This is a genomic window from Pseudorhizobium marinum (genome assembly GCF_000705355.1).
Taxonomy (GTDB): domain Bacteria; phylum Pseudomonadota; class Alphaproteobacteria; order Rhizobiales; family Rhizobiaceae; genus Neorhizobium; species Neorhizobium pelagicum.
In genome coordinates this window covers 1-174,917 of sequence record NZ_JMQK01000011.1, presented here as the reverse complement: position 1 = coordinate 174,917, position 174,917 = coordinate 1, and the positions used below count along the sequence as shown (strand labels likewise).

Here is a 174,917-nt window from a genome sequence, read left to right as displayed (position 1 = left end):
GCGAGAAGGAGCATTCCGGCGACGGCTGTGACAACAGGGATCTTCAGCATTCTTAGTTCCTTGGCTTCGTGTTTCGAGCCCCTCTTTGGGACATCTGCAACCTAGAAGATGTTTGTCGCAGAGATTTGCCAGGTGCCGCCGAAAGTGTATCAGGATGTGTCAGACCGTCAGCGAAACGCATTGGATCTCGGTCACCGCGACCTTTGCAGCGAAGGGACGCCAATGCGGCAGTACCCCCAATCCTGCGCCACGTGTTGCAGGCGAGACCGTTCGCATAGGCATGTTTTTCCGGCGCAGGAAAGTCAGGTTCCAGGGCGCACGGGGAGCATCAGGGGGGTGTTTGCGCAGCCCTGATCAGGCGTGCGCGTGCCGTTGGTGCAACGGCAAACATGCAAAAAGGTGATGCCAGAGCCTGCGGTGATCCCGTTGTCGGCGTGCAGGCCGTTCTGGTTCGCGCGACGCAGGCGCTGCTGCAGCGCCCCTGTCAGACGACAAAGTCGAAACGTCCAAATTGTCCGTCACCAGCTCGATTGACGCTGAGAAGCAGAGAGTCGTGAAAGAGCCAATCATCGGCATTGCCGGGTTCGCCGGGAAAGAACAGCTGCGTCGTGAGGACGCGTCCGCCGGGGCGTTGAACCTTGAAGTGGAAATGGCGGGTGCGGCCAGGATAAAGAGCCGGCACGATGGTGTTGAACCACCAGCGCCCCTGCACGTCGCTGAACTGATGCCCGCGCAGACGAAACCCGTCCCGGTCGTATTCCCCGTGTTCGTCGGCATGCCAGATCTCCACGAGACTGCCAGGCAGGGGCCGACAGAGATTGTCGAAGACGAACCCCGCGACGGTGATCCGTTCGCCTCCGGGCGCCCCCGGGTAGAGATCGCTGTCCAGCGGAGTGTCCGGCTTGTAGAACGGGCCGGCCTCCCGCTCGAGGGTGGGCGCGTCATCGTCTTCGTCGTCGCACGCCCAGGTCAGTGCCAGTTGTGGCGTCGCCTGCGCGAATGCCCGCATTTTGGCGGCATCGACAAGAGGCAGCGACAGGAAGGCGGTCAGAAGTGAGCGTCGGGTGGAGGGCAAGCTGATCTCCCGGTTGTCCAGAGTGAGGGGTCGGCGGCAACAGGTTGCAATCTACTGCAACCGGTTTGCGGCGTTTGCCTGCGCTTGCCTGATCAGGCCGGAATACATTGCCTCCTTGCCCGGATACCACGGCATGGATGCAATCGCATTGAAACCGGGGATCGTTTGCATGTGCGCCACCATGCGCCGGCGCATGGGCTCATCAGGAAACGGACCGACCATCGCCTGAACATTGTCGCTCATGTGATCGGGGTTCGACGTGCCGCACAGTACGCTTGTGACGGCGGGATGCGCCATGACCCACTTCAGGAAGAACTGGGCCCAGGTCGCGGCGCCGAACTCGCGCGCAAACTCCGGAAGCGAATGCCCTTCCACCACCCTCATCAGACGCGCTTTCTCAAGCGGCAGATTGATCAGCACGCCCACGCCCTTGTCGGCCGCGGCCGGCAACAAGCGCCGCTCCGCATCGCGATTGAAGATCGAGTAGTTTGTCTGGACGAAATCGACCTCGCCGCGTTCGACGATTGCCGTCAGTTGCTCTTGCGCTGCCGACTCGTGATGGGTCACGCCGACGTGGCGGATCAGGCCTTCCTGCTTCCATGCCGTCATCAGCGGAATGACAACCGGCGCATTGGTGATGCTGTGGCATTGCATGAGATTGATGGTGTCGCGCCAGGTGCGCAGCCGCGACTGCCGGAAGCTTTCAACCGCGTGGCTTTCGTCGCCAAGGTATTCTCCCGTCGCCCAGACCTTGTTGGCAAGAAACATCTCGCCGCCCCCCTCAAACTCGCCCATGAACTGGCCGACACTGACTTCGGCCGAGCCATAGAGTGGCGAGGTATCGACCACACGCCCGCCCGCGGCGACGTATCGCTCAAAGACCTGCCGGAGATCGTCGCGCCGGTCGCCAGGTTTCAGGTCAAACGTCAGGAACGTGCCGAGGCCAAGGGCGGTGACCCTCTCACCGGTGCGGGGCAGGGTGCGGGTCAGCACCTCCCGGTTCGATCCTGCCGCGGGCACAGGCGCATCGGTGCCCTGCGCCTTGACGGTGGCAGGGGCGTGCGTGGCCAGGGCCAGGCCGGTTACGGCTGCTCCCGCTGTTCCGAGAAAGCCGCGACGGTTGATCTTAGACTGGTCCATGGGAGGTTCCTGCGCGTTGATTGTCGGGGATTAGAACTGCCAGTTGGCCGGGACCCAGGCGTAGCCGCCATCGGTTTTCAGCATCCGGCCGAGGCCGGGAAACGGAAAGTGGAAGCCCAGGACTGGAATGCGGTCGGCCGCCGCCCGGTCGAAAATGCGGCGTCGGGAAGAAAGGGCGGTGTCCTTGTCGCGATCGGGACCCGGACGCCAGGGATTGTCGACATTGACGATCGGGTGGTAGGCGAGGTCGGCCGTCAGCAACAGCTGATCGTTTCCGGAATGGACGAGGAAGGTCGCCATGCCCGGGGTGTGACCGGCGGCGACAATCGTCGCAAGGCCCGGGACGATCTCGGTGCCGGCGTCATAGAGTTCGATATCGTTCATGACCGGCTCGAGGCTGCTCTTGATGGCGGCAGCAAAGCGCAATCGGAACTCCGCCGGGACCGGCATGTAGGAGAGATCCGGATCCGTGCCAACGAAGAAGTCGAAATCCGCTCTCGGCACGAATACGGTCGCGCGCGGGAACGCCTTGCCACCATCCGCCGTCCTGAGGTTGCCGACATGGTCTGGATGGGTGTGCGAGATCACGATCGTGTCGATGTCGGCTGCACCAAGCCCGATGGCCGCGAGATTGTCGAAAATCCGGCCGCCGTTCGGCCCCATGGTTGCGCCGGCGCCGGCCTCGATGAGAATTCGACGACCACCGGTTTCGATCAGAAGGGTGTTCAAGTTTAGCGTCAGATGGTCGCTGGGAAGGAATGCCTGCCTTAGCACGTCCTGAAGTTCCGCTTCAGGGGCATCGCTGGCATAGACCCGGGGTGGGCCGCCGATCACACCATCACTCAAGACGGTCGCGCTGATCTCGCCGATACGCAATCGGTAGTGCCCGGCATTCCCGCCCGTCGTTGTTGGTGTCGCCTGCGCATGGGCGCCGTCGCTGCTGCCGGTCACCAGCAGGCTCGATGCGCCGGCGACAGCCGACAGCATGATTGCGCGTCTTTTCAAGGTGAACGCGTTCATGGGTACTCCTTTGTGATCGGACTCGTCAGCTCGCCACACCCGCCGCATTGACGCAGATGCCACCGGTATCGGACGACCGGAGGGCGCCGATTGACGACGAATGCAAGATGACATGCGAGGGTCGTGCTGATAAGGCATGTAATTGTGCTCAGCTTGATAAGGTCAGCTTCACAATGAACCCCATACGTCTCGACAGCTTCGATGTCTTCGCCGCCATAGTCCGCTGCGGCGGGTTCCGCGCCGCAGCCCTGGAACGTGGAGTTTCGTCGTCGGCCTTGAGCCAGACGATCAATGCCCTGGAGGATGCCCTCGGCATCCGGCTCCTCAACCGGTCGACGCGCAGCGTCTCGCCGACGGAGGCAGGACAACGCCTACTGGATCGGCTCTCCCCGGCATTGGACGACATCCAGCTTGCCATCCGCGAGGTCGACGACCTGAGAGACAGTCCGTCGGGGACGATACGGATCAACGCGCCGGCTCCAGCCGTCGATCACTTGCTGTGTCCGCTCGTGTTCGGTTTCATGGAAACCTATTGCGACGTGAAGATCGAGATCATCAGCGATGCCGCAGTGATCGACATCGTGGCGCAAGGTTTCGACGCGGGTGTGCGGTTTGGCCAGCAACTGGCTCAGGACATGATTGCGGTCCCGTTGGGGACATCGCTCAGATATGCGATCGTCGCTTCGCCTGATTACCTCTTGCGGCACGGCGCGCCGCAAACGCCACATGAACTGGTGGGGCACGAATGCATCAAGCGAAGGTTTCCCGGCGGCACCCTGGTCACCTGGCGATTTGTCCATGAAGACGTGGAGCTGGAGGTCAAGCCGGCGGGTCGCCTGACGGTCAGTGCAGTGCATAACGAGCTTCAGGCGGCCCTGGCCGGCCGCGGCATCGCCCATGTGCTCGACGACTATGCCAAACCGCACATCCGCGACGGTCGGTTGGTGGAGCTTCTCCCTCAGTGGGGTGCCAACCTGCCGCACTGGTTCCTGTATTATCCCAGTCGCCGTCTCCCGAGCGCCGCCATGCGCGCCTTCCTCGGCTATGTGAAGAGCTACGACTGGCAGGCCAGCGCCACGACGTGATGCTGGTGCTCGCCAGCCGGCGTGACTCTGGAAAGCATGTCTAGAGCAGATCCTCGATCCGGATCGGCAAGTGCCGGATTCTGCGACCCGTGGCGTTGTAGACTGCGTTGGCGATGGCGGCAGAGGCGCCGACCATGGCGACTTCGCCCAGTCCCTTGACACCGGAGATGTTGAGATTGGTGTCTGCCTTCTCTATGAAGTCCACCTCGATCGCGCCTATGTCCGCGTTCACCGCAACGACGTATTCGGCCAAGTCATTGTTGAGGACGCCGCCAAAGCGCGGATCGGTCTCGCCAGCCTCGCCAAGCGCAGCACCGATGCCCCAGACCACCCCACCCCGGACCTGACTTTCCGCCGTGCGACGGTTCAGGACGCGCCCGCAGTCGGCGACGGTGACAACCCGCTTGACACGGACGCGCCCGGTCGTCGTTTCCACATGGACCTGGGCAAAATGCGCGATCCAGCTGAAGGCGAGGAACTGAGGATATTCAGGGCCGGAGGTCGCCGGCATGCCCCTGCGCAACCGGTCGATCGCCCGTTGGTCCTGCCCCAGGGGCACGGTCTCCACCAGGACTTCAAGAAACGGGCGTCGCGTCCGCGCCAGCTGGACATGAACGGGCTCTTGCGACAGCGCTGCCCCCGTCAGCCGCCCAAGCTCCTCACGCAACCTCAGGGCGGCAGCCCTGGCGGCCGGGGCCGCACTGCCTGCACCCCATGAGCCAGCAGTCAGATGCTGGGGCGCGTGCCCGGTATCGCCGATCCTGATGTCGAGCCTGTCGGGATCCACGCCAAGGACGTCGATCAGTTCCTCGGCGATGACGCTGCGTATCCCCTGTCCCATCTCATGGCCGGATGTCGCGATCTGGCACCTTCCGTTCGCCGAAAGGCGAAGTGTGGTGACAGAGGGTGACATCGACGCCTTGTAGTTGCCACAGGCGACACCCAATCCGACAAGGTTGCCGTTTTCGGCCTTCAGAGCGCCGGGCTGCGCCACACGCCGGTCCCAGCCGAACAGGTCGGCGCCGCGTCGCAGACACTCTGCGAGATGGCGGGAGGAAAAAGGTTTGCCGGTCAGTGGATCCCGCTGGGTGTCGTTGGCCAGCCGAAGCGCGACGGGATCCATGCCGATCGCCTGTGCCAGTTCATCGATGGCGCATTCCGTGGCATGGCTCGACGCTTGCTCGTGCGGCGCCCGCTGGTGCCCCGGCGTCTGGCTATCGACCCGAACGATCCGGTCGCTTCCCGACCACGTCTGGTAGTTGTACATGCGCGGCGGATTGACGCCGTGCTCGCAGCCGAAACCATCGTATCGGCTGTGCTGCTGCACCGTATCGTAGAGGCCGGCCAGCAAGTTGCCGCTGTGGTCTGCCGCAAGGCGCACACGGTGCCTGCTTCGCGGGCGATAGGACGCCGTGTGGAACAACTGGCCCCGCGGCATGACGAGCTTGACCGGCCGGCCAAGCGCCAAGGCCGCACTTGCCACCAGCACGCTCTGTTCCTGTACGCCGTTCTTCTGGCCAAATCCGCCGCCCGTATAGGGGCTGATGCCGCGAAGCATCTGTGGCTCCAGTCCCATCATGCCCGCAAGCCCCCCGGCGAAGGCAGCCGCCGCCTGCGTCCCCTCGTAGATCTTCAAAAGACTGTCCTCGAACACGGCGGTGGTCGAGATCAATTCGATGGGATTGTGATGCTGCTGAGGATGCCAGTAATCCACATCGATGACATGATCGGCATCGGCGAAGGCGGCCTCGGCATCACCGGAAACGTGTTGGCCGACAGCCTCCGGCTCAGGGCTGGCGCCTCCGTCTTCCATCCGCGCGGCAAACGGCTCCTCGGCGCAGTGCACGCTCACGGCTTCTGCGGCTTCGATTGCAGCTTCCAGGGTTTCGGCAACCACCAGCGCAACCGGCTCGCCCCGGTGCTGGATCCAGGGTGACGTCATCGGCTGATAGCCTTTTCCAGGCTGACCATAGGCGCCGCGGGCGGCAGGTGTCGTCTTGATCTGCGAAAAGTCCCGATGCGTGAAGATGCGGACGAGGCCAGCGACACGGCGGGCCGCGACAGTATCAATGGACAGGATTTTCCCCTTGGCGATCACCGCCGGCACGGTCATCGCATGCAGCAGTCCGGCAAATGGCTGATCGGCAGCGTACAGCGCACGCCCGAGCACTTTTTCACGGGCGTCGAATCTCGGTTGCTCAGCGGTTCGTTTCTCCATCATCGGCTCTCTCTCCCGGCATTCAAAATGGCAACGGCAAGCGTCCGCACGCCGAGCTCGATCTTGAAAGTGTTGTGCTGTCCCGCGCGGGCACCGGTAAAGGCGGCCTGGGCTGCCTTCAGGGCCCGTTCCCGTGTCAGGGGATGCCCCTGCACGATTGCCTCGGTCTCGCCAGCCCGCCAGGGTCGCGTAGCCACCCCTCCCAAGGCAATATGCGCCTGGCGCACGCGATCGCCATCCATGTCCAGCGCCACGGCGGCAGAGGCGAGTGCAAAGGCAAAGGACTCCCGGTCGCGCACCTTCAGATAGGTTGAGTTGCGGCCGGCGGCGGTCTTAGGAACCGCGATACCGGTAACGATTTCCCCAGGCCGGAGCGCGAATTCCAGATGCGGCGTGTCGCCGGGCGGCAAGTAGAGTTCGGAAACGGGCACCACGCGCGGTCCGCCGATGCTCAGGACCTCGATCGTTGCATCCATGGCCGTCAGTGCCACGGGCCAGTCGCCGGGCGATACGGCGGTACAAGCGTCACTCGCGCCAAGCACAGCCTGCGACCGGTCAAGACCGCCGATTGCGGCGCACCCGGAGCCAGGTTCCCGCTTGTTGCATGGGTACCACCCGTTTGCCCCGTTCCTGAAGTAGGGACAGCGCGTTCGCTGCAAGAGATTGCCGCCGACGGTCGCCATGTTGCGAAGCTGCTGGGAGGCCGCTTTCGCGAGGCTTTGCGCCAGCACAGGGTAGTCACGCAGCAAGATGGGGTCCTCCGCAATATCTGCCATCAGCGCTCCACCTCCGAAAAAGAGCCGGTCGCCGGAGGTATCGACGCGGTCGGCCCCCTCAAGAGAGGCAATATCGATCAGGTGAGCCGGTCGCTCGATTCCAAGCTTCATCAGGTCGTATAGATTGGTGCCACCGGCGATGTAGCGTGCGCCCTCACCGGCTGCGACAAATGCCGCGATAGCTTCCTGCGCCGTTCTGGCGCGGTCGTAGGAGAACGCCTTCATCTCTCAACTCCGCTCGATATGAGGAGCAGCCTGCACGACAGCTGCAACGATGCCGACATAGGCGCCGCACCGACAGATGTTTCCGCTCATGTACTCCCTGATTTGATCAGGCGTCGCGGCATGACCTTCTCTGACACAGGCAATCGCCGCCATGATCTGGCCGGGGGTGCAGTAGCCGCATTGCAAGGCGTCGTGATCGATGAATGCCTGCTGCATGGGATGGAGAGCATCCACTCCGGCTATTCCCTCGATCGTAGTGACGTCTTGCCCGTCGACCTTGGCTGCAAGCGTCAGGCAGGAAGCCACCCGGCGGCCGCCGACATGCACCGTGCAGGCGCCGCATTGGCCGTGGTCGCACCCCTTCTTGGCGCCAACCAGAGATAACCGCTCCCGTAGCATGTCCAGCAGCGAAGCGCGGACGTCAATCTCCATCGTCGTGTGAAGTCCGTTGACGATGAAGCTAACCCGAAGCGACACGCCGTTTTGTGGCGAGGGCGGCAAATCCGCGGGGCCGGAATGCCCCGATGTCGGCAGCATCATGCCTGAGACGGTCATGATGGTACCGGTTTCCAACACTTGCCTGCGGGTGATCTCGGGAAATCGTGTCTCGTGCGGATCCGACATGCTTACTCCTCACCATTGCAGATGCTGACCGGTGGATGGGCGGCCGCCGGAACGAATTCGAGCAACGGTAGCCCAGGAGCACTGGGAGGATAAGGCGCCAAATCCGGCCCGGACTGATAAGCGCTTCTTTGCAATCACCAAGCGCCTCGTACAAAGCAAGGCAACCGACCGCACGGGTCGGCTGCCTTCGACAAGGTCTTTCGACCGAACCTGCCTGGGCTCAGTCTCTACAATCCCCACAGTCGGAGTGTAGCTTCCGCCTTTATCGCCCACGAATGATCGACACTGCGCAAACGACAATCTTCGACCACAGGGCGGCAGCGCATCTTCTTGCTCTCTTTAGAGCTGCAGGCGAGGGATCAACTGCCTGACACGACGTGCTCTTCGCAGATCATGCGCTGCACGGTGCGCAGATCGATGAAATTGATATGGTCGGGATCTACCTTCGTTTGAAAGTTTTCCGACAGATAGAGAGCGTCGATACCTTCCATGCTGTCGAACCATCCCTCGACAAGCGCATCAAAGCTGGGTTCGGGCCAATGCGGCGCCTGGACGGGCAGCGAAACCACAAAGCGTCTGATCAGCTTTGCCTCGGGGATAGACAACAGGAGAGGAGCGTGGACGTCGCGCCGATAGGCCCGGAACGCTTCGACACTCAACCCCTGCTTCCGCTTGAACGTGATCGCAATCTTAAACATTCTCGAACCTCATTTCCGTTGTCAGAGCCTGGCAATGACGTCGATAGCGTTTCCGACGGGGACGATCTATGGTCGTTCGTCCCTAAGTTGTTCGCGATTATCCCCGATGCATACCGATCCTCTTTCCGATGTTCTGACCGTTTTGAAGCCACGCACTTGCGTCGCCGGCGGCTACGATTTCGGAGGCGAGTGGTCGATCCAGTACGAGATGCACGATGGCATTAAATGCTTTGCAGTCGTCTCCGGACGGTGCTGGCTTGCGGTCGACGGACATTCACAGCCGATCCTGCTGGAAGCTGACGATTGCGTGCTGTTGCCCAACGGGCGACGTTTCAGGCTCGCAAAGGACCTAGATTTCCAGCTGATCCACATCAGCGATGTTGCGGATTCGGACTGGCGCGGCGGCATTGCGACGGTTCATGGCGGCGGTGATACACTGGTTCTCGGCGGCCATTTCGCGTTTTGCGGGGAGCACACGGAAATGCTTCTGGGCGCCATGCCGCCGATTTTGCGCCTGCGGGAGCAGCGCGACAAGGAAGGACTGCGGTGGGCGTTGGACCGCATGCGTTGCGAACTGATGGCAAGACGGCCGGGCAGCACCCTGGTTGTGCATAACCTGGCCCAACTTCTTCTTGTAGAAACGCTGCGGCTCTACGTCGCTCAGGGGATCGGTAACGCCTCCGGCTGGTTGTTTGCGCTGGGAGATCCTCGCATCGCACCGGCTGTCATTTCCATGCACGCCGAGCCCGGCGCGCGCTGGACGTTGCCGTTGCTTGCCGAAACAGCCGGGATGTCACGTTCCAAGTTCGCCCTCCGCTTCAAGAACGTCACCGGGCTGTCACCGATCAACTACCTGCTTCGTTGGCGGATGCTATTGGCATGCGATCGGCTCACTGCGAAACGTGAGCCGATATCGGCCATTGCCTTGTCGCTTGGGTACGATTCCGACGCCGCATTCAGCACCGCCTTCAAGCGCGTCATGGGTCAATCCCCCCGACAATATGCCGCGCAACACGGCAAGGCGCGGGTTAGCGCAGCGTGACAGGCGATAGTCGCTTGTTTGGGATGATACGGCCTTGGTGCTGCCTTGTCGGCAATGCGACGCCGCCCTCCTTGTCGAGAACCAGCATAGCATATCTCCACGCCCGGCAGTTGCAATTGCTCGATCACTTGCTGACCGTCATACTTGACCCGTAAATTCTCAATGGTCGTCAGATATGGCGGTTAAGGCAAGCTGGCTGAACCCGCGGCGAGCCGTTGAGGCTCTGGACGATCTGCATGAACTCCGGCGGCGGATCGTCTTCACCATCCTCGTGTCCAACTCCCACGACCATCTGACGAACCACGGTTTCATCTATGCAGGCGGGAATCGATGGCGATTGTCGTCGGCCTTCGGCATCAGCCTCTTGCCGTCACGACGCAAAGTGCAGGAGATTGACATCATCCAGGGACGGTCGTTCGACGCGTCCCTCAATATCGCGCCTAAGGCATGCAATTTCTTCGACCTGGAGCTTGAGGACGAGAATAATCCAGCATCCCAAACCGGAAACATCATTCAAAGAGCTGGAAGCAGGCTTTAGGCTCGCAAGGCTGCACTTTTGACGACGTGCAAAACGACGCGAATGCGGTTCAGCACGAGGAGAGCAGTCCTGCCTTGGCAATCTCACCCTTCTCGTACGCAGCGGCTGGTAAATCAGAAATCATGCGTCTCTGTTCCCGGCCGTCTCCAAAGCCGGGACGTGGCGATTGAGAGGCCTCGGCTGCTCTGCATGTCATGAGCGGCGCCCCGGCGTGGCCGCTCGCGACCGGCAGTGCGCCACAATACGCCATGCCAGGGCCAGCAGCGTCTCGACGACGATCAGGAGGACAAGCATCTTGATCGCCAAGCCCGACGCGGACATGCCAGGCGCTATCGTGACGGCGTAGTAGCCAGCCCCGATACACAGGCCGTTCCATCCCATGATACCCAGCACTGTCCCACCGGCAAACCATCCCACGTCCGCACGGATGAGTGCCGCGATTGCAGGCGCGATCAGGCGCACCGTCGGTATCAATTGCGAGGCAAAGATCAAAGTGCGCTCCCGCTCCCGGAAGGACGTGAAGGTCTTGTCGATACGTGCGGATGACAGGCCCAGCAACCGGCCAAGCCGATACAGCAACCGAACGGACCTCCTCTCCCCCCACATGCGAACGAGCAGGTAAAGGGCAAGCCCGCCGCAGAAGCTCCCAGCTGTCGTCACGATGATGGCGACAGGCACGGACCAGGCGCCGTCAACAGCAGCAATACCGATGGCAACGAGGACCGCGTGGGACGGCAGGCCGGGAACGAAGCGCTCCGCCAATCCAATCGCCAATAGCCCGAATACGCCATATGCCGCGATCCAGTCGATGAGGCTTGCGAGCGGATCCACCCTCATGCCTCTCGACTGACCGCTGGTGCGCCCGGACGGACGAAGGCTTTGTGCACCTTCAATGCGCCCTGGTCCGCCACTGCTGGGACCCGCACCGCCAACGCGCCGCGACATGTCGCTCGTGAGAGTGCACGGGCGGCGGTGTGTCGGTGATCAACTTGTTTGCCATTGTCGTTCCTTACGTTGCTGAACTGCTGGTCCGCCGGGATGGGGGCATCGCCTTGCGATCTCCGCCGGTACTGGATGGAGCCAGACCCAGAAGCAGTCCTGTCGTCCCTTCCAGGCGCGCTGCCGCGCATTCTGGACAGCGGCCGGACCTGCGACATCCTCCTGGCGCGCCCGCCGCTGCCTCGATAGCAGCGCCGATTCGCCCATCGGATCGCGATCGGTGAAGCAACTTGCCGATACGGCAGCCCCCCACTGGTCTCTGTCATGTTGGAGGCACTCCTGGCTTGAACGCCACCTTCAAGCTAGATGGAGTGTCCAGTCACCAACATGCCCGAACCATCAAGAAATCTGCCTGTTGCTGCGGACGACGACGCGTCCTTGGACAACGGGCGGATCCTTCCGAGCCTGAAAGGCGTACGTGTCGTCGTCGCTTTCAGGGGCGGTCACCGCCTGTTCGAAGACGAAGCGGCCGGCAGGGGCTGTGTAGTGCGAAGCACGGTGCTTTCGGACGATTGCGAGGATATCCCGGAAGATCGCGCATGGGAGAGCCCGACAGGCGCTGTAGTATCAACGGCGAAATTTCGGCCGCAGCCGCAACGCAGAAAGGGCACATCCATGCGCCAACGAATTGGACGAAGGGCAGTTGGATCCGTCATTGGCTTCCTCGCGCTTACGCAAATCGTATCTGCACATCATGGCGTCACGGGCAGATATGACGCCTCTGCGCCGATCATCTTGCATGGAACGATCACTGCGGCCACGTTCAGTCCGCCGCATCCCGTCTTCACGATCAAAGGAGAGGCCGAAGAACTTCCCGCCGCGGGTCTCGGCAGGCCGGAGGAGTATTTCGGGCCACTCAGAACCCGCGCCGAGGATGTCGGCGTAGAACGCAACGTCGAGCTTTCTCCAGTGCGTCTGTTCTACGAGCTCGCTGACAAATTGCGCATCGGCGATCAGGTGACCATCGTTGCCCTTCAAAACTGCCTGTCTCCCCACCAGTTGCGCAGCACCTGGTTGCGGTTGCCGGACGGCGAGGTTGTTTCTTACGCTGGTGATTGGGCCCGTGGAGTGGATGGATGCAACTGAGCGCCGTGTTCCAATGGATCGAGGCGTTCTCTCTCGTTCGACTGATCGTGACGATTCCGGGGCTCTATCCGGCGATCTCGGCGCTGCACATCTTGGGTATCGCACTGCTCGTCGGCCCCATCGCCACGGTCGATCTTCGCATTCTGGGGTTTTTAGGCGGCAAGCTGGACGAGGCGCTTGCGGACCTTGTCCGCGTGGCACTGGCAGGTTTCTTGGTCGCTGCGACCACGGGATTGTTTCTCGCTTCGGTCCGGATCGGGACCTATGCGGTCAATCCCGCCTTTTTGACCAAGATGGCAATCCTATTGATCGCCGGGGCGAACGCGCTGATCCTGCGACTGGGTACGGGTTTGGCCGATGTGAGGCATCAGATTGGAAGGCGCGGCGCTCGCCTCGCCGCTGGTCTGTCTCTTGCGCTCTGGGCTGGCGCGGTGTTCACGGGGCGCTGGATCGCATTTGTATGAAGATGCCGGACACAAAGGCGCGATGCCAGACACCCTGTGGGCCCGGCAGAACGGGATTGAGTGCGGGCGACGGTGGAGCCTGCGACCGCGGTGGATCGACACCAAGACGTCTTCTGCGGCCGCCGGTCAGCTGCAGGTTGCGGTGCTGCGCCGTGCTCGGGTATGCCGACCATAGTGCGGACGGTCTGCCAGCGTGGCACGGGCATGCCCGTGCGGGGAGAAGCACGCGTTGTGGTCACGTTGACCCAAGGCGCCGGTGTCAGGGTTCCAGGTGCATCGATGGCGGCCTGCAAGTCCTGGCATGCTGTTGACGCGTGGACGGAGGGCAGGGCCGAACACTGCGCTATGACGCGGAGTTTCATTCTTGGAACGTCCACTTCCCTGCGACCGGGCCGTCGAAGGCTGCAAAGCGCTGCCGACGTCGTTTGCATTGTCGCGCCCACGGGCGTGACGATCCGGTAATCGAGGCGCCTCAAGGTGAACCCACGGCTGCTCACCGACTGCCGCGCGACTGTTCGATCCATCCCCATCTGCCCGCCGCAGGATCAGGCAGGAAATTCGAGCTTCTGGGCATTCGACGCCGGCTCGCAGACAGTTAACGTCACAGCCGCAATGTTCGGCAGCTGTCCGACCGGTTCCAGACCGGCTCCTGTTGGCAAGCGCCGCAGGATCATTGGCATCCATAGTATTTTCAGGCAGAGCGCCTCGGATCTCGAGGGGTCGACCTGAAGCGACACAAGGAAACGTGGAATGGCAAATTCAGTCACCGGGCGGTTGCTGGCCGCAACGCTCACCGCCGCAATGACAGCCCTTGCGGTCGGGGAGGCTTTTGCGCAGGCCTCTTCGCCGGATCAGATCGTCGGCATATGGGAATCCGAGGATGGCAACCTGAAACTGGAGATGTTTGACGCCGGCGAAACCTACGCGGCCCGGGTCCTTTACGGCAAGCTTCTCGTCGAGGCCGACGGCAAGACGTTCAAGAAGGACACCCTCAATCCGGATCCGAGCCTCAGAGGCCGGACCCTGGAGCGCGCAGTTTTAGTCACCGATCTCAAGTGGGATGACGCTGACGGTCGTTGGGAAGGCGGAAACTTCTATAGCGGGGCGACCGGTCGGACCCATTCCGCTCAGGCAACGCTGGTGGGCGGGAGGCTGGAACTTCGCGCCTACATGGGCACCGCCCTGTTTGGTCGGACCATGGTGCTTCAGCGCGCGCAATGAAGCCCGAAGAGCCGCGTCGACCAACCGGCCTGCAGACGAAAGAGTATCCGTCATGCAGGAGCAAGGCGATACACGCGCCATAGTCGGCCGTTCCTCCGCCGTTGGTCGGCGACGCGCCGCGCCGGGCGTCGGCTACCCAGGTGTTATAATGCGGCTGGAGTACCGGGCTGCTCGTCATTGCAACCTGGATCAGCGGCGCCCTCTTCGCCACCTACGTCATCGCATTTTTCGGCGGCTTGCCCTTCGGGGGAAACGGTGAGCGCTGGAACGAGGCCCTGCCCGGTCTGTTGATCGGGGTGCCCTGATCTCTACGACAGCCATTGGTGCGCACTTCATGGCTGGAGCCACACTCCTGCTGCTCGGACCTGTCCAGTTGAGCGGACGCGTGCGTCAAAATGCTCCCGCCCTTCATCGCTGGCCGGGCCGCCTCTACGTCGGTCCGGCCGGCATGGCTGGGCTGGCCGGGGCCGGCTATTTTGGGGAAGGGGCATGACCGGCGGCCCTCTCATGGATGCCGGGTTTGGCACCTACGGTGTGTTGATACTGCTTTGTGCGGTCATGTCATACGCTCACGCCCGGTCTGATCGATACGATCAACATCGTGCTTGGACCGTCAGGCTGTTTGCGCTGGCCGGCGGCTCCTCGCTTTGCAGGATGGAATATGCCGGCGGGGTCCTGGTCAGCGGCGGCGTCGGAATGGGGCCCGGTTTTACCGGCTGGTTCGATACAGTCATGATGTTCTTTTTCTATGCCCCCAAACTCATCGTTGCCGAGATCTTCATCCGGGGACGGCGCCGCGATACTGGCGTGATTGCCAGCGCCGGAGTAGCAACGGTGTTCTTGGCTGCCAGCGTCTTCATCATCATCGCAACCGGAAGCTTCACCGCCCGCAGTTGGGGCCCGAGGATCATCAGCGGCGTCTCCGACCCGTCGCGACAAGCTTTCCAAGCAGGCCCGTACCAGCGCCCCGATTTCGATGACGCCAGGTCGTGTGCCACGCTCGTTTTGACGACGCCCGGCAGCAGCGTGAAGGAGCAAATCGGTGCCGTCTACGCGCGGAGAATGGCCGAGAGTGGTTTCGTCGCTCCCCTCACAGCCGCGCGCAGGCAAAAGTGCAGGGCGTCACCGTCCCGGATCTCCGGCAAGCGGTCTACTTCTAGCGGGAGGCGCCCCACCGCCATCCCAACCCATCAAACCCGCTCCTCTTCAGGGGCAACGCCCACCTTTTCGTCCCTGACGCCGTCAACCTCGTACCGAACTCCTGACGCAGCCGCTTCAGGTGATCGCGCCGGCCGTCGCGGCGCTACCGCCCCGGATCGGGACGGCGAACGGCTGTTCGGCCTTCGCCAGCCACCGGCAAGGATTTCCGTGCCGTCGGACCGACCGCTTTGCCTGTTACAGGCACTTGTCGCGACCGGTCGACCCGCTACCCCGGGTTGAGGTCGGCGTAGATTTCGCGATAGGTGCCGAGCCGTTCGGCCAAGCGCAAACCCCTGACCCGTTCCACCAGGATTTCGCCATCGGCGGGTGTGGGGTCTGCAAGAAGCGTGAGAACTTCGCCGATGTAGTCGCCGAGCACCATTGCGGCCGGATCCATCGCCTGCTGCGGGCCGCCAAGGTGCGTCTGAACATAGGGCGGCGCAAGTTCGATGACCTCAACCGGTTTGTGGCGCAACTGATGGCGCAGCGATTGCAACCAGGAATGAAGGAACGCCTTGCTCGCACAATAGGTTGGGTAGCTGGATCGTGGTACGAAGCCGAGACCGGATGTCGTGGTGATGATGGTTGCGCGCGACTGCCCGACAAGCGTCGGCAAAAGGGCCGACGTCAGCCGCAAGACGGCGACGAGATTGGTTTCGATGATGGACAACGAGGTATCGATGTCGATCATATCGCGATCCCAGGCCTCAGTGCGTGAAATGCCGGCATTGTTCACGAGGACGTCGAGGTCGGGAAAACGGGATTGAACGTCTTTTACCAGGCGCGCAATCGAACTCGGGTTGTTCAAGTCGACCTGGAGGCCCTGCATCCCCGGATGCGCTGCGGTGACCTCATCGATAAGCGCCTGGCGCCGACCCGAGATGATAACCTGGTTGCCGCGCCGGTGGAACGCTTCGGCCAGTCCGCGCCCAATGCCGCTGGTCCCGCCGGTGATGAGAATGGTGCGATCCGTCAAATCCATGGTCTGATACCTCCTGTTGCTGTTCTATCTGCCACGCCCGCCGAGGGTCGTGGCTGCAAACGCATCCTCGCACCACGTTCGGAAGTCGGTCGGCGTCGTGTTTTCCGGGTTTCTCGACACTGCCAGATCAAGGCCCTGATCCTTGGCCCGGGCCATGTCTGTCATGCCTTGCGCCATGGCGTCGGACAGGCCGATCTCCACAAAGCGCGCCTTGTAGGCGTCAAAGCCGATCTGCTGATAGGTGACGGCCTTGCCGAGAACATCAGATATGATCGCGCTCATGTCGTTGAACGAGATATCCTCGGGCCCGAGAACCGCCACCTCGCTCTGGCCTGACCAACTGTTGTCCAGCAGCCAGCGCGCCGCAACTGTCGCGATGTCGCTCGTCGCAACGCTCGGAAGCCTGAGGTCCCCAGAGATTGGCAGGAAAAACTTGCCCATTTTTGTGATCGCGGTCGCTTGCCGGGCGATGTTGTCCATGAAGGACGGGCAGGCCAGACTGCGGCAAGCGACCCCTGTGGCGGCAATCAAGTCGTCCATGGCAAGCGATCCGGTCACGTAGCCTGCCTTGTCGGCAAGAGGCGACCCCCTCCCGAGCGCGGTGATCGACACGACGCGCTTGATGCCCTGCGCCTTCAGGGCCGCCGCTGCAGGACGGGTGAAATCGACATAGGCCGCGATGACGGAAGCTGCCTTGGGGTCGGCGGGCGCGAGCCAGAAGACCGCGTCAGCGCCATCAAAGGCCCGGTTTACGGCGGCGGTGTCGCCGTGTGAACCTTGCACGATCTCAGCACTGTCGCGCGTTTCTTCGGTGAGACGTGATGGGTCGCGGGCGATTACCCGGAGCGGCGTGCCCGACTGGAGAAGGTTGCGGATGACGCGACGGCCGATATCGCTTGTAGGGGCGGTCACAACGATCATCTCTACTCCAGGGTGTCGAGGCGCCAGGGTGGGCTGCGGGTTGCACCGGGCGACCCGGCAATTGTGCCGGCGCTCGTTCGATCTGGAGGGAGATTATGCCGTTGCCTTCGGACGAACTATGCTCCATATTCTCGTTTATCTTCGCAATCGTCCGGAATGCTATGGATCCGCTGTCAGACGTTCTCTCTCTGCTTAGACCGCACGCCTATGTCTCGTCCGGCTTCGACGCCGGCGGCGACTGGGCGGTTCAATTCGGCGACCAGCACAAACTCATCAAATGCTATGCAGTGGTATCCGGTGACTGTTGGCTCACCGTCGACGGTGTCGCCGACCCGGTGCATCTGGTGGCCGGAGATTGCTTCGTGCTGCCGACCGGCCGTCCATTCCGGCTTGGCAGCAACATCCACGGGACCGCGGTTGCGGCCGCACAGGTGTTTCCGGCCGCGCGACGCGGTGGCGTCGTCACGCTCAACGGCGGCGGCGGATTATTCCTCGTCGGAAGCCGGTTCGGCGTCAAGGGCAACCACGTCGATATGCTGCTGGGCCTGCTTCCGCCGATCGTGCACATCCACGGCCACACCGAGCGGGCAGCCCTGCGTTGGTCTGTCGAGCAAATGATGAAGGAACTGCGTGAAGAGCAGCCTGGCAACGCCCTCCTGGCGCAGCATTTGGCCCATATGATGCTGGTGCAGGCACTGCGCGTGGATCTCGACATGGACAATGGCGAGCGTGTTGGCTGGTTTTTCTGCCTTGCCGACAAGCAGCTCGGCGCCGCGATCAAGGCGATTCATGCCCAACCCGCGCATCAATGGACCCTTCAGGAGCTCGGTGAGATTGCCGGCATGTCGCGCTCGACATTTGCTCTCAGGTTCAAGGAGCGGGTCGGGGAACCACCGATGCAGTACGTGACGCGCTGGCGTATGCTGCTTGCCTGCAGCAGGCTGGAGACGTCAAGTGATTCCGTCGCCACGGTTGCCGCTTCGCTCGGCTATGAGTCGGAAAGCGCATTCAGCACCGCCTTCAAGCGTGTCATGGGCTGTTCGCCTCGCCAATACGGACGCGTCCGCACGATTGAGCCGGAGACAGGTTCCACGCGCGATGATGAGGCGCACACGGTGTCTCCAGACCTTTGAACCGGTAATGCATGCCCTCAGGCCGGGTGCGTGCGGCCCCCTCCACGCAAGCTCGGGCGCCGGTCCCCGGCCTGGAAGTCGTCGACGGCTGCTCCAGGGCGGCTGCAGGTTGCCGCGCAATTGCAGTGGACGTGGCGCTTCGGGTGCGCGCGCCTCATCGCCGGCGAGAATGCCGATGCCGGCGGCTGCTTGCTGGTGCCGCGAGCACGACCTGAAAGGTCCGCCGGCTTGCGGCAGACCTGGTCGAGAGTGCATTGGGCAGCCGATTGCGGGCCCAGGAGTTCAGGCGTCAAGCGCCGCCTTCACTCGCTCTGGGGTGAACGGATAATGGCGAAGCCGCAAACCTCCCGTGAGTTGCGCGACAGCGTTGGCGATTGCCGGACCAGTTGGTGGCAGGCCCGCCTGGCCAATGCCACCAAACGGACTCCCAGGGGTCGGCACCACCGCGACCTCGATTTCAGGCGCCTCGGACATCCGGATCACCCGGTAGGTATCGAAATTTCCTTCCTGCACCTGTCCATCGACCACGTTGATTTGCTCAAAAAGCGCATGCCCGGTCCCGTTGGTGATGCCGGTCATCATCATCGCCTCGATATGGAGAGGCTGGATCGCCACGCCCGGATCTATGGCACACCAGACCTTGTGCACGCGGATCTCGCCGGTGTCGCGGTCGAGCGAGACCTCGGCGACCTGGGCGCAATGCGAGCCAAAGGCATCGGAATAGGCCACCCCGAGACCCCGACCGTCCCGCGCACGATCCCACTCAGCCATGCGGGCAACAGTTTCGATCACCGCGCGCCCGCGCGGCTGGTCCTTGAGAAGCTCCAGGCGCAAGGCGAGGGGATCAATGCCTCTGGCGGCAGCGATTTCGTCGACGGTACACTCGATCGCAAAGCGCGTGTACCCGACGCCCACTGCAAACCAGAAGCCGATGGCGAGACCCATGTCCTGCCGCAGGTATTCGATCTGGTGGGCCGGCACCGCGTAGTTAAACTTGGCGCCCTCGGTCACGACGTCATCGTGACCGCCGGCTTGCGCAAACACGGGTGGCAATGTTCGGGCGAAGATTGAGTCCGCAACGATGCGATGCCGCCAGCCGACAATGTTGCCCTCGGCATCAAGCCCGACCCTGAGATGTTGTGCTTCCAGTGGGCGGAACGTGTCGTGCCGGATGTCATCCTCACGGCTCCAGATGACCTTGACCGGTCGGCCCTCCACGACCTTGGCAAGCGACACGGCGTCGATGATGAAATCGGCCTCCGCCTTGCGTCCGAAGCCGCCGCCGACGAGGGTTGTGTTCACCTTGACCTTGTCAGGAGTGGTCCCCACCACGTCTGCGGCAAAGCCCTGGGTGCCGGTCGGACCCTGCGTGGGCGCCCATATCTCCACCCGGTCGCCAGCGACGAGTGCAGTGGCATTCATCGGCTCCATGGTCGCATGGGCGACATGGTCACTCATGTAATCGACCTCAATCACTGTCGCGGCGCTCGCGATCGCCGCCTCGGTGTCACCACCGCTGTAGGCAACAACGCCGGGTTGCGCGAGGTCGCGACCGAGGACGCGATAGCCGTCAAGCAGTCGCTGGCTCGTATAGTCGCGCACCCGTGATGTGGTGCTCCAGGTGACGTTCAGAAGATCTTTTGCACGCGTGGTCGCTTCGACCGTCTCGCCGATGATGCCGACGCCGTAGGACATCGCAACGATATGGGTGATGCCCGGCACGGCGCGTGCTTCGGCGTCGTCGATGCTCTCGGGTCTTTCGTCCTGGACCGGCGCCCGCAGGACCGCTCCGTAGAGCATGTCGGGAAGCTGTACATCGATCCCGAAGATGGCGGCGCCATTGACCTTCGCGGGCACGTCGATGCGTCCGATGGTTCGGCTTCCGATATAGCGCCACCGGTCGCTTGACTTCAGATCAGCCTCTGTCGCCTGCGGCAGCGGATCGGGAAACACCGCATGGGTGGCTATTTCACCGTAGTCGAGCGAGCGGCCTGAGGGTCGATGTACAACCCTGTGGGGCTCTGTCTCGAGCGCACTTGCTGGCACGCCCAGCATGCCGGCTGCGCCCGCCAGCAGGATCATCCGTGTCTGGGCGCCGACGAGCCGAAGCAGCGCGTTGTAGCCGCGCGTCGACTCGCTGCCGCCGGTGAGCTGAATCCCGTAAAATCCCGGATTACCATAGGTCTCGGCATCGGAGGGTGCCTGCACGACCCGCACACGGTTCCAATCGGCATCCAACTCCTCGGCGACAAGAAGGGGCAGTGTGGTCGTGATGCCCTGGCCCATCTCGACGGCAGGTGCGATGATGCTGACCGTTCCCGCGGCTGCGATCGTCACCCAGGCGTTGGGGCGCAAGTTGCCCTCGGCGGCGGGGGCCATGGCTGCGCCGTGGACAAGGTCGGCATGCGATCCGAGAGTGACCGCGATGCCGAGGCTGCCCGCCGATATCAGGAAGCTGCGCCGTGACAGCGCCCGCAATTGGGGTTTGCATGTTCCCGTCATGGCTCAGCCCTCCCGCGCGGCGCGCTCGATGGCGCTGATGATGCGAACATAGGTTCCGCAACGGCAGATGTTACCGTCCATATGGGCAATGATCTGCGCGCGCGTGGGGTCTGGAGTGCGGTTAAGAAGGGCAGCCGCCTGCATGATCTGGCCGGACTGACAGTAGCCGCATTGCGGCACCTGCTCAACAATCCAGGCCTTCTGCAATGGGTGGCTGGCGTCCGGCGACAGACCTTCGATGGTGGTGACCTCTGTGCCCGCCACGTCCTCCAGGAACGTCTGGCACGAGCGAGCCGGTTCTCCGTCGATATGGACGGTGCACACGCCGCATTGCGCTATCCCGCAGCCGAATTTGGTGCCGGTGAGCTTCAGATGCTCGCGGATGACCCAAAGGAGCGGTGTATCGGGTTCGGCGGTGACCTCAACCGTCTGCCCGTTGATCGTGAAGGCTGTCATGAAGGCTTCTCCTCAATCTGTTGACTGGTCCTGGAGGTAATCGATGATTGCGGCCCGTTGCGCCGGATCGGGGACGCTGACGGTCATCCGGGTCCCGCGTATCACCTGGCGCGGGGCGGCAAGGAAGGTGTCGAGCGACCGGCGATCCCAGGTGATGCCTGAAGATTGCATTGCGTTGGAATAGTTCACGCCCTCGAGGCTGCCGGCAGCCCGGCCGAAAACCCCTAGGAGCCGGGGCCCGATCTTGTCTTGTCCTGCTTCCATGGCATGGCAAGCGGCGCAACGTTGCCGGAATAGACGTTCGCCATCTGCCTCCTGAGCGGCGACGGCAGACGCGCAGAACAGCCCCGCAACTGGCAAAAGGGTGGCAAGCATAGCGCCGATCCGGCCTTTGCGACGATGGCCTGCAGGCGCAGCTATGGCGTGGCTCATGGTATGCATCACTGTATCGCCTCCGTGGTCAGCCACAACGATAGGTCGGCCCGCAGAAACGAGCTATGCTTGCAAATCCGAGATGTCTTTTCGTTCGTCCGGGGTTGTTGCGTTGACCCTCGACATGCAGGCGCAGCACCCCAGTCGCATGGACGGGAGAAACCCCCAGGCCACGGCCTCCAGCTTGGCCCGCGAGCGTGTCTACGTCGGGTGGCGGCGCGTCTGTCGCGCCTTGTCGATCAGCTCCAGACCCCATGCGGGCGCCATCAGCCTCATACGGAAGGACTGCGGCGCACCCTTCCGGCGGGTCGCCTGGAGAGGCGATAAACTGCTGCAGGCGGTAGGTTGTTGGGCGTCCAGCCAATGCGGACCGCAGTGAGACCCAGCCGATCGAGAATTCGGGGCGGCACCGGGCAGCGCGGACCATAGGTGAATTGATAAAAGCTGGCATGTGCATCCATGAGCTGAAAACAGCTCCGCAAGATGCCCATGACCTGTCGTGGCGACATGGACAGAAGCGGCAAGCCGCTGACGGTGGCGCCATATTTGCCGACGCCCTCCAGATGCCGACCCAGCCGAGCGGCATCCACCATTAGAACGCTGGCGGCCGGATAGCGGCCCTTCAGCATCGCGGCAAATCCGCCCTGCATTTCGACCAGTGTCAGATCCGGTTCCGACACGCCCCGTTCCAGGAGCATGTCCGTGAAGACGCCGGTGCCGGGGCCAAGCTCGAGCACGCGTCCGGTGTCGGCGCCAATTCCACTCGTGATCAGTTGGGCGAGTGATCGGCTTGAAGGCGTGACCGAGGCGACACCCCACGGGTTCTGGAGCCATGCTCTCAGAAACCGGACCCGGTCGGACGAGGGACATGCGGTGTTCATCTGCGGACCTACTGGCATGCGCTATCCTCTGAGGTTGTTTCACGTTGCGGGTCTGCCAGGCTCCCGGCCGCTCGCTTGCGCCGGTGCGCCGGTAATGACGACGACCGCTCGTCTCACGGTTTGCGATTGTCATGCTCTGAGAATGCGGCGCGAGCGGCGTTTCCCGATCGTCTCGGTCGTCGCCAGCGGCAAAGATCGCAGACGCCGCCCACTGGCAGCGTGAATGGCGTTGGCCAGTGCCGCAGCAACCGGCACGATCCCCGGCTCGCCTGCGCCGCCCGGTGGCAGGTCGCTTGCAATGATCTCGACCGTCACGTCCGGTGCGTCGGCAATTCGCATCATCGGGAAGTCGTGAAAGTTGGATTCCACCACGGCGCCATCCTCGAGCGTGATGCTGCTCATCAAGGTGGTGGTCACGCCGAAGATGATGCCGCCCTCCATCTGGGCAACGACGGCATCAGGATTGACCACCATGCCGACATCGACCGCGCAGAACACGCGATCCACCGTGACCTCTCCGTCCGCAGCCACAGTCACTTGCGCCACCTGGGCCACGATGCTGCGGTAGCATTCCTCGATCGCGATGCCCCGTCCCCGCCCCTCCGGCAAGGGCGCTCCCCAGTTGGACATCTCGGCAACCCGGTTCAGGACGGCCAGATGGCGAGGATTGTCTCTGAGCAGTGCCCGGCGGTAGTCCAGCGGATCCGTTGCTGCGGCAAGTGCACATTCGTCGATAAAGCTCTCGGTGAAAAAGGTATTGAACGAAAAGCCGTTCGAGCGCCAAAAGCCGATCGGCATGTGGCTCGGAACGTTCTGGCTTCGCGTGCGCCGGCTGGGGATAGCATAGTGCAGCTTGTCCAATCCCTCGACCGTCAGGGCGTCCCCTTCCGGGCCCGGATTGATCGGCAGGTTTCGACTGGCGATCGAATCGATTACGGACTGCGACGCGACCACTGCGTCATAGGCGAGGGGCAGTCCATCGGGTCCCAGAGCCGCCCGCAACTGCGCCGCAGCATGACTGCGATAGAGCCCGCGCGCCATGTCCTCCTCGCGCGACCACATGACCTTGACCGGACGCCCCCGATGCCGGGCCGCCAGGAAAGCCGCCTGGACGACCACGTCCTGATCGCTGCGGCGGCCGAAGGCGCCGCCGTTCATCGTCACGTTGCAGGTGACCGTCTCGGGTTCCACACCCGCCCACCCGGCGCCCTTGAACACCCCCTGGCGTATCGCGAACGGAGATTGGGACGGCACCCAGGCCTCCGCGGATCCGTCCTGTCGGACAATCACCGTCGCATTCATAGGCTCCATGCAGGCATGGGTGACGAAGGGGACAGTATAGCGGGCCTCGATCACCGATGCGGATGCGTCCGTGAGGACCGACTCCACGTCGCCGTCGTCGATATGGCCGTAGGGAGTTTTACTTTCGAGTGCGGATTGCAATCTCGCCGACATTTGCGCGCTTGTGACGGTGTCCGCTTCCGTCCGTGTCCATGTGATGTCCAGCAGCCAGGCGGCCTGTTCGGCCCGCCACCAGGAATCGGCGACGATGGCGACCTGACGGCTGTCGATGACAACCAGATCCACCACGCCGGGCGCAGCGCGAACCTCGGCTTCGTTTGCAATATTGGCGACCTGCGCGCCGAAGACAGGCGGATGGCGAACCGTGGCATGAAGCATGTCGGGCTGAACGACATCTGCGCCGAAGATCGGTTCGCCCCGAACCTTGGCGGGCAGGTCGACACGCGGCTGCGATCTGCCGATCAGCCGCCACTCGGCGGCCGGTTTCAGCACCGGTTCATCCGGCGGTGGCAACACCGCTGCATCACTCGCCAGCTCGCCATAGGACAGGCTGCGGCCGGATGCCTCGTGGAGGACAAAGCCGTTTGCAGTGGTGAGCTGCGACACGGGTGCGCCCAGACGTGAAGCCGCTGCGGCAAGCAGCATCTGACGCGCCGAAGCGCCAGCCACGCGCATGGGATGCCACATTCCCATGGTTGATCCGGACGCCCCGGTGGCGATGAACCCGAGCTGTCCAATCACCCGCCGCCCAAGCCAGACGACCGGGCCAGATGCCTCTTCCGGCCGCACCTGGAGCATGTTGAACCAGACGGAATAGGCGGGCAGGGGCTCGACGGGAAAGGCAACGCTGATCCGTTCGTCGAAGGGAATGTCCAGCTCTTCGGCCACGACCATGGCAAGGCCCGTGTGAATTCCCTGGCCCATTTCGGTCTTCGGCACGTTGACCACCACCCTGCCATCGGCATGGATGACGACAAAGGCGTTAAGCACGCCGCTGTCACCGTCGACATGGCCGTCAAGCCCGTCCACATCGACGGTGGCAAGGTAGCCGACACCGCCGACAGCTGCGACGAGCGCGGTCCCGGCGACGGCTGCACCGGTCAGAAGAAAGGCGCGTCGTGAAAGAAAGCCTGGCATGGGAGTTCCTCAGACCTGGGAGAGCGCAGCAGCGGCGCGGTGGATCGCTTTACGAATGCGGGGATAGGTGCCGCAGCGACAGATGTTGGTGATCGCCTCGTCGATCTGCGCATCGCTCGGGCGCGGCACTTGCGCCAGCAAGGCGGTGGCTGCAATCAGGAAACCGGGCTGGCAAAAGCCACACTGCGGGACCTGTTCGTCGAGCCATGCCTGCTGCAATAGCGACAGCGTTCCGTCCGGACCCGAAAGTCCTTCCACGGTGACGATCGAGGATCCGGCAAGGCTGCCGAGTGACACGGCACAGGCGGGACTCGATTCACCGTTGATCAGCACGCGGCAGGCGCCGCATTGCGCAATGCCGCAGCCGTATTTCGGCCCGAGCAGCCCGAGATCCTCTCGCAGCACCCACAGGAGCGGCTTTTCATCTTCGGCTTCTATCTCGAAGGGGGTGCCGTTGATCGTGAGGGATACCATGCAGATCTCCTGCTGCAATTCGAGCTGACGGTGTCATCGAGGACCGAACCGACGCTGCTTGTTCACCCGCATCGTACGTCTGCTTGACCGGAAACCACCATGCCCATAGGTTCAGAAAACCTGCCTGATCCTACGGGTCAGGCGGCGTGGCCTCTTCGCCCATCGATTCGCCCAGCCGCTCGGGATGGTCGCGCGGATCACCGGCGTCGTTCCTGATCGGCGGGGTCTTCGGGATGGGCGGATCTATGATCTGCAGGGCTTCCAGGAGGGGTCTGTCATAGGCGAGAAACTTGGTCGCCGCGGCCTTGATGACATCCAGGTTGTCCTGCTTCGTCTCGAGCCGTTTGCCGTCTCTTGCCAGGTGCTCGCCGAGCCCCTCCAGAAAATTCCACACCTCTTCGGCCAGAGCCTCGGCAGTATCCTTGCCTTGCGTCAACGCAAGAATGAAGTGTTGAACCAGTTGCGGCAGCGCGATCCCGCCGCCGGTTATCGGGGAAACCATGTGCCGCAGGTCAGAGCTGGCGCGTGCCCGTTGCAGAATGTGGGCATTGAGGGCCCGGCACTGCGCCCTCACGATGTCTGAGGGGGTCTGCGCCGGAGCCACGAAGCCCGCGCCTGTGAGTACCGTGAGGATATCGATGACGTCTCGGGGTTTGAGCACCTGGAGCCTGGGATGATGCTGGAGCTCACCGACGGTTTTCGGCCTGTAGCTCTCCTCAGACAGGGCCTCTAGGATCAGGTCATAGGAGCCGGCCGGCAGTTCCACTTCGCCCCTGCCGCAGGGGATCTTCTTGGGAATGTCAATCAACGACGCCGAGAGAACAAATGCCTGCGCGTGCCAGGCGTCACGATGTTCGGGGCCGGAATAATGGCGCGGGCCCTTGATGAAGACGTCCGTGCGAAAACGCCTGTTGACCATGTAGTCGCGCACCGTCTCGCGCATGGTCGGATGGCCGATCTGCGATAGGAGCGTCACCCCAGCCTCGTCGAGCTGGAAGGCGTCGATGCCGTCCAGCAGCCGGGCCGATCCCACATAGGCGAGCTTGGCATCGTCCAGGCTCCGGACCATGTCGGAAAAATGCTCCAGGTACCAATCGGCGTTCAGGTATTCATGCGCAATATAGTTGCGGCCCTGTCGGGTCATTTCCTTCAGGTGCTGCCGGGCAAAGGGGTTTTCGCGAAAATAGAGCGAGCCGGCCTTGGCGATCTCCTCGACGACGGAAAATGCACCCTCGATCATGTCGATCGGTCTGGACATCCTGCCCCCGCCGTTGTTCTGGTAGAGGGACATCAATTGCCGTATGGGAATGATTGGTGCCCAGCCGGGCAGGCAGTTGTAGCTGATATAGGCGATGCCGCCGGGACGCAGCTTGCGCCTGATGATCTCGGTTATCACCTTTCGGTTCTTGTCCGATATCCAGCTCCAGATGCCGTGCAGGGCAATGACATCGAAGTCAGGCAGGTCGCTGCGGTTGGCAAGCTCTTCGAAGGAGTCGTCGAACAGGCGGATGTCTGCACCGGACGCTTCGGCGAGTTTGCGGGCCTCTACCGTCTGCGCCGGATTGAAGTCTGTTCCCCAATAGCAACCGGAGGACGCGGCAGCATGGAAGTTGAGCGAAACACCCTGGCCGAAACCGAGCTCCAGGTAGCTTGGATTGTCGGGCAGTTGCGGCTCAAACGCATTGCATAGGCAGGCGAGGCGCAGCATCCCCGGGTTCATCTCAGAATAGTAACCGTGGGTGTAATTGAGGTCCGTGAAATACCCGTTTGACCACGCCATCTACTCTGACCTCTCCATCGACGACATCATCATTTCCCCGCCCGCACCGCAGGACTTTCGCCTTCATCATCAGCGGCTGCGTCGATGGCGTCGGAAAATGTCACGTCCGTCAGCTCCAGGGATCTGTCCCACAGGCGGCCTGCCGCGGCTGTGTCCAGCGCTCGTGTGGGAGCCTTCTCCTCCTTCGGGTAGCCACGCATGCCCGCAAGCCGGTCCGGGCCGTAGTAGGCGCCGTTCCTGGCTGTCGGGTCGGTGGCGGCAAAAAGAGTCGGCAAAGCGCCCATCCAAGCGGGCTGGTAGAGAAACCAGAGGTAGTGGCGCGTCATCCCGGCCAGGCTTGTTCGACCTGCTCCGTTGGGGATCAAATCGGTGCGGGAGATGCCCGGATGCGCGGCTATGCTGTCGACGCCCCATCCGGCTGCCTTGCTTTTCCGGTTCAGCTCGAAGGCAAACATGATGCAGGCAAGCTTTGACTGCGCATAGATCGGAAACGGCTTGTACTGGCGTTGCGCGTTCAGGTTTTCGAAGTCAATCGTGCCACTCCGGGCCGCAACACTGCCAAGAGTGACGACACGGGGGGTTGTGCCCCTCCTCAAGAGCGGCATCAGATGCGCCGTCAGAGCAAAATGTCCAAGATAGTTTGTCCCAAACTGAAGTTCGAAGCCGTCGCGGGTTTCAAGACGCTGCGGTGGCGTCATGACGCCGGCATTGTTGACCAGGACGTCGAGGCTGCCCCGCTCCTGCGCAAGCCGCGTTCCGAAATCGGCAATCGAGGCAAGACTGGCCAGATCAAGCTGCCTGAACCGTATCTGAGCTCCGGGAACGGCTTCCAGGATCTCAGAAACAGCGGCGGCCCCTTTCAACAGATTGCGGCCGGCAATCACGACGCTTGCGCCGGCCCGGGCAAGGGCGAGTGCTGTCTCAAAACCCAGGCCCCCGGTACCGGTGACGACGGCCGAACGTCCTTGTTGTGGTGGAATGTCTCTATGGGTCCACTTGGTCATTGGCGTTCCTCGTCTTCAAGCGCGCGGCAGCCTTCTGGTCCTTGTCGAACCAGAGACAGCCTCCTGTTGTTGCTGTCGCCAGCATGCCTATGGAGAGGCAGATCGCCATGCCTGAACGCGCAAGAAACCTGCCCAATCCTGCAACGCCGCACCATTGAGAGCACACGGCAGTGTCTTCCCGTCGTGTTTTGCCCCCTTGTGACCGGAGCATGCGGCGCAGGACCATTGTTCCCCCGCGTGCGGATGAGGACTGCGCGCCTGGTTTGCGAACACCACAAGAGCGGCAGTGGCTGCTCGCATCGGACGGCTTCACGATCGGCCGGTGATGCGTGAAGCCGCGCACCGGTGACGCCATGCCACCTGATACGACAGACGCTTGCATCTATCCTGGCACAGCTTCAATCCGTCGGTCTTGCACAGATGCGCCGGGCTGCCAGACAGGAGCCGGAATAGGAAGCAAGATTGCAGGGCGCCGGCAGCCTATGGGCTGACACCCGTCGAGAGGTGTCGCCGAGGGCCAGCGTTGCCCCAAGGCCTTCAGGCGCTTCGGGCCTTGCGGCTGGCGTACTGGCTATACATGCGCTGGTGGTTCAGCGCGTCCTGCTTCGGTGCCACTCCAAACATCCGCGAGTACTCGCGACTGAACTGCGAGGCGCTCTCATACCCGACCTGATAGGCAGCCTGCTCGACGCTTGCGGCTTCGGCCACCATCAGCCGCCGCGCCTCGAGGAGCCGCAACTGCTTCTGGAACTGGAGCGGTGTCACCGAGGTGATCGCCTTGAAATGCTGGTGGAAAGATGACGCGCTCATGCCCGCGACCTCGGCCATCTGCTCCACACGCAGGGTCTGCGAATAGTTGTCGCGCAGGAAATAGATGGCTCTGCCGACCCGCATGATGTTGGATTCCGGCAGAGCCAAATGGCAAAGTTCAGCCCCGTTCGGACCAGTGAGCAGCCAATAACAAATTTCGCGCATGACCGAGGGATAGAGGATCGGGATCGCCTTCGGCGTCTGGCACATCCGGATCAGCCGCTGGACGCAATCAGCCAGCGGGTCGTCGATCGGCGCCACAAAGACGCACGGTCCTGGCCCCGCCGGCACCACCGGCGGCGAGTCCAACTGCTCCAGGACCTCGCGCAGCATGGCAACGTCGAGGTCTATCGTGATGCCGATGTAGGGCGCCTCCGCACTCGCTTCGACGACCCGTCCGCTGGCCGGCATCTCCATGCTCACCACCAGGCACTGCATCGCGCCGTAGTAAAGCCGGTCCTCGCCAAAGAGAATTTCCTTCGCGCCCTTCAAGACGACGCAGAGCGAGGGGCGGTAGATCTGCCGCATTGGCATCCGCTCCTGGAAAGACCGGATGATGTGAACGCCACCGAGTTGTGTCGGAAAGAGACCTTCGCCGCCGCCCTGGCTATCAAGATAGGCTGTGACTTCCGCAAGAAGCGTTGACGACACCTGCCCCCCCGATCTGTTCGCAGGCCAGGGCACCACGCAACGGCCTTCAGGAAGACTATCGGCGCCTGCAGGAATAGGCAAGTTTATTGGCGTATTCGACATTCTTGTCATATAGCTGATCCTTTAGCATCCAGGTGCCGCGAAAGCCCGAGTCTTGTATATAGGAATACGATGTTGCTGCAATCAGTCATTTTCATGACGAGGCATGTACTACGCCATGTAACGATAGTATCAGAATTGAATATTGTCGAGACGACTGCGTGAACAACTGGCGCCTTACTGTCACGCTCACAGTCTTGTTTCTTGTCAGTCTGCTTTCTCAGATTGATCGAATGCTTCCCTATGTCATCGCGGAGGCGATCAGGGTCGAACTTGACCTTAGCGACACGCAGATCGGTCTGCTCACCGGGATCGCCTTTTCAGTCTGCTATGCGCTCCTGTCGCTGCCGCTGGCGCGGGCCGCTGATCGAGGATCGCCCCGGCTTGTGCTGGTTTTATGCATTCTTGGCTGGAGCGCCATGACTGCCCTGGGCGGTCTGGCTGCAAACTTCCTGGTTCTGGCTTTCTCGCGATTTGGCGTCGCGTTCGGCGAGGCTGGCGCAACCCCGGCCAGCCACGCAATCATCACGCGTAAAATCAGGCCCGAGCGCCGCGGACTTGCCATTGGTCTGTTTGCAATGGGGATCCCCCTCGGCACGATGATCGGTTTTGCCGTCGGAGGCGCGATCAGCGACATGATGGGTTGGCGCGCTGCCTTGATCGGCGCGGGAATGATCGGCATGCTCGTCGCCCTGTTGACATTCGCCGTGGTGGGTCCGACGCCGCCGCTCGATGACACGGATCTCCGGGGCGAGCCCTTCTTGCTGTCGAGCCTACGTCTGCTGTCCTCCCCGGCGTTCCGCTGGCTGTTCTTTGGCGCGATGGCTGGCAGTTTCGCCGCTGCGCCATTTTACGCATTCACAACAACATTTCTGATCCGCACCCATGGATACACCGCAAGCGAGGCCGGACTGGCCTTTGGGCTTCTGCAGGGGATGATGGGCATCGCCGGGACCCTGGTCGGCGGCCGCTTGTTCGACCGTGCCGCACGTTCGGGACGTGGTCGGCTGCTCGGGCCGCCCGGGGTGCTTTTCTTGATCGCCAGCGTGACGACAGCAGCCGGCCTGTTTGCCCCCGCGGGGTGGATCTCGCTACTGCTTCTGGTTCCCAGCATGTTCTCGTTTGCTTTCATGCTGCCGTGGGGATTCGGGGCGGCGCATCTGGTCGCGGGCAAGGGCAGGGAGGCCATGGCCACGAGCCTGGTGATGATCGGCTCCGGCCTGGTTGGGCCGGCCCTGGGGCCGCTGCTCGTCGGGTTGCTCAGCGATGCAGCAACGGCGGCGCAACTCCCCAACGGATTGGCGTTTGGACTGTTGGTCATTCCGGTTGCCAGTGCGTTGACCGGCCTGGTCCTTCTGATCGCAAACCGGCGCATCGCCGCCTCACTTCAGCAGCGCTAATTTCCGGCCCCATGCCGATCTCCACCAGCGTCACTGTCGCGGGCTCGGCCGTCGGAAAGGCGGGCTTTGGCCGGGTGAGCAGGCCGGCCTGCGCCCGCCGCGGCCAAGAGCATCGGGCTTGCGTCCGCTGCGGCAAGGGCACGGCCGAAGAAACATTAGCCGCCCGGTCGCAGAATGTAGCGCGTGTCAGCGTCGCCACTCCAAGCCTCCTTGACCATCCGCAGCGGCAGGCTTTCAAAGTCGGTATGAAACTTCGCCTCAGGTGCTGCAGCCAGCAGTTCTCCCGCCCCGGCGAGCAGGTCGGCGACGGCAACGCTGCCAATGCCGCTACCCATCAAGAGCAATCCGGAACTGCGCAGCGCGTCCCCCCGGATCGAGATGTCTTCGCCCGCCATCGTTCCGAGCTGGACGTAGCGAAGTGGTGGCTCGCCAGCGGCCGAACCCCGATGGCCCGTCGCTGCTCTGATGACACGAGCGGCCGGCTCGCCCCACACGAAGTCGAGAACGATGTCTATTCCTTCGTCGAACTGATGGCGAAGCGACGCATCGGCTTCACTGCTGGCAAGCGAGATCCTCACGTCTGCGTCGAGGCGCTGCAGTTTTTCCGCATTGCGGCCCACCGCCACGACCTTGCGGGCGCCAAGGTGGCGTGCCGTTTGGAGAGCCATGCTTCCCGATGCCCCGGTCGCACCAAGGACCAGAACCGTTTCGCCTGCGCGAATCTGGGCCCGTCTCGTGAGCGCTACCCAGGAGGCGAGAGCCGCCGTCACGATTGCTGCTGCGCGATCACTGGCAAGGGCGCCAGGAACCGGCACCGTCATGTTGATCGCGGCAAGCGACCTCTCGGCCATCGAACCGAAAGGTGCCTTGGGGAACAGAAAATAGACCCGCTGGCCTTGGTCGTCGATACCCACTCCGTCCACTCCAGGGACGAAGCCGGCGGTGGCTGTGCTTGAATAGTGTCGTCCCGACGCCAGTCTTTTTACGATGGGGCTGAGCGCTGCCGCCTCGATCGTGACGACGGTCTCGCCGTCTGCCGCCTCCGGCTCGCGATAGTCCCCGTCCACGGGCGGAAGATCAAACGATTCTACAACTGCGGCCTTCATTTCATCTGCTCCTGCGTCATTGGCTGACACCCAAAATAGACAGTCGCATCCGGACGGACTATATTGGAAACTCCTATTTCTGTTCGTGATCGTTCAAAAGCCCATGGACCCTCTGTCGCATTTGCTGGCTCTTCTTCAGCCTCGGAGTTACATCACGGCCGGTTTCGATGCCGGCGGGTCCTGGTCTCTGGTGCTGGACGATCTCGCCGGTCGGATCAAATGTTACGCGGTGATGAAGGGAGAATGCTGGCTGTCGATTGACGATATGGAGCCGGTGTGGCTTCAGGCGGGGGACTGCTTCGTCCTGCCGACAGGGCGGCGAGCTGCCATCGCCGGAGATCTGGATGCAAAGTCTCGGCTTGCCAGCCAAACACTCGAGCCAAGCCGCAGCGGCCAGGTGATCACCTACAACGGTGGCGGCGATGTCTTTCTTGTCGGCAGCCGGTTCGAGGTCGAAGGTCGACATGCGGAGGTGATGTTGCAGACCTTGCCACCATTGATCCGGGTCGAAGCCTCAGCCGACCAGGCCAAGCTTCGACTTTACATCGAGCTCATGATGGATGAACTTCGCGAAGGCAGGCCCGGCGCCGGTCAAGTGGCGCAAAATCTCTCCCATATGATGCTCGCGCAAACGCTTCGCCTTTACATCGAGCGCCTCCCGCAAGGGGAGGTCGGATGGCTTGCGGCGCTGGCGGATCCCCGCCTGGCGGCCGGCCTGACGGCAATGCATGCGGCTCCAGCTCATCCCTGGACGGTCCAGGAGCTTGCACGCATTTCAGGGATGTCGCGAACGAGCTTCGCCCAACATTTCCGCATGCGCGTTGGCCTGTCCCCGATCTCTTACCTTACCCAGTTGCGGATGATGTCTGCCGCGGCGCACCTGATTCGGGGCGTGGAAACGATCTCTGACATTTCGGTATCGCTTGGTTACGCCTCCGACCAAGCCTTCAGCACCGCGTTCAAACGAACTACCGGCCGCTCACCTCGTCAGTACGCAAAGGAGAGCCAACTGCGGGAGTTGTGGCCGGTGACGCTGGTTGGCGGAGAGCGCGATGGCGCCGCAGGGGCATCACGCTCTGAGAGGGCCGCGTCCGTCTAAAACCGGGTCAGAGTGTTGCGGGCTCGATGTGCTGGAGGGGCCCCAGAGCCGGCGCCTCAGGGGGGCGTGCGCAGATGCATGCCTGCCCTTTGTCGTCGGAAACAGGTCCGCAATGGTGGCCTTCGTTGCCATCCGCGCCGTGAATCGTCTCGAAGTACGCGAGGCTAGCCCGGGTGGCTGACATTGGAAAGTGCGCGGGTCGGCCGGCCGGTTGAAACCGCCGAGCGGCTGTCGTAGTTTTTAAGCGTACCGAAGCCTGAGCCGCCGCGAGACTAATGTCGGGAACGCCGCGAGACTAATGTCGGGAACACTGAACTTTGCGTTGAGTTGAGTTGATGTAAACAATTTTTTGGTTGGGAAGAATGCCATGAGCTACAGGGTCGCCCATCTGGATTCACGCAAACGCGCTCTCGAAAAGCAAGAGAGCCGCGATCGTGATCAGGCGCGCCTGAACGCTGGCTCGGTGGAGCCATCCGAACTTCGTCGAGAGAACTCGGTGTTTTCCGCGCTTCCTCTTCATCGGTACAAGATGGTCGCTATTGGCGGTAAAGCTCTGGCCCCCTCATAAGGGACCAGCATGCCGATTAATCGACACGAATTCGAACCACACCTTACCGTGGAAGAAGTCCAGACCCTCCTTGGCTTTGTCCAGAAGCACCAACCTATAATCGTTGGTGGTCAGGCGATCAACCTTTGGGCTGAGCTCTTCCATGGTGTCGATGCCGAGCTGGATAGGCTTGGGGCACTGACCAGCAAGGACCTCGACTTCTATCACAACAGAGCAGCCGAAGAAGCGCTTGCGAACAGTCTTGTGGGTGGTGAACTCAAGCTTCCCGACGGTGATAACCACACGCCAAATGCAGCTGTGGTCACGGGCAAACTCGGCGAGCGGGATATCGTGGGCGATTTTCTCGCGCACATCAAAGGCGTCGAGGCTAAATCCCTCCGTGCCAATTCCATCACCTTCGCCGACGCCGCAAATCCCGAGAATGTGTCGATCACGCTCATGCATCCTTTGGACTGCGTGAGGAGCCGCCTGAGCAACATCAACATGCTCGGCCGCACCAACTTGCACTCCGTGCGTCAAGCCGTGGCAAGCTTTGCTGATTCTTGACTGCTATATCGATCGGGCTTTCTTTTTGCTTCAAAAAGAACCCGCCAGTGCCGCACGAAAGATCGTGAACCATTGAGGAAGATACACAGGCGCTTGCAAAGCGGCCACTAGGCTAGCGATTACGATCACCGATCGCGGAGCAATGGCGATCTTCATTCCTAAGCCCTTACGCCAGATGATTTCCATTGCAGCCTCAAAGGTCGACCAACATCGACCTCCCATACCTGCTGCCACCTCGTCTGGCGCGCACCGGTTGGGGGGCGTCATACAGACGGCGGGCGGAGCCGAGTGTCGAGCGCGAAGGTTTCCTGAAGCTTCACCATATAGGCGCCCATGGCCATGCTGGCCAGGAAAACCAGGTTCCAGCTGTGCGACGACACTGCGCTCGGAATGGCGATGATGCGGTAGCGCCGCAGCAGATCGACACCAAATCTTTGTTGGCCGGCTCCAGGGATGCCAGGGCGCAGCCAGTTCGGATTGGGAACATCGGCAGGATGGACGACATGCACCGCGGAGTGATCTGTGACGACGGCCGCCGTGAGAACATGCGGGACGGTATCGAGGGCTCGAAACCCCTTGTGAACCGCAACCTCCAGAATCGCGGTTGAGGGGTCAAGAGAGCAGTAGACTGCACGCACACCTTTGCTGTTCCAGCGGCCACCTACACGATACGCGCCCTCGCCACTGTCCCAGGTCGGGGCAAATCTGGCCTGATCGATCCGCCACGCAAGTAACTCGGAGCCACCAAGCGCAATCGGTAAAGGCATCATGCATAGACGCCGTATTCTAGTCGCTGGAGATAATCCTCAACCAGTTCGACGCCGGCAGGAGTTCCCAAAAGGTCGATGGGGCAGCGTTGATCGAGGCCAATCGCGGGAAGCTCGAGCCACCGCTCGGCTTCTGCCTGGCTTCCCAGGACATCCGTTGCCTTCGCCAGGATCTCGGCGAATTTCCATGCCCGTCCGCTCTGTTCCTGGCTCAGTGGTTTCGATGGTGCATCCTTGCGCCGCTGCCAGGTCCGCAGACTCATGCCAACGGCTTTTTCCAGCGTGTCACCCTTGCCTATGAGGACCAATGTGCCAATCAGGTGATCAACTGCTGAGACGGGCAGACCGTGCAGCAAGAGCTCATGGGCATCAAGCGCGCTTGTCAGGCGGCGCGACAGGGCGTTCGCTCCACCCAGCAAAGCCGCGATCTTTTGCAGATCTCCACTCGTGGCGTCCTGAAAACCTTCCATCGCAACCACCATCACACCTCTCCCGCGTCATCTGTCGTTTCATATGTGACAGTTGACGGATGGATTTCAAGTCCCGCTGTCAGGGAAGGCGCGAGGCCCGGCTGGCGGCAGCAGTATCCGGGAGCCATACCGTCCTTCTGCGCTGGATCCCGAAACCCAGTCTTGCTACAAGTTTGGCAGACTTGTAGCAAGATCTCGACTGGTGTAATCTTGCTACAAGTTCGGCAGACTTGTAGCAAGGTGAAGCCATGAGATCGCTTTCCAGTCTCGATCAAACCGCGTTTTCCGAGCTCGTTGAGCGGGCTCATGATGTCCAGTTTAGCGACCAGTTTCCCACGACAGGTTCCTTCATCAAACTACGCAGGCACAACCGTGAATACTGGTATCACCGTACGCTCGAGAGAGGTGACGGCTCGGCACCTCCAAAGCTTCGGTCGAAATATGTAGGGCCTGTCGACGATGTCGAGGTTACCAGGCGCGTCGAGAACGCAAGCGCACTTAAAGCCGACTACACCGCACGTCGCAAGCTGGCGAGCCAGCTCAGGCGGTCTGGACTTCCGTCTCCGTCTGCTACTGAAGGCGAGGCGATCGAGAAACTGGCTGCCAACGGCCTGTTCCGCCTTCGCGCGATCCTCGTGGGATCGCATGCCTTCCAGGCCTACGGCGGGCTGCTGGGGATCAAGCTCGATCGGGCCACCTACCGGACCGACGACATCGATATCGCCCAGTTCTATAGCATCTCAGTCCTCGTGGACGACTCAATGACCGACATCGGCAACATTCTCGAAGAGGTCGACAGCACGTTCAAGCCGATCTTCAATGCCTTCTCCCCCAATCTGGTGGCGGGATATCGGAACAAGGCTGGTCTAAAGATCGAGATTCTGACCCCGAACAGGGGCGATGCGGACTATGGAAGGGGCCTGTCGAAGTTGCCTGCGCTCGGCGATATCGGCGCACAAGCCCTGCCATTTCTCGACTTCCTGATCTACGAACCGGTCAGATCAGTCGTCCTTCATGGTGCCGGGGTAGGGGTGGTGGTGCCTGCGCCTCAGCGTTTCGCCGTGCACAAGCTCATCCTCTCGACACGACGACAAGGCGGGATGGAGGCGGCGAGCAAGGTGTCAAAGGACCTCGCGCAGTCTGCGTCTCTGATCCGTGGGCTGGCGGAGGCTAAACAAGACTTCGAACTGGGCGCGGCATGGATGGAAGCCTGGAGGCGAGGCCCCAAATGGAGGAAGCATCTCGCGATTGGCTCTCTCCGCCTTCAGGATAGCGACTTCGGCCTTCTCGAAGATGCCGTATGCTACGCCGAGAAGATGACGGGCACCGATCGAAGGCGCCACGGCATGGGGGATGGGAAAGAAGGTCTGGTCAACTTCAGGCGGAGGATGGGAGGCGTCAGACCCCAGACCTGATCGAGTGGGTGGCCGGGCGGAGAAATCCTGACGCGCCCGCATTTTCTTTCTCGGTGACGTTGGCCGTGAAACCGCCGCTGCAGAAGGCTCCGCACGAACGCCTCTGCGGCATCGCGCTGATTGTTACTTAATTCCTGCTCAATCTGGTCGGCCAAATCTCATGCTTCCACTTTGCGTGGCTGCATGAGATTTCGTCGCCGACGCTCGTTCAACATCGGACGGCGCAATCCTACGTCTGGTGGCAGTTGCTACCTGATTGCCCAGATGTCGCGGTTGGGGTCTGCCTCCTCACCGCGGTCCCTATCGAGCGCGACCATGTCCGCCTATCAGCGTCAACGGCTCGGCACCACAAGCCTTCAGCACCGCGTTCGAACGGGCCAGGGGCCGCTTGCCTCGCCAGTATGCAAAGGAGAATCCGCGAGCGACAGGTTTGAGCGATGGTCTGGTCCGACATTCGACCGCAGACGGAGGCGGTGGATCTGGCATCTCGCCTGTAGCGTCTGCCGGAATTCGCGTTGCCCCCTTTACCGGCGTCGCACACTGGACATCATTCACCAGCGCCTCACGCCGCCGCTGCTGGGTCTGATGTGCCGCCAATCCTTGATCCATCGGGCCCGAACAGATGCAGATGCTCCTGCGCGAGGGTGACCGCGACCATCGGACCGGCCTGCAGCACGGCGCGATCGAGCGTAAAGACCTTCAACGGCAGGCCGTTCAGCGTCAGATGCAGGATGATCCCGAAGCCGGTCGGCTCAACCAGATCCAGATGCGCCGGCATCCCCTGGCCGTGCGCATCAAGCACCACGTGCTCCGGCCGGATCCCGAGCGTCACCTGTTGGCCGAGCAGATGTTCGGGCACGTCGCCCATGGCCATGAAGCTTTCGTCCCTGAGCCGGATTCCGTCCTTCTCGGCCCGCCCCTCCAGGAAGTTCATCCCCGGCGATCCAATGAAGCCGGCGACAAACAGGTTGGCGGGACGGTCATAGAGATCGAGCGGGCTGCCGACCTGCTGGACCACACCGCCATGCATGGCAACGATGCGATCCGCAAGGGTCATCGCCTCGATCTGGTCATGGGTGACATAGATCGACGTCGCCTTGAGATCGGCATGCATCTTCTTGATTTCGGCGCGCATCTGCTCGCGCAGCCTGGCGTCGAGGTTCGACAACGGCTCATCGAAGAGAAAGGCCTTCGGCTGGCGGACGATGGCGCGTCCCATGGCCACGCGCTGGCGCTGCCCCCCCGAGAGCGCCTTGGGGCGCCGGGCAAGAAACGGCTCCAGGCCAAGCTTCTGGGAGGCTGCCGTGACCGCTCTTGCGGCGACATCCTTGGCCACCTTGCGCAGCCTCAGGCTGTAGCTCATGTTCTCCGCCACCGTCATATGCGGGTAAAGCGCATAGGACTGGAACACCATCGCGATGTCGCGGTCCTTGGGATGGCGGTCATTGACGCGCGCCCCGTCAATCTGGATTTCCCCCTCGGTGACGCCCTCCAGACCGGCAATCATCCGCAGCAGCGTGGACTTGCCGCACCCCGACGGCCCGACCAGCACAACGAATTCGCCGTCGGCAATGTCGAGGTCGACGCCATGCAGGACGGAGAAGGTGCCATAGGCCTTCTTCAGGTTCTTGATCGAGATAGAGGCCATGAGATCAACCTTTGACTGCACCGGCCGTCAGGCCCTGCACCAGATAGCGTTGAATGAGAAGGAAGAAGAAACCGGCGGGAATGAGTGCGAGGATGCCGGCCGCCATCATCTGCCCGAAATCTACCGAGAACTTCGAGACGAAGGTCAAGAGTCCGACCGGGAAGGTCGCCGCGTCATTGCCGTTGATCAGCATCAGCGCAAACAGGAGCTCGCTCCAGGCGGCGGTGAAGACAAATCCCAGGGTTGCGGCAATGCCCGGCAGTGTCAGCGGCAGGATGATCTGGCGAAAGGCCGTGAAGCGCGTCGCGCCATCGATCATGGCCGCCTCCTCGAGATCCTTGGGGATGCCGTCGAAGAAGGACTGCATCAGGAAGGTCGCAAACGGCACGTTGAAGGCGCTGTAGACGATCACCAGTCCCGTCAGACTGTTGGTCAGCCCCAGCGGTGACAGGATCTTGAAGATCGGCGCCACCAGCATGACCAGCGGGAACATCTGGGTGAGCAGCATCAAGGCGACGATCCAGTATTTGCTGCGGAAGCTGAAGCGCGACAGCGCATAACCCGACAGCGAGGCAAGAAGGGTGACGATGACGGCCGTCGAGCCGGAGACGATCACACTGTTCTTGAAAAAGGTCGGAAAGGCGCTGTGGCGCAGCACATGCGCATAATGCTCGAAGGTCGTGGCCGACGGCCACATCCTGACCCCTTCCGAGTACAGAAGGTCGTTGGGCGTGACCGACACCTTCAGGAGCCAGAACAAGGGGAACAGCGCAAAGACGACATAGGCAAGAACCGCAAGCCGGTGGGCGATTGTCGGGAGGAGGCCTGATTGCATGGTCTAGTCCTTGCTCAGCAGCGACTGGCGCAACAGGATGATCAGCATCGAATAGGCCATCAGCAGGGCGAGCAACACGAGCGCGATCGCCGAGGCATAGCCGAAGTCCAGCCGCCTGAACGCCTGGGTGAAGATATAGCTGGCGACGATCTGGGTGCGGTCTGCCGGACCGCCGCCCGTCATCACCACGATGAGATCGGCAAAGTTGGAAATCCATACCGTGCGCAACAGAACGGTGATGGCAATGGTCGGGGCAAGGAATGGCAGCGTGATCGACGTGAAGCGCTGCAAGCCGGTGGCGCCATCGATCGATGCCGCCTCGTAGAGGTCACGCGGAATGGCCTGCAGGGCCGCCAGCAGCGTGATGGCAAAGAACGGGATCCCCCACCAGACGTTGGCAAGGATCGGCCCCCACATCGCATAATGCGGATCGGAAAGGAGATTGGTCGGCTGATCGATGAGGCCAAGGGCGAAGAACCAGTGTGGCAGCGGGCCAATCACCGGATTGAACAACCATGCCCAGTTCAGACCGGCAAGGAAAGAGGGAACCGCCCAGGGCAGGAAGACCAGCGCCTGAACCACCCCGCGGCCCCAGAACGGCTTGTCGAGGAGAAGGGCGAGGATCAGCCCGAAGGTGAACTGCAAGAACACCGAGGCGCCCGTCCACCACAGCGTGTTTTTCAGGGCCCGGTAGAAGGCGGTGTCCTCGCCCAGAGCCCGGAAGTGATCCAGACCGATGAAGCCACCGGAGAAGGGGTTGAGAAGCTGGATGTCCCGGAATGCATAGGAAATACCCAGCGCCAGGGGGACCAGCATCACGGTCACGATCAGGATCAGGGACGGCGCGCTGTACAGATAGGGTTCGGAGGTGTCGGCCAACCGCTTCAGCCACGGCTTGCGCTTGTGCCCTCCCATTGTGCCAGCCAGACTCATGCGGTCGTCCCCGTTTACGCTGTCGTGTTGCTGCTGGACGTCACCGGCGGCACTGGCCGCCGGTGACGTCTGTCGCCCAGGGGCTTCTATTGCTTGGCAAGATGCTTCTTTTGCGCCTTGGTCAGGTAGTCCGCCCACTGATTGGCGAGCTCCTCGACCGTCAGGTCGCCAAGCAGTGCCTCCTGCGAGGTGCTGATCGCCAGCGAGTCCTTGAAGAAGGCAAACTCCTCCAGGTAGGTCGGCATCACGGTGGGGACCGTGTCGGGATCGGCAAGCTCCTCAAACCATCCCTTGAACTGGTCACCGGCAAAGAAAGGATCCTCTTCCGCCGAGGTGTAGGCCGGCAGGGCACCGATGCGCTTGTTCCATTCCAGATTGCCGTCCCGGCTTTGCAGTGTGGAGATCAGCTTCCAGGACAGATCCTTGTTGTCGCTGTCGGCAAACATCGACCAGCCGGCATAGCCAATGGTCGGGAAGGACTTGCCGTCGGGGCCCTTGGGAAGCGGCGCGACGGCAAAATCCTCCGCCTTCATGCGCTCGGCAATGGCGATCAAAGCATCGGGATCCTGGTCGAGAAAAGCGCATGTTCCGGAGTAGAAGCCGGCGACAACCTCGTTGAAGCCCCAGTTGACACTGTCCTTGGGCGCGTAACCCTTCTGGTAGAGGTCGACCATCCATTGCAGTCCCTGCATCCACCCTTGCGTGTTGAGGGTCGAGGTGCCGTCTTCGGTAAAATAGCTGTTGTTGCCGGCCATCGAGGCGCCGAAGATCATCCAGCCGTTCAGGCCGCCGGCGCCGCCGCGCATGCAGTAGCCGTATTTTCCCGGCAGTTTCGAAACAGCCTCGGACGCGGCCATGAACTCGTCCATGGTCTTCGGCGGCTCTGAAATGCCCGCCTCTTCGAGAAGCGTCCTGTTGTAGAACATCGCCCGCAGGTAAAAGCCGTAGGGCAGCATATAGGCCGTGTTATCGACGGTGCGTCCCAGCTCCAGCGCGCGCGGCGTCAGTTCCTTGGTGTTTTCCCAGGTCTCCAGGTAGGGCTCAAGGCTCTCGAGCATGCCGTTGTTGGCATAAAGCGACAGCCAGGTATCGGGCATTTCCATCACGTCCGGCGTGTCTCCCGCCGAGACCATGGTCGCGAACTTCTGAAACGCCTCGTTCCATGGCAGCGAGATGATCTCCACGGTGGTGCCAGGGTTTTCCGCCTCGAATGTCGACACGATCGACTTCAAGGTTTCGGTCCGCTCCGGGCTGGTGATGACTTCAACGAGTTTCAGTGTCTCGGCAAACGCGGTGCCACCGAGCAGCGATGTAAACAGGGCCGCACTCATCAGCGTCTTGATCATGATCTTTCTCCCAGTTGGTGTTGACTGTCTTCAGGAGGCGGCTTCGATGGCCTCCTGAAGATCGCTCCACAGCGCCTCGGTTCCCTCGAGGCCGACATGGAGACGAACGGATCTCGCGCTGATGCCGAAGGCATGCGCAAAATTGGGCTGCGCCTTTTGCTGCAGGACGACCTCGCCCGGGACGATCAGGCTCTCGTGCCCACCCCAGCTGACGCCCAGCTTGAAAAGCTTCAGCCGATTGGCAAAGGCGCGGATATCGATGCCGTCGGCAAACACGAACGAGAAAAGGCCCGAGGTCCCGTGCAGCCCCGGCGGCAGCTCATTCAACAGGCCCGGATGGCAGACCTGCTCGACTGCCGGGTGCGCCTGCAACCGTCGTGCGATGTCGAGCGCCGAGGCCTCATGCGCTTTCATCCGGATCGGCAAGGTGCGCAGTCCACGGATGAGCAGCCAGGCGTCGAAGGGCGACAGCTTGCCGCCCAGGTAGGGGTAGGTCTCCGCGCGGATGCGATCGATCAACGCCTTCGGTCCGGCAACGACGCCGGCAACAACGTCACTGTGGCCGCCAAGATACTTGGAGGCGGAATGGACGACGAGGTCGACGCCGAGCGTGAGCGGTTGCTGGAAGACAGGACTTGCCCAGCTGTTGTCGATCACCGAGACGACGCCATGGCGCCTGGCAAGCTGGGCCAGGGCACCGACGTCGTGCGCCTCCATGACCCAGCTCGTCGGGCTTTCCATGTAGAACAGCCTGGCGCCCGCCAGCGCCTCATCGACCGCCATCTCGTCGCGGCCATCGACATAGGTCACGTCGATCTGCATCCGCTTGAGGATTGTCCCGAACAGACGAAAGGCGTCGGGATAGACATGGCGCACGGCGACGATGCGGTCTCCGGGGGAGACGACACTCAAGACCGTGGCGGAAATGGCGGCCATGCCGCTGGCAAAGCCCAGGGCGTCCTCGGCGCATTCCAGCTTTGCCAGCATCTCCTCGAAGGCGCGCACCGTCGGATTGAGGCCGCGCGTATAGATCGGCCTGACGATGTCTCCGCGATAGGCCGAGACCATCTGGTCGTAGTCGCTGAAGGTGAACAGCGATGTCTGGGCAATCGGGGGAACGACGGCATCATAGGCATTGCCCTGGTCATGGGCGACGATCAGGGAGGCAAGATCAGCGGGGAGGCCTGCGGCATTCATTTCGACATTTCCTTGATGTCTTCCTCGACGATCTCGAGAATCTTCAGGGTCTCAGCTCTTGCTGCTTCGGCATCCTGCGCGGCAATGGCCTGAAACAGGGTTCGGTGAAACGGGAAGGATCGGCGCGCAAAATCAAAGCGTTCGAACGGATGGCTCCAGAAGCGCTCGAAGGTTTCGCGCATCTGTTCGAGCAGCTGACGGAACAGCGGGTTATGGGTGGCGTCATAGATCGCCAGGTGGAAGGCGAGGTCCTCGGGCCCCGAGGCGCCCTTTTCGAGATGAACGCGCTCCATCTCGGTCAGCTTCGCCTCGATGTCGGCCAGATCGTCTGCGGTGCGGACGCGTGCGGCAACCATGCCCGCTTCACATTCCAGCCCGCGCCGGACCTGAAGCGTCTGCAGCAGACCGTCGCGAAGGTTCGTGCTCTCAAGCGACAACGGCATGTGGATGGTGGCGCGCGACACCGACTTGAGCAGATAGTTGCCGCTGCCCTTGCGGGTCTCGATGACGCCGAGCGCCTGGAAGTGGCGCAGGACCTCGCGGATCGTTGAGCGGCCCACCGCAAGGGCTTCCATCAACTCGCGCTCAGCCGGAAGACGATCCCCCGACTTCAGCTGCGCACTCGTGATGTGGTCGACGAGGGCGTCCGTGACCTGCCTGACTCGACTGGTGGAGGGCAGCGGAGAGATCTTCAAGACGACATCCAAAATTGGTCTGACATCCTACCAATAGAAAGCCTCGACGTCACGATGTCAAGAACCTGAGATGCATGCCGCGGCAGACGGTACGCCTGAAGCCGGCTGCTCGACATGTCATCTGCAGGCCGGTTGGCGCAGTGCAAAGGCTTGCCGCAATCCACTATCCGCACCAGATCTGAGTTCTAGAAAAGGTCCCCTCTCATGCAGTGGAACTGGCTGCACGCCGATCGGCGCAACACCGGAGATGACGACGCCGGCTCCTTGCCATCGGACAAGGCAACGTCTGCAGTCGTCCGGCAAGATTGTCTCTTCGGACGATCGGCCGCGGTGTGTTCGGCCTGGCTTGGAACATCGCCAAAGGCGCTTCTCCCGGTGCCGCCTTCATCGGCGGGTTGCATCGTGCCGACGCAGTGTCTGACCCGGCCATTCACGTGTTCAAGAACGCGTGGAGTTCGGCCGCACGGGATCTGGACAAGCCAACCTTTTCAGCGAACTCGGGCCAGCGACCGATTGCTGTCCGGACCTGCTCTATCACGTCCTTTGCATCGTTATCAGAGATCGAAGCTCCTCTGGAGACGCTTAGGAGGTGAGGCATGCCGGGCGCCTTGCCTTCACCACCTATAGCCGTGCTGTGCTCCCCGCCGGGTCCAGACGAAAAGGTAAGATCGTAGGCGGGCGCCAGGAACCAACGGCCGTCCCCGTCCATAAGGAAAGCATGGTTCTTTGCATGATCGTCCCGGTTCTTTGCGTAGACATTGAACACCATGTTTCGGAACATCTTGAGGACTTCCGTAGCGTCGCGCGTCATCATGTGCGTAAGCTTGTGCAGTTTCTCGTAGTCCAGAGAGGGCTCACGGTGGCTGGCATTCAACAGGCCGCTTGCGGTGTGCATGTGAAGCCTACCGGCAGGCGTCCTGTCAAACCGTTTCGTTGCAAAAAGCCGCCGTCCCTTCCGAGTGTGGAATAGCTGTGTGTCAGCCATCTGCAACCCTGCAGCCACCGCCATGAGTGCATAGGCCTTCTCCTCGGCACCGATCTCAGGCGGATCTTCAGGACTGGGACCTTTGACCATCCATCTTTCAAATCCCGCGTGCAATGGCTGGCCGTAGTCCAGGACACAGACGTTGTCAGCCTGGTTGAAACCGATCATGATCTTTGGACGCGCACCCGCGGATCCACCTTGAGCACCCTGCAAACTATCGATGTCTGCAACATCCGTTTCCGTTTGCACCAACTTCACCTGATCGGCGAACCAGTCGAGATCAGCCTCGTTTGGTTGCTTCTGGTTGTCTGGTAGATCAGGAATATATGTCAGCGCGCCCATTCCCGTTCTGCCAACCGCAGAGAGGCGGTCGATGGGGGTGAGCTGGTTGTAATCGATGCCCGCGCGCTGGAGGCGGCGGTCCAGCAATAGACGCCCCCAACCATCGGGCAAGCTGTCATTGAACAGTCCATGGAGCCCGTCGAAAGGATCGCGGGCTGCCGCAAAAAGTCCTGGAGCGGCCATCATGTGAAATGGGGAAACCAACAGGGGCGCGGCGAGGAACTCTGCGGTGTACTCGAAGTAGGCTCTACGTTCCTTGCCGCTCCAAGCGAGGGTGCCGAGCTTCTTCTCGTTCCCTTCGAGGTCCAAAACAACGCTCATCCGCTGGACGGGTCTAAATTTCATTTCCGGCGCACCCGCTGCCTAACAGGACGATCAACGACGTCATCGATTGTCTTCGGTGGCCGACTTGGGAACAATTGCTCGAACTCGGCCTCGGCCTCGAGGGCAAAGGCGATCTTCACGAGGCTCTCGAGGGAGATTTTCCCACGCGTTTCAAACAGTCTCAGCGATGCGTATGAGACATTGGCTCTTGCCGCCAATTCCCGTTGCGTCAGGCCAAAATCAATCCGACGGCGCTTCATTCGTTCCGCGAGACCAACAACAATCTCCGCCGGAGACAACAAATAGAATGCCACCATGATATCACTTATCGAGCCTTCTTCCAGTAAGGTGCCATCACAATAGCAATAACGCCTATTCAAGTCGATGAATGAAAGGGGCGTCAAAAGGCGCGTGCTGATCTTTGGGACGAAGGCAACGGCAGCAGAACTCCTTTGCACAGGCCCGCGGTCCCTCGGCTTCAATGGCCGGTTCAACTCAGACCGGACGCCAGGCGTGCGTCCAGGCTCTGGCCGCGGCCACTCTTAGAAGCAATGGCATCGGCAGGCGCCAGTTTCCGGCGGCGTGCCTTTGACAGGGTCAAGGGTAAAGGAGCCGCATCGGTCCGCAATCGAAGTTATCTGCGCCCATCCGGTCCTGCCGATGGCTGAAGGATTGGCACAAACTATCCCTTGCGCGTTGCTGCCGAATGGGATTGTCTTTTGCTACGGGCGTCCCGGGCGCCGCCCCCAAGGACGCTCACCGCAATGAACAACAACACGAAGTTCAACATCTGGTATGGGATCCTGGCGGTCTTCGGGGTTGTGATCATCCAGTACCTGTTCGCCTACAGCCAGCAGGTCACCGAGATACCCTACAGCCAGTTCGAGACCGATCTGCGCGAAAACAGGATTGCCGACGTGGCGATCTCCGAAAACTTCATCCAGGGCACCTTCAAGCAACCCCTGGCGAGCGGCGAGACGATGTTCGTCACCACCCGCGTCGATCCGGCGTTGATTGCGCGACTGGAACAGAGCGGTGTCGTCTACACCGGTCGGATCGAGAGCAATTTTCTCGGCAACATCCTGTCGTGGACGCTGCCCATCCTGCTGTTCTTCGGCATCTGGTACCTGATGATGAAGCGGATGGGCGCCGGCGGTGGGGTCGGCGGCTTGATGCAGATCGGCAAGAGCCGCGCCAAGGTCTATGTGGAAACCGACATCAAGGTGACGTTTGATGACATTGCTGGCGTCGATGAGGCCGAGGACGAACTGCGTGAAATCGTCGAGTTCTTGCGCAATCCGCAGGACTACGGCCGCCTCGGCGGTCGAATGCCGAAAGGTGTCTTGCTCGTCGGGCCACCCGGGACAGGCAAGACGCTGATTGCACGCGCTGTGGCGGGTGAGGCGAGGGTGCCGTTCTTTTCGATATCAGGGTCGGAATTCGTCGAGATGTTTGTCGGCGTCGGCGCAGCACGTGTGCGGGATCTGTTCGAGCAGGCACGGGCAAAGGCGCCCGCCATCATCTTCATAGACGAGCTGGATGCCCTGGGGCGGGCCCGTGGCGCCGGCCCGATGATGGGTGGAAACGACGAGAAGGAGCAGACTCTCAACCAGCTCCTGGTCGAGCTCGATGGCTTTGATTCCTCGCTGGGCGTCGTGCTGCTGGCGGCGACGAACCGGCCCGAGATCCTCGACCCCGCATTGCTTCGGGCCGGCCGCTTTGACCGGCAAGTCCTGGTCGACCGGCCTGACAAGGGAGGGCGTATCGACATCCTGAAGCTGCATATGACGAGGGCAAAGCTTGGCTCCGACGTCGATCCGGAACAGGTCGCGGCACTGACGCCGGGTTTTACCGGGGCCGATCTCGCCAACCTGGTCAATGAGGCCGCACTCCTGGCGACGCGCCGGCATGCTGACGCCGTGACGATGGAGGATTTCACCAATGCGATCGAACGGATCGTTGCCGGCCTGGAAAAACGCAACAGGCTGCTCAACCCGAAGGAAAGGAAGATCGTCGCCTATCACGAAATGGGGCATGCGCTCGTTGCGCTGTCGCTGCCAGGCGTCGACCCGGTGCACAAGGTTTCAATCATTCCCCGTGGCGTCGGCGCACTGGGCTATACCATACAAAGGCCGACGGAAGACCGCTTCCTGATGACCAAGGAGGAACTGGAGAACAAAATGGCGGTGCTGCTGGGCGGACGGGCGGCGGAGTTCATCGTCTTCCAGCATTGGTCCACCGGTGCCGCAGACGATCTGGCCAAGGTCACTGACATTGCGCGCGCCATGGTGACCCGATACGGCATGTCGGAGAAGCTGGGTCACATGGCTTTGGAAACCGAGCAGCCGTCCTATCTCAGGCCAGACTTCCTGGTGGGCGGCGCACGCCAGCACGACTACGGCGAGCAAACAGCAGATGCAATAGACGCCGAGATCCACATGATCATCGATCGCGCCTTCGACCGGGCCGTCAGCATCCTGAATGAACGGCGCGAAATTCTGGAACGCTCGGCGTCCAAGCTTCTGGAGGTCGAAACACTGGGAGAGGCTGACCTTCGCGAGCTTGAGGCGAATGGATGCCCGGCGTGAGAAAAGGACGGGACAGGGGGTGCGAGCTCCATGTCCGAACGGACTATCGTCCGTCTGCGCGAATCCCACGCCAGAGCCTGGCACCGCTTCTCGACCAGAAGGATGACGTTCCGTGTGGGTCTTGAGCCAAGACCCGAGGAGATGCTGACAGAGCGTTGGAATGGCTGCGGAATATGGGGAATGGGCCGCACGAATGCTCCCCGAGTACCCCTGAGCAATGGAAGCCCATGCCTGGCCAAGCGCGCGCACCAAGACGCCTTGGGGGTCGCAGTCCGTTGAGAAGTCCGCATCGGTCAGGGCCTGTGGGGTTGGTGGCTGTTGCTACAAACAATTGCGGAAAACTGCCGGCGGTGGTGAGAACCTGCACGGACCCCGGGCACGAGAAGCCGAACTCCAACGAGCGACATGAGAGGACCGGGTCAAGGCGGGCGGTTCCGATCTGATGCGCCGCCGCAGTGCAAGGCGATCAGATTGATGTGGATCACATCGCTGACTCCGTGACCCTGCTATTCTGAACAGGGGTCAGTCTGGGACGATCGCGCAAGCGAAGGAGATGACCGATGAGCATTGGGAGATACAATTTCGTCAACGACCGTGCCCGATGGGCACGAAGGAGTGGCAAAGTACCACACCGGATAGGCTTGGATCATCCGAAGAAGGATTTTCTCTGTGTCCAGGATTTTGGACGGCGCCACGATCTATCCCGATCGGAGGTCAACAGGCTCTTGCAGTTGTTTGGGGCATCGGCGACGGCGGCAGAACTTCTGGCGAATGCCCGCGGACCTTCTCGTGTTCGTTGACCGGTTCGGCAGCAGAAATAAGTGCCCCTGCACGATCGGATCATTGCGGAGCACGATAAGGACCTTGGGAACCTGCCGGTGCCGGAGATTGAAAAGCACCTGAGCTGAACGAAAGGATGGCAGACCGGTTCGCTGTTGTCGACCGAGCGCTTCTCTGTTGATGGCTTGTGACAGGGTCCTGGCATGAACCGCTTTGTCCCGCTCGCACTGAGCGGGAGCGCACCTCGATAAAGCGGCAGATCGAGGCCCGGGTGGAGGCCAGCGGAGAAGCCCGGCTATCCTCTCGAGCCTGCAGATTCACAAACACTATCCTCCAACGCCCAGTGCCTTCAGGATTGCGCCCCTCGCTACCGACAGGGCTCCTGGCGGATGGTCGGGGGAAAGGGGCCGCGGGGCCGGTGAGGAGCCGGGGAAATCGTCGCCCTCCTCCACGATCGTGAAGGAGTCGTCGCCGTTCATGTCGGCAACCAGCCGCTTTGTTGGTTCGACCAGGTCGGCAGCAACCTGCAGATAGCTGTACAGGGATGCCTTGTCTCGCTCCTGACATACCGTCAGGACGTAGGCGGCCACCGTTTCCCAGGAAGATCTCGTTGCATCCACCGCATCGATCTGCTGCATATTCCATCTCCACGCTCGGGCACTGGCGCCGCCGGCATCCTGGAGCGCCTGACTGGTATTGTTGCCAGCTCTCCGGTTGCCATCGTAACATATCCAATATCGCAACAGCATCACTGCGTCGATATCAAGTTGCGTCCGCGACACCGGCGATGATTTACGGCTCGCAATACCTTGTGTCCGCTGCGGCGCGAGGGCACTTCGGTGTCGCCGTCGGCGTCGTAACTTTGAACGGGCCGAGCTTTCTGTCCGCAACCGCACAAGCGGTGGTTGGATGCGCGTCGTTGGCAGGGGAATGATGCCGAGTGCTGATGCGTCCTTGATCTCGAATTGCTAGTCGCCACCGTGATCGGACGATAGCCGCGTCCGTGTGCGTTGGATGTCGAAGTATCGCTTGCGCAGTTCACCGATGTCGATGGCACCATTGATCCATTCCTCAACGGCAGAAAGAAACCGCGGGTCATCGTCGAATGGTGTGCCGCTTGCCTTGAGTCGAGCAGAGACCTTCTCATACACTTTGCGACGTACTTCAATTGTCATCGGGGCCGGCTCCACTGCAACTGGCGTTCCGCTCATACGCTGATTCGGGAACGGGACCCAGCACAAGCTCGTCCTCTCCCGGCTCTCGGCTGTCCAGGGGGCCGCTTGGCGAGTGGTCGAAGTGGGTTTTGTCGTTGCCGGTTACCGGCGCTGGACCGGCTCCATCGACCGGCGCGTGCTCTGCGCGAAAGGGGCATGTCTGTCACTGGCATCGCGAGGTACGACAGACCATCGGCGACCTCAACCGTGCCAGTTTCTCGCAACGGCGATGCGGAACGCCCCGAGCGGGGGAAGTCGGTCCCGCCTCTCCCTTCGGGTCGCTATGCTGAGGCTCCTGCGGCATCCCTTTAACCGCGCGGACCGTGACGAGAATTCCCGCCATCCTGCCCGAAATCGGGCGACGCTATGCTGATGTCTCCGATACTCTTCATTTCTTCCAGAAGGGCTTTCATCCATAATGCGCCGCCTGTCGCTGGCATTCCGGCAGACGCGGTGGCGGCGCGATCAGGCTGCTGGGCCGGGGGTGGTAGAGGTCAGCCGAAGGCGTGATCCGCGACCAGGATCCTGACCAGTTTGACCAGGGCGCTGAGCGGCGTTCCCGCGTCAAGACCCACGACGGCGACAAGCGAGGCGACCGCATAGACCTTCCACAGGCCACCCCAGTGGGTCAGAGCATAAATGGCGCAAAGGGAGTGGGCACTCCAGGCATAGAAACCGAGCATACGACCGGCGTCGCCACCCTCGTCGCTGTAGGCGCCGACAAGGCTGGAGACCAAGAGGACGGCAATGAGCGGCGCCTGGCCGGAGACCAGCCGCGTTGCCATCGAAGTTCCACTTCTACCGCCCATGCTGTTGCCGCGTTCCAGAATCGTGTCGAAGGGTATGCTGACTAGCAAGCTATGGCAGCCATGCGCAGCTTCAAGGATATTTTTGGTCGGATGCGCACCCCATTGTGTCACCCGCCCGCGACCAACCCTCGTATTTCAGGTGATGGCGATCTGATCGCGGCCCCTCATTGGCGGCGTAAAGGGTCAAATCGGCGCGCCGATACACCTCGTCCGGGTCGTGGCCCTGTCGAGCCCCGGCAAGTCCTGCCGAGAAGGTATAGCGGAAGCTCACCTCCTGCGGCAGCGGTCGCGATCGACGCACCGCCGCCAGCATCTGGTCAATTATCGCTTCAGCTTCCGCCAGGCTGGTGCGTGGCAAGATGAGAATGAACTCTTCACCGCCAACGCGGCCGAGGATATCCGTCTTACGCACCAGGCGCTGAAGGGTCTCGGCAAAGTCCCTGAGAACCGCGTCGCCAGTGGCGTGCCCGAAACGATCGTTGATGTACTTGAAGTTGTCGATATCGAGGACGGCGACGTAGCCCACGTCGGACCAGGCCTCGCCGGCAGTGGCCGTCAAAGCGCGAAGCCGCGCCATCACGAAGCGCCTGCTGGAAATCCCGGTCAGCTCGTCTGTCTGGGCCGCCTTGATGGCATTGTCCCGGTCCTGACGAAGGGCACGCTCGTCGACCCGCACGCTGGTGATGTCGCTGGCGACGCAAAGCATCCAGCCGTTCTCTTGCGTCGTTTCCGTCATCCACAGCCACCGACCGTCGTGCAGATCCGTCTCGAAGGCGCGAAAGCCGGTCTTGCCCCGCCGGCCCAATGTGGAGCGCAGCCAGGTTTCGAAATCGCCACTGCTGATGATCGTCCCGCGGCCGGCCACATAGTTCCGGCGCATCATATCCGACCAGAGCGGCATCTCCTGGGGAGCGACAGACCAGGCCGCACGAAACGCCCGATTGGCAAAGCGAAGCCGATCCGTTTCGTCGAAGACACCAACGAGGATATCGGTCTCTTCCATCAGCTGCACCATGGACAGCATCGTCTGCATATCGACCAAGGCCATCATGTCCTCGCGGTTTTCGCCGAAGATTTGCATGGCACGCACCAACAAAAGGTTGCGCGAATTGTTAAAATGCGCCGCTCCGGCACGCCGTCCCGGCGACGCCATCTGCACGCGGCAAGTTCCAGGTGCTGCTGCCCCGACGCAACGTGGGCAGGCGGCCGAGACCAGAACAAAAGACCCATTAAGACGTTGTCTCGTACTCGCTTTACGGCGTCGACGCGCTATGTCATTCCTGCAGTTTGAGGATCAGATGACGAAACACCTAGATGATAAAGCTCTGACCGGCGTGGTTGGATTGGACGATATCCTGGCTGGAGGACTGTCTCGCGGGCACGTCTTTCTGCTCGAAGGCTCTCCGGGGGCTGGAAAAACAACGATTGCCTTGCAGTTTCTGACGCAAGGGGCAGAGCAGGGCGAGCGCTGTCTCTACATCAGCCTATCTGAGAGCGAGCAAGAGCTGCGAGACAGTGCGCGCTCCCATGGAATCGAGATCAACGAGGCCATCGAGATCTTCGAGCTGGTGCCACCCGAGAGCCTGCTGGATGCCGACCAGCAGCAGAGCCTTCTCTATTCATCCGACCTGGAACTGGGCGAGACGACCAAGCTGATCTTCGAGAGCTTCGAGCGCGTCAAGCCGCATCGGGTGGTTATCGATAGCCTGTCGGAAATTCGTCTGCTGGCCCAGAGCTCATTGCGCTATCGACGGCAGATCCTGGCATTGAAGCATTATTTCTCGCGCTCGGAAGCGACCGTTCTGCTTCTCGATGACATGACGTCAGACACTTTGGACAAGACGGTCCATAGCGTTGTCCATGGCGTCATCCACCTGGAGCATCTCGCCCCCGACTACGGCGCGGAGCGACGAAGACTGCGGGTCGTGAAATATCGCGGACAGGCATTTCGCGGTGGTTACCATGACTTCGTGATCCGCACAGGTGGCGTGACCGTGTTTCCGCGACTGCGGGCAATCGAGCACAAGACCGCGTTCGAGCGGACGACGATCGGCAGTGGTATCGTGGAGCTGGATGCTCTGCTTGGCGGCGGCGTCGAGCGCGGGTCGGGAACGCTGCTGATCGGGCCGGCCGGCACCGGCAAGAGCCTCTTTGCGCTTCAATTCGTGGCGGCGTCCATCGCGCGCGGCGGCAAGGCAGCCATCTTCGTGTTTGACGAAGAGCTCGGGCTGCTTTTTGCAAGGACCAAGGCGATTGGCCTCGACCTGGAGGCGATGCGGGACCGGGGAATGCTGCATATCGAGCAGCTGGATGCGGCCGAGCTGTCGCCAGGCGAATTTGCCCAGCGGGTGAGACAACGGGTTGCCGATTTCGATGCCAGCGTCGTGGTGATCGACAGCATCAACGGCTATCAGGCCTCCATGCCGGAAGAAAACGCCTTGATCCTGCACGTGCACGAGTTGCTGCAGTTTCTCAACCGGCAGGGCACCAACACGTTTCTGACGGTTGCACAGCATGGGCTCGTCGGCGACATGCGGTCGCCCGTCGATATCACCTATATCGCCGATACGGTGATCCTGCTGCGCTACTTCGAGGCCTACGGCAAGGTGCGACGGGCCATCTCCGTCATCAAAAAGCGCACCGGAGCCCATGAAGAGACGATCCGCGAGTATCGCATCGACCAGAGCGGACTGATCCTGGGAGAGCCGATCTCGGGCTTCCAGGGAGTGCTGCGCGGGGTGCCAACGCTGGTGAGCGATACGCAATCGCTGATGAGCGTGCCAGAGGGAGAAGACGGCCATTCCTGACCGTAGCGCCATCGGGCTGATCTATGCACCGCTCGGACGCGACGCGCAGATCGCTTCATCCCTGCTGCGGGAAGCCGGCATGCGCTCGCTCACGGCGGACAGCCTCTCCGACTTCGTCGCCAGCCTCGATGACAGCATCGGTTTTGCGGTGGTGACAGAGGACGCCCTGCGGTTTGCCGATCTGAAGCCCCTGTCGGCGTGGATCGAAGCGCAGCCCAGCTGGTCGGATCTGCCCTTCCTCGTCCTGACAAACCGAGGCGGAGGACCAGAGCGCAATCCAGCCGCAGCCAGGCTTTTGGAGGTGCTGGGCAATGTCAGCTTTCTGGAACGTCCCTTCCATGCCACCACATTCGTCAGTATCGCCCGTTCCGCTCTGCGTGGGCGGCGGCGCCAGTATGAAGCCCGCCTGCGCATCCAGGAACTCAATGACGGGGAGCGGCGACTGCAGACGGCCATGGAGGCGGGGCGGCTTGGGGCCTGGGAACGGGATCTCGCCACTGGCACTTTGACCCTGTCACCGACCTGCAAGGCGATTTTTGGCCGGTCACCAGAAGATGCTTTCTCCTATGCCGAGCTTATCGGCTGCATCCATCCAGACGACCTTGAGCGCGTTCAGGCGGCGACTGCTGCCACGCTTGAGACAGGGGTGGATTATGCCATTGAATACCGCACGATCTGGAAGGACGGTTCAGTGCATTGGGTCGAAGCGCGTGCGCAGGTGTCACGCGACCGGACGGGCAAGCCGCTGAAGATGGTCGGGGTGTCTGCCGATATCACCGCCAGGCTCGAGGCCGAAGAACACCAGCGACTGCTCAACGAAATCCTTGAGGCACGCGTCGCCGAACGCACCCGCGAACTGGAAGAAGCCCATCGGACCGTGATGGCGGAGGTGGCCCAGCGGGAACGGGCGGAAGAACAGCTGCGCCAGTCGCAGAAGATGGAAGCGATCGGCCAGCTGACCGGCGGTGTCGCCCACGATTTTAACAATCTGCTGATGGCCGTTCTCGCCAATCTCGAACTGTTGCGCAAGCACGTCAGCGATGACGTCAAGGCGCGCCGCCTGATCGATGGCGCGCTGCAGGGCGCCAGGCGGGGCGCCTCCTTGACCCAAAGGCTTCTGGCATTTGCCCGCCGTCAGGAGCTGCAGGTGGGGCCGGTTGACCTGGGTCGGCTGGTGATCGGAATGGAGGAGCTTCTCCAGCGGTCAGTAGGGTCCTCGGTGGTGATCGACACGGCGGTGCCCGATCACCTGCCGCTGGTGTCGGCGGATGCCAATCAGGTCGAGCTGGCGCTTCTCAATCTTGCTGTCAACGCGCGCGACGCCATGCCCGATGGCGGCCGGATCCGCATTCGGCTGCATGAGGTGGAGCTTCGGGATGCTGCCGGCCACCTCGCTTGCGGCCGCTACCTGGTTCTTTCTGTTGCCGACGAGGGTCATGGGATGGACGAGGCGACGCTGCAAAAAGCGGTCGAGCCCTTTTTCTCGACAAAGGAGCTTGGAAAGGGGACCGGCCTTGGCCTGTCGATGATCCATGGCTTGGCGCTGCAGCTGAAAGGGGATTTGAGGTTGAAGAGCACGCCGGGCAAAGGGACCACCGCAGAGCTGCTGATTCCGGTTTCCACGGCGATCGCGGCCGAAGCGGGCATCGAGACCGCCGTGGCTGGAGAAGGTGGCTTGCGGTCCGGTCCCAAACGCATCCTGCTGGTCGATGATGACGTCCTGATCGCCATGAGCTCAGTCGATATGCTGCTTGATCTGGGACACGATGTGGTTGAGGCGCATTCAGGACAGCAGGCCCTGAGCTGCTTGGCCGATGCCCCCCCCTTCGACCTCCTGATTACGGATTACTCGATGCCCGGAATGACCGGCGGAGAACTCGCCGCCATTGCCCGCGCGCGCCATCCCAAACTCCCGATCCTGATCGCATCCGGCTACGCCGAACTGCCGGCTGGCACGACACTGGACGTGGCGCGCCTGCCCAAGCCCTATACGCAGGATCAGCTGGCGCTGGAGATCGACAGGCTCACCGCTTCAGGGGCTGGTGGCTGAGGTCACCGAACGCGAAAACACGCCGTGGCGGTGGTCGCCGGGTCGAGCGGCCGTGTGGTTCGAGTGCCGGGTCTCAAGTGGTCACGAGCCTGTCCCGGGCAAGATCACCGGACTGTCTTCAGCAGCATTTGCGAGCGGCGGCGTGTGACAGGAAAAGTCGCCGAGTATAAATGGGAACACCACATGAGGCCTCCCTGGCGCGGTGGCGGTCAAGCATGGCGGGGCGCTGGCGGTGGAAAGAACCTGGTCGGCAAGCGTCGCCGGTGACATGCCCAGCGCCTGGCCGTGGCTGCCCTCGGGAGCAAGCATCAACTGGCGAAAGAGACCGGCGGCCCGTCCCGCGTGGCGCACGGCCGGAGCACTCTTGCCCTCGCGAATCTTGACCCCGGCTGCGGCAATCAAGATCAGGCCCTTCAGCAGGTTGCGCAAAGGGCTGCCCTTGTCGGCACTTTGCCAAAGCCCCTCCCAGGCCTCATGCGCTTCCCAGTAATAGCCATGATTGAAGAGATCGTGCCCCCATAGCAGCTCCTCCGCTTCAAGGGAGGCGACGGCCGCGCCGGCAGGTATTCCATAACTGTGCCCGGCCGGATCGCGCACCGGATGAGGCTGGCGGCCCGGCAGGTAGGCATAGGCGGGAAAGTTCCGGTTCCGGGTAAGGCGTGGACGCTCGGTTTGCAAGGATTTTTCGCTGCCTTTGCTTCTACGGGTTTGCCGGACTGCGCCTGCTCGGGCCACGGCCCTCAAGATGGGAGCCCGGGACGACGCTGGTGAACTATAGCGGCCATGGCTGTGGATCGCCAGCCTGGCGCCCGACTGGAGACGGGAGCTGAAACGACCACAGCCCCGATGGCCGCAATGGCCCGTTGTCACGTCGGTGCATTGCCGCAGGTGTCAGACATCCATGATGCGGCGGTGATACCCAGCAGCGTCGGAGCCGCCGCCATTTCCTGTTGCTGCCCGGTTCGACCGTGCGTCACCGATCTCGAGGCTATATCTGACCGCAAAACGCCGCATTGGGCGGCTCGATCTTCCTGGCGCAATGGCAGGGCGGCTTTCTTCCCCCGCCCGCATCGCGGCCGTTCCTCGCGCGCAACAAAGCCTGTCCCAAGCCGTCCTCCACTGCGTTGCGGCCCTTCGGGTGCGCGTCGATCGTTTGCGGTCCTGAGACAGCCATCGAGCCGCGATGAGCGCAGCTCGAGGAGGCAGAAAGGAACAGGAAAATGGCAACGATCGGCTCCTTCACAGCAACCGACAATGGCTTCACCGGCACCATCAAGACACTCAATCTCTACGTCAAGGCAAAGATCGTCCGCTCGCAGCGGACGTCCAAAGGTGCTCCCGACTTCCGGGTGCTTACCGGCGACGTCGAAATCGGCGTCGGCTGGCAAAGACAGGCCCTTGATCGCGAGCACGCCTATATTTCGGTCAAGCTCGACGATCCAAGTTTTCAGGCACCCATCTACGCGACGCTTGCGCCGACGCAGGGCGATGATGAGCTGCAGCTCATCTGGTCGCGCACCTTGCGCCGCCAAGGCCGGTGAACAGACTGCCCCGCTCCCGGGAGCGGGGCAGTCGATTTCCCTTGTCCAGCCTCTCCTGCAACGCCCGGGCCGGCGCAAAGGTGCGCGTTCCGGACGCGGCGACCCTGGCGGTCGCTCCCGTTGACGGTTTGCGCGCGTACGCTGCCGCATAACCTTGATCTAGACCTTGCCGAAACCGGAAATCGAGGTTTCCGTGCCGGAGACGGCGGCCCTGCGGACAGGGGCGCTGCGGGCTTCGGCAAGGACGTGGCCCCGTTTGCTTCGGCAGGCTGTTCTCGGCTGCTATCCTGGTGCCACGAATGAACGCCTTCTGTCGCCGCCCTGCACAGCTTTCGACCGGCCGGTCACGGATGCGGCTGGTTCCTCTTTGCCCGCGCCAGCAGGCCTGTCGTCACTCCCTTGGCTATGGTCGCCTCGCCTTGGCTGGAGTGGTTGCACCGACCGCGCCGGTCTTCGCGGAGGCACTTGTGCCGGATGGCTCGTGCTGACGGAATCGGCGCCGTCGTCCTTGAAACCATCGGGAGAAAGGGTTGGAAGGGCTTGTCGCTGCAGCACCCGTTGAATATGACAGCGAGATGACAGACCGACTGATCACATGCGCTGCCTGGAGCGTGCTCGCCGCCATCGTTGCCGTGACGATGTCTCCGATCGGCCTGCGCCCTGACGACATCTTCTCGGTCGACCTTGACCGCGCTTTGGCATTCATGGTCGTGGTGATGTTGTTCGTCCTCAGCTATCCGCGCCATTTTCTGGTCTGCGCGGTTTTGCTGGTTGCGGGCGCCGGTTTCATCGAGCTTCTGCAATTCCTGTCGCCGACCCGGCACCCCCACATGGAAGATGCCTTGGTCAAGGCGGCTGGCGCGGCAACGGGTGCAATCGTCGGCTGGATCATCAACCGTCTTCGCCATCGGCCGAAGCTCGCCTGATACCATCGTAGGGCAGCGGCGGCATATCGCCGTCTGCGGGGCGCCAGATCCAGGCTCGCGTATCGCGGTGGGACAGGATGCTTTGCGCAAGCGCCGACTCAAAGTCCGTGTCGGCATCGGCAGGCACAAGATAAAGCGCCCAGGGCAGGGGCCTGGCATCGGGCAGGGTCACCGTCGCCATCGGTTGTGTCCCTGGACCGTCGAGGCTGAGCACCTTGATCATCTTGCCGCGGTTGCGCGCCAGCCTGGCGACAAGCTGAAGCTCATGGAGGTCTGCCACTGGCAGCCAATGCTCCGTGACGGTCATCACGGCGATTTCGGTGGCCCGGAGCGCGCCTGCAGCGGCTGCTTCGACCGTCGCGATCGCGATGAGATGCAGGCCTCTCTCGCTGCGCCAAAGGGTGAGCGGTGCACAGAAGCGGCGATGCAGACGACGCAGCTGATCGTTGTCAAGAAGCAGGCGGACGTCAGGCATGTGCCTGACAACGATCTCTTGACCCTCCGCAACACCGCGGAACGCCTTTACCTCGCCATCAGCAGCATCCTTTGCTTCCACCCATCGCGCAAGAGCCGCGCGATCCTTCGGGACCGGCGTGCTTTTATGGCTCTTTTGTCTGCGACTTTGAACGGTTCGGGAACCAGCACTCGCTCCGACAGCATCTCGCCCTCGATGGAGACGCGCCGCGTCGCCTCCACCAGATAGCGATGAACATGCCACCAGCGGCGCTTGCCGATCCAATAGCCCGTCCATTCCACCAGACCGCTGGCATGCCAAAGGAGGTGCAACAGCGCCAGCAAGGAAAGCCGCAGCCTGGGCTCCCTCCTGCAGTCCCCCCTGCTTGCGATGGCACCCGCCGACGGAGGGATGGAGCCTCTGGAAAGCCGCACGTTCACATCGATGGCCGTGGGTCGGCCGGATGTCTTTGAACCGACCGGCAACCGCGGACCTGTGCCAGGCCTGGAGAGGGTGTCCGCCGGCTCGAACGAGGGACAGCTGGGATGATGATCCTTGCCCGTCAGGGGCATACGTTTGACGATCAGGCCTTTGCCGATGCGGGCCACATACATGGGTACTCCCATGGGGCGGCAAAGACACAAAGGGCGCCGCCGCAGGGCATAGGCATCAGCCAACCGGCCGACGAAACGGCCGTCATCCTCCGCAACAATGTCTGCTTCAATCTGCAAGCGCCGCATCACGGAGCTCTCCATTCGGACCCACCGGTCGACGTACAGGCGGCCAGGCGGCCAGGAGCGCCGCGTTCAAGCCGCGCCAGCCGCTGCCGTGCCTCAGTAGCCGTTCTCGGCGAGGTAGTAGTCCAGGGCAGCCTTCACCACCGAGGTCATCTTCACGTCGTTTTCGACGGCAGCCCGCCGAAGGCGCGCCTTCAGGTCGTAGTCGAGCGCGATATTGACGAAGAACTTGATGCTGCGCTGATTGGCGCGCTTCAGTCTCTTGAGACTATTGCCAACCTCTTGCTGCGCGGCAGCGCGGCCTTCGGCGCGCTGCCGCTGCTCCTGCTCCGTCCGTCGCGCCAGCACCGGATTTGGCTGGCCTATCGCCTCTCCAGGCGGCGCCTTGGCAGGGCTGAGCGGGGCCTCCTGTGTGGCCTTGCGAGTGGCAATAGCAAAATCCTGCAGGTCAAGCTGGCGCTGGTCCATCGCTACCACTCCCGCACACGTCGATCTGCAGCGCGCTCGATCTCCAGGGTCAGGGCCTGAACCTCAAGGCGTGCCTTTCGCACGGGCTCCGTGAGATCCTGCATCTGCAAGGTGCCGAGGCCGTTTTGGATCTCACGGTAGATGTTGCGCTCGAAAAGCTCCGTATCGAGCAGGCGGGTATGATAGTCGGCCGCCACAAGCCCGGCAACAAAGGGCCTGATGTAACGGTAGGCCTCCAGATTGCGGCCGGGCACGGTGATGCGTGTACGAACACTGAGATGCCTGATCTGAAGATCGTAGCGGTCATTGATCTCGCTGACCAGAGCCGCCGCCTGCCCTGCCGCCTCAAGTTCCTTGATTGCCGGTTGCACGGGGGACAGCACCAGTTCCGCTGAGCGGATGATGGTCGTCTGCAGCACGCTATCGACCCCCGGCGCATCGATGATGATGCGGTCAAAGCTGTGTCCAGAGATGGTGATCGCCTCCTCGATGGCGCTCTGCGTTGCGGCGAACGCGAGCTCGATCCGCTCGGGCCTGTTGTCTTTATCACCGCACAACCGCCACCACCCGGAGAGGTTTCGTCGCGCGTCAGCGTCGATCAGCAGAACCCGCTCGCCCAGCAAGGCATATTCGCCGGCCAGCAAGGTCACCAGGGTGGTCTTTCCCGCGCCGCCCTTGTTGCTCACGGCTGCATAGGTACGTGTCATAGCCGCTCTCCAACGCAATGATCACGGCGCTATCCTGCCTCGGACACGGGAGAAAATGCAAGCCAAAAATGAACATTGTATATTCACATTGCTTGGATGTAGGCTTGCGAGCAACAGTGTCGTCAGAGCGGTCGAACGATCATTCACAACCCACCTTTGGTGCAATCTTTTGGACACATCATTACTGGCATGGATAACGACAAACAGCTCTCTGAGCTGGCTGCGGGTGCATCGTAGGGTGTCGGGTCCCGAAGTCGGGAAACCCGCAAGCCGATCCCTCGCGATCGCCCAGATGCACTGACAGTCGTGATGGCCGGTTGAACTTTTGTTACCGAAATGGTAATGTTGATGATGTGGCAGGATACGCAAAATTGTGATGCAGCTTTGCTGTGCTCAACCGACCAGCCGTTGAACCGCCTGCGGCATTGAAAGGCGAGGGCAATGTCAGATCCCGTGCAGAAGCTGATGATGAGCCGTCGGCCTCGGATGCCGAAGAGCAAGGTCGTCCATGTGCGGCTGGATCCTGCCGAGCTGGCCCGTGTCGAGACAGCTGCCCGCGATGCGGGCATGACCCTGTCCGCGTTCATGCGTTCGCTGACGTTAGAGGGGGCGGGCGTCTGTCCCTTCTTTGCTGAAGTGGACCATCTGCTTTTGCGCGAACTTCTGACCGATCTCAAGTCTGTTCGTGCCGGCCTTCAGTTGCTTCTGCGGTCTGAACCAAGGGGTGATGCTGCGCGCCCGGCCCATGAGCAGGCCGTGATGGAGGACGCGCAGCGCGTTGTTGCCGCGCTTTGCGTCGAGATCAGCTTCTTCGAACACCGTGCTGTTCAACGCCGTCGCGAGGTCCTCTGATGGAGGTGTTCTACGGGGTATTCACGGCCGACTGGGAGCAACGAAGGGCTGCGCTGTTGCATGAGCTGTCGCTCCGGCAACACCGGACAGCGGATGAGGAAGAGCGCCGCCGCCGGTCTGCCGCCACAACTGCACACGCGATTGCGGGAAGGCGCCAGCCGTTGCGCCGGCACGCGGGGGAGGGGCGCGCAGGACGCGTGCTGCCGCCCAGGGCTTCGGTGTCGGAGCGACCGATGGCGATGCGCTTCTCTAGCCCTGCCTCGGGCAGGCAGGCGGCGGTGGTGAAGGTGGCGTCGTTTGGCGGTGGCGGGCGTTTGAGAGCAATGCTCGAGTATGTTTCTCGTCATGGCGCCATCGTTGTCGAGAACGAGCGGGGCCAGGCCTTGCGTGGTCCCTCTCAGCTTGCTGCAATCGCCGGTGAGTGGGGTCCCGTCTTGAGACACAGGTCGGCCACCCGCGACATCGGCACCTTTGAATTCAACATCCAGAACCCGCCGCGCCGGGATAAGGAGGAGTGGGTGCGAAGCCTCGTGAAGCAGGCGCTGGGCCAACGGTCATATGGCTTTGGGCTCACAGAAGGAGCGACTGGCGAGGTAACAGTACAAGGCGTGATGGTGCTTCGGAGCCGATCCGGTGAACGGCTCGCTGGTGACCAGAAAGCGACCGACAGCATTCAACGGCGGATGGTTCAGGACTGGCCAGCTGAAGAGATCACATTCCGCTTTACAGGCTACGGCAATGGAACCGGTTTTGGCAGCCGCCACCTTCGCAACTTGGTGCGACTGTGCGATGGCAAGGTTTGGAATGAAGACGGGCGCCTGATCGCGGGCGTCACGTCAGCCGGGCAGTTGGTGCAGCGGGAGTGGCGCGGACAACTGCACAGCCGCAAGTCGCGCGATGTCATGCATCTTGTCCTGTCGGCGCGCGCCGGCACGGATTCAAGTGCCTTCCTGAAAGCCGGCCGTGCATTTCTCGCGGCGCAGTTTGCGGGACACCGATATGCCTTTTCGCTTCACGATCCAAGCAGCGACCCCAAGGAGGAGGCCTATGGCGGCCGGCGGCCGCATGTTCATCTGCATGCGATCGTTTCGTTGCGATCGGACAGCGGAGACAGGCTTGCAACGACGACGTCGATTTTCAGGCAATGGCGTATAGCGATGGCAAACGAGGCGCGCAGCTACGGCATCGATATGGAAATGACGCAGAGGGATCGCGCCAATGCACCGGTCTATTCCAGAACAAGTCTTCGCCCCATGAACCCTATCCGTGGGACGCATCCCCCTGGAACCAGTGCAGTCGCGGAGCCAGGGTACCAGGACAAACCTCTCAACGTAGTCGATTCGCTGTCTGCATACGCAAGCAAAGCCACTCGTTTCGTGACACTGCAAACCGGGCAGCACCTTGAGCCGCTGTCCGGAAGGGACAGCAGAAGATGGGCTGCGGACCAGATTGCGCATCCGGTGACGCGAGGGTCGATCAACCGGCGTTCCCGGCCACAACAGTCTTGCATGGACATTTCGCGCACCCGGGAGGACACGATCGGCGCCCCCATCAACAAGGGCGGGGCACCGCCCCTCCTTGCGCAGCGGGCCATTCGGCCGCAACACCAAACCTATTTTCAATCGGCTGCCGACGCGGCACGCGAACATCTTGAACTGCGACGTCAACTCATCAGCCTTCTGGCGCATCGGCGACGAATGGCCAATGGACGCGATGCCCGAGGGCAAGGTGAGGAGACTGTTGATTCAAGCCCGTTTCGGCCTCCGCAGGAATCGAATGTTCAATCAGCACCCGGCGTGAAGCAGGCGGAACAAGCGCATGTGAATCAGGACACAGGAGCGCGACCCCATCAAGACCGCAGCTTATCTTCGGAGCAATTCGGTCATCGTGACAGCGAGTTGGCGAAGACACTTCAGGGACGCGGGCTGGCGCGCTCTTTGCAGAGTTTAAGGCGCAAGACCTCTCATGATGATCGGGAGAGGTAGCGGGCGAGGGCGCTCCTGTTCCTGATTGTGTATCGTTACATCCTGGAGCAGTGCAGCCAACCCGCAGGTGTTTGTACAGAGTAGCAAGTGTCGCCAATTGGAACTGTGGTGAAGACACGGGTTTGTTATTGGGAGCGACAAAGACAAAGACGTAAGCACAGCACTTTCCGCCGATCTGGAACTTGTGCTAGACAGGCTCCTTCCAAGTACGGGCGAGCCTGCATGTTGACTTGCATCCAGCCCTCGGTCGAAAAGGATTTACCCACACATGGAGAAGATTTGATGGCTGACGAAACCAATGCTGGCGCCACCGGTGATATCGCACAACCCGCTGTTGCTACTGAAGTGCCCGCAAAGAAGCAAAGAGCACCACGGCGACAGAAAGCCGCTGTAGAAGCATCCAAGGCGGCGCCGGTGAAACGCAGAAAACGTCGCAATCAGGACGACAGCTCGCCGGCCCAGACAGCAGAAAGCGGTGCAACGGCAGCGGTCTCCGCAAAGGCAGCGCCCGGCCGCGGCAGAGGCAAGACGCCGAAGCAGGTTGAACCGACAGCGACAGCGCCGGATCGGGCCTTGGATGACATGGCTGACCTCATCCAGCTGGAAGAAGAAAACAAGCGACTGCGCAAGACACTTGCCGACAAGCTGCGTCAGGAGAACGCAGATCTGCGCAAACGCCTTAATCTCGATTAAGTGCTAGAAAAGCGGCGTAAGCCGGTTTAGAAGCGGCGTTGATTGCTACTTTCTTACACGTTAACGCTCGCCTGGCTGAATGCAGCCGGCGAGCGCAATCTGCGGTAAGATTGGGCCAGCCGCCAAGGACGATGTACATGAAAAAGTCACCATGGAAATTCCTCGTCGGGTTGGCTACTCGGCGAAGAGAGAGCGACTCTGAGGACGCGGCGTCCGCCTCCAAATCCGACACGGACGTATCTTCAGCCCTCAAGACAGACTTGGCTGCGGCACGCCACGGCTCAACGGCACCCTCGGCAGTCCACCAGGATGATCTCCCGGAGCCCACCTTGACGGCAGCGAATTCGCCGGATCCTGTCGTAGAGGATGCTGCTGGTGCGGCACTTGCGCCACCGACAGATGAGGTAAAGCAGGCCTCTGCGTTCGCTGGTCAAAACGAACCTTCGCAATCGGCCGGGGTTGACGTAAAAGATGCGGCTGTCGAGGCAGGTGCGGCGTCTCCCCAGGTGCGAAGAACAAGAGGGCCAGGTCGCCCCAAGAACGTCGGTGGCGGCAAAAGCGCAGCTGCAGTCGATCCCGGTCCCGCTGCCGTAGAGCGTCCAACCGCGGCAGAGCCGACGGTGCTTGCCGACAGCCCGTTCCTCGAGCAGATGGCGAGCCTTGACGAGGAAGTTCAGCAGCTGCGGTTGGATCTGGCGGACAAGCTGCGCATGCAGAACGAACAGCTTAAGAAAATGCTGGAACGGTTCAACCGTCCAAGCTGACAGAACAAGCGACATGAGCGGAAACCTATGAAGACGCCACAACGAAACTTTGTCGTCGAGTTCAAATCCGGACGCCGACGGTCAAGTCCGCAGCCAACCTCCATCTGGGGTAACACAGATCTGAAAGCCCTGGTTCGCAAGGCAGAAAGGGACGCACCTCATCTGTTCGATCCTTCCCAGGGCCGGGGCGCTGACAATGATCCAGCGGAACGGCAGCACACGACTGATTTGACCTCGCGAATTCTCGAAAGCACCGACCGCGCCGATGCGCCGCCGGTGGAAAAAACCCAGGCTGAGAGATTGCCGCCCGGACCGGCAGATATCGCGATCGTACCGCCTGTCGATCCTGCGTTTCATCCAAAGGCTACCAGCAGGCGTCGCGTTCGTTCTAAGCGCGACGATCGTGCGCCGAAAACCTCCGATGCTGGTGCGGCGAAAACCGCGCTACCAGAGGTCCCTGGGCCGGATTTGGCCAAGGGATCTATCGATGATCTGGCCGGTCTCGAAGAAGAGAACCGGCGCCTGAGGTCACTGCTGTCCCAGCGGTTGCTGCAGCAAAACCGCCAGCTTCGGCAAATGCTCGTGCGGTTTGACGTGACCTAGCGGTTCGCGAAGGAATTCTTTCGCGCGGCACTCTGCACCGGCTCACCGTCCGCTGGCCAAACAGGCGAGGGACGGTCGCGCACTCGGGGGCCATGAATGGCCCTGGGGGGGCGGCATTCCACCGGAGGCGCGCCGGCCTTACTCATGGCTCGCCCGAAACGGAGTGCCAAGGCCCTTGTGGGCAAAGCCGCCTTGCGCAACAATGGAACGCGATTGTTTCGCTGGTGAAACAGGTTGACCACAACGGCGCCGGCCAGGTCAGCATCGGGATCACCCAAAGGGGCCTTGTATCACCATTCCTTCAGTTGACGGGTCGGGGTCACCGCACTTTTCGCGGCCCGATTGCTCCAGCGGGCGCGGTGTGTGTCGGTGCCACGGGCGCCTGGCCGGACGCCGCGGCGGCATCTTGGCCGCGGCTATGGGAAATAGGAACAGGCCCGCTGAACTGAGATGTCAGCCCGGCCGGTTCTTGTTCATACCCCAAGCCGCTTGACGATTGGCTCAACACAGTTGATCAGACCCTTTCTTGACACGAGATTGATTTGCCGATGCCCTATTTCCTGGTGAGCCACACGTCGCTGATCGAGGCGGACAACGAAAGAGCCGCAGCCGAAGAAACGTTGCTTGCCCTCCAGCATGCAAGGAGGATCACGTTTTCCGTGACGGTTGACCAGGACAGCATCACGCGGGTGGTTCTGGACCCGCCCGCAAGGCAGATTCCAGAAGCGCTCGATGAGGCAGGTGCAAAGGCCGATCAGGAGCGGGATGAGACACCTGGCCCTTCTTCCGCGGCAGGTTCGGCTCAAGACCGGCCGGCGAAAACAATGGTCTTCCCGGCGCGGATCTTGGGATACGGTGGTCTGGTGTTCGCCGCAGGGCTGATTTCAGGGTTGGTAATCGCCTCGTTGTGATCGTGCTGAAGTATCCAGGCACGGCGTTCAATGGTTTCCTATGGGCCTTTGCTCCAGTTTCTGTGCAGAGCATTGATTCCAGAAACGCGCTGCGCACAACAAACTGACAAAATCCTACCGCCACCGATTGCCGCCGCATCGAAGCTTTGCTAGAGCAACCGCACTTGTTCAGCGACGCGCTTTGCTCGGCTGGTGACAGGTCATGGTGGGGCGTCGCCAAGCGGTAAGGCACCGGTTTTTGGTACCGGCATTCCCAGGTTCGAATCCTGGCGCCCCAGCCATTCGTCTCGACGGTTGAGTTCCATAACTTACCTTATGCGATCTTTGTGTGTAGCCGGGGTGGGTTCAAGGATGAAGTGCGACTTGCGAATGATACCAATGGGTTGTCAATCGCAGGAAGCTGCAATGAAACGCACCTACTCCCATATCGATTGGGCGTACGACATAAGATCGCCCGTTGGCGAATGGCGGGCCTCAGTATCGAGATCATTGCCCGGAAGGTCGGACGACACCGTTCGACGATCTTTCGTGAGATCAAGCGCAACATGTTCGTAGATAAGATCGTCCGAGATCTCAGTGGCTACTACTGCGTAACGGCACACGACATGGTATGCGGACGAGAGGCTGTCGCGTCTGCGACCAGGTTTACATGGCGCACACGGTTGGCGCGACGAGTGACCTCTGTGCCTCGTTCTCGAAGTAGCATCGGCTACCCTCTCTTGACTCTCGACCGTAGAACTGCGCCAATCCCATCAGAACAGGGGGCATCGCGATGACGGGCGCCAGCGATTTCATTTGGGAACTGGTGCGCACAGCCTTGGCTTTGGATGGCGTCTCCGAAAGAAAACTGACGGCTTTGTTGACGCGCGCCATCGGGTTCATCCAAGACATCCATCCCTTTGACGCTTCGACCGCCGATGCAACCCGCTCCGAGCTGATCACACTCCTGACCTCGCCACAAACTGTCGCGTCACTCCCACGCGATCTGATCCAGATCTATCTCCTCAACGCAGCCGACATCATCGCTGAATGGACAAAGAACAACGGCTCGACAAATGTCGACCGGTGGCACTCGTCTGCTCCAACCGTCCACTGACGTTATGTCGGCTTAACGCCCGTCTCGGTCTGGCTCATCGCTCCGTGAAGGCACGCGACATGCTGTCGGTGATGGGCTTGGCGAGATAGCTCAGGAATGTCCGAGATTCCGTTTGGACCATGACCTCTGCCGGCATTCCAGGTGTGGGTTTGAACCCGTTCAATCGAGCGAGCTCGTCAGACGTGACGTCGATGCGCGCGACATAGACGTCCTGCCGCAACTGCTTGTCTGCATCCTGCAGCGCATCCGCTGAAACATAGATGACATTGCCACGCAGAACCGGTGTCGTGCGCTGGTTGAGCGAGATCAGCCGCACGGTAGCAGCCTGCCCGACCTTTACCCGATCGATGGCAGTGCGGGGAATCTGTGCTTCAATGATCAACGGCACGCCAGAGGGAAGGATTTCGAGGATCCCTTTGCCGCTTTCGATGACCCCACCGGTGGTGTGATAATGCGTGCGCACGACCACTCCAGCCACAGGAGCATGGATGATTGCCCGTTCAAGAACATTTTGTGCCTGGCGAAGCTGTTGGCGCACCTGATCGCGCTCCCCTTGGATCTCCTGCAGACGATCGAGCGCATCTTCCCGGTACAGCTGATGGGCACGCTCGATCTCCTGTTTGCCCTTGATGATCTGGGCCTGCGTTTCGGCGACCTCGGCCTCAAGACGTCCAATTTGTCCTTCGGCGTCTGCCATTGCTCTTTGCAATGCCTTGAGATCATTGGCCCGGATGACACCCTTCTTGTGAAGGCGCACCTTGCTTTCATATTCCGTGGCCAGCAAAGCCAGCTGCTGTTGATAGGCATCTCTCTGACGCGCATAGCCCCTCGCACGGAAGTTGAGCGCTTCGACGTTCTGGCCCAGAAGAGACAGCTCGCCTGAGAGCTTGATCTGCTGCGCCTTGAAATTGAGCTGCTGGCTCAACAGGATAGACTGGATATCGGCATCGTCGCGCTCCTGCGCGAAGATCGGTGGCGCTTGATAGCGAGCAAGCTCCTGCGATTGCGCCGTCAGCCGTGCGGCGATTGCCTCCAGCCGCATCTGCCGTAAGAACAATTCCCGGCTTTTTGCCCTTGCTGCGGTCTCGTCCAGGCGCACCAGTGCCTGACCTTGCTCGACGCGGTCGCCTTCCTTGACGAGGATCTCGCTGATGACCCCGCCCTCCAGGTGTTGAATGATCTTGTTGCGCCCCGTCGCGACAAAGCTTCCCTGCGCTATGACGGCGGCGGCAAGCGGAGCTGTTGCCGCCCAGGTGCCGAATCCGCCAAAGCAGACGGCGATTAGGACGAGTCCAACCACGGTCTGCTTGCCGATCGCGCGTGGGACCTCGGCAAACCAGTCAATGTTTTCTGACGGGACCGTCCTGTTCATGAACACCCTCCCCTAGTGTAGCTGGTGGCCGAAGGAGCCGGAATCGACAGCAATGCCGCGGCCCTCCAGCGCCTTGATTACGTCAGTGCGCATGCCAAACAGCGCCACCGTGCCGTTGACCAGAAGCAGAATCTTGTCGACGCAAGCGAGCAAGGACGGGCGCTGCGTGATCGTCACGACAGTGATGCCTCTCTCCTTGGCGTGACGGAGGGCACGCAGCAGAGCGGCGTCGCCGGCACTGTCCAGGTTCGCATTGGGTTCATCAAGAACAACGAAGCGCGGTTCCCCAAAGAAAGCCCGCGCCAGCGCCACCCGCTGCTTCTGGCCGCCAGACAGCGGTGCACCGTCGGCTGCCACGATGGTCTCATAGCCATGGGGCAGATTGGCGATCATCTCGTGAACGTCGGCCAGGACCGCGGCGCGATAGATGGCCTCGTCATCGGCATCCTCGCGCATACGGGCGATATTGGCCTTGATGGTGCCGGGAAAGAGCTGCACGTCCTGCGGCAGGTAGCCGATGTTCTCGCCAAATTGCCGCGGATCCCAGTTGCGCAGATCCATCAGGTCAAGGCGCACATTCCCGGAGGTCGGGAGGATGGATCCGACGAGCATCTTACCCAGCGTCGTCTTGCCGGCCCCGGAATTGCCGATGATCGCAAGCGAATCGCCCGGCTGCAGCGCAAACGACAGGCCGTTGAGCACGACACGCTTCGTTCCCTGGGGCACGTAGAGAAGCCGCTCCACGTCGAGCCGACCCTGCGGCTTGGGCAGCGTCAACCGCTCGAAGGCAAGCGGGGAGGACCGCAAGAGCGCACTGATGCGTCCGTAAGCGGCACGCGCCTGGCTATACTGGTTCCAGCCTTCGATAGCACCTTCGATTGGCGCCAGTGCGCGTCCGGCGATGATCGAGGCGGCAATCACCATCCCTCCCGTAAGCTCTCCCTCCAAGGACAGGAACGCCCCCCAGCCCAGAAGTGCAACCTGGGTCAACAGCCTGGTCGCCTTGGAGAGTGCCGCAATGGCGATGTTGCGATCCTGGGCAATCACCTGCGAGCGAAGTGAGGTTGCGGTATCGCGCCCCCAGATCCACACCGCTTCGGGGATCATCGCAAGCGCATTAATGATCTGAGAGTTCCGCGACATGGATTCCAGATGGAGGTTTGCCTTCACCTGTGCCGTGTTGGCCTCGGAAAACGGTGTCGCAGTCAGGCGCTGATTGATCTGGGTGAAGATCAGCAACAGGATCGCTGTGCCGACGACGATGAAGCCGAGATCTGTATGGATCAGGAAAACCGCAAGCACGAATAGCGGCGCGATGGGTGCGTCCAGAAAAGACAGCAACGTGCGTGACACGAGAAATGAACGCACCTGCTGAAGGTCCCCCAGCGTCTGATATTCGCGCCCCGAGCCATGCAGCGATGCGCGCGCCGCAGCGCTGAGGATCGGCGCGCCCAGCTGCACCGCGACCTCGACGGCGGTTCGCATCAGGATGAAGCGCCGAAGGGCATCGAACATCGCCTGCAACAGGATAGCCCCGACGATGATGACGGTCAGCATGACCAGGGTTTCGATGGAGCGGCTCGTAAAGACCCGGTCGGAAATCTGAAACAGATAGATAGGAATCGCCAGCACCAGCACATTGCTGGCGACGGTAAACAGCATGACAATCGCCAGATTGTGCCGTACCGCCTTGACTCCGGCCTTAAGGCTGGCATTGAAATCGTCAGGGCCAAGGCGCCGGTGAAATGGGTTTGCGCCATTGCCGGAACCCCGACCGCCACCGCCCGGTTGCCCTTTGCCACCGCTGTCGCGACTATCCTTGGCAAGGATGGGACCACAATCACCGTCTATGGTCGTGATCCCTTCTGCGGACTTGGCGACTTCTGGCTCAGGCGCCTTTGCAGTTGTCTCGGCAAGCTCCTCTTCTGCTGCCTGCTGCAATTCGTTTTCCAGCTCTGGCAGGAACGCGCGACGATCTGCAGCCCCGACGGGGAGCAACTCGGCTGTCCCATCCGCCTCGTCTTCTGCAACAGTCCCTGCCTGTGCCTGCCCTGTCTTCTCCCGCAGGTCTTGCGGATGGGGTCCTGCCGCCTCAAGGCAGGCCTCGACAGCCTTTTCGACCCTGCGATAGGCCCGATCTATCTCCGGATCCGGAGGCGTCAGCACAAACCGGCCGGGCACTGCCGCTTCATGACTGGCCGAGGCGTTGGTTGGACGCATATTCACGTGGCACTCTCCTGTTAGGCCAGCAGTGTCTGCAGGCCATCATCTTGACCTCCTGCGGAATCAGCAGGCAGATAGCTGCCTCCCTCCGGCGCCGGATCAGCCTCGAGCATGGTGTCGTCAAGAAACAGAACGGCTTCGGTTGCCAGCATGCCGGGGTCGTGGCCGGCAAGCTCCGGCTGCGACGAGATGAAATTCGCCTGGATCAATGTCTCTTGGGAGTATTGTTCACCGCTGACATAGGTTTTGCCGAATGAGTCCAGGTCGAGGATGGCAGCGTTGTTGATGAGCGTATTGCCGCCCGTCTGCACCGTCCAGGATGCGTCGTTGTCGGGTGTCAGGGCGTCCATCGCCAGCAGGATCTGGTCATCGTCGCCGATGATGCTGGTTTGCTTGATGTATTGCACGTTGATGTAGTCGCCCTGGACGTGAAGGACGCGCAAGCCGGCGAGACCGGCGAATGCGGGATCGTGAAGAATGTCGTCGGACAGGTTGGCGCTGCCGCTCTGGAGGGAGGCGACGGCGTCCCGGTAAGCATCCGACAACTCGCCAAAACGATCGGCTGCTCCAATCGTGTAGATGCTCGCTTGGTTCCACAGGAGGTTGCCGGAGGCGCTCACGCTTCCTGCTCCGGCGGTTTCGAAGCCATCTGTGGTGGTAACCGCATCGGTATCGAAAAGCACGTTGACTTGCTGGATGATGTTGGCGTCATAGACAGAGCCGCCGATGATGATCAGGTCGTACCCGAACCCGAGTTCGGCAATCGTGGTGTGGTTGACCGCGGTATTGTCGCCGCTGATGATCGTGCTGTAGGCACCTGATGCCGAAACGATCCCCATGTCGGCGTCGCTCATGAAGATCAGCTGTTCAATCCAATTGACGATCATAAGATCGCCATTGACGGTCGTAACGTTCCAAAAGGACGGATAAAGGTCCGGGCTGGAGGCACCAGCGAGCTGTTGTGATCCTGCACTGTCGTCGTGGTCAAAGCTTGCGATATTGAACAGATCATTGGCGCTGTTCGACGCTCCCCAGCCGGCGACCGCCGATCCGATGCTGTCGGTATCCCAAATGGCGTTGATCTGGACGACAGCATTGACTTCCACATGATCACCTTGGACGACGGTCACCTTCGCGGCCGTCCACAAGTTCTTGACGAGTACGTCGTTGACGAGCGTGTTGTCGCCCATCGTGATGGTGACTGAGGCCGGCGGCGGCTGGCTCCCCTCGCCGCCCCACTCCGCCTCGACAGTGGCGCCGTCGCCCTCGTCGAAGGAATGATAGTCGTCGAGAGACGGCGCCTGCTCGGCAGCAACACCGTTGACGTAAGTTCCCGAGAGGGTGGGAGCCTGTGCCACCAGATGTGACCCGGCACCATCGACGAGGTGTTCCAGGCTCTCAGCGACGGTCTCGACGAGGTCGATCATTTCGGCTGCAGAACCGGGCGCCTCGAACTCGCCAAGCGGCGAAACGGCCAGGAGTGGTTCCGCCATCGGGAGGAGGTCCGCCAAGGCTATCGGATCGCCGGAGATGCTGAAGCCATGCCCACCCACCGAGAAGACGTCATTGTCAGACAGCACGACGTGTTGCTGCGCGTAGGTGACGAGCGAACCGGGCGGCTCAAGTGCCGGCGCCGTTGCCTTTCCTCCCGTGGAAAATGGCATTTGCGTGCGCAGAGACGCCTCTCGGGCGAACACCTCGATGCGCAGGTCCTCGGGCGCAGCGTCCAGCAGCGCAGGCGGCAAATAGAACGCGGGGGCCGCGGGGAAAACCGGTGCAACGGGTCGATAGTTCAAAATGGGATCATAGTCGTCAAGGGCGTGGGGCGCTGCAAATGGCGCCTCCTCGATCAGACGTGACGCGACACCGTGCAGTGTCGTCTTGAACGAGAAGTCACTGTAGCTCTCGCGCTGTCTCGCGTCTTCCAGGCTGAGGTGAAAGAAACCTACAAAATGGGAGATCTCTTCGGTGATCTGGTCCAAGACTGCCACGATACACACTCCTTCGACAACTTCATCGCAGGTGGATGAAGCCCGCTTGCGGGACCTGCGCGAGATGTCCCGCGCAGATCCTTCGCTTTTGTCTCAAGGTTTGGCCAAAGGCCAAACCTTATACGCCGTCGTCATCCTCACCCACCGTCGTGCTGGTGAGGCTGCCGCCGACAATCGTCATGTCGATTGCATTCTGCTGCAGGTTGGCCCCCAGCACGATGTCCTGGTTGAACGCGGAGGTGTCGATACCGGCATCCGCCGACGCCGAACTCGTGCCGGTGACATAACCGTCGTCACCGTTGTCGGAGCCCCAGGTACCGCCGCTGCCGCCAGCGCCACCCGCGCCGGTCATGGCCACGCCACCGGCACCGCCGGCACCACCAGCACCACCCATGGCCCAGCCGCCGAAGGCGTCACCACCAAGGCCATCGGCCCAGGCACCACTCAAGGCCGCGCCGCCATCGCCGCCGCCGGCCCAGCCGTAGCCGCCCGCAGCATCGCCGCTCATCGCATCGCCTGAGGTTGCTTCACCGCCGGTGCCATCGGCTCCGTCGCCACCGGCACCACCGGCACCCGAGCCCATGCCGGAGCCACTACCGGTGCCAGTTCCGGCACCCGACCCGGCACCACCGGCACCACCGGCGCCGGCACCTGAAGCGCCGCCGCCCATGCCGCCGGCACCGCCAGCGCCACCACCGCCGCCGGCGCCGCTATCGCTGTCGCCTGCTGCACCGCCGTCACTGTCGCCGCCGCCATCGCTGTCGATATACAGCGGGTTCAGCAAGCCCATGATGTCGCCAACGCTTGTTGTCGCATCTCCACCGGTGCCCGCGCCGCCGTCGCCGCCATCGCCGGCATCGCCGCCATCGGCCGTTCCGCCGCTGCCGGCGCTACCGCCGTCACCTGCGGTATTGTCGCCGCCACTGGCGCCACTTCCACCAAAGGCAAGGCCGGCACCAAGGCCAAGGCCGAGGCCAAGGCCCAAGCCCAGCCCGTCGCCGCCGCTGCCGCCGCGTCCGCCTTCCCCGCGTCCGCCATCGGCTTCGCCGCTGGCTGTGTCGCCGCTGGTACCGCTACCACCAGCTGCAAAGCCGCCGGCACTGATGCCACCGGCCGCCACACTGATGGCCTCACCGCCGCTACCGTCACCGGCTGTGGCGCCACCACCATCGGCGGAGCCACCTTCTTCGCCGTCACCGCCGTCGGCATCGGCGTCGCCGCTACTGCTGCCACCGGCGCCGCCGGCACTGATGCCGTCGCTTGCAAATGCCAGCCCGCCGTGGGCAGTCATGTCGAGCGAAAAGTCGCCATCGTTGCTGACTTCAGCGTTTTCGAGCGTATCGTTGTCCTGGATGTTGGCCACCTGATTGAAGACGTTGCCGACATCATTGCCGTCTCCGCCGAGGGCGCCGCCCAGAATGTCCTCAAACTTGATGTTGAAGACGCCGTCGACGGAACTGCCTGAGCTTACGTCGATGTCGGCAAAATCGTCGTCATCGGGAAGATAGCCATCCATGGCCATGTCGACGGTGACGCCAACATCCACGGTGGTGGTATTGACGTTTTCGTTGAGGTTCTTGCTGGCATTGAAGTTGGCGTTGCCGTTCATGTTGGCATTGCCGTTATGGTTTGCGCTGCCGTTGAGATTGAGGTTGCCGTTGCCGTTGAGCGACTCGCTCGTCTGGCTCTGGTCCTGGCTCTCCGTCTGCTGCTGCTGCTGCTGTTCCTGCTGCTGTTGCTGTTGCTGCTGCTCCTGATCGTCGTCGAAGAAGTAGGGAGCAACAAGGGTGTCGTTATTGGTTCGTCTGGTCGACATAGCTCTCGTCCTTTGTCCATGGTCGCAACAGCGTGGCCACCATTCATCTCCCTGGGGTCTTTGCTGCGCGATTGTGTCGTTGGATGGCGGCGTAATCGTACGTCCGCCGTGGCGTCACTTGCCTGATCGGTTGCACACTCCTCCCGCGCAGGTTTGAGACATGGAACGGCAGCCTCCTCAGGATTGGCCGAACCATGGGGACAACTGTGCGGCCATCGGCGCGATCGGGTAAGATGACACTTCGAGCTAGAGCATCTGCTCCCTTTGCTCGAACGGGCTACGCCATTGGTCTAGTCGGCCCAACCGTAGGTCTGGGGCAGGCGTGTTGTTCGGCTTGAAGCTCCGAAATCCTCTCGCGCAAAAGGGTGAATATTAGGCTTTAGGAACAGTGGGATAAGCCGATCCTTCGCGGCGGCAACAGGCCCAGCTGTCACCGTCACCCCGAGACCCGCCCTCCTCCGATAGAGCTATTCCCAATGCGATACACGTGGGCTAGCGTTTTACCGTCGTCTTCAGCAGGGCATCAATGCCCGAGGTTATCTGGGAGGAACAGGTCATGTCGCCGCCGGCCACCATCACCGCACAGGATCTTTTTGCTGCATGGTCAGCGACCGCATCTCGCCCCGACCCCCGCGCAGTCGCGATTGTGGCCCCGCCAGGGATTGTCTCTCCACCCCTTTGCGCCGCCATTGAACGCCAGTTTCCCTGGCTTCATGTCCATGTTCAAGAGGCCGTGGCGGGACTGCTGGCGCAGGAGTACGAGCAGGTCCAGCTTATCCTCGTTGACCTGTCGCTCGTGGAGCAGCTGCAAAAACACTGGGCTGCCCTCGTTGTGCACTTTCCCGAGGTGCGGGTGGCTCTCTTGTCACAAGGCGATGCGGACATCAATCCGACTGTTTTGCGGCGCTTCAACCCACGGCAGATGCGTGGCGTGCTGGCGCTTGACGTGAAACTCGACATCTTCCTTTCAAGCCTCGCAATCGTGCTCAACGGCGGCACCCATTATTCCGGCTTGAACTTCGAGCGCCTTATGCTGCGGGCACGACAGGATCATTTCAAGGGCGTCGAAGACGCTGACCAGGATCTGGCACGCCCTTGCATGCTGTCGCGGCTCACGGAACGGGAGCGGGAAATTCTCGCCCATGTGGCACGCGGCAGCCAGAACAAGAACATCGCTGCAGTGTTGGGGCTGTCAGAGCATACCGTGAAGATCCACATCCATAACGTGATCGCCAAACTCCGTGTCCACAACCGGACGGAGGCAGCAGCAATCTACCTCGGGGCGACGGATCGAAGAGAAGATACCCGAGCGCCCACGCCCCCGGTTGCGGGGTAGGATGGCCAATGCCACGCTTCAAGGACGTTCTGCTTCTGGTGGGCCAGCTCAACTACACCTGGACGAACACCGAAAGCTTGCTGATCCATATGATCGCCGGCCTGGCGGGCACCGACAAGGAAACGGCCATCGTCATCTTTCTGACTCTGAACACCCCAAGAGCGCGCATGGATCTGGTAGAGCGCCTGGCAAAACTGAGCAAGACACCGCAGGCTTGCCGCGCAGACGTTCTTGATGCCACCCGACGCCTTGGCGAGCAAGTAAAGCTTAGAAACAAGTACAATCACTGCATTTATTCGTTCGACGCAGATGGCGAGACCGGTCTCACGCAGTCGATGCGCATCTTCGAAAGTCGCGACGCGGTCAAATACGGCAAGGTGGAGGCGCTTGATGATGTTGAGCTCGCTCGTATCCAGGACTGCATCAAGACCCTGATCGCCATCAATCGTACCTTTTGGCAGATCACCGATCGCTACGGCTTTCCCAAGTAATTGCTGAAGGCATCACCGAGCCGCCTTGCCACGTTGATGGCACACGGACAGCAGAATGCTGATTTGCTCACCGTGTTCTGCATGGCGCCTGACCATAGCGGCCAGGCAGCGCCGTAAGCTCACCGGTTCCGTGCACCCTGCACTGCCCCTATCCGAAAGGCGTGCGGGCTTAGCCGAACGGTCAAGTCGTGCTGCACCACCCCTCTTTGCTAGTTCTTGCCACAGAAGGGCGCATTCGGGGGAACCTCTACGACTGTCACTGCGGCTGGCTGGCAGGCCGACGCTGACTGTCCTCCTTGGCGAATGTCGTCCGTCCGCACGATGACGTGCGAGTTGTGACCATCAGCGTGAGGAGCAAGCCCATGCGTATCGAGGCAACATCACTTCGCGATGTCATCAAAATCACGCCGAGGCACTTCAATGATAGCCGCGGCTATTTTTGCGAGCTCTACCGGGAAGAATGGTTTCGAAAAGAGATTGCCGACGTCCGTTTCGTGCAGGACAACCAGTCCCTGTCCTGGCGCGAAGGGACACTGCGGGGGCTACACTTCCAGCGCGCTCCTGCAGCTCAAGGGAAGCTTGTACGGGTTGTCGCCGGCGCGATATTTGATGTTGCCGTCGATGCACGCCCATACTCTGAGACATTCGGGCAGTGGACCGCCGTGGAGCTGAGCGAGGAAGATGACGCACAGTTGTGGATCCCGGAGGGCTTTGCACATGGGTTCCTGAGCCTGAGCCCCCGCACCATCGTTCAATACAAGGTCACGGCACCCTACAATCCGACCGCCGAAAACGGTGTCATCTGGAACGACCCGGACCTGGCAATAGACTGGCCCCTGGCCGGCCGCGAGGTCCATATCTCGTCAAAGGATGCCGACCTCCCGCGCCTGCGCGACCTCTTCACTCCGGCCTTCTCCAGGAAGGAGACAGCGTGATGCGCGTTGTCGTGACGGGTGGGGCAGGCTTCATCGGATCCGCATTGGTGCGTCATCTCGTCGGCGAGGCCGGGGCCGAGGTCCTGGTTATCGACAAACTCACCTACGCCGGAAACCTGGATTCGCTTGCCTCGGTCGCGGGCAAGCCGAACTTCCACTTCTTCCGCGCCGATGTGACCGACACCGCGCAAATGGCGGCCGCCCTGGCGTCCTTCTGCCCAGATCAGGTCATCCACCTGGCCGCCGAAAGCCATGTCGACCGTTCCATTGCCGAGGCGTCTGCCTTCGTCCAAAGCAATATCGTCGGCACGTTTTCCATTCTGGAGGCGACGCGGGCCTATTGGATGGGACTGTCGCTGCTGGCCAGGACAAACTTTCGTTTCGTTCATGTGTCGACCGACGAGGTCTATGGGTCCCTCGGGGACTTTGACCAGTTCTATGAGACGACCGCCTATGATCCTTCGTCGCCCTACGCGGCATCCAAGGCGGCGAGCGATCATCTCGCGATGGCCTGGCATCGAACCTATGGCCTGCCGGTGGTGGTCAGCAATTGCTCCAACAACTACGGCCCCTGTCAATTTCCTGAAAAGCTGATCCCGCTGATGGTGCTCAACGCGCTGAGCGGCAAGGCCCTGCCCGTTTACGGCCAGGGCCAGAACATCCGCGACTGGCTCTATGTCGATGATCATGTCCGCGCGCTCGTGCTGATTGCGTCAAGGGGGCGGCCGGGGCGCAAATATAACGTCGGTGGGCGCAACGAGCAGCGCAATATCGATGTCGTGGTCAGCATCTGCGCGTTGATGGACGAGCTCCATCCTGCCGGCATGCCGCATAGCCAGTTGATACGCTTTGTTGTCGATCGTCCCGGCCATGATGAACGGTATGCGATCGATGCAGGCCGAATTGAATGCGAACTGGGATGGCAGGCACGGGAAAATTTCGCATCGGGACTGCGAAAGACGGTCTGTTGGTACCTCGACAATGAATGGTGGTGGCAACCGCTGCGACAGCAGGCCTGCGGCGGCGAGCGCCCGGGCCTCCTTAAGGAGGTGGTGTGATGCGCATCCTAGTGACAGGCCGTAGCGGACAGGTGGCGCAGTGTCTCCAGGAGGTTTCGGCCAGGCGTGATGTCGAACTCGTCAGCGTCGGCAGACCCTATCTCGACCTTGAGGATCCCGAATCGGTATTGCCGGCAGTGGCCCGGCTGGCGCCGGATGTTATCGTTTCGGCTGCAGGCTATACCGCGGTGGACAAGGCGGAAGCGGAGCCGGCGGTGGCTTTTCGGGTCAACGGTGCCGGCGCTGGCGCCGTTGCCACAGCTGCAGGACAGCTTGGGGTACCGGTCATCCACCTGTCGACGGACTACGTGTTTGATGGCTTCAAGGGCGAACCCTATGACGAGGAGGATGTGGCCGCGCCCCTTTCGGTCTACGGCGCCTCGAAACTTGAGGGTGAACGGCAGGTGCGGGCCGCCACGGACAACCACGTGATCTTGCGCGCGGCCTGGCTCTATTCGCCCTATGGCGGAAATTTCCTCAAGACCATGCTGCGCCTTGCACAGACCCGCAACGAAATTACCGTTGTGGCTGATCAGCGCGGCGGGCCGACATCGGCGATCGAGCTTGCCAATGTTGTGATCACGCTTGCCAGAAGACTCACCGAAGATACCAGCCGCGAACTGCGCGGCACCTATCATCTTGCCCCGGCCGGTGATGCCAGTTGGGCGGAATTTGCAGCCGCCATTATGGAATGCCGCCGGGCCAAAACGGGGCGCAACACAACGATCATCCCGATCGCTACGATCGATTATCCGACGGCTGCGCAGCGGCCTGCGAACTCGCGGCTGAATGCACAAAGAATAGCGCAAATCCATGGCATCCGCCTGCCGCACTGGCAGTGGTCGACGCAAGGCATCGTCAACCACCTTTTGGCGAGAGAGTTGCAGGAGGTCATGACGTGAAAGGCATTATCCTCGCCGGTGGAACAGGCTCGCGCCTCTACCCGATCACGCAGGCCGTTTCCAAACAACTGATGCCGGTCTACGACAAGCCGATGATCTATTATCCGCTGACGACACTGATGCTGGCGGGAATCCGCGAGATCCTGATCATCACCACACCGCATGATCTGGACGCCTTTCAACGGCTTCTCCTTGACGGCGCCCAGTGGGGGATCGATCTTTCCTACGCGGTACAGCCGTCTCCGGATGGCCTTGCACAATCATTCGTCATCGGTGCCGACCATATCGCAGGCGGACGCTCGGCGCTCATCCTCGGAGACAACATCTTCTACGGCCACGGATTGCCGCAGTTGCTGCGGTCTGCCGCTGAGGGCCCGGACACCGGCGCCACCGTTTTCGCCTATCACGTCAATGACCCCCAGCGCTATGGAGTCGTCGACTTCGATGCCAACATGCAGGCGCTCTCGATTGAGGAAAAGCCCCTGCAGCCGCGATCGAACTGGGCGGTGACGGGCCTTTACTTCTATGACCAAAGGGTCGTCGATCTGGCAGCAAGCCTGCAGCCCTCGCCACGCGGCGAGCTCGAGATCACCGACCTCAATCGCCTGTATCTTGAACAGGGCAGACTTTCGGTGGAGCGTTTGGGCCGCGGGTTTGCCTGGCTCGACACCGGAACCCCCGATAGCCTTCTGGAGGCAGCGGAATTCGTGGCCACCCTCGAGCGCCGCCAGGGTTTCAAGATCGCCTGCCCCGAAGAAGTCGCCTACCGGATGGGCTTCATCGACTTGTTTGACTTAGAAGCCTGTGCCGACCGGCATGCAAAGAGCAGCTATGGCGTCTATCTGCAGCGGCTTCTGGACGGAGGGCGTGACGTGCCTGATCGCCAGGCCGGTGGTCGCGTTCCCTCCTCGCGGCCTGCAGCGGCGCTGGCGGGCTGAGGCACCCGGCTCCGATGTCGGGCACGTGGCCGGCGGTCAGTGGCTATCTCGTAAGGATCAAGGCCACGACCGCTACGACCAGCAGCCACATCGACAACGATACAACGATGGCCAACAGCCAATTGCGTCCACGGCGCGTCATACCTCCCCCCGAAGCAGACACCCCCATGACGGCAGCTTCGACTGATTGCCCGCCGCAGGCGTCCCTTTGCAGGATCACGATGCCATGCGTCGAGGCCGGCTGCCATTCCACTCTTGGTTCAGCCTGCCACGCCATAAGGCGTGATCAAACCGGCAAGTCGGCGCGACGCTCGCGCCACTGTAGCCTTAAGAGGTAGACGCGGATCAGTCGCCCGGCGCCACCACCTGCTCACGGAGCCAGCGACCGGGAGCACCCATGTTGACGGCCGACCAATCATCATTGATCATCCCGACAAATAGCCGGTCATTGTGGTCCAGGCACTCCTGCAGGTGGTTTCGCAGATCATCTGCGCTTCCGTCGTGTCTGGCAAACCAGACCGAGCCCTGCGCCTGGAGCGCATTGAGGCCGACGAGCTTCTTGCGCAGTGACGTGTAATTGCTCCCGATGCGATCAAGATCAAATGAAATGAGAAAGACTGGCATGCAATTTCAATCCCCCTATTGCGTCACAGGTCTACCCCCCCCCGCAGCAGACCTGCTGCAGAAGATTTAGATGTGTCGGTGCGAGCTTTCAGAAGCAGGCGAAGTGTGCCCCCTCAGCAGGCAGCCCCCGCTGCCCAGATCCGGTATAAAATTACTAAAATGCAACCTAACATATAGTAATAAAAAGGAAATTATCCGTTAACCGTTCTTTTGGAGGCGATGGTCGCCACCTGCACCCACCAAAGGGTTAGGCGCATACCCGTCTGCGTCGAAAGGCTTAGGCATAAACGCAAAAAGCCCCTCAGCGGTCACTGACGGGCTTTTGGTGCAACTGGTGCGGCGTGGCGTCGGTCAGGCAGGAGATTGCGTTCCTGTCCCCTTGAACAGGTCGTTCAGCTTGTAGGCGACTTCGGTGCGATTGGTCGCCTTCAGCTTTTTCATGATGTTGCGAATGTGAACCTTCACCGTACTTTCTTTCAGGCTGAGTTCATAGGCAATGATCTTGTTTGCCTTGCCCTTGCGCAGGGCTTCAACGACCTCTTCCTGACGCGGGGTAAACATTCCCGACATCGGCCGCGGGCCGGCGCCACCTGCCGGGTCGCTGACCAGGTGCCGCATGGCCTGCACGGTGCTGGCAGGTACGAAAATGCCACCGGCCATCGCCAGACTGAGGGCTTCGATGCAAACAGCAACGCCGACGGACGACGGGATGAAACCGCGTGCCCCGTGTTCCAGCATCTGCAGGACATGGGGAAGATCGTCTGAATCCGACAGAACGACGATCGGGACAGATCTGAACTCCGATGACAGGCGCGCCATCTCGGCTGCCAGGGTTGCTTCGTTGGCCCGGCGGCCACCGATGTTAAACAGGATAGCCTCAACCGGGGGATGAGAGTCTTTTTCTCTCTTCCATTCGTCCACAGAGCCCACGGCAAAGACTTCCTTGTCTAGCCCACGGCTGATGAGGGCCTTTGCGAGACACTCGCGGTCGAGCGCGCGCCCATCCAGGACCAGGAGGCAACCGTCGCCCGGAAAAGCCGCTTCATCGCGTCCCCTTTGCTCAAGGACCGCTGCCAAAACGGGAGGAGTGGACAGCCGCCTCTCCACCATTGATGCCCTATAGCCACCTGCTGCCGAGTTCATGATTTCCCCCTGTATGTTTACTGTTTCACGCTGGATCCCTGCCATGTGCGACCACGAAGCGTCCGATTGCTCGCGGAAGATTATTTCGTCTGGATACTACAACCTTAAACTTAAGTTGTCCAATCTTATTAAGTAACGACTAATTCGTTCGCGCTATTTCATGATGAACGTCAAGTTTCGGGTTGAGAAACTCCGGTCTCGTCCCCCTGCCCATCACCCAGTCATAGATGGCGAGAATCCGTTCTGCCTTGGCGTCCCACGTCAGCAGGCGTCGCGCCCTTTCGCCGCCTGCGGCGCTCATGCGCTCCACAAGGCCGGGCTCACTTGCCAGGCGCCTCAGTGACGCTGCAAATCCCGCAATCAGACTTTCTCGATCGGTGAAATCTACTGCAATACCAGTCGCTTCGTCAATCAGCTCCGGTGGTCCGCCATGATTGGCGACAACCGGCACCAGCCCAAGCGACAGTGCTTCGACAACGACACCGCCGCCGAACTCCCGCACGCTTGGAAGGGCGAGCACATGCACATCCGCAAGCGCCGATGCCAAGGCAGCCTGTTCCTGCCAGGGGAGGAAGCGGACCTTGCCGTTCAACCGCTGCGCAGCAACAGCCCGGTCTAACGCCTCACGCTCGGGCCCCTCGCCGATGATCAGAAGCTCTATCGCACTGTCGGAGGCAATCCTGGCGGCGGCCTCCACGAGGATATCGGCGCCCTTGTAGGGTACCAGCCGACCGACAAAGGCCACCCGCAACACACCGTCGCGCATCCGTCTTTGGGTGAAGGGAAAACGCTGCGGATCAACACCGTTCTCCGGCAGCCAAAAGGTTTTTGCCTGCACCGGTTTTGAAAGCTGCTGAAACGCCGCATTGGAACCGGCAAGGACGGCTGCTGCCTTGTAACGGGTTGCCCTATAGGCAGGCATCAGCCGGTGAAGGTCTCGCCAAGGCGTCAGCCACTCCAGCTCGCGCCGGCGCACAGCGTCGAAAGCTGCAGGCCAGGGCGTACCTCCGTTCAACGGCCCAATGACGAAGGGGACATTGATCCGCTTCAAGTGATGGGCGATGCCGCTTTGGCTGGTCGCACTGAGCGGTGTTATGCGGTGAACGAGATCGAACTCGCCCGCTCTCAAACGGGGTCCGAGTGCTCGCCACAACTCTCTTTCGAAACTGTAGTAGGCCAACGACGATGTCGCGGTCACCATGGTCCAGCCCTTGTTGCTGCCCCCGCGAATGTGCTCGCCGAAACGATGCAAGGCCGCTGAGACCCGCTCATTGTCGATGGCGATGAAGTCTTCGCCCTCGGCCAGGCCGGCGCGGAGAAAGGCCGTGCGATTGCGGATCTGGGTGACGACCAGGGCGTTGGTTTGCCGTGCGATCGCCCGCGACAGGTTCCAGCCCACCAGCGGCACGCTGCTCCATTCCGGATTGGCAGCTTCAGCAATCAGGAGAGGTCGCAATCGCCGCGGATGCTGGGCCTCGATCCGGCGGGCTCGCAGCACCTGCGCCAGAGCCGCAGACGGCTCCTGCCTGCGCCAGAGGTTGGCTGTGTATGTCATCATGACCCCCCTGCTCCACCTGAATAGCGGTTGATGCGATCCTACACCTTTGGATGAGGGCGGGGCGTTACTGCCCTCATTTCCGCCCTCCTCCGTGCCCGAACAGACGCCCCCTGCAGTCGGTGTCACCATCCTAGGGGGGGCGCCAGGTTTCTGGCAACCTATCACAAACGGGCACTCCTATACCTCTATGGGTGTAACTGATTACCACTCTCGGTTGTCGCGAGGGCTCGGGCGTCACGACACGGTTTGGGCGATGACCCACGATCCAAGCAAGCCACCGGCGTAGCCGAGGGGCCAGAGACAGAGCGTGGCGACTTCCAGGCCAAGGCTGTTGAGATGGTGTCGCCGGTTGAGAGACCAGAGCAGAAAAGTGCCCGGCAGGCCGTGGAGAGCAATGGCCCAGAGCGCGCCCTCAAAACCATTGAGGGTGTAGCCCAGCGGAACGAGCGTAAACACAGACAATCCGCGCACCAGGTTGAGAAGCGTCAGGTGGCGAGGCTCTCCGATGGCCAAATAGACGTTGGAGATGACGCCAAAGCGCGCGATCAAAAGCCCGAACGACAAGGCCTTCAGGACCACCGCGGCGCCGGCGTAGCGCTCGTCATAGAGAAGATCGATCAAGTCAGTGCCCATTGCAAACATGGCGCCGGCGGCACAGACGAAGGTGATGTCGAAGGGAAGGCGCATTTTCAGGAAGACCGTCGCCAACCGCTGCGGCTCCTCGCGGTAAACTTTGCTCAGCGCCGGCATGGCCACGGAGGAAAACAGCCGGTTGCCCGCCCCTTCCAGCATTGCCACCAGATTGAACCCGAGGGCGTAGAGGCCAAGCATGGTCGGCGTGACCCATCCGGCGAGCAGGATCTTGTCGCCATTGGCGGCAAGAACTGTGAATGCCGATGACAGGAGCACCCATTTGCCAAACCGGATCAGGTCGTTCACCGCTTGCCTGTCGAAGGCGAAACGATTGTTATGCCCCGGCAACCACCAGTAGCTTAGGACGGTGGAAACGACCGCCGAACACCAGGCGGCGGCCACAAAGGACCAGATGGACCGGGTCTGCCAGGCCAGCACAACTGCGACAGCGAGGCTGACGAGCTGAGCCACCAGTTCGATCCCCGTTACCCGTGCCAGGGCCAGTTCACGATAGGCGGTGATGACTTTGGTGGACTGCAGGCCACTGATGACCGTTACGAAACACAAAACCGCAATCACCGTGGGCAAGGCGGGTTCAGCATAGACGGACCCCGGGGGAAACCAGCCCCACCCGTTCGCCTGGGCAATGCCCCAGGCGATACCGGTGCAGACGAGCCAGATCAAAACCCCATGGGCAAGCTGTAACGTCCAGGCGGTGTTGAGATAAGCGGGCTCGTCGCCCATTCGACTTTGGATGGCGGCGGGACGAAGGCCAACGTCCGAGAGCATGGCGACGGCCACCTGCACCATCGTTGCCACCGCCATGACGCCGAACATCTCCGGGATCAACAAACGGGTCAGAACAAGGCTGCTGGCGATCCGAAGGAACTGCAGCAGCACGTACCCTCCCATCGACCAGCTTGCGGCATGGAGAATCCGCGCCCGAAACGGCCGATGCTTGCCGCCTTGGGGGCGCGCCGAGCCCCCCTGCGTCTGGCCACCCACGGTGGCAACGCCTTCGGCTTGCTGCGGCGGTCGTTTGCCGATGATCCTTCCACGTCCGGGAAGATACCCTTCCAATGCCACGACCCACCCCTCCCGTCCTGCCTGCATTGCGCATGAGCGCGTCGCCGCCAATAAGATCCCCGCCGTCAGGCAAGAGTCTCCAGCGCCCGCTCGGTTCGCTGTTCCGGTGGTGCCGTCGTTTTCGGCAGCAGGGATGCGTCGTCGCCAGTGTGTTCATGCGCGTCGGTACGCAGTTTCGGTCGCAGCCGCTCGGCGAGGACCCGCACGAACGGATCCAGGAGCATGCTGTCGTGATCACCGGGGACCTCCACGACCGCCAGATCGGCGACATGAGAGCCCCAGCCGTTGTCATGAAGCAGGATGTGGCGGTTCTCCGCCAGGCAGCGTCCCCCCGACAGACGATAGAAGACGGCCGGCCGTGGCCGATACAACGTCACCGCGCCATGGTAGGGTTTGACCACATAGGCTTGCGCGGCAGCGCGAAACGCCAGTTCGATACGAACATTGTTAAATCCCTCTGACGCCTCGCCACCGGCAGTCGCCATTCGCTTCCTTTGCCGCTCCTGCCTGCTGTTGTGCCGATCGCGATGCCATTTGCGCAGGTAGCCGGCCCGATGGCGGCCCAGATCCTGGCTCTTCATCACCAGCTTGTCAGCCAGCGACAAGCCCGGCTGCCGCGGCAAGGGGGTATCGATCAAGGCCAGGTGGGCGACTGTCTCGCCCGCGGCGACCAACTGCTGGGCAATCTCCATGGCGGTGATCCCCCCACCGGAATAGCCCGCCAGCAGATAGGGCCCTTCGGGCTGGATCCGGCGCATCTCCTCTATGCAGGCAAATGCCATGTCCTCAAACCGTCTATGCGGCTCATGATCACCGAAAAGCCCCCTCGCCTGCAGACCGAAGACGGGGCGATCCTTGCCGATTGCCATTGCCAGATGCCGAAGGTTGAGGACGTTTCCGAACATGCCCGCGCAGATGAACAAGGGTTGCGCCGGCGACGATGGGCCTGGGCTCATCGCCACCAGATGGATGGGCTGCGCGGCAGGGGGCGCGGCAGTGGGTTGGCTGCCAACCGCCTGCGCAGCCGGTTTGGCGGGCGCGCCTGCAGTGACACCGATGCGTTCGGCACATTCAGCAACCGTCGGCGCTTCAAACAACACCGACATCGGCAGGTCTACTCCCCACTGCGATCTTATCATCCGAAACAAGCGCACCGCGATCAGCGAATGGCCGCCAAGGTCAAAGAAATTGTCATCAACGCCGACACGTTCCACCCCCAGCAGTGATTGCCAAAAGCCCGCAAGGGTCTCTTCGACGGCAGAGCGTGGCGCCACATAGGCGCTGACCAGGTCGGGCCGTTCGAAACTCGCACCTGCTTGAGAGACGGCGCCGGCAGGTGGTTCGTCGACAAACTGCGAGAGTGCCTGAAGCTCTATCGAACTGACGATCATTTCACTGTAGGGAAGCGCAAGCACCCGCTCCAGTGCCTGCAGCCCCTCGCGGGGAGAGATCCCGTTCTTGACCTGCGTCTCAAGTCTCAGCATTGCCGGCGAGCGATGCGCTGCAGCAGCAGTCGCTGCGGGTCTGGTTTCATCCATTTGCTGCACGGCATCGCGCGTGCGACACATCGTCAGACGGCTGACCTCCACCAGCACGTTTCCCTGAGGATCAGCGATCGTGATGTCGAAGGACGAAAACCCCTCCTCGAGCTCCTGAAGCGCGCTGGGCCGCACCCAGCTCACCACCTTTGCCGGCAGTGGTGCGTGCAAATCCACTCCGCCATAGCCGACGGGCACCCAAAGCGCGCGGCTTTCACCATAGTGCGCACTCAGTTCGAGGGCAAAGCCAGTGGCGATGTCGAACAAGGCCGGATGAATTCGATACTGCCCCAGATCCTCCAGGAACTCGTCGGCGAGGACAAGATCGGCGATCGCCTCGTCTGATCCGAAGGCTACGGCGCGCAACACGTCCCAACGCCGCCCAAAGCGCAGATGGCGATCCTGGACCGAGGCAAGCCCTGCGCCATCGGGTGCGGTACGGCGTCTGTCGCAACGGCTGCGAATGAGGTCCAAGTCGAGAGCCGACCGTCGGCGCGGCTGCAACGTTTCGAGCAAGGCGTGTGCATGGACGATTTCCTGGCCATCCCGATGTTCCGGATGTTTGGAGGTGACAGAGACCTGGACGCCCGCCCCCCGCTGCTCGAGGCGTAGCCTGACCACCCGTGGCTGGCCGTCTTCCACCGCCATGGGCCGGATGAAGGCCAGGTCCCGCAGATGCACCTGTGGCCCCAGCCCGCATTCGATCGCAGCCTGCACGAGCATCTCCACGTAGCCGGTTCCGGGAAAGACCGCGGCGCCTGAAGAAATGCGATGCTCATCAAGCACCCAGTGCGTGTTGGTGGCAATCGTCGCTTCCAGGAACGGCAAGCCGCCGTCATCCATCCAGCGCGTCAGCAAAGGGCCATGCGCGGAGCGAGAGGATAGTTCCACCGTGCGGCCCGCACCGACGGCACGCGCGGCAAGCCCGACCTCGTTCCAAACGCCCCAATGGACGGCGATCACGCGTCGCTCGCCTCTGGCGGCGCTACAGGCATAGGCATTGAGATAGGCATTGGCCGCTACGTAGTCGACCTGGCCTGCGCGGGGGACGTCGGTGCTTGTCGAGGAGAACAGGATCAAAAAGTCGAGCGGAACGCTCGCCAGCACGGCGCCGAGCACGCGGGCACCCGTCACCTTCGGCGCCAGGACACGCTGCATGCCCTCCAATGTCTTCGATGTCAGCAATCCGTCGTCCAGGGCACCGGCGCAATGGAACACACCGTCCAGCCCCCCAAAGTGCTGGCTGGCCGCGGTGACCGCAGCCGACATCTGCTCGAAATCAGTGACATCGGCGCGGATGTGAAGGACCTCGGCGCCGGCCTCCTCCAGCCTGCCGATAGCGGCGATGGCGCGCCGGACAGCCGCCTCGCCCCACCCCTGACCAAGCCTCTGCCACTCCTGGGCCGGCGGGAGGGTCAGGCGCGAGACGAGCACCAGACGGGCAGCGTATTTGGCGGCCAGTTCGCCTGCAAGCGCCAGGCCGACCTCGCTGAAGCCGCCGGCAAAGAGATAGACGCCGTGACGGCGAAATCCCTTCGCGGGATCGACAACGGAGGGAAGCAGGTGAGGCAGGCTGGTCTGCAGCCAGCGCCGGCCCTGTCGCAGCGCGACGATTTCACAGGCCGGTGGTGCAAGCAGTTCCTCCCAAAGATCGTTTGCCAGGGCGTGCTGTTCCTGCCGCTGTGCGTGGCTGGTCCCGCCCCTGGCGCGCCATCGCCGCGGCGCGGCGACGTCAGCGGCGCCTGCCGGATCGACATCCACCAGCCGCACCGACAGCCGCGGCTGTTCCTTCGGCAACACCCGAACAGGGCCCAGGACAAGCGCCTTGTCCGGGCATACCGGATCCGACTCATCGACCTGCAGGATGCCACGGCTGACCACCGTGGCCGCAAGCTCCTCGTCAGGTGCCAGTTCCGCCCAGCTCTGGCCGAGCAATGCCAGGCTCTCGAACCCCCACTCCTGGAACTGGTGGACGCTGCTTGACCCCTCGCGCAGGCGCGGCCTGCGGTCGGCCAGCCACATGTGGACGAGGCACGAGGGCAAGAGGCCGTTGTTTTGCAGGTCGGCCACCAAAGCCTGGTAGCCGGATGCACCCATCTCGGGGCACAGCAGGTAGGTCTGCGCGTCACGACGAACGAAACTGTCGCCGCGCGTTACGGTCACAACACGGTGGCCGTTGGCGCGAAGGCGATCGACCAGCGTTTGTCCAAGCCCCTCGTCGTCCAGAAAGAACAGCCAGGTCCTGGGGTCAGTCTCTGCGCCAAGGGCGTAACCGACCACGCTGCGCTGGAAGCCGGGACGATATCCCCATCTGGCAATATCGGCTTCCTTGCTGATCGAAGGTGCCTGGCCCGAGCCGGCCGCTGGCCTGCTGGCTTCGATGAAGTACCGCTTGTGCTGGAATGCGTAGCTCGGCAGCGTCACCATTCTGGCCCCCGTCCGGGCGACCCATTTTCTCAAGTTCACGGGCAGGCCAGCGCAATAGGCGCGCCCCAGCGCCATCACCAGATGGCAGTGATCATCGGCATTGTCTTCCCCGTGTGGCAGGCTGTTGATGATCTGCTGGGGTCCAATCGCGCCATGGACCTTGGCAAGTGACGAGAGCACCCGGCCCGGACCGACCTCAATGTAAACACGCGCGCGATCCTGTGCCAGGGTTGTCAGGCCGTCGGCAAAACGCACGGTGTGGCGCAGATGCCGGCTCCAGTAACCTGGATCCATCGCCTCGTCATCGGTGAGCGTGACGCCGGTGAGATTGGAGACGATCGGAATGGCAGGTGCGCGTAATGCAATCGTTGCCACGAATGTCTCGAACCGGTGCAAGAGCTTGTCGAGCAGACGCGAGTGAGCCGCAATGCGAATGGCGACCGGTCTTGCGTCGACATCCCGGTCGTTGAGCATCTGGCGGAAGGTGTCGAGCGCTGCATCGTGACCCGAGACGACACACAGTCCCGGCGCATTGACGCATGCCAGATCAAGGGTTGGCGGAAGGATCGCCTTGACGGCCTGTTCGTCGAGCGGCACGCTGAGCATCCCGCTTGGTTCCACCGTTTCAAAGAGTTCGCCCCGCAGGCGCACCAGCCGCACGGCATCGCGGAATTCCATCACCCCCGCCAGACACGCAGCCGCATATTCTCCCATCGAATGGCCGATCAGCGCCGCCGGCTCGACGCCCAGGCGCTGCCACAGGCGCGCCAGAGCAACCTCCACAATCAAGATGGCGGGCAGCTGGATCGCCGGCCGCAGGAAGCATTCCTGGGCGTGCGGTGTCTTCGGGCTGAACCAGATGGAGCGTATCTCCTCGCCCAGCTGAGGATCCAGGGCAGACAGGCCCTCTTCGACGCAGTGACGAAATTCCTCGTCCTCGTCAAAGAGTGTCGCGGCCATACCAGGATATTGGACGCCGCCGCCGGGAAACATGAAGACGGCACCCGGAGCCGGCGCGATCTGCGTTTGCACGGCGCCGCGCTCTTGCGGCTTGGCCAGGGCCTCCAGTGCCTCCTGTCGATGCCGCACCGTCAGGACGAGGCTTTGCTCGAACCGGCCGCGCCCGTCAAAGAGGGTTTTGGCGACATCCTGAAGCGCCAGGTCGTCATGGCGTTCAAGCCAGTCCTTAAGCCGTGTCGCGCCAGCGTCGAGGGCGGCTCGATTGCGCGCCGACAGCAGCAGCAGAAGCGGATCGCCATGCGCGCCGGCCTGGTCCATCTGAAGGGCATCGGCAACATAGGGAACCGGCGCCTCCTCGAGGATGACGTGCGCATTGGTCCCGCCAACCCCGAGCGAGTTGACCGCCGCGCGCCGCGGCCCCGGCGTCTTCGGCCACGGCGTCAGGCGGGCGCAGACCTTGAAGGGTGTCTTGTCAAAGTCGATCGACGGATTGGGCCGCTCGAAACCAAGCGTCGGCGGGATTTCGCCGTGCTTGACTGCCAGCGTCGCCTTGATCAAGCCGACGACGCCAGCGGCCGTATCGAGATGGCCGATGTTGGATTTTGCCGAACCGACATAGCAATAGCCGGTCCGCGCTGTGGTTTTCCGGAAGGCTTGCGTCAAGGCTTCGATTTCGATCGGATCACCCAGGGGCGTGCCGGTGCCATGGCACTCGACGTACTGGATCGTGTCGGCTGCAATATCGCCAACCGATTGCGCTTCGACGATCGCTTCGGCCTGGCCGCTGACGCTTGGGGCGAGATAGCCGGCTTTGCTGCTTCCGTCGTTGTTGATGGCGGTACTCTTGATGACGGCGTGGATGATATTGCCGTCGCTGAGCGCATCGGCCAGGCGGCGCAAGACGACCACACCGGTTCCGCTTCCAAACACAGTGCCGGCGGCGCGGTGATCGAACGGCCGGCAGCGCCCGTCTGGCGAAAGGATCTCGCCTGCCTGGTAGAGATAGCCGCGTCGATGCGGGAACTCGATCGTGCTGCCGCCCGCCAGGGCCCAGTCGCATTCGCCACTGAGCAAACTTTGTGCCGCAGAGTGAACGGCGACCAGCGAGGTCGAGCAGGCCGTCTGAATGTTGATGCTCGGACCGCGCAGATCGAACAGGTAGGAGGCCCGTGTGGCCAGGAAATCCTTGTCATTGCCGGTATGACGCAGGAGAAACAGGCCTACCTGATCGACCAGCTGGCGATTGCTGCAGATGTTGAAGTAGAAGTAGGAGCCCATGCCGCACCCGGCAAATACGCCCACCGGCTCCGGCTTTCCGTTCGGGATCCTGCCGGCGTTCTCCAGCGCCTCCCACGCACATTCGAGGAATTGCCGGTGCTGCGGATCCATGATCGCCGCCTCCTTCGGGCTCAACCCGAAGAACTCGGCGTCGAACATGTCCATGCCGGCAAGATCGGCAGCGCGCGCCACGTAGTTTGGTTGCGACAGGCGATCAGGGTCTTCGCCTGCCGCCAGCAGTTCCTCCTGTGACAGGTCGCGGATCGACTCCACTCCGTGTCTCAAATTGCTCCAGAACTGCTCCAGATCGGCAGCACCGGGGACCCTGACGGCCATGCCGACGATGGCAATATCGTTGGCGGCGACAGAATGTCTTCCATCCAGCATTTCCATTCCCCCAAATTTGCACGCTCCGCCTTTGGTGGCAGCGGGTGACATGATCTGTGCGCAGGCCGCCATGGGCGCGCAGTGACCCCCGCTCATTTGTCGTCAGCGCCCACGGTGGCGCAATTACGCCTTTCGGAGCGCCTATCACCCGAAGGGAGGGGGCGAAGCCACATCTTGATGCGTCCCGGGTGAGCCCGCCTCCACCGCATGGCTACCTGCGTGCATGTTGATCTTTGCTGCCCGCGTGGCTTGTATCTGTTTGGTGCAAAAGGGGCGAAAGGGGATCACCATGGGCAATTTTTCCGCCGTGTTGGTAGGAGACGGGCTGTTGCTGGCCGACTGTGGTGAGCGACTGCTGGGCCGAGGGCATGCCATCGGCCTTGTGGCGACAGACAATCCGCAGATCGCAACCTGGGCGGCATCTCGCGACCTCCCGACCCGGCCCTTCGAGGAGCTTGAGGCGGCGCTGAAGGACCTGCCGTTCGACTGGCTGTTCAGCATCGCAAACCTCAGACTCTTGCCCCCGACGGTTCTGGCGCGGGCAAGCAGGGGTGCCATCAACTTTCACGATGCCCTGCTGCCCGAACTGGCCGGCCTCAATACGCCGGCCTGGGCCATCATCGAAGGACGGCGCATCCACGGCGTCACATGGCATGCGATGACCGCCGAGGTTGACCAGGGACCCATCTTTCTGCGCCGGTCCTTCGACATTGCCTCCGATGAAACGGCTCTTACCCTCAACAGCAAATGCTTTGCTGCCGGGATCGAGAGCTTTGGCGAGCTTCTCGACAGGATCGAGAGCGGCGATCTGAGCGCCGAGACCGAGGCAGCAGTGCCCAAGCGCATGTACCGGCGCAGCAGCCGGCCGCCGGCAGCAGCAACGCTCGATTTCGGCCAGTCCGCAGCGACGCTGGACCACTTGGTGCGCGGACTCGAGTTTGGCCCTGGCTACATGAACCCGTTGCTGACGCCAAAGATCCGCCATTCCTCAGGGCTCTATCAGGTGAGCGCATTGACCGTCGCCGACCAGCCGGCCGAGGCAGAGCCGGGGACGGTTCTTTCGGTATTCGGTGATCGCGTCACCATCGCGACGATCGACCGCAGCGTGACCGTATCGGCGCAGCGGCGGGTCGGCGGCGACCTCGTACCGCTTGCCGCCGCCGTCCAGACCGGCGAACGGCTGCCGTTCTGGACCGCACCGCAATCCGAAGCACTGACCGATGCCGTTGCGGCGCTCGCACCGCACGAACCGGGTTTCGTTTCCGCGCTACGGCACAGAATCGACGCCGGCCTGCCGGAGACGGTGGCGTTCGATCCCGGCCAGGAGCCGGTTCTGGGCATCTTGCCATTGACTGCCTGCGATGGCTTGGCCCGCAGCCATCGGATCGGCCTGATCTGTTCCTTTGTCGGGCGTCTGGCAGATCAGGAGGAGTTTGATCTGGCCTTCAGCCATGACAGACTTTCCCATCTCTCGGCTGTCTGGCCGGGCTATTTTTCGCCGTCAGTGCCGCTGCGCGTTAGTCTCAGCGCTGCTGCCACCCCGCAGCAGGTGATTGATGCCACGGAAAGACAATTGCGCACGCTCGACCGGCGCCTGACCTATCTTGAAGACGTGCCAGATCGTTATCCCGGAATTGCCTCGACGCCTCTCAGCTTTGGTATTGTCGATGCCCGGATTCCGCCCCTGGCGCAACCGCTTGCAGGCTGTGTCGTAACCTTCCGGATTGGCGCGAGCAACTGCGAGTTCGTCTACGACCGAAACCGGCTCGAGGATTATCGCGCCCGCGCCATCGTGCGACGCCTCGAGCACTTCGCTGCGGCTTTTTCCGACACTCAGCGCAGCCTGGCCGATCTTCCGATGATGAGCGACAAGGAACGCAACACGCTGCTATACACATGGAACAAGACCGCCAAGGATTATCCCTCGGATGTCTGCGTCCATCACCTGATTGAACGCCAAGCCGTTGCCACTGCAGATGCAGAAGCCGTCTACAGTGCCGGCGAAAGCCTCTCCTACCGGGCGCTGGATGAGCGGGCAGAGGCCTTGGCCGCTGCACTCATCGCACGCGGCGTGGGGGCCGAAACCATTGTCGGCCTCCACCTTAAGCGGTCGGTGGATCTGGTGGTGGCGGCGCTGGCCGTCTGGAAGGCCGGCGGAGCTTACCTGCCGCTGGACCCGGATTTCCCGCAGGACCGCCTCGCCTTCATGATCGACGACAGCAAGGCCGGACTGGTCATCTGCAATCGGGAGCTGGCATCTTCTGCCGTCTTGTCGGGTGCCGATGTGCTTGTTCTCGACGACGTGGCATCAGGCACTGCATCGGTGCCCCCCGGGCGCAAGCGGGCGGCGCCCGAAAATCTAGCTTATGTGATCTACACATCCGGCTCCACCGGCAAGCCGAAGGGCGTCATGGTCGAGCACCGCAATGTCGTGAATTTCTTTGCCGGAATGGACGAGCGGGTGGCGGTTTTGCCGGATCGCCAGAACGTGTGGCTGGCGGTCACGAGCCTCTCCTTCGATATCTCGGTCCTTGAGCTGTTTTGGACACTCTCGCGCGGCTTCAAGGTGGTCCTGCATACGCCGGAGATCGCTCGGGCCAGGGCGAGCGTGCGCGCAGCAGACGCCAGCCAGCCCCAGCAGGCGCTGTCCTTCGGCCTTTTCTACTGGGGCAACGACGCCGCGGCCGGATCGAACAAGTACCGGCTGCTCATCGAAGGCGCCAAGTTCGCAGACGCCAACGGCTTTGATGCTGTGTGGACGCCGGAACGGCATTTTCACGCCTTCGGCGGACCTTTTCCGAACCCGTCGGTCAGTGGTGCGGCCGTGGCGGCTGTCACGACGAACATTTCGATCCGAGCTGGCAGCTGCGTGCTGCCGCTCCATCATCCCATCCGGGTCGTCGAAGAATGGGCCATGGTCGACAATCTGAGCAATGGCAGAGTGGGGCTTGCGTTCGCATCCGGCTGGATGCCTGAGGATTTTGTGCTGCGGCCGCAAAACGCACCGCCCAACAACAAGGAAAGCCTGCACAGAGACATGGAGCTGGTCCGGCAATTGTGGCGGGGCGAGAGCGTCGCCTTCGATATGGGGGGCGGCAAGCCAGTTGACGTGGTCACGCAGCCGCGGCCTGTGCAAAAAGACCTGCCGGTGTGGCTGACAACGGCGGGAAACCCGCAAAGCTACCGTGACGCGGCCAGCGCCGGCGCCCACGTGCTGACCCATCTGCTCGGCCAGTCAATCGAGGAGCTCGCCGAGAAGATCAAGATCTATCGTCAGGAGCTGGAAAATACCGGGAAAGATCCGTCCAGGTTCAAGGTAACGCTGATGCTGCATACCCTGATCGGTGAGGATCGCGAGCTGGTGCGCGAACAGGCGCGGGGCCCGCTGAAGGCCTATTTGCAGAGCGCCGCGGCCCTGATCAAGCAGTACGCCTGGGCCTTTCCCGCTTTCCGCAAGCCTGTCGGGACGGGTGAGGCTGTCGACCTTGATCTGAGCAAACTGGCAGCCGATGAGATGGACGCCATTCTTGATTTTGCCTTCCAGCGCTATTTTGACGACAGCGGCCTGTTTGGAACTGTCTCCGACGCTCTCGAGCGGCTGACACAGGTCAGGGCGGCAGGGGTTGACGAGATCGCCTGCCTGATTGATTGGGGCCTTCCTGAGGCCGTGGTTCTCGATGGGCTGGTCCCCTTGGCCGCAGTTGTCAAACGCACCCACGACCTCGCAGGCTCCGGCCATGGTGACCGTTTCGCCGACGAGGTGGTCCGCCACCAGGTGACGCACCTCCAGTCGACCCCCTCGATGATGCGCGCCTTCATGATGTCCGAGGAGGACCGCACTGCCCTTCGACAGATCCGCCATATCCTGCTGGGTGGGGAGGCCTTGCCTGGTGCGCTGGTGGCCGCATTGAAGCGGACGACGGCGGCAACCATCGAAAACATGTATGGGCCGACCGAGACCACCATCTGGTCGTCTTCATGCGAAGCCGTTCCTACAACCGGCGTTGTGCCGATTGGACGGCCGATCGCCAATACTCAGCTATACGTTCTCGACGGCAAGCTCCGGCCCGTGCCAACGGGCGACGCCGGCGAACTGTTCATCGGCGGCGATGGTGTCGCGCGCGGTTACCTCAACCGCCCGGATCTTACCCAGGCCCGCTTTTTGGATAATCCGTTCGCGCCAGGTCGCATCTACCGTACGGGAGATCTTGTTCGCTTCGACGAGACCGGCCTGCTCCACTTTCTCGGCCGCAACGACCAGCAGGTCAAGATTCGCGGCCATCGGATTGAGCTTGGTGAGATCGAAACCTGTATCGCGGAGTTCCCCGGCGTTGCGGAAGCTGTGGTCGTTGCCCGAAAGGATCACGCGGCGGAGGCGAGGCTGGTTGCCTACATCCGAACCGATGGCAAGGCCGTGTGTGACGACGCGTTGCGGCAACATCTTCAGCAATCGCTGCCTGATGCCATGGTTCCGGCCGACATCGTCCAGCTTGCCGCTTTCCCGCTGACCCCCAACGCGAAGGTCGATCGCAACCGTCTCCCGACGCCTCACCCAAGCCGAAGTCCGTCGAAGAGCCCGGCCTTCGTTGGTCCTGTCGGCGACATCGAGGAGGTTTTGAGTGCCGTCTTCGCGCGCACATTGGGATGCGAGCGTGTCGGGCGGACGGAGAACTTCTTCTCCCTTGGCGGCCATTCGCTGCTTGCCGTCCAGATGCATCGTGAGCTGAAGGCCTCGTTTGCACCCGGCTTGACGATCACCGACCTGTTCCGCTTTCCAACCGTGGCAACACTTGCTGCCCACATCGGCGGGCAAGACACCGCACACGAAAGCCTCGACAAAGCGGCCGACCGAGCAGCGTTGCGGCGGCAGGCACTTCAGCAACGCCAAGCGCGGACGGCCCGCGCGGATGCCCTGGTGTGAGCATGCTGCTGCATGGCCTGTTGCCGGGCTCGGTGGCAATCGCACAGGTGGAACTTTCAGCACCGATGCAGCCATTGTTTGCTGCAGAACGGGCCTCCTTGAAGGGGGCATATGCGCGCCGGTGGCGCGAGTTTGCAGCCGGTCGCACCTGCGCCCGCCGCGCCCTTGCCAGGCTTGGGCAGCCGCCCGTCGCCATACCCGCAAGCGATGATCGTACCCCGTTGTGGCCGAACGGCTACATCGGCTGCATCAGTCACAGCCCGGAAAAATGCGTTGCGGCCGTAGCTGCCAGGAGTGGCGCCGTTGCCGCAATTGGCGTCGACATCGAGCGCAGTGATGCCGTCAGTCCGGATCTGGCACAGGAGATACTGGACAGAGAGGAACAGTTGTGGCTGTCGCTGCAGCCACAGGCCAGGCGGACGACCGTCCTCACCGCGCTCTTCAGTGCCAAGGAATGCATCTTCAAATGCCAGTTTCCCATCAGTCACAGAATGTTCGGTTTTGAGGCCCTGACCGTCACACTCGCACTTGAGGACGGATGGTTTGCGGGACGCTTCAACGAAAACGTCGCCCCGTTTCGCGCCGGCGACTACCTCGGCGGCAAGATTGCCTTGGCGGAGGGACATGTCGTCACGGCAATGACGCTGCCTGCGATCGGCTCAACGAGCATGGTGCGCACGATGGGCGATTTCGCGCGAGAACAATGCCAGCAGCGGCACGACACCATAGCAGTACCGTCGCCATAGCCGGCGTGGATCGCTCAGCATTCGATGCAACCATTCCAGCCCAAGGCTGCGCATCCATCGTGGTGCGCGCCGCTTTGTCCCCACCAGGAACTCCAGGGATGCGCCAACGCACAAGCCGATGCCGCGGGCGTGCGGATGACGCAACAGACGGTGGGCGAGGATGTCGGACTGCGGCGAGCCAATGGCCAGGAACACGAAGCGCGCCTGTGCCTGCACCACGAAGTCTACACAATCCTGCATGGCCTGCGCGTCGTCGAGCACGCTCATCGGTGGAACGAGAGCACGGAAATCCACGTCGGGGTAGGATGCGCGCAGCCGCGCCACGACATCGTGATTGGGGGCGATCATGCAGATCCTGTCGCCCTTGCCGATCACCTGGCGAAACAACGCCTGCGTCAGGTCGGAACCGGTGACGAGCGGCAGCTTGAATGAAAGAAGACGGGCAAGCGCGCATATGGGCCTGCTATCACAGACGCTGAGCCAGGCATCGCGCACGCATTGCTGCAAGACCTCGTCGCTCTTCAGTCTCACGACGTAGTCGACGTTTGGCGTGACGATATAGCGAAAGGACGCCACTGGCGCACTGTCGCGTAGCATGGCGAGCACTGTCGATTGCGACTTCAGGTCGAAGGGCGCGCCCAGGAACATGCGCCGAGGTTTGACCGCCACGCTTGCAGCGGAGATCGACATTTCAATCGCGACCATGACCTTTTCCTCCATGCCCGGCGCGACAGGCGTCGATTGACGTCCTGCTTTGCGCAGCGCTTCCAACCCCCTGATTTCCCGAATATTTTTACACCCGGCGACAGCGGGCTCAATTCACCCAGACAGCAGCAAATGGGAGGAGGGTCTTGTCCTTGGCACTTGTGGGGATCGAAAGGATGACGTCGATTTCATGCAAAGGTCGTAGAGCCGTAGAGACGCAATCGATGCGTCTTCCACTAGTCTTGCTGTGCGCAGATTGGGCAGGGAGACGACAGTGGTTCAGGACGCTTTGACGGCTGGCGCGGGTGTGGCGATGATCCCTCTCGCGGCAGCGACCGTGTTTTTCTGTCTGCAATGCGCATTGGGATTGCCAGAGCCCGTGGCGAAGGCGCCGCCGGCGCGTCGATCCGATCCACTCGCCGTGCTGATCCCCGCCCACAACGAGGAAGACACCATCAGCGCAGTCTTGGAGAGCGTACGCCAGCAACTGGGACGAAGAGACCGCCTCCTGGTCGTGGCAGACAACTGCACAGATGATACGGCGCAGCGTGCGGGTCGGGCCGGTGCTGAGGTTCTGATACGATGCGATCCCGGACGCCGTGGCAAGGCTTATGCTCTGGCCGCAGGGATCACCCATCTTGCCACAGTGGCGCCTCGAACGGTGATCGTGATTGACGCCGATTGTATCGTCGCTCCCGGGGCAATCGCACATCTGGCAGGAGCCGTGGAGCAAGAGCGTCGACCGATTCAGGCGCGCTATCTCATGCTTGCCCCCGAGCAAGCGCGGAAACAATTCGCATTTGCGGCCTTTGCTTTCTTAATCAAGAACAGCATTCGCCCGAGCGGCATGGGCCGATTGGGTCTTCCCTGCCACCTGACAGGCTCGGGAATGGCTTTCCCTTGGGCGGCGATCGCCAGTGCAGATCTTGTCCACGGCCATCTGGTGGAGGACATGAAGCTTGGACTTGACCTAGCTCAAGCGGGCCCCGGTGCCGGCTATTGTCACTTGGCGCTGATCACCAGCTGCTTTCCGCTTTCGAGCCATGGGCAAGCGTCGCAGCGCTATCGCTGGGAAACGGGACGCATCGCCTTGTTGCGCACCTGTGCTCGTCTGCTTGTCTCGCCGGTTCCGTACCGGCGGCCTGCACTGCTGCTTCTGATCCTCGACACGTTGATTCCCCCCCTCACGCTTTTGGCGGCATTGCTGAGCCTTCAGGTTGTGATGGCGGCGGCGCTGGTTGTGGCTGGCGCGGGCCTTTGGCTCTTGGTCGGCGCCCTGATTTCCTGGCTCGCTTTCGCGCTTGCGATCTCGGTTGTCTGGTGGCGACACGGGCAAGAGATTGTACCGCTGTCGCTCCTGTCTTCGCTGCCTGGCTGGGCGGCGAGGCGGCTGGCCCTTTACCCTTCATTCTATCGCGGTGAGCACACCAGCTGGATCCGAACCGATCGAAGCGCAGGGGATGTCTGAACGTCTCGAAGACAGGACGACCATCATGAAGTGGCCCTGGCCCCTTCCTCTGCACTCTTCTTCATCTGATGAAGCCGCGCCGAGAGAATGTCTGCGACCCGCAGCCCGTTTGCCGCGATCGTCAGGGACGGATTCACACCGCCGCTCCTGGGGAAGAAGGAAGCGTCGACCACAAGCAGATTGTCGAGGTCATGGCTCCGGTTTTCGCCATCAACGACCGATAACCGCGGATCAGATCCGGCTCGGCAGGTACCGCAGGGATGACCGAAGTTGAGATTGATATTCGGGGTCAGGACCATGGTCCGACGGGGCCAAAAAGCAGCCCGATAGATGCGGCGAAAGCGGCGTACCCGCTGCCGCAGTTCCGGTCTGATCACATATTCGAAGTAGATCGTGTCGGGGTGGTCGGGGTGGGGGCGGACGCGGTTGTCCGGATAGGGGTAGTCTTCCAGCACCGTCGCCAGAATGGTCGCCCGTCCCAACAGCCAGGCGGCTATGAAGGCGGGCGCATAGAGCATCCGCCGCAGCGGTCGCAACCATCCCAATGGACCGGTATCGATCATGCCCTTGAGCACGTGCACGATGTTGCCCATCGTTGCGGCCATGCCGGTCGATTGAATAATCCCGAAGTCGTCGTCACCGGATTTGTAGAAGTCGCGGACGGCAAGGGAACGCTCGGCATTGACGGTCCGCGAACGGCCCCGCGGCCAAACCGCCACGAAGTCGGAGACGTGAAACATCAGGTTCCTGCCGACCATGTCGGAAGAATTCGCCACACCGTTCGGCCAGAAGCGATTTGCCGAGCGTTGCAACAGGAGCGGCGTCGACAGGGCTCCCGCCGCCAGCGCATAGAACCTCGCCTGGACCACCACCCGTTCACTGTTGCGGCGGCAGATCAGTCCTTTCACCGCCGTTGCATCCGCATCGATGGTCTCCACCGTGCACATGTCGAGAAAGGTCACGCGACCGGTGCGCATCGCCGACTCCACCAGAACACGACCGGCATCGTGCTTGCACGAGCGGTGGCAGATGGTACCGCCACACGCCAGGCATCCCGGCTTTGCTTCGCAAGCGTTGTGCAGTTGATAAGGCCTGAGCCCCTTGTCCTTCAGGAGGTTGAAAAGGTCGTCATCGGAGGTGGTCATCGAAGGCGGTTTGCGCAGTGCCGCGGGCGGGCCTTCGAAGAAGGGGTCCGGGCTGCCTCGGACGCGAAACAGGGATTCGACCTCACGGTAGTAGGGCTCCAGGTTGCGGTACGGGAAAGGCCATTCCGGCCTGCCAGCTGCGTCTTCGAAGTCGGCGGTCGACAGGCGCTCCAAAGTTCCCGCGTAGAGGAGGGTCGATCCTCCTGCGCCGCATCCCAGGGGTGGGTAGAAGTTCGTCTCTCTTTCGTCGACACGCGCAAGGATCGGCGTGGGCCAGCGACCATGCTGGAGCCTCAGTTGTTCGTCAGGGACGTCTGGGTTGTCCGCACCGTCGTCGGCGAAGGTCATCATTCCCTTTTCGACAAACACAACGGTGTGGCCTGCCCGTGCCAAGGCATATCCGAAGGCGGCCCCGCCCATTCCCGCGCCCACGATCGCGACGTCCCACTGCATCATCTTGGCCTTCAAGATTTGAGTTTTGCTGTGACATGAGGATGGCTGCAAGGCGTTATGTGGCAGGCGTGTTCGAACCCGGTGACAGGCCTGGCTTCGGCAGGCCTGTCACCGGTCGACGCGTGGTTTTGTTCCCGTCCGCAATCGCGCGATCCTTATCCAAGACGCTCATTATCGACAATTCGCCATAAGGACATGCGCCCTAAGGCGTAGGGCCGCGTGAATGTTCGCGCCCGCTCCGGCCGTGTATTCTGAAGTGGGTACTGGGGACGAGAACATGACGGTAACTGTGCAATCTGCGACGACGAGCGCGGTCTACCGGCCGCGCCCGCTTGCTGGTCGGGGCGGGCTTGGCCACGGGGCCATCGCCTGGCTTGTCGCGGCCGCCGATTTCGTGATGCTGGTTGCGGCAAACGCTGCAGGTTTCGTGCTCTACGAACAAATCAGCTTCAGCCTGACGGCCGACCCGATTGGCTATATTGGCATCGGGCTGCTGGTTGCGATGAGCTTTGTGCTCGCCATGCATAGCGCCCACGCCTACCGGCCGGACGCGATCCTGCGGCGCCGCCACCAGATGCGGCTGATCAGCCTGCTCATACCGGGTGTGTTCGGGTTCCTGCTGACGGTCCTCTTCTTTCTCAAGCTCGGAGCGACCTTCTCACGCGGTTCCATCGGCGCCAGCCTGCTTTTGTCGTTTGTCGGCCTGATCGGGCTGCGGCTCCTGTGGCCAGCCTTCCTCCCCTATGCCATGGCACGTGGTGCATTCGGGCGGCGGCGCATCCTGCTGATCTGCAGCGCAACGGCGCATGTGACGGCGTTCGAGGAACGCGCCGTCGCGCATGGTATGATTGTCGTCGAGGTGCTGCGCTTGCCTCAGGATGAGGAACTTTGCCAGTCGGCTCTGGATTTCACCCTGACCGCGAGCCGCAAGCGCGTCGACGAGATCATCATGGTCTGGGGTGAGCCCGACCTGGCGGGCCTCCAGGGCTATCTCTGGCAGATGCGGCGTTCCCCGCTTCCCGTCAGCGTTGCCTTTGATGGCTTCATCGGCACCATCGTCTCGGCAAATCCGCGTGCGATTGGCGGCCTCACCGCCTTCCAGTCGCAGCGGCCGCCGCTCAGCCTCTGCGAAAGCGCTATCAAGCGACTGTTCGACATCAGTTTTTCCGCCACCTGTCTTCTGGCCTTATCGCCGATGATGCTCGCGGTCGCCGTGGCCATCAAGCTCGACAGCCCCGGCCCTGTGTTGTTCCGGCAGGTCCGAAAGGGCTATGGGGGCCGGCCGTTTCGCATCGTCAAGTTCCGCAGCATGACGGTGCTCGAGGACGGGCCTGAGGTGCGCCAGGCAACCCGCGGTGATGACCGCATCACCCGCGTCGGTGCCTTTATCCGTTCAACAAGTCTCGATGAGCTGCCGCAGTTCTGGAACGTGCTCAGGGGTGACATGTCGGTGGTCGGCCCAAGGCCGCACGCCTTGGCGCACGACGACTACTTCGACACGCAGATCGGCGAGTATGTCTTTCGCCGCCATGTCCGACCGGGACTGACCGGCTGGGCGCAGATCAACAAGTGCCGCGGCGAAACGCCCGACATCGAAAAGATGGAAGAGCGAGTGCATCACGACCTTTGGTACATCAACAACTGGTCGCTGTGGCTGGATGTCAAGATCATCCTGCGCACCGTCTTTCAGCTGCACGACCTTCGCGCGGCATATTGATCCGCTAGATGCCGCGTCCCGATGGCGTCACGTCGCGCAGGCCTGCCTCGTCGATGATGATTTCGCGGGGCACAGGATGAGCAATGAAGCCGATCGGGCTGGCGCTGGGGCCATAGGCCCCACTGCTGTGGACTGCGATCAGGTCGCCCGCCTCGACAGGGGGCAGGTGAACGCCGTTGGCCAGCCGGTCAATCGAGGTGCACAAGGGGCCAACGAGCGTCACGGGTTCCAACGGTCCCTGGCCGTTTACCTTGTGCATCGGATAGTTGCGGTGCATGACCATTCCGAAATGACCACTGGCGGGAAGATGGGCGTTCATCCCGCCATCGCAGATGGCAATCTTCGTGCCGCGCGATAATTTCGTCGAGACCACGCGCGTCACGAAATATCCCGCTTCACCGGTCAGGTAGCGCCCGATCTCCAGGACGAACCGTGTCCCGTGAAAGCAGCTCCTGGCGGCCAGCGCATCGAGATCCGGACAAATATCGCGCCCAACCGCCTCCAGATCGAGCGGCTCGTCGCCGCCATGATAGGGAATGCCAAGGCCCGAGCCGAAGATCAACGTCCTTGGCAAAAGGCGGTGCCGATCGCTGACGTCGGAGAAGATCTCGATGAAGTTGCGGTAGTTCTCGCAGATGGCTTCGGCGCGCAAACATTGGGTGCCGGCGTAGATGTGCAGACCCTGCAGGCACAAACCCGGCAAGGCGAGGATCGCGTCGATCGCCTCTGGACTGTCCTCCACGTCGATGCCGAAGGGCGATGGGCGGCCCGCCATCTGGTCTCCGAAACCCTTGGGAACCGCGGCCGGGGCCAGGCGCACGAGGATTGGCTGCTGGCGCCCGAGCTCGACCGCAATCGCGCTGGCGCTGACGGCCTCGCGCACCGATTCAACGACCAGTTCTCCGACGCCGCCCTCAATGGCTTCACGCAATTCGGCATCACGCTTTCCCGGTCCGGTAAAGCTGAGCCGCGAGGCCGGCCATCCCGCAGCAAGCGCGAGGCGAAACTCGCCGATGGAAGAAACATCCAGCCCATCTGCCTGGGTGCGCAGCCACTCCAGCAGGGCCGGATTGGGGTTGCTCTTGACGGCGAAGCTGAGCAGGAACCGCCCGCCGAAGGCCTGGCGCAGGCGTTGGCCTCGCTGCTTGATCGCAGCGAGATCATAGACGTAGCAGGGTGTGCCGAACCCGTCGGCGGCCGCCTGCAGCCAAAGATCGATTGCCGCCGCCTGCTGCATTACACCGTCGCCTGGGCAAACGCCAGAATGCGAGCTGGGGTGTCAAAGTTCTCCAGCGTCACATCTTCCGTGCGAATGACCATGCCGCTCGCCTGTTCGATGAAGCCCAGAAGCCCCACCATCGAGACGGAATCGAGCAGTCCTGACGAGAACAGGGGCGTGTTGAGCTCCACATCCTTGATCTCGAGGTCATCGCGCACATAGGCGAGCAGCGTGTTTTGGTCAAAAATCACAGCACCATGTCTCCCTTGTGAATGTTTCGGCTGTCCGTGCCGGCGTGCTCTGCTTCGTCGGGCGCGCCTTGGCTGCGACAATGTTTTACGACCGCCGGACGATCGAGCTTGCCGCTGGCGGTGCGCGGCATGGCATGGCGCCAAAGATGAAAGCGGCGCGGCACCATGTAGCCTGGCATCACCTTGCGGCAGTGACGCAGGAGCCTCTCCTCGTCGATATCGCCGTCAGCCGGCGTGATCGCGACATGGACGGTTTCGCCAAGCTCGGCATCGGCCATGCCGAAGGCCACCGCTTCAGCAACCGCGCCAGAGCGATACACCAGATCCTCCACTTCCTCCGGGCTGACGCGGAACCCGCTGGTCTTGATCATCGCGTCCTGGCGACCGACAAACCAAAGATCCCCGTCCTCGTCGAGCCTGACGGTGTCGCCGCTATAGACAACCGGCTCGTCGCCGATCAGGTGGAAGAGTTCCGGGCATGGCCGGATCTTCTGTGCCGTCAGGTCCGGCCGACCCCAGTAGCCAAGGCTGACAAGAGGACCACGGTGAACGAGCTCACCCTCCTCCAGTAGCCCGGCAAGCCCGCCGCCGCTTTTGACCACAAAAACCTCGGCATCGGGTATGGCGCGTCCGATCGAACCCATTTTGCTTTCAAACCGCTCAGGAGCCAGGAACGTGGAGCGGAAGGCCTCGGTGAGACCGTACATCAGATAGATGTCGACCCCGGGAAACACGCAAGGCATCTGGTCCATGACGTGAGGGGCAATCCTGCCGCCGGAATTGGTGATCCGCTTCAGGGCCGGCAACCGCGTCGGAGACGCCACCAGCTTGCGCACGATCTGGCTCCACAGGGGTGCAACAGCCGCAAGGCCGGTCACCTGCTGGCGCACCATGGTGTCTATGACTTCTGCCGCCAGGGGAACGGCCTGATGCACTACCGTCCCGCCCATCAGCATCATCGTCGTCAACTGATTAAGGCCATAGTCGAAGCTGTAAGGCAGCACGCTCAGCAAGCGGTCGTGTCGGCTAAGGCGCAAATATCGCGCCACCGATCGCGCGCCGGCGAGGATATTGGCGTGACTGAGCATCACGCCCTTGGGAAGGCCCGTCGAACCGGACGTGTAGATGATCATCGCCAGATCGTTTCCCAGCCGCTTCCCCGGACGCGCCTGAGATGGCGAAGGAGCATCTTGCCAGGAGACGAAGCTTGGGTGACCGGGGGCGGGTCCGTTGACCAGGACTGCACTGACGGTCGCCGGCAGGCGATCTTGCGCCAGCGGCCCGGCCGCTCTCGCCTCGACAATCAAGCCAGTGGCGCGGCTGTCGCGGGCGACATACAGCAGTTGCTCGCGTGTCCACTGGCTGTTGACGTTGACGATCACGGCACCGATCTTGGCGATCGCAAACATTGCGACAACCTCCGCGAGGCTTTTGCGCAATTGCACGACAACCCGGTCTCCTGCCACGACCCCCTGGCCGACCAGGTGGTCCGCCATGTGGTCGACACTGTCGCTGAGCGCGCCATAGCTGACGTCGCGATCATCATCAACGATCGCTATCGCCTCAGCGTGGTGGGGGAGGTTGTCGCTGAGCAGGTGGTAGAAACTGGTTGCGAGACTAGTCATGGATGCGTCCTCTGGCTGGGTCCTGCCGGTCCGGCTCACGGCGAAACGGGCCCAGCCGCGGGTAGACCCGGGCTGGAGAGCCAACGACGATGCAGTCAGACGGGACATGGCTGGAAACTGCAGTATTGGCCGCAATGCGCACCCTGTCGCCGATGCGGATCGGGCCGAGCACCGTGGCGTTGACGCCGATAAACACGTCGTCGCCGATCACCGGCGCCCCTGGCGTCATATTGGTGCCAATGGTGACATTGTGCATGACGCCACAGCGCTTGCCGATCACCGTGTCGGGATGGATGGACAACGACCCCTCTGCATGGATGATGTGGAACCCCTCCCCCACGGTTACCCCCGGCGGGATCCAGATCCGCGTCAAGGTCGCCACGGGGGCGTGAATGGCAGCATAGAGTTTGCGGGCCAGGAAGCGCGACCAGCGGCGCCGGCGGCTTTCGCTCCAGCGTCCAAGGCGATAGGTCAGCAGAGCCAGAAACGCGGCGTTGAACAGCGTGCTTCCATGCCGCCGGTAGTCCAGATGCACGTCATGGAGCATCTGCCGTTTCGGTCGACGGCCGGAGAGGGGTCGCGTCTGGGCGCTGCAATCGTTAAGGACCGTGCCGGAGGGTCTCTTCGCCATCACCCAACCACCAGGTCCAGAGTGCGCGAGACATCGTCCCAGTCGACGGAAAAGGCGTCGTGCGAGCCCTCTCCGACGACGAAGGCATAGGCCTGTCCTTGACGGTCGGTGACCACCTTGAGGATGGAAACCACCCGATCCGGCGGCTGGATCACGAAGAGTGCGGCGTCATTGGGCATGATCTGAAGCCCATGCGTCAGATGGCTGCCTTCGACGCCTGCGACGACCCGGGCGCCCGCACAGGCGTCGATCACCTCCGCAAGCGTGGCCGATGCCGGATCAAGGACGCGAAACCCCCGGTGTCTGGCGAAGTGTTCGGCGATCTCGCACTCGTTGACCAGCAGCCGGCGATCGCCGGTCTGCCCCCGCAACAGGAAGACCCCCGGATGCCTCGCAAACAGGTCCGACCCGCGCAGCTTCGCTTTCAGCGCATCGGCACGGCGTTGCTTGCCCTCGTTGCTTCCGTGGTCGCGAAAGACCACAAGGTCGTCGAAATGCATATCGGCAATCGGCTGTGCGCAAAACTGGAGCTGGCGGGAGTACTCCTCCTGGTGGCGGGTGGCCGGCGCGCGCGTGCGCACCGGATGGCCGCTGTCGGCGGCAAGCTGGTAGGTCAGGCAGTCATCGAGGAGCCACATGCCAAACCAGCGATTGCCCATCCAGCTTTCAAAGAGCGTCGCCTGCGTCATGGCGGTCTTCGGGCGCGCATAGACCGGCAGCCGACGACGGCGCGGCCGCAAGGGGTAGGCCGCATGACCCGCATAGAGCGTACCATCGATGAGATCGACATCTCTCAGCCGAAGCGCGACGGTTGCCTGCTGAACAGACTCATAGTCCCCACGAAAACCGCGGACGACCTCGGCGATGCTGCCAAATCTGGTGGCGCGAATGCGTTCCAGGTGGTGCGGCAAGAAGCGCGCGGGCGGGATATAACGACGCGTTGCCGGCGCAATCGTCCATTGCTCGGCGGCGACGGCATCGAGCTGCGTCTCGCCGCATCCGATTGCTTTTCTGCCATAATGGCTGACTGGCCGCCAAGACAACATGAGATCCCCTGACCCTTCGGCTGGAGCCACAACTGCATTGCAGGCGGCTCGGTGGGATCATTTCATATCTGTGCGCCGATTGCAGATACGCCTTCGGATGATTGTCCTAGCCATATTGAGGTATGCGGACCGGGTGAGCCCACCTCGTTGCCGCCGGCCAAACGGGCAGCAAGCTTGGCGGCACTGATGTGGTGGTTGAAGTGCGCGATGATCTTGGCGCGCGCGTTCGTCTGCAGTCTGACGGCAAGCTGTTGGTCGGTGAGAACGCGCATCACCGCCTGCGCCAGTTCCTGTGGCTGTGCATCCGGGACAAGAAGGCCGTCGACCTCCTCTTCAATCAATTCGCTGTTGCCGCCGACGTCCGTGACGACAACCGGCATCTCCATCGACATCGCCTCCATGATGGCAACGGAAATCCCTTCGTTGTGGCTGGCCAGCACGAAGATGTGGGCGGCTTCCAGCTCCTGCCGGATCTGCTCCTCATTCACCGCCCCCAGCAGTGTCACGCAGTCCTCAAGGCCTGCCTGCCGGATCTCGTCTTCCAGTCGCGTGCGATAGCCGCGTCCGCCCTGTTCATCCTCTCCGGCAATCCTAAGGTGGGCGTCGACACCCCGGTTGCGCAACAGAGACACAGCCCGCAAGAGATCCTCATGGCCCTTGATGGCATTCAGCCTGCCGCAGCTGAACAGACGACATCGCTGCCCGCGCGACCAGGAACGGTACGGCTGGCGGCGCCGGATCGCATCGACGTCGACGCCCATGGGGGCAACATGGACCTTGTCGGCAGGGACAAGGCCGAGGCGGTCCACCACGTCGCGGTACAGCCGCTTGGAAATGACCGTGGCAAACCGGCTGTGGCGCCACTTCTGTTGCTGATTGCCGCCGTAGAGCTCGAGCGTCGGGCCATGCAGCGTCAGACTGTAGCTCATGCCAGACAGGATCGAGCAGAGCATTGCGACATTGGCTGCGTTGCCGCAGGAATGAACGTGCAGATGGCTCCAGCTGCGGCGCTTGGCGGCCCGGGCAAGCTTTGCTGCCGGCAAGACCATGGCAAGAAGGCAAAGCCGCTCCCACCGGCTCTCCACCTCCGCCCGTCGTATGGCGCCGATCAGCGCTCGCCACCGCACGGGACCGCAACGCAGCAGATCAACCAGGCTCATGACGCCATCGCGAAACGAAAATGGCATCAAATACAGCGTGACGCTTCGCGCCTCCTGGGACCATGAATGGGAGACAATGCCGGCGGGCGGCCTTGTCGTCGATACCAGCTCCGCGTGAACCCCAAGGTTCGCCAGGGCCTGACGTTCGCGCCACAGAAAGATATGCGTCTGCCCGGGAAACTCGGGGATGAGAAAGCCGATGCGGTCGTTCATGCCCGTCCCCCCGCCGTTGTCGTCGCGGTTGCTGCAGGCACACCGCTTTCGTGACCGAAACCGCGCCAGACATGCCAGGTGAACTGCAACAGGCGGGTGAACTGCCGCCATCCGTAGGCCAGAGGACCCGCCTGCCGATGACTTTGCCCGGTATAGGCCACGTAGCGGGCCACGAATGCCAGACGCCGTGCCAACGAGCAGCGCTCCTGACGGGCCTGCGGCCATGGGTGCTCGTGCAGAAAGCGGCGGCCGATGTCCTGCAGGTGGACCTGTCGTCGGGTCAGCAGATCATCTTGCGTGGATGCAGGCCGCCGCGGAGCATCTCCCGAGAGCCAGGCCGAGGTCAGAAAGGCGACGTAAGATGCCCCAAGCGGCGTCAAATGGACATCGTCGGCAAAGATCATGCGCATCCTTTCGCCGTCGTCGAGACCCTCGAAGCCTGGAGCCTGCGGTGATGACGTCAGGCTTTGCGTCAAATGGGCCAGCGCCAGTGCCGTCGGAAGCACGATGATGTCACTGCGATGGCCTTTGGCGGCGCTTTGCGCATTGGCGGTAGCGACCACACACGACCAGATCACATGCGCCTGCTGCTCATAGCGGATCCATTGCTGGGGCGCGTGGATGTCGGACACGCCGTTCCAGGGGACAAAGAAATAGATCGGAGCGCCCGGATTTGCAGAGTGGAACCGCTGCCGGGCCGACTGCAACGATGTTACGGTGTCCTCCCAGGCCAGGGCATCGAGCAAGCCATTGCGCTCGGTGATGATGAGAACGTCAAAGCTGCGCTGCGCAAGCACCTCGGCGAAGTCGGGCCGAGCGCTATCCCGCGACCGCGCACTGTCGGCGGCACCATCCCCGGAACGACCCAATCGCTCCCGGATTGATGCCCCGGGGAAGTGCTGGCTCGTCACGGTGAGGTCGCCCCCCAGGACCGTGAGTGCCTGATGCAGCAATCCTGGAAACGGCATGTCGGTCAAGCTGTGTCCGGAGATCAAGATGGAGCGCGGCAGCCGGCCGATGCCTTCCCGGGAGGTGGCACCTTCCCGGGCGGGATCGTCACTGGCGCCGCCACGGATATCGCCTGCGGCCGCACCGACAACTGCAATGCTCACGACCCATCCCCCCAACAGTTGCGTCCATGGCTGCACCCTCATCATCCCTCCAGCGGCCCTGATCTTGTCCAACCCGCGGCGTTAGCCCGCGAGTGGGTGCAGGCAGGATCGTAGCCTCCCTGAAACCCGCGACAACCGCGCCTAACGGTGGGGCGATGCTCCCAAAGACGTCAATGGGCCAAGGCATTCTCTCTTTGAGGTAGCCGGGCCTACCGCTTTGTGCGTTGTTCTCAGAACCAGCGAAGGGCTCGTAGTATTCGCCGATGTCGATTGGGGGCTACGGGGGTAAGCTGATGATCAAAAGCAGGCAATGGCCTGGCTTGGCACTAACCGTCCTGCTGTCTTGCACCGTGTGTGTGAGGGGCGTGTTGGCGCAATCGCCCTACACCCTGCAGCCTGGCGACACCGTGCAGGTCTGGATGGCGCAAACCGAGGACCTGCGCGGGGACGGGGTGGTGGCGCCCGATGGCGGCATTTCCTTTCCCCTGGCAGGTCATCTGCGCGCAGAAGGCCTGACGTTGCTGGAGCTTGAGGCGGCGCTGCGCGACCGCCTGCAGCCCTATTTCAAGGACATTGACCTCACCTTGATGCTGCGTCCGGGGCACGAACCGATCATTTATGTCGTCGGGGAAGTGACCACGCCTGGTGCCTATCCCTACAGGTCGCATATGACCGTTCTTCATGCCCTCACCGTTGCCGGCGGATTGTATCGGGCGGCCGTGCTGCCTGCAGATCAGGATCGGTCCGTCATTGTCGGGCGCCAGGTCAGCAACGGCACGCAACGGATGCGAGAACTGGCGGCGCGCGAGGCCCGACTGATGGCGGAGCTGGAGGGGCGACGCACCTTGTCGGCGCCGGGCGCGACGGCTGACGATCCTCTGATGGCCCAGGAACAGCTGCTGCTGGATGCTCGATCACGCAGTGTCGAGATGATGGAGCAGGCGCAACAGCAGGCTGACGTTCTCAGCCGGCAAAGCCGCACAGCCCTTGAAGAACAGGTTCAGGCGGTCACACGGCGCATCGAGCTGGCGCGCGACCGCCTGCGCAGCGTGTCGCGCCTGGTCGAAAAAGGGGGCGCGGAAAGCTCCCAGAAAAATGCCCATGAAGCCGACATTGCCGAACTGGAGGGCCAGATCAGCCGGTTGTCGGCGGAGATGGTGGTGCTGGAGCGCGCCGAGATCGCCGACGCTGCGGGCTATGACGCCGCGCGCCAGGAGCGGCAGACGCAACTGCTGAGCGAACTTCAGGCTGTCCGCCGCGAGCAGGCCGAGACAGCCGCACGCCTGAGCGACAGCAGACGCATCATGTCGATTTACGGCGCCAGCGCCGCGGCGGCTCAGGAGCAGGAGCAACTGCCCATCTCCTACACCATTGTCCGCTCCCGCAACGGCGAAGCTCTGGAGATCGACGCGGCGGAGACATCCGCTCTCCAGCCCAATGATCTCGTGCGCGTCAGCTATAGCGCCCAGACCGGGCAGGTCGGGGCCGCCGTCGACGAAATCCCGGGGCCTTCCGCCACCGCCTTGGCCAGTGCCTCCGCCGCCACCGAGGAGCAGGACCGATGATCGAAATGCTGTGGCGCAACGCCCTTTACTACCTCGGACTGGCTCTCCGGCACCCCTGGCACGTGGCTGCGCCGGCGCTTTTGGTTCTGGGCATCGGTGTTTACGCGATCTCCAACATCACCCGGCCGTTCTACAGCGAGGCGCTCCTGGTGATGGAATTCCAGCAGATTCCCTCGTCGCTTGTTTCTCCGACAGTGACAAACGACCGGCTGCGATTCATCGACCAGCGTGTGCTCTCGCGTTCAAATCTGGCAGAACTCGCTGAACGCCTGCAGCTCTATCCCGAGCTTGCGACAACCGCGGAGCCGGCCGCCATCGCCGGACGCATGCGCAACCAGATCACGCTGCGCACGACCTTCAACGAGGGCTCGGACGGCTCAACCGGAAGCGCCTCCGTGCTTCTCGGCTTCGAACACCCGATAGCCGGCAAGACAGTGGCGGTCGTCGACGAGCTGGTGCGCATGGTCATCGACGAGAACCGGCGCCTGCGAACCCAGCGGGCCTCCGAAACCACGGAATTCCTGCAAAGGGAGGTGGAGGATCTGGCGGCGCGGTTGAGCATGCGCGACACAGAGCGGGCAACCATCGTGGATGCCAATCGGGATGCGCAGCCCAGCCGTCTGCCGGCCATGTTGATCGAACTGCAGGCGCGCGAAGAGGAGCTTGTTGTCGTTCAGCAGGCACTGCGCGCCAGCGAGGAGGAGCTCGAGTTGCTTGACGCGCAGCTGCGCGTCGGGCTGGAAGAGCATGGTCCCGCCGGGCAGCTGCGATCCCAGATCGCCGAGGTCGAGGTCGAGATCGCCGACAAGCGTCTGGTCTACACCGATCAGCATCCGCAAATGCGCCTTCTCAGGCAAAAGGCGATTGATCTGGCTGCAGGCTACGACGCGCTCCCGACCAGGGCCCCAAGCATTGCCGAGACCTCGTTTGCGCCGGAACTGGCACTGCTGTCGGAACGTCTGAGCCAGGCCAGACCGCGCCGGGAGGGACTGGCCGAGCGCCGCCTGCAGCTCGATCACCGCATCGTGGCCCTGAAGCAGACCATTGCCAGGGTCGCGGACGTGGACGAGCGGCTGACGGCGATCGACACGGAACGGGAGGCCTTGCAGCCGGCGCTCAATGAAATGAAGGGTCGTCTGGCAACCGCGTTGATGGGAGAACGCCTGGAGCGCAACGATGCTGCCTTGCATGTCGAGGTCCTGGAGCCACCGCTGCTGCCCAGGAGCCCGTCCGGGCCCCGCCGCCTTCTCCTGTTTTCCGCTCTGGCCATTGCATGCGCAGGTGCCGGGCTTGGCGGATTGCTTGCCTTTGATGTTGCAGATCGACGCATTCGCGGCGCCTTCGACCTTCAGGAGGCACTGGCCGGGCAAACACTGGTGATGGTGCCGTCTTGGCGACCGCCGCGGCCGGCATCGGGTGCCAGGGCAGGTTAGTTCAACGCATGTCGGCAAGGATGCATGGTGCAGCCGGTACATAACAAGGGACCGCTCGAATGGAGATGATGAAGACCATCACCGCGCACAGCCGGCTCGATGCCGATGCCGATGCGGTCAACCTCAGGAGCACCTCCCCTGTGGGGCGGCCTCATCCGGAGCAACCGGCCTCTGCTGAAACCTTTCCGCGTGATCCAACGCATGTGCACGGGTTGAGCTTGACCTATCTGGAGGGTCACCGGATAGTCGCCTGTCGGTCCAATCACCGCATCACGCGCGTCTATGACATCCTGCGCAACCAGATAACCCAGGCGCGCAAGGGTTCGGGTTCGCTGATGATTGCCGTCACCGCACCGGCTTGCGGATGCGGCACGTCGGTCACGGCCATCAACCTTGCCTTCAGCTTCGCGCGGTCAACAACGGGCGGCGTTCTCCTGGTGGACGGCAATGGCGCGGCTCCGGCCGCAGGATCCCTGCTCGGCCTTGCGCCTTTGTCCGATCCTCCCCGAGACAGGCACCTTGGCGGCCACGTTCGGCTCGATGCGCAAGGCGTGCGGCTTGATCTGCTGCGCCCGGCCTGTGGCCAAGAGCGGAAACCCCCGCCGCATCAACTGGCAGACGACCTGGAACAGGTTCGGCAGGTCCTGCAGCCGGCGGTCATCGTCGTCGATCTGCCGCCAATGCTGGGCTTCGATGAGGCGCCTCCCATCGTTGCCGCCGCCGACGTCGTCGTGCTTGTCGTCGCGGCGGGCCAGTCGACGCGCGCAGAGGTGGCTGTGTGCCAGACCTATTTCCAGCCTCATCAGACCGTGCAGGTGGTGCTCAACAAGGCGCAGAGGCACGGCTTATGAGCCCTGTGCGCAATGAACCGGCAGCAGGTGCCCCGGGTCTGCTGGTCATCATCGTCAACTACCGCACCGCCGATCTCGTCATCGACTGCCTGGCGTCGCTGTTTGAGGGTGTGACGCTGCCTGCCGATGGCGCCGTTGTCGTTGCAGACGGTGCATCTGGCGACGGTTCGGTGGAAAGATTGCGGTCGGCAATCGACGACCATGGTTGGCAACGGCGCGCCCATCTTCTTGCACTTGAGACCAACCTCGGCTTCTCGCATGCCAACAATTGCGCCTATGCCCACGCCTGCAGCGCACTGGGCAAGCCGCGCCATGTTCTGTTCCTCAATCCCGACACCGTCGTTCGCCCAGACGGCCTTCGGCCGCTCCTCGACTTTGTGGAATCGCACCTACCGGTCGGGATCGCCGGTGCGCTGCTGGAAGATCCCGACGGGACGCCTCAAGCCTGCGCCTTCCGCTTTCCCTCAATCCTGGGGGAGTTCGAAAGCGAGGCCAAGCTCGGCCCCGTCAGCAAGGTCCTGGGCAAATGGCAGGTGGCCGCCGCGACCGGCAAAGACCCCGTGCGGGTGGACTGGGTCTCCGGTGCGGCGATGCTGGTCAGGAGCGAGGTTCTCGACCGAGTCGGCTTGCTCGACGAATCCTACTTCCTGTACTACGAAGAGGTCGATTTTTGCCGGCGCGCCGCGGCCGCCGGGTGGCAATGCTGGCATGTTCCGCAAAGCCGTATCGTGCATCTGGTCGGATGCTCGACAGGCGTCACCAGACATCGGGCACCTGCCCGGCGGCCACACTACTGGTTTGCCTCGCGGGACCGTTTCTTCTCAAAGCACCACGGTCGTCACTACGCCCGGTGGGCCAATGTGGCCTGGATCGCCGGCCATCTTGTCTTTCGCCTGCGACTTCTGGTGGAAAGGAAGATGTTTGCAGGCCCGCCCCATCTTCTAGCGGACTTTCTCCTGCACAGCCTCGGTGTCCGGTCCGGCCACCTCGAAACGCCGGCTCAATAGGCTGACGTCTGCCGCTCGCCGCCTCGTGGCCGCAGCCGTCATCAGGGCCTCAAGCGTGGCCGCCGAGCGCTGGACGTCATGCCGCTGGAGGACACGCTGCCGTGCTGCGTCTCCCATCGTGGCAAGCTGCGCCTCGTCAAGATCAAGCATGGCGCGCATGGCTTCGGCCAAGGCCTGCGCGTCACCGGCGGGAACCAGCCACCCGGTCTGCGGCGTGACGAGCTCGGGGATACCGGCGATATAGGTCGCAATCACCGGTCGACCCAACGCCATGCTTTCCATCAGGACGACCGGAAGGCCTTCAGCGAAGCTTGGCAAGACCAATGCGCGCGCCCGACCGATCTCAAGCCTTACCCTGTCCTGCGACACCGTACCCGTCAACTCGACACGGTTTTGCAGGCCAAGCTCCGTCACCCGCCGCTCGATTTCGCCGCGAAGCGGGCCGTCACCGACAAGAACGAGCTTGAAGTCGACCCCTTCACGCAACAGTCGCTGCGCCGCCTCCAGAAGGAGGAGATGTCCTTTCTGCTCGCACAGACGTCCGATGCACACCAGCGTTTGCGGCTCAGCCGCAGACGTCGCGACAGGCGGACCAAAATCCTCGTCGATTCCGCAAGGCACGATATGGATCTTTTTCCAGTCATGAAGGCGCGCCCAGCGCAACAGCTGGCTGCGCCCATAGGAACTGACGGTGGCGGCAAATGCGGCTGTCGCGACCTTGGCCTCAAGCCCCAGTCGCTCGGGCCGATCAAACTCCTCCGGGCCGTGGATGGTCAGACTGAAAGGTATCCCCGTGAGAATGTGGACGAGGCAGGCAACGGTGGCGGGATTGGTCCCGAAATGCACATGCAGGTGCTCGATGCCGTCGCGCCGGCACCAGCAGGAAAGCAGGATCGCCTCGTATAGATACGCCAGATGGCGGCCGTAGGCATGGCCTGCAAGTCTGGAGAAGTGGATGGCAACCCAGGCGGCACGCATCAGCGACTTCGGGCGGCGCATCAGCGTCAGCGCGCAACACAAAAGGCCCGCTCGCCAGCTTTCATGCAGGAGGTAGCGGGTGCGCACCTGTTCGGCAATGTCATCGCGATCGACAAGGGGACCGGCCGCGCGTCTGATGGCGTAGCGAACCAGGCTGTGCCCGCGCCGCTCCAGGGCGATCAGTTCGCGGCGGATGAAGGTGTGACTGGGCGCGGGATAGCAGTTGGTAAAATAGCCGATCCGCATGCCTGTCCCCCAACCCCCGTGCCGGCCGCTGTGGCCGCAGCATGTTCGGTAACAGCATTGGAAATCGCTTTGCAGCTGTCAAAACGGCGTATGGCGTGTTCGGGCTACGCCCATAGGCGTAATTTACAGACGCTGCAGCAGGTCCAAATGTGGCCGGGCCGACCCTGCCGTCGGGCGTGAGCCGCGCTAGGGAAAATGCAAGAAGCGCCGCAGACACGCCCCGGCAAGATAGCTGAGGTTGAGCGCGACAACCTGCCCGGCAAGACCGGGCAAGGACGCGGGGGCCGGCAGAGCAGGCAAGACAAAGGAACCGAGATGAGCTGCGGCGAAACCAGCGATAACCAGGACCAGGAACAGCGGCCTGAACGCCAGGCCGGTGACGCCACCAATCAAGCAAGCCAGGATCATTCCATTGCGTCCGCTCCCATGAGCCCCGATGGTCATTCTCCACCAGGATTGTGGCAAGGCTTCGCCACGCCCGGTCGCGATGGAGAGATCGAAGAACGACCAATCCAGTCCAGCACTGTTGATGCCGCGGGGACGCCTATGGTTGGCGTGGTGGTGATCGGCAGGAACGAAGGCCACCGTCTGGTCGACTGTCTTGCGTCCTTGCGTCACGTCGATGGGCCCATCGTCTATGTCGATTCCGGATCGACCGACGGAAGCGAGATGGTGGCAAGATGCGCCGGTGCCGACGTCGTCGCCCTCGATCCAGCCGTTCCCTTTACCGCGGCGCGCGCCCGCAACGCCGGATGGCGGCGTCTCCTGCAGACATGGCCGGATCTTTCCTACGTCCAGTTCCTCGACGGCGACTGCCGCATCGACCCGACATGGTTGCCGGCAGCCGTGGATTGTCTTCGCCAACGGCCCGACGTGGCCGTGGTCATGGGGCGCCGGCGCGAGCGCTATCCGTCCCGGTCGATCTACAATGCGATCTGCGACGATGAATGGGATGGACCTGCAGGCGAGGCCATCGAATGCGGCGGCGACGTGCTGTCGCGGGCGGAGGTGTTGCGGCAGCTCGGCGGGTACAGGGACGATCTGATTGCCGGCGAGGAACCGGAACTGTGCGTCCGCTTGCGCCAGCGCGGCCACCGCATCTGGCGCCTCGACCGCGAGATGAGCCTGCACGACGCCAATATTGTCCGTTTCCCCCAGTGGTGGCGGCGAAGCATGCGCGCCGGTCACGCCTATGCCCAGGTGCATCTGATCCATCAACGCGCGCCGGAGCGAATCTGGGGCGCCAACCTCAGACGCACCCTGTCCTGGTCGATGCTGTTGCCGGCGGCCGTGATCGCCGGCGCCCTTCTTCACCCGGCCTGGCTCTCTTTGGCGCTCCTCTACCCGATCCAGATCCTTCGCCTGCGCCGGCGACAAAAGAGTTTTAGACGGGCCACGCTCAGCGTCATCGGCAAGTTTGCGGAGATGCAGGGCGTCCTCCAGTACCTGATGCACAGGGTGGCGAGACGTCGTCAGCGCCTGATCGAATACAAATAGAGCCCGACGCGCTGGCGCCCAGAGGAGCAACGGCCGCTGCGGTCAGGAGCACGATTGGCCGGCGGCCGGCATTCCGGCGAGCAGCCGCAGCCCTCCCCTGTCATCCTGCATGCCGCAGCCCACCTCGCCGACGCCTATCGGACCCGGGGACGCGCTGCCCGATTGCCTGGCGCGGTTCCCACAGCCTGGCGGTCGTCTCGGAAGACCCACCATTTGTTGAGGGCAAAGACAGCTGCCGGTGCCAAGGTCGCCATAAGCGGAAGAGCAAGCAGGGTCGAGGCATCCAGCCGCATGACGATCACATAGACGATCAGCGTGTTGATGCCAAAACCGACGAGACTGGTGCACAAAAACCGGACGAGATGGATCACCGTCAGGCCCCGGTCGTCGATCTGGGCGCGAAAGGTCCAGGCGGACTGTCCGGCAAACGACACGCAGAAGGCAAGCAGGAAGGCAGCTGAATTGGCAATCAGCGGCGGAATGCGCAAGAGTTCAAAAAGTCCGGCAAAGACGCTGATATGGACGATCGTGGCCAGGAGGCCGACGAGCGCAAAACACCAGGCTTGCCGCGCAAGGAGTGCGATGCGCAACGGCATCGGGCTTTGATCCGGGACCACACCATCTTCCCCTTCAGCTTCCATGCATTGCGGCCGTCGCAGCCGTCCTCGGCGCCATTGCCGGCCGTCCGGACGCTACACGATCCGCCGCCGGGATCAGCGTCTCCAAAAGACGTAGGTGCGGGGTGAGCGACCCGTTCAGGGTACTCCCTTTGATGCAGTTGATTGCCGCCGGCCCCGCAGGCCTATTGGCCGCATCGTCAAGCGGAGTGGATCATGATCAGCCGGCGAAACCTGCTAAAGTCACTGTCGGGCAGCCTCTGCTACCCGTTCCTGTGCCAAGGCTCGGCGGCCGCGTCCAAGCCGCGTGCCCGGCAGCACCTCGGCATCAATCTCAGTGGGATGAGCTACTGGGCGCAAGAGCAACCCTTTACCAATCTCGCCCACAACGCTGCCCGCTGGCGTGTCCAGATCAAGGACGCGCCGTTTACCTGGGACGAGCCGCTGCCGCCGATGACGCCGGACGGCTACCCGCTCTCGGTGCCGGACGGGGCCTGGCTGGACAGCTTTCTCATCTTTACGGCGCGTCGCGAGCATTTGCCGCGCGAGCTCTTTCTCAACTACGACGGGCGCGGAAAGATGACCTACGTGGGAGGTGGCGAACTGATGCAGCGGCTGCCTGGCCGCGACCGGCTCAGGAATCTGGCCCGCGACGACGCGCTGACCTTGCGCATGATCGAGACCGACAGCTCCGACCCGATCCGCAACATCCGATTGGTCGAGCAGGACCCGCCTGCCGCGGCCGAGTTCCGCAAGGCCTTCCTGGACCGGCTGCAGGGCATGCAGGTGCTGCGCTTCATGGACTGGATGGGCACCAACAATTCTCAGGTCCGGCAATGGCAGGATCGCCCGCGCCGCGGCCAGTTCGGGCGCTCGGAGCTCGGCGTGCCGCTGGAGACAATGATCCTTCTTTGCAACACGGTCGGCCTGTCACCGTGGTTCACCATGCCGCACCTGGCCGACGACGACTTCGTGCGGGCCTTCGCCGATCAGGTCCGTCGCGACCTTGATCCGGGCCTGGCCGTGCATGTGGAATACTCCAATGAGGTCTGGAACACGATGTTCGACCAGGCCGGCCATGCCGGCACGCGCGGCCTGGCGCTTGGCCTGTCGCAGGACGGATATCAGGCCCAGCTGCGCTATTATGCGCTCCGCACCTCGCAGGTCCTGGCGATCTGGGAGGATGTCTTTGCCGCCGATGGCCACCGCGTGGTCGGGGTCTATGCGGCGCAAGCGGCCAATCCCTGGACCAGCGAGACCATCCTCGGGTTCGGCGACGCGCACCGATTTGCCGACGTTCTTGCGATCGCCCCGTATTTCGGCGGCGGTCTTGGCGCACCGGAGCGTGCGCCGGACGTGCAGAACTGGGGACTGGATCAGCTGTTCAGCACGCTCCAATCCGAGGTTGAAACGGAGAGCCGACGTCAGATCGCAGCGCAGGCAGCCATTGCCAGGCGCTATGGCCTGCCTTTGTACGCCTATGAAGGCGGACAGCACCTGGTCGGATACAGCGGTGCCGAGAACAACGACCGGCTGACCGAGCTGTTTGTCGCCGCCAACCGGGATGCCCGCATGGGGGATCTCTACAAACGTCATCTGGGGGTTTGGCAGGAAGAAGGCGGCGATCTCTACGCCCTTTTTGCATCCATGGGGGGGCCCAGCAAGTGGGGCAGCTGGGGCCTGCTGGAATTCGAAGGCGACCGGCGGCCGAAATGGGAGGCGGTTCAGGACCTGTTGCGCCGCTAGATGCCCCAAGGCCAAGCCGCCGCCGCCTGATCATCCCATAGGTGGACCTTGACCCTCGGCTGCGCACTTCGGTTGAGCGGCACCCTCGAAAGCATAGCTGGCCGGCGGTACCGGTGCGGCCTAGACTGAGGGCAGAAGTGAGGTGGACCGATGAATGTTCTATCGCTGGACGGCGGGCCGGACCTGATGATCAGTCTCGTTGTCCCGGTCCATAATGAAGAAGCGGCGATCGCGCCCTTTCTCACGGCAGTGACCACTGCCGTTGAACCCCTGGTTGCCAGCGGCTATCGCTTCGAATTCCTGTTTGTCAACGACGGCAGTCGTGACGACACGCTGCTGCGTCTGATCGAGGCGCAACAGCAAGACGGGCGCATCCGCATCCTCGACCTGTCTCGCAACTTCGGCAAGGAGGCCGCCATGACGGCGGGCCTGGACGCCTGCCGCGGCGATGCCGCCATTCCCATCGATGTGGATCTCCAGGATCCCCCTGCCCTGATCCCGCTTTTGATCGACAGGTGGCGCGACGGATACGAGGTGGTGCTGGCCAGACGCTGCGATCGCACCAGCGACAGCTTTCTCAAGCGCCGTACCGCGCAAATGTTCTATCGGCTGCACAATCTCATCGCCGCCCAGGAGATCCCGCACAACGTCGGCGACTTCAGATTGATCGACCGACAGGTGATCGACGCCCTGAAGCGGTTGCCGGAACGGCGTCGCTTCATGAAGGGGATGTTTGCCTGGGTCGGCTTCAGCACCACGGTGGTGGACTACACCCGCGCACCGCGTGGGTCGGGAGAGACGAAGTTTTCCGGATGGAAGCTTTGGAATTTCGCGTTGGAGGGAATTACCTCCTTCTCCTCCGTTCCCCTGGAAATCTGGACCTATGTTGGCGCGCTGATCTCGGTGGGCTCGTTTGCCTATGGCAGCATCACGGTCATCAAGACGCTCTACTTCGGCATCGATGTTCCCGGCTACGCGTCGCTGCTGGTCAGCATGCTGTTTCTGGGCGGCATCCAGCTGCTCGGCATCGGCATCCTTGGCCAGTATCTCGGGCGCGTCTACAGCGAAATCAAGCAGCGACCGGTTTACCTCCTCAGGCGGGAGATTCTAGCCCCGACCGCGCTTGGAACCGACAGCCTGCTCAGGGTGGACACCAGGCCCCGGCGCGTTCGCAAGTCTTCCTGACGCTTTCGGCAGGTTTCAGACCGGCTTCTTGACCTGGCCCTCCAGCCAACCGGCTTCGCCCCTCCTTGGCTGTTCGCCGCGCCAGCTCACGAGCAGCACAAACATCGCGATCAGGATCAGTGTGCGTGCGTGGACGATCACGGGGAGATCGATATCGCGGATGAGGCGCTGCGGCATGAAGAATAGGAACCCCAGAACCGAAAAGATGCCCAGCCGGCCCCACGCCATCTGTGACAGGACAAGGTAAAGGGCGCAGCTCCAGACAGGAATGATCACGACGTAGTCGTAGTCGTGCACGAACAGACATGTGCACGTCACCACCAGCAGGAACTGCAGGGTCATAAAGGCGTCGAGACGCTGGCGCAGGCGGAAGGCTGCCACCGTCAACAGGAGCCCCAGGGCTGCAATGGGCCATGCCCCGGGATCGACACCATGGGCCACGAGGAAGCTTTCCAGCCCGACGACATAGGGCGACCCGGGCATGTTGATGGGCACCTGTCCATAGCTGCTGAGGGAGAGCCACCAACTGTGGAAGGTGGCCCATGGGCCAAGCACGAGGAAGGCCGGGACGATCAGGACGAGGGCAGCGACGCCTCCGATCACGACAACCGCCAGTTCCGCCGACATGATCAGCCACAGGACGTATAACAGCGAGAGCTGAGGCTTGATGGTCGCTACGGCGAGCAACAGACCGGCGGCCGTGCGACGCCCCTGGCTGAGACAAAGCCACGACATCATCAGCGCCGCTGTCACGGGCAGCGTCGTCTGGCCCTGATAGACACTGGTGGCCGTGTATGGATTGCCAATGATGAGGGCCAGGGCCGCCGCCTGCGCAAATGTCAGCGTGCGCCAGCTCGTGATGCCGAGAAACCAGCGATTGGCACAGTAGCAGATGGCGACGATCGAGCCGAGGTTGACTGCACTGTGAACCACGAAGGCTGTCGACGGCGAAAGCGCGTTGTAGAGAAGCAGAAAGGAGAGCGCGTGCGGCGGATAGGAAAACGGTTGTGGCGAGCCCATCATCGCAAGCCAGGGGTCTATGCCACTCCAGAACAGCCTTCCGGCCCGATAGAACACCTGAAAGTCGTCCCCGGGTGGTGCCGACTTCATCAGGCCACCGACACCGATTGCAAGCAGCGACAGCACCGCAAGCATGAGAACGACAAGCGATGCCGCCCGCTCCGCGGTGTTTGCAGGCCGAGGATGCGCCATTCGTCTCTCCATCTCGTGGCGTTCGATGCCGCCATCTTACTGGCGGTCTCGCGCTCCCACGAGAACGGCAAACGGATGAGGTCTACCTCTTTCAGGCAAGCGGCCCGTGCCCTGGTCCGGCGGTATATGGCACTCTCGTGCACCGGCCGCGTGCTTCCGGGTCGCCACACCCGCATCGGCGACACGACCATGGCCTACCTCCAATGGACAGGCTGCATTCGGTCTCGGTCAGCGCTAGTGTCCGGTGGGGGAAGACACACATGTCCAGACGGGAACGATGATCAGACCGGACCAGTGCGACGGGATCGACGAAGCGGCGGTCAGGGAAGACCCGTACGACTTCGTTCAGGTGCCGGAAGGCGCGGCCGAGGACCTGCGTGCGCTGTTGGGCATTCCTGCCGCCGTTCGGCCGCGAATTGCCTTCCTTGCCGGTCCTGGCGATGCCGCCGGCAGTTTCGAGCACTGGACCAGGCGCGAGGCCGATCCGCGCACGCCGGTCATGGCCTATTCCACGATGTTCTACTGCCTGGTGGCCCGTTTGAACGCGGAAGCGCTGGTGGTGTGCGAACAGGCCCAGCTGCCCAATGTCGAGGATCCGCGCTTCGCCTTCATCTCGATCGATCGCCCCCGCCCCCCTGGCCCGGTCGCCTATCGGCGCTCGGAAATGGCCTACGGCAGACGGGTCCTGCGGGCACTGCGCGACTATCAACCGCACATCCTGTTGGTCGGCATCGACGCACCATTCTGGCTGATGCGATTTGCACCTCAGGAATGGCGGATCGTGCTGACGGCCCATAATGCTCTCTATCCCATGGGGCTGGAGCAAAGGACGCCGCGGCAGCGCCTGCGCGGCTGGCTGACGGCGGCGCGCCTGAAGCGGGTGGTGACGGGCGTCTGCACCTCACAGGAAGTCGCACGGCAGGTGGCGGAAGCCTGCCCCGCGCTTGGCGGGCGACTTTGGACGGAGGTGCCGCAAGTGCAGCGATGCCATCTTCGTTGCGGCCGTGACGCAACCGGCATCCGAAGGATCGTCTATGTCGGCCGCCTGGAGGAGGACAAGGGGCCATTGGACCTGCTTGCGGCCTTCGAGGCCGCCGCCAGCCAGCACCAGGACCTGGAGCTGATATTTGCCGGCGACGGCAGCCTTGCCCCGCGGCTGACGCAACAGGCCCGGCAATCGCCGCTGCGACACCGGATTCATCTGGCAGGCGTTCTGGATGCCCGGGGCGTGCACGATCTCTTGAGCACGGCGGACCTGCTGGTTTGTCCAACGCGCCGGGCGTTCAACGAGGGCCTGGCACTGGTGGCCATCGAGGCGGCCATTCAAGGTGTACCGGCAATCCTCAGTTCCGTCGTCCCGGCCAAGCAATTGCTGCAGGATGCCTGTGTGGAATTTCCTGCAGATGACGTCCATGCGCTGCAAAAATGCATGCAGGACCTGATTGCGGACCCCGGCCGGGTCGCCCTTCTGCGCGACGAACTGACCCGACGCAGGCATGTCCACTTCGATCGATCGCTGTCTTGGGGAAGCCGTCTTTGTCAGGCCCTACTGGCAATCGAGCGCACGAAGCAGAGCCGCCCACCACCCCATGGCTGGCATGACGGGCAACGATGGCCGTGATGCCTCACCGCGCATCGACCGGAAGGAGAAGAGCATGGCAAGGATCAGGGGACGTCGTCCACCGGCCGCCGAGGCAGACAGTGGCTGGAGCGACTGGTCTCATCCCATCACCGTCGTGACCGGGCCTTATCGCCGGGAGGTGATCGGCAATCCCGCCGAGGCCTTGAGCTTCATGGCCAATCGCTGGACGGCCGGGCGCAATGACGAATACCAGCGGGCGCGCCAGCTTGCGTCCGAGTTCCTCAGACGCCGCGAAACCAGCGAGGCGGTGCGGGTCGCCTTCCTGGCGGCCGTCAGCACGGCCTATGGTGTCACCGGCATCTCTGCTCGTGTCGATGTCCCCGCGGGGGATGATGTCGATGACAGATCCGAGTTCGATCCGGTGCTGTGATCCATCCCTCAACGGCGCAACCGTCGGCAATGGGCCTGCCTTGCAGGACCTGAAGGGATCTCGAGACCCCCCTGCCCGGCGCGCGGTTCCCGGCCTGCGCCTGTGGCTGCCAGGCCTCATTCCTTTGGCGGTGACGCTACGCCGATCGGATGGCTTGCCGGGAAGGCGGTTGAGGATCATCCTCATGGCTTGGGGGCCGAGGGAGAACCCGAAGGTGCCGTAGATGAGACGCCTTCGGGTTCATTTCTCCCAGTCCCCTTTTTTCCTCTTCGGCACAGCCGCCCACACCCGCCAGCCAGTGACCGACAAGACCGCTGGCCGTCGCCATGCGGGTACCGACCGAGGCCTTTGTCGCTGATGCGGCGAGATGGAGATCTTGCAAGTCAGCGTCGACGTCGAGATCACGCTGCCGCTGCAGGGCCCTCTATCGTCTTCTTCCGCACGTTCGGCCGCGATCCGCAGGGTGCGCCCCGCTTGTGGATGGCGGCTGGCCATCATCGTGCCGTCGGGGAAAAGGCTTCCGCAGCGAAGCGGTGCTTGCTGCAGGATCCTGCAATCCCCCCAAGCGGTCGCCACCTCCTCACCGCCCATGTCGAGCATCGCGTCTCGGCACCACGTCTGAAGCACCGCGTCGCGCGTTTTGTGATCGGCATGGGCCGAGAACAAGCGTCGCTGCAAGAGAGACAGCGTATCAAGTGAGTTGGCATGGATTTGCGGCGAAGGGCACGCAGAACGCCATCCCCAGATGATGAACGTGCCGCGTGCCCTTCGCCCTTCGCGGAGGTATCAGCGGTGGCGGTCAGGTCCCGCAAAGTAGTCGCCGCTGTCAATCGTCTCGCTGCCCGTCATCGCACGCGGCAGGAAAGCGTTGGTCGAGTGGGTTGTGAGACGGTCGACGCCTGGGGCGTGAGCTGCCGCACCGGCACCCGAGTAGTATTCCCCTTCGGCCGCGGATGCTGCGGTGGCAAAGGCTGCCGAGGCCGTCAATGCGGCGGCGAGGATGGTGTATGTGGTTTTCATGGGTCTGCCCTTTCGTTGGTCGCACGGGGTCTTCCACCGCGCAGTTGGGTTGAATGGATCAGTGGATCCCGGTGCAGATCACCGGGCGCCCTTGACCCTGTCATGGAGGTTCCGGTTGTCTCGCGATGTCGGCATGCGTGACACGCCGGGTTTCTTCCATCGCGGGCCGCCCGTGACCACCTGGTCAACAGGCATGATGCCCAGTGCGAGCTCGGCACCTTGAAAGTATTCACCTTCGGCAGCGGATGCTGCCCTGTCTATTGCCATGCCTGCCACAAGGACCAGGCTGGCCGTCAGCAGTATCTTTCTCATGTTGCTACCCCTTTTCTGGTTTGCCACCCGTCACGGGCAGCCTGTTTCGTGGGTGTGTGTCGGCTTGCACTAGGGTGGCAACGCCCCCTCGTAATAGTCGCCGGCCTTGTTCGACCCGAAGACGAGCCTGTGTCGTCTGTTGGCCGCGTCCCAGCCCTGCTGATCGCGCTGCAGGCCGATCACTGATCCCCTGACAGGATCGATCCCGTCGCCGTGATGGCTGTTGCCGTGCAATGCCACCCAGGCGACAAGAGCTGGAGCGAGATGCTGGATCTGTTTGCGCATTGCTCTTCTCCCTTCTTCAGTCTCGGCACGCCGTTGATCGGCGTCGCCTTTGTTGTTGAAAGGAGCATCGCGCACCGGCGTCAGTCGTGCGCAAATCCACCGTCAATGCGGCGTGAAAAAAGAGGCGTGCGTGGAAAAATGTCGCCGGCGCGGGGACGCGACGGGTCGCGCACCGATCAGATGGAGGTGTCGGATTCAAGATCCGGAGCCACCACCCCTGGAGATGCCAAACAATCGCGCAGCCTTTCGACTAGGATGCGAGAGCCGCCTGAACCGCTGCTGCTGCGTCTGGCAGCCCGGCTCCGAAGAAAGACACCGGGGCTTTGTTGTCTTCCTGGTCTGCGTTCATGCAGTCGGGCGTGAGCGGACGGAAACCCGGCGCGACAACCCGTTGGTGGTCCGACGCCGCCACCAGAATTGACTTCACCGCGACTCCATCGAGCCGAGCGCCCTGACCATGACGGGTCTTGTGCGCTCTCTGTATCAAAGCGCAGACTCCTCCGATCAGCGCCGCCGCACCGGATGTCCCTCCGAAGCTGGTATAGTAGCCGCCGCCGATGCCCGGGTTCTGTTCCGGCGGCAGGGACGACCACGGCTCGTCGCCGCGGTCGTAACCCCAGGAGCCGGGAAGGTCGGTCGTCAGCAGGCTGAAGCCGGAGTAACGATATTCCCTGGAGCGGCCGGCAAGGTAGGCGTGGCGGGCATGAAACGGCGACTGCCGGTCAACGCGCAACTGGTGCCTGTTGAATACCTCGTCATCATCGGAGGGAGCCACCACCGTCAGCCCATCGCCATAGTTGCTGTATCCCGAGCGGAAGCCTTCGACGGTCACCGCGCCAACGGCAATGATGCCGTTTTGCTCTGCAGAAAGACTTGCGGGATAGATGAGCTGGCTCTCGCCGCTGTTTCCCGCGGCGCAGACGATCGGGATCTTGCGGCTCACGGCGAGGATGACGTGCTTCAGGATCGTCCAGAGCCTGCGGCTACTCTCGCTGCTTTGCGGCGACTTGGGATCGAGTTCCTCTCCGCCGCCGCCGGCAGAGAGGCGGGCCACGAGATCCGCCGCCAGCCGGCTCTGGTAGCTTTGCGTATCCCCCGTCAGCTCGGCCTTGGGCGCCAGCCGGGAGCGTTCAGGATCGGGAAGCCCGCGCGGCAGCACAATGACATCGGCTTGCTGATGATGGGCATACAGGAAGGCGGCGATGAACTGCATCGGATCCGCGTCGAAGGACGTGCGGATCGACATCAAGCGCGAGAACGGGTCGACGCCGAAATAGGGCAAGAGATTGCGGTTGCTGTTCGGCTCCGACGGATGCCCCGACGCCGCAAACAGAGCCTCGGGCGAGGCAACCTCGCCCGTCCCTGTGGCGATGGCCGCCGGCTCGCCTGCAATCAGACCGGCACAGGCCGTGCCATGCGCCGCAAATAGCGTCTCAGGATTGATCAGCCGGCGAACGCATCCAGGGGAGCCTGCGATTTCGGCCGTCAGGCTTTCGAGGTACTCCTGATCCTCGTTGGAGAGGCCGAGAGGGCCAAGCCCGTCCAGGTTCAGGCCAGCAAAGAAGGCTTCCGGTTGCTCAGGGCTATAGGGATCCAATTCGTCGGAGACCGCCGTGGTGCGCGCACCGAACGGATGCGACGTCAGATCGATGCACCGATCCTGCTCCAGACGCGTCGCCAGGTTGGGGTGGTGCGGGGCAATGCCCACGTCGACGAGAGCGACCCTCGCCGGCACCACAGGCCCTGCCTCGGCAATGCGATCCCACACGGTGGAGATCACCGCCGGTCGGTCCGTGGCCTGCACCGCCGATGCACCGGGACCGGGAACAGTGGTGGGCACCGGCCCGAAGTCCGCGTCAATGACCTTCAACGCGGCAAGGTGCCACAGATAATAGTAGGATTGAGGAACCTCACTGGAATGCTCAGCTGCAACGCCCATGTTGACATCCTCCTTGGTTCACCGCCCTCGGCGGCGCTCTACGTCCATTCCGCTCGTACCGCCTGAAAGCTTTGACCGAAGGCATCGTGAAGATAGGGTGCGAAGCGACGCGCGAGTTCGCGGCCGGCCTGTGTGTCGCTTGGGTAGTGAAGGCCCGCCCACTCACGGTTCTCCGCCACGTTCTGGGCAATGCGTGCCAGTTCATCCGTGGCCGGATGCTCCGGCAGGATTGTCGCGAAGGCAAAGGCGATCGAATAGCACTGAAAGGCGTGATTGCTGGGGAAGGCGGCATGCGGCGGGACGGCAAGAAGCGGCCTGAGCAGCGGTTCGAAATGGCTGGGCCGCAACCGGTCGAACTTGTCCTTGTAGATGAGCCCCACGTACTCGCAAGCGGTCAGAATCGACTGAAACACCCCCTCGGTCGCCGAATAACCCGCCACGTCCTCGACATGAAGCGGACGGGTAAATTCCGAGACTGAGATCGTCGCCTCTCTTTCAATGTCCGTCAGCCGCCTTGCGCGCTCCCGGTCCCGCTTTTGCATCGACAACAGCACTGTGGTCTCAAGCCGCGTGCAGTCGGGGCCAGGAGGCGCAAGGATGTTGAGAGTCTCCCAGCAGAACCGTCGGGCGGCGGTGAAGGCGCTGACGGATGGTTGCTGATGGAGGCGGCGCAGCTCGAAGGCCGGGACGAGTTGCGCCGACGCCTGAGCGGTGATGCCTCCGGCCGCTTTATTCTTGTTCTTGTTCTTGTTCTTGTTTTTATTCTTGTTCTTGTTGAGGACCGCCTTGTTTGCAACGCTCATGACGGCCAGCGTCCTGATGACGGCGGTGGGAGGCAGGGGAAGACCCGGCTCGCCGTCGTTGGACCGTTCATTCGTATCCGCGGCGGGGATGAGCCCCTGCAATCCGGGGAAGATCCGGTCACCGCGACAGGCAAGAACCGTATCCGGCTCCACCTTGAACGGGAATGCGTTGAGAAATGCCACGGCTGGCGATGGTGTTTCCGGCATAGTGTCCCTCCTTTCCTCATGCGACGTTGCAATGATCTATTGCTCCCGAATACCCGCCTTGACCAAACCCTCGATCAACAGCTGTCCCCCGTCCGTTCCCAGGATCGGGTAGCGGCTTTCCCGCATGGCGCTGATGGACAGATCGGGCTCGATGACCTGCAGGCGCATGAGGTATTTCTCGGCCTGCTCGAGATGATTGGCATGCGCATGACTGGACGCCAGGTAACGCAGGACCGAGTTGAACTGCGGCCGCTCCAGCAAAGCCTCTTCTCCAGCCGCGATTGCAGCAGCATGGTCCCCGGCGAGGGCGGCACTGATGCACCGGGTGGTGTCGAAATAATACTTGTAGCGGCTATGGGCGGCCAACTGGCTGACCCAGCGGGACATCGCCACGGCTTTCGAAGGTTGACCCGTGAAGCAATGCAACATCGCATAGAGATCCCAACCCAGGGGCTGGGCAGGGTTGAGATGGATTGCCTTTTCGAAGAGGTTCGTCGCGCGATCGTAATCTGCAAACAGAAAGGAGTGTACGTGCCCGACCAGAGCAAGCGACACGGGGTTGGTCGCATCGAGCTCGAGTGCCCAGTGCGACAAAGCGCGCGCCTCCTCCATCATCTGGGTGTCGGCAATATTGAACCTTTGTCCGATCTGAAACGTGCGGATGAAGGCCAGCCAGGCATAGGCTGCACCGCTTGGAGCCTGTGCGACGCAACGCGCCAGCAGCCGTTCGGCCCGTTCAAGATCTTGCCGTGACAGCCTGAAGATGGAGTCGATCGCGTGGAGAAGGTCGGCCCCGGCGCAAGCGGGATCCTCCACCCATGGAGACAGCAGGTACTGGCCCACCTGATCCACGATACGGGTGATGATCGGATGCAGCTCCGACATGCTGCCACACCGGATGGCGAACCGATTGGCCACTTGCTCCCCGGACCAGACATGGGCTCCATCGGATCGCCGTCGAAGAACCGCCTGCGCCAGGACGGCATCGCCTTCGAAGGTGAGACGTATCCGGGCGGTGATCGGGAGAACCCTGGCTGGCGATGGATCGGTCTCCATCCCGGCTGGCGACGACCCCTCGAAGGAGAGATCGGCGACACCGATACCAAGGGTTTCGCTCAGCGATCGGGTCAGGAGGTTTTGTAGCTGCAGCGCCACGATGCGCCCCTTGTCGCCCAGCCCGATCACCTGCGGCGGCTGCAGGCGCATCAACACCGGGCGGGGTGGCGCTGCAGCGAGGCCCCTCGGGTCGAGGCCTGTATCGCGCACGAGAAGGTCCGGGCCGGGATATTCGTGACGTCTCACACGCAACGGATCGATCCGGCCGCTGCTGGCCGGGAGCCGCTCCTGAGGCTGGCGTGTGGAAACCGGGCGCTCAGCCTGTCGTCTTATCTGCCAGTTCTGCCGTTCGAGGCTTAACCAGTCCTCAAACTCCGGGTCGCGGATGTCAATTCCCTCCAGCAGCTGATCATGCGCATCGCTCGACGGGCTCGTCTGGTCAATGTCCAGCTCTATCTGTTGCAGATCCAGCCACACGGTTACCTTGTCCGCCTGCACCAGGTCACGCGCGAGGCCGAGCGACTTTCGGATCTCCATCAGCGCCTGTCGCAGGCTGGCCGAAGCCTGCTCTTCCGAGCGATCGCTCCACAGCTTGTCGCGCAACCACGCCCGCGACCGCGCACCCCGACGGGCCAAAGCCAGCATCGCCAGCAAGGCCTGGGCCTTCTGCGACTTGGGAGCAAGGGACACACCGGCCTGATCCATCAGGGCGAAGGGACCCAGAAGGTACATCCGGTACTTTCCACGCATGCCGTCACTTCGGTACATTGAAGTGCGCCTTTGTGCCCAGAAACGACTACCCCCGGCTGGACATCCCCGGTGTAATTGTAGCACGAAGCCAGTCCTCAGAGTAGCATGCGGACGGTGCCGTGCAGGGACCGGGAGACCTCCTTTCGGACTATGCTGCGCGAGACCCCGGTCGAAAGAGGCAGCCGCCGCACGATGATCGCGACAGGCTTTGCAACCGCAGCTTCGCCCCTCAATGTCCCGATCTTCCGCGCCAGGGCCCTGACGAGACGACCAGATCCCTGCTGCAGCACAGGCAAATGCCGCCTCGGCGGAGTGTCGTCCCACCACTGGTGACCTTCGCGGGGCCGATGACGCGCCGCTCTTTCCACCGGCCCTTCCTCTGAGCGGGCAAAGGCTTGCGGCGGCACGCACCCTAGCCACTGCCGTGCGTCTCTGGTGACGGCGGTCGAAGGGACGCGGGAGATCTCTGGCATCGGATCAGGTGCTGGCCCCTGGACGAAAATGCCTCGACCTTGCGAAACTCGGCGTCCGGAAGGGCCAGCACCCGACAATCGTCAGCGAGAGGATTGAGAAGCCAGAAGCTCTGTCCCGACGCGACGATCTGGGCTGGCACATAGGGGTAGACGAGCCGCATTCCCACGGCTGCGTGATCGCTCCTTCCAAACAGGCCACCTCGACCTGCGGCTTCCAGCCTCTGCTTGAGGGCAAGCATGTGGCTGCGAACGGGGGGCTGGATGGCCAATGCGCTGGATCTGCCACGTCCATCTTCCAAGTACCTCAAGACCGCCCAGAATTCCGACGGACCATTGGTCAACATGATGGAGTCCGCCGCAGAACGTGCCTCCCAGGTTCCGATCAGATCGCGATATCCGGCCTTTTCGAACCGAAGGGTGTAGTTGATGCTGGCGACGAGCAACAGCATCGTGACAGCCATGGCCGCCGATTGCCGCAACGGCATTCTGGCGCGAAACACCGCGTCGGCATAAAGCCCCAGGGAAATGGCGACAAAGGGAAGAAACAGACCAAGCGTCCGGTAGATGAAAACCGGCTTGAACGCCACCGAGATGAACAGCAGGACGCACAATGGCAGCAAGACCAGCAGGCCCACCGTCCACCGGCTGACCGGCTGCGTCATCGGCAACAGCAGCATCAGTGGCAGGATCAAGAAGCCGGCCAGGGTCGGCCATGGGAACTCCATTCCCAGAAGCGTGAGGGTGAGATGAATGCCGATGGTGGGCAGATCTAAGCTGGCCAGCCCCTCGGTCTGACGAAGAGCGCCAATGGCCAGCGGATAGACTGCGCCCAAAGCAACCACGCCATAGACCACGACCAGCCGGATGACCTCGCGTCGCCCGGCAAGCTTCATCATCCGCAAGATCGTGGCCAGAAACAGAAAGAATGCGACGAAGAAGCCAAGCCCGTGGGTCAGCGTCAGAGCGAGCCCGAGACCGAGAGCTGCCCACAGGAAGGGCATGGATGCGCGCCCGCTCTGCTCGATCCTTTGAAGAACATACCAGAGGCTGATCTCCAGGATCATCACCATGGCGTACATGCGCACGTTCTCGGCGAAGAACAATTGCAACGGCATGAGGGCAAAAATTGCAGCGGCCCAGATTGCCGGGGCAAACCCGAAGATCTTCCGGCATGCAAGGAAAAGCACGGCGATCGCGGCGATGCTCTGCAGCGTCGAATTGAGGATGAACCACCGGTCGCTGTCGGCGATGGCCGCCCAACCATGCAGTTGCAGATAGTACAGGGGTGGGTGCGTGTCGAAGCGCAGCGTGGCCAGGAGAATGTCGACCAGCGGGCTCTCCGCAAGGGCGACGGAAAAGATCTCGTCTGCCCACAGACGGGGTTCCATGAGGACGTTGACGATGCGCAGCGTAACGCCCGCCAGCACCAGGACAACCAGCAGTCCAAACAGGGGGTGGCGGCGAATGATCCCAGTCTCCATGCGTTCTCAAGCTCCGGATGACGGTTGCAGCTGCGATGACGATGCGCACTCGCCACATCATCGCCCGCACACGGGGGGTTTGCGCCATCCTAGGCCGACGATGCGTTTTGCGCCGATACATCCTTTCGGGGGCGCCCTGGCACCGCCAAGTGCATGGGAAAGCGCAGGCCAGGGCGACGACGGACCGAGCCTCTACGCCTTTCGGTCAGGGTGATACGCGGCGACGGAGTTTGTATCCTGCGTCATGGCACCGTTTTGCCCATCGGTCCCGAGCAAGCCCGGAGCGACAATGTCTCGTCTTCACAGCAGAATGATCACCGCGATAAGATCGGGCAATTGCCGCTCGCAATGGCCCTGCCGCTTCGTTGCCGCCCTCGTGCTACTTGCCGCAGTGGCGTCCTCGCCAACCGCAGGCCAGGCAGGCGACGGGCAAGCGCCCCCCCGCAGGGAGGCGGCGCAGGTCTTCTTTTCCGGTCACAGCCTCATCGACAATCCGTTGCCCGACTGGGTGGAGCTGATTGCCACCAGCCTCGGCAAGCGCATCAGCTGGGAGCAGCAGATGATCCTCGGATCACCGCTGAGGCTGCGCACCCGCGGCGAGGGACCGACAGGATGGAAGGGCTACCGCTACGGAAAGAACCGCGTCGGTGAAGGCATGGACGTGATCGACGAACTTGGTCAAGGCCGCAGCGCCGGGACAGGTCGGCCCTATGACACCCTCGTCGTGGCCGAAAACCATGGCTTGCTGGGCTCGATCATCTGGGAAAACGGGATTGGCTATCTGCGGCATTTCCACGACCGGCTGACGGCGGTCAATCCATCCGGCCGAACCCTCTACGTTCACGCCTGGCTTGGCATTGACAGGCAGGATCCCGGACGCTTCGTAGCGCGCGAGATGGAGATCAGCCGTATCTGGGAGTGCGCCGCCGAGAAGGCAAACCTCTCGCTGGAAGCGGAAAATCGCCCGGCCGGCCTGAGCGTCATTCCCGCAGGCTCCGCCCTTGCCACGCTGGTTCAGCGGGGGCTTTCCGGGCAGGTCGCCGACCTGGCCGGCAGTCCGGTGCAGGTCGTCGATGCCATCTTTCGCGACGACGTCCATTTGACAGATCCTGGAATCTACTTCCTGGCGGCGGTGCATTATGCCGCAATCTACGGCCAGTCCCCGCAAGGGGCTGCGGCACCCGGTTCCGTCGCGCCGGACCTGGCCGCAGAGCTCCAGACACTGGCCTGGCAGGTCGTCCAGCGTTTTCAGGAGAGCCGGCGCCCGCAGATGGCCGAGTGCCGCCGGATCCTGGTCGATTCCGTGTGCGAGAGCTACTGGAGCTACACCCAGTCCTATGAAGAGATCGGCCGCTGCAAGGGCTATTTCTCGCGCACCGACCCGGAGCGGGAGGGTAATCCCTTCGTCTGGCCCGATTCACAATGGACCGCACTTCCCTTCCCTTGAGGGACGGATGGACAACAGGGGATCTGGCACAGGCGGGACGGGGGAAGCGATCGTGTTGACATCAGCCGACATCGAGACAGGCGCAAAGAGGGCCGCAGGCCGCCATGCCGGACCAGAGGCGGTGCGTTGAATGCCCGAGCACATCAGAGCACTGGCCTACGTTCTGATCCTGGCGATACCGGCCTTCTTCGTGGCAGCGCGGCTGGCAGTCCCGCTTGTCGGGGCCAGGGAGTTTTCGCTGTGGCGAAACGCGTGGATCGCCGCGACCGGCCTGACCTTCCTGAGCACAAGCTTCCTGATGTTTGTGGCATTGCTGGCCCTGCTGATCGTCTTCTTGCGCAAGAAGCTGTGCCAGCCGCTGCACCTCTACATCATCTTGATGTTCACGGCGCCCTGTCTTGGGGTGGGCGTGGGCATCCCCGGGCTGTTCAACAGGCTCATCGACCTCAACCCTCCCCGCGTCCTGGCACTGTTGATCCTGCTGCCGATGGCCGTGACGCTATGGGCCCAGCCGGAGATGCGGCGATTGCGAAAGCTCGACATATCGGTCGTGGCATTCTGCGCCATGCTGTCCCTCCTCGCCTTCCGTCACGGCGACTTCAATTCGATCTTCAGGGTCATCCCCGGCTACTGGCTCGACATCGTGCTCTCCTATTTCGTCTTCAGTCGCGCCGTTCGCACGTCGGATGACCTGGATCGCTGCCTGATGGCCTTTGTCGTGGCGGCCTTGCCCCTGGCGCTCGTGGGCATCTTCGAATATCTGCGCGACTGGCGCATCTACTTCGTGGTGATCTTGCGGTGGGACCTGACCCTGATCAGCCCCTATGTGTTTCGCGACGGATCCCTGCGCGCGGCGGCCACAGCCATCGAACCGATTGCCTTCGGCTTTCTGTGTATGGTCGGTGCCGCTGCCCTGTTGGCGATACGATCGGGCAGGGTCGGCTTGATCTGGTGGTGGCTGGCCATGGTGATGCTTGTCGGTGGGCTGTTTGCCAGCCTGTCGAGAGGACCATGGCTCGGATTTGCGCTTTGCGTCGTGATCGTGCTTCTTGCCAGACCGCGGCTTGCTCTGGCGCTCAGCCTGATGGCTGTACCGACGGCGGCTTTGATGCCCTATCTTGGGCCTATGGCGACGATCGACCGGTTCATCAACCTGCTTCCCTTCATCGGACATGCCGACGAAGGCAGCGAAGCCTATCGCTCGCAGCTGCTGGAAAGTTCGTGGACGGTGATTGGCCGCAATCCCTGGTTCGGCTCGATGGACTTCCTGAGCGCGCCGGAATTGCAGGTATTGATCCAGGGTCAGGGGATCATCGACATCGTCAACAGCTACATCCAGATCGCGCTGGAATACGGGCTCCTCAGCCTTAGCCTGTTCGTGGTTTTCTTTGTTGCCATTGTCGCGTCGCTTGCCCGCCTGACGCTGGTAAACACCCAGGCGAAAACGCCCTACCACGCTCTGCTCGGCCTGATGCTGGGAATTCTGTTTACCATCGGCACGACCAGCAGCGTCTCGATCATCCCGCACATCTACTGGGCGCTGAGCGGACTGAGCGTGGCTGCTGTCGCCATGGCACGGGCTCAGGCACGCAGCCCGGCATCCGGCATGGCGATAAAGGGTCAGCCTGAGATCAACAGCGGCCCGCCCGAAGTCGCGGCACTTGCGTCAGCGGCGCCGATGCGGGTGCTTGGTCGCGGGATCTGACCTGCCCTGGCTGGCCGCTTTTGCCCGCGGTCGACCCGGCCGGCTGCCGGCGTCCTTTGCGGGGACGATCAGGGTTTTCGTGCGATCCACGCGATCGCGCCCGACATCTGTGCGATAGGCTGCAGCAGTTCATCCGTCGTCGGTCTGCGTTTGTTGCGCAGCCAGGCTTGAGCCACTTTGGGCGCCAGGTACCAGCCGTAGATCAGCGCCGACAGGCCGCGCAAAGGCCGCGTTGCCTTGTTGCCCATCTCAAGCATGGCACGAAAGCCCGACCACCTCGCCTCCGGCCAGATGTTCACCGGCTCAAGACCGGCAAGCTTCAATGTCATGAACACGCCGTAGGGTGTCATGTGATAGTAGCTTGCATCGTGCCACGGTTCCAGGAACGAGGCCGAGCCGAGACAGAAGCCGCCCGGTTTAAGGACGCGAGCCGCCTCTCTGGCTGCCAGTTGCGGGAAGGCGAGATGTTCCCAGACAGCGGAGGCATAGACCACGTCGAAGGCCTCGTCGCGGAACGGAAGCACATGGGCGTCGCACAGAAGATCGGGCCCGCCGTGGGATCGCAGCCAGTCGTGAACCCGGTCGACCGCAACATCCACCCCGACGTAGGACAGGCCGCGATCACGCATGAAGGTGCGCATCTGGCCGCCACCGCAGCCGACTTCGAGGACCCGCTGTCCCTTCGGCAGGCGACTAAGGCATGCCGCATGCGCCGCGTCGAGATGATAAGTTGCCCCTTTTGCCTGGCCGTGGTTTGGCGGAAACTGCAGGATCTCGGCATCCGGGATGATGGCGGGACTGAAGGCTGACGCCGGCCATTCGAAGCGGACGCTGCCGCCGCCGCTCGGCATCAGCTTGGGACGCTGGTCTTCCCGTTCAAACAGGCGCCCGCAGGCGTCACATCGCTGCAGCGAGACCTGATCCGAACGACAATCGGGACAACACAAAAGACCATCAATTGCGGACGTCATGGCCACCTCCAGACAGGCAAGGTGACCAAGACCTGCAACAGCGTCAACGCCTCCATTAAGCGTAGGCTTATGTCCATGCTGCAGGGTCTGAGCGCTGCTTTTCCTAGCGCCTTCGATGGTTGTCCCGCGCTGCGCCGGCCACGTCGAACGCCAGCCGGGGCTGGCGTTGTTCCCCACCACAAAGACATCACCCGCCAGCGGTTTGATCCTGCGGCACTCGCCCTGGCCGCCGCGTTACCGGCGGCACCCCTCTCCCCCCGCTATCCCTGATAGTAGTTGAGATACTGTTCGCGAAACCGCTCCGGGCTGCCTGGATCGGCAAACCGATGAAGCTGTGACATGTCGGTGTTGTTGAGCAGCACACCCATGACCTTTGCGGCAATCTGCGGCTGCGCGGCCAGCACATTCTGGACCGTCTTGGCCGGCGTCACGCCCCACTGGGCGACAAACAGGAAGCCATCGACGTGCGGCTCGAACGCCTTGGCGTCGACGACGGGCACCAGTGGCGCCAGATCGACGACGATGACATCGAATGTATCACGCACGCTGTCGAGGAAACGCGTCATTCCCGCCGAGGACAACAGCTCGCTGGCGTGGGCCAGACTCTTGCCCCGGGCGCCGACCGGCATGATCGCCAGCTTCGAGCGGCGATCAACCCGCACGGCCTGGGTCCATTCGACCTCTCCCAGCGCAACCTCCACGAGGCCCACCTCCGGTTCCGTTGCCAGCATCTTGCTGAGCCCGGGATTGCGCAGATCCGCGTCGATGACAAGCGTGCGCTGGCCGCTGGCTGCCAGCAGACCGGCAAAATTGGCCGCCACGGTGGATTTGCCCTCGCCAGGCAGGCACGAGACGATGCCGATCACGCGGCAGTGGCGCCCCTGAAGAACGATGTCGCTGGCCAGCCGCGCATTTCTCAAGGTTTCGGCGAAGGCCGAGCGCGGCCAGTCCACCGCCACCCTCATCATGTGCCGGAAATCGATCGGCTCGCCGTGCGGCATCGGCTGCGCGCTCTCCGGCTGCGATCCGCTGGCGCTTGCGGTCCTGTTGCCGCTGATGCGCGGGAGATAGCCGAGGAACGGCAGGCCGATCTTTTCCTGAACGTCCTCGCCGGTCCTGAAGAACCGCTCGCGCACCTCCAGAAGCGTTGCCAGCGCGCCACCTGCCATCGCGCCAAGGACGATCGACAAGGCCATCGTCAGGGTCTTGCGCGGACTGGAAGGGGCCGTCGGCACACCGGCCTCCGAGATCACGCGTGCCTTTGCGATCGGAAACGATTGTTGCTGCGAGGCCTGCTCGAAGCGGGCAAGGTACGACTGGTAGAGCGTCTTCAGCGCCGCCGCTTTCTGCTCGAGCTCCGCCAGCTGCACCATCGAGACATTGGCTTGCGAATTGGTGCCGGCGACTTCCCGGATGCTTTCGCGCAAGGAGCTTTCGCGTGAGCTTGCGACCTCCATCTCGTTGCGGAAGCTGCCGGTGAGCTGCTCCAGTTCGGTGAAGATCTGGCGCGACAGATCCTGCTTTTCCGTCTTCAGGGCCACGGCCTGCGGATGGTCGGCGCCAAACTGCTGCACGACCGCCTGCTCTCGCTCGTTGATGGCGATATAGCGCTGTCTCAGGTCCTGCAGGATCGAATTGTCGGTCTCGCGCGAGGACACCACGGCATTGCCGACGGCCGCGTCCGGGCCCTGTTCGATGATTGCCCGGTATTGCTGGTAGCGCGCCGATGCCGTGGCGGCATCGGCCTGGGCGACGATCAGCTGGCTGTTGAGATCGGCCAGCTGCTGCGCCGAAAGAAGCTCGCCGCGCGGCGACACCAGCCCGTTCTCGACCTTGTATTGCTCCACGGCGAGAGCCGCCTGCTGCGAGCGGCTGTTGAGGTCCGTCAGCCGTTCCTGAAGCCACACCGAAGCGCGCTCCGTCGCGTCAAAATTGGCGTTCAGCTGTTCTTCCACATAGCTGCTGGCATAGGTCCGGGCGATGGTCGCAGAAAGCTGCGGACCGGGAGAGCGTACGGAAATCGCAATCACCGAACTTCGCCCCACCCGCTCCACCCCAAGCGACTGCTGCAGGATGGCAGCGGCCTTCTCGCGCCGCCCTGCCTGCATCGCCTCTTGCGAAACGGGCGGTCGACCCGGCAGCACCAGCGCGACCGTGCCTTTGACTGCGCCCTTGGCAAGATCCAGAAGCGAGCGGGGCGGGTTGAGGATCAGCTCATTGTCCCCCAGCTGCGCCTCGTCGACGACCCGCAGGGCCAGCGCCTTCGATTTGAGGATCTCGACGGCACTGGACATCCGGTTGTCGATCTGCTGGGCACTCTGCGGCCCCTCCTCCTCCTCTGCAAAACGCGACAGGCTGTCGTCGATCAGAATATGCGTCATCGACGTGTAGGTCGGCTGCGTTGCGAAGAGATACAGTCCTGCCAGCAGCATGGCCAGACCAACGCAGGCGATGATCACGCCCAGGCGCCGGACCAGCGCACTCCAGAGCCGATCGAGATCGATGAAGCTGTCGGCGTCAGTCTGCGGCTCGTGGAGCACCGGTTTTGTCCTGAACTGAAGTTGGTCCATGCTCATAGGGCTTTCGCGTTGATGGTCTGGCGGCTGCACCCGGCGGTCGCCGGGCGCAGGTGTCGGCAGGTGCTAGGCAATCTCGGCGCGGCTCCGGTGGTCGTCGAGCAGCGCTGCAAGCGACTTCGCCAACGGTGCCCCCAGGTCCGAGCGCCGCAGCGCAAAGGCGACATTGGCCTCGATGAACCCCTGTTTGCTGCCGCAATCGAAGGTTCGTCCCGCATAGGGATGAGCGTGAAACGGCTGCGTGGCGGCAAGCCGCTGCATGCTGTCGGTGAGCTGGATCTCATTGCCGGCGCCGCGTTCCTGCGACGCCAGAAGCTCGAAGATATCCGGCTGCAGGATATAGCGCCCGTTCAGATAGTAGCATGAGGGCGCCACGGCGGGGTCGGGTTTCTCGACCATGTCGGTGACTGCAAAGCCATTCCTGACGGTGGCGCCCATGCCAACGATCCCGTAGCTCGATGTCTCGTGCGGGGCGCATTCCTCCACCGCGATGACGTTGCCTGCGACCTCGTGGTAAAGGTCCATCAGACCGGCCATGCAGCCTTGCGCTCCAAAGGACACCATATCGGGGAGCAGCAGGGCAAAAGGCTCGTCGCCAACCAGTTCGCGAGCGCACCAAACCGCATGACCCAGCCCGAGCGGAACCTGCTGGCGGGTATAGCTGACGGATCCGGCCACCGGCTGCATCTTCTCAAGCTGGGCAATCTGCGCCGTCTTTCCCGACCGGGCGAGCGTGGCCATCAGGTCCGGCGCCGTGTCAAAGTGGTCTTCGATGGCGCTCTTGTTGCGGCTTGTGACGAAAATGATGGTTTCGATGCCTGCCTCAATGGCCTCATCCACCGCGTATTGCACCACCGGCCGGTCGACGACGGTCAACATTTCCTTGGGCATTGCCTTGGTGGCCGGCAAAAAGCGCGTGCCATGGCCGGCGACGGGAATGACTGCTTTGCGAACGGGTTTGCCATGCATGAAGATAGGTCCTTTCGTCGGAGTGTCTGGTTACGAAACAGGGGTCGAAGTCGGCATCAGCCGGCGCAGGCGCTTGACGATCGGCATGCGCAGGTGCCAGAGCGCCCGCGGGGTCTCGATGGCCGTCTTCAGCGCGCCGGCGGCAGAGCGGTTCTTGATGTGCGACACCAGCGTCAGGAAGGCGCGGGCCTCCAGGAGGCTCCTCGTGCGGCGGCGTTGCGCGACAAGGGCCTCATCCGACAGGTGGAACCGGTTCAGGAAGACCCGGTCCGCCGCCAGCATCGAGTCCACGTGGTGCAAGTCAAGCACGCGCGAGATGGAACCCTGTCTGAGATGGTAGATGTAGCCGGCCGAGGGCTCCACCGCGCAGGTTGCGCCACTGGCCAGGGCCGAGGCGACCAGCAGATAATCCTCGCCGATGCGCAGCCTCTCGTCGAATGCGAGATCGTGCCGTTGCAGGAAGTCACGCGCGAACATCGGCTTCATGTAGCCGAAATTGAAGGTGCTGCGGAACAGGACATTGGATCCGATGTAGTCGGCGAGCGTGAGCCTGGCGCGGGCGCGAAGCTCATCCTCGGTGAACATGCGCCAGCTGCGGCCGCCGTCCATCGCAACGACATCGAGGTTGTCGACAACAAGCGGCGTTGTCAGCGCATCGGCACGCGCGATCATGCGGGCGGACCTGTGGGCCGATATTTCGTCGTCGGCATCCAGCACCGCGACCCAGGCGCCGCTTGCCGCCTCGATGCCGCGATTACGGGCTCTCGCCGGGCCTCCGTTGGACGGCTGGCAGATCACCGTGACGCGCGGGTCGGCAATCTGCCTGACAATCTCAACCGTGTGATCGGTCGAGCAATCGTCGACCACGACGACCTCGAGCGTCACGCCGACCTGGGCCAGTGCGCTTTCGATCGCCCGCGCGATCGTCTCCTCAGCATTGTAGGCGGCGATGACGAAGCTGACGTCCGGTTGGTTCTGGAGCGTTGTCATGATGCCTCCACCAGGCCGTATTGCCTGATCTCGCGCACGCCAAGGATGCCGCTGACGGCCCCCGCATGTAGGGCCGCGCGCAGGAGATAGCGGTTGCGCCGGACAGGCAGGACAACGAAGCCGGCACAGGCCAGGCTGCAAAAGCCGATCTTGGCCAGGGCAAGGCCGGCCTGTCGCAGGCGGCCGGCAACGCTGCCCCGACCGGCGACGATGCGGCCATGGGTCTGTCCGGAGCGGAACCGGCGCTTGATCAGCCAGGCCAGACTGGCGCGGCCAGCCGGGACGGCTTCGGTGACAAGCGCGGCCGGGGCATAGGCGATGGTGCCGCCCGCCCCCGTCATCGCGGCAAAGAACTGCGTGTCCTCACCACCGCTCTGGCCCAGCGCCAGATCGAACCGGCGGCCGGCAACATGTGGTGATCGCATGTCGAGAAGGACATTGCAGGTGTAGCCGGTGCGGATATCGCCTGCGACCCATACCGGGCGGGTGGAATGAAAATCGCCGCGGCGCATCCAGTCGGGGGCGCTGCCATCGTAGAGCGCCTCCACCGGGCCCAGCACCGCATCTGCCCGTGTTGCCGCCATCCGCTCATGGAGCGCCTCCACCCAGGTGGTCGTGGCGCGCTCGTCGTCGTCGATGAAAGCCAGATAGTCAGCCTGGCATGCGTCGAGACAGGCATTGCGTGCCAGAGAAATATTGGCCTGCGGGCAATGGACATAGGCGATCGGATACGGGGACATCCTCGACAGCGTGTCGACCAGGGCTTTTGCGGTCGGTCGGTGATCGTTGTCGGCCACGATCAGCCGCACCCGCAAGTGGGCGGGAACCGTCATGGCAAACAGCGACGACAAGGTCTCTTCGAGCTCGGCACGCCGGAAGGTGCAGATCCCGATGTCGATCGAGGTCGATGGGGTGATCACGTCCGCCGTCATGCAGGCACCTTTCGCGGACCGCGCCGCAGCAGCTCCAGCCAGAAACCGGCTGACCAGGCAAAGTGCATGATCATCGCCGAGATGGCCGCGACCGGCCCGTAGGGATTTCTCTGGCCGACCGCCAACCAGACGCCATAGGCCAGACAAAGGCTCGCCCAGGCCAGAACAGGAAGCGCGGCCGACCAGTGGACAAAGCTGAAAAGCGCACCGAATGCAACGGGGACGACGGCCAGCGGCAGTGCCTGACGCAGTTTTGGAAGCATGCGGTGCTTCATCATGTTGCGCGCCCGGCCCCTGCCGTAGCCGAGGTACTGCCGAAACAGGGAGGCCGGTGTCTTGCGCGGGAAATAGGTCATGAAGGTGCGTCCGGTCATCCAGATCCTGAACCCTGCCTGACGAAGCCGGTGGTCGAGCTCGGCATCCTCATTGTGGCTGAAACTCTCGTCGTAGCCACCGACGGCCCGAAACGCCGACAGGCGCATCAGCGCGTGGTGGCCGTGGTCCACCCATTGACCGCCACCGCCGTCACGATGCTTGGAGCCGCCATTGCCGAGCTTGGAATTTTGGGCAACGGCAGTTGCCTTCTGGAAGAAGCCGAATCCGACCGTCTTCATCCCGGTGACGACGCTGTCTGCCTGCTGCCGGAGCGCCTCCTCCAGCAGCACCTGGCAATAATCGGCCGGGTAGTTGCCGTGCGCATCGATACGGATGAGATAATCGCAGTCGTCGCCGAACTGCGCAACGGCGAGATTGATCGCCGCCGCCTGCAGCCGCTTGGGGTTGTGAAGCACGAAAAGCTCGCGGATGGAACCGGCAAGACCCGCAGCGATGTCGTCGGTGCCATCCGCGCTGCCGCCGTCGGCAACCACGATGCGAAGTGCCATGGTGCCGCGGTTGGCGTCCAGCGCCCGCAGCAAGGGTTCGATCGTCTCCGCCTCGTTGAGGCAGGGAATGACCACAAGCGTCACGCGCCCCTGGAAAGCATCATCTGTCATGGCGGCCCTCACGATCGAACCGGGGAAACGGCCGGCGACGCCCGTTGCGCCTGCATGGCCGTCGTTGTTGCAGCCAGGCGCTCGACCAGGGCGCGGCATTCCTGCGGCCCGGTTGTCCACCGGCTTCGTTCGGTGGCGAAAAGCTCCGTGACGAGCTGCGTGTAGCGATCATCATCCATGTCCTGAAAATGCCGTTGCAAGGCATCATCCGTGGCACTGGCAAGCGTCAGGCCGAGATCCAGGTTGTCGAGAAAGCGGCCCGTTTCGGTTTCCGCCAGGGCAATCGGGACGGCCCCATGCAGCGCGCCTTCATACAGTCGATTGGGCAACAGCCACTGCGAATTGAGCCCCTCCTCGAAGAAGTCGATCGCCCAGACGAAGTGGACCTCGGCATAGATATCGGCCAGATCCTCCGGATTGCGGTAGGGACCGTGATAGACGACATGCGGTGCGGCTTCGACCTGGCCGTCGAAATCATCGAACGCGCTCCGGGCCGGCCGGCCGCGCAGGACGATCTCAACGTCGCCTTGCATGCGCGCCGCAAAGGCGATCAGGATTGCCAGCGACTTGCGGCACCGCAGCGCCCCGAACCAGCCAATCCGCCAGGGCTCTCCCGGCGCCGGTGGGGCGCGCCGTGGACGGGCCTGGGGCAGAGCGTCATCAAGCTCCAGGACCTTGTTTTCCAGGAGCATGGTGGGCAGGGCAAGTCCCGATCGCCTGGCGAAATAGTGGTTGATGAAGGCCGGCGAGCTGGTGATCAGCAACTGGGCATCGCGGCCGAAATAGGCTTCAGCCCGGCGAAACGCCCGCCCCTTGAGGCCATCGTCCAGGAGCAGTCGATGGATGTCGAGGCATTCGTACACCACCGCGGGGCGGCTTGAAAACAGCCGCGCGGCACGCTTGGCAACGACAAGCATTTCCAGGTTCCTGGCGAGGATGACGTCGGGAGCGGCAATCCCCGTCAACCGCGTCCGCAGCGTCGCGGCGGCCTTTGCGACCGCCACAGCCCGCTGCGACAGGCGCCCGTCGCTGGTCTGGCCAAGCCTGATCGTGACGACGTCGGGATCGTCGGCGAGACGATTGTCGGCGCGCTGAAATCCGGCAACAGTGACGCGCGCGCCGCCCTGCTTGAGCATCAACACCCGCCGGCGGATCGCCGCATCGGACAGGTCGTGGGCAAGATAAAGTATGTTCAATGTCACTTTGGCTACTCTTTCACCAACCGGCACGGGCGCAACTGCAACCATCGGGCACGTCACTCGATCTCACACAGAACCGACTGGGGAAAACGGCAGTCTTCGCCCGGTGCCGTATAGGCGATGCGATCCACGGCCATGGAGACAGGAGCGGAATAGGAGAACGGCCCCAGCCATCCGACAAGGTTGTCCGATCCCCAGAGGCTGACGAAGATCTTTTGTGGATGGGAGGGGATCTTCGTCGCGTCGGTGACCTCGTGCACAAGCTTGCCGTCGACGAAGTAGCGCAGCCGCTGCTTTTCCCAGATGAAGGCGTAGTCGTGGAAGCCCTGGTCCGCGCCACCCGCCACGGGCACCATTTTCTCGTTGCCGCCCCGGCCCGAGACATATTGATTGACCTGGACCTGGCTGCTGTTCTTGCCGAGGACCTCGAAATCCAGTTCGTCGTGCGGCTGCTTGTCGACCGGTCCGATATAGCTGAAGAAGGCTGAGTTGAGCCCGGAGCCGGACGCGGCGCGCATGCGCACCTCGTAGGTGCCATAGCCATAGCGCGTCCGGCTTTGCAATTCGGCGCAGGCGTAGTCCCGGTCGCCCGCCTGTGCCTTGGCAAATTCAAGCTGCAGCGTGCCATTGTCGAGCGTCAACTGCTGCTTCGACCAGGTGCAGTTCTGGTGATCGCCATTGCTCCAGCCGTCGGAGACATACCAGAACGACCTGTCGAGCGTGTCAAATTCTTCCACGAAGGAGCGACCGGTTGCGCCATCTTGCGCCGTCGCCGCACCCGGGGCGATGAGGAGGGAAACAAGCAGCAGCGAGCTTGAAAGGGTGCCATGCGGTGCGCGGGATCTCGTTGAAGTCATGCTTCACCTCTTTGGGGGCGCAAGGCTGCGCCGGCTGGTGTCTCGTTCGCCTTGCTGCCGGGATCGGCTTGCAAGACCGCGGCTCGACGGTCGCGTGCGCGGCTTCCGGTGAGGACCCGATAGGTCGCCGACGCCAGTCTCGCGATGATATGATTTGTAAAAAACAGAATGACGAAGGTTGCCGTGATGGCGGCAAGATAAAAGACCGGATAGTTGCTGTCGCCGGCCATCCGGTTCCACACCATCCACAGGCCGACGAGCAGGGGATAGTGGCCGCAGAAGATCCAGAAGCTCAAGCTTCCGGTGCCCGCCAGCGTGCGGCCGAGGCGGGTTTCGATCAGCATCCCCGACAACAACCAGACGCCGAGCGCGCCGAGAATAGACAGTATGTTGCGCGCCAGGTCGAGCCACAGAGGATACTGCGGGCCGGTGCTGTAAAGGCCGATGGCCAAAAGCGCGGCAAGCGCCAGTGTGCCTGTTGCGCCAAGAAGACGGTAGCGGTCGAGTGCGCGCGTGTCGCGGCCATGCAGGGCAAGCGCCATGCCGAAGGTGAAGCTGAAGAGAATCGACTTCTTCAAGACGATGCCGATTGTCACCCCTGGCAGAACCGCCAAAATGAACAGCGCCACGCAGGTAGCCACCGGAGCCCGCCGCACGAGATAGGCCAGGATCGGCGACAGCAGGATGCAGACCAGCAGGTCGCGCAGGAAATACAGGGGCAGGTTGATGGGAAAGCCTTCCAGCGCCAGCGCCTGGCTCAGGAGCTCGCGCGGTGAGGCCTGCCAGAGGTCGGGGAAATAGCCGATGCCGAGCGAAACGCTTTGGATCAGCAGGACCGCAAGCAGCAGGCCGAGGTTCCAGAGCAGGAACGGCGTCAGCACGGTGGTCGCTTTCGTGCGCAGGGTCTTGCCATAGTCGAAACTGGCATAGCCGCGACGGAAGAGCAGATATCCGGAGATGGCGCTCAGGCACGGCACGCCGATGCGAAAGAGACTTTCGCCGAGGAAAACCCGCAGCCAGTCAAACAGGCCAAAGGCGCCTGTAAAAAAGGGACTGGTCTGGGCATCATAGGGCACATGCACGAAGACGATGCCGCCAATCAGCAAGATGCGCATCAGATTGATGCGGGAGGACAGGGTCTGATCGACTGTCAAACGAGTCACCTCTATTTGGGCAGCGCCTCCCGTCGCTGCCATTTCAACCAGAGCAGAGCTTTCAGTCCGCATGAGGAAACCATCGCGGTTCCATGAGAGGAAAATGTGGCACTGCAGCAAAAAACGTCAATCGCGGACTTTGGTCCGACGGTCCGAAGACATCTGCAGGTCCGCCAGGGTCTCCCTTCTGCCTGCCGGTCGCAGCCGGTTCAAGGGTTCTGCAGGCCCGCGAGAGCGGCCGCAGCCGCCTGGCACCATCGCCAAGAAATTCCGGCGGCGGGCAGCATCGGAGGCGGCATTGGCCGGCGCCCACATCGGAACGGGGCAGACCTTGGCAAAAACAAGGCGCAGGCGCGCCCTGTCTGTCGGTTCAGACCGGCAATGCCTGCTTGCGGTTGCGCAGCAAGCCGACCAGCTTGCGCAGGAGTGTCCGCTCGCTGACAAGCAGCAGAAGACCATAGACCAGCCCGCCCACGGCCGCGCCAACCAGGATCTCGATATAGGGATTGGCCACATGTGCAGACAGCGCCGCGAGAGCAAGCCGCACCGTGACGGCCATGACCAGCGCGTTGATCATCGAGCGGCTGCTGATCAGAAGGCCACGCAGGAACGGGATGTCGTCGATACGGAAGACGGCCCAGGAATAGCCAAGCAGGGTCAGCGCGTTGACGACGCACAGCGCCACCATCGCATCGACAAGCGTTCCCCAAAGACACGCAAGCGCGATGGCAGCCGTGGTCGCGACCGCACGAATGACCGCCGACCAGAAGAGGATATGGCCGTGGCCGGTTCCCTTCAGATAGGGGATGAAGGTGCTGCAGGGGGTGACAATGGCTTTCGAAAGGGCCAGCAGGCCGAGCACCGGCCAGGCGTGGGCCCAGTTGGACCCGAAGATTACCAGCATCGCAGGCTGTGCGACGGCCCACAAGCCAAACATCATCGGCGCCAGGATGACGGTCGTGACCTGGGTGCTCAGCATCAAGGCGTCCGAGCGGCGCTTTCGGTCCTGGCCCATGACACTGAATGCGGGAAACAGAACGCCCATGACGGCCGTCAGGACAACCTGATTGGGAATGCTGGCGAAGCGGTTGGCGACCGAATAGGCGCCGGCATCGGCAAGCCCCAGCAGCCTGGCGATGACGATCATCGGCGACTGGAATGTCAGGAAGTTGGCGATTTCCGATCCCATGACGCCGGAGCTGAAGGCCAGCAGCGGCGTCAGCTTGCGCGGCCGCATCACCAGTCTCGGGACATAGGCGGAGGCGCTGTAGAGACCGGCAAGGCGAATCAGCGCCGAGGCAAACAGCTGTGCGACCAGCGCCCAGATCCCAAAGCCGGCAAACGCCATCAGCACCGCGACGATGGCGGCCAGCGATTCCGAGATCGTGCTCCACATCGCGTCCTTGCTGAAGTTCATCCGCCTGGCAAGCAGGCAATAGGCGACATCACCCGACAACTGGATCGGGATCAGGAGAGCCATGATCTGCAGGAGATAGGCGCTTTGCGGCGCCCCCATCAGCACCGCCAGCGGCGCGGCCGTGAGGTAGAGGGCGACAGACATGGCAAGCGCCATGCCCAGATTGGCCCAGAACACCGTGTGGACGGTGTCGACATCCTCCTCGGGCCGCATGATCAGCGCCGACGTCAGGCCGGCACCGCCGATCATGGTCAAAAACTGCACCACCGTCAGCGCCACCGCGACGGTGCCAAATTCGCTGGGGGTCAGAAGCCGGGCGAGAATCGGCACGGTGACAAACTTCAGCCCGAATGTCGCGGTCTTTGACAGCACGCTCCAACCGACATTGGTTGTGATGGTCTTCACGCCGTGGATTGGTGCCATAGATGAAGTCCCGGTGCTGGAGGTCGTTTTGACGATCACTGGCCATCGTAATGCCGCTTAAGATGTCGCCGACGTCGATGGCTTCCATTCCTTCGAGACAAGCAGGGGCAAAAAAATGGCGACCTTTACAGTTGTAATCCCTTTTTATCAGAAACAGGCGGGGATTTTGTGTCGCGCCTTGCGCTCGATCTTCGCGCAAAGCTATACGGATTTCGATATCATCGTCGTCGACGACGCCTCGCCGCACCCGGCCGATCTTGAACTGGCGCAGCTGGAGCCTGAGGAGCGCGCGCGCATCACGGTCATCAAGCAGGACAATGGCGGGCCAGGCGGGGCGCGCAACACCGGGCTCGACCACGTTCCAGCCGCCACGCAATTCGTCGCGTTTCTCGATTCCGACGACCTGTGGCTGCCCGATCATCTCAACCGCGCCTATCAAAGCCTGACTGGCTTCGGAGGCGATTGTTACTGGGCCTCGATGCAGGCCAGCGAGGAGTTCTACTACCATTTCTCCATGTCGCGGCTGGAAGCGACCGACGGGGCGGCAAGACTGTCGCAAACGCCTCTGCTCCTCGAGGTCCCCGACCTTGCCAGCGCCATGCTGAGAAACTGGAGCTTCCTGCACCTGTCGTGCATGGTCATCGGTCGCAACCTGTTTGAGACGGTACGGTTTGATCCGGTGCTGAGGCTTGCGGCGGAAGACGTGCTGTTCTTTTGCGATTGCATCCTGCAATCGCGCCGCAGCCTGCTTTGCGACGAGGCCGGCGCCATGCGCGGCATGGGCGTCAACATCTTCCACAGCATCGACAATCAGTCGCCGCAATTCCTCAGGCAGCAGTTCAACACCTGGGTCGCCCTCGACCGGCTGGAGGCTCGCTTTGCGCAACGGCCGGCCGACGTTGCCTCGATCAGCGCGTATAAGAACACCGCCCGCCGGCAAGCCTTGTGGAGCCAGGCGGGACGGGTTCGCCGGCGTCAGGCGCCCGAGCTTGGCTTGCTGGCCCGCTGGGCCTGGCGCGATCCGGCTCTCTTGGGCACGCTGGTCAAACTGGGGACGGACAAGTTCGGCAAAGCCGGCGCCTGAGCCACATCTTCCTGAAACATCACCCCCCTGGAGGGCAGCATGCAGCCATATCACTGGGAATCCCATCACGGCAACTTCGGCGACGACCTCAATCTCTGGCTCTGGGACTTCCTGCTGCCGGGACTGCGCGAGGTCCACCCGGACACCCTGCTTGTCGGCGTCGGCACCGTCCTCAACCCGACGCTTCTGCCGCGCGGCGTCCACAAGCTGGTGCTCGGCAGCGGCTACGGCTATGGCGTGCCGCCGGATATTTCCGACGCCCACGAATGGGATGTGCGTTGCGTGCGCGGCCCCAAGACCGCCGCGCGTCTGGGCCTGCCGGCCGAGCGGGGGATCGTTGACCCGGCGGTGATGATCACCGAGATGACGGAATTCAAGAATCTGCCAAAGCGCATCAGGAAGACCTTTGTCCCGCATTGGGAATCGGCCGAATTCGGGATCTGGCAGGCGGTGTGCGAACCGGCCGGCATGACCTATCTGGATCCGCGCGGAGACGCCAAGTCGGTCATCAGCGCCATTGCCCAGTCGGAACTGGTGATTGCCGAATCCATGCATGCGGCAATCCTTGCAGACGCTTTTCGCGTACCCTGGGTGGCGGTCACCACCTCGACATCGATCAACGACTTCAAGTGGAGCGACTGGGCCAGCAGCGTCGGCGCCAGCTACAACCCGCGGTTCGTACCGGTCTCGACACGGGCCGAGGCGGTTGCCAAGCGCGCCCGCTTCTGGGGCATGCAGTTCGACCGGCAGGCCATCGTTCCCCCCACCATCGTTCCCACCGACGAGGTCATGACACGGTCGAAGCCGGCACCGGCGGGCCTGCGCGCCATGGCCAAGCAGGTCCTGGCGGCACCCTCGATCCTCGCCCTGTGGCAGGCGAGCCGCGCCGAGCCGCAGCTGAGCCCCGATGGCGCGCTCGAACGGCTTAAGGACCGCTTCCACACGGTCCTTGACGGGGTGCGCAAGGATTATTTCTGAGCGACCGGAACGCCGGTCAGGAGATAGCGAAAATCGGCCTGGGGCGCGGCATCGCCCTCGCCCTTGTCGGAACGCCGCAGCTTGTCGCGCAAGATGCCGGTGGCGACGGCTGGCAGCGCCGTCGGCCGGGCCATGAGATGCCGGATCGCCGAGAGGCCACCGTTGCGCGCCTTGGTATCGAGAAAGGCACGCAGTTCGTAGCGGTTGCGGATGTGGCGTTGATGGCGTCCAAGGGCGCGGTCGACAGGGGCGGCAAGCCGGGAGGCGGTGCGGATGGCGCCATCGGCGGCACACAGGCGCTTCAGGTCCTCGGTGCGATGCTGGCCGCTCAGCGAGTCGGCGCGCACCACGGCGCCATAGCCGCAGTGTTCGATGACCGTATAGCGCGCGCCCTTGATCAGGGCCCGCAGATAGAGCTCATAATCCTCTCCCAGCCGCAGCGCCTCGTTGTAGCGCAGGTCATGACGGGCAAGGAACGCCCGGCGCATCACCGGCTTCAGGAAACCGATTTCGCCGCGCCGGATGCCCGGCCTGGAAATATTGCCCTCGATGAACGCCACCGTCGAAAGCTGGCGCGCCCGCGGCTGGAAAAGCTGCGGCCGCTGGCTTTGGACAGGCTGATGCATGAAGGCGATATTGTCGGCGATGAAGTCCCAGTCGCGCTGCTCAAGCATGGCGGCGAAGCGTCCGGGAAAAAAGAAGTCGTCGGCATCCAGAATGGCGACCAGCGGCGCGCTTGAGATGGAGATCGCATGATTGCGCGCTGCAGCCGGACCGCGGTTGGTGTCAAAGGAGACGACGCGCAGCCGGCCGCTGCCATCGTTGGCCGCGTCGGCAGCAGCCGCAGTCGCGTCACTGGAGGCATCGTCGACGACCACCACCTCGCTGACCTGCGGCTGCTCAAGCGCGGAGGCAACGGCCATGGCGATCGTGCCGGCGGCGTTTCTGGCAGCGATGATCACACAGACCGCGTTGCCGATTTCCTCAGACATATTGCTCTCCTTGCTGACACTCAGGCAGCACTAGAAGATACAAACATGACGCTGATATGGAATGGGTCGATCCGGCTAGTGATCAGTGATCTTCCAATGCGCGGCAGCATCGGCTGGAAGCTGATCATTGCCGCGCCGGTCGCCGAGTGGCGTGACCTGCTCGCCGTGGGGCGCGTTCCGCTGTAGCTTTTCGCGATGGACAAGATAGAGCACGCCCAAAAAATAGCCGACTTGCATCAGGATCGCCGCCACGATGGTGGCGACAAGGACAGTTAACGCCGATCCCGTCATCCAGAAGACAGCCCCTGCAAAGACAAGCAGGACGCAGGTCATGCTGACAAAAACGCGGGGTGCATACATCATCCGTCCTCCCGGATTCATTTTAGACTGGGGTCGTCGGTGTCCTGGCTCCTCTCCAATCATCGGAAAGCATATTGAGCTTGACGCAAGCATACAAGCTCGCCAGCGCGGTTTGTTACATGAACTTCGTGAAAGCTTCGTAATCTTGCCGGTTAAAATCCAGGCAGCGGGACACATGGCCGGCCACAGCGACTGCGACGGCGGCCGACAGCGCAAATTGCGGTACAGGCGTATCCAAACGGAGCCGGGCTTCACTTTGGGGTGAACGGTCATTGCTGGGCGGGACAGACCTGCGGCGCCAAATCCGACGGGGCCACAGAGCTGCCGTATTTTTATCTCTGCTTCGCCCCATTTCCGCAGCAGCAGGGCCTCTGCGGCCGTGGCAGCCGCCCCGCCGCGCCCGAGACTGAATGATTTAAATCAATTTTTATTTCGCGGGTGTGCGACGCAGCATTGCAACTACCGCGGCGCAGCATTGTATTGCAGTGCCGAAACCGTGGGACAAACGTCTGGCGCACAAGTGTCTTTGGACGGAGATCGAGGCAACCCTGCTGCAGTAACTTGGAGTAACGACTGTAACGGCGGTGGAACATATCACATGCCGACTGCGAATTGGGATAATGTAACGATAGCCCTTCTGGAATAGGATGCGCTTCAACTTGGCGCCATTAGCCTGCCTGCTTGGCACTGATCTTTGCCAATGCACGCCGACACCCTGCTGGTCGCGCCGATGGCGCCACCTCGGCTCGAAAAAACGCTGGCATCAAATTCCGAACACAGACTTATTATCCTATTGCCACGCACGACGCACCGTAAAGGCACCGACATCGCCACACACCCAATGGAGTTCACTCTATGAAGTCAGCGACACGTTCGGCCGGATCGCCGTATCTCGCGACCACTGAGGCCCCCCTCGCGTTCCCCACGGGGGGCTTTGCAAAGCGCGGTTTCGACATCACGGCCGCCGCACTCGCCCTTGTCATCTTCAGCCCGGTCTTTCTGATGATCATGGCACTGGTGAAATTCTCCGGCAAAGGCGCCATCTTCTATGGTCATCGGCGGATCGGCCACAATGGCCGCCAGTTCCATTGCCTCAAGTTCCGCACCATGGTCGCCAATGGCGACGAGGTCTTGCGCGACCATCTGCGCAACAACCCCTCGGCTGCCGAGGAATGGAAGGCAACCCGCAAGCTGCGGGACGACCCACGGGTGACCACGGTCGGCACTGTTCTGCGCAAGCTGAGCCTCGACGAGCTGCCGCAGCTCATCAACATCCTGCGCGGCGACATGAGTGTCGTGGGCCCTCGCCCGGTCGTCGAGGAAGAGCTGAGCCTCTACGACACCCAGGCTGTCTACTATCTGCGCACCCGTCCCGGGCTCACCGGCCTGTGGCAGATCAGCGGACGAAACGACGTTTCCTACGAAAGCCGGATCGCCTTCGACACGCATTATGTCCAGAACTGGTCGCTGGTTCAGGACGTTCTGATCATCGCCAAAACCATACCGGCTGTCTGCTTTTCGCGCGGAAGCTATTGATCCGGCAGCTGCCACCCGCAGATCAGGCCTGGACCTGCCGGTGTGCTGGCGGCCACGCCCGCCGTGTCTGCCCCTGTCAGAGCAAAGGAAGATCGATGCCAACACCCTTGCCCGCATTGCGCCGCATGGCGATTGTTGCCTGCTGCTGCGCCGGCAGCCTTGTCTTAGTCCCGACGGGATCCGTGGCCGCCGACGAGGGCGGCTACCGGCTCGGCGTCATGGACAAGCTCAAGATCCGGGTGGCCGAATGGCAGCCGGCTGAGGGCAGCATCCGCGATTGGGACGTCATCGGCGGCGACTATGCCGTCGGTCCCGGCGGCGCCATCTCGATCCCCTTCGTCGGCGAACTGCAGGTCGATGGCAAGACCACCGCTGAGGTCGCCGCCGAGATCGGCACCCGCCTGCAGACCGAGTTTGCCCTGCGCACCCAGCCGTCCGCATCGGTGGAAATTGCCCAGTTTCGCCCGGTCTTCCTGTCGGGCGATGTGACCACCCCTGGCGAATATCCCTATGCACCGAATCTGACGGTGCTCAAGGCTGTCAGTCTTGCCGGCGGCCTTCGCCGTTCCGAGGCGGGCCAGCGCTTCGCCCGCGATTTCATCAATGCCCGCGGCAATGCGGCCGTCTACGACAGCGAGCTTGGCCGCCTTCTGGCCCGTCGCGCCCGCCTTCTGGCGGAGGTCGACGGTGCAGACGAGATCAAGATGCCGGCGCAACTGCAATCGGTACCGACGGCAGCGGCCCTCCTGGCCAGCGAGACCGCCTTGATGAAGTCTCGCCGGCAGCGATACGAACTCCAGCTCAAGGCGCTGGCGGACCTGCGATCGCTGCTTGAAAGCGAGGTCGCATCGCTGGCCCAGAAGGCACAGACGCAAAACGAGCAGCTGCAGCTGGTCAGAACTGATCGCGACCGGATCAGCCGGCTGACCGAACAGGGGCTGGCCACCAGCCAGAGGCGCCTGGCCGTCGAGCAGCGGACAGCCGACGTGGAATCGACGCTGCTCGACATCGACACCGCCTCGCTGCGCGCCAAGCAGGACATCAGCAAGGCCAATCAGGACGAAATCAATCTGCGCAACGACTGGGAAGCGCAGCGCGCCAAGGAGTTGCAGGACACCGAGGCGGAACTGGAAAAGCTGCAGCTGCAGCTGACCACCAGCCGCGATCTGATGTCGGAGGCGCTGTCGCAATCGGCCGAAGCCTTGAAGTTCGAAGCCACCGGCCAGGGGGCTGCGATCCGCTATGTGATCGTGCGCGACGCCGGCGACGGCCCCAAGGAGATTGCGGTTGACGAGACGACGCCGGTGCGTCCTGGCGATGTGGTCAAGGTGACGGCCGAACTGCTGATGCAGTGAGGCGTCCATGAGGATCGCCAAATCACATCTGCTGGCGCCGGCCGACAATGGCGCCTTCGGCATTGCCGCGCTTGCGCTGTCGTTTTTCGTTTTCGCCTACTCCACCCGCTTCGGACCGGTGGCCATCCTCGCCTACTACGCGGTGTGGCTGCCGCTGGTGCTGATCGACTACCGGCGGGTGCTTGGCAATTACGCCTCGTTCGGATGGATCTTTGCCTTCGCGCTGTTCTGCTTTCTGTCGGCGTTCTGGTCGCAGGCGCCGTCGGTCTCGCTGCGCGCCGCCGTTCAGTACCTGACCCATATTGCCTGTGCGCTGATTGCCATGCGGATCCTGACCACGACGACGCTGTGCCGCGGTGCCATGGTCGGCTGCGCCGTGGTCCTCCTCTATTCGCTGGCCTTCGGCGGCTATCACTATGACGCCCTCGACGGCAGCTACAGTTTCGTCGGCGCCTTTTCGTCGAAGAACCAGCTTGGCCTCTATGCCTCCCTGGGCGTGCTGTTCTCCTATGCCACCGGCCTTCTGTTGCGCCCTGGCCGCGTCTGGCAGTTTGCCTCGGCTGCAACCGGACTTTTGTCGGGCTACGCGCTGTTTGCATCGCAATCGGCAACGTCAGTGATCACCACCATCGCCGTGCTGGCCGCAGGCCTTGCCATGCAGCTGACGATGCGGCTGGCGCCGCGCCAGCGCCGCGTGCTGTTTGCCACCGCTGTCGTGGCTGTCGCAGGCGGCGGCATTGCCGCGCTGCAGGCCGGCGCGCTGGACGCCATCCTGGCTGTGTTCGGCAAGGATTCCACACTCACCGGGCGCACCTATCTATGGCAGCAGGGGATTGCGGCCGCCGCAACCGCGCCCTGGTTCGGCGTCGGCTACCAGGGCTACTGGGTACAGGGTTTTGCCGAGGCCGAGCGGTTGTGGCAGGATTTCTTCATCGCGTCGCGCAGCGGCTTCCATTTCCACAACACCTATATCGAAACCATGGTGGAGACGGGCCTGGTGGGGACGCTGCTTCTGGTGGCGGTCTTGCTGCGGTCCCTGCTTGGTCACTTGCGGCGCTTCCTGATGTCGGGCCACAGTCCCCAGTCCCTGGCCATGGTGCTGATCGCAACACTGCTTCTGGTGCGGTCATTCGTCGAGATCGACATCCTGCATCCCTATCAGGTCGGCTCCTTCCTGCTCTATATTGCCGCCGGACAGCTGACGCGGCGCGAGCAGGCAGTCCTTGCGTCACCGTCACGGGCCCAGTCGGGGCCGCAGCCATGGCCGCGGTCACGGCCGCCGGTGCGCGCGAGCCGGCAGGGGAATGGGCCCGCGTCGATAACGGCGCGCCCCTAAGAAGCCGCATGTCTGACCCACACCGCTGGTGGCGGGCAGGCTATCGTTGAAGCCTATCCCAGGCTGCCGCCTGCTGCGTCTTGCCGGCCTCGGCGACCGTCTCCTTCCTGAGGCTTTCGCATAGATGTCGACGGCCCGCCTCCGCCGCGTCTTTCGGCGCTCAGATTTTGGCGAAGCAGCGGCGTACAAATGCGCTCGGTACGCCCGAAACTTTGCCCAAGCGCGCATACGAGCGAGCGCGGCCAGGTGTTTACCGCCAGTTAACCAAGTGTAGTTTATGCACGTCGGCGCTGTTGGACGTGACAATCTTCAGCTTAGAGCTCGCACGGATGAGGGTCCGGGCGAGCTCTTTTGTTTTGATCGGCTGATGAGCTACTTCAAGACAAGGCTCGGTGGCGCACTTATGCAGACCGATCATGGATCGTGTTCCTGGGGTGGTGCAACAGGGTGCGGTGGTCAACGGTGTTTTCCGCTCGCGTGTCGGGTTGTTGAAGCCCAACCTGAGGGAAGCCTCCGATGACCGCTATCATGAACCTGCGCTCCCTCATTGGGAAAAGCGCCGATCGCGATTTGCTGCAGGATAGGTGCTGGGGAGAAGCTGGTGGCTCTGGTGGTCGGAACAAAGACGGGCGCGGGCCATGGCGAGAAGAATGACTTTCAAGGGGAGCGCCGCAATCGTTATCGCGACCGGGACTGCGAGACGCGGGCGGTGCTATCGAACTGCGCATCCCGAAGTTGCGCACCGGCAGCAGGCCATGCTGGTTCGTCCAGATAGCCGCGAAGACAACATTGGTGGATTGAGACCAGCCAACACCATGATGAGAGGGGGTCAAAGGGCCGCCTCAAAGACAATCACGAGCCTGACCTGTGATGCCCACTGAGGTGTCGCCAGCTACGCCGGATCGGGCGCCTTTGGGTGGCTGGCCTGCGCTACGACCAGTCCATTGTCATCGCGCCGGCCCGCGATGGCTCTCTTCCGCTCTTGACGGTCGCGACGGTAGATCAACGGCCAGGTGCTGCCCAAGCCGCAGCGCCAGGGCCACGGCAGGAAGCGTCGGATTGGCGTGACCTCCGGTTGAAAACACGCTGGCGCCGGCGAGATAAAGATTGGCCAGGCCGTGAACGCGGCAATCGCGGTCGACCACGCTTGTCCGGCTGTCGTCGCCCATGCGCGCCAGGCCGATCTGGTGATAGCCGTCGAAGGCCTGTGCGCGCACACTCTGGCGCCGCTCTGCCTCGTCATGCAGATAGTCGAGCCGGCCAAGCTGATGGTGCGACAGCCAGGCATCGAGCAGGGCGTGCGAGCGCAGCACCGATGTCAGGTCATCCTCCCCGACCCGGTAGTCGACCGTCAACCGGGATCGTCCGTCCGCGGCTTGCGTGAGCTGTACCCGACTGCCCGGCTGCGGCACCTGCTCGGCGTGATAGCGCAATAGGTATCGCCCGGCCGGGTTGGCAAGCATGCCGCCGTCAACGCCGCGCCAGATCTGCCCCAGGGAGCGCCAGGCCCGCCGCAGCGACACCCCGCGCAGCCGGATGTTTTTCAGGTGCCCGCGAAGCTGACCTTTGCGCCTCTGCGTCGGGCGTGGTGCCAGGCCGCGCGACAGCCATCGATAGGTGCCCGATGCCGTCATCAGGAGATACAGAAGGGAAAGGCTGCCGGATCCATGGATCGGATCGGAGATAGAGATCGCGTCGAGCCAGAAGACGGTGTTGAGCAGACGTTCCTGCATCTGGACGGTAGCGGCAAGCTGCAGGCGCCGCCGGAAGCGATAGCCATGGGCATCGGTCTGGAAGGACAGATTCTTGGCGAGGGCGCTGTCGGCGAGGTGGATCACGGCAAGGTAGCCGGTCAGATGGCCCTGGTAATAGCGGCCCAGCGCGCCATCCACGCCGCCGAGCAACTGCGGTTGCCGTTCTTGCAGGGCAAGCAGAAGGCGCGCCGTCTCCAGGCCGCCGGCGGCCAGAACCAGGCGAGACACGGCAATCACCTCCGGCCGATCATGGCGCAGCACGCGCACATGCGTCAGCCGGTCGCCACCGGAGGCACAGATCAGCTCGCTCACCGATGTCCGGGTCGCCAGAAAGATGCGCTGCGACTGGCGCAGCCGCTCTTCGTAGAGCGGTGCCAGTGCCGGACTTTTGCTCCAGTGCTCGAGTGCATCCATCACGACCGGGCCGGCGGCGGCACCGGGAGAGCGAGCAGCAATCGTGCCGGCGTCGAGAAAGCTCGCTGCCTCGTCGTAGTGGCAGGCGATTTGCGCATGGGCAATCGGCCAGCCGGGAACCGGGACATGCACCCTTTGTTCAAAGTCGAGGTCGTCGAAGGGGACGCAGCGCCCGCCCCACAGCGCCGAGGTCCCGCCGATCCCACGATGGCTTGCCGCGCCAGGCAGTGCATGGTGGCCATTGGAAAATTCAGTCGCTACGGCATCGTCCGCCTCGCCTGGACCCGCCTCGAGCACAAGGACGCTCAGACCAAGAGCCTCAAGCTTGAACGCCAGAGCCAGTCCGACGGGGCCGGCGCCAACCACGCAGATGTCTGCGGCGGGGAGCGGTGCATGACGATCGGCTATCAGCATCAGACATCACTCTTAAGCGTCGCAAGCACAGGCTGCGAGACCTGTCGCCCGCAACCGTCGCAAACACGATCCGCAGTCAGGCCCGGAAACTGAACATGTGCCCTGTCAGCCAACAGTCAATCACCAGGATCGCCATGCCACCGGCACAGGTCTCGGCCCCTAGTGGTTGGTGCGCGAATGCCAGTTCCAGGCGGACCGAACGATGGCGTCAAGGTCATAGGTCGGCCGCCATCCCAGGACCGCCTTCGCCTTGTCGTTGTTGGCAACAAGCGCGGTCGAATCGCCTGGGCGGCGCTCGGCCTCCTCTACGGGAAAATGCCGTTGCGTGACCGCGGCAATGGTATCGACAAGCTCTTTGACCGTCGTGCCGGTGCCGGTGCCCAGATTCAAGGCGACGGTCTCTCCGCCGGCCAGCAGATAGTCGATGGCCCTGACATGCGCATCGGCCAGATCCAGCACGTGAATATAGTCGCGCACGCAGGTGCCATCACGCGTGTCATAGTCGTTCCCGAAGACCTTGAAGGATCCGCGGCGCCCGAGCGCGGCGTCGATGGCCAGCGGAATGGCGTGGGTCTCGGGCGTGTGCCATTCCCCGATCCGCCCTTCGAAATCGGCCCCGGCGGCGTTGAAATAGCGCAGCATGACGGACCGCAGGCCCTTGTAGTCGCTGTAATCCTTCAGCGCCTGCTCGATAATCAGTTTGGTGCGGCCATAGGGATTGATCGGTGTCTGTCGGTGCGATTCGTCCATCGGGACGCGATCGGGCAGACCGTAGGTCGCGCAGGTCGACGAGAAGACGAAGGCATCAATGCCGGCTGCCATTGTCGCCGACAACAAGGTCAGAGTGCCAATGACGTTGTTGTCGTAAAAGGCGGCCGGATTGGTGACCGATTCACCCACTTCGATGAGCGCTGCAAAATGCATCACCGCATCCGGCCGGTGCTTGGCCAGGACCGCGTCCAGACGGGCGCGATCGCGGATATCGCCGATCTCCAGGGGACCCCACTTCACGAACTCGGAATGGCCATTGGAAAGATTGTCAAAGACGATCGGTTCGTAGCCGCGCTCGGCCAGCAGCAGGCAGCTATGTGCGCCGATATAGCCGGCCCCTCCGACCACCAGTACTTTTTTCGACATCGAACTTCCCCGTGATGACTGATTCGTCCGCTTCTATCGAAACAATGTGACGTGTCTGAGTGGGCGCCGCCAGAGGCCCTCGCCAAACCTGTGTCATGCGCTGCAGGGACGGTATCCGCGACAGTGCCCGGGGACGGATCGTGTCAACAGCTGCAAACCCATGCCGGGCTGCGAGATCACTGCACAACATGCTGTCATTGAAAATCGAGAGCACCGCTACTTTCACCGGCAGGGTGCTGCAGCGCGCGGCATTGATCCTGCTGTCGACGCCGTGGCCTGGATTGCCGTCAGCCTGTCGTCGGGAGCGCAAGGCCTGTTGCGCCTCTGTTGCAAAAACTTGCGAGCAAAGGCGCAAACAGGCTGTAGCCGTCAGGACTTACTTGGCCTTTTTCTTCCGACGCGTTCCCAACCCCATGTCTCTTGCCAGCTGAGAGCGGCGTTCCGCATAGTCTGGAGCCACCATCGGATAGCTTTCCGGCAGTTCCCATTTGCGACGATATTCATCCGGGCTCATATTGTGGTAGGTCATCAGGTGGCGCTTGAGCGATCTGAACTTGAGACCGTCCTCAAGGCAGATGATGCAATCATGCTCAACCGATTTTTTGATCGGAACTGCAGGCTTGGCCCGTTCGACGGCGACGGGCTCCGGCGCAGCTGGGCCCCGCGCGCGCGCCAGCGCCGAATGAACGCCGGCAATCAGGCCGCTCAGATCGTCGATCGGCACCACGTGGTTGCCGACATAGGCCGCAACAATGCCTGCCGTAAGCTGTGCGAGCTGTTCATTCTCGCCCGTCTCGCCACCCTCGTTCATCAGTATTCCTTCCAATGCTTCCAAATCTTCGTCCTGAGTCACCGTTTGTGAGCAAAGAACGAAGCCATTGCAAGGCGTATACTCATGGTCATGGACAAGATTATGGCTCTACTTTTGGCGAACGGCGCTGATACCTTCGCCGTATCCTGATCGTTGGAATGGTGACTGTGACGGGCGTGTCACCGGGGGTTGCACAGCGGTGCCGGCCACAGCGGCACCATGACGGCAACCAGGCCCGCCAATGGGTACGGCGCTGCGGACGAAAAAGTCATGGTCCTGGCGACAGGCCACCCGCGCTGGAACAGGCAAATTCAGCGCTGGCGCTGTCGTTCCGCCGCAGCTAGGTCTGTCAGCAACCTCTGGATCCTGTCGCTTGAGCCTGCCGGCAGTTGAAACGCAGGCAGCGATTGCAGGCGCTGCCGGACGTCGGCACGCGACAGATGCCGCGAATGTATCGCAGCTTCATCTGCGCCATCACGGGTCATCCTTCAATGTCCTTTCATTTTCACTCAGCTTCACCCGCTAGCCAACTCCCGGTCGCGGCTTCCGTTCCGGCCGACGGGAAAGCCGCTGGCATTTTGATGGCCTTGCCGCCGTGGCTGCGCCGCCCCTTCAGACCTAGGGCCCAATTGACCCGCGTCGGTCCTTCGCTATCCTGCCGTTCAGCGAGCCGGTGATGCACCGGATACGGGGGGTCGCCTTATGCCGTTTGCCTCATTCGATGCCATAGGTCCGGAGGACCTGGCGGTTTTGCGCCAGGTGCTCGAACGGGCCTGTCATGCCAAACAAATTCCCATTGATGGTGCGCGGGCACAAATGCTGGCCCGCGAGCTCGTCGACTGGCACCTCTTCGGGGTAAGCGACCCGGCTGAACTGGAAGCCATGCTGGAACCTTTGCTGGTGGACTAGACGACGCGGTGAGCTGCGAAAGCGGGCTCGGCCGCTCATCACGACGTCCAATTCAGGAATGGCGCTGATGCGACCACCCAGAGCAAACGGCGGTCGGTCCGGTGCTCAAGCCCGATCATGGCGTCACTTTGCCTGGCTTGTTCTTGCAACCCACTTTCGCCTTCATCGACGGCCTTTTGATTTTCGACCGCCTGACGATTGAAGAGCAAGATCGTCAGTCCGTTTGCAGCCGACATTGTTGGCCCCTGCAGCCGCGTCGCCCTCAGGCGCCAGGGGCTGCATTCGCTGCGGATCCCTTCGCTGAATCCAAAGGGGGAGAGTGGGAACAAAGCGGAGGCTGATGACTTCGTCGATGGGAGGCGACCATGGACAATGATCCGAGCGCAAGATATCAGAGCCGGCAGGAAAACGATGGCACCTGGACAGTCTTCGATACTTGGACACCCAGTGGGCGCGAGGCCCGGATGATCAGCGGCGTTTCCGAGGATCGCGCTGGCCAGTACCTGGAGCGGCTGAACAGACTTTTCCGACAGGCGTCTTCGGCGCTCGGGAGCAGCGATGACGCGGATTCAAGAGAACCAGACCCCTGACGGCGGTGGGCAGGTCGCGGCGACGACCGATGAAGCAACCCGGCTGCAATCCAACCGCATTTGGACACAACCTGGCGAAGGCGACCACTGATGTCGACCGTCACAGACCTTGTCGCCGGACTGGTTCGGGCGGCCAACGAGGTGGAGAGACTTCAGGAGGCTGAGGCGCGCCGGCTGCTCAGCAGCGCGCTGCGGACGATTCGCGACCTGCGCATGGAAGGCTGCATCCCGCCACGGCCTGACAACACTGACGAGGCGGGAGATTTGCTGGAAGCCTGCTATCAGTTGCACTACGGCGTTGCGGACGCTGAAGGCGTTCGTCAAGCTCTGCTGAAGGCGGCAATGATGATCCGCGATCTGCACATCCTGCAGGATAGCCGCAAACCGCGCTTGCACTGACGACCGAACCCGGCGCCGGGTGGTGCCAGTTGTCGGTCATTGCAACCGGCAATCTCGCAGAGCAGGCATGGAACTGGACTTAGGTCCTACCTGCTGTGCGACTGAAGCCTCACGGCAGGAACAGGCATCCACACCAGGTGTTCCGGTTGCAGCTTCGGCGAAAGTGTCGCCAGAGGCATTCGCGAAACCCAGGAGGAACACATGAAGATCGTCACCCCCCTTGCCTTTGCAACGGCGCTTCTCGCCGGAACGGCTTTTTCAGCCTATGCCCAAACGAGCAGCACAGTCGGTACCGGCGGCACCAGTGCGGGCGCTGGGACTTCCAGCAGCACCCTGGGCACCGCCGGCAGTTCTGCAGGCAGCGCCGATTGCGCAGCCGGCGCCACCGACTGTGGATCAGGTTCTGCTTCGACTTTGGCAACGGGAGGGTCGTCAGCGGGAGGCGGAACATCGAGCAGCTCTGTCGGCACCGGTGGATCGGCGGCCGGATCCGGTGATGGCGCCGGCTCAGCCACGACGCTGGGCACCGGCGGGACCTCTGCTGGGGGTGGGGAGTCGAGCAGCACGGTCGGGACTGGCGGATCTGCCGCAGGCTCGGGCAACGGTTCGGGATCTGCTTCCACTCTTGGAACGGGTGGCACCTCTGCAGGAGGCGGTGCATCCAGCAGCTCCGTCGGCACCGGCGGATCGGCGGCCGGTACGGGGAGCGGCTTCGCCTCTACGGTGGGCACGGGCGGCACGTCGGCTGGCGGCGGTGCGTCCAGCAGTTCGGTTGGCACGGGTGGCAGTGCAGCAGGCGCCGCACAGGACGACACGAGCAACAGGGACTGCCCTCCTGGCCAGGCCAAGAAAACCGGTGGCACCTGCTGATCCAAGCGCGCGCTGGTTCCGGTGAACACCGGGACCAGCCTTCCCGGAGGAGTACAAAATGCGATACGTACACGCGCTTTTGACACGGCCAATCGCCTTGCCGATCATTCTGATTGGTAGCATTGCTGTCGCTGCTTCGTCGCAGGAGGTCACCCTCGATGACGGGACCACCTGCACCGTGACCGACGCCTCAGGCGTCGGGACGACAGCCAGAAGCGGGCTGTCGTCCTCGGTGACAGCCGGCGGGGGAAGGGTGTCATCGTCGACGGCAATCGACGGACGGACGATCACCACCCACTCCGGCGGAAATACAGCATCCTCCGCCGCAAGCACCTCGACATCCAGCACAGGCGCGACCGCGACGGCGGGTTCCAGCAACGGCCAGTCGATCTCGACGTCCAGTGTGACCCACCCGGATGGCACCGTCGTCACACGCCGATCGGATGGCACCTGTGACATCACGAAACCGCAACCTTGATAGGTATCCCATGTCTCGCAAGATCCTTTTTACAGTCGCAGCCGCGCTCGCCATTGCCAGCGTCACTCCGGCATCTGCCCAGGAGTGTGACACGGCGGGAACCGTCGCCACAGGCGGCAGCGCAGCGGCAGGCGGAACCTCCGCCAGCACTCTTGGCACCGCCGGCACCTGTCTGAACGACGAGGGAGCAACCTCCTCCATCGCTTCTGGCGCAAGTGCGGCGAGCGCAGACGGCAAGGCTCAAAGTCGCACCAAGATCAACGAAAACCCGGCTCACCTCAAGGCCCAGTCCAGAGCGCAGGCCGTGGATCAGGGCACCTTCAGCAAATCGCAAACGAAAACGCGCGTCTCAGACGGCGAACTGCACAGCAGAACCCGGACGATGTCACATGTTCCCGGGCAGAAGCCTTCGATGGATCGGACCGAGAGCAACGTTATTCTTCCGCAATAGTGGTGGCGCAAACCGTTGGCCCGTCCAGGGCTGTTCAACAGGACCTCCCGTCCACCGGCATTGAAAGCCCGTTCTCACGGACGGGCTTTTTCAGTGGGCGGCGATCGGTCGGCTGTCGGTTCTTGACCCGACGACACCTTACGATACCCTCCCCTTTTCTTTCTGCCAGGCATTGCTCTGGTGACACGTCGTGCAACTGGAGTGACATGATGAGTTATCTGTTTGCCTTCCAGATCGTCCCTGGCTCGGACGACCTGCTTGGCTACTGCATCACTTTGGAGGAAGCCGTGACCAAGGCGGCGGCTCATCGAAAACAGTTGATCAGAAACCAGGCTCTGGGCGATGAAGACAGTCCCCTGCACCCGCCAATCGCTTTGTATCAGCTCGACCTGCAACCGATAACGCTGGAACTGCTGCTGCCCGTGTTCAACAAGCAGCAAGATCTACCCCAGGCGCTGATCGCGCAGATGACGCAGATCGGGGCAATCGAGTGATCTGCCATGAACCTGGTCCCCCAGCGGTCGGCATCACGGTTGAAGGTCGTGCGGACGTCGGGTCGAACGAAGCTCATCGCGCGGTTACATGGGACGATGTACCAGGACAGTTTGGCGCTGACCGCGCGTCAGCTCGTCGAAGCGTTCCTGTTGACCGACTTCGACGAAGTGACATAATGGTTCATGTCATCAACAGCGATCTCCCCAGGCGGTCGCCTCGCCTACCGGGACAAACCCACATGCCCGCAACTGGACGGCCGCCAAGGCCAGGTGACATTCCTTCGTACAGAGGTGGTCATACCCGCGTAAATCATCGAGGCTATGTTTTCGAACATGCTCCCGATCATCCAGGTTGCAACAAGGACGGCATGGTCCTTCAGCACCGCTTGGTTCTTGAGGACAAGCTTGGTCGCTACCTTTCCGGCACTGAAGTCGGCTACCACATCGATGGCAACCTGCTCAACAACGACCCACGCAATCTCGACGTGCACGACCGCCGCAATCACATGGTTCTTGATGCTGCAGACGATGGCCGCGACAAGAAGCTATCTGCGGAGAAGGTTCGTGAAGCACTCCAGGGACGGTCGACCGCTGCGGCTGCTGTCCTTCTCGGCGTCCATCATCAAACACTGCGAAACCGATTTCCGCACCTACTGAACAAGCGACGCCCCCCCAATAGCCGGAAGAACGAAAAGACGATCGAGATGGTGCGCAACGCTGCTTCTGATCCTGCCATCGGTTACCGAGAACTGGCGCGTTCAACTGGCATTTCGTCGACTTTGGCAAAACGCATATGCGACGAGCAAGGGTTCCAGTGGCAGACGAGACAGGTAAAGCACCCCGTGCCTCCACAAATGACACCCATTCCTTCCCGGTCAGCAGGGGATGATCGACCGGGTGGACCGTTTCACCAACCGGTACCCGCAAGCGCGCACACAACAGCCAACGAGACTGCAAGAGACGCAGCTGTTGCATAACATCGCTGCGCGGATCATCTTCAAGGAAGCGGTATCGCTGTTCATCTTCCGATGGAATCTGGCAAACCTCGGACAGGCGCAGCAATCTGAAATCCACTTGACCGCGATTGCGGTGCTGTCTGATATCGAGGACCGGCAAGATGCACTGGACGCGGCTCGTGGTATCGCCACGGCTGTCATGCCAACGGTCGGGGTGACAAGCCGGCGGCGACCATCTTGCTGGCGTCGGTGAATGGATCGGCAGCCCGCAACGGAAGCCAGTGCCGGCATGAGGATCAGCTTCGATGTGCAATCTCTACAACATCACCACCAACCAGGAGGCCATCCGCGCCGTCACCAAGGCGTTCGATCGGCTTGGAAACCTGGAGCCTTCGCTGGACATCTACCCGGATCAGCTGGCGCCGATCGTCCGCAATATTGGCGGTGAGCGCGAACTTGCGCGCGTTCGCTGGGGCATGCCAAGTTCGCAGCAGGCAATCTATCAGGCCGCCACCAAGCGCGCCGACAGGCTGCGCGCAAAGGGCAAGGAGGTGGATTTCCAGGAACTGCTCAAGATGGAGCCGGATGGAGGCACGACCAACATCCGCAACACGGCGAGCAAGCACTGGATGCGCTGGACCGGCGTCGATAACCGCTGTGTCGTCCCGTTCACGCGCTTTGCCGAACCGGACCCTGCAAGCAAGACAGAGGGCGGACGCACGCCAAACGCGTGGTTTGCCGGCGACCGAAGCGAACCGCTGATGTTCTTTGCGGGCTTCTGGGTGCCGAACTGGCAGTGCGTTCGAAAGATCAAGGAAGGCATGGTCACCTGCGACCTGTTTGCCTTCCTGACGACGGAGCCCAACGCCGTGGTCGCTCCGATCCACCCGAAGGCCATGCCGGTCATCCTGCGCGACGAAGCCGAGGTCGAGATCTGGCTTTCGGCGCCGTGGACCATAGCCCGATCGTTGCAGCGGCCTCTCCCGGACCTAGAACTGGTGCTTCTGGCAAAGGTCGAGCAGGAGGCAGACAACCCGCCAACGAACCAGGGCTCGCTGCTCTAGGAGCCCCGGGGTCTGCGCCTGCAGACGCTCTCCTCTTTTTGCAAGACGCGCTTGGGTCTCCTGATATTACCGAGGCCGTCGATCATCGCTTTGAAAGCCCGTGACATGCTCTAGGATGCAGGCCTTATTGGAGGACGCCCTTCTGTCGTCCAGAACCGGCAAGCGAGGCGTTCGCACGTTCAGAGAGGAACCCACAATGGATATTCGACGCAGCGGCTCGGTACCGTCACAACGTCCCCCTTCACAGTACTTCACCGGGTCCGTCTGGCAGGATCCGGTCTTTGAGGCACAGGCGCCAGCGCGGGTCCGGTCGGTGATCGTTCGGTTTGATCCCGGCGCCCGGACGAACTGGCATACGCATCCTTTAGGGCAGACGCTGCACATTCTTGCCGGCTGTGGCCTCATCCAGAAAGACGGTGAACCGATCCAGCCGATCCATGCCGGCGATTCCATCTGGATTGCTCCAGGTGAGAAGCATTGGCATGGAGCCGCCCCCAATACGGGAATGACGCATATTGCAATCCATGAGGCCCTGGACGGCAGCAGTGCGGACTGGCTTGAGCCTGTCAGCGACGAACAATATGCCGCCCTCACCCCGCGAGGCGCGCCATAAGCGCGCTGCTTGGGATGATCGGTCCCTGGCCATCAAAAAGCCGCGCTGAGACGGCGGAGTGGAGACGACGTCCACCGCATCCAGGAGACTGACATCCCAGACTACTCACTCATCATCACCGGCCTGGTGGCCGCGGTGGTCCTGTGGTTCATCTTCACCGTGGTGCGCAAGCTGTTCGTGCTGGCGCTGCTGGCTGCGCTCGCCGTCGGCGCATGGATGATCTGGGACGATCCCGCGCTCTTGCTTGACGCATGGAGGGCGGTGAGCGGCCGTTTCGAAAGTTATGCCTGAGCCGGTTCTATACACGGCATCACGCCTCCTCGCTTCCCTCCAGCTCGTCCTCCGTCGCCCGCCTTTACGCCCTGCAATCCCGCTCCGCGCTGATGATCTTGCCAAGAGCGGGTCCTGGGAGAGCCGTTTGTGAAGAAAGGTCGCGTCTTTACGCGACAATGAGAGACAGCCGACCTGCTCAGGTGCTATCCCCCGCATCCCTCGCGCGCCCGCCTCGGCGTCATGGCCGCCCGCAGATGGCGTCCCCGCTCCCCTTCCCTCGCTCTCGCCAACCCTTGTCTCGCGCATCGGAGTGCTTGATGCAAAGGCGGCAACCCGCCTCGCCGGCACCGCTCCAGCTCCGAAATCCCGGTGTGGCCGGAACAATTTCGGTGTAGGGTCATTGCGCACGTCAGGCACGGGAGGTGGCGATGACAGGCAATGACAGACCCAACAACGAGAGCTCGAAAGTGCTGCCGGGCGACGAGACAGAGCCCGGTTCGACACAGTCTGCAGAAGGCATCTGCGCGGCCTGCGCCGGCACCGGCAAGCTTGGCCGTGAAACCTGTCGCGACTGCGATGGCAGCGGCATCATCACGGTGATTGTCGGAGACGCCTGAAACGCGCGAGGAAAAGCCGTTCTGCGAAATGACGTTGTCCATTCGACGGTCATTGTGTCTGCTCCCAGATGTCACCAGGAAAGACCTGGTGAGCAGTTTGGCGTTCCTGAACGCCCCGCCGATCCTGGCCTACGCCGTGCTCACGGTGAAGGTCTTGGATGGGCTGGTATGAGAGGGGGACTGGCGGCATTTATGGAAACAGGCTCCGCAAGCCGCCGTCCACCGAGACGAGTCTAGCTGGTGACCTGTCGAGCAGCTCGCAGCTCAGCCAAACCGGCCTCTCGCGACATGACGGGCTGATAGCCCAACTCGCGCTTTGCCTTTTCGATATTGAGGGTAATCTCGACGGCCGATGTCGCATAGGCCTGCAAGGTCAGCGGCGGCACGACCTTTCCCCGTGAAAGCCGGTGCAGGACCGCGCCCAAGGCGACGAGAAGACGAAGGACACTGCGGTGCACAGATTTTCGTGGCGCCGAAATGCCCTGGGTGGCAAGCAGGGCCGTCACGAACTGGCGAAACTGCACCGGCTGCTCGTCGGCCAGAAAAAACACCTCCCCACCGTTGCCTCGCATGATAGCGCAGTCGATGCCCGCACACAGGTTGGCGATGTGGGTGGTGGAGGTGCAATAGTCGCCCTGGCTGATCCACGCGAACCGACCGGACTGGACCGCGTCCATCAACTGAGGAAGAGCCGTTGTATCGTCGCGCCCCCAAACCATGCGGGGCCGGACGGCAGTGACTGCCATGTCAGGCCCGTTGAAGGACAGCGCCAATTGCTCGGCCCGCGCCTTGCTGGCTGAATAGGAACCTGCCGGTCGGCGTGGCAAAGGCTGGCTCTCGTCGACATTGACCAGCGGGCGACCATCGGCGAGGACGGATTCCGTGCTGACCATGATTGCGGTTCGCACGCCAGCGGCGCTGGCTGCTTCGAACACTGCGCGCGTCCCCTCTACGTTGACCCGATGCTGCTCCACGCTGCCAATGCCATGGTCAAGGTCGGCGGCCGCATGAATCAGCACATCACAGCCCGCCATACCCTGGCTCAGCGCGCCACTGAACACGTCGCCCGAGCATGCCTGGGCGCCCAAGGCGGACACAATTTCTGCCGAGCGCCTGGAACGGGCCAGCGCAGTGACCGGGGTGTCCTTCTCCAAAAAATAGCGAATGAGATTCCGCCCGATATACCCGCTGCCTCCTGTCAGAAATATGCGGTTGATGGGCAAGGCGGCATCGGCCGCCGCAGCTTGCGCTGCGTCGTTGCGTTTGGTCACGTCAGTCTCCAGATCTGGGGTGTTAGTCGGTGCCCGGTGTTGCGTTTACCAGCCAGCCAATCTCGCGGATGATCGCCGCTCGTTCGTCGGCATCAAAATGATGGAAATCTAGATACTCGAGGAATTTCAGTCCTTCGAGCGCCAGATAAGCAAGAATGGCCCCGCGGGGTGACGCCGACTCGGCAATGATCCGCCGGATGGCAACAGCCTGGCTGTCTTGCATGCGCTTGCGCAAGAGCGGGTCAAGGGTCAGTGCAGCGCTGAGGTTCAGAGCAACCGGCTTGAAAGCCTCCGGCGGCGGCTGCGCCGCCACCTTGATACGCCCGCGGATTGCAATGCTGTCGCCCGTCGGCAGTGTTGCCTCCGCCTGTTCATGCTGTTGCCCATCCGCACGAAAGGCCCGCTCGACGATGGCCTCGATCACGGCCTGCTTGCTTTTATAGTCATAGATGACGGCTGCCTTGCTGATCCCCGCCTGCTTGGCGACCGCTTCGAGCGTCAAGCCCGTCACGCCATCGCGCGCAACCACGGCTTCTCCGGCATCCAGAATTGCTTCCTGATCGATGACGCGCTTTCGGCCCATCTCGCAATCTCATTTATTTCCGTCCGGACGGTTATTAATTGGAGAGATCTCGTTGTCAAGCTGCAGCTGCGATTTGCGAGCCCCGTCTTCTCAGCTGCCGGCTGTGAGAACCTTTTACCATACCGCGATCCCGATGGGTGTGCCGATCTGAGCGATGGCGGGCGCATGATACCAGGCGATCTCGTTAGGCAGAACGCCGGCCGCTCTGCCGCTGCATCTTTTAGCCCATGCTGATCACCAAACGAGCTGGGTCGACCGGTGCGTTCGGCGCCGTTGGAAATCTGACGATCGCCGGCTTCCACTCGCCTGCTCAGATGGCCAGAACCGCTTCCACGCCGCATTCAAGACTCATCTTGCTCGCTGCCACTGTAAATCTCGAGTCCGATACTAACAAAAAGGTCGGTACTGGAACCAGGGTACGTTCTGTCTTAACTGGATTGGAGGACGGGCCGACGTCCAAACGATGCCTGAGCGGCAGTGCCACCGATAATCATCTGCCGTGAGCGGTGCGTGGGCGAATGACGTTGCGCGATTGAAGGATGGCCCGGTCAACACGGCAGGGATGAAATTTATAGGAGATTGCCATGAAATTCGGATTTCTCGGGGCGGGCGTGGTTGCCCAGACGATCGCACGTCATCTGCTGCCGTTCGGCCATGAGGTCGTGCTCAGCAACAGCCGCGGGCCCGAGACGCTCGCCGATGTTGTCGCCAGACTCGGTCGGGGTGCATCCGCCGGCACGCCACAACAGGCTGCCGATCAGGACGTCGTCGTTTTGAGTGTCGACTGGGCAAACGTTCCAAAGGCGCTGGCGTCAGTGTCTGACTGGTCCGGCCGTATTCTGATCGACGCCACCAACCGGATCGATCGCAACAATCCTTCCGATCTCGGCGACCTCTCGGGTCGCACATCGAGCGAGATTGTTTCCGATCACGCGGTGGGGGCCAAGGTGGTCAAGGCATTCAACACAATCCCGATGCAGTGGATCGACGACGCATCACCCAACAAACCAAAAACCACCCTCTTCATCTCGGGCGACGATGCAACGGCGAAGAAGGCGCTGGGCGGGGTGCTCGAACAGATCGGCTTTGCCGCTGTCGATCTCGGTTCGCTCGAAATCGGTGGCAGGTTGCAGCAGGTCGGCGGCCCGTTGGCGGCTCTCAACCTGACCCTCGTGGACAGGTTCGCGCTGTGAAGGCGCTTGCATACGAAAAGGCGCACGCTCTTGACGCCTTTGCGATCCAAGAGATGGATGTAGCCGAGCCGAACCTGCGCAAAGCGGATCTGCTGGTCGATATCCGTGCGGTCGGCGTCAATCCGGGCGAGGCCTACATCAGGAGCGTGCGCAGTGCCGAGGCAGGCGGACGCGTCGTTCTCGGCTGGGAGTTCGCGGGTGTCGTGAGCGCAGTTGGCTCGGCCCAAGCGGGCTTTGCCATCGGCGACCGCGTATTGGGAACCGGCGACGTCACCCGCGACGGCTGCTGGGCCGAGAGGCTTGCCGTCGACCACCGCGTCGTCGCCAAGATCCCCGACCAGCTTTCTTTCGTCGATGCCGCGTCCTTGCCCATCGGCGGCCTGACGGCATGGGAGGCGGTGTTTCGCGATCGCGATAGGCTGCCTGCGGGCGTCGACAGGGTGCTCGTTGTCGGCGGCGCCGGCGGTGTCGGCTCACTGGCGACCCAGCTTCTCAAAGCGAGGACGGACGCCTTTGTTGTGGCAACCCCCTCACGCCAGGAATCGCGGGAATGGTGCGCGGCGATGGGGGCCGATCTGGTCGTCGACCACACCCAGGATGTGGTTGCCCAACTCGGCGAAAGCGGCATCGATCAGGTCGACATGGTCTTTTCAACTGCCGGGACCGCCGGGAGTTTGAAGTGGATCGCCAGGCTGCTGCGGCCCTTCGGCCATCTGTCGGCCATCGATGTCGCGTTGCCGTTCGACGCGGGTCCCCTCGTGGCGAAATCCCTTTCGCTCCACACGGAGATGGTGTTTGCAAAGATCACCGGCGGCTTCGACCTCACCAGTCAAGGCACAATCCTCGGTGAGATCACCGATCACGTCGTCTCGGGCCGTCTGCGCCCGATCGTGACGACCCGGCTCGACGGCCTCACTGTCCATAACATGAAGACGGCGCACACGCTTCTCGAAAGCAAACGAACAATCGGGAAGGTCGTGATCGTCGTGTGACCATTCATCGCTCGGCTGCCATCAATCCTGACAGCCTCCCCGCCTCACCCAGACCATCAACCGGAAGGAACACCATGACCAAGATCCTCGTCACCGGCGCCACCGGCAATATCGGCCGAATGACCCTGAAACACCTCCTGAAGCGCCGGCCCGCCAGTGATCTCGCCGGCCTCGCCCGCGATCCCGCCAAGGCGGCCGATCTCGTCGCCGAGGGTATCGAGATCCGTCAGGGCGACTATTTCGACTATGACGGACTGGTGCGCGCATTCGAAGGGATCGAGAAGGTCATGCTCGTGTCCGCCACGGCCTTTACCGATCGCAATTCCCAGCACCAAAACGTCATCAGCGCGGCAAGGCAGGCCAGCGTCAAGCACATCGTCTATATGCCGATCATCCATGAAGAGGGCTCTGCCTTTACCTTGCCGGATATCACCGGGCAGGACCTGTTCGTCGAGGATCAATTGAAGGCCTCCGGCCTCGCCTTCACACTTGTCCGACATCCCCCCTTTATCGAAAGCCTTCCATTCTACATCGGCAGCAAGGCCCTCGAGAGGGGTATTCACGTTCCCGCTGGTGCGGGCAAGGCAGGGTTTGCCAGCCGCAGCGACCTGGCAGAGGCGCATGCCGTTGTGCTGAGCGAAGCCGGTCACGAGTACAAGACCTACGCCTTGTATGGTGATCCTGCCGTGTCCTTCGCGGATGTCGCACAGATCCTGTCGGATACCAGTGGCAAGCCCGTACCGTTTGTCGCCGGCTCGGACCAGGATTACATCACTCATCTCATGGCGGAGGGCCTGCCCGAGCCCGTTGCCCGCTTCGCGCTTGGGTGGGTGCATGGCATCAACGCCGGAGAATGGAGCGGTAGCACTGGCGACCTGGAAAACCTCCTAGGCCGCAAGCCGATGACGACGGCCGAGTTTCTGCGGGCCTACTACACGGCACGCCAAGCCTGAGACCGTGACCCAAAACATGGGCGCTCGACCTCCCAACATCGACATTGGCGGGGTGGCGATAACGACACGTCATCGCGCCGCAAGGAGTCCTCATGAAATTTCTAGTGCTACTCACACCCATGGCAGGTAAGTCACAGGAGGAATTCGCGCCACATGCGATATCAGAGACGATCGCTGTCTGGTCGGCCTATTCCGCCGGACATCTTCGCGAGTTCTACTTTTCACCCGACCCCGTGATCGTCACCCTCATCTACGAATTACCTGACCATGCGGCGGTTGCGCGCGAACTCGACAGCCTGCCGATGGTCAAAGCCGGCCTGCTCGATCGCCAGATCGTCGCCCTTGGACCGCTTCCGCAGTTTGCGGTTCTGTTCGACAAATCGCTGGTGGGCACGTCCTGAGCGGCGGCTCGCTCAACGATAAGAATGATGAAGAGCCAACGGCATCTGCGTGCCGGGAGCCCTCGTGCCTGACCTTGCGCGCGACCTTCGATATCTTTGGTAGGCCATTGCGGCAGCCGAGCACGGCCGCTTTCGGCAGACAGCTGTGGCGCTTGACGTGTGCAGCCGACGTTGAGCAGCGTCGTCGAGCACCGGCTTGGCTGGCGCGTCCTCGCCGTGACCGGAAGGGCGCCAATCTCACGTCGGCAGGCGGCACCTCCCTGGAGGACGCCATGCCTCAGTTGCGGCGCGCAGCAGCAGCGGGACTGGAATGGCACGCCCAACCGGTTTGGCGACCGCGATCGGCTTCACGCTGCCCCTTCGGCCTTCGACACGGGGAACGCGATCCGCGCGTAGGAACCTCCGTCGCGGTTATTTCCCACTTCAAATCGCGCATTGTGGCCTTCCGCAATGGCCTTGACCACCGTAAGGCCAAGTCCGGATCCGCTTCGACCACGGCCGTTGAGGCTCTCGCTTCGCCAGAACATATCGAACGTGGAGTGCTGCACATGGGCGGGCAGTCCCGGGCCTTTGTCTTGGACGGAA

General features: G+C 62.4%; 154 protein-coding genes, 1 tRNA gene and 5 pseudogenes. 72 read left to right on the top strand and 88 right to left on the bottom strand.

What is annotated here, in order from left to right:
* Nucleotides 1-484: 484 nt before the first annotated feature.
* Genes EO99_RS0115030 through EO99_RS0115020 form a run of 3 tightly spaced genes read right to left on the bottom strand, consistent with a single transcriptional unit; the run spans nt 485 to nt 3,235 of the window.
* Nucleotides 485-1,075: a dioxygenase family protein gene (locus EO99_RS0115030; RefSeq protein ID WP_029619449.1), complete on the bottom strand. Its 591-nt coding sequence runs from the start codon at nt 1,073-1,075 to the stop codon at nt 485-487.
* Nucleotides 1,076-1,126: 51 nt separating this feature from the next.
* Nucleotides 1,127-2,215: an aldo/keto reductase gene (locus EO99_RS0115025; protein WP_029619448.1), complete on the bottom strand. Its 1,089-nt coding sequence runs from the start codon at nt 2,213-2,215 to the stop codon at nt 1,127-1,129.
* A gap of 30 nt (nt 2,216-2,245) precedes the next feature.
* The gene (locus EO99_RS0115020) at nt 2,246-3,235 is read right to left on the bottom strand and encodes an MBL fold metallo-hydrolase (protein ID WP_029619447.1); all 990 of its coding nucleotides are present in this window, start codon (nt 3,233-3,235) and stop codon (nt 2,246-2,248) included.
* A 173-nt stretch (nt 3,236-3,408) separates the two neighbouring features.
* Here EO99_RS0115020 and EO99_RS0115015 point away from each other — a divergent pair, with 173 nt between their 5' ends.
* The gene (locus EO99_RS0115015) at nt 3,409-4,320 is read left to right on the top strand and encodes a LysR family transcriptional regulator (RefSeq protein WP_029619446.1); all 912 of its coding nucleotides are present in this window, start codon (nt 3,409-3,411) and stop codon (nt 4,318-4,320) included.
* A 40-nt stretch (nt 4,321-4,360) separates the two neighbouring features.
* Here the strand turns inward: EO99_RS0115015 and EO99_RS0115010 are convergent, their stop codons facing one another.
* The 4 genes from EO99_RS0115010 to EO99_RS0114995 form a co-directional block, all read right to left on the bottom strand.
* The gene (locus EO99_RS0115010; protein WP_029619445.1) at nt 4,361-6,541 is read right to left on the bottom strand and encodes a xanthine dehydrogenase family protein molybdopterin-binding subunit; all 2,181 of its coding nucleotides are present in this window, start codon (nt 6,539-6,541) and stop codon (nt 4,361-4,363) included.
* A complete protein-coding gene (locus EO99_RS0115005; RefSeq protein ID WP_029619444.1) occupies nt 6,538-7,539 on the bottom strand; it encodes an FAD binding domain-containing protein in 1,002 nt (333 codons plus the stop codon). The genes EO99_RS0115010 and EO99_RS0115005 overlap by 4 nt, the downstream gene beginning before the upstream one ends.
* Nucleotides 7,540-7,542: 3 nt before the next feature.
* Nucleotides 7,543-8,163: a (2Fe-2S)-binding protein gene (locus EO99_RS0115000; protein WP_029619443.1), complete on the bottom strand. Its 621-nt coding sequence runs from the start codon at nt 8,161-8,163 to the stop codon at nt 7,543-7,545.
* A 359-nt stretch (nt 8,164-8,522) separates the two neighbouring features.
* Nucleotides 8,523-8,861 (bottom strand): EthD domain-containing protein, encoded by a 339-nt coding sequence (locus EO99_RS0114995; protein WP_029619442.1) that lies wholly within the window; start codon nt 8,859-8,861, stop codon nt 8,523-8,525.
* Nucleotides 8,862-8,967: 106 nt separating this feature from the next.
* Here EO99_RS0114995 and EO99_RS0114990 point away from each other — a divergent pair, with 106 nt between their 5' ends.
* Both EO99_RS0114990 and EO99_RS0114985 read left to right on the top strand, forming a co-directional pair.
* Nucleotides 8,968-9,903 (top strand): AraC family transcriptional regulator, encoded by a 936-nt coding sequence (locus EO99_RS0114990; RefSeq protein ID WP_029619441.1) that lies wholly within the window; start codon nt 8,968-8,970, stop codon nt 9,901-9,903.
* 175 nt (nt 9,904-10,078) lie between these two features.
* A complete protein-coding gene (locus EO99_RS0114985) occupies nt 10,079-10,441 on the top strand; it encodes a HipA domain-containing protein (RefSeq protein WP_029619440.1) in 363 nt (120 codons plus the stop codon).
* A gap of 192 nt (nt 10,442-10,633) precedes the next feature.
* Here the strand turns inward: EO99_RS0114985 and EO99_RS0114980 are convergent, their stop codons facing one another.
* A complete protein-coding gene (locus tag EO99_RS0114980) occupies nt 10,634-11,278 on the bottom strand; it encodes a DedA family protein (protein ID WP_408002873.1) in 645 nt (214 codons plus the stop codon).
* A gap of 489 nt (nt 11,279-11,767) precedes the next feature.
* Between EO99_RS0114980 and EO99_RS28220 the strand changes: the two genes are divergently transcribed.
* The 3 genes from EO99_RS28220 to EO99_RS0114965 all read left to right on the top strand — a co-directional run bounded on the left by EO99_RS28220 (nt 11,768) and on the right by EO99_RS0114965 (nt 14,211).
* Nucleotides 11,768-12,526 (top strand): hypothetical protein, encoded by a 759-nt coding sequence (locus EO99_RS28220; protein ID WP_235776835.1) that lies wholly within the window; start codon nt 11,768-11,770, stop codon nt 12,524-12,526.
* Nucleotides 12,517-12,990 (top strand): DUF6644 family protein, encoded by a 474-nt coding sequence (locus EO99_RS0114970; RefSeq protein WP_029619437.1) that lies wholly within the window; start codon nt 12,517-12,519, stop codon nt 12,988-12,990. The genes EO99_RS28220 and EO99_RS0114970 overlap by 10 nt, the downstream gene beginning before the upstream one ends.
* Before the next feature lie 750 nt (nt 12,991-13,740).
* Nucleotides 13,741-14,211: a DUF2147 domain-containing protein gene (locus tag EO99_RS0114965; protein ID WP_029619436.1), complete on the top strand. Its 471-nt coding sequence runs from the start codon at nt 13,741-13,743 to the stop codon at nt 14,209-14,211.
* Between the two features lie 746 nt (nt 14,212-14,957).
* On the opposite strand, the gene EO99_RS27845 is transcribed toward EO99_RS0114965, so the two are convergent.
* The 3 genes from EO99_RS27845 to EO99_RS0114950 all read right to left on the bottom strand — a co-directional run bounded on the left by EO99_RS27845 (nt 14,958) and on the right by EO99_RS0114950 (nt 17,314).
* Nucleotides 14,958-15,122 carry a hypothetical protein gene (locus EO99_RS27845; RefSeq protein WP_162179313.1) on the bottom strand — a complete coding sequence of 55 codons (165 nt, stop codon included), beginning with the start codon at nt 15,120-15,122 and terminating at the stop codon, nt 14,958-14,960.
* A gap of 515 nt (nt 15,123-15,637) precedes the next feature.
* Complete coding sequence (locus EO99_RS0114955) at nt 15,638-16,393, bottom strand: SDR family oxidoreductase (RefSeq protein ID WP_029619435.1); 756 nt, start codon at nt 16,391-16,393, stop codon at nt 15,638-15,640.
* 24 nt (nt 16,394-16,417) lie between these two features.
* The gene (locus EO99_RS0114950) at nt 16,418-17,314 is read right to left on the bottom strand and encodes an NAD(P)H-binding protein (protein WP_029619434.1); all 897 of its coding nucleotides are present in this window, start codon (nt 17,312-17,314) and stop codon (nt 16,418-16,420) included.
* Nucleotides 17,315-17,475: 161 nt separating this feature from the next.
* Between EO99_RS0114950 and EO99_RS0114945 the strand changes: the two genes are divergently transcribed.
* Entirely contained in the window at nt 17,476-18,447 is a 972-nt protein-coding gene (locus EO99_RS0114945) for an AraC family transcriptional regulator (protein ID WP_029619433.1), read from the top strand.
* 282 nt (nt 18,448-18,729) lie between these two features.
* Here EO99_RS0114945 and EO99_RS0114940 read toward each other — a convergent pair whose 3' ends face one another.
* The 9 genes from EO99_RS0114940 to EO99_RS0114900 form a co-directional block, all read right to left on the bottom strand.
* Nucleotides 18,730-20,949, bottom strand: coding sequence for a xanthine dehydrogenase family protein molybdopterin-binding subunit (locus EO99_RS0114940; RefSeq protein WP_029619432.1), 2,220 nt, complete (start codon nt 20,947-20,949; stop codon nt 18,730-18,732).
* Between the two features lie 3 nt (nt 20,950-20,952).
* Nucleotides 20,953-21,405, bottom strand: coding sequence for a (2Fe-2S)-binding protein (locus EO99_RS0114935; RefSeq protein WP_029619431.1), 453 nt, complete (start codon nt 21,403-21,405; stop codon nt 20,953-20,955).
* Nucleotides 21,406-21,417: 12 nt separating this feature from the next.
* Nucleotides 21,418-21,780 carry a c-type cytochrome gene (locus EO99_RS0114930; RefSeq protein ID WP_029619430.1) on the bottom strand — a complete coding sequence of 121 codons (363 nt, stop codon included), beginning with the start codon at nt 21,778-21,780 and terminating at the stop codon, nt 21,418-21,420.
* Nucleotides 21,781-22,109: 329 nt separating this feature from the next.
* Nucleotides 22,110-22,736, bottom strand: a complete 627-nt coding sequence (locus EO99_RS0114925; RefSeq protein ID WP_235776833.1) for a class I SAM-dependent methyltransferase — start codon at nt 22,734-22,736, stop codon at nt 22,110-22,112.
* Nucleotides 22,737-22,847: 111 nt separating this feature from the next.
* Nucleotides 22,848-25,157: a xanthine dehydrogenase family protein molybdopterin-binding subunit gene (locus EO99_RS0114920; RefSeq protein ID WP_051679884.1), complete on the bottom strand. Its 2,310-nt coding sequence runs from the start codon at nt 25,155-25,157 to the stop codon at nt 22,848-22,850.
* Nucleotides 25,158-25,166: 9 nt separating this feature from the next.
* A complete protein-coding gene (locus EO99_RS0114915) occupies nt 25,167-25,631 on the bottom strand; it encodes a (2Fe-2S)-binding protein (protein WP_029619427.1) in 465 nt (154 codons plus the stop codon).
* Between the two features lie 130 nt (nt 25,632-25,761).
* The gene (locus EO99_RS0114910; protein ID WP_081852079.1) at nt 25,762-27,411 is read right to left on the bottom strand and encodes a class I SAM-dependent methyltransferase; all 1,650 of its coding nucleotides are present in this window, start codon (nt 27,409-27,411) and stop codon (nt 25,762-25,764) included.
* Between the two features lie 29 nt (nt 27,412-27,440).
* Nucleotides 27,441-28,415, bottom strand: a complete 975-nt coding sequence (locus EO99_RS0114905; protein WP_077067084.1) for an SDR family oxidoreductase — start codon at nt 28,413-28,415, stop codon at nt 27,441-27,443.
* Nucleotides 28,416-28,952: 537 nt separating this feature from the next.
* Nucleotides 28,953-29,876, bottom strand: a complete 924-nt coding sequence (locus EO99_RS0114900) for an AraC family transcriptional regulator (protein WP_029619424.1) — start codon at nt 29,874-29,876, stop codon at nt 28,953-28,955.
* Nucleotides 29,877-30,136: 260 nt separating this feature from the next.
* Here EO99_RS0114900 and EO99_RS0114895 point away from each other — a divergent pair, with 260 nt between their 5' ends.
* Nucleotides 30,137-31,375: an MFS transporter gene (locus EO99_RS0114895; protein ID WP_235776832.1), complete on the top strand. Its 1,239-nt coding sequence runs from the start codon at nt 30,137-30,139 to the stop codon at nt 31,373-31,375.
* Between the two features lie 155 nt (nt 31,376-31,530).
* On the opposite strand, the gene EO99_RS0114890 is transcribed toward EO99_RS0114895, so the two are convergent.
* The gene (locus EO99_RS0114890; RefSeq protein ID WP_029619422.1) at nt 31,531-32,481 is read right to left on the bottom strand and encodes an MDR/zinc-dependent alcohol dehydrogenase-like family protein; all 951 of its coding nucleotides are present in this window, start codon (nt 32,479-32,481) and stop codon (nt 31,531-31,533) included.
* A 103-nt stretch (nt 32,482-32,584) separates the two neighbouring features.
* Between EO99_RS0114890 and EO99_RS0114885 the strand changes: the two genes are divergently transcribed.
* The 3 genes from EO99_RS0114885 (at nt 32,585) to EO99_RS27485 (ending at nt 34,694) form a co-directional block, all read left to right on the top strand.
* Nucleotides 32,585-33,580 (top strand): AraC family transcriptional regulator, encoded by a 996-nt coding sequence (locus EO99_RS0114885; protein ID WP_029619421.1) that lies wholly within the window; start codon nt 32,585-32,587, stop codon nt 33,578-33,580.
* Between the two features lie 367 nt (nt 33,581-33,947).
* Nucleotides 33,948-34,148, top strand: a complete 201-nt coding sequence (locus EO99_RS27490; protein WP_077067082.1) for a hypothetical protein — start codon at nt 33,948-33,950, stop codon at nt 34,146-34,148.
* Nucleotides 34,149-34,157: 9 nt separating this feature from the next.
* A complete protein-coding gene (locus EO99_RS27485) occupies nt 34,158-34,694 on the top strand; it encodes a hypothetical protein (protein ID WP_156034824.1) in 537 nt (178 codons plus the stop codon).
* 30 nt (nt 34,695-34,724) lie between these two features.
* On the opposite strand, the gene EO99_RS27480 is transcribed toward EO99_RS27485, so the two are convergent.
* The 3 genes from EO99_RS27480 to parS form a co-directional block, all read right to left on the bottom strand.
* Nucleotides 34,725-34,880 (bottom strand): hypothetical protein, encoded by a 156-nt coding sequence (locus tag EO99_RS27480; protein ID WP_156034822.1) that lies wholly within the window; start codon nt 34,878-34,880, stop codon nt 34,725-34,727.
* Between the two features lie 77 nt (nt 34,881-34,957).
* A complete protein-coding gene (locus tag EO99_RS0114865; RefSeq protein ID WP_029619418.1) occupies nt 34,958-35,464 on the bottom strand; it encodes an RES family NAD+ phosphorylase in 507 nt (168 codons plus the stop codon).
* A complete protein-coding gene (gene parS / locus EO99_RS0114860; protein ID WP_051679882.1) occupies nt 35,461-35,943 on the bottom strand; it encodes a type II RES/Xre toxin-antitoxin system antitoxin in 483 nt (160 codons plus the stop codon). Before parS ends, EO99_RS0114865 begins: the two co-directional genes overlap by 4 nt.
* Nucleotides 35,944-36,179: 236 nt before the next feature.
* Between parS and EO99_RS0114855 the strand changes: the two genes are divergently transcribed.
* Nucleotides 36,180-37,346: a nucleotidyltransferase family protein gene (locus EO99_RS0114855; RefSeq protein ID WP_051679881.1), complete on the top strand. Its 1,167-nt coding sequence runs from the start codon at nt 36,180-36,182 to the stop codon at nt 37,344-37,346.
* Between the two features lie 562 nt (nt 37,347-37,908).
* On the opposite strand, the gene EO99_RS0114850 is transcribed toward EO99_RS0114855, so the two are convergent.
* The 8 genes from EO99_RS0114850 to EO99_RS0114815 all read right to left on the bottom strand — a co-directional run bounded on the left by EO99_RS0114850 (nt 37,909) and on the right by EO99_RS0114815 (nt 45,968).
* Nucleotides 37,909-38,994, bottom strand: a complete 1,086-nt coding sequence (locus EO99_RS0114850) for an ABC transporter ATP-binding protein (RefSeq protein WP_029619415.1) — start codon at nt 38,992-38,994, stop codon at nt 37,909-37,911.
* A gap of 4 nt (nt 38,995-38,998) precedes the next feature.
* Nucleotides 38,999-39,829: a carbohydrate ABC transporter permease gene (locus tag EO99_RS0114845; RefSeq protein ID WP_029619414.1), complete on the bottom strand. Its 831-nt coding sequence runs from the start codon at nt 39,827-39,829 to the stop codon at nt 38,999-39,001.
* Nucleotides 39,830-39,832: 3 nt separating this feature from the next.
* Nucleotides 39,833-40,762 carry a carbohydrate ABC transporter permease gene (locus tag EO99_RS0114840; RefSeq protein WP_029619413.1) on the bottom strand — a complete coding sequence of 310 codons (930 nt, stop codon included), beginning with the start codon at nt 40,760-40,762 and terminating at the stop codon, nt 39,833-39,835.
* A gap of 86 nt (nt 40,763-40,848) precedes the next feature.
* A complete protein-coding gene (locus EO99_RS0114835; protein WP_408002872.1) occupies nt 40,849-42,108 on the bottom strand; it encodes an ABC transporter substrate-binding protein in 1,260 nt (419 codons plus the stop codon).
* Nucleotides 42,109-42,138: 30 nt separating this feature from the next.
* Nucleotides 42,139-43,305 (bottom strand): PLP-dependent transferase, encoded by a 1,167-nt coding sequence (locus tag EO99_RS0114830; protein WP_029619411.1) that lies wholly within the window; start codon nt 43,303-43,305, stop codon nt 42,139-42,141.
* The gene (locus EO99_RS0114825) at nt 43,302-44,000 is read right to left on the bottom strand and encodes a FadR/GntR family transcriptional regulator (RefSeq protein WP_077067089.1); all 699 of its coding nucleotides are present in this window, start codon (nt 43,998-44,000) and stop codon (nt 43,302-43,304) included. Before EO99_RS0114825 ends, EO99_RS0114830 begins: the two co-directional genes overlap by 4 nt.
* Before the next feature lie 430 nt (nt 44,001-44,430).
* Nucleotides 44,431-45,672 (bottom strand): type II toxin-antitoxin system HipA family toxin, encoded by a 1,242-nt coding sequence (locus EO99_RS0114820; RefSeq protein WP_029619409.1) that lies wholly within the window; start codon nt 45,670-45,672, stop codon nt 44,431-44,433.
* Complete coding sequence (locus tag EO99_RS0114815; protein WP_235776831.1) at nt 45,669-45,968, bottom strand: helix-turn-helix domain-containing protein; 300 nt, start codon at nt 45,966-45,968, stop codon at nt 45,669-45,671. Before EO99_RS0114815 ends, EO99_RS0114820 begins: the two co-directional genes overlap by 4 nt.
* 447 nt (nt 45,969-46,415) lie before the next feature.
* Here EO99_RS0114815 and ftsH point away from each other — a divergent pair, with 447 nt between their 5' ends.
* The gene (gene ftsH, locus EO99_RS0114810; protein WP_029619407.1) at nt 46,416-48,239 is read left to right on the top strand and encodes an ATP-dependent zinc metalloprotease FtsH; all 1,824 of its coding nucleotides are present in this window, start codon (nt 46,416-46,418) and stop codon (nt 48,237-48,239) included.
* A 1,106-nt stretch (nt 48,240-49,345) separates the two neighbouring features.
* Here the strand turns inward: ftsH and EO99_RS0114800 are convergent.
* From EO99_RS0114800 to EO99_RS0114785, 4 genes are all read right to left on the bottom strand, one after another.
* Nucleotides 49,346-49,657: a hypothetical protein gene (locus EO99_RS0114800; protein ID WP_029619406.1), complete on the bottom strand. Its 312-nt coding sequence runs from the start codon at nt 49,655-49,657 to the stop codon at nt 49,346-49,348.
* A 330-nt stretch (nt 49,658-49,987) separates the two neighbouring features.
* Complete coding sequence (locus tag EO99_RS25785) at nt 49,988-50,194, bottom strand: hypothetical protein (protein ID WP_037112020.1); 207 nt, start codon at nt 50,192-50,194, stop codon at nt 49,988-49,990.
* A gap of 533 nt (nt 50,195-50,727) precedes the next feature.
* Nucleotides 50,728-51,018 (bottom strand): hypothetical protein, encoded by a 291-nt coding sequence (locus tag EO99_RS0114790; RefSeq protein WP_029619405.1) that lies wholly within the window; start codon nt 51,016-51,018, stop codon nt 50,728-50,730.
* A 94-nt stretch (nt 51,019-51,112) separates the two neighbouring features.
* On the bottom strand, nt 51,113-52,123 hold the full coding sequence (locus EO99_RS0114785; protein WP_235776830.1) for a GGDEF domain-containing protein: 1,011 nt from the start codon (nt 52,121-52,123) through the stop codon (nt 51,113-51,115).
* A gap of 217 nt (nt 52,124-52,340) precedes the next feature.
* On the opposite strand from EO99_RS0114785, the gene EO99_RS0114780 reads away from it, so the two are divergent.
* Together EO99_RS0114780 and EO99_RS0114775 are read left to right on the top strand one after the other, a co-directional pair.
* On the top strand, nt 52,341-53,849 hold the full coding sequence (locus EO99_RS0114780; RefSeq protein ID WP_029619403.1) for an ATPase domain-containing protein: 1,509 nt from the start codon (nt 52,341-52,343) through the stop codon (nt 53,847-53,849).
* Nucleotides 53,850-53,928: 79 nt separating this feature from the next.
* Complete coding sequence (locus EO99_RS0114775) at nt 53,929-55,899, top strand: hybrid sensor histidine kinase/response regulator (protein ID WP_081852078.1); 1,971 nt, start codon at nt 53,929-53,931, stop codon at nt 55,897-55,899.
* Nucleotides 55,900-55,980: 81 nt separating this feature from the next.
* On the opposite strand, the gene EO99_RS26335 is transcribed toward EO99_RS0114775, so the two are convergent.
* Nucleotides 55,981-56,634, bottom strand: a complete 654-nt coding sequence (locus EO99_RS26335) for a DUF309 domain-containing protein (RefSeq protein ID WP_235776829.1) — start codon at nt 56,632-56,634, stop codon at nt 55,981-55,983.
* A gap of 485 nt (nt 56,635-57,119) precedes the next feature.
* On the opposite strand from EO99_RS26335, the gene EO99_RS0114765 reads away from it, so the two are divergent.
* Both EO99_RS0114765 and EO99_RS0114760 read left to right on the top strand, forming a co-directional pair.
* On the top strand, nt 57,120-57,440 hold the full coding sequence (locus EO99_RS0114765) for a DUF736 domain-containing protein (protein ID WP_029619400.1): 321 nt from the start codon (nt 57,120-57,122) through the stop codon (nt 57,438-57,440).
* A gap of 575 nt (nt 57,441-58,015) precedes the next feature.
* Complete coding sequence (locus EO99_RS0114760) at nt 58,016-58,366, top strand: VanZ family protein (protein ID WP_029619399.1); 351 nt, start codon at nt 58,016-58,018, stop codon at nt 58,364-58,366.
* On the opposite strand, the pseudogene EO99_RS28575 reads toward EO99_RS0114760, so the two are convergent.
* The 3 genes and pseudogenes from EO99_RS28575 to EO99_RS0114745 form a co-directional block, all read right to left on the bottom strand.
* Nucleotides 58,332-59,560 (bottom strand): annotated as a pseudogene (locus EO99_RS28575) (DUF1173 family protein). The gene EO99_RS0114760 and the pseudogene EO99_RS28575 overlap by 35 nt on opposite strands.
* A 93-nt stretch (nt 59,561-59,653) precedes the next feature.
* The gene (locus tag EO99_RS25770; protein WP_037112017.1) at nt 59,654-60,025 is read right to left on the bottom strand and encodes a hypothetical protein; all 372 of its coding nucleotides are present in this window, start codon (nt 60,023-60,025) and stop codon (nt 59,654-59,656) included.
* Nucleotides 60,026-60,027: 2 nt separating this feature from the next.
* Nucleotides 60,028-60,732, bottom strand: coding sequence for a ParA family protein (locus EO99_RS0114745; RefSeq protein WP_029619398.1), 705 nt, complete (start codon nt 60,730-60,732; stop codon nt 60,028-60,030).
* 453 nt (nt 60,733-61,185) lie between these two features.
* On the opposite strand from EO99_RS0114745, the gene EO99_RS0114740 reads away from it, so the two are divergent.
* From EO99_RS0114740 to EO99_RS0114705, 9 genes and pseudogenes are all read left to right on the top strand, one after another.
* Nucleotides 61,186-61,584: a plasmid mobilization protein gene (locus EO99_RS0114740; protein WP_156034820.1), complete on the top strand. Its 399-nt coding sequence runs from the start codon at nt 61,186-61,188 to the stop codon at nt 61,582-61,584.
* A gap of 233 nt (nt 61,585-61,817) precedes the next feature.
* A complete protein-coding gene (locus EO99_RS25765; protein ID WP_156034818.1) occupies nt 61,818-63,569 on the top strand; it encodes a hypothetical protein in 1,752 nt (583 codons plus the stop codon).
* 282 nt (nt 63,570-63,851) lie between these two features.
* The gene (locus EO99_RS0114730; protein WP_029619395.1) at nt 63,852-64,262 is read left to right on the top strand and encodes a hypothetical protein; all 411 of its coding nucleotides are present in this window, start codon (nt 63,852-63,854) and stop codon (nt 64,260-64,262) included.
* A gap of 329 nt (nt 64,263-64,591) precedes the next feature.
* Entirely contained in the window at nt 64,592-65,026 is a 435-nt protein-coding gene (locus EO99_RS25760; RefSeq protein WP_156034816.1) for a hypothetical protein, read from the top strand.
* A 27-nt stretch (nt 65,027-65,053) separates the two neighbouring features.
* The gene (locus EO99_RS0114720; protein WP_029619394.1) at nt 65,054-65,629 is read left to right on the top strand and encodes a hypothetical protein; all 576 of its coding nucleotides are present in this window, start codon (nt 65,054-65,056) and stop codon (nt 65,627-65,629) included.
* 542 nt (nt 65,630-66,171) lie between these two features.
* Nucleotides 66,172-66,540 carry a hypothetical protein gene (locus tag EO99_RS0114715; protein WP_156034814.1) on the top strand — a complete coding sequence of 123 codons (369 nt, stop codon included), beginning with the start codon at nt 66,172-66,174 and terminating at the stop codon, nt 66,538-66,540.
* A gap of 206 nt (nt 66,541-66,746) precedes the next feature.
* A tRNA-Gln gene (locus EO99_RS0114710) sits at nt 66,747-66,821 on the top strand.
* Between the two features lie 124 nt (nt 66,822-66,945).
* A pseudogene (locus EO99_RS27160) lies at nt 66,946-67,166 on the top strand (helix-turn-helix domain-containing protein); the annotation flags it as partial.
* A gap of 146 nt (nt 67,167-67,312) precedes the next feature.
* Entirely contained in the window at nt 67,313-67,636 is a 324-nt protein-coding gene (locus tag EO99_RS0114705) for a hypothetical protein (protein ID WP_029619392.1), read from the top strand.
* Nucleotides 67,637-67,670: 34 nt separating this feature from the next.
* Here the strand turns inward: EO99_RS0114705 and EO99_RS0114700 are convergent, their stop codons facing one another.
* The 4 genes from EO99_RS0114700 to EO99_RS0114685 form a co-directional block, all read right to left on the bottom strand.
* A complete protein-coding gene (locus EO99_RS0114700; RefSeq protein ID WP_029619391.1) occupies nt 67,671-69,008 on the bottom strand; it encodes an HlyD family type I secretion periplasmic adaptor subunit in 1,338 nt (445 codons plus the stop codon).
* A 12-nt stretch (nt 69,009-69,020) separates the two neighbouring features.
* On the bottom strand, nt 69,021-71,228 hold the full coding sequence (locus tag EO99_RS0114695; RefSeq protein ID WP_081852075.1) for a type I secretion system permease/ATPase: 2,208 nt from the start codon (nt 71,226-71,228) through the stop codon (nt 69,021-69,023).
* A gap of 20 nt (nt 71,229-71,248) precedes the next feature.
* Complete coding sequence (locus EO99_RS0114690; protein WP_029619389.1) at nt 71,249-73,222, bottom strand: hypothetical protein; 1,974 nt, start codon at nt 73,220-73,222, stop codon at nt 71,249-71,251.
* 118 nt (nt 73,223-73,340) lie between these two features.
* Nucleotides 73,341-75,038, bottom strand: a complete 1,698-nt coding sequence (locus tag EO99_RS0114685; RefSeq protein WP_029619388.1) for a hypothetical protein — start codon at nt 75,036-75,038, stop codon at nt 73,341-73,343.
* 526 nt (nt 75,039-75,564) lie between these two features.
* On the opposite strand from EO99_RS0114685, the gene EO99_RS0114680 reads away from it, so the two are divergent.
* The 6 genes from EO99_RS0114680 to rfbA all read left to right on the top strand — a co-directional run bounded on the left by EO99_RS0114680 (nt 75,565) and on the right by rfbA (nt 80,698).
* Nucleotides 75,565-76,374: a helix-turn-helix transcriptional regulator gene (locus tag EO99_RS0114680; protein ID WP_051679874.1), complete on the top strand. Its 810-nt coding sequence runs from the start codon at nt 75,565-75,567 to the stop codon at nt 76,372-76,374.
* An 8-nt stretch (nt 76,375-76,382) separates the two neighbouring features.
* Nucleotides 76,383-76,865, top strand: a complete 483-nt coding sequence (locus EO99_RS0114675; protein WP_029619386.1) for a hypothetical protein — start codon at nt 76,383-76,385, stop codon at nt 76,863-76,865.
* A 362-nt stretch (nt 76,866-77,227) separates the two neighbouring features.
* Nucleotides 77,228-77,800 carry a dTDP-4-dehydrorhamnose 3,5-epimerase gene (rfbC, locus tag EO99_RS0114670; protein WP_029619385.1) on the top strand — a complete coding sequence of 191 codons (573 nt, stop codon included), beginning with the start codon at nt 77,228-77,230 and terminating at the stop codon, nt 77,798-77,800.
* Nucleotides 77,800-78,858: a dTDP-glucose 4,6-dehydratase gene (gene rfbB, locus EO99_RS0114665; RefSeq protein WP_029619384.1), complete on the top strand. Its 1,059-nt coding sequence runs from the start codon at nt 77,800-77,802 to the stop codon at nt 78,856-78,858. Before rfbC ends, rfbB begins: the two co-directional genes overlap by 1 nt.
* A complete protein-coding gene (gene rfbD / locus EO99_RS0114660; RefSeq protein WP_029619383.1) occupies nt 78,858-79,760 on the top strand; it encodes a dTDP-4-dehydrorhamnose reductase in 903 nt (300 codons plus the stop codon). The genes rfbB and rfbD overlap by 1 nt, the downstream gene beginning before the upstream one ends.
* Complete coding sequence (rfbA, locus tag EO99_RS0114655; RefSeq protein ID WP_081852074.1) at nt 79,757-80,698, top strand: glucose-1-phosphate thymidylyltransferase RfbA; 942 nt, start codon at nt 79,757-79,759, stop codon at nt 80,696-80,698. The genes rfbD and rfbA overlap by 4 nt, the downstream gene beginning before the upstream one ends.
* A gap of 345 nt (nt 80,699-81,043) precedes the next feature.
* Here the strand turns inward: rfbA and EO99_RS0114645 are convergent, their stop codons facing one another.
* The 5 genes from EO99_RS0114645 to EO99_RS0114625 all read right to left on the bottom strand — a co-directional run bounded on the left by EO99_RS0114645 (nt 81,044) and on the right by EO99_RS0114625 (nt 92,332).
* Nucleotides 81,044-81,322: a hypothetical protein gene (locus EO99_RS0114645; protein WP_029619380.1), complete on the bottom strand. Its 279-nt coding sequence runs from the start codon at nt 81,320-81,322 to the stop codon at nt 81,044-81,046.
* Between the two features lie 351 nt (nt 81,323-81,673).
* Complete coding sequence (locus tag EO99_RS0114640; protein ID WP_029619379.1) at nt 81,674-82,465, bottom strand: helix-turn-helix transcriptional regulator; 792 nt, start codon at nt 82,463-82,465, stop codon at nt 81,674-81,676.
* A 139-nt stretch (nt 82,466-82,604) separates the two neighbouring features.
* Nucleotides 82,605-84,023 (bottom strand): glycosyltransferase family 4 protein, encoded by a 1,419-nt coding sequence (locus tag EO99_RS0114635; protein WP_051679872.1) that lies wholly within the window; start codon nt 84,021-84,023, stop codon nt 82,605-82,607.
* 234 nt (nt 84,024-84,257) lie between these two features.
* On the bottom strand, nt 84,258-85,793 hold the full coding sequence (locus tag EO99_RS0114630; protein ID WP_235776827.1) for an oligosaccharide flippase family protein: 1,536 nt from the start codon (nt 85,791-85,793) through the stop codon (nt 84,258-84,260).
* Between the two features lie 14 nt (nt 85,794-85,807).
* Complete coding sequence (locus EO99_RS0114625; RefSeq protein WP_081852080.1) at nt 85,808-92,332, bottom strand: type I polyketide synthase; 6,525 nt, start codon at nt 92,330-92,332, stop codon at nt 85,808-85,810.
* Between the two features lie 223 nt (nt 92,333-92,555).
* Here EO99_RS0114625 and EO99_RS28770 point away from each other — a divergent pair.
* From EO99_RS28770 to EO99_RS26675, 4 genes and pseudogenes are all read left to right on the top strand, one after another.
* Nucleotides 92,556-93,071, top strand: a pseudogene (locus EO99_RS28770) (formyltransferase family protein); the annotation flags it as partial.
* A gap of 105 nt (nt 93,072-93,176) precedes the next feature.
* A pseudogene (locus EO99_RS28765) lies at nt 93,177-94,871 on the top strand (AMP-binding protein); the annotation flags it as partial.
* A 27-nt stretch (nt 94,872-94,898) separates the two neighbouring features.
* Nucleotides 94,899-97,253, top strand: coding sequence for a MupA/Atu3671 family FMN-dependent luciferase-like monooxygenase (locus tag EO99_RS28760; RefSeq protein WP_456238897.1), 2,355 nt, complete (start codon nt 94,899-94,901; stop codon nt 97,251-97,253).
* A gap of 2 nt (nt 97,254-97,255) precedes the next feature.
* Nucleotides 97,256-97,999: a 4'-phosphopantetheinyl transferase family protein gene (locus EO99_RS26675; protein ID WP_077067078.1), complete on the top strand. Its 744-nt coding sequence runs from the start codon at nt 97,256-97,258 to the stop codon at nt 97,997-97,999.
* Here the strand turns inward: EO99_RS26675 and EO99_RS0114610 are convergent.
* A complete protein-coding gene (locus EO99_RS0114610; RefSeq protein ID WP_235776826.1) occupies nt 97,913-98,770 on the bottom strand; it encodes a WecB/TagA/CpsF family glycosyltransferase in 858 nt (285 codons plus the stop codon). The two genes, EO99_RS26675 and EO99_RS0114610, sit on opposite strands and share 87 nt — an antisense overlap.
* 208 nt (nt 98,771-98,978) lie before the next feature.
* Between EO99_RS0114610 and EO99_RS0114605 the strand changes: the two genes are divergently transcribed.
* Nucleotides 98,979-100,172, top strand: a complete 1,194-nt coding sequence (locus tag EO99_RS0114605) for a glycosyltransferase family 2 protein (RefSeq protein ID WP_051679871.1) — start codon at nt 98,979-98,981, stop codon at nt 100,170-100,172.
* 23 nt (nt 100,173-100,195) lie between these two features.
* Here EO99_RS0114605 and EO99_RS0114600 read toward each other — a convergent pair whose 3' ends face one another.
* On the bottom strand, nt 100,196-101,773 hold the full coding sequence (locus tag EO99_RS0114600) for a GMC oxidoreductase (RefSeq protein ID WP_037112056.1): 1,578 nt from the start codon (nt 101,771-101,773) through the stop codon (nt 100,196-100,198).
* Nucleotides 101,774-102,047: 274 nt separating this feature from the next.
* On the opposite strand from EO99_RS0114600, the gene EO99_RS0114595 reads away from it, so the two are divergent.
* Entirely contained in the window at nt 102,048-103,487 is a 1,440-nt protein-coding gene (locus EO99_RS0114595; protein WP_037112010.1) for an exopolysaccharide biosynthesis polyprenyl glycosylphosphotransferase, read from the top strand.
* A 4-nt stretch (nt 103,488-103,491) separates the two neighbouring features.
* Here the strand turns inward: EO99_RS0114595 and EO99_RS0114590 are convergent, their stop codons facing one another.
* The 7 genes from EO99_RS0114590 to EO99_RS0114560 form a co-directional block, all read right to left on the bottom strand.
* Complete coding sequence (locus EO99_RS0114590; RefSeq protein ID WP_029619369.1) at nt 103,492-104,724, bottom strand: type III PLP-dependent enzyme; 1,233 nt, start codon at nt 104,722-104,724, stop codon at nt 103,492-103,494.
* A complete protein-coding gene (locus tag EO99_RS0114585; protein ID WP_029619368.1) occupies nt 104,724-104,957 on the bottom strand; it encodes a phosphopantetheine-binding protein in 234 nt (77 codons plus the stop codon). Before EO99_RS0114585 ends, EO99_RS0114590 begins: the two co-directional genes overlap by 1 nt.
* Entirely contained in the window at nt 104,954-106,582 is a 1,629-nt protein-coding gene (locus EO99_RS0114580; protein WP_051679869.1) for an AMP-binding protein, read from the bottom strand. Before EO99_RS0114580 ends, EO99_RS0114585 begins: the two co-directional genes overlap by 4 nt.
* Complete coding sequence (locus EO99_RS0114575; RefSeq protein WP_210165082.1) at nt 106,575-107,213, bottom strand: serine O-acetyltransferase; 639 nt, start codon at nt 107,211-107,213, stop codon at nt 106,575-106,577. Before EO99_RS0114575 ends, EO99_RS0114580 begins: the two co-directional genes overlap by 8 nt.
* Nucleotides 107,213-108,259: a glycosyltransferase family 61 protein gene (locus EO99_RS0114570; protein ID WP_029619365.1), complete on the bottom strand. Its 1,047-nt coding sequence runs from the start codon at nt 108,257-108,259 to the stop codon at nt 107,213-107,215. Before EO99_RS0114570 ends, EO99_RS0114575 begins: the two co-directional genes overlap by 1 nt.
* A 62-nt stretch (nt 108,260-108,321) precedes the next feature.
* Nucleotides 108,322-109,632, bottom strand: a complete 1,311-nt coding sequence (epsE, locus tag EO99_RS0114565; protein ID WP_077067077.1) for an exopolysaccharide biosynthesis GT4 family glycosyltransferase EpsE — start codon at nt 109,630-109,632, stop codon at nt 108,322-108,324.
* The gene (locus EO99_RS0114560) at nt 109,629-110,744 is read right to left on the bottom strand and encodes an SGNH/GDSL hydrolase family protein (protein WP_156034810.1); all 1,116 of its coding nucleotides are present in this window, start codon (nt 110,742-110,744) and stop codon (nt 109,629-109,631) included. Before EO99_RS0114560 ends, epsE begins: the two co-directional genes overlap by 4 nt.
* A gap of 368 nt (nt 110,745-111,112) precedes the next feature.
* Between EO99_RS0114560 and EO99_RS0114555 the strand changes: the two genes are divergently transcribed.
* From EO99_RS0114555 to EO99_RS0114540, 4 genes are read left to right on the top strand one after another with little or no spacing between them, the layout of a single operon-like run.
* Nucleotides 111,113-112,309 carry a polysaccharide biosynthesis/export family protein gene (locus tag EO99_RS0114555; RefSeq protein WP_029619362.1) on the top strand — a complete coding sequence of 399 codons (1,197 nt, stop codon included), beginning with the start codon at nt 111,113-111,115 and terminating at the stop codon, nt 112,307-112,309.
* The gene (locus EO99_RS0114550) at nt 112,306-113,742 is read left to right on the top strand and encodes a GumC domain-containing protein (RefSeq protein WP_029619361.1); all 1,437 of its coding nucleotides are present in this window, start codon (nt 112,306-112,308) and stop codon (nt 113,740-113,742) included. The genes EO99_RS0114555 and EO99_RS0114550 overlap by 4 nt, the downstream gene beginning before the upstream one ends.
* Nucleotides 113,743-113,801: 59 nt before the next feature.
* Nucleotides 113,802-114,593, top strand: coding sequence for a P-loop NTPase family protein (locus tag EO99_RS26320; protein ID WP_156034808.1), 792 nt, complete (start codon nt 113,802-113,804; stop codon nt 114,591-114,593).
* Nucleotides 114,590-115,600, top strand: coding sequence for a glycosyltransferase family 2 protein (locus tag EO99_RS0114540; protein ID WP_029619359.1), 1,011 nt, complete (start codon nt 114,590-114,592; stop codon nt 115,598-115,600). Before EO99_RS26320 ends, EO99_RS0114540 begins: the two co-directional genes overlap by 4 nt.
* On the opposite strand, the gene EO99_RS0114535 is transcribed toward EO99_RS0114540, so the two are convergent.
* Complete coding sequence (locus EO99_RS0114535; RefSeq protein WP_077067076.1) at nt 115,535-116,824, bottom strand: glycosyltransferase family 4 protein; 1,290 nt, start codon at nt 116,822-116,824, stop codon at nt 115,535-115,537. The genes EO99_RS0114540 and EO99_RS0114535 overlap by 66 nt on opposite strands.
* 186 nt (nt 116,825-117,010) lie before the next feature.
* Nucleotides 117,011-117,442 carry a hypothetical protein gene (locus EO99_RS27840; protein WP_162179309.1) on the bottom strand — a complete coding sequence of 144 codons (432 nt, stop codon included), beginning with the start codon at nt 117,440-117,442 and terminating at the stop codon, nt 117,011-117,013.
* Between EO99_RS27840 and EO99_RS0114525 the strand changes: the two genes are divergently transcribed.
* Nucleotides 117,371-118,321, top strand: a complete 951-nt coding sequence (locus tag EO99_RS0114525) for a glycosyltransferase (protein WP_029619356.1) — start codon at nt 117,371-117,373, stop codon at nt 118,319-118,321. The genes EO99_RS27840 and EO99_RS0114525 overlap by 72 nt on opposite strands.
* A 134-nt stretch (nt 118,322-118,455) precedes the next feature.
* On the opposite strand, the gene EO99_RS26315 is transcribed toward EO99_RS0114525, so the two are convergent.
* Complete coding sequence (locus tag EO99_RS26315) at nt 118,456-118,917, bottom strand: GtrA family protein (protein WP_051679868.1); 462 nt, start codon at nt 118,915-118,917, stop codon at nt 118,456-118,458.
* A gap of 237 nt (nt 118,918-119,154) precedes the next feature.
* Between EO99_RS26315 and EO99_RS0114515 the strand changes: the two genes are divergently transcribed.
* Complete coding sequence (locus EO99_RS0114515; protein WP_235776825.1) at nt 119,155-120,684, top strand: hypothetical protein; 1,530 nt, start codon at nt 119,155-119,157, stop codon at nt 120,682-120,684.
* Between the two features lie 150 nt (nt 120,685-120,834).
* Nucleotides 120,835-121,869 carry a glycosyltransferase family 2 protein gene (locus EO99_RS0114510; RefSeq protein WP_029619353.1) on the top strand — a complete coding sequence of 345 codons (1,035 nt, stop codon included), beginning with the start codon at nt 120,835-120,837 and terminating at the stop codon, nt 121,867-121,869.
* A gap of 15 nt (nt 121,870-121,884) precedes the next feature.
* On the opposite strand, the gene EO99_RS0114505 is transcribed toward EO99_RS0114510, so the two are convergent.
* Nucleotides 121,885-123,081 carry a glycosyltransferase family 87 protein gene (locus EO99_RS0114505; RefSeq protein ID WP_029619352.1) on the bottom strand — a complete coding sequence of 399 codons (1,197 nt, stop codon included), beginning with the start codon at nt 123,079-123,081 and terminating at the stop codon, nt 121,885-121,887.
* A gap of 277 nt (nt 123,082-123,358) precedes the next feature.
* Here EO99_RS0114505 and EO99_RS0114500 point away from each other — a divergent pair, with 277 nt between their 5' ends.
* The gene (locus tag EO99_RS0114500) at nt 123,359-124,702 is read left to right on the top strand and encodes a glycosyltransferase family 4 protein (protein WP_029619351.1); all 1,344 of its coding nucleotides are present in this window, start codon (nt 123,359-123,361) and stop codon (nt 124,700-124,702) included.
* A 34-nt stretch (nt 124,703-124,736) separates the two neighbouring features.
* Nucleotides 124,737-125,093 carry a DUF982 domain-containing protein gene (locus EO99_RS0114495; RefSeq protein WP_162179311.1) on the top strand — a complete coding sequence of 119 codons (357 nt, stop codon included), beginning with the start codon at nt 124,737-124,739 and terminating at the stop codon, nt 125,091-125,093.
* Nucleotides 125,094-125,879: 786 nt separating this feature from the next.
* On the opposite strand, the gene EO99_RS0114485 is transcribed toward EO99_RS0114495, so the two are convergent.
* The 7 genes from EO99_RS0114485 to EO99_RS0114455 all read right to left on the bottom strand — a co-directional run bounded on the left by EO99_RS0114485 (nt 125,880) and on the right by EO99_RS0114455 (nt 133,419).
* Nucleotides 125,880-126,113, bottom strand: a complete 234-nt coding sequence (locus EO99_RS0114485) for a hypothetical protein (RefSeq protein ID WP_029619348.1) — start codon at nt 126,111-126,113, stop codon at nt 125,880-125,882.
* A gap of 78 nt (nt 126,114-126,191) precedes the next feature.
* On the bottom strand, nt 126,192-126,425 hold the full coding sequence (locus EO99_RS0114480) for a hypothetical protein (protein ID WP_029619347.1): 234 nt from the start codon (nt 126,423-126,425) through the stop codon (nt 126,192-126,194).
* A 69-nt stretch (nt 126,426-126,494) separates the two neighbouring features.
* The gene (locus EO99_RS0114475; protein ID WP_029619346.1) at nt 126,495-126,710 is read right to left on the bottom strand and encodes a hypothetical protein; all 216 of its coding nucleotides are present in this window, start codon (nt 126,708-126,710) and stop codon (nt 126,495-126,497) included.
* Between the two features lie 250 nt (nt 126,711-126,960).
* On the bottom strand, nt 126,961-128,649 hold the full coding sequence (locus tag EO99_RS0114470; protein ID WP_029619345.1) for a S8/S53 family peptidase: 1,689 nt from the start codon (nt 128,647-128,649) through the stop codon (nt 126,961-126,963).
* A 38-nt stretch (nt 128,650-128,687) separates the two neighbouring features.
* Entirely contained in the window at nt 128,688-129,659 is a 972-nt protein-coding gene (locus EO99_RS0114465; RefSeq protein WP_029619344.1) for a phosphatase PAP2 family protein, read from the bottom strand.
* Between the two features lie 36 nt (nt 129,660-129,695).
* A complete protein-coding gene (locus EO99_RS0114460; protein ID WP_029619343.1) occupies nt 129,696-131,447 on the bottom strand; it encodes a hypothetical protein in 1,752 nt (583 codons plus the stop codon).
* 430 nt (nt 131,448-131,877) lie between these two features.
* Nucleotides 131,878-133,419, bottom strand: a complete 1,542-nt coding sequence (locus tag EO99_RS0114455; RefSeq protein WP_029619342.1) for a glycosyltransferase family 39 protein — start codon at nt 133,417-133,419, stop codon at nt 131,878-131,880.
* 289 nt (nt 133,420-133,708) lie between these two features.
* On the opposite strand from EO99_RS0114455, the gene EO99_RS0114450 reads away from it, so the two are divergent.
* Nucleotides 133,709-134,866 (top strand): hypothetical protein, encoded by a 1,158-nt coding sequence (locus tag EO99_RS0114450; protein ID WP_156034806.1) that lies wholly within the window; start codon nt 133,709-133,711, stop codon nt 134,864-134,866.
* 130 nt (nt 134,867-134,996) lie between these two features.
* On the top strand, nt 134,997-136,571 hold the full coding sequence (locus EO99_RS0114445) for an O-antigen ligase family protein (RefSeq protein WP_029619340.1): 1,575 nt from the start codon (nt 134,997-134,999) through the stop codon (nt 136,569-136,571).
* Nucleotides 136,572-136,639: 68 nt separating this feature from the next.
* Here the strand turns inward: EO99_RS0114445 and EO99_RS26310 are convergent, their stop codons facing one another.
* From EO99_RS26310 to EO99_RS0114395, 10 genes are all read right to left on the bottom strand, one after another.
* Nucleotides 136,640-137,542 carry a class I SAM-dependent methyltransferase gene (locus tag EO99_RS26310; protein WP_081852066.1) on the bottom strand — a complete coding sequence of 301 codons (903 nt, stop codon included), beginning with the start codon at nt 137,540-137,542 and terminating at the stop codon, nt 136,640-136,642.
* Between the two features lie 260 nt (nt 137,543-137,802).
* Entirely contained in the window at nt 137,803-140,112 is a 2,310-nt protein-coding gene (locus tag EO99_RS0114435) for a polysaccharide biosynthesis tyrosine autokinase (protein WP_029619338.1), read from the bottom strand.
* Between the two features lie 72 nt (nt 140,113-140,184).
* The gene (locus tag EO99_RS0114430; RefSeq protein ID WP_029619337.1) at nt 140,185-141,087 is read right to left on the bottom strand and encodes a UTP--glucose-1-phosphate uridylyltransferase; all 903 of its coding nucleotides are present in this window, start codon (nt 141,085-141,087) and stop codon (nt 140,185-140,187) included.
* A gap of 30 nt (nt 141,088-141,117) precedes the next feature.
* The gene (locus EO99_RS0114425) at nt 141,118-142,077 is read right to left on the bottom strand and encodes a glycosyltransferase family 2 protein (protein WP_029619336.1); all 960 of its coding nucleotides are present in this window, start codon (nt 142,075-142,077) and stop codon (nt 141,118-141,120) included.
* Nucleotides 142,074-143,009, bottom strand: coding sequence for a glycosyltransferase family 2 protein (locus EO99_RS0114420; protein WP_029619335.1), 936 nt, complete (start codon nt 143,007-143,009; stop codon nt 142,074-142,076). The genes EO99_RS0114425 and EO99_RS0114420 overlap by 4 nt, the downstream gene beginning before the upstream one ends.
* Nucleotides 143,006-144,004 (bottom strand): glycosyltransferase family 2 protein, encoded by a 999-nt coding sequence (locus EO99_RS27835; RefSeq protein ID WP_029619334.1) that lies wholly within the window; start codon nt 144,002-144,004, stop codon nt 143,006-143,008. Before EO99_RS27835 ends, EO99_RS0114420 begins: the two co-directional genes overlap by 4 nt.
* Nucleotides 144,005-144,012: 8 nt before the next feature.
* On the bottom strand, nt 144,013-145,206 hold the full coding sequence (locus EO99_RS27830) for a glycosyltransferase family protein (RefSeq protein WP_029619333.1): 1,194 nt from the start codon (nt 145,204-145,206) through the stop codon (nt 144,013-144,015).
* Nucleotides 145,207-145,259: 53 nt separating this feature from the next.
* Nucleotides 145,260-146,060, bottom strand: coding sequence for an endo-1,3-1,4-beta-glycanase ExoK (gene exoK, locus EO99_RS0114405; RefSeq protein ID WP_029619332.1), 801 nt, complete (start codon nt 146,058-146,060; stop codon nt 145,260-145,262).
* A complete protein-coding gene (locus EO99_RS0114400) occupies nt 146,057-147,214 on the bottom strand; it encodes an acyltransferase family protein (RefSeq protein ID WP_081852065.1) in 1,158 nt (385 codons plus the stop codon). The genes exoK and EO99_RS0114400 overlap by 4 nt, the downstream gene beginning before the upstream one ends.
* A gap of 370 nt (nt 147,215-147,584) precedes the next feature.
* A complete protein-coding gene (locus EO99_RS0114395) occupies nt 147,585-149,054 on the bottom strand; it encodes a lipopolysaccharide biosynthesis protein (protein ID WP_029619330.1) in 1,470 nt (489 codons plus the stop codon).
* Nucleotides 149,055-149,169: 115 nt separating this feature from the next.
* On the opposite strand from EO99_RS0114395, the gene EO99_RS0114390 reads away from it, so the two are divergent.
* Together EO99_RS0114390 and EO99_RS0114385 are read left to right on the top strand one after the other, a co-directional pair.
* Nucleotides 149,170-150,138 carry a glycosyltransferase family 2 protein gene (locus tag EO99_RS0114390; protein ID WP_029619329.1) on the top strand — a complete coding sequence of 323 codons (969 nt, stop codon included), beginning with the start codon at nt 149,170-149,172 and terminating at the stop codon, nt 150,136-150,138.
* Between the two features lie 39 nt (nt 150,139-150,177).
* The gene (locus EO99_RS0114385) at nt 150,178-151,116 is read left to right on the top strand and encodes a polysaccharide pyruvyl transferase family protein (RefSeq protein WP_029619328.1); all 939 of its coding nucleotides are present in this window, start codon (nt 150,178-150,180) and stop codon (nt 151,114-151,116) included.
* On the opposite strand, the gene EO99_RS0114380 is transcribed toward EO99_RS0114385, so the two are convergent.
* Both EO99_RS0114380 and EO99_RS27825 read right to left on the bottom strand, forming a co-directional pair.
* A complete protein-coding gene (locus EO99_RS0114380; protein WP_029619327.1) occupies nt 151,107-152,108 on the bottom strand; it encodes a glycosyltransferase family 2 protein in 1,002 nt (333 codons plus the stop codon). The genes EO99_RS0114385 and EO99_RS0114380 overlap by 10 nt on opposite strands.
* A 75-nt stretch (nt 152,109-152,183) precedes the next feature.
* Nucleotides 152,184-152,471 (bottom strand): exopolysaccharide production repressor protein, encoded by a 288-nt coding sequence (locus tag EO99_RS27825; protein ID WP_162179310.1) that lies wholly within the window; start codon nt 152,469-152,471, stop codon nt 152,184-152,186.
* Between the two features lie 852 nt (nt 152,472-153,323).
* On the opposite strand from EO99_RS27825, the gene EO99_RS0114370 reads away from it, so the two are divergent.
* The 4 genes and pseudogenes from EO99_RS0114370 to EO99_RS28655 form a co-directional block, all read left to right on the top strand.
* Nucleotides 153,324-154,004 carry a sugar transferase gene (locus EO99_RS0114370; RefSeq protein WP_029619325.1) on the top strand — a complete coding sequence of 227 codons (681 nt, stop codon included), beginning with the start codon at nt 153,324-153,326 and terminating at the stop codon, nt 154,002-154,004.
* 125 nt (nt 154,005-154,129) lie between these two features.
* Nucleotides 154,130-155,359 (top strand): polysaccharide biosynthesis/export family protein, encoded by a 1,230-nt coding sequence (locus tag EO99_RS0114365; protein ID WP_235776836.1) that lies wholly within the window; start codon nt 154,130-154,132, stop codon nt 155,357-155,359.
* Nucleotides 155,360-155,366: 7 nt separating this feature from the next.
* On the top strand, nt 155,367-156,695 hold the full coding sequence (locus EO99_RS0114360; protein ID WP_029619323.1) for an O-antigen ligase family protein: 1,329 nt from the start codon (nt 155,367-155,369) through the stop codon (nt 156,693-156,695).
* Nucleotides 156,696-157,211: 516 nt separating this feature from the next.
* A pseudogene (locus tag EO99_RS28655) lies at nt 157,212-157,445 on the top strand (transposase); the annotation flags it as partial.
* Between the two features lie 197 nt (nt 157,446-157,642).
* On the opposite strand, the gene EO99_RS0114350 reads toward EO99_RS28655, so the two are convergent.
* The 3 genes from EO99_RS0114350 to EO99_RS0114340 all read right to left on the bottom strand — a co-directional run bounded on the left by EO99_RS0114350 (nt 157,643) and on the right by EO99_RS0114340 (nt 161,225).
* Complete coding sequence (locus tag EO99_RS0114350) at nt 157,643-159,277, bottom strand: FAD-dependent oxidoreductase (RefSeq protein ID WP_051679862.1); 1,635 nt, start codon at nt 159,275-159,277, stop codon at nt 157,643-157,645.
* A gap of 159 nt (nt 159,278-159,436) precedes the next feature.
* Nucleotides 159,437-160,414, bottom strand: a complete 978-nt coding sequence (gene galE / locus EO99_RS0114345) for a UDP-glucose 4-epimerase GalE (protein WP_029619321.1) — start codon at nt 160,412-160,414, stop codon at nt 159,437-159,439.
* 376 nt (nt 160,415-160,790) lie between these two features.
* Nucleotides 160,791-161,225: a MucR family transcriptional regulator gene (locus EO99_RS0114340; RefSeq protein ID WP_029619320.1), complete on the bottom strand. Its 435-nt coding sequence runs from the start codon at nt 161,223-161,225 to the stop codon at nt 160,791-160,793.
* A 702-nt stretch (nt 161,226-161,927) separates the two neighbouring features.
* Between EO99_RS0114340 and EO99_RS0114335 the strand changes: the two genes are divergently transcribed.
* Nucleotides 161,928-162,134, top strand: a complete 207-nt coding sequence (locus EO99_RS0114335; protein ID WP_029619319.1) for a hypothetical protein — start codon at nt 161,928-161,930, stop codon at nt 162,132-162,134.
* A gap of 38 nt (nt 162,135-162,172) precedes the next feature.
* On the opposite strand, the gene EO99_RS0114330 is transcribed toward EO99_RS0114335, so the two are convergent.
* Nucleotides 162,173-162,370: a hypothetical protein gene (locus EO99_RS0114330; RefSeq protein ID WP_029619318.1), complete on the bottom strand. Its 198-nt coding sequence runs from the start codon at nt 162,368-162,370 to the stop codon at nt 162,173-162,175.
* Nucleotides 162,371-162,814: 444 nt separating this feature from the next.
* On the opposite strand from EO99_RS0114330, the gene EO99_RS0114320 reads away from it, so the two are divergent.
* The 12 genes from EO99_RS0114320 (at nt 162,815) to EO99_RS25740 (ending at nt 168,939) form a co-directional block, all read left to right on the top strand.
* Nucleotides 162,815-163,123, top strand: a complete 309-nt coding sequence (locus tag EO99_RS0114320; protein ID WP_029619316.1) for a hypothetical protein — start codon at nt 162,815-162,817, stop codon at nt 163,121-163,123.
* Nucleotides 163,124-163,324: 201 nt separating this feature from the next.
* A complete protein-coding gene (locus EO99_RS28755) occupies nt 163,325-163,993 on the top strand; it encodes a hypothetical protein (RefSeq protein WP_077067075.1) in 669 nt (222 codons plus the stop codon).
* Nucleotides 163,994-164,051: 58 nt separating this feature from the next.
* A complete protein-coding gene (locus EO99_RS26665) occupies nt 164,052-164,471 on the top strand; it encodes a hypothetical protein (protein WP_077067074.1) in 420 nt (139 codons plus the stop codon).
* A gap of 10 nt (nt 164,472-164,481) precedes the next feature.
* Nucleotides 164,482-164,922 carry a hypothetical protein gene (locus tag EO99_RS0114315; protein WP_029619315.1) on the top strand — a complete coding sequence of 147 codons (441 nt, stop codon included), beginning with the start codon at nt 164,482-164,484 and terminating at the stop codon, nt 164,920-164,922.
* A gap of 209 nt (nt 164,923-165,131) precedes the next feature.
* Nucleotides 165,132-165,416 carry a hypothetical protein gene (locus tag EO99_RS0114310; protein ID WP_029619314.1) on the top strand — a complete coding sequence of 95 codons (285 nt, stop codon included), beginning with the start codon at nt 165,132-165,134 and terminating at the stop codon, nt 165,414-165,416.
* A gap of 6 nt (nt 165,417-165,422) precedes the next feature.
* Nucleotides 165,423-165,593, top strand: coding sequence for a hypothetical protein (locus tag EO99_RS27465; protein ID WP_156034802.1), 171 nt, complete (start codon nt 165,423-165,425; stop codon nt 165,591-165,593).
* A gap of 191 nt (nt 165,594-165,784) precedes the next feature.
* Complete coding sequence (locus EO99_RS27460) at nt 165,785-166,393, top strand: helix-turn-helix domain-containing protein (protein WP_156034800.1); 609 nt, start codon at nt 165,785-165,787, stop codon at nt 166,391-166,393.
* Nucleotides 166,386-166,625, top strand: a complete 240-nt coding sequence (locus EO99_RS0114295; RefSeq protein ID WP_029619313.1) for a hypothetical protein — start codon at nt 166,386-166,388, stop codon at nt 166,623-166,625. The genes EO99_RS27460 and EO99_RS0114295 overlap by 8 nt, the downstream gene beginning before the upstream one ends.
* Nucleotides 166,626-166,677: 52 nt before the next feature.
* A complete protein-coding gene (locus tag EO99_RS0114290) occupies nt 166,678-167,436 on the top strand; it encodes an SOS response-associated peptidase (RefSeq protein ID WP_029619312.1) in 759 nt (252 codons plus the stop codon).
* A gap of 196 nt (nt 167,437-167,632) precedes the next feature.
* Nucleotides 167,633-168,049, top strand: a complete 417-nt coding sequence (locus EO99_RS0114285; RefSeq protein WP_029619311.1) for a (R)-mandelonitrile lyase — start codon at nt 167,633-167,635, stop codon at nt 168,047-168,049.
* Between the two features lie 126 nt (nt 168,050-168,175).
* Nucleotides 168,176-168,340 carry a hypothetical protein gene (locus tag EO99_RS27455; protein WP_156034798.1) on the top strand — a complete coding sequence of 55 codons (165 nt, stop codon included), beginning with the start codon at nt 168,176-168,178 and terminating at the stop codon, nt 168,338-168,340.
* 410 nt (nt 168,341-168,750) lie between these two features.
* Complete coding sequence (locus tag EO99_RS25740) at nt 168,751-168,939, top strand: hypothetical protein (protein ID WP_037111990.1); 189 nt, start codon at nt 168,751-168,753, stop codon at nt 168,937-168,939.
* 233 nt (nt 168,940-169,172) lie between these two features.
* Here the strand turns inward: EO99_RS25740 and EO99_RS0114265 are convergent, their stop codons facing one another.
* Together EO99_RS0114265 and EO99_RS0114260 are read right to left on the bottom strand one after the other, a co-directional pair.
* Nucleotides 169,173-170,210, bottom strand: a complete 1,038-nt coding sequence (locus EO99_RS0114265) for an NAD-dependent epimerase/dehydratase family protein (protein ID WP_210165081.1) — start codon at nt 170,208-170,210, stop codon at nt 169,173-169,175.
* 22 nt (nt 170,211-170,232) lie between these two features.
* Nucleotides 170,233-170,793 (bottom strand): TetR/AcrR family transcriptional regulator, encoded by a 561-nt coding sequence (locus tag EO99_RS0114260; protein WP_029619309.1) that lies wholly within the window; start codon nt 170,791-170,793, stop codon nt 170,233-170,235.
* Between the two features lie 584 nt (nt 170,794-171,377).
* On the opposite strand from EO99_RS0114260, the gene EO99_RS0114255 reads away from it, so the two are divergent.
* From EO99_RS0114255 to EO99_RS0114240, 4 genes are all read left to right on the top strand, one after another.
* Nucleotides 171,378-171,986 (top strand): NADPH-dependent F420 reductase, encoded by a 609-nt coding sequence (locus EO99_RS0114255; RefSeq protein ID WP_029619308.1) that lies wholly within the window; start codon nt 171,378-171,380, stop codon nt 171,984-171,986.
* 53 nt (nt 171,987-172,039) lie between these two features.
* Nucleotides 172,040-172,978, top strand: coding sequence for a zinc-binding dehydrogenase (locus EO99_RS0114250; protein ID WP_210165080.1), 939 nt, complete (start codon nt 172,040-172,042; stop codon nt 172,976-172,978).
* Between the two features lie 74 nt (nt 172,979-173,052).
* The gene (locus EO99_RS0114245; RefSeq protein WP_029619306.1) at nt 173,053-173,931 is read left to right on the top strand and encodes an SDR family oxidoreductase; all 879 of its coding nucleotides are present in this window, start codon (nt 173,053-173,055) and stop codon (nt 173,929-173,931) included.
* Between the two features lie 92 nt (nt 173,932-174,023).
* Nucleotides 174,024-174,332 carry a hypothetical protein gene (locus EO99_RS0114240; RefSeq protein ID WP_156034796.1) on the top strand — a complete coding sequence of 103 codons (309 nt, stop codon included), beginning with the start codon at nt 174,024-174,026 and terminating at the stop codon, nt 174,330-174,332.
* Nucleotides 174,333-174,679: 347 nt separating this feature from the next.
* On the opposite strand, the gene EO99_RS25735 is transcribed toward EO99_RS0114240, so the two are convergent.
* Nucleotides 174,680-174,917: ATP-binding protein (locus tag EO99_RS25735; RefSeq protein WP_029619304.1), on the bottom strand; the 238-nt coding region annotated here is incomplete at its 5' end.

Bases quoted from the DNA above. Each gene is read 5' to 3' on its own strand.
- EO99_RS0114865 (WP_029619418.1), bottom strand. From the start codon at position 35,464: ATGATGCCTTTACCGATTGCGCTTGGTGGCTCCGAGTTACTTGCGTGG.
- EO99_RS27460 (WP_156034800.1), top strand. From the start codon at position 165,785: ATGGTCCTTCAGCACCGCTTGGTTCTTGAGGACAAGCTTGGTCGCTAC.
- EO99_RS26315 (WP_051679868.1), bottom strand. From the start codon at position 118,917: ATGCCGTTGCGCATCGCACTCCTTGCGCGGCAAGCCTGGTGTTTTGCG.
- EO99_RS0114580 (WP_051679869.1), bottom strand. From the start codon at position 106,582: ATGACTAGTCTCGCAACCAGTTTCTACCACCTGCTCAGCGACAACCTC.
- rfbD (WP_029619383.1), top strand. From the start codon at position 78,858: ATGCGCATCCTAGTGACAGGCCGTAGCGGACAGGTGGCGCAGTGTCTC.
- EO99_RS0114730 (WP_029619395.1), top strand. From the start codon at position 63,852: ATGGCTGACGAAACCAATGCTGGCGCCACCGGTGATATCGCACAACCC.
- EO99_RS0114255 (WP_029619308.1), top strand. From the start codon at position 171,378: ATGAAATTCGGATTTCTCGGGGCGGGCGTGGTTGCCCAGACGATCGCA.
- EO99_RS27835 (WP_029619334.1), bottom strand. From the start codon at position 144,004: ATGACAGATGATGCTTTCCAGGGGCGCGTGACGCTTGTGGTCATTCCC.
- EO99_RS0114290 (WP_029619312.1), top strand. From the start codon at position 166,678: ATGTGCAATCTCTACAACATCACCACCAACCAGGAGGCCATCCGCGCC.
- EO99_RS0114760 (WP_029619399.1), top strand. From the start codon at position 58,016: ATGACAGACCGACTGATCACATGCGCTGCCTGGAGCGTGCTCGCCGCC.
- exoK (WP_029619332.1), bottom strand. From the start codon at position 146,060: ATGACTTCAACGAGATCCCGCGCACCGCATGGCACCCTTTCAAGCTCG.
- EO99_RS0114940 (WP_029619432.1), bottom strand. From the start codon at position 20,949: ATGACGGGAACATGCAAACCCCAATTGCGGGCGCTGTCACGGCGCAGC.
- EO99_RS0114970 (WP_029619437.1), top strand. From the start codon at position 12,517: ATGCAACTGAGCGCCGTGTTCCAATGGATCGAGGCGTTCTCTCTCGTT.
- EO99_RS27480 (WP_156034822.1), bottom strand. From the start codon at position 34,880: ATGGAAATCATCTGGCGTAAGGGCTTAGGAATGAAGATCGCCATTGCT.
- EO99_RS0114365 (WP_235776836.1), top strand. From the start codon at position 154,130: ATGGCGATTGTTGCCTGCTGCTGCGCCGGCAGCCTTGTCTTAGTCCCG.
- EO99_RS0114720 (WP_029619394.1), top strand. From the start codon at position 65,054: ATGAAGACGCCACAACGAAACTTTGTCGTCGAGTTCAAATCCGGACGC.
- EO99_RS0114950 (WP_029619434.1), bottom strand. From the start codon at position 17,314: ATGATCGTTGTGACCGCCCCTACAAGCGATATCGGCCGTCGCGTCATC.
- EO99_RS0114830 (WP_029619411.1), bottom strand. From the start codon at position 43,305: ATGAATGCCGCAGGCCTCCCCGCTGATCTTGCCTCCCTGATCGTCGCC.
- EO99_RS27490 (WP_077067082.1), top strand. From the start codon at position 33,948: ATGAGCTACAGGGTCGCCCATCTGGATTCACGCAAACGCGCTCTCGAA.
- EO99_RS0114495 (WP_162179311.1), top strand. From the start codon at position 124,737: ATGGCAAGGATCAGGGGACGTCGTCCACCGGCCGCCGAGGCAGACAGT.
- EO99_RS0114800 (WP_029619406.1), bottom strand. From the start codon at position 49,657: ATGCAGCAGATCGATGCGGTGGATGCAACGAGATCTTCCTGGGAAACG.
- EO99_RS0114955 (WP_029619435.1), bottom strand. From the start codon at position 16,393: ATGGATTTGACGGATCGCACCATTCTCATCACCGGCGGGACCAGCGGC.
- EO99_RS26320 (WP_156034808.1), top strand. From the start codon at position 113,802: ATGGAGATGATGAAGACCATCACCGCGCACAGCCGGCTCGATGCCGAT.
- EO99_RS0114480 (WP_029619347.1), bottom strand. From the start codon at position 126,425: ATGAGAAAGATACTGCTGACGGCCAGCCTGGTCCTTGTGGCAGGCATG.
- EO99_RS0114320 (WP_029619316.1), top strand. From the start codon at position 162,815: ATGTCGACCGTCACAGACCTTGTCGCCGGACTGGTTCGGGCGGCCAAC.
- EO99_RS0114910 (WP_081852079.1), bottom strand. From the start codon at position 27,411: ATGGCGTGGTCAAACGGGTATTTCACGGACCTCAATTACACCCACGGT.
- EO99_RS0114350 (WP_051679862.1), bottom strand. From the start codon at position 159,277: ATGCTGATAGCCGATCGTCATGCACCGCTCCCCGCCGCAGACATCTGC.
- EO99_RS0114500 (WP_029619351.1), top strand. From the start codon at position 123,359: ATGATCAGACCGGACCAGTGCGACGGGATCGACGAAGCGGCGGTCAGG.
- EO99_RS0114680 (WP_051679874.1), top strand. From the start codon at position 75,565: ATGCCCGAGGTTATCTGGGAGGAACAGGTCATGTCGCCGCCGGCCACC.
- EO99_RS0114995 (WP_029619442.1), bottom strand. From the start codon at position 8,861: ATGTTTAAGATTGCGATCACGTTCAAGCGGAAGCAGGGGTTGAGTGTC.
- EO99_RS0114550 (WP_029619361.1), top strand. From the start codon at position 112,306: ATGATCGAAATGCTGTGGCGCAACGCCCTTTACTACCTCGGACTGGCT.
- EO99_RS0114425 (WP_029619336.1), bottom strand. From the start codon at position 142,077: ATGACAACGCTCCAGAACCAACCGGACGTCAGCTTCGTCATCGCCGCC.
- EO99_RS0114840 (WP_029619413.1), bottom strand. From the start codon at position 40,762: ATGAGTCTGGCTGGCACAATGGGAGGGCACAAGCGCAAGCCGTGGCTG.
- EO99_RS0114445 (WP_029619340.1), top strand. From the start codon at position 134,997: ATGCCCGAGCACATCAGAGCACTGGCCTACGTTCTGATCCTGGCGATA.
- EO99_RS28755 (WP_077067075.1), top strand. From the start codon at position 163,325: ATGAAGATCGTCACCCCCCTTGCCTTTGCAACGGCGCTTCTCGCCGGA.
- EO99_RS0114380 (WP_029619327.1), bottom strand. From the start codon at position 152,108: ATGTCTGAGGAAATCGGCAACGCGGTCTGTGTGATCATCGCTGCCAGA.
- EO99_RS0114505 (WP_029619352.1), bottom strand. From the start codon at position 123,081: ATGGCGCATCCTCGGCCTGCAAACACCGCGGAGCGGGCGGCATCGCTT.
- EO99_RS0114925 (WP_235776833.1), bottom strand. From the start codon at position 22,736: ATGCCAGTAGGTCCGCAGATGAACACCGCATGTCCCTCGTCCGACCGG.
- EO99_RS0114450 (WP_156034806.1), top strand. From the start codon at position 133,709: ATGTCTCGTCTTCACAGCAGAATGATCACCGCGATAAGATCGGGCAAT.
- EO99_RS0114590 (WP_029619369.1), bottom strand. From the start codon at position 104,724: ATGCAGCAGGCGGCGGCAATCGATCTTTGGCTGCAGGCGGCCGCCGAC.
- parS (WP_051679882.1), bottom strand. From the start codon at position 35,943: ATGGTGGTTGCGATGGAAGGTTTTCAGGACGCCACGAGTGGAGATCTG.
- galE (WP_029619321.1), bottom strand. From the start codon at position 160,414: ATGTCGAAAAAAGTACTGGTGGTCGGAGGGGCCGGCTATATCGGCGCA.
- EO99_RS0114575 (WP_210165082.1), bottom strand. From the start codon at position 107,213: ATGGCGAAGAGACCCTCCGGCACGGTCCTTAACGATTGCAGCGCCCAG.
- EO99_RS0114285 (WP_029619311.1), top strand. From the start codon at position 167,633: ATGGATATTCGACGCAGCGGCTCGGTACCGTCACAACGTCCCCCTTCA.
- EO99_RS0114695 (WP_081852075.1), bottom strand. From the start codon at position 71,228: ATGCGTCCAACCAACGCCTCGGCCAGTCATGAAGCGGCAGTGCCCGGC.
- EO99_RS27845 (WP_162179313.1), bottom strand. From the start codon at position 15,122: ATGATCCTCGGGCCCCAACTGCGGGCGGTGAAGCTTCCGGTTGCGATG.
- EO99_RS0114250 (WP_210165080.1), top strand. From the start codon at position 172,040: ATGGATGTAGCCGAGCCGAACCTGCGCAAAGCGGATCTGCTGGTCGAT.
- rfbC (WP_029619385.1), top strand. From the start codon at position 77,228: ATGCGTATCGAGGCAACATCACTTCGCGATGTCATCAAAATCACGCCG.
- EO99_RS0115015 (WP_029619446.1), top strand. From the start codon at position 3,409: ATGAACCCCATACGTCTCGACAGCTTCGATGTCTTCGCCGCCATAGTC.
- EO99_RS0114395 (WP_029619330.1), bottom strand. From the start codon at position 149,054: ATGGCACCAATCCACGGCGTGAAGACCATCACAACCAATGTCGGTTGG.
- EO99_RS0114435 (WP_029619338.1), bottom strand. From the start codon at position 140,112: ATGGACCAACTTCAGTTCAGGACAAAACCGGTGCTCCACGAGCCGCAG.
- EO99_RS27465 (WP_156034802.1), top strand. From the start codon at position 165,423: ATGAACCTGGTCCCCCAGCGGTCGGCATCACGGTTGAAGGTCGTGCGG.
- EO99_RS0114835 (WP_408002872.1), bottom strand. From the start codon at position 42,108: ATGATCAAGACGCTGATGAGTGCGGCCCTGTTTACATCGCTGCTCGGT.
- EO99_RS0114700 (WP_029619391.1), bottom strand. From the start codon at position 69,008: ATGAACAGGACGGTCCCGTCAGAAAACATTGACTGGTTTGCCGAGGTC.
- EO99_RS0114475 (WP_029619346.1), bottom strand. From the start codon at position 126,710: ATGCGCAAACAGATCCAGCATCTCGCTCCAGCTCTTGTCGCCTGGGTG.
- EO99_RS25785 (WP_037112020.1), bottom strand. From the start codon at position 50,194: ATGACAATTGAAGTACGTCGCAAAGTGTATGAGAAGGTCTCTGCTCGA.
- EO99_RS0114340 (WP_029619320.1), bottom strand. From the start codon at position 161,225: ATGAACGAGGGTGGCGAGACGGGCGAGAATGAACAGCTCGCACAGCTT.
- EO99_RS0114845 (WP_029619414.1), bottom strand. From the start codon at position 39,829: ATGCAATCAGGCCTCCTCCCGACAATCGCCCACCGGCTTGCGGTTCTT.
- EO99_RS0114595 (WP_037112010.1), top strand. From the start codon at position 102,048: ATGACGGTAACTGTGCAATCTGCGACGACGAGCGCGGTCTACCGGCCG.
- EO99_RS0114745 (WP_029619398.1), bottom strand. From the start codon at position 60,732: ATGACACGTACCTATGCAGCCGTGAGCAACAAGGGCGGCGCGGGAAAG.
- EO99_RS0114780 (WP_029619403.1), top strand. From the start codon at position 52,341: ATGACGAAACACCTAGATGATAAAGCTCTGACCGGCGTGGTTGGATTG.
- epsE (WP_077067077.1), bottom strand. From the start codon at position 109,632: ATGAACGACCGCATCGGCTTTCTCATCCCCGAGTTTCCCGGGCAGACG.
- rfbB (WP_029619384.1), top strand. From the start codon at position 77,800: ATGCGCGTTGTCGTGACGGGTGGGGCAGGCTTCATCGGATCCGCATTG.
- EO99_RS0114985 (WP_029619440.1), top strand. From the start codon at position 10,079: ATGGCGGTTAAGGCAAGCTGGCTGAACCCGCGGCGAGCCGTTGAGGCT.
- EO99_RS0114540 (WP_029619359.1), top strand. From the start codon at position 114,590: ATGAGCCCTGTGCGCAATGAACCGGCAGCAGGTGCCCCGGGTCTGCTG.
- EO99_RS0114675 (WP_029619386.1), top strand. From the start codon at position 76,383: ATGCCACGCTTCAAGGACGTTCTGCTTCTGGTGGGCCAGCTCAACTAC.
- EO99_RS0114765 (WP_029619400.1), top strand. From the start codon at position 57,120: ATGGCAACGATCGGCTCCTTCACAGCAACCGACAATGGCTTCACCGGC.
- EO99_RS0114635 (WP_051679872.1), bottom strand. From the start codon at position 84,023: ATGATGACATACACAGCCAACCTCTGGCGCAGGCAGGAGCCGTCTGCG.
- EO99_RS0114775 (WP_081852078.1), top strand. From the start codon at position 53,929: ATGCGCTCGCTCACGGCGGACAGCCTCTCCGACTTCGTCGCCAGCCTC.
- EO99_RS0114645 (WP_029619380.1), bottom strand. From the start codon at position 81,322: ATGCCAGTCTTTCTCATTTCATTTGATCTTGATCGCATCGGGAGCAAT.
- EO99_RS0114855 (WP_051679881.1), top strand. From the start codon at position 36,180: ATGAGATCGCTTTCCAGTCTCGATCAAACCGCGTTTTCCGAGCTCGTT.
- ftsH (WP_029619407.1), top strand. From the start codon at position 46,416: ATGAACAACAACACGAAGTTCAACATCTGGTATGGGATCCTGGCGGTC.
- EO99_RS0114360 (WP_029619323.1), top strand. From the start codon at position 155,367: ATGAGGATCGCCAAATCACATCTGCTGGCGCCGGCCGACAATGGCGCC.
- EO99_RS0114640 (WP_029619379.1), bottom strand. From the start codon at position 82,465: ATGAACTCGGCAGCAGGTGGCTATAGGGCATCAATGGTGGAGAGGCGG.
- EO99_RS0114945 (WP_029619433.1), top strand. From the start codon at position 17,476: ATGGATCCGCTGTCAGACGTTCTCTCTCTGCTTAGACCGCACGCCTAT.
- EO99_RS26310 (WP_081852066.1), bottom strand. From the start codon at position 137,542: ATGACGTCCGCAATTGATGGTCTTTTGTGTTGTCCCGATTGTCGTTCG.
- EO99_RS0115020 (WP_029619447.1), bottom strand. From the start codon at position 3,235: ATGAACGCGTTCACCTTGAAAAGACGCGCAATCATGCTGTCGGCTGTC.
- EO99_RS0115025 (WP_029619448.1), bottom strand. From the start codon at position 2,215: ATGGACCAGTCTAAGATCAACCGTCGCGGCTTTCTCGGAACAGCGGGA.
- EO99_RS0114920 (WP_051679884.1), bottom strand. From the start codon at position 25,157: ATGCCAGGCTTTCTTTCACGACGCGCCTTTCTTCTGACCGGTGCAGCC.
- EO99_RS0114600 (WP_037112056.1), bottom strand. From the start codon at position 101,773: ATGATGCAGTGGGACGTCGCGATCGTGGGCGCGGGAATGGGCGGGGCC.
- EO99_RS0114460 (WP_029619343.1), bottom strand. From the start codon at position 131,447: ATGTACCTTCTGGGTCCCTTCGCCCTGATGGATCAGGCCGGTGTGTCC.
- EO99_RS0114315 (WP_029619315.1), top strand. From the start codon at position 164,482: ATGTCTCGCAAGATCCTTTTTACAGTCGCAGCCGCGCTCGCCATTGCC.
- EO99_RS28220 (WP_235776835.1), top strand. From the start codon at position 11,768: ATGCCCGAACCATCAAGAAATCTGCCTGTTGCTGCGGACGACGACGCG.
- EO99_RS0114330 (WP_029619318.1), bottom strand. From the start codon at position 162,370: ATGTCGGCTGCAAACGGACTGACGATCTTGCTCTTCAATCGTCAGGCG.
- EO99_RS0114785 (WP_235776830.1), bottom strand. From the start codon at position 52,123: ATGCAAATCTTCGGCGAAAACCGCGAGGACATGATGGCCTTGGTCGAT.
- EO99_RS0114240 (WP_156034796.1), top strand. From the start codon at position 174,024: ATGAAATTTCTAGTGCTACTCACACCCATGGCAGGTAAGTCACAGGAG.
- EO99_RS0115005 (WP_029619444.1), bottom strand. From the start codon at position 7,539: ATGAAGGCGTTCTCCTACGACCGCGCCAGAACGGCGCAGGAAGCTATC.
- EO99_RS0114245 (WP_029619306.1), top strand. From the start codon at position 173,053: ATGACCAAGATCCTCGTCACCGGCGCCACCGGCAATATCGGCCGAATG.
- EO99_RS0114965 (WP_029619436.1), top strand. From the start codon at position 13,741: ATGGCAAATTCAGTCACCGGGCGGTTGCTGGCCGCAACGCTCACCGCC.
- EO99_RS0114915 (WP_029619427.1), bottom strand. From the start codon at position 25,631: ATGGTATCCCTCACGATCAACGGCACCCCCTTCGAGATAGAAGCCGAA.
- EO99_RS0115010 (WP_029619445.1), bottom strand. From the start codon at position 6,541: ATGATGGAGAAACGAACCGCTGAGCAACCGAGATTCGACGCCCGTGAA.
- EO99_RS26665 (WP_077067074.1), top strand. From the start codon at position 164,052: ATGCGATACGTACACGCGCTTTTGACACGGCCAATCGCCTTGCCGATC.
- EO99_RS0114535 (WP_077067076.1), bottom strand. From the start codon at position 116,824: ATGCGGATCGGCTATTTTACCAACTGCTATCCCGCGCCCAGTCACACC.
- EO99_RS0114625 (WP_081852080.1), bottom strand. From the start codon at position 92,332: ATGCTGGATGGAAGACATTCTGTCGCCGCCAACGATATTGCCATCGTC.
- EO99_RS0114515 (WP_235776825.1), top strand. From the start codon at position 119,155: ATGATCAGCCGGCGAAACCTGCTAAAGTCACTGTCGGGCAGCCTCTGC.
- EO99_RS0114570 (WP_029619365.1), bottom strand. From the start codon at position 108,259: ATGTTGTCTTGGCGGCCAGTCAGCCATTATGGCAGAAAAGCAATCGGA.
- EO99_RS0114815 (WP_235776831.1), bottom strand. From the start codon at position 45,968: ATGGTGGCATTCTATTTGTTGTCTCCGGCGGAGATTGTTGTTGGTCTC.
- EO99_RS25765 (WP_156034818.1), top strand. From the start codon at position 61,818: ATGGCGATGCGCTTCTCTAGCCCTGCCTCGGGCAGGCAGGCGGCGGTG.
- EO99_RS27485 (WP_156034824.1), top strand. From the start codon at position 34,158: ATGCCGATTAATCGACACGAATTCGAACCACACCTTACCGTGGAAGAA.
- EO99_RS0114525 (WP_029619356.1), top strand. From the start codon at position 117,371: ATGGTTGGCGTGGTGGTGATCGGCAGGAACGAAGGCCACCGTCTGGTC.
- EO99_RS27825 (WP_162179310.1), bottom strand. From the start codon at position 152,471: ATGATGTATGCACCCCGCGTTTTTGTCAGCATGACCTGCGTCCTGCTT.
- EO99_RS0114260 (WP_029619309.1), bottom strand. From the start codon at position 170,793: ATGGGCCGAAAGCGCGTCATCGATCAGGAAGCAATTCTGGATGCCGGA.
- EO99_RS0114510 (WP_029619353.1), top strand. From the start codon at position 120,835: ATGAATGTTCTATCGCTGGACGGCGGGCCGGACCTGATGATCAGTCTC.
- EO99_RS0114685 (WP_029619388.1), bottom strand. From the start codon at position 75,038: ATGTCGACCAGACGAACCAATAACGACACCCTTGTTGCTCCCTACTTC.
- EO99_RS0114935 (WP_029619431.1), bottom strand. From the start codon at position 21,405: ATGACAGCCTTCACGATCAACGGGCAGACGGTTGAGGTCACCGCCGAA.
- EO99_RS0114930 (WP_029619430.1), bottom strand. From the start codon at position 21,780: ATGCTTGCCACCCTTTTGCCAGTTGCGGGGCTGTTCTGCGCGTCTGCC.
- EO99_RS0114430 (WP_029619337.1), bottom strand. From the start codon at position 141,087: ATGCATGGCAAACCCGTTCGCAAAGCAGTCATTCCCGTCGCCGGCCAT.
- EO99_RS0114335 (WP_029619319.1), top strand. From the start codon at position 161,928: ATGCCGTTTGCCTCATTCGATGCCATAGGTCCGGAGGACCTGGCGGTT.
- EO99_RS26675 (WP_077067078.1), top strand. From the start codon at position 97,256: ATGCTGCTGCATGGCCTGTTGCCGGGCTCGGTGGCAATCGCACAGGTG.
- EO99_RS0115000 (WP_029619443.1), bottom strand. From the start codon at position 8,163: ATGTCGGATCCGCACGAGACACGATTTCCCGAGATCACCCGCAGGCAA.
- EO99_RS0114420 (WP_029619335.1), bottom strand. From the start codon at position 143,009: ATGACGGCGGACGTGATCACCCCATCGACCTCGATCGACATCGGGATC.
- EO99_RS0114390 (WP_029619329.1), top strand. From the start codon at position 149,170: ATGGCGACCTTTACAGTTGTAATCCCTTTTTATCAGAAACAGGCGGGG.
- EO99_RS0114980 (WP_408002873.1), bottom strand. From the start codon at position 11,278: ATGAGGGTGGATCCGCTCGCAAGCCTCATCGACTGGATCGCGGCATAT.
- EO99_RS0114990 (WP_029619441.1), top strand. From the start codon at position 8,968: ATGCATACCGATCCTCTTTCCGATGTTCTGACCGTTTTGAAGCCACGC.
- EO99_RS0114385 (WP_029619328.1), top strand. From the start codon at position 150,178: ATGCAGCCATATCACTGGGAATCCCATCACGGCAACTTCGGCGACGAC.
- EO99_RS0114790 (WP_029619405.1), bottom strand. From the start codon at position 51,018: ATGGCAACGCGGCTGGTCTCCGGCCAGGCGCCGCTCATTGCCGTCCTC.
- EO99_RS0114485 (WP_029619348.1), bottom strand. From the start codon at position 126,113: ATGAAAACCACATACACCATCCTCGCCGCCGCATTGACGGCCTCGGCA.
- EO99_RS0114820 (WP_029619409.1), bottom strand. From the start codon at position 45,672: ATGAAATTTAGACCCGTCCAGCGGATGAGCGTTGTTTTGGACCTCGAA.
- EO99_RS0114705 (WP_029619392.1), top strand. From the start codon at position 67,313: ATGACGGGCGCCAGCGATTTCATTTGGGAACTGGTGCGCACAGCCTTG.
- EO99_RS25740 (WP_037111990.1), top strand. From the start codon at position 168,751: ATGACAGGCAATGACAGACCCAACAACGAGAGCTCGAAAGTGCTGCCG.
- EO99_RS0114850 (WP_029619415.1), bottom strand. From the start codon at position 38,994: ATGGCCTCTATCTCGATCAAGAACCTGAAGAAGGCCTATGGCACCTTC.
- EO99_RS0114455 (WP_029619342.1), bottom strand. From the start codon at position 133,419: ATGGAGACTGGGATCATTCGCCGCCACCCCCTGTTTGGACTGCTGGTT.
- EO99_RS0114890 (WP_029619422.1), bottom strand. From the start codon at position 32,481: ATGAAGGCCGCAGTTGTAGAATCGTTTGATCTTCCGCCCGTGGACGGG.
- EO99_RS0114885 (WP_029619421.1), top strand. From the start codon at position 32,585: ATGGACCCTCTGTCGCATTTGCTGGCTCTTCTTCAGCCTCGGAGTTAC.
- EO99_RS0114905 (WP_077067084.1), bottom strand. From the start codon at position 28,415: ATGACCAAGTGGACCCATAGAGACATTCCACCACAACAAGGACGTTCG.
- EO99_RS0114370 (WP_029619325.1), top strand. From the start codon at position 153,324: ATGAAGTCAGCGACACGTTCGGCCGGATCGCCGTATCTCGCGACCACT.
- EO99_RS0114470 (WP_029619345.1), bottom strand. From the start codon at position 128,649: ATGGGCGTTGCAGCTGAGCATTCCAGTGAGGTTCCTCAATCCTACTAT.
- EO99_RS25770 (WP_037112017.1), bottom strand. From the start codon at position 60,025: ATGGACCAGCGCCAGCTTGACCTGCAGGATTTTGCTATTGCCACTCGC.
- EO99_RS0114465 (WP_029619344.1), bottom strand. From the start codon at position 129,659: ATGCCGGAAACACCATCGCCAGCCGTGGCATTTCTCAACGCATTCCCG.
- EO99_RS0114310 (WP_029619314.1), top strand. From the start codon at position 165,132: ATGAGTTATCTGTTTGCCTTCCAGATCGTCCCTGGCTCGGACGACCTG.